The sequence below is a fragment of the Stenotrophomonas sp. 10L48 genome (assembly GCF_056395105.1).
Genome location: NZ_JBFTIX010000002.1, coordinates 226,641 through 457,326, shown reverse-complemented (window position 1 = coordinate 457,326; position 230,686 = coordinate 226,641). Strand labels below are relative to the sequence as shown.

General features: G+C 64.5%; 197 protein-coding genes and 3 pseudogenes (2 of these 200 only partly in view). 93 read left to right on the top strand and 107 right to left on the bottom strand.

All coding sequences use genetic code 11. The features are described from left to right. Window positions 1–33: the 3' portion of an N-acetylmuramoyl-L-alanine amidase family protein gene (locus AC1DCU_RS05405; RefSeq protein WP_442252055.1), read on the top strand. The gene continues 1,506 nt to the left of window position 1, outside the view; 33 of the gene's 1,539 nt are visible here — the last part of the coding sequence; its start codon lies beyond the left edge, outside the window; it ends in the stop codon at window positions 31–33. A 68-nt stretch (window positions 34–101) separates the two neighbouring features. Here AC1DCU_RS05405 and trxB read toward each other — a convergent pair whose 3' ends face one another. Beyond that, window positions 102–1,073: a thioredoxin-disulfide reductase gene (gene trxB, locus AC1DCU_RS05400; protein ID WP_478014129.1), complete on the bottom strand. Its 972-nt coding sequence runs from the start codon at window positions 1,071–1,073 to the stop codon at window positions 102–104. 232 nt (window positions 1,074–1,305) lie between these two features. Between trxB and AC1DCU_RS05395 the strand changes: the two genes are divergently transcribed. From AC1DCU_RS05395 to AC1DCU_RS05375, 5 genes are all read left to right on the top strand, one after another. Then, window positions 1,306–3,669: a DNA translocase FtsK gene (locus AC1DCU_RS05395; RefSeq protein ID WP_032974812.1), complete on the top strand. Its 2,364-nt coding sequence runs from the start codon at window positions 1,306–1,308 to the stop codon at window positions 3,667–3,669. 41 nt (window positions 3,670–3,710) lie between these two features. Next, window positions 3,711–5,651, top strand: coding sequence for a DUF3857 domain-containing protein (locus AC1DCU_RS05390; protein WP_442252056.1), 1,941 nt, complete (start codon window positions 3,711–3,713; stop codon window positions 5,649–5,651). 110 nt (window positions 5,652–5,761) lie between these two features. Beyond that, window positions 5,762–6,400 (top strand): outer membrane lipoprotein periplasmic chaperone LolA, encoded by a 639-nt coding sequence (gene lolA, locus AC1DCU_RS05385; protein WP_032974810.1) that lies wholly within the window; start codon window positions 5,762–5,764, stop codon window positions 6,398–6,400. A gap of 355 nt (window positions 6,401–6,755) precedes the next feature. Beyond that, entirely contained in the window at window positions 6,756–8,141 is a 1,386-nt protein-coding gene (locus AC1DCU_RS05380; protein ID WP_051501584.1) for a replication-associated recombination protein A, read from the top strand. An 84-nt stretch (window positions 8,142–8,225) separates the two neighbouring features. Beyond that, on the top strand, window positions 8,226–8,627 hold the full coding sequence (locus AC1DCU_RS05375) for a DUF805 domain-containing protein (RefSeq protein WP_442252057.1): 402 nt from the start codon (window positions 8,226–8,228) through the stop codon (window positions 8,625–8,627). Between the two features lie 85 nt (window positions 8,628–8,712). Here the strand turns inward: AC1DCU_RS05375 and AC1DCU_RS05370 are convergent, their stop codons facing one another. Further along, a complete protein-coding gene (locus tag AC1DCU_RS05370) occupies window positions 8,713–9,087 on the bottom strand; it encodes a hypothetical protein (protein WP_442252058.1) in 375 nt (124 codons plus the stop codon). Window positions 9,088–9,357: 270 nt separating this feature from the next. Here AC1DCU_RS05370 and AC1DCU_RS05365 point away from each other — a divergent pair, with 270 nt between their 5' ends. The 9 genes from AC1DCU_RS05365 (at window position 9,358) to AC1DCU_RS05325 (ending at window position 19,391) form a co-directional block, all read left to right on the top strand. Beyond that, complete coding sequence (locus tag AC1DCU_RS05365; RefSeq protein ID WP_223485500.1) at window positions 9,358–10,386, top strand: alpha/beta hydrolase; 1,029 nt, start codon at window positions 9,358–9,360, stop codon at window positions 10,384–10,386. 121 nt (window positions 10,387–10,507) lie between these two features. Continuing rightward, the gene (locus AC1DCU_RS05360; protein WP_282279685.1) at window positions 10,508–11,887 is read left to right on the top strand and encodes a YncE family protein; all 1,380 of its coding nucleotides are present in this window, start codon (window positions 10,508–10,510) and stop codon (window positions 11,885–11,887) included. A gap of 50 nt (window positions 11,888–11,937) precedes the next feature. Then, complete coding sequence (locus tag AC1DCU_RS05355; protein ID WP_442252059.1) at window positions 11,938–12,984, top strand: heme/hemin ABC transporter substrate-binding protein; 1,047 nt, start codon at window positions 11,938–11,940, stop codon at window positions 12,982–12,984. Further along, a complete protein-coding gene (locus AC1DCU_RS05350) occupies window positions 12,981–14,024 on the top strand; it encodes a FecCD family ABC transporter permease (protein WP_025877218.1) in 1,044 nt (347 codons plus the stop codon). Before AC1DCU_RS05355 ends, AC1DCU_RS05350 begins: the two co-directional genes overlap by 4 nt. Beyond that, window positions 14,021–14,782, top strand: a complete 762-nt coding sequence (locus AC1DCU_RS05345; RefSeq protein ID WP_442252060.1) for a heme ABC transporter ATP-binding protein — start codon at window positions 14,021–14,023, stop codon at window positions 14,780–14,782. The genes AC1DCU_RS05350 and AC1DCU_RS05345 overlap by 4 nt, the downstream gene beginning before the upstream one ends. 69 nt (window positions 14,783–14,851) lie before the next feature. Continuing rightward, window positions 14,852–15,601 carry a hypothetical protein gene (locus AC1DCU_RS05340; RefSeq protein WP_032974801.1) on the top strand — a complete coding sequence of 250 codons (750 nt, stop codon included), beginning with the start codon at window positions 14,852–14,854 and terminating at the stop codon, window positions 15,599–15,601. Between the two features lie 382 nt (window positions 15,602–15,983). Then, on the top strand, window positions 15,984–18,026 hold the full coding sequence (fusA, locus tag AC1DCU_RS05335) for an elongation factor G (protein WP_134832522.1): 2,043 nt from the start codon (window positions 15,984–15,986) through the stop codon (window positions 18,024–18,026). A gap of 225 nt (window positions 18,027–18,251) precedes the next feature. Continuing rightward, complete coding sequence (locus AC1DCU_RS05330; protein WP_025877210.1) at window positions 18,252–18,524, top strand: hypothetical protein; 273 nt, start codon at window positions 18,252–18,254, stop codon at window positions 18,522–18,524. A 111-nt stretch (window positions 18,525–18,635) separates the two neighbouring features. Beyond that, entirely contained in the window at window positions 18,636–19,391 is a 756-nt protein-coding gene (locus AC1DCU_RS05325; RefSeq protein WP_025877209.1) for a SapC family protein, read from the top strand. 1 nt (window position 19,392) lies between these two features. On the opposite strand, the gene AC1DCU_RS05320 is transcribed toward AC1DCU_RS05325, so the two are convergent. From AC1DCU_RS05320 to AC1DCU_RS05310, 3 genes are all read right to left on the bottom strand, one after another. Further along, entirely contained in the window at window positions 19,393–21,720 is a 2,328-nt protein-coding gene (locus AC1DCU_RS05320) for an ATP-binding protein (RefSeq protein ID WP_442251572.1), read from the bottom strand. After that, complete coding sequence (locus AC1DCU_RS05315) at window positions 21,717–22,343, bottom strand: response regulator (protein WP_134832523.1); 627 nt, start codon at window positions 22,341–22,343, stop codon at window positions 21,717–21,719. Before AC1DCU_RS05315 ends, AC1DCU_RS05320 begins: the two co-directional genes overlap by 4 nt. Window positions 22,344–23,814: 1,471 nt before the next feature. Continuing rightward, window positions 23,815–24,747, bottom strand: coding sequence for a DNA-binding protein (locus AC1DCU_RS05310; RefSeq protein WP_442251571.1), 933 nt, complete (start codon window positions 24,745–24,747; stop codon window positions 23,815–23,817). 103 nt (window positions 24,748–24,850) lie between these two features. Between AC1DCU_RS05310 and AC1DCU_RS05305 the strand changes: the two genes are divergently transcribed. The 4 genes from AC1DCU_RS05305 to AC1DCU_RS05290 all read left to right on the top strand — a co-directional run bounded on the left by AC1DCU_RS05305 (window position 24,851) and on the right by AC1DCU_RS05290 (window position 29,232). After that, entirely contained in the window at window positions 24,851–25,978 is a 1,128-nt protein-coding gene (locus tag AC1DCU_RS05305; protein ID WP_478013509.1) for a tyrosine-type recombinase/integrase, read from the top strand. 131 nt (window positions 25,979–26,109) lie between these two features. Continuing rightward, window positions 26,110–27,270 (top strand): SAVED domain-containing protein, encoded by a 1,161-nt coding sequence (locus tag AC1DCU_RS05300; RefSeq protein WP_442251569.1) that lies wholly within the window; start codon window positions 26,110–26,112, stop codon window positions 27,268–27,270. A 10-nt stretch (window positions 27,271–27,280) separates the two neighbouring features. Then, window positions 27,281–28,462 carry a nucleotidyltransferase domain-containing protein gene (locus AC1DCU_RS05295; RefSeq protein WP_442251568.1) on the top strand — a complete coding sequence of 394 codons (1,182 nt, stop codon included), beginning with the start codon at window positions 27,281–27,283 and terminating at the stop codon, window positions 28,460–28,462. Next, window positions 28,462–29,232 (top strand): hypothetical protein, encoded by a 771-nt coding sequence (locus AC1DCU_RS05290; protein WP_442251567.1) that lies wholly within the window; start codon window positions 28,462–28,464, stop codon window positions 29,230–29,232. The genes AC1DCU_RS05295 and AC1DCU_RS05290 overlap by 1 nt, the downstream gene beginning before the upstream one ends. A gap of 506 nt (window positions 29,233–29,738) precedes the next feature. On the opposite strand, the gene AC1DCU_RS05285 is transcribed toward AC1DCU_RS05290, so the two are convergent. From AC1DCU_RS05285 to AC1DCU_RS05265, 5 genes are all read right to left on the bottom strand, one after another. Continuing rightward, on the bottom strand, window positions 29,739–31,742 hold the full coding sequence (locus AC1DCU_RS05285; RefSeq protein WP_442251566.1) for an SEC-C metal-binding domain-containing protein: 2,004 nt from the start codon (window positions 31,740–31,742) through the stop codon (window positions 29,739–29,741). Window positions 31,743–32,053: 311 nt separating this feature from the next. Continuing rightward, the gene (locus AC1DCU_RS05280) at window positions 32,054–32,953 is read right to left on the bottom strand and encodes a toll/interleukin-1 receptor domain-containing protein (protein WP_442251565.1); all 900 of its coding nucleotides are present in this window, start codon (window positions 32,951–32,953) and stop codon (window positions 32,054–32,056) included. A gap of 282 nt (window positions 32,954–33,235) precedes the next feature. Further along, complete coding sequence (locus AC1DCU_RS05275) at window positions 33,236–33,808, bottom strand: hypothetical protein (RefSeq protein ID WP_442251564.1); 573 nt, start codon at window positions 33,806–33,808, stop codon at window positions 33,236–33,238. A 382-nt stretch (window positions 33,809–34,190) separates the two neighbouring features. After that, a complete protein-coding gene (locus AC1DCU_RS05270) occupies window positions 34,191–34,607 on the bottom strand; it encodes a DMT family transporter (protein WP_442251563.1) in 417 nt (138 codons plus the stop codon). Between the two features lie 8 nt (window positions 34,608–34,615). After that, window positions 34,616–36,010, bottom strand: a complete 1,395-nt coding sequence (locus AC1DCU_RS05265; protein WP_137190674.1) for an amidohydrolase family protein — start codon at window positions 36,008–36,010, stop codon at window positions 34,616–34,618. Window positions 36,011–36,150: 140 nt separating this feature from the next. Here AC1DCU_RS05265 and AC1DCU_RS05260 point away from each other — a divergent pair, with 140 nt between their 5' ends. Continuing rightward, the gene (locus AC1DCU_RS05260; protein ID WP_137190675.1) at window positions 36,151–37,056 is read left to right on the top strand and encodes a LysR family transcriptional regulator; all 906 of its coding nucleotides are present in this window, start codon (window positions 36,151–36,153) and stop codon (window positions 37,054–37,056) included. A 247-nt stretch (window positions 37,057–37,303) separates the two neighbouring features. On the opposite strand, the gene AC1DCU_RS05255 is transcribed toward AC1DCU_RS05260, so the two are convergent. Next, window positions 37,304–38,269 carry a GlxA family transcriptional regulator gene (locus AC1DCU_RS05255; protein WP_478013508.1) on the bottom strand — a complete coding sequence of 322 codons (966 nt, stop codon included), beginning with the start codon at window positions 38,267–38,269 and terminating at the stop codon, window positions 37,304–37,306. 99 nt (window positions 38,270–38,368) lie between these two features. Here AC1DCU_RS05255 and AC1DCU_RS05250 point away from each other — a divergent pair, with 99 nt between their 5' ends. Next, window positions 38,369–39,238 (top strand): MBL fold metallo-hydrolase, encoded by an 870-nt coding sequence (locus tag AC1DCU_RS05250; protein WP_137190677.1) that lies wholly within the window; start codon window positions 38,369–38,371, stop codon window positions 39,236–39,238. Window positions 39,239–39,248: 10 nt separating this feature from the next. Next, on the top strand, window positions 39,249–39,734 hold the full coding sequence (locus AC1DCU_RS05245; RefSeq protein ID WP_137190678.1) for an isochorismatase family protein: 486 nt from the start codon (window positions 39,249–39,251) through the stop codon (window positions 39,732–39,734). Between the two features lie 670 nt (window positions 39,735–40,404). On the opposite strand, the gene AC1DCU_RS05240 is transcribed toward AC1DCU_RS05245, so the two are convergent. The 6 genes from AC1DCU_RS05240 to AC1DCU_RS05215 all read right to left on the bottom strand — a co-directional run bounded on the left by AC1DCU_RS05240 (window position 40,405) and on the right by AC1DCU_RS05215 (window position 45,391). Further along, entirely contained in the window at window positions 40,405–40,938 is a 534-nt protein-coding gene (locus AC1DCU_RS05240) for a hypothetical protein (protein ID WP_442251561.1), read from the bottom strand. Between the two features lie 240 nt (window positions 40,939–41,178). Further along, window positions 41,179–41,805 carry a tyrosine-type recombinase/integrase gene (locus AC1DCU_RS05235; protein WP_442251560.1) on the bottom strand — a complete coding sequence of 209 codons (627 nt, stop codon included), beginning with the start codon at window positions 41,803–41,805 and terminating at the stop codon, window positions 41,179–41,181. 121 nt (window positions 41,806–41,926) lie between these two features. After that, window positions 41,927–42,526 carry a TetR/AcrR family transcriptional regulator gene (locus AC1DCU_RS05230; protein ID WP_241877712.1) on the bottom strand — a complete coding sequence of 200 codons (600 nt, stop codon included), beginning with the start codon at window positions 42,524–42,526 and terminating at the stop codon, window positions 41,927–41,929. Further along, window positions 42,526–43,020 carry a hypothetical protein gene (locus AC1DCU_RS05225; protein ID WP_253078121.1) on the bottom strand — a complete coding sequence of 165 codons (495 nt, stop codon included), beginning with the start codon at window positions 43,018–43,020 and terminating at the stop codon, window positions 42,526–42,528. The genes AC1DCU_RS05230 and AC1DCU_RS05225 overlap by 1 nt, the downstream gene beginning before the upstream one ends. Window positions 43,021–43,100: 80 nt before the next feature. After that, window positions 43,101–44,618, bottom strand: a complete 1,518-nt coding sequence (locus AC1DCU_RS05220; protein ID WP_320488652.1) for an MFS transporter — start codon at window positions 44,616–44,618, stop codon at window positions 43,101–43,103. A 26-nt stretch (window positions 44,619–44,644) separates the two neighbouring features. Continuing rightward, on the bottom strand, window positions 44,645–45,391 hold the full coding sequence (locus AC1DCU_RS05215) for a glucose 1-dehydrogenase (protein ID WP_241877709.1): 747 nt from the start codon (window positions 45,389–45,391) through the stop codon (window positions 44,645–44,647). Between the two features lie 222 nt (window positions 45,392–45,613). Between AC1DCU_RS05215 and AC1DCU_RS05210 the strand changes: the two genes are divergently transcribed. Next, entirely contained in the window at window positions 45,614–46,462 is an 849-nt protein-coding gene (locus AC1DCU_RS05210) for a LysR family transcriptional regulator (RefSeq protein ID WP_241877708.1), read from the top strand. Window positions 46,463–46,876: 414 nt separating this feature from the next. Here the strand turns inward: AC1DCU_RS05210 and AC1DCU_RS05205 are convergent, their stop codons facing one another. The 7 genes from AC1DCU_RS05205 to AC1DCU_RS05175 form a co-directional block, all read right to left on the bottom strand. After that, a complete protein-coding gene (locus AC1DCU_RS05205) occupies window positions 46,877–47,611 on the bottom strand; it encodes a phosphatase PAP2 family protein (protein WP_442251557.1) in 735 nt (244 codons plus the stop codon). Next, the gene (locus tag AC1DCU_RS05200; protein ID WP_442251576.1) at window positions 47,601–49,217 is read right to left on the bottom strand and encodes an ArnT family glycosyltransferase; all 1,617 of its coding nucleotides are present in this window, start codon (window positions 49,215–49,217) and stop codon (window positions 47,601–47,603) included. Before AC1DCU_RS05200 ends, AC1DCU_RS05205 begins: the two co-directional genes overlap by 11 nt. Before the next feature lie 127 nt (window positions 49,218–49,344). Continuing rightward, window positions 49,345–49,716 carry a diacylglycerol kinase gene (locus AC1DCU_RS05195; protein ID WP_442251556.1) on the bottom strand — a complete coding sequence of 124 codons (372 nt, stop codon included), beginning with the start codon at window positions 49,714–49,716 and terminating at the stop codon, window positions 49,345–49,347. Between the two features lie 108 nt (window positions 49,717–49,824). Continuing rightward, window positions 49,825–51,078: a sensor histidine kinase gene (locus tag AC1DCU_RS05190; protein WP_442251555.1), complete on the bottom strand. Its 1,254-nt coding sequence runs from the start codon at window positions 51,076–51,078 to the stop codon at window positions 49,825–49,827. A gap of 261 nt (window positions 51,079–51,339) precedes the next feature. Next, the gene (locus AC1DCU_RS05185; protein WP_478013512.1) at window positions 51,340–54,354 is read right to left on the bottom strand and encodes an efflux RND transporter permease subunit; all 3,015 of its coding nucleotides are present in this window, start codon (window positions 54,352–54,354) and stop codon (window positions 51,340–51,342) included. A gap of 4 nt (window positions 54,355–54,358) precedes the next feature. Continuing rightward, window positions 54,359–55,285, bottom strand: a complete 927-nt coding sequence (locus AC1DCU_RS05180) for an efflux RND transporter periplasmic adaptor subunit (protein ID WP_442251554.1) — start codon at window positions 55,283–55,285, stop codon at window positions 54,359–54,361. Window positions 55,286–55,422: 137 nt separating this feature from the next. Beyond that, on the bottom strand, window positions 55,423–56,769 hold the full coding sequence (locus AC1DCU_RS05175; protein ID WP_442251553.1) for a TolC family protein: 1,347 nt from the start codon (window positions 56,767–56,769) through the stop codon (window positions 55,423–55,425). A gap of 140 nt (window positions 56,770–56,909) precedes the next feature. On the opposite strand from AC1DCU_RS05175, the gene AC1DCU_RS05170 reads away from it, so the two are divergent. The 3 genes from AC1DCU_RS05170 to AC1DCU_RS05160 all read left to right on the top strand — a co-directional run bounded on the left by AC1DCU_RS05170 (window position 56,910) and on the right by AC1DCU_RS05160 (window position 59,412). Next, entirely contained in the window at window positions 56,910–57,590 is a 681-nt protein-coding gene (locus tag AC1DCU_RS05170) for a winged helix-turn-helix domain-containing protein (protein WP_442251552.1), read from the top strand. A gap of 92 nt (window positions 57,591–57,682) precedes the next feature. After that, window positions 57,683–58,960, top strand: a complete 1,278-nt coding sequence (locus tag AC1DCU_RS05165; protein WP_442251574.1) for a sensor histidine kinase — start codon at window positions 57,683–57,685, stop codon at window positions 58,958–58,960. A gap of 17 nt (window positions 58,961–58,977) precedes the next feature. Next, window positions 58,978–59,412, top strand: a complete 435-nt coding sequence (locus AC1DCU_RS05160) for an EamA family transporter (RefSeq protein ID WP_442251551.1) — start codon at window positions 58,978–58,980, stop codon at window positions 59,410–59,412. A 1,236-nt stretch (window positions 59,413–60,648) separates the two neighbouring features. Here AC1DCU_RS05160 and AC1DCU_RS05155 read toward each other — a convergent pair. The 4 genes from AC1DCU_RS05155 to AC1DCU_RS05140 all read right to left on the bottom strand — a co-directional run bounded on the left by AC1DCU_RS05155 (window position 60,649) and on the right by AC1DCU_RS05140 (window position 66,522). Continuing rightward, window positions 60,649–60,984 (bottom strand): hypothetical protein, encoded by a 336-nt coding sequence (locus tag AC1DCU_RS05155; protein WP_442251550.1) that lies wholly within the window; start codon window positions 60,982–60,984, stop codon window positions 60,649–60,651. Window positions 60,985–63,048: 2,064 nt separating this feature from the next. Continuing rightward, the gene (locus AC1DCU_RS05150) at window positions 63,049–64,059 is read right to left on the bottom strand and encodes an ATP-binding protein (protein ID WP_442251549.1); all 1,011 of its coding nucleotides are present in this window, start codon (window positions 64,057–64,059) and stop codon (window positions 63,049–63,051) included. Between the two features lie 11 nt (window positions 64,060–64,070). Continuing rightward, window positions 64,071–66,008: a hypothetical protein gene (locus AC1DCU_RS05145; RefSeq protein WP_442251548.1), complete on the bottom strand. Its 1,938-nt coding sequence runs from the start codon at window positions 66,006–66,008 to the stop codon at window positions 64,071–64,073. Further along, window positions 65,992–66,522, bottom strand: coding sequence for a hypothetical protein (locus tag AC1DCU_RS05140; protein ID WP_442251547.1), 531 nt, complete (start codon window positions 66,520–66,522; stop codon window positions 65,992–65,994). The genes AC1DCU_RS05145 and AC1DCU_RS05140 overlap by 17 nt, the downstream gene beginning before the upstream one ends. Window positions 66,523–66,998: 476 nt before the next feature. On the opposite strand from AC1DCU_RS05140, the pseudogene AC1DCU_RS05135 reads away from it, so the two are divergent. The 4 genes and pseudogenes from AC1DCU_RS05135 to AC1DCU_RS05120 all read left to right on the top strand — a co-directional run bounded on the left by AC1DCU_RS05135 (window position 66,999) and on the right by AC1DCU_RS05120 (window position 72,687). Then, window positions 66,999–67,743: pseudogene (locus AC1DCU_RS05135) on the top strand (site-specific integrase). Between the two features lie 228 nt (window positions 67,744–67,971). Further along, a complete protein-coding gene (locus AC1DCU_RS05130) occupies window positions 67,972–69,768 on the top strand; it encodes an ATP-dependent nuclease (RefSeq protein WP_442251546.1) in 1,797 nt (598 codons plus the stop codon). 11 nt (window positions 69,769–69,779) lie between these two features. After that, window positions 69,780–71,489: a UvrD-helicase domain-containing protein gene (locus AC1DCU_RS05125; protein ID WP_478013507.1), complete on the top strand. Its 1,710-nt coding sequence runs from the start codon at window positions 69,780–69,782 to the stop codon at window positions 71,487–71,489. A 259-nt stretch (window positions 71,490–71,748) separates the two neighbouring features. Further along, entirely contained in the window at window positions 71,749–72,687 is a 939-nt protein-coding gene (locus tag AC1DCU_RS05120) for a hypothetical protein (protein WP_442251930.1), read from the top strand. Window positions 72,688–72,832: 145 nt separating this feature from the next. Here AC1DCU_RS05120 and AC1DCU_RS05115 read toward each other — a convergent pair whose 3' ends face one another. The 3 genes from AC1DCU_RS05115 to AC1DCU_RS05105 all read right to left on the bottom strand — a co-directional run bounded on the left by AC1DCU_RS05115 (window position 72,833) and on the right by AC1DCU_RS05105 (window position 76,400). Then, window positions 72,833–75,037, bottom strand: a complete 2,205-nt coding sequence (locus AC1DCU_RS05115; RefSeq protein WP_442251929.1) for an AAA family ATPase — start codon at window positions 75,035–75,037, stop codon at window positions 72,833–72,835. Window positions 75,038–75,284: 247 nt separating this feature from the next. After that, window positions 75,285–75,887: a hypothetical protein gene (locus tag AC1DCU_RS05110; protein WP_442251928.1), complete on the bottom strand. Its 603-nt coding sequence runs from the start codon at window positions 75,885–75,887 to the stop codon at window positions 75,285–75,287. 327 nt (window positions 75,888–76,214) lie between these two features. Further along, complete coding sequence (locus tag AC1DCU_RS05105) at window positions 76,215–76,400, bottom strand: hypothetical protein (protein ID WP_032974784.1); 186 nt, start codon at window positions 76,398–76,400, stop codon at window positions 76,215–76,217. Window positions 76,401–77,094: 694 nt separating this feature from the next. Between AC1DCU_RS05105 and AC1DCU_RS05100 the strand changes: the two genes are divergently transcribed. From AC1DCU_RS05100 to AC1DCU_RS05085, 4 genes are all read left to right on the top strand, one after another. Next, window positions 77,095–78,834 (top strand): hypothetical protein, encoded by a 1,740-nt coding sequence (locus AC1DCU_RS05100; protein WP_140226989.1) that lies wholly within the window; start codon window positions 77,095–77,097, stop codon window positions 78,832–78,834. Between the two features lie 67 nt (window positions 78,835–78,901). Further along, window positions 78,902–82,750, top strand: coding sequence for a wall-associated protein (locus tag AC1DCU_RS05095; protein WP_442251927.1), 3,849 nt, complete (start codon window positions 78,902–78,904; stop codon window positions 82,748–82,750). Between the two features lie 5 nt (window positions 82,751–82,755). Further along, window positions 82,756–83,688 carry an RHS repeat-associated core domain-containing protein gene (locus AC1DCU_RS05090; RefSeq protein WP_223482462.1) on the top strand — a complete coding sequence of 311 codons (933 nt, stop codon included), beginning with the start codon at window positions 82,756–82,758 and terminating at the stop codon, window positions 83,686–83,688. Between the two features lie 40 nt (window positions 83,689–83,728). Continuing rightward, the gene (locus tag AC1DCU_RS05085; protein ID WP_140226987.1) at window positions 83,729–84,292 is read left to right on the top strand and encodes a hypothetical protein; all 564 of its coding nucleotides are present in this window, start codon (window positions 83,729–83,731) and stop codon (window positions 84,290–84,292) included. A 245-nt stretch (window positions 84,293–84,537) separates the two neighbouring features. Here the strand turns inward: AC1DCU_RS05085 and AC1DCU_RS05080 are convergent, their stop codons facing one another. Then, a complete protein-coding gene (locus AC1DCU_RS05080; RefSeq protein ID WP_442251926.1) occupies window positions 84,538–85,248 on the bottom strand; it encodes a hypothetical protein in 711 nt (236 codons plus the stop codon). A 575-nt stretch (window positions 85,249–85,823) separates the two neighbouring features. Between AC1DCU_RS05080 and AC1DCU_RS05075 the strand changes: the two genes are divergently transcribed. Both AC1DCU_RS05075 and AC1DCU_RS05070 read left to right on the top strand, forming a co-directional pair. Continuing rightward, window positions 85,824–86,180, top strand: a complete 357-nt coding sequence (locus tag AC1DCU_RS05075; protein WP_442251925.1) for a hypothetical protein — start codon at window positions 85,824–85,826, stop codon at window positions 86,178–86,180. A 24-nt stretch (window positions 86,181–86,204) separates the two neighbouring features. Then, complete coding sequence (locus AC1DCU_RS05070) at window positions 86,205–86,675, top strand: hypothetical protein (protein WP_442251924.1); 471 nt, start codon at window positions 86,205–86,207, stop codon at window positions 86,673–86,675. 30 nt (window positions 86,676–86,705) lie between these two features. Here AC1DCU_RS05070 and AC1DCU_RS05065 read toward each other — a convergent pair whose 3' ends face one another. Further along, entirely contained in the window at window positions 86,706–89,357 is a 2,652-nt protein-coding gene (locus AC1DCU_RS05065) for an excinuclease ABC subunit UvrA (RefSeq protein ID WP_478013506.1), read from the bottom strand. A 178-nt stretch (window positions 89,358–89,535) separates the two neighbouring features. Further along, on the bottom strand, window positions 89,536–90,519 hold the full coding sequence (locus tag AC1DCU_RS05060; RefSeq protein ID WP_442251922.1) for an NADPH:quinone reductase: 984 nt from the start codon (window positions 90,517–90,519) through the stop codon (window positions 89,536–89,538). A gap of 123 nt (window positions 90,520–90,642) precedes the next feature. Between AC1DCU_RS05060 and AC1DCU_RS05055 the strand changes: the two genes are divergently transcribed. After that, complete coding sequence (locus AC1DCU_RS05055) at window positions 90,643–90,975, top strand: winged helix-turn-helix transcriptional regulator (protein WP_136638043.1); 333 nt, start codon at window positions 90,643–90,645, stop codon at window positions 90,973–90,975. Here AC1DCU_RS05055 and AC1DCU_RS05050 read toward each other — a convergent pair. Beyond that, a complete protein-coding gene (locus AC1DCU_RS05050; RefSeq protein ID WP_478014127.1) occupies window positions 90,972–91,349 on the bottom strand; it encodes a fimbria/pilus outer membrane usher protein in 378 nt (125 codons plus the stop codon). The two genes, AC1DCU_RS05055 and AC1DCU_RS05050, sit on opposite strands and share 4 nt — an antisense overlap. Before the next feature lie 449 nt (window positions 91,350–91,798). Continuing rightward, the gene (locus AC1DCU_RS05045) at window positions 91,799–92,323 is read right to left on the bottom strand and encodes a DUF6622 family protein (protein ID WP_442251921.1); all 525 of its coding nucleotides are present in this window, start codon (window positions 92,321–92,323) and stop codon (window positions 91,799–91,801) included. A gap of 514 nt (window positions 92,324–92,837) precedes the next feature. On the opposite strand from AC1DCU_RS05045, the gene AC1DCU_RS05040 reads away from it, so the two are divergent. Next, entirely contained in the window at window positions 92,838–94,085 is a 1,248-nt protein-coding gene (locus AC1DCU_RS05040; protein WP_478013505.1) for an arsenic transporter, read from the top strand. Window positions 94,086–94,176: 91 nt separating this feature from the next. Here the strand turns inward: AC1DCU_RS05040 and AC1DCU_RS05035 are convergent, their stop codons facing one another. Beyond that, the gene (locus tag AC1DCU_RS05035; protein ID WP_442251919.1) at window positions 94,177–95,229 is read right to left on the bottom strand and encodes a sensor domain-containing diguanylate cyclase; all 1,053 of its coding nucleotides are present in this window, start codon (window positions 95,227–95,229) and stop codon (window positions 94,177–94,179) included. Window positions 95,230–95,466: 237 nt separating this feature from the next. Here AC1DCU_RS05035 and AC1DCU_RS05030 point away from each other — a divergent pair, with 237 nt between their 5' ends. After that, window positions 95,467–95,664: a hypothetical protein gene (locus AC1DCU_RS05030; RefSeq protein WP_425507103.1), complete on the top strand. Its 198-nt coding sequence runs from the start codon at window positions 95,467–95,469 to the stop codon at window positions 95,662–95,664. Window positions 95,665–95,959: 295 nt separating this feature from the next. Here the strand turns inward: AC1DCU_RS05030 and AC1DCU_RS05025 are convergent, their stop codons facing one another. From AC1DCU_RS05025 to AC1DCU_RS04995, 7 genes and pseudogenes are all read right to left on the bottom strand, one after another. Then, window positions 95,960–96,832 carry an aldose epimerase family protein gene (locus AC1DCU_RS05025; RefSeq protein WP_442251918.1) on the bottom strand — a complete coding sequence of 291 codons (873 nt, stop codon included), beginning with the start codon at window positions 96,830–96,832 and terminating at the stop codon, window positions 95,960–95,962. Further along, entirely contained in the window at window positions 96,822–97,838 is a 1,017-nt protein-coding gene (locus AC1DCU_RS05020) for a glycoside hydrolase family 43 protein (RefSeq protein WP_442251932.1), read from the bottom strand. Before AC1DCU_RS05020 ends, AC1DCU_RS05025 begins: the two co-directional genes overlap by 11 nt. Beyond that, a pseudogene (locus AC1DCU_RS05015) lies at window positions 97,812–99,284 on the bottom strand (MFS transporter); the annotation flags it as partial. The pseudogene AC1DCU_RS05015 and the gene AC1DCU_RS05020, both read right to left, overlap by 27 nt. Window positions 99,285–99,294: 10 nt before the next feature. Continuing rightward, on the bottom strand, window positions 99,295–101,967 hold the full coding sequence (locus tag AC1DCU_RS05010) for a glycoside hydrolase family 3 protein (RefSeq protein ID WP_442251917.1): 2,673 nt from the start codon (window positions 101,965–101,967) through the stop codon (window positions 99,295–99,297). Continuing rightward, a complete protein-coding gene (locus AC1DCU_RS05005; RefSeq protein ID WP_478013504.1) occupies window positions 101,964–103,655 on the bottom strand; it encodes a glycoside hydrolase family 43 protein in 1,692 nt (563 codons plus the stop codon). Before AC1DCU_RS05005 ends, AC1DCU_RS05010 begins: the two co-directional genes overlap by 4 nt. Next, window positions 103,655–105,637, bottom strand: a complete 1,983-nt coding sequence (locus AC1DCU_RS05000) for a sialate O-acetylesterase (protein ID WP_442251915.1) — start codon at window positions 105,635–105,637, stop codon at window positions 103,655–103,657. Before AC1DCU_RS05000 ends, AC1DCU_RS05005 begins: the two co-directional genes overlap by 1 nt. After that, window positions 105,634–107,757 carry an alpha-glucuronidase family glycosyl hydrolase gene (locus tag AC1DCU_RS04995; protein ID WP_442251914.1) on the bottom strand — a complete coding sequence of 708 codons (2,124 nt, stop codon included), beginning with the start codon at window positions 107,755–107,757 and terminating at the stop codon, window positions 105,634–105,636. The genes AC1DCU_RS05000 and AC1DCU_RS04995 overlap by 4 nt, the downstream gene beginning before the upstream one ends. Before the next feature lie 111 nt (window positions 107,758–107,868). Here AC1DCU_RS04995 and AC1DCU_RS04990 point away from each other — a divergent pair, with 111 nt between their 5' ends. Beyond that, window positions 107,869–108,927, top strand: a complete 1,059-nt coding sequence (locus AC1DCU_RS04990) for a LacI family DNA-binding transcriptional regulator (protein WP_032974760.1) — start codon at window positions 107,869–107,871, stop codon at window positions 108,925–108,927. A 20-nt stretch (window positions 108,928–108,947) separates the two neighbouring features. On the opposite strand, the gene AC1DCU_RS04985 is transcribed toward AC1DCU_RS04990, so the two are convergent. The 9 genes from AC1DCU_RS04985 to AC1DCU_RS04945 form a co-directional block, all read right to left on the bottom strand. Then, the gene (locus AC1DCU_RS04985) at window positions 108,948–111,503 is read right to left on the bottom strand and encodes a glycoside hydrolase family 3 N-terminal domain-containing protein (RefSeq protein WP_442252323.1); all 2,556 of its coding nucleotides are present in this window, start codon (window positions 111,501–111,503) and stop codon (window positions 108,948–108,950) included. 5 nt (window positions 111,504–111,508) lie between these two features. Then, the gene (locus tag AC1DCU_RS04980) at window positions 111,509–112,918 is read right to left on the bottom strand and encodes a sugar porter family MFS transporter (protein WP_442252324.1); all 1,410 of its coding nucleotides are present in this window, start codon (window positions 112,916–112,918) and stop codon (window positions 111,509–111,511) included. A 47-nt stretch (window positions 112,919–112,965) separates the two neighbouring features. Continuing rightward, a complete protein-coding gene (gene xylA, locus AC1DCU_RS04975; RefSeq protein ID WP_025877150.1) occupies window positions 112,966–114,300 on the bottom strand; it encodes a xylose isomerase in 1,335 nt (444 codons plus the stop codon). 43 nt (window positions 114,301–114,343) lie between these two features. Then, window positions 114,344–115,837: a xylulokinase gene (gene xylB, locus AC1DCU_RS04970; protein ID WP_442252326.1), complete on the bottom strand. Its 1,494-nt coding sequence runs from the start codon at window positions 115,835–115,837 to the stop codon at window positions 114,344–114,346. A 64-nt stretch (window positions 115,838–115,901) separates the two neighbouring features. Continuing rightward, the gene (locus tag AC1DCU_RS04965; RefSeq protein ID WP_442252327.1) at window positions 115,902–117,431 is read right to left on the bottom strand and encodes a tryptophan halogenase family protein; all 1,530 of its coding nucleotides are present in this window, start codon (window positions 117,429–117,431) and stop codon (window positions 115,902–115,904) included. 13 nt (window positions 117,432–117,444) lie between these two features. Next, entirely contained in the window at window positions 117,445–118,446 is a 1,002-nt protein-coding gene (locus AC1DCU_RS04960) for a cupin-like domain-containing protein (protein WP_442252328.1), read from the bottom strand. A 21-nt stretch (window positions 118,447–118,467) separates the two neighbouring features. Continuing rightward, entirely contained in the window at window positions 118,468–119,226 is a 759-nt protein-coding gene (locus AC1DCU_RS04955) for a SapC family protein (RefSeq protein ID WP_223495106.1), read from the bottom strand. A 65-nt stretch (window positions 119,227–119,291) separates the two neighbouring features. Continuing rightward, on the bottom strand, window positions 119,292–122,423 hold the full coding sequence (locus AC1DCU_RS04950) for a TonB-dependent receptor (RefSeq protein WP_478013503.1): 3,132 nt from the start codon (window positions 122,421–122,423) through the stop codon (window positions 119,292–119,294). Window positions 122,424–122,690: 267 nt separating this feature from the next. Beyond that, window positions 122,691–122,813 carry a hypothetical protein gene (locus AC1DCU_RS04945; RefSeq protein WP_258954267.1) on the bottom strand — a complete coding sequence of 41 codons (123 nt, stop codon included), beginning with the start codon at window positions 122,811–122,813 and terminating at the stop codon, window positions 122,691–122,693. Window positions 122,814–122,828: 15 nt separating this feature from the next. On the opposite strand from AC1DCU_RS04945, the gene AC1DCU_RS04940 reads away from it, so the two are divergent. Continuing rightward, window positions 122,829–123,866 (top strand): LacI family DNA-binding transcriptional regulator, encoded by a 1,038-nt coding sequence (locus tag AC1DCU_RS04940; protein ID WP_442251117.1) that lies wholly within the window; start codon window positions 122,829–122,831, stop codon window positions 123,864–123,866. A gap of 24 nt (window positions 123,867–123,890) precedes the next feature. Here the strand turns inward: AC1DCU_RS04940 and arsN2 are convergent, their stop codons facing one another. From arsN2 to AC1DCU_RS04925, 3 genes are all read right to left on the bottom strand, one after another. Then, window positions 123,891–124,307, bottom strand: a complete 417-nt coding sequence (arsN2, locus tag AC1DCU_RS04935) for an arsenic resistance N-acetyltransferase ArsN2 (RefSeq protein WP_442251122.1) — start codon at window positions 124,305–124,307, stop codon at window positions 123,891–123,893. 61 nt (window positions 124,308–124,368) lie between these two features. Further along, window positions 124,369–124,752, bottom strand: a complete 384-nt coding sequence (locus tag AC1DCU_RS04930; protein WP_442251121.1) for a Rap1a/Tai family immunity protein — start codon at window positions 124,750–124,752, stop codon at window positions 124,369–124,371. Window positions 124,753–124,833: 81 nt separating this feature from the next. Beyond that, on the bottom strand, window positions 124,834–125,484 hold the full coding sequence (locus AC1DCU_RS04925; RefSeq protein WP_312965701.1) for a hypothetical protein: 651 nt from the start codon (window positions 125,482–125,484) through the stop codon (window positions 124,834–124,836). A gap of 141 nt (window positions 125,485–125,625) precedes the next feature. Here AC1DCU_RS04925 and AC1DCU_RS04920 point away from each other — a divergent pair, with 141 nt between their 5' ends. Beyond that, window positions 125,626–125,904, top strand: coding sequence for a hypothetical protein (locus AC1DCU_RS04920; protein WP_033832140.1), 279 nt, complete (start codon window positions 125,626–125,628; stop codon window positions 125,902–125,904). A 79-nt stretch (window positions 125,905–125,983) separates the two neighbouring features. On the opposite strand, the gene AC1DCU_RS04915 is transcribed toward AC1DCU_RS04920, so the two are convergent. Then, entirely contained in the window at window positions 125,984–126,331 is a 348-nt protein-coding gene (locus AC1DCU_RS04915; protein WP_263928844.1) for an RcnB family protein, read from the bottom strand. Window positions 126,332–126,667: 336 nt separating this feature from the next. Then, window positions 126,668–127,213: an NADPH-dependent FMN reductase gene (locus AC1DCU_RS04910; protein ID WP_442251116.1), complete on the bottom strand. Its 546-nt coding sequence runs from the start codon at window positions 127,211–127,213 to the stop codon at window positions 126,668–126,670. 123 nt (window positions 127,214–127,336) lie between these two features. Between AC1DCU_RS04910 and AC1DCU_RS04905 the strand changes: the two are divergent. Together AC1DCU_RS04905 and AC1DCU_RS04900 are read left to right on the top strand one after the other, a co-directional pair. Beyond that, window positions 127,337–127,744, top strand: a pseudogene (locus AC1DCU_RS04905) (response regulator transcription factor); the annotation flags it as partial. Continuing rightward, window positions 127,695–128,177: a sulfatase-like hydrolase/transferase gene (locus AC1DCU_RS04900; RefSeq protein WP_442251115.1), complete on the top strand. Its 483-nt coding sequence runs from the start codon at window positions 127,695–127,697 to the stop codon at window positions 128,175–128,177. The pseudogene AC1DCU_RS04905 and the gene AC1DCU_RS04900, both read left to right, overlap by 50 nt. Here the strand turns inward: AC1DCU_RS04900 and AC1DCU_RS04895 are convergent. From AC1DCU_RS04895 to AC1DCU_RS04860, 8 genes are all read right to left on the bottom strand, one after another. Next, window positions 128,129–129,316: a serine hydrolase domain-containing protein gene (locus AC1DCU_RS04895; protein WP_442251114.1), complete on the bottom strand. Its 1,188-nt coding sequence runs from the start codon at window positions 129,314–129,316 to the stop codon at window positions 128,129–128,131. The two genes, AC1DCU_RS04900 and AC1DCU_RS04895, sit on opposite strands and share 49 nt — an antisense overlap. 169 nt (window positions 129,317–129,485) lie before the next feature. Continuing rightward, the gene (locus AC1DCU_RS04890; RefSeq protein ID WP_442251113.1) at window positions 129,486–130,097 is read right to left on the bottom strand and encodes a TetR/AcrR family transcriptional regulator; all 612 of its coding nucleotides are present in this window, start codon (window positions 130,095–130,097) and stop codon (window positions 129,486–129,488) included. Between the two features lie 2 nt (window positions 130,098–130,099). Next, the gene (fabF, locus tag AC1DCU_RS04885; RefSeq protein ID WP_478013501.1) at window positions 130,100–131,377 is read right to left on the bottom strand and encodes a beta-ketoacyl-ACP synthase II; all 1,278 of its coding nucleotides are present in this window, start codon (window positions 131,375–131,377) and stop codon (window positions 130,100–130,102) included. A gap of 36 nt (window positions 131,378–131,413) precedes the next feature. After that, window positions 131,414–134,479 (bottom strand): efflux RND transporter permease subunit, encoded by a 3,066-nt coding sequence (locus AC1DCU_RS04880; RefSeq protein ID WP_442251111.1) that lies wholly within the window; start codon window positions 134,477–134,479, stop codon window positions 131,414–131,416. After that, window positions 134,476–135,588, bottom strand: a complete 1,113-nt coding sequence (locus AC1DCU_RS04875) for an efflux RND transporter periplasmic adaptor subunit (RefSeq protein WP_442251110.1) — start codon at window positions 135,586–135,588, stop codon at window positions 134,476–134,478. The genes AC1DCU_RS04880 and AC1DCU_RS04875 overlap by 4 nt, the downstream gene beginning before the upstream one ends. A gap of 65 nt (window positions 135,589–135,653) precedes the next feature. Next, window positions 135,654–136,280, bottom strand: coding sequence for a TetR/AcrR family transcriptional regulator (locus AC1DCU_RS04870; RefSeq protein WP_442251109.1), 627 nt, complete (start codon window positions 136,278–136,280; stop codon window positions 135,654–135,656). Window positions 136,281–136,443: 163 nt separating this feature from the next. Further along, on the bottom strand, window positions 136,444–137,646 hold the full coding sequence (locus AC1DCU_RS04865; protein WP_442251108.1) for an MFS transporter: 1,203 nt from the start codon (window positions 137,644–137,646) through the stop codon (window positions 136,444–136,446). After that, window positions 137,643–138,680: an alpha/beta hydrolase gene (locus tag AC1DCU_RS04860; protein WP_442251107.1), complete on the bottom strand. Its 1,038-nt coding sequence runs from the start codon at window positions 138,678–138,680 to the stop codon at window positions 137,643–137,645. Before AC1DCU_RS04860 ends, AC1DCU_RS04865 begins: the two co-directional genes overlap by 4 nt. Before the next feature lie 130 nt (window positions 138,681–138,810). Between AC1DCU_RS04860 and AC1DCU_RS04855 the strand changes: the two genes are divergently transcribed. Then, window positions 138,811–139,704 (top strand): LysR family transcriptional regulator, encoded by an 894-nt coding sequence (locus AC1DCU_RS04855; RefSeq protein WP_032974737.1) that lies wholly within the window; start codon window positions 138,811–138,813, stop codon window positions 139,702–139,704. A gap of 142 nt (window positions 139,705–139,846) precedes the next feature. On the opposite strand, the gene AC1DCU_RS04850 is transcribed toward AC1DCU_RS04855, so the two are convergent. Next, window positions 139,847–141,004 carry an MFS transporter gene (locus tag AC1DCU_RS04850; RefSeq protein ID WP_442251106.1) on the bottom strand — a complete coding sequence of 386 codons (1,158 nt, stop codon included), beginning with the start codon at window positions 141,002–141,004 and terminating at the stop codon, window positions 139,847–139,849. A 190-nt stretch (window positions 141,005–141,194) separates the two neighbouring features. Between AC1DCU_RS04850 and AC1DCU_RS04845 the strand changes: the two genes are divergently transcribed. The 4 genes from AC1DCU_RS04845 (at window position 141,195) to AC1DCU_RS04830 (ending at window position 151,889) form a co-directional block, all read left to right on the top strand. Then, window positions 141,195–142,160 (top strand): AraC family transcriptional regulator, encoded by a 966-nt coding sequence (locus tag AC1DCU_RS04845; RefSeq protein ID WP_442251105.1) that lies wholly within the window; start codon window positions 141,195–141,197, stop codon window positions 142,158–142,160. A gap of 224 nt (window positions 142,161–142,384) precedes the next feature. Beyond that, window positions 142,385–151,096 (top strand): glycoside hydrolase family 94 protein, encoded by an 8,712-nt coding sequence (locus AC1DCU_RS04840; RefSeq protein ID WP_442251104.1) that lies wholly within the window; start codon window positions 142,385–142,387, stop codon window positions 151,094–151,096. Next, complete coding sequence (locus AC1DCU_RS04835; protein ID WP_025874540.1) at window positions 151,093–151,353, top strand: hypothetical protein; 261 nt, start codon at window positions 151,093–151,095, stop codon at window positions 151,351–151,353. Before AC1DCU_RS04840 ends, AC1DCU_RS04835 begins: the two co-directional genes overlap by 4 nt. Before the next feature lie 71 nt (window positions 151,354–151,424). Then, window positions 151,425–151,889 carry a hypothetical protein gene (locus AC1DCU_RS04830; protein WP_442251103.1) on the top strand — a complete coding sequence of 155 codons (465 nt, stop codon included), beginning with the start codon at window positions 151,425–151,427 and terminating at the stop codon, window positions 151,887–151,889. 71 nt (window positions 151,890–151,960) lie between these two features. On the opposite strand, the gene AC1DCU_RS04825 is transcribed toward AC1DCU_RS04830, so the two are convergent. From AC1DCU_RS04825 to AC1DCU_RS04815, 3 genes are all read right to left on the bottom strand, one after another. Next, a complete protein-coding gene (locus tag AC1DCU_RS04825; protein ID WP_313113638.1) occupies window positions 151,961–152,830 on the bottom strand; it encodes a S1 family peptidase in 870 nt (289 codons plus the stop codon). A 302-nt stretch (window positions 152,831–153,132) separates the two neighbouring features. After that, on the bottom strand, window positions 153,133–153,714 hold the full coding sequence (locus AC1DCU_RS04820) for a hypothetical protein (RefSeq protein WP_442251102.1): 582 nt from the start codon (window positions 153,712–153,714) through the stop codon (window positions 153,133–153,135). 69 nt (window positions 153,715–153,783) lie between these two features. Then, complete coding sequence (locus AC1DCU_RS04815) at window positions 153,784–154,956, bottom strand: serine hydrolase domain-containing protein (protein ID WP_478014125.1); 1,173 nt, start codon at window positions 154,954–154,956, stop codon at window positions 153,784–153,786. Window positions 154,957–155,229: 273 nt separating this feature from the next. Here AC1DCU_RS04815 and AC1DCU_RS04810 point away from each other — a divergent pair, with 273 nt between their 5' ends. Beyond that, the gene (locus tag AC1DCU_RS04810) at window positions 155,230–156,162 is read left to right on the top strand and encodes an ABC transporter six-transmembrane domain-containing protein (protein WP_442251100.1); all 933 of its coding nucleotides are present in this window, start codon (window positions 155,230–155,232) and stop codon (window positions 156,160–156,162) included. 14 nt (window positions 156,163–156,176) lie between these two features. Here AC1DCU_RS04810 and AC1DCU_RS04805 read toward each other — a convergent pair whose 3' ends face one another. The 4 genes from AC1DCU_RS04805 to AC1DCU_RS04790 are packed head-to-tail and all read right to left on the bottom strand — an operon-like array spanning window position 156,177 to window position 159,057. Next, on the bottom strand, window positions 156,177–156,560 hold the full coding sequence (locus AC1DCU_RS04805; protein ID WP_033831124.1) for a nuclear transport factor 2 family protein: 384 nt from the start codon (window positions 156,558–156,560) through the stop codon (window positions 156,177–156,179). Window positions 156,561–156,609: 49 nt separating this feature from the next. Next, the gene (locus AC1DCU_RS04800; RefSeq protein WP_312964444.1) at window positions 156,610–157,296 is read right to left on the bottom strand and encodes a hypothetical protein; all 687 of its coding nucleotides are present in this window, start codon (window positions 157,294–157,296) and stop codon (window positions 156,610–156,612) included. A gap of 43 nt (window positions 157,297–157,339) precedes the next feature. Continuing rightward, window positions 157,340–158,206: an MBL fold metallo-hydrolase gene (locus tag AC1DCU_RS04795; protein ID WP_442251098.1), complete on the bottom strand. Its 867-nt coding sequence runs from the start codon at window positions 158,204–158,206 to the stop codon at window positions 157,340–157,342. Beyond that, complete coding sequence (locus AC1DCU_RS04790; RefSeq protein ID WP_025874531.1) at window positions 158,203–159,057, bottom strand: MBL fold metallo-hydrolase; 855 nt, start codon at window positions 159,055–159,057, stop codon at window positions 158,203–158,205. The genes AC1DCU_RS04795 and AC1DCU_RS04790 overlap by 4 nt, the downstream gene beginning before the upstream one ends. Before the next feature lie 99 nt (window positions 159,058–159,156). Here AC1DCU_RS04790 and gcvA point away from each other — a divergent pair, with 99 nt between their 5' ends. Beyond that, window positions 159,157–160,068 (top strand): transcriptional regulator GcvA, encoded by a 912-nt coding sequence (gene gcvA, locus AC1DCU_RS04785; RefSeq protein WP_442251097.1) that lies wholly within the window; start codon window positions 159,157–159,159, stop codon window positions 160,066–160,068. 14 nt (window positions 160,069–160,082) lie between these two features. Here gcvA and AC1DCU_RS04780 read toward each other — a convergent pair whose 3' ends face one another. Together AC1DCU_RS04780 and AC1DCU_RS04775 are read right to left on the bottom strand one after the other, a co-directional pair. Beyond that, the gene (locus AC1DCU_RS04780; protein WP_442251120.1) at window positions 160,083–160,970 is read right to left on the bottom strand and encodes a methylenetetrahydrofolate reductase; all 888 of its coding nucleotides are present in this window, start codon (window positions 160,968–160,970) and stop codon (window positions 160,083–160,085) included. A 20-nt stretch (window positions 160,971–160,990) separates the two neighbouring features. Continuing rightward, window positions 160,991–161,905 carry a LysR family transcriptional regulator gene (locus AC1DCU_RS04775; protein ID WP_032974724.1) on the bottom strand — a complete coding sequence of 305 codons (915 nt, stop codon included), beginning with the start codon at window positions 161,903–161,905 and terminating at the stop codon, window positions 160,991–160,993. A gap of 175 nt (window positions 161,906–162,080) precedes the next feature. On the opposite strand from AC1DCU_RS04775, the gene msuE reads away from it, so the two are divergent. Genes msuE through AC1DCU_RS04760 form a run of 3 tightly spaced genes read left to right on the top strand, consistent with a single transcriptional unit; the run spans window position 162,081 to window position 164,779 of the window. Further along, on the top strand, window positions 162,081–162,662 hold the full coding sequence (msuE, locus tag AC1DCU_RS04770) for an FMN reductase (RefSeq protein WP_313113611.1): 582 nt from the start codon (window positions 162,081–162,083) through the stop codon (window positions 162,660–162,662). A 58-nt stretch (window positions 162,663–162,720) separates the two neighbouring features. Beyond that, entirely contained in the window at window positions 162,721–163,698 is a 978-nt protein-coding gene (locus AC1DCU_RS04765) for a DUF1852 domain-containing protein (protein ID WP_032974723.1), read from the top strand. Between the two features lie 40 nt (window positions 163,699–163,738). Beyond that, window positions 163,739–164,779 carry a methionine synthase gene (locus AC1DCU_RS04760; RefSeq protein ID WP_032974722.1) on the top strand — a complete coding sequence of 347 codons (1,041 nt, stop codon included), beginning with the start codon at window positions 163,739–163,741 and terminating at the stop codon, window positions 164,777–164,779. A gap of 117 nt (window positions 164,780–164,896) precedes the next feature. On the opposite strand, the gene AC1DCU_RS04755 is transcribed toward AC1DCU_RS04760, so the two are convergent. Both AC1DCU_RS04755 and AC1DCU_RS04750 read right to left on the bottom strand, forming a co-directional pair. After that, window positions 164,897–165,901: an extracellular catalytic domain type 1 short-chain-length polyhydroxyalkanoate depolymerase gene (locus AC1DCU_RS04755; protein ID WP_025874524.1), complete on the bottom strand. Its 1,005-nt coding sequence runs from the start codon at window positions 165,899–165,901 to the stop codon at window positions 164,897–164,899. An 87-nt stretch (window positions 165,902–165,988) separates the two neighbouring features. Continuing rightward, window positions 165,989–167,392: a GntP family permease gene (locus AC1DCU_RS04750; RefSeq protein WP_313113604.1), complete on the bottom strand. Its 1,404-nt coding sequence runs from the start codon at window positions 167,390–167,392 to the stop codon at window positions 165,989–165,991. Window positions 167,393–167,573: 181 nt separating this feature from the next. On the opposite strand from AC1DCU_RS04750, the gene AC1DCU_RS04745 reads away from it, so the two are divergent. The 4 genes from AC1DCU_RS04745 (at window position 167,574) to AC1DCU_RS04730 (ending at window position 174,522) form a co-directional block, all read left to right on the top strand. After that, window positions 167,574–169,748, top strand: coding sequence for a TonB-dependent receptor (locus tag AC1DCU_RS04745; protein WP_313113646.1), 2,175 nt, complete (start codon window positions 167,574–167,576; stop codon window positions 169,746–169,748). A gap of 11 nt (window positions 169,749–169,759) precedes the next feature. Next, window positions 169,760–170,638 carry an alpha/beta fold hydrolase gene (locus AC1DCU_RS04740; protein ID WP_313113600.1) on the top strand — a complete coding sequence of 293 codons (879 nt, stop codon included), beginning with the start codon at window positions 169,760–169,762 and terminating at the stop codon, window positions 170,636–170,638. Continuing rightward, window positions 170,635–171,120 (top strand): MaoC family dehydratase, encoded by a 486-nt coding sequence (locus tag AC1DCU_RS04735; protein ID WP_313113598.1) that lies wholly within the window; start codon window positions 170,635–170,637, stop codon window positions 171,118–171,120. Before AC1DCU_RS04740 ends, AC1DCU_RS04735 begins: the two co-directional genes overlap by 4 nt. Before the next feature lie 69 nt (window positions 171,121–171,189). Further along, window positions 171,190–174,522 (top strand): hybrid sensor histidine kinase/response regulator, encoded by a 3,333-nt coding sequence (locus AC1DCU_RS04730; RefSeq protein WP_313113596.1) that lies wholly within the window; start codon window positions 171,190–171,192, stop codon window positions 174,520–174,522. Between the two features lie 7 nt (window positions 174,523–174,529). Here AC1DCU_RS04730 and AC1DCU_RS04725 read toward each other — a convergent pair whose 3' ends face one another. Then, a complete protein-coding gene (locus tag AC1DCU_RS04725; RefSeq protein WP_282279735.1) occupies window positions 174,530–175,204 on the bottom strand; it encodes a response regulator transcription factor in 675 nt (224 codons plus the stop codon). A gap of 88 nt (window positions 175,205–175,292) precedes the next feature. Here AC1DCU_RS04725 and AC1DCU_RS04720 point away from each other — a divergent pair, with 88 nt between their 5' ends. Next, window positions 175,293–177,137, top strand: a complete 1,845-nt coding sequence (locus AC1DCU_RS04720) for a 3-hydroxybutyrate oligomer hydrolase family protein (RefSeq protein WP_313113591.1) — start codon at window positions 175,293–175,295, stop codon at window positions 177,135–177,137. 25 nt (window positions 177,138–177,162) lie between these two features. Continuing rightward, window positions 177,163–178,824 (top strand): fatty acid--CoA ligase, encoded by a 1,662-nt coding sequence (locus AC1DCU_RS04715; protein WP_313113588.1) that lies wholly within the window; start codon window positions 177,163–177,165, stop codon window positions 178,822–178,824. 26 nt (window positions 178,825–178,850) lie between these two features. Here AC1DCU_RS04715 and AC1DCU_RS04710 read toward each other — a convergent pair whose 3' ends face one another. Then, window positions 178,851–179,303, bottom strand: coding sequence for a MerR family transcriptional regulator (locus AC1DCU_RS04710; RefSeq protein ID WP_032974716.1), 453 nt, complete (start codon window positions 179,301–179,303; stop codon window positions 178,851–178,853). 174 nt (window positions 179,304–179,477) lie between these two features. Between AC1DCU_RS04710 and AC1DCU_RS04705 the strand changes: the two genes are divergently transcribed. Continuing rightward, window positions 179,478–180,413 carry an NAD-dependent epimerase/dehydratase family protein gene (locus tag AC1DCU_RS04705; RefSeq protein ID WP_313443799.1) on the top strand — a complete coding sequence of 312 codons (936 nt, stop codon included), beginning with the start codon at window positions 179,478–179,480 and terminating at the stop codon, window positions 180,411–180,413. Between the two features lie 16 nt (window positions 180,414–180,429). Then, the gene (locus AC1DCU_RS04700; protein ID WP_154880411.1) at window positions 180,430–181,125 is read left to right on the top strand and encodes a type 1 glutamine amidotransferase domain-containing protein; all 696 of its coding nucleotides are present in this window, start codon (window positions 180,430–180,432) and stop codon (window positions 181,123–181,125) included. Window positions 181,126–181,186: 61 nt separating this feature from the next. Here AC1DCU_RS04700 and AC1DCU_RS04695 read toward each other — a convergent pair whose 3' ends face one another. Further along, a complete protein-coding gene (locus AC1DCU_RS04695) occupies window positions 181,187–181,768 on the bottom strand; it encodes a TetR/AcrR family transcriptional regulator (RefSeq protein ID WP_223482512.1) in 582 nt (193 codons plus the stop codon). A gap of 144 nt (window positions 181,769–181,912) precedes the next feature. On the opposite strand from AC1DCU_RS04695, the gene AC1DCU_RS04690 reads away from it, so the two are divergent. From AC1DCU_RS04690 to AC1DCU_RS04680, 3 genes are read left to right on the top strand one after another with little or no spacing between them, the layout of a single operon-like run. Continuing rightward, window positions 181,913–183,010, top strand: coding sequence for an alkene reductase (locus AC1DCU_RS04690; protein ID WP_282279742.1), 1,098 nt, complete (start codon window positions 181,913–181,915; stop codon window positions 183,008–183,010). A 46-nt stretch (window positions 183,011–183,056) separates the two neighbouring features. Continuing rightward, window positions 183,057–183,845 (top strand): SDR family NAD(P)-dependent oxidoreductase, encoded by a 789-nt coding sequence (locus AC1DCU_RS04685; protein WP_442251096.1) that lies wholly within the window; start codon window positions 183,057–183,059, stop codon window positions 183,843–183,845. A 52-nt stretch (window positions 183,846–183,897) separates the two neighbouring features. After that, entirely contained in the window at window positions 183,898–184,920 is a 1,023-nt protein-coding gene (locus tag AC1DCU_RS04680) for an NADP-dependent oxidoreductase (RefSeq protein ID WP_442251095.1), read from the top strand. A gap of 66 nt (window positions 184,921–184,986) precedes the next feature. On the opposite strand, the gene AC1DCU_RS04675 is transcribed toward AC1DCU_RS04680, so the two are convergent. The 7 genes from AC1DCU_RS04675 to AC1DCU_RS04645 all read right to left on the bottom strand — a co-directional run bounded on the left by AC1DCU_RS04675 (window position 184,987) and on the right by AC1DCU_RS04645 (window position 192,402). After that, the gene (locus tag AC1DCU_RS04675) at window positions 184,987–185,145 is read right to left on the bottom strand and encodes a hypothetical protein (protein WP_154231483.1); all 159 of its coding nucleotides are present in this window, start codon (window positions 185,143–185,145) and stop codon (window positions 184,987–184,989) included. 235 nt (window positions 185,146–185,380) lie between these two features. Further along, window positions 185,381–185,740 carry a hypothetical protein gene (locus AC1DCU_RS04670; protein WP_313113570.1) on the bottom strand — a complete coding sequence of 120 codons (360 nt, stop codon included), beginning with the start codon at window positions 185,738–185,740 and terminating at the stop codon, window positions 185,381–185,383. A gap of 80 nt (window positions 185,741–185,820) precedes the next feature. Next, a complete protein-coding gene (locus tag AC1DCU_RS04665; protein WP_442251094.1) occupies window positions 185,821–187,395 on the bottom strand; it encodes a CocE/NonD family hydrolase in 1,575 nt (524 codons plus the stop codon). 124 nt (window positions 187,396–187,519) lie between these two features. After that, window positions 187,520–188,791, bottom strand: coding sequence for a carbohydrate porin (locus AC1DCU_RS04660; protein WP_442251093.1), 1,272 nt, complete (start codon window positions 188,789–188,791; stop codon window positions 187,520–187,522). Continuing rightward, window positions 188,788–190,185: a c-type cytochrome gene (locus AC1DCU_RS04655; RefSeq protein WP_442251092.1), complete on the bottom strand. Its 1,398-nt coding sequence runs from the start codon at window positions 190,183–190,185 to the stop codon at window positions 188,788–188,790. The genes AC1DCU_RS04660 and AC1DCU_RS04655 overlap by 4 nt, the downstream gene beginning before the upstream one ends. Then, window positions 190,182–191,822 carry a GMC family oxidoreductase gene (locus AC1DCU_RS04650; RefSeq protein ID WP_032974706.1) on the bottom strand — a complete coding sequence of 547 codons (1,641 nt, stop codon included), beginning with the start codon at window positions 191,820–191,822 and terminating at the stop codon, window positions 190,182–190,184. The genes AC1DCU_RS04655 and AC1DCU_RS04650 overlap by 4 nt, the downstream gene beginning before the upstream one ends. Before the next feature lie 46 nt (window positions 191,823–191,868). Further along, the gene (locus AC1DCU_RS04645; protein WP_442251091.1) at window positions 191,869–192,402 is read right to left on the bottom strand and encodes a sugar dehydrogenase complex small subunit; all 534 of its coding nucleotides are present in this window, start codon (window positions 192,400–192,402) and stop codon (window positions 191,869–191,871) included. 247 nt (window positions 192,403–192,649) lie between these two features. Between AC1DCU_RS04645 and AC1DCU_RS04640 the strand changes: the two genes are divergently transcribed. Then, window positions 192,650–192,886 carry a hypothetical protein gene (locus tag AC1DCU_RS04640; RefSeq protein WP_059064236.1) on the top strand — a complete coding sequence of 79 codons (237 nt, stop codon included), beginning with the start codon at window positions 192,650–192,652 and terminating at the stop codon, window positions 192,884–192,886. Window positions 192,887–192,939: 53 nt separating this feature from the next. Here AC1DCU_RS04640 and AC1DCU_RS04635 read toward each other — a convergent pair whose 3' ends face one another. Together AC1DCU_RS04635 and AC1DCU_RS04630 are read right to left on the bottom strand one after the other, a co-directional pair. Further along, on the bottom strand, window positions 192,940–193,386 hold the full coding sequence (locus tag AC1DCU_RS04635; protein WP_442251090.1) for a hypothetical protein: 447 nt from the start codon (window positions 193,384–193,386) through the stop codon (window positions 192,940–192,942). Next, window positions 193,383–193,853, bottom strand: a complete 471-nt coding sequence (locus tag AC1DCU_RS04630) for a BLUF domain-containing protein (RefSeq protein ID WP_032974704.1) — start codon at window positions 193,851–193,853, stop codon at window positions 193,383–193,385. The genes AC1DCU_RS04635 and AC1DCU_RS04630 overlap by 4 nt, the downstream gene beginning before the upstream one ends. A gap of 175 nt (window positions 193,854–194,028) precedes the next feature. Between AC1DCU_RS04630 and AC1DCU_RS04625 the strand changes: the two genes are divergently transcribed. From AC1DCU_RS04625 to AC1DCU_RS04605, 5 genes are all read left to right on the top strand, one after another. Next, window positions 194,029–194,298, top strand: coding sequence for a hypothetical protein (locus AC1DCU_RS04625; protein WP_025874499.1), 270 nt, complete (start codon window positions 194,029–194,031; stop codon window positions 194,296–194,298). A 147-nt stretch (window positions 194,299–194,445) separates the two neighbouring features. Next, a complete protein-coding gene (locus tag AC1DCU_RS04620; RefSeq protein WP_032974702.1) occupies window positions 194,446–194,943 on the top strand; it encodes a YciE/YciF ferroxidase family protein in 498 nt (165 codons plus the stop codon). Window positions 194,944–195,015: 72 nt separating this feature from the next. After that, a complete protein-coding gene (locus tag AC1DCU_RS04615) occupies window positions 195,016–195,303 on the top strand; it encodes a hypothetical protein (protein ID WP_312962454.1) in 288 nt (95 codons plus the stop codon). A gap of 109 nt (window positions 195,304–195,412) precedes the next feature. Next, complete coding sequence (locus AC1DCU_RS04610) at window positions 195,413–195,667, top strand: hypothetical protein (RefSeq protein WP_100436334.1); 255 nt, start codon at window positions 195,413–195,415, stop codon at window positions 195,665–195,667. A 120-nt stretch (window positions 195,668–195,787) separates the two neighbouring features. Continuing rightward, window positions 195,788–196,381: a cysteine hydrolase family protein gene (locus AC1DCU_RS04605; RefSeq protein ID WP_442251089.1), complete on the top strand. Its 594-nt coding sequence runs from the start codon at window positions 195,788–195,790 to the stop codon at window positions 196,379–196,381. On the opposite strand, the gene AC1DCU_RS04600 is transcribed toward AC1DCU_RS04605, so the two are convergent. The 4 genes from AC1DCU_RS04600 to AC1DCU_RS04585 all read right to left on the bottom strand — a co-directional run bounded on the left by AC1DCU_RS04600 (window position 196,351) and on the right by AC1DCU_RS04585 (window position 199,721). After that, window positions 196,351–197,163, bottom strand: coding sequence for a DNA-formamidopyrimidine glycosylase family protein (locus AC1DCU_RS04600; protein ID WP_312962458.1), 813 nt, complete (start codon window positions 197,161–197,163; stop codon window positions 196,351–196,353). The genes AC1DCU_RS04605 and AC1DCU_RS04600 overlap by 31 nt on opposite strands. Next, window positions 197,156–197,920, bottom strand: a complete 765-nt coding sequence (locus tag AC1DCU_RS04595; protein ID WP_312962460.1) for a DUF72 domain-containing protein — start codon at window positions 197,918–197,920, stop codon at window positions 197,156–197,158. Before AC1DCU_RS04595 ends, AC1DCU_RS04600 begins: the two co-directional genes overlap by 8 nt. 124 nt (window positions 197,921–198,044) lie before the next feature. Next, on the bottom strand, window positions 198,045–198,392 hold the full coding sequence (locus AC1DCU_RS04590) for a hypothetical protein (protein ID WP_080148719.1): 348 nt from the start codon (window positions 198,390–198,392) through the stop codon (window positions 198,045–198,047). 165 nt (window positions 198,393–198,557) lie between these two features. Beyond that, window positions 198,558–199,721 carry a zinc-dependent alcohol dehydrogenase gene (locus tag AC1DCU_RS04585; RefSeq protein WP_025874491.1) on the bottom strand — a complete coding sequence of 388 codons (1,164 nt, stop codon included), beginning with the start codon at window positions 199,719–199,721 and terminating at the stop codon, window positions 198,558–198,560. Window positions 199,722–199,926: 205 nt separating this feature from the next. On the opposite strand from AC1DCU_RS04585, the gene AC1DCU_RS04580 reads away from it, so the two are divergent. Beyond that, entirely contained in the window at window positions 199,927–200,565 is a 639-nt protein-coding gene (locus tag AC1DCU_RS04580) for a DUF6766 family protein (protein ID WP_032974697.1), read from the top strand. 18 nt (window positions 200,566–200,583) lie between these two features. Here the strand turns inward: AC1DCU_RS04580 and AC1DCU_RS04575 are convergent, their stop codons facing one another. The 4 genes from AC1DCU_RS04575 to AC1DCU_RS04560 form a co-directional block, all read right to left on the bottom strand. Continuing rightward, window positions 200,584–201,279, bottom strand: a complete 696-nt coding sequence (locus AC1DCU_RS04575; RefSeq protein WP_032974694.1) for a glycosyltransferase family 2 protein — start codon at window positions 201,277–201,279, stop codon at window positions 200,584–200,586. Further along, window positions 201,276–201,863: a class I SAM-dependent DNA methyltransferase gene (locus tag AC1DCU_RS04570; RefSeq protein ID WP_442251088.1), complete on the bottom strand. Its 588-nt coding sequence runs from the start codon at window positions 201,861–201,863 to the stop codon at window positions 201,276–201,278. Before AC1DCU_RS04570 ends, AC1DCU_RS04575 begins: the two co-directional genes overlap by 4 nt. After that, window positions 201,860–202,483 carry a PIG-L deacetylase family protein gene (locus AC1DCU_RS04565; protein WP_312963470.1) on the bottom strand — a complete coding sequence of 208 codons (624 nt, stop codon included), beginning with the start codon at window positions 202,481–202,483 and terminating at the stop codon, window positions 201,860–201,862. The genes AC1DCU_RS04570 and AC1DCU_RS04565 overlap by 4 nt, the downstream gene beginning before the upstream one ends. A 116-nt stretch (window positions 202,484–202,599) precedes the next feature. Beyond that, window positions 202,600–203,484 carry an acyl-CoA dehydrogenase gene (locus AC1DCU_RS04560; protein WP_235189870.1) on the bottom strand — a complete coding sequence of 295 codons (885 nt, stop codon included), beginning with the start codon at window positions 203,482–203,484 and terminating at the stop codon, window positions 202,600–202,602. A 283-nt stretch (window positions 203,485–203,767) separates the two neighbouring features. On the opposite strand from AC1DCU_RS04560, the gene AC1DCU_RS04555 reads away from it, so the two are divergent. Together AC1DCU_RS04555 and AC1DCU_RS04550 are read left to right on the top strand one after the other, a co-directional pair. Beyond that, on the top strand, window positions 203,768–203,950 hold the full coding sequence (locus AC1DCU_RS04555) for a hypothetical protein (protein WP_081794503.1): 183 nt from the start codon (window positions 203,768–203,770) through the stop codon (window positions 203,948–203,950). Between the two features lie 14 nt (window positions 203,951–203,964). After that, on the top strand, window positions 203,965–204,660 hold the full coding sequence (locus AC1DCU_RS04550) for an HAD family hydrolase (protein ID WP_442251086.1): 696 nt from the start codon (window positions 203,965–203,967) through the stop codon (window positions 204,658–204,660). 19 nt (window positions 204,661–204,679) lie between these two features. Here the strand turns inward: AC1DCU_RS04550 and AC1DCU_RS04545 are convergent, their stop codons facing one another. The 4 genes from AC1DCU_RS04545 to AC1DCU_RS04530 are packed head-to-tail and all read right to left on the bottom strand — an operon-like array spanning window position 204,680 to window position 206,737. Then, a complete protein-coding gene (locus AC1DCU_RS04545) occupies window positions 204,680–204,910 on the bottom strand; it encodes a hypothetical protein (RefSeq protein WP_442251085.1) in 231 nt (76 codons plus the stop codon). Then, entirely contained in the window at window positions 204,907–205,338 is a 432-nt protein-coding gene (locus AC1DCU_RS04540; RefSeq protein WP_442251084.1) for a VOC family protein, read from the bottom strand. Before AC1DCU_RS04540 ends, AC1DCU_RS04545 begins: the two co-directional genes overlap by 4 nt. An 11-nt stretch (window positions 205,339–205,349) precedes the next feature. Then, a complete protein-coding gene (locus AC1DCU_RS04535; protein WP_313443835.1) occupies window positions 205,350–205,811 on the bottom strand; it encodes a helix-turn-helix domain-containing protein in 462 nt (153 codons plus the stop codon). Then, entirely contained in the window at window positions 205,808–206,737 is a 930-nt protein-coding gene (locus AC1DCU_RS04530) for a LysR substrate-binding domain-containing protein (RefSeq protein WP_442251083.1), read from the bottom strand. The genes AC1DCU_RS04535 and AC1DCU_RS04530 overlap by 4 nt, the downstream gene beginning before the upstream one ends. 88 nt (window positions 206,738–206,825) lie before the next feature. Here AC1DCU_RS04530 and AC1DCU_RS04525 point away from each other — a divergent pair, with 88 nt between their 5' ends. The 5 genes from AC1DCU_RS04525 to AC1DCU_RS04505 are packed head-to-tail and all read left to right on the top strand — an operon-like array spanning window position 206,826 to window position 210,677. Further along, window positions 206,826–207,890, top strand: a complete 1,065-nt coding sequence (locus AC1DCU_RS04525) for a hypothetical protein (RefSeq protein ID WP_442251082.1) — start codon at window positions 206,826–206,828, stop codon at window positions 207,888–207,890. Next, window positions 207,887–208,807, top strand: a complete 921-nt coding sequence (locus tag AC1DCU_RS04520; protein WP_442251081.1) for a TolB family protein — start codon at window positions 207,887–207,889, stop codon at window positions 208,805–208,807. The genes AC1DCU_RS04525 and AC1DCU_RS04520 overlap by 4 nt, the downstream gene beginning before the upstream one ends. Window positions 208,808–208,835: 28 nt before the next feature. Continuing rightward, window positions 208,836–209,372, top strand: coding sequence for a GFA family protein (locus AC1DCU_RS04515; RefSeq protein WP_229289815.1), 537 nt, complete (start codon window positions 208,836–208,838; stop codon window positions 209,370–209,372). Continuing rightward, window positions 209,365–209,691, top strand: coding sequence for a DUF6958 family protein (locus AC1DCU_RS04510; RefSeq protein WP_049470813.1), 327 nt, complete (start codon window positions 209,365–209,367; stop codon window positions 209,689–209,691). The genes AC1DCU_RS04515 and AC1DCU_RS04510 overlap by 8 nt, the downstream gene beginning before the upstream one ends. Beyond that, window positions 209,688–210,677, top strand: coding sequence for an alpha/beta fold hydrolase (locus AC1DCU_RS04505; RefSeq protein ID WP_442251080.1), 990 nt, complete (start codon window positions 209,688–209,690; stop codon window positions 210,675–210,677). The genes AC1DCU_RS04510 and AC1DCU_RS04505 overlap by 4 nt, the downstream gene beginning before the upstream one ends. Window positions 210,678–210,725: 48 nt before the next feature. On the opposite strand, the gene AC1DCU_RS04500 is transcribed toward AC1DCU_RS04505, so the two are convergent. Beyond that, entirely contained in the window at window positions 210,726–212,579 is a 1,854-nt protein-coding gene (locus tag AC1DCU_RS04500; RefSeq protein WP_442251079.1) for an XVIPCD domain-containing protein, read from the bottom strand. 120 nt (window positions 212,580–212,699) lie between these two features. Between AC1DCU_RS04500 and AC1DCU_RS04495 the strand changes: the two genes are divergently transcribed. Together AC1DCU_RS04495 and AC1DCU_RS04490 are read left to right on the top strand one after the other, a co-directional pair. Beyond that, on the top strand, window positions 212,700–214,895 hold the full coding sequence (locus AC1DCU_RS04495; protein WP_442251078.1) for a hypothetical protein: 2,196 nt from the start codon (window positions 212,700–212,702) through the stop codon (window positions 214,893–214,895). An 80-nt stretch (window positions 214,896–214,975) separates the two neighbouring features. Beyond that, window positions 214,976–215,461, top strand: coding sequence for a TspO/MBR family protein (locus tag AC1DCU_RS04490; protein ID WP_442251077.1), 486 nt, complete (start codon window positions 214,976–214,978; stop codon window positions 215,459–215,461). On the opposite strand, the gene AC1DCU_RS04485 is transcribed toward AC1DCU_RS04490, so the two are convergent. From AC1DCU_RS04485 to AC1DCU_RS04470, 4 genes are all read right to left on the bottom strand, one after another. Beyond that, window positions 215,458–215,769 (bottom strand): hypothetical protein, encoded by a 312-nt coding sequence (locus tag AC1DCU_RS04485; RefSeq protein WP_032974675.1) that lies wholly within the window; start codon window positions 215,767–215,769, stop codon window positions 215,458–215,460. The genes AC1DCU_RS04490 and AC1DCU_RS04485 overlap by 4 nt on opposite strands. 71 nt (window positions 215,770–215,840) lie before the next feature. Beyond that, window positions 215,841–216,524: an NAD(P)H-binding protein gene (locus tag AC1DCU_RS04480; RefSeq protein ID WP_080148703.1), complete on the bottom strand. Its 684-nt coding sequence runs from the start codon at window positions 216,522–216,524 to the stop codon at window positions 215,841–215,843. 19 nt (window positions 216,525–216,543) lie between these two features. Then, window positions 216,544–217,218, bottom strand: coding sequence for a ChrR family anti-sigma-E factor (locus tag AC1DCU_RS04475; protein WP_025874475.1), 675 nt, complete (start codon window positions 217,216–217,218; stop codon window positions 216,544–216,546). Next, on the bottom strand, window positions 217,215–217,838 hold the full coding sequence (locus tag AC1DCU_RS04470) for a sigma-70 family RNA polymerase sigma factor (protein ID WP_025874474.1): 624 nt from the start codon (window positions 217,836–217,838) through the stop codon (window positions 217,215–217,217). The genes AC1DCU_RS04475 and AC1DCU_RS04470 overlap by 4 nt, the downstream gene beginning before the upstream one ends. Before the next feature lie 144 nt (window positions 217,839–217,982). Between AC1DCU_RS04470 and AC1DCU_RS04465 the strand changes: the two genes are divergently transcribed. The 12 genes from AC1DCU_RS04465 to AC1DCU_RS04410 form a co-directional block, all read left to right on the top strand. Further along, a complete protein-coding gene (locus tag AC1DCU_RS04465) occupies window positions 217,983–218,750 on the top strand; it encodes a hypothetical protein (RefSeq protein ID WP_442251076.1) in 768 nt (255 codons plus the stop codon). An 84-nt stretch (window positions 218,751–218,834) separates the two neighbouring features. Beyond that, complete coding sequence (locus AC1DCU_RS04460; RefSeq protein ID WP_442251075.1) at window positions 218,835–219,791, top strand: acyl-CoA desaturase; 957 nt, start codon at window positions 218,835–218,837, stop codon at window positions 219,789–219,791. 1 nt (window position 219,792) lies between these two features. Beyond that, window positions 219,793–221,070 carry an NAD(P)/FAD-dependent oxidoreductase gene (locus AC1DCU_RS04455; protein ID WP_032974671.1) on the top strand — a complete coding sequence of 426 codons (1,278 nt, stop codon included), beginning with the start codon at window positions 219,793–219,795 and terminating at the stop codon, window positions 221,068–221,070. Beyond that, window positions 221,067–221,834 carry a DUF1365 domain-containing protein gene (locus AC1DCU_RS04450; RefSeq protein ID WP_442251074.1) on the top strand — a complete coding sequence of 256 codons (768 nt, stop codon included), beginning with the start codon at window positions 221,067–221,069 and terminating at the stop codon, window positions 221,832–221,834. Before AC1DCU_RS04455 ends, AC1DCU_RS04450 begins: the two co-directional genes overlap by 4 nt. Continuing rightward, entirely contained in the window at window positions 221,831–223,096 is a 1,266-nt protein-coding gene (locus tag AC1DCU_RS04445; protein WP_080148696.1) for an SAM-dependent methyltransferase, read from the top strand. The genes AC1DCU_RS04450 and AC1DCU_RS04445 overlap by 4 nt, the downstream gene beginning before the upstream one ends. Window position 223,097: 1 nt before the next feature. Further along, window positions 223,098–223,640, top strand: a complete 543-nt coding sequence (locus tag AC1DCU_RS04440; RefSeq protein ID WP_025874468.1) for a DUF2878 domain-containing protein — start codon at window positions 223,098–223,100, stop codon at window positions 223,638–223,640. Continuing rightward, complete coding sequence (locus AC1DCU_RS04435; RefSeq protein ID WP_442251072.1) at window positions 223,640–224,416, top strand: DUF1295 domain-containing protein; 777 nt, start codon at window positions 223,640–223,642, stop codon at window positions 224,414–224,416. Before AC1DCU_RS04440 ends, AC1DCU_RS04435 begins: the two co-directional genes overlap by 1 nt. Before the next feature lie 5 nt (window positions 224,417–224,421). After that, window positions 224,422–225,498, top strand: a complete 1,077-nt coding sequence (locus AC1DCU_RS04430) for an SAM-dependent methyltransferase (RefSeq protein ID WP_080148694.1) — start codon at window positions 224,422–224,424, stop codon at window positions 225,496–225,498. A 14-nt stretch (window positions 225,499–225,512) separates the two neighbouring features. Next, complete coding sequence (locus tag AC1DCU_RS04425; protein ID WP_032974662.1) at window positions 225,513–226,046, top strand: lipocalin family protein; 534 nt, start codon at window positions 225,513–225,515, stop codon at window positions 226,044–226,046. Between the two features lie 201 nt (window positions 226,047–226,247). Continuing rightward, the gene (locus AC1DCU_RS04420) at window positions 226,248–228,686 is read left to right on the top strand and encodes an aminotransferase class V-fold PLP-dependent enzyme (protein ID WP_313443861.1); all 2,439 of its coding nucleotides are present in this window, start codon (window positions 226,248–226,250) and stop codon (window positions 228,684–228,686) included. A gap of 218 nt (window positions 228,687–228,904) precedes the next feature. After that, window positions 228,905–230,053 carry an SPFH domain-containing protein gene (locus AC1DCU_RS04415; RefSeq protein WP_442251071.1) on the top strand — a complete coding sequence of 383 codons (1,149 nt, stop codon included), beginning with the start codon at window positions 228,905–228,907 and terminating at the stop codon, window positions 230,051–230,053. Window positions 230,054–230,077: 24 nt separating this feature from the next. Further along, a protein-coding gene (locus tag AC1DCU_RS04410; RefSeq protein ID WP_032974658.1) for a membrane protein crosses the window boundary here: on the top strand, window positions 230,078–230,686 show its 5' portion. 741 nt of this gene lie beyond the right edge of the window; the window shows 609 of its 1,350 coding nt (coding positions 1–609); its start codon is at window positions 230,078–230,080; its stop codon lies off the right edge, out of view.

Genomic DNA, 230,686 nt, shown 5'->3' with positions numbered 1-230,686 from the left:
TCTGCCGGTGTGGAGCCCGCGACGGCAGGTTGAATGCTTTGAAGCGGGCGCTTTCGCGCCCGCTTCAAGTCAACTCTGTCTCGACGCTACAGAAGCCAGCCTCAGCTGGCCTTGCCCTGTGCATCCAGGTAACGCTCTGCGTCCAGTGCGGCCATGCAGCCGAAGCCGGCCGAAGTGATCGCCTGGCGGTAGTGCTGGTCGGCCACGTCGCCGGCGGCGAACACGCCTTCCACCGAGGTCTGGGTGGCGTTGCCGCCCAGGCCCGAACGGATTTCCAGGTAGCCGTTGTTCATGGTCAGCTGGCCGTCGAACAGCTGGGTGTTCGGGTGGTGGCCGATGGCCACGAAGAAGCCGTGGGCATCGATGTCGCGGGTGCTGCCGTCCAGGGTCGACTTCACGCGCACGCCGGTCACGCCGGCCTCGTTGCCCAGCACTTCCTCCACCTGGTGGTGCCAGACGGTTTCGATCTTGCCGGCTTCAACCTTGGCGAACAGCTTGTCCTGCATGATCTTTTCCGCCTTCAGGGTGTCGCGGCGGTGGACCAGATAGACCTTGCGGGCGATGTTGGACAGGTACAGCGCTTCTTCCACGGCGGTGTTGCCGCCGCCGACCACGACCACGTCCTGGTCACGGTAGAAGAAGCCGTCGCAGGTGGCGCAGGCGGAGACGCCGCGGCCCTTGAACTCGTCTTCGGTCGGGATGCCCAGGTACTTGGCGGTCGCGCCGGTGGAGATGATCAGGGCGTCACAGGTGTATTCGTGGCTGTCGCCGATCAGCTTGAACGGGCGCTGCGACAGGTCCGCGGTATGGATGTGGTCGAAGATGACCTCGGTCTCGAAGCGCTCTGCGTGGGCCTGCATGCGCGCCATCAGGTCCGGGCCCATCAGGCCATGGGCGTCACCCGGCCAGTTGTCCACTTCGGTGGTGGTCATCAGCTGGCCACCCTGCTGCAGGCCGGTGATGACGACCGGCTTCAGGTTGGCGCGGGCAGCGTAGACGGCAGCGGTCCAACCGGCCGGGCCGGAACCGAGGATGRCAAGACGCTGGTGGCGGGAGGGCAGGCTGGTGCTCATGTAGACTCGCGAAAAGGTAGATGGGACAAGGCGCGGCGATGTTTGCACAGCATCCTTGGCTGGTCATAGAGTGGCGGCTGGGGCAGGGCGATTCAAGCCGATGAACAGAACAGCGCCATCCACGGGCGGTTTCAGGCCCTGTCATCGCTTGCGCGGCAACGGATAACTGAAAACTGACGCCGTCTCGTTTATTATCAAACACTAACAGCGCATTCCAAAGGTATGGTCTAAGGTGGCGAAGCAGGTCCCCGAACGCTCCAAGTCCGACGACAAAAAGGCATCGCGTCGCTCGGCGGCAGCGGCCACGACCGACAACCCACGCCGTCAGCGCCTGTGGCGCGACCTGGGTCTGATCGCCATCGCGCCGGCGCTGCTGTATCTGGCTGCCAGCCTTTTCACCTATTCAGCGACGGACCCGGGCTGGTCACACACCGGCAGCGTGGTTGCGCCGGTACACAACATGGGCGGCCGCGCGGGCGCGTGGATCGCCGACGTGCTGCTGCAGCTGTTCGGCTACATCGCTTTCCTGCTGCCGGTGGTGCTGGGCGCGCTGGCCTGGATCGCAATGTTCGGCCTCAAGCGTGAGAGCAAGGGCGAGAACGATCTGGACCCCGCGTTGCGGCTGGTCGGCCTGGTCGGCTTCCTGATCGCCGGCACCGGCTTCCTGCACGTGCGCCTGTTCAGTGGCGATGTCTCCAGTGCCGGCGGCATCCTCGGCAAGCTGGTCGGCAATTCGCTCAGCGTGGGCTTTGGTGCGCTGGGCGCTAACCTGTTCGTGCTGGTGTTGCTGCTGGCCTCGATCACTCTGGCCACGGGCCTGTCCTGGTTCGTGGTGATGGAGAAGATCGGTCGCGGCGTGATGTCGCTGGCACCGTTGCTGGAGCGCAAGAAGGAGCAGGCCACCGAATGGCAGCAGACCCGCGTTCTTCGCGAGGAACGCCAGGAAGTGCGCAAGGCCGATGCCGAAGTGCGCGCCAAGCGCGAGCCGGTGAAGATCGAGCCGCGCCCGGAGCCGGTGATCGAAAAGAGCGACCGGGCCAAGCGCGACAACCAGATCCCGATGTTCCGTGGCGTCAATGGCGACGGCTCGGACCTGCCGCCGCTGGCCCTGCTGGATGATCCCAAGCCGCAACCCGTGGGCTATGACAAGGACACCCTCGACGCGCTGTCGCGGCAGATCGAGTTCAAGCTCAAGGACTTCCGCATCGATGCACAGGTGGTCGGCGCCAACCCCGGCCCGGTCATCACCCGCTTCGAGATCGAGCCGGCGCCGGGCATCAAGGTCAGCCAGATCAGTTCGCTGGACAAGGACATCGCCCGCGGCCTGTCGGTGAAGTCGGTGCGTGTGGTCGATGTGATTCCGGGCAAGTCGGTGATCGGCCTGGAAATCCCCAACGTCACCCGCGAGATGATCTACCTGTCCGAGCTGCTGCGCTCGAAGGAGTACGACAAGTCGGCCAGTTCGCTGACCCTCGCGCTGGGCAAGGACATCGCCGGTCGCTCGACCGTGGCCGACCTGGCGCGCATGCCGCACCTGCTGGTGGCCGGTACCACCGGTTCGGGCAAGTCGGTGGCGGTCAACGCGATGGTGTTGAGCCTGCTGTTCAAGGCGTCGCCGAAAGACCTGCGGATGCTGATGATCGACCCGAAGATGCTCGAACTGAGCGTCTACCAGGGCATTCCGCATCTGCTGGCGCCGGTGGTCACCGACATGAAGGAGGCCGCCAACGGCCTGCGCTGGTGCGTGGCGGAGATGGAGCGCCGCTACAAGCTGATGAGCGCGGTGGGCGTGCGCAACCTCGCCGGCTTCAACAAGAAGGTGAAGGACGCCCAGGACGCTGGCCAGCCGATGATGGACCCGCTGTTCAAGCCTAACCCGGAGCTGGGCGAGGCGCCGCGCCCGCTGGAGACGCTGCCGTTCATCGTCATCTTCATCGACGAATTCGCCGACATGATGATGATCGTCGGCAAGAAGGTCGAAGAGCTGATCGCGCGACTGGCGCAGAAGGCGCGTGCGGCCGGCATCCACCTGATCCTGGCTACCCAGCGCCCGTCGGTGGACGTCATCACCGGCCTGATCAAGGCCAACATTCCCACCCGCATCGCCTTCCAGGTCAGCTCGAAGATCGATTCGCGCACCATCCTCGACCAGTCCGGCGCCGAGACGCTGCTCGGTCACGGCGACATGCTGTACCTGCCGCCGGGCACGGCGATGCCCGAGCGTGTGCACGGCGCCTTCGTGTCCGATGAGGAAGTGCATCGCGTGGTCGAGCACCTCAAGGCAATGGGGCCGGCCGACTATGTCGACGGCGTGCTGGACGAAGTACAGACGATGGGCGATGGCGTGGTGGTCGGTGCGACCGGCCTGCCGGAGACCAGTTCCGGCGGCGGCGATGAGTCCGACCCGCTGTACGACGAAGCGCTGCGCGTGGTCACCGAGACCCGCCGCGCGTCGATTTCCGGCGTGCAGCGTCGCCTGAAGATCGGCTACAACCGCGCAGCGCGACTGATCGAGGCCATGGAAGCGGCCGGTGTGGTCAGTCCGCCCGAGCACAACGGCGACCGCACCGTGCTGGCACCGCCGCCGCCGAAGTAAGCCAAGCCCTGCCGCATTCCCGACGTCCAAGGAACCGACGCATGCTTCAACCCGTTTCCTGCGCGCTGGCGCTGGCCTGCCTGCTGGCATCCGGCCCGGCGCTGGCCGATGCCGCCGCGACGGCTGTACCCGCAGTCGCGCCACCGTCCACCGGCAGCGATGCCGAGGCCAGCAACAACTTCAGCTTCGTACGTTATCGCGCCGACTACCAGGTGCGCGCCGATGCCGGCAACGTGCAGACTGAAACCTACGAAATCCTGCTCAAGACCAAGGCAGCGGTGGAGCAGTTCAGCCAGGTGCGGTTGAGCTACAGCGAGAAGATGGAAACGCTGGATGTGGTCAACGCCTATACGCTGACCGCCGACGGCCAGCGCCGCGAAGTGCCGGCTGATCGCATCTACACCCAGGAAAGCTATTCCAGTGCCTCGGCGGCGATGTATGCCGACCGCAAGGTGCGGGTGATCGTGTTCCCGAACCTGGCGCCGGGCACGCGGCTGTTCTACCAGGTGCGTCGGACCCAGCTGACGCCCTATTTCCCGGGCTACTTTGGCCTGTGGGAAACCTTCAATGTGTTCACCCAGTACGACGATGCCGAAGTGACCCTCAGCGCGCCGGCCAATCTGCCCATGTTCGTGGACAGCCGTGGCGTGCAGGGCAGTGACCGGCCGGTGGTGAAGAACGGCCAGGCGCAATGGCGCTGGCGCTACCAGCGCCGCGAGCCGATGCAGGCGCAGAACTGGTCGGCGGCGGTGTGGGAGTTCGGGCCGAACATCATGGCCAGCACCTATCGCGACTGGGCGCAGATGGGTCGCGCCTACCAACTGAAAGCAGGGCCGGCCGCACAGGTCACCCCGGAGATCCAGGCGCTGGCCGATGAAGTCACCGCCGGCATCAGCGACCGCCGCGCGCAGGCCGATGCGCTGTACCGCTGGGTGGCGCAGAACATCCGCTACGTGGCGGTGTACCTGGGCAATGGCGGCCTGGAGCCGAACAGTGCGCAGAGCATCCTCGACAACCACTATGGCGACTGCAAGGACCACGTAACGATCCTCGAGGCGCTGCTGGCGGCCAAGGGCATCACCAGTTCGCCGGTGCTGATCGGTGCCGGTGGCGGCCCGACGCTGCCGAAGATTCCGCTGCTGGGCCGCTTCAACCACGCCATCACCTACGTGCCCGAGTTCGACCTGTACCTGGATTCGACCAGTGCCTGGGCGCGCTTCGGCCAGCTGCCTGATGGCGACCTTGGTGCGCCGGTGCTGCACACCCGCGATGCCACCCTGGCACGCACGCCGGCCAATGATCCGCAGCGCAACGCCACGGTGATGGAGGTGCGCTTCACCTTCGACGCGCAGGGCAACCTGCGTGGCGAGACAGTGCCGCAGCTGAGCGACAACGCCGAGATCGGCATGCGCGCGCAGTTCGCCCAGCTCAATGCACAGAACCGGGCGCGCGCTGAAGAATCGATCATGGCCGCGTCCGGTTTCGATGGCCGCGGCCAGCTGCAGCTGCAGGGTGTGCCGGTCGACCTGACCCGGCCGTTTGGCTATCGCATGGCCTTCCAGGCCGAGGACTACGTGGACTTCGATGTGGCCGGCGGCATGGCCGTGCCCGATCCGCCCGGTGGTGAATCGGTACGCGGGCTGTATGCCAGCGCCTCGGCGCCGGACAATGAGACGCCGTTCTACTGCAATGCCAGCCTGCGCGAGGAAACCTATCGCCTGCAGTTCCCGGCCAATGCCCCGATCATCGCGATTCCGCGCAGCCAGCGGTTTGCCAATGCCGCCGGCGAGTACCGGGTCGACTGGAGCCGGCAGGGCCAGGAAGTGACCGTGCATCACCGCCTGCAGCAGAACGCGGTGCGCGGCGCCGAGGCGCTGTGCCAGCCGCAGGACTATGCCGCGTTCCGCGCGCTGTTCCGCGAGGTACGCCGCGGCTTCCGTGGCCAGGTGCTGTACGGCAAGCTGCCGGCCGCTGGCAGCTGAATCGCCGATCAGCGATCAGGGCGTCATAATGGCGTCCTGATCGCCCATTCATCTTTCGCCGGGCACACTGGCACCCAACTTTCCTGGCCGCGCGCCCACAGGATCCCCGCATGAACCTTCGCCTCCGCCGTTTCCTTGCCACCACCACTCTGGCCGTGGCCTGCGCCGCTGCCGGCAGCGCCTGGGCCGGCGCCCGTGATGACCTGAAAACCTTCACCACCGGCCTGAAGGGCCTGGATGGGCAGTTCAGCCAGCAGGTGTTCGACAGCCGCGGCAAGGTCAAGGAATCCACCAGTGGTCGCGTCGCTTTGTCGGCACCGCGCCTGTTCCGTTGGGAGTACGTGCGCCCGCACGAGCAGCTGATCGTGGCTGACGGCAAGAAGGTGTGGATGTTCGAGCCGGACCTGGAGCAGGCGACCGTTCGCGAGCAGGGCAAGGAAGAGCAGAACAGCCCGCTGACCGCGCTGATCAATCCGGCACTGCTGGAGCAGCAGTACGACGTGAGCGAAGAGGCCGCCACCCGCGATGGCCTGCAGTGGCTGTCGCTGTCGCCGAAGCGCGAGACCGAAGCCAGCTTCCAGTACGCCGCGCTGGGCTTCAACGCGCAGGGCCTGGCGAAGATGGAGATCACCGACGCCGTGGGCCAGCGCACCGTGATCAGTTTCAGCGGCTGGAAGCGCAACCCCAGCTTCGCCGCCAACACCTTCCGCTTCACCCCGCCGGCGGGTACCGACGTCATCGGCAACTGATCGCGGTCGCCGGGCATGGCCCGGCGCTACCTGCGCTGGTCGGTGTCAACCGGCACCGCCTTGGTAGGTGTCAACCTTGGTTGACATGCTTTTGATCTGCCGGCCAGCGGCCGGCACCACCGATTGCCGCAGATCTCCGATCCGCCGGGCATGGCCCGGCGCTACCTGCTCTGGTGGGTGTCAACCGGCACCGCCTTGGTAGGTGTCAACCTTGGTTGTCATGCTTTTGATCTGCCGGCCAGTGGCCGGCACCACCGATTGCCGCAGATCTCCGGTCCGCCGGGCATGGCTCGGCGCTACCGGCCCTGGTGGGTGTCAACCGGCACCGCCTTGGTAGGTGTCAACCTTGGTTGGCATGCTCTCGCGGTACAATGACCGCGTGCCAAGACATCGCTCCACTTCATTCCCCGGCCCCGATCTGCTGAGTGTCGATCGGGAACACATGCGCCCGCTGGCCGAGCGCATGCGCCCCCGCACCCTGGATGAGATGGTCGGGCAGAAGCGTCTGCTCGCGCCAGAGAGCGCGTTGCGCCGTGCCGTCGAATCCGGACGCGTGCATTCGATGATCCTGTGGGGACCGCCCGGCTGCGGCAAGACCACGCTGGCGCTGTTGCTGGCTGAATACTCCGACGCCGAATTCCGTGCCATTTCCGCCGTGCTGTCCGGCCTGCCGGAGGTGCGCCAGGTGCTGGCAGAGGCCGCGCAGCGCTTCGCCGAAGGTCGTCGCACGGTGCTGTTCGTCGACGAAGTGCACCGCTTCAACAAGGCGCAGCAGGATGCGTTCCTGCCGCACATCGAGCGCGGCACCATCCTGTTCGTCGGTGCAACCACCGAGAACCCGTCGTTCGAGTTGAACTCGGCGCTGCTGTCGCGTTGCCGCGTGCATGTGCTGGAAGGTGTCTCGCCGACTGACATCGTCGAAGCGCTGGAACGTGCGCTCGGTGATCGCGAGCGCGGGCTGGGCGAGGAACGCATCGAAGTCGCGCCCGAGCTGCTGCTGGAAATCGCCACCGCCGCTGATGGCGACGTCCGCCGTGCGCTGACCCTGCTGGAAATCGCCGCCGAGCTGGCGGGCGGGGAGGGTGGTCGCATCACCCCGCAGACGCTGACCCAGGTGCTGGCCGACCGCACCCGCCGCTTCGACAAGGGCGGCGAGCAGTTCTACGACCAGATCTCGGCGCTGCACAAGTCCGTGCGCAGCTCCAATCCTGATGCCGCCTTGTACTGGCTCACGCGCATGCTCGACGGCGGCTGTGATCCCTCGTATCTGGCGCGCCGGCTGACCCGCATGGCCATCGAGGACATCGGCCTGGCCGATCCTCGCGCGCAGAGCATGGCGCTGGAAGCGTGGGACATCTACGAGCGGCTCGGCAGCCCGGAAGGCGAGCTCGCCTTCGCGCAGCTGGTGCTGTACCTGGCCAGCACCGCCAAGTCGAATGCCGGCTATGCCGCCTTCAACCAGGCCAAGGCCGATGTGCGCGACAGTGGTACCGAAGAAGTGCCGCTGCACCTGCGCAATGCACCGACCAAGCTGATGAAGGAGCTGGGCTACGGTGCCGAGTACCAGTACGACCACGATGCCGAGGGCGGCATCGCGCTGGACCAGACCGGTTTCCCCGATGCGATGGGCGAGCGGGTGTATTACAACCCGGTGCCGCGCGGGCTGGAGATCAAGTTGAAGGAAAAGCTCGACCGGCTGCGTGCCGAGCGCGAGGCGGCGAGGGCGGCCAAGGGCGCGTAGTCGTCTGCGTGTGGCAAGGCGGCGCATTGCCCCGCCCGCATGCATTTGGCAGACTGCGCGGCTTGTTTTTCAAGGAACGATGCCGTGCAGGAAATGATTCTGCCGTTGAAGCGTTATGCCCAGTTCGAGGGCCGCGCCAACCGCCGCGAGTACTGGATGTTCCAGCTGTTCCTGCTGCTTGCGGGAGCCGCGGTATGCGTGATTGCGCTGACAGTGGCGCTCGTTGCCGGCCTCGTGCTGGACGCCGATTCCAGCTGGATGGCCGGGATCACGATCGGCGCGGTGGCACTGGTGGGTGCGCTCTGGCTGGCCACGATCGTGCCGTTGATCGCGGTGACCGTGCGCCGCCTGCATGACTGTAACCAGTCAGGGTGGCTGTACCTGCTGGCGCTGGTGCCGGGCGGTGGCGTGGTGATCCTGATCTTTGCGCTGCTGCCGGGTACGCCGCAGGACAACCTGTACGGTCCGGTGCCCGCCGGCCCCTGAGTCAACGGGTTTCGGCCCGATGCAACGAAGCCGGCCCAGGGCCGGCTTCGTCGTTTCTGCGCTGCTGTCAGCAGTGCCAAGCTGATTACTGCAGAACGCAGTCGCCCAACGCCAGGTAATCCGATCCCGAACTGAACTGCAGCGTGCAGCTGGCGGTGAAGGTGACGCCGTCATCCATCGCTGCAAGCTTGGCGTTCTGCTCGTCGTCGGAGGCGGTCAGGCGGGCCAGCACCTGGCCATCCTCATCGCCCGCCTCAAGGACCGGCTCGCCCTGCAGGTTGCTGGAGGCGCCCAGGCTCACTGCCGTGAACTGTACGGTCTGGTTGAGCTGTTCCAGCCCGAGGGAGGAATAGCCGGCCTCTTCATAGGCCGAATACAGCCCGGCCAGGCTCGGCGCGGCATGGCCGGCCAGCGGGGCGAGAAGGCAGGCGACGAGTGCGATCAGTGCTTTGTGCTTCAAGGGGTTCTCACAATCATGGGATCCGATCCCATGGCGGTTGTGGAGCTGATGGGCAGGGGCCAGGCAGGCACCCGCAAGGGCGGGGCGATTCCTGCGCCCCGATGGCAGGCAAAGTAGATGAACCCGGACTTCCGGTGCAAGCGCTGGCGTACGCACTGTCGCGCGCGTGATACATAGCGTGACGTTTGATCGATGTGATAATCATTCGCGTTTAAGGTAGACTGCGGTCCCTTGTGAACCGGTGGCCGTGTGCCGCTTTCGCCGTCACTGATGAAGTCTTCCGTCCTGCCTCCGCGCCGCGGCCCGCTGCTGTCCGGCCTGGCCGCCTTGATGATGGGCCTGCTCCTGGCTACCCCGTACGCATACGCGCAGCAACGCAATCCGCTGCAGAAGATGGGCCAGACCGTGCTTGATGCACCGGCGGCCAGCTATCGCTTCGAGCGTTTCGTGATCGACAGCCCCGATCAGCAGCGCCGCTGGCGGGTGAATGTGGCGATTCCGGCCAAGGCCCCCAAGGCGCCATCGCCGGTGCTGTACGCACTGGACGGCAACGCCGTGGCGATGGTGCTGGACCAGCCGCTGCTGGCCGAGCTGGCCGCACGCAAGGCGCCGCCGGTGTTGGTGCTGATCGGCTACGACAACGACCTGCGCATCGATTCGGCGTCGCGCACCCGCGACTACACCGCATGGATCGATCGCGCCGATGATGAAAGCGGCAGGACGCAGGCTGTCGGCGGCGGCGCAGCGGCCTTCCTGGACATGATCGAGCGTCGCATCAAGCCCGAAGTGGAACGCCGCGCCAACATCGATCGCCAGCAGCAGGCCCTGTGGGGCCATTCGCTGGGCGGCCTGTTCGTGCTCAGCAGCCTGTACACCCGTCCGGCCGCCTTCCAGTACTACCTCAGTGCCAGCCCGTCGTTGTGGTGGAGCCAGGGTGCGCCGCTGGGTGACATCGAGCAGCAGTTCGTTCAGAACGTGCATGGCCAGCCAGCAAAGGTGTGGCTGATGCTGGGCGGTGCCGAGCGCGTCGGCGACCGTGGCAAGCGCGACATGAGCAATCCGCGCGTGGTCGCGCATCTGCGCCGCATTGGTGGCGCCACCCCGGATGCGGCAATGCAGCTGTCCGAGCGCCTGGGCAAGGTACCGGGGCTGAGCGTGCAGTACCGCGAGTTCCCGGGCCTGGGCCATGGCCCGATGCTGCCGGCGTCCTTCCACGCGGCGCTGCACGAGCTTTATGGCGTGACCGACCGCAGCGCCGCCGACGGCCCGCCGGCCGGTGGAGACAACGCCGCCGAATGACCCCCTCGCACGGCAGTGCCGTGCGACCCCACTACCCAGGCGGACTGTCGATGTGCAGCGGCCAAGGCAACCGATGAATCCCGCGCCACCAGGCGCGGCCTACGTGTGCAAGGAGCCTTCCATGTCATTCCGTCCGTCTTTCCGCCTCACTTCCCTGGCCGCCGGCCTGCTGCTGGCAGTGACCGCCAGCGCACAGCCGGTGTTCGACCAGCCGGCCAGCGCTACCTTCAAGGGCCAGGTTGTCTCACGCGGTGAGAACGTGGTTCCCGGCAGCACCGCCGATGTCACCGGCCGCGGCTTCGTGCCGGGCCAGCAGGTCAGCCTGCTGCGTGGCGATACCGTGCTCAACAGCCAGCCGGTGGTGGTCGATGCCGATGGCAACTTCAAGACCCAGCTGGCCATTCCGGCCGACGCCGTGCCGGGTACCCATCCGGTGGTGGTGCGCGCCAGCCAGCCGGCCGCCGCAGCCGTGCTGAAGCTGCGTGTGTCGCCGCAGCTGCCGCTGTCGGGCCAGGCGAAGTTCACCACCCAGTCCAACAAGCTGGTGCCGGGCCTGTACCAGTCGGCCTACAGTGCTGCCAGCAATGCCGTGTTCGTGACCTCGGCCGTCGGCCGCCCGCCGGTCACCCAGTCGCAGCTGCTGAAACTGGACCCGAAGTCGCTGAAGGTGACCAAGGCCATCACCCCGGCGCAGGTGCCGGGCAGCACCAACGGTGCGGTGTTCGCGGTGTATGGCGTGGGCGTCGATGATGCCAATGGCAATGTCTGGGTCAGCAACACCCGCCAGGACACCGTGGCTGTCTATCGCCAGGCAGACTTGTCGCTGGTCCATCAGTTCCCGGTCGGCGCCGTGCCGCACGCCCGCGACGTGGTGGTCGACAGCACGCACGGCAAGGTGTTCGCATCGGCCGCCGGTGAGGACCATTTGTCGGTGTTCGATGCGAAGACGCTGAAGGCACTGGAGCCGATCACCTTGGCCTCCGGCGTGGACGACGAGAAGTTCGTGCCGATGAGCCTGGTGCTGGATGAGCCCAGCGGCAAACTGTTCACGGTCAGCATCGGTACGCCGGAAGCGGCGGTGATCGATGTGGCCAGCGGCAAGGTCGACAAGGTCATCGACCTGGGCAATTCGATCAGCGCTTCGGGCGTTGCCTTCGATGCCGAGCGCAACCGCCTGTACGTGGCCTCGCAGGGCACCGACAACCTGCTGATCGTCGACGTGGCCAGCGGCAAGGTCGTGCACGACGTGCCGGTCGGCGCCGGGGCACTGAACGTGGCCTTCGATGCGAAGAGTGGCCTGGCCTACGTCACCAATCGCGGTGCCGGCACCGTCACTGCCGTCGACCGTGATGGCAAGGTGGTCGGCAACCTCGATGGCGGCACCTTCCCCAATCACGTCCGCGCCGATGGCAAGGGCAATGTCTTCGCCGTGAACAAGTCGCGTGGCGCTGAAGATCCGAAGGGTGACCGCATCACCCGCATCAGCCTGCGCCAGCCGTAAGCCACAGGGCAGGGCGGCACCCCGCCGCCCTGCCAGCAAGGAGAATCTGCATGAACATCGCTTCCCGCCTGCGCCAGTGCGCGCTCCCGATTGCCGTTTCATTGGTGCTGGCCGCCTGTGGCGACAAAGCGCCGCCGTCTGCCGGCAACCCAGACGCAGCAGCACCGGCGGCCGCCACCGCCAAGGCGGGAGCACTTCCCGCAGGTTGGCAGCGGGTGGCAGGCAACGATGTGCCGACACTGCCGGGGCAGCAGGCGGTGCTGCCGAGCAAGGTGCACTCCGACGATGGCGCCGATGTGGAGGTGGATGACAGCAGCCGGATCATTGCCGGCGGTGACGACATCATCGCGGTGATCGAGGCGCTGGGCCTGGGCAAGCAGGTGTTCGCCGCGCCGACCAACACCACCACCGAGGCAGGCCTGGCCGCACCGCACCAGTTCCTGTTCAACCGCACGACCGGCGTGGAGGGGGTTCTCAGCCTGCAGGGGTCGCTGTTCATCGGCAACAGCCTGCGTCGCCACACCGAACTGGCAAAGAAGCTGCGCGAAGTGGGCGAGCCTGCAGTGGTGATCGATGACCTGCAGCCGGCGCCGGACAAGGTGCGCAAGATCGCCGCCGTGCTCGGCGTGGCCGACGCAGGGCAGACCCTGGCCACGCAGGTGCAGCGCCAGCTGGATGAGGCCGCCGCGATCGGCAAGGGCCTGGCGCATGCGCCGCGGGTGATCCATGTGTCGGCGACGGGAGCGGGCGGCTCGCCCACCGTGGCCGGTGCCGACAGCGCATCGGCCAAGCTGATCGCCCTGGCCGGCGGCCTGAACATCGGCACCGAGGCCGGCGTGGCCAACTATTCGCAGCTGAGCAACGAAGGCGTGGTCGCGGCGGCACCGGACGTGATCCTGGTGACCGAGCACGACCTGCAGCTGTTCGGTGGCGCTGAAGGCCTGTGGAAGGCGTACCCGACGCTGAAGCAGACCCCGGCCGGACAGGCCAACCGGGTCTGGGTGATGCCGGATGCGCAGCTGAAGTACGCCAGCATCGGTTCCGGTGCGGGTGCATTGGCCCTGGCGCAGGCGCTGGCGGCGCTGCCGAAGGCATGAGCCCTGCGGATCGACGCCGCCGTCGCGGGCGGACGATGTTGTTGATTGCGCTGCTCGCGCTGCTGGGCGCGGTGCTGGCGTCGTTCGCCGTGGGGCCGCTGCGCTTGCCACCGCTGGAAGTGATGCAGGCGCTGGCGGTGAAGCTGGGCCTGCTGGATCCGCAATCGGTCAGCAGCCGTGACCTGGCCGTGGTCTGGCAGCTGCGCATTCCGCGTGCATTGCTGGGGGCGATGGTCGGCGCGGCGCTGGCGATGGCCGGTGCCAGCCTGCAGGGACTGTTCGGCAATCCGCTGGCCGATCCGGGCATCGTCGGTGTCAGCCAGGGCGCCGCGCTGGGTGCCGTGGCGGCGATCGTGCTGGGCGCTGCGGGTGCAGCCGGCTGGCTGGTGCCGGTGGCGGCCTTCGGCGGCGGTGCCGCCGCGATCGGGCTGACCTACGCGCTGGCGCGGCCGGGCAAGGGCAGTGGCAATGCCACGCTGTTGCTGGTGGGCATTGCGATGGCCGCGTTCTGTTCGGCACTGATCGGCTTCCTGACCTACATCGCCAACGAAAGCGAGCTGCAATCACTGGTGTTCTGGCAGATGGGCTCGCTGGCGCGCGCGAACTGGGCCGACGTGGTGGCGGTGCTGCCGCTGTTCGCCATCGGCGCGTTCGCACTGCATCGCTTGGCCACGCCGCTGGACATGCTGGCGCTCGGCGAGCGCCAGGCACAGCATCTGGGGCTGGACGTGGCGCGTACACGGCGCCTGCTGGTGGCCTTCAGTGCGCTGCTGGTCGGCGCGGCGGTAGCGTTCGCCGGCTCGATCAGTTTCGTCGGCCTGGTGGTGCCGCACGTGGCGCGCCTGCTGGTTGGCCCTGGCCACCGCTGGCTGCTGCCGTTGTCGGGTCTACTGGGTGCACTGCTGATCGTGGTGGCCGACACTGCGGCGCGCACCCTGGACCCGCCTGCCGAGATTCCGCTGGGCCTGTTCTCCGCCGCGCTGGGCGCGCCGTTCTTCCTCTGGCTGGTGCTGCAGCAGCGCCGCAAGGCGGCGGCATGAGCGCCTTCCTGCAACTGCGCGACGTGGTGGTGCGTCGCCAGCAGCGCGAGATCCTGCATGGCATCACCCTCGCATTCGAGCCGGGCACGGTGACGGCGCTGGTGGGGCCCAACGGTGCCGGCAAGTCGACCCTGCTGGGGGTGGCGGCTGGCGATCTGCGTGCCGACGGTGGCGATGTGCAGCTGCATGGACGTCCGCTGCGCGACTACAGGGCCGGACCGCTTGCGCGCGAACGTGCGGTGATGCCGCAGGAGCACGGCGTGCGCTTCGCCTTCAGCGTGGAGGAAGTGGTGGCGATGGGGCGCCTGCCGCACCCGCCGGATCCGCAGGCGGATGAGGCCCAGGTGGAGCGGGCGATCAATGCTGCCGAACTGCAGGCGCTGCGCCTGCGCGAAGTGCAGCAGTTGTCCGGCGGCGAATCGGCGCGCACCACGTTCGCGCGCGTGCTGGCACAGGACACGCCGTTGCTGCTGCTGGATGAGCCTACGGCTGCCTTGGATCTGCGCCACCAGGAGCGCACCCTGCGCAGCGTACGGGCCTGCGCCGAAGCCGGTGCGTGCGTGATCGTGGTGCTGCATGACCTCAACCTGGCGGCCGGATACTCCGATCGCATCGTATTGCTGGAGCAGGGCAGGGTGGCCGCTGACGGCACGCCTTCGCACGTGCTGACCGAGGGCAACCTGCAGCGTGTCTACCAGCAGGACGTGGTGGTGCTGCAGCATCCGCGACGCGGTGTGCCATTGGTTGTGGTGACCTGATGCAGTAAAGCTTCCTTGCGCAGCGCGACGTATCATTGTCGGTTCGTTTTTCTCAACGGAATGACCCCCATGAACTACATCCTCCCGCGCGCGACACTGCTGGCTTCGATCATTGCTGCATCGTGCACGGCGCACGCCGCTCCCGTCCGCACGGTTGTGCTGGACAAGGTGGCTGACCAGGCGACCTCGATCGAAATCCGCCATGCGAAGGGCGCCGGCGCCGCCTCCGATCTTTTCACCACGCACTACTACACCGGTGGCGCGATGCTGATGGCCTGGGGCAATCAAAGCGTGCTGCTGCTCTGCAAGAAGTCGGCGTATCTGAAGCTGCCGGGCATGAAGCCTGCGGCCAGCGAACTGCCGCTGGAGAAGCGGCAGATGATCGGCTACGAAGCGATGATGGCCGGCTACGGCAGCCTCGCTTCGATCAGTGGACTGGTGGATGGCAAGATCGAGGTGGCCGATGACGGCAGTGAAGTGCGCCGCCAGGCCGAGCGGTCGTGGGCCTACGGCGTTGAGCGTTACGACGTGATCAGCCAGCGCATGCCCAATGGTGCGCTACGCGTGCGCGCACTGAAGACCGCCACGGTGAACAACGCAAAGCCGTCCAAGCCGGGCGACACCTTCAGCACCGATGACGACCAGGCTGCCCGCCTGAGCGAGCTGGGTGCGGTGGGCGCCTGGACTGAAGTGACCATCCACGACACGCCCCGTCGAGGCGAGATCAATGCCGCCTTCCCGCTGAAGGACTGGGTGTCGGTGACGGGGGATCACGCCGCGACGGTGGGTGAGGCGCGGCGGATCAATGGGTGCGAATGATCGTTCCTGGGTGATTGCTGCCCCGTTGCGCCTCATCGTTCCATCCATGCGCGCAATATTCACTTGCGCGCCAGATTGACAGGTCTAGAATGCGCTGCATGAACCGGATGCCGCTCCTGAAGTTTTTCACCCTGACCCGCGCAAGCGCGGAACGGGCGTGTCTGCCTGGAGCCCTACGAGGCCGCTGATCGCGGCCTTCGCTGGACCATCCACAGAGCGCCCTCCGGGGCGCTCTTTTCGTTTCCACCCCCCATCCCTCAACCCGCTCCACCGCAAGGAGAACGTGCCATGCACCAGATCGCCGAGACCGAACGCTAGCCGCACACGCCGTTGCCAACCGGCGTGTGCGGCCCCCGAAGTTGGCCCAGCAGGAACCTTTCTCATGAACACCAACACCCAGACTCTGTCGCGTCTTCGCAACCTCGGCATCATTGCCCACATCGACGCTGGCAAAACCACCCTTACCGAACGCCTTCTGTGGAAGACCGGCGAGATCCACCGCGTCGGCGAAGTGCATGACGGCAACGCGACCACCGACTTCTCGGCGATCGAGCGCGAACGTGGCATCACCATCGGTGCGGCCGCCGTGCACGCACAGTGGGCGCCACGCGATCTGCCGCTGCACCAGCTGACCCTGATCGACACGCCCGGCCACATCGACTTCGCCATCGAGGTCGAGCGCTCGCTGCGCGTGCTCGACGGTGCCGTGGCCGTGTTTTCGGCCGTGGACGGCGTGCAGCCGCAATCGGAAACCGTGTGGCGCCAGGCGCGCCGGCATGGCGTGCCGTTGATTGCGTTCGTCAACAAGATGGATCGCATCGGCGCTTCTTTCGAGCGCGTGCTGGAGCAGCTGCAGGACAAGCTGCGCGCGCGACCGTGGGCGCTGGGCGTGCCGTTGGGCAGTGAGGGCGACTTCCACGGCTGGGTCGACCTGGTCGATGGCCGCGTGCTGCAGTGGCAGGACGCGGCCGCGGCGACGGTGACGGCATGGAGCGAAGCCGAGCGCGCGCAGTGGCAACCGCAGCGCAATGCGCTGGTCGAAGCCGTGGCCGACCATGATGATGTGCTGGCAACGGCATGGCTGGAAGGCCGTGACATCGACGCGGCGACGCTGCGCGCAGCGATCCGTCGCGCGACGCTGGCGGGCGCCGGCGTACCGGTGCTGGCGGGTGCTGCCTTCAAGGACAAGGGCATCGAAACGCTGCTGGATGCGGTGGTCGATTACCTGCCGTCGCCGCTGGATCGTCCTGCGGTCACTGCCGAAGGCGAGGGCGGCGACGTCCTGCTGCCGCCGGACCCGGACGGTCCGTTGGCTGGCCTGCTGTTCAAGATCACCCACCAGCAGCACGGTGCGTTGAGCTTCGTGCGGCTGTACTCGGGTACCTTGAAGGTCGGCGACAACGTGGCCAGCTCGCAGCACCCGCAAGGGCGTCGCATCAGCCGGCTGGTGCGCGTGCAGGCCGACCAGACCCAGGACATCGGGCAGGCCGTGGCCGGCGACATCGTGGCGGTGCTGGGTTGGAAGGATGCGGTCAGCGGTGAAACGCTGAGCGGGCGAGGGCAGCCGCTGCGCCTGGAGAGCATCCAGGCACAGGCCCCGGTACTGGCCTGGCGGTTGGAGCCGGCACGTGCGGCCGACCTGATCCGGCTGGCGCAGGGCCTGGCAAGCCTGGCCCAGGAAGATCCCTCGTTCCGGGTGGAAACCGATCGCGAGACCGGTGAAACCCTGGCCTGGGGCATGGGCGAGCTGCACCTGGAGGTGATGGTCGAGCGGCTGCGCAGCGAATGGAAGTTGGACATCGGCATTGGCGCGCCGCGCGTGGCTTACCAGGAAACGCCGCAGCGTGCCGTGGAAGGCGTCGTGGGCCGCCTGGTCAAGCAGACCGGTGGCCAGGGCCAGTTCGCGCACGTGGTGCTGGATGTAGTGCCGCGCGACGACGGCGAGGTCGTGTTCAATGACCGCATCGTCGGTGGCGTGGTGCCGCGCAACTTCATCGCTGCGGTGGAGAAGGGCGTTCGTGCCGCGCTGTCGGAAGGCCCGCAGGGCCATCCGGTAGTCGGCATCGAAGTCAGCCTGGTGGATGGCCAGACCCACGCGAAGGATTCGTCGGAGATGGCGTTCCATCGGGCCGGCAGCGAGGGCATCAAGGCCGCGTTGGCGGCCAGCGGTACGCAGCTGCTGGAGCCGGTGATGGCGGTGACGGTGCATTCGCCGTCGGCCTCGGTGGGGGACGTGGTGGGTGATCTGAATCGCCGCCATGGACGCGTTGCCCGCATCGACGACCAGGACGGTCGCGCCGAAGTCAGCGGATTCGCGCCGCTGGCGCAGCTGGTCGGGTATACGACCTCGCTGCGTTCGCTGAGCCAGGGACGGGCCAGCAGCGAATCGCACCTGCATGGCTACGAGCCGGTGCGTGCAGCGTAAGGTGGATGCAGGGAGCCCGTTCGCGGGCTCCCTTTTTTTGTATTAGCGAGGGGGTCATCCACGCATGGCGTGGATCTACTTCCCACGTCATGCGTGGATGGGTGCCATCCGTGCGCCACGTGCCTGCATTGCATTGCAACAAAACTGCAGAAAAAGCTGGATTAAAGTGATGCCTCACGATAAATTGCGCACCCCCCGTTGCTTGCCGCCGCCCGCACCCTGCCCATGCGTGATGACAATGATCCCGGAACCCTGGAGCTGACCCTGCCGCGCAAACGCGGTCGGCCGCCCAAGTTCGGGTACGCAATGAGCGACGCACAGCGGGCTGCACGCTATCGGGCGCGGCGCGCTGGCCAGGCCAACCACGCCGATGTGCGGCATTGCAGCGACATGGTCCTGCTGGACAAGATCCGCGCAGCGGTCAGTGCGCGCGACACCGAACTGGCCGGCTTCCTGGTCCACGTACTGTGGCAGCGCTACCCGTTGCAGTTGAAATAAGTCGGCGGCGGGGTGGCCGTTGTCACCTGCCTTGTTGATAATGCGGGATTCAGGTTGTTCCCGCTGGCGCGCCCGGGATGGCAGGCGCGCATGATCGACACGGTTTCCACGATGACCACCACCAGCGACACCACCACCGAAGCTGCGCCGAGCAGCGCGCCCCTGTTCTACACCCGCCCGGTGCCGCTGCAGGCAGACCTGCACGCCGATCTGCGCATCCTGCCGGGCAAGCTCGAGTTCGCTGCCAGCAGTAACTCCATCCCGCTGGTGCTGGGCGAATTCTCGCTGGCGCTGCACCACTTCCCGATCCTGTTCGCAGGCCCGAGCGCGGTGCCGATGGCCGCCGTGGGCGTGACCACCGACAACCTGTTCATCACCGATGGCCTGTGGGACGACGAGACCTACATCCCGGCCTACCTGCGCCGCCATCCCTTCATCTTCATCGACACCGGCGCGGACAATGACTTCCTGCTCGGCATCGACGAAGACAGCCCGCGCATCGTCCGTGGCGGCGAAGAAGGCCAGCCGCTGTTCGTCGATGGCAAGGCCACCGAGATGGTGCAGCAGGCGCTTGAGTTCTGCGGCCAGTTCACCCGCGAGCACGAACAGACCCAGGCCTTCTCCAAGGCACTGGTCGACAACGGCCTGCTGGTCGAGCGCAATGCAACCGTGCGCCTGCCCGATGGTCGCGAGTTCAACCTCAATGGCTTCTTCGTGGTCGACGTCGAGAAGTTCATTGCGCTGCCGGATGCGACCGTCATCGAATGGCACCGCAACGGCTGGTTGGCGCTCATCCACCAGCACCTGATGTCGCTGGGTCGCTTCAACGACCTGACCCGCCGCCAGGCAGGTCGCAACGCCGCCTGATTCAGGGCGACGGCGCGGTTCCCACAGCCCGGGAGCCGCGCCACGACTGCAGCTCGGCCAGCAGCTGGCGCGCATCGTCCCAGCCGGGCGGCACGCGATCGCCCAGCTCCCATAGCTCGCCGGCGCGTGCATCCATGCCGCCCCCGTTGAGCATCTGCAGCACGCCCTGCAGGCGATGCGCATGATGGCGCAGCTGCGCGGCATCGCAACGAACGATCGCTTCGTGCAGGCATTGCAGCTCGCGATCGATATCTTCTTCGTAGGCGGCCAGCAGTTCGCGGGCAGTGCTTTCGAAGGCACGGCCGGGCACAGGCTGGTCCAGCGCCTGCAGCAGCGCATCGGCCTGCAACGGCTTGAGCAATACCGCGTCGATGCCGGCAACCTGGCAGCGCAGCGTGTGATCGTCGCCAGTGAAAGCGGAAAGCGCGATCAGCCGGGCGCGCGGCGCGCCTTCTGCCTCATGCAGCCGCAATTGCCGGGCCAGCGCGTAGCCATCCATTCCCGGCAGACCGATGTCCAGCATCACCAGCGGGCAGGGCGCCTGCATCTGGGCCGCCAAGGCATCTTCGGCATTGGCAGCCTCCTGCACCGTCGCGCCCCAGCGCCGCAGCTGGGCGGCAATGACCTGCCGGGTCAGCGCGTGATCCTCCACCAGCAGGATGCGCGTGCCGGCCAGCCGGGGCAGGGCGGACGCAGCGGCAGTAGCCGGTGCATCTTCCTGCACCTGCTGCACGGGCAGGCGAAGAATGAAGCGGCTGCCACGGCCGTGCACACTATGGACATCCAGGGTGCCGCCCATGGCCTCGGCCAACGTGCGACAGATGGAAAGGCCCAGGCCGCTGCCACCGCGCTGCCTGCCTGCATCGGCCTGCCGGAAGGGCTCGAACAGGGCGCTCATCTGCGCTGGCGCGATGCCGATGCCACTGTCGATGACCTCTATCAACAGTGATGCGTTCTTCGTGGGCGCATCCAGCTGCAGGCGCAGTTCAACGCCGCCTACGTCGGTGAACTTGACGGCATTGCCGAGCAGGTTGTCGAGCAGCTGGCGCAGGCAGTCCGGGTCCGTTGCCAGCATCGGGAACGGCGCCTGCGGTGCGCAGAGCTGCAGGCTGAGCGCCTTCTTCTGCGCGAGGGGCGTAATGGCCTGCAGCGCCTGCGTGCAGATCGCAGGGACGTTGCAGGGCACCCGCTTTGGCCGGAACGTGCCGCTGGCCAGGCGGGAGAAGTCCAGCGTGCGGTTGAGCAATCCGCGCAATGTCTGGCTGGCGGTGGCCGCAGCGGCGACCAGTTCGCGTTGCCCGGCTGGCAGTGGCGCCTGGCCCAGCAGGTCGATCGACGCCATGACGGCCTGGGCGGAATTGCGCACCTCATGGCTGATCATGCCCGTCATCTGCGCCTGCTTCTGATCAAGACCCTGCTGCTGGCGCAGCCTGCGTGCAGCCAGCAAGGGGAATGCCAGCAGCAGGGCTGCGGCTGGCAACAGCCAGACTACGGTGCCATCGAGGCCTTCGCGCACCTTCTGGCCGAGCGCGGCCGGCAGCGTCTGCCGTGCCCAGCGCTGCAGCAACTGGGCATGCTCTTCGATGGTGATGTCATCCAATGCCGCCTCGATACGATCCAGCAGCGCCTGGTCTTCGCGCCGGGCAAGCAGATGCAGCTGGGTCGAAAGATCGGCATCCACTGTCTGCAACCGCAGGCTGTGGGAGAAGTGACGTCGTGCTATCGCACCTGCAGTGGATTCCAGCCCGATCGCAGCGTCGGCAATGCCGGCATCCACGGCAGCCAATGCCGCCCGCATGCTGGGGTGCGGCAGCACAGGCACTGCAGGGTGATGCTGTGCGAGCCACACAGGGTAGGGGCCTCCTTCAACAGCAGCGATGCGCAGCGTGCCGAGATCGGCAGCCCGCTGCGGCAAGCGCTCGCCAATGCGGCCGGCAAGCACGCTGGCACCGCCAGGAAAACTGCGCGAGGGCGCCAGGCTGGGGCAGGGCAGGCGTGCCCCATCGTCAGCACCCATCGCCAGCACAAGATCGGCCCGCCCCTCACAGACGGCGGTCATCGCGGCGAGGGTGCTGGAAAAAGGGACTTCGACGAAGGTCAGGCCGGAATGGCGGGCCACGAGCGCGGCATAGCCATGCGCCAGCGTCTGCAGCACCTCGGGGTCGGCAGCATCTTCGGGCACAGGGTGCAGCGTGGGGGCCGCGGCCACCCGGACCACGCGCCCCGCTGTCCATTTTCCGTGCTGGATGTCGCCCGCGGACGTACAGGGAAGCAGGGTGAACAGCGCCAGCAGCATGAGCCTGCGGCCACGCTTGAACAGCGCGGTCACAGTGCCTCCAACTGCTGCCGTATCGCGAAGATCTCCGCGTCATTGCGCAACCCCAGCTTGCGCAGCGCGGCAATCTTCTGCGTGCTGACGGTCTTGATGCTGCGGTGGCGATGCAAGGCAATCTCCGAGACGGTCAGCCCATCCAGGACCAGCCGGATGACCTCGCGCTCGTTGCGGCTCAGCGCATCGCAGGGCGTCAGCAGCTTGCACGACGGCGGAATGCGGCAGAGCCCTTGGGACACGCGTACGACCGCGTCGGACAGTTCAATCAACGGCTCGGATTTGCCGACAAAGCCGCTGATTCCGGCATCCAACAGGTGGTTGATGATCGCCACCGAGGTCTGTCCGGCAAAACCCAGCAGCGTTACCCTCGGCAATGCCTGCCGCAGGTGCTCGACGAGCTCGGTGCCGCTGATATCACCGGGCGCCAGGGTGATGTCGATGATGGCCACATCGGCATGACGCTGCTGCAGCGCCTGCACGAACGCCTGGCTGTCACTGTGGCTGGCGATGATCTCGAAGCGGCTGTCGTTGCCCAGGTGGAAGGCCGTGCCGCGGCGGACGACGTCATGGTCATCAAGCAGGGCCAGGCGAAGCCGGCGCGGTGCAGGGAATCCGTTCATGCGCAGGAGTGTTGTCAGCGCCCAGTGGCGTGGCACTCATTCTGGCGCCGCTGTCGCGTCGAGCATCGAAAACATTCGATTTTTGAGATTTTTCCTAGAGTGGAAGTAGGAAAAGTTGGAGGTTTGTGTCGGGATCTGCACAGCGCGGGTGCAGCGAAGTAGCCTGTTGCGTCTGATGATTTTTGAATCGCGTCTGCAATGAGCGCGCGGACCGCGTGCACTGCTCAAGTTGAGTGCGTGCTCCGCTGGCGAGATGCCAGCGTCCACGCTCCGGTCAAGGACGGGTCCAATCACGAGACGTTCCAGAGCGGCGCGATTGACGGGTTGGCGGGCGCAATTAACGTGACGCGTCACGGTGGTCGCGGGTCCGCCGGCGTTGAATTCTGCAGGGCTGAGGGCTTGGGTTCCCTCAGAATTGAACGTTGGTCCGGTGAGGTACGCCTGACTAGTGGAGACTGGACCTTGCGACTGCTCGTGTGGGCGTGTGCTGCCAGGACATGCCGGGTTGCCCCTTGTGGGGCGCCGGCGACCAGGGGGGACAGAGAAGCTACGGCTGGGTTGGGGCCCGGGTGATGTCCGGGGTGCCATTGGCCGGGCTCGGTAGCGGAGTCGATGTCCGGTCTGCTTTGAACATAATATACATTATGCGAAATGCCGTAAGCGCCGGTCGGCTGACGGCGAATTGGCCTGGGAACTGCCGCCGGTGACGAAGCAGGTAAATCTGTTACCCAGCGCCATGTAAAAGTGTTACTTGTACGGCGGCGAGCGCCTGTCGCCTCTGGTTGCCGCGGACAACCTGCCCTGGTTGCGAGCCTAGCTCGGCCGTTCCGCCTCGGAACCTCGCTCCAAAATTGGGCCAAGCTTTGGTGGTCGCCGCAGCGACGGCGCTCTAGCTCCAATGTCGCCATCGGGCCCGCACAATGTAGTCATGCTGCCCACATACGCCCCCAGCTGCTCGTTAGCAAGCTGTAGCGCAGCATATAAGTTGCTGGCCGATGCTGCTTCGGCGGTTGCCGGAACGACTGTGTTCTACCTGCAATGTAGCCATGGTGCCCGCAGAATGCAGCCATGTTGCCCGCACATAGCGCCTGCTTTCGATGATGTTCGGATATGTCGGGGTGCGAACCGTTGCCGTCTTAGAGTTATGCTTGCGTCTATGGCGAACATCGAGTTCCGCGATCGCGTGCGCTGATTTCCGTTTCGGTATTCTGGTTAGAGGCGTTCGATGAGCTACCTAGCATCCCTGTCCACTTTTCAGCAGATGACTCTCTTTGCCGCTCTCGTCATGTTCTCGGCGGTGACGGCGACCCTTGCCGCAATTTTTGTGGCGTATCGTCAGAACAAGCGGCTGGGTGACCGCTCAGGTGGTTTCGATAGACGGCCTAGTCGCTCTGGCCGCGGTAGCCGATGAAGGCGGTAGTCTAGTCAACTCGCGCTGATGTCAACTGAGATGTTCGATCAGCGGTTGTGACTACGACCCCCGGTTAGTCTGTTTCGACCGCTTGCGTTTCGGTCTGGCATCAGCAGCGATGCCAGCTTCCTTGGATCGCTTGAGCGCCACTTCCAACTGGGCCGGCAAATCCCGAAGTCCTGTCAATTGCCCTTCGAGCGCATCACATCTGCCGCGCAGAATATCGGCAGATTGACCTGCCTTGGTTGCCGCTGATTGGGCGGCTTGGATATCTTGGCGCAGCTGGTTCTCAAGGGCTCTATGTTGTTCGGTTGCTTTGCTCAGCTGCGCCTGAAGCTCCCTCACCTCTTGGCGCGCGCGGTCGACATCGCTCAGCGCCCGATTCTCGACAGATCTGACGTACTCGGCCCAGTCTTCTCGCTCAGATTTCGCCGTTTCCAGTGCCTCATGGAGGCGGGTATCGAGCTGATGTCTCGCTGCTTCACTCCGATCGGCTCTTCGAAGTTCGAGGCCCCGTTGTTCTGCGAGTTCAGATATCTGCAGGCGGAGTTGACCAACTAGCTGCTGAAGCTCTGTAGCTTGCGTAGCTGCAATTCTCTCTCCAGTAAGTGCAGCGTCGCGCTCTGAACGCATTTGCGTCAGCTCGCCATCTACAAGCCGTGATTTGACCTCCAGTGCATCACGCTGGGCGGCCAACGACTGCTTAGCCTCTGCAAGCTCTCGATGGGCGGCCTCCTGGGCATGCTTCAGCGCCAGCTCCCACCATTGCCCGGCGAGTTCTGCCAACACTGCTGGCGCATCTTCCAGTTCCGGACGCGCTCGCTGCAGGCGCGTACCAAGTCGGTTCCACCACGTCTCCAGCCAGCGGGTCACGGTGTTCGGTGAGCCTGTCCCCAGGTGAGCCCGGATCCGCTCGACGGTCGGGCGCTCGCCCTTGGCCACCAGCTCGTCGGCGGCGGTATGGACGTCAGACTCAGTGATGCCGCGGGCCATGCGAAGTCTCCTGTACTGGCGCCCTGCTCTGCTGGTAGTGTACTCACGATAAGTGATGATTATCGTGGGTATGGTCGTCTAAGCGTAGCGTACATTACATAGTATGAAAGATATTTCTACAATTCCCGTACTTGCCGCGACGGCCACCAGCCTGGTCCTGCCCGAACAGCTGGCCCAACAGGCTGCCGATGCGGTCCGCGAGCTGCTGGCCGAAGCCGCAGCCGAGAACACCACTCGCAGCTACACCAGCGCCCTGCGCTACTGGGCCGGCTGGCATACGGCGCGCTACGGCATTGAATTGGCCTTGCCGGTGCCCGAGTCCATCGTGCTCCAGTTCGTAGTTGATCACGTACAGCGCCGCTCGACCGACGGCGAATTGGCCTGGGAACTTCCACCAGCCCTCGACCAGGCCTTGGTGGCCGCTGGCCTTAAGGCTAAGGTCGGCCCGTGGACCTTGGCGACCGTGCGCCATCGCGTTGCCGTGCTGTCCACCGCGCACCGCTTGAAGCAAGTGGCCAATCCCTGCGAGCAGCCGGCAATCCGCACCGTACTCAGTCGAGCGGCGCGGGCCGCGGTCAAGCGCGGCGAGCGACCACGCAAGAAGACCGCAATCACCCTGGCCGAGCTGGAGGCCATGTTGGCCACCTGTGACGATAGCCTAGAAGGTCTGCGCGATCGCGCCCTACTCTGCTTCGGATTTGCCAGCGGCGGCCGCCGGCGCAGCGAGATCGCCGCTGCCGACCTGCGCGACCTGCGCCGGATTGGCGAGGCGGGCTATATCTACCGGCTGGAGCACAGTAAGACCCAGCAGGCCGGGGTTAAGGCCACCTCGACGCCGAATAAGCCGGTGCTCGATCGGGCCGCCCTCGCCCTTGAGGAGTGGTTGGATGCCTCAGGCCTCACCGAGGGGGCAATCTTCCGGCGGCTGTGGAAACAGCGGGTCGGCCCTGCCCTGTCCCCGGCCGCCGTAGGTGAGATCGTGCAGCGGCGGGCGCGGCTGGCCGGGCTGGAGGGGGATTTTGGTGGGCACAGCCTACGGTCGGGGTTCGTGACCGAGGCCAGCCGCCAAGGGGTGGCCCTGCCGGCGATTATGCAGCTGACCGAGCACCGCTCGGTGTCGAGTGTGGTGGGGTATTTCCAGGCTGGTGCCGCGGCCGACAATCCGGCGGCGCGCCTGTTGGACGGCGGTCTTACCTCGAGTGATGGGGATCAGTCAAGCAGCACCCCTTGAAACAGTGTCACGCGCCACAAGATGGAGGGGTAAGCGTCGCATTCAGTGTCTAGTCCTTGGGGTTTTGTCGCAGCGTGTGCGACATCGGGCGAGCACGATGGGACACTCAACCACCTTCTGGGGGATGACAGATGGGCAAGGCGGCGGGCAAATCGACGCGCGGCAAGGCGGTCTCACCGGCGACGCAACGAGAGGTGTGGGCCCGCGGTGCCGGCGTATGCGCGTGGCCGGGCTGCGGCGCGGTGCTGTATCAGGACCCCCTCTACCTGACGCCGAGCGGGTTCGGTGAGCTCGCCCACAACGTTGCCGCCAGTGCCGACGGGCCGCGAGGCGATGCGCGGCGCTCTCACCCGCTGTCGGACGATCCCGGCAACCTGATTCTGTTCTGCCCCACACACCACGCCGTGGTCGATAAGCCTGGTTGGGAAGATCACTACCCCGAAGCCCTGCTGGCGCAGTGGAAACAACAGCACGAGGCCGCGGTGCGCGTCGCCGGCCAGCACAGCCATGGCCGCAAGGTGCTCGGGCTGCACTTTCGTGGGGTTATCGGGCGCCAGATCATGGCCGGGGATGCGGCCAGCGCCCTGAAGGCCGCGGTGCAGCGCGGGCTGGTATTGACCGAACGGCCGGTCGAGGTCGACGTTGATGCCAGTGGCTACGAGCCGCAGAGTGCGGAGTACTGGCTGCACGTATTGACTGCCATCCGCCAGAAGGTGCGAATGCTGCAAGCGCGCCCTGAATCCGATCGCGCAATTGCCTTGTTCGGTCTTGCCGACATGCCGGCGCTGATGGTGATGGGATTCGCGCTCGGCCACTCCAGTGAGCTGTACCCGTTCCAGTGGGACCGCCACGCGCAGAGCTGGCAGTTCCCCGACAAGGATGCACCGGCCTGTGTCTTCGACATCAAATGGCCGACGCACTGGGATGGTCCGGTTGCCCTAGTGTTCTCGCTGTCCGGCGTGATCGAACCCGAGCGCATCTGCACTGCCCTCAACCACGATCAACCCTCGGTGATTCACGTCACCGTCGACCGACCGCGGCTCGATCTCGTCCAAGGGCCCGCGACGATCGATGCGTTTCGCGCCAAGGTCGCTAGCGTGGTGGCGCAACTGGAAACCCAGTTGCCGAAGACCGCGCCGATCCATGTGTTTCCTGCGATGCCGGCCTCGCTTGCGATGGCCTTCGGTATCGCGGTCAAGCCAAAGGTCAGTTTCCCCTTCCATGTGTACGACGCGGACAAAGGCCACGGTGCCTTTCATCCGGCCCTTTCCCTGCCCCTGATCGAACGCTGAGGTGATTGTGATGGACAGCCGTGCCCCGAACTCGCGCCTAGAAGTCCTGCTCAAGGACATCGATCTGCCCGCTCATGCCTACGAGCGGGCAGAAAGCCGCTACAAGGATCTCGGGCGGTGGATCGCGCGCCCTGAATCCACGTTGGCCCGACACGACGCCCATGTCTTCGTGCAGGGGTCTTTCGCACTCGGTACCGCGATCCGGCCGATCAACGACGACGACGAGTACGATTTGGACTTCACCTGTAAGCTTCGAGAGGGCGTGTCACGCGATACGCATTCCCAGCAGGACCTGAAGGACTTGGTCGGGGGCGAGCTGGCGGCGTACCGCCATGCCCGCCAGATCGACCGGCCGCTGCAGCCGAAGAACCGCTGCTGGCGCCTGCGCTACAAGGATAAGGAGCTCCCGTTCCACCTGGACGTGGTTCCCGGTATCCGGGCCGATGACGACCGCCGCCGCTACCTGCGCGAGCAAATGGAACTGCATGGCGTCCCGGCGGCGCTGGCCCAGGACATCGCCCGCAAGGCGCTTTGGATCACCGACCAGCAGCATCGCGCCTACCGCACGCGCAGCCGTGATTGGCCGTCGAGCAACCCCGGTGGCTACCTGCAATGGTTCCTGTCGCGCATGCGGGCGCCCGAACAACGCGGTGTACTTGCCGAGGCCCAGATCGACCCGGTCCCGGTCTACCGCAGCAAGACAGCGTTGCAGCAGGTCGTGCAACTGCTGAAGCGGCACCGCGACATTCGCTTCGCCAGCGATCCGGACGTCAAGCCGGCCTCGATCCTGGTCACCACTATCGCCGGCCAGGTGTACGTTCATGGCGAATCGCTGACCCAGACCTTGCGCCGGGTCCTGCTGGAGCTTGACGAGTTCAGGCTTTCAGGCGCCGACGAGATCCGCAACCCGATCAACCCGCAGGAGAACTTTGCCGATCGCTGGCACCGCCAGGACTGCCTCGAACTCGAGCTAAAGCGCCACTTCCACGAGTGGGTCGAAGCCGCCAACCGCGACTTCGCCGCGTTCCTAGACAGTCCGCACGCCGGACGTCTCGTCGAGATGGCGGAAGACCACTTCGGACTGAAGCTGTCGCAGGACGCATTCCGTGGCCTGGCCGGTGTCGTCGCCGCGCCGGCGGTGGTCCGGCAGGTGCACGTCGACTCCGCGCCGGCGCGCCCCTGGCGCGAGTGATGCAATTCTTGCAGTCCCACGTCGACGAACTGTTGACGGCGTGGCCGCGGTTGCGCCGACGGCCGAGCCGCCGTGCCGACGTCGTGATCGTCGGCGGCGTCCTCGACTTCAGTTGGGTGCCGCCGGGTCGCCCCGCCATCACCGACACATACCAGGTACGCCTGGAGGTGCCTCTGTTTTCGACAGAGACGTTGCCGAATGTGTACGAGGAGGGTCAACGTGTCCCGCGCACGCCGGACAACCACGTCAACAGCGCCGGCAACCTCTGCCTAGGGTCGCCGCTGCAGCTGCAGCTCAAGCTCGGTCCTTCACCGACCCTGCTCGCCTACGTCGATCAGTGCGTGATCCCATTCCTATACGCCGCATCTTGGCGGCAACGGGGCTACGCCGGCTACCCGTTCGAGGAGCTGGAGCATGGCGCCCGCGGCCTTTACGACGACTATCAGCACCTGCTCGGCCTGCATACCGGTCCCGCGGTGCGGGCGGCACTGCTGGCGCTGACCAAGCGAAAGCGCGTTGCCAACAAACTGCCATGCCCATGTGGTTGCGCGAGGCGCCTGGGGCGGTGCAACTACCGCGCCTCGCTGAATACTTGGAGGAGGCTTGCGCCAAGAGCCTTCTTCCGTAAGGTCTTGGCACAGTTACTGGCGTTGGATGCACCCGCGGCGCCGGCGCCGTCGGCCCAGCGCCGCCTCAAACTTGCCAACAGCAAGCGCTGCATGCGTAACCCTGTTGTCACGCGCCCTGCCCTCGTGGCCTGCGTTCCTTAGGTGCGGCGCGCGAGGCGCTGCTGGGCCAGCACATCATGCGGCGGTGAGAACGCGCGGATGTGTAGCCTTTAGCTTGCGTCGCTTGCGTCGCTTGCGGTGTCGCGCAGGGTTGTCCTGAGCAGTGCCAAGCCTAGAAAGATGGGGGGCTCGCCTCGGCCAAAACCCACCACAAGCCGCTGCGCCGCCGGCAACTCGAACCCGGCCGTCGGCGTAGAAGGAGTGAGCAGCTGCGCAACTGAAGCGTCTGAACTGCTCAGATGACCCGCCTCATCCGTCAGGCGGTCCAGACGCGCACCGAGGGCTTTAAAGTCCTTCAGAGCCTTGTCTTTTGAACGCAACCCCAAGGTCTCAAGCGCCCGACGCAAGGCCGCTCGCACCTCCACTGCGGCGATGGATTCGGCGAGGACGAGTCCATTGAAGGGATTGAGAACTACTGGCGCTCGTAATCCGCAAAGATTGGTCGGTGCGCTGCCCCCGCCCTGCGCTGCGCGAGTGTGATCATGAAGTTAGTTCCACAGTGATTTGACGTCCGTGACCGGGACTGCCCCGGTGGCCTGTGCGATGAAAATCGCTACCTCCAAGGTCACGCTCTTGGTAACCATCGCCTGACTAAGCCGGTTGCGTGTTCCTAGAACCTGGAGCAGTGCTATGGGGTCGCTCTCGGCTTCACGCCGCATGTAGTCGATAACTCCCTGCACGTACGCGTCCGGYTTATCCGGCGTGCTCCTCTTGAACATCGGGAGTAGAGTGTCGTCCGGCAACAGCAGTAGCGATCGCTGGAAGTCTTCACGGGCAAGTTTCTCGAACTTGGCCAGATCTTCCCGTGCAGGCACCCACTTTGCGGTTCGCGTCTGCGCCATCTCCTGCATCGCCCGTTGGAAATCCGGACTAAGGTCAGCAGGATTCGGGAAGACGAGCACCTTCCCTGCGACGATGAGCGGCTCAAGCAACAACCAGAACCAAACGTTCTTCAAAAACTGTAGTTTGTGCTGCTCCGGGGATGTGACAGGACTGAAATCGGGGCGAAGATTGCGTGAGACGAGGAACGGATCCATCACCAGAATCTGATCGAACAGCGGCACGAGGCTTATGAAACTTTCGCCTGCTGTGCGCGGATCGGACGGCCCCATGTACACCGCACGCACTCGGCCGTTACTCTGCCGGGGAAGCAGCGCAGTCAGATCGGTGTTTTCCGGCCACAACCCCTGGGAGATCCGATGCAGCTGGGAAACCTGCTCGTCGGACAGCGTATGTTGGACACGGCTCCACGCGTTCTTGTCGTTCAAGTTCAACACGCCAGCGATCGCGCGCAGAAACGCTAGGTTTCGCTCGCGAAGGCTGAGCTCGTCCCACCGCGGTCGCTCCCATGACGCCAACAGCTCGCAGCACGTGTCGTAGGGGCTGCCGCTGCCGCATGGACAAGGTTCTCCGGTCTGCGGCGGCGACAATGGAGGTGGTTTGGCCACGAACTCGTGCTCACGTGAGGTTCGCCCATAGGCGTCTCGATAGCCATAAGTGCCATCTTTGAAGCCGAAGTATGTATCGCCGCCGTAGCGCCATAGCTCTGCTTCAGGCGGGCGCAGCAGCTCGGCCAGACGGGCGTGATCTAAAGGCCGATCCAATTCCGGATACAGCCATTCCGGCCTTCCTGCGGCGATGTAGCGGCGCGCGCGCCCCTTGAGCCAAGCGTTCACCGTGACGACTTCTTCTCTACTGAAGCGACGCCCTCGGATAAGACTATCCGTGCGCATCATCGCATCACCGAAATAGCGTGCGTTCGTTCGTTTTGCCGCGAGAGCGACGTCACTGGGATATTTGGCGTAATCTACATGCGTCAGAATTAGCAACTGATTGCCGTCGAGTGGGAATAGCGTCTGCGTGCCGTTCCAGGTTATGGGAGCGTCGTTGGGATAGGCTTGGACGGCCGCGTCACTTGGCAGCACGGCATTGAAGGTCGTTACTGGGTGGTCGACGATGAGGAACTTGACATCCGAATCCTCGGCCGAGACCACCTCATGGACGGCCTCGGCCCACAGAGCGCCGAACATGTGACGCAGATGCTGCATCTCCACTAGCAGTTCGACCTGCGAAAGCGCCGGATATCGACTTCGAATCCAGTCCAGACCTTTTGGAGTGCGTAACTTCTGCGCGCCCAAGTAACTAAGTAGTGCCTGGTACTGCGCGTGGACCTGATCTGAGTCGCCACCGAGAAACGCACGTACCGCAAGCGCACCGAAATCGTCGATGCCTTGAAAGAGTACTGTTTCTACCTCGTCGTTGAACTGCTCGCCGAACCGAGTGACGTAGAGATCCTGCTCCCAGAATGCCGACTTGGGCGCCCTCCGAAGCGCCCTGGACGGTATCGGCGTACCGTCGGGACGCTGGCGCAGCGATGACAAGTCGAGGAGCCAGTGCTGGCCGCCATCGGAGATAAAGCCACGCTGGTACCACTCCGGTACATAGTGATTCTGGCGGGAGGATCCCTGAACTTTTTTTGGAGGTGGGGGCACCGGAACTCCAGCTCAATTGGAGGGAACCTGGTTCAGACTACATTCTCATCAGATCTTTGTCCGTTTTAGATTGATACTTTACGGGATTTCGCGTTCCCTGCCAGCTTCTGGCCTATGGCTGATAAAGTTTCCTAATCCTCTGTCCTCCCCTCCGGCGAGATCCCGAATCGGCTGTTTGGAAGCGCGGCATCACCTAGATCGGCCGTCTCGTAAGTGTCCGTGATTTCGGGGGATGAACCGCGGCGGCCACCTCCCATAAGGCCCGTAGGCGGTCCCGAAGTAGTTCCAATAAGTGATCTGGTTTGCGAACTCTAGAATCTCGGCCGGGGCCCTAGCGGCGGTATGGGCTCATACGCGTTGTGCAAATCGCGTACTAAGTCTTGAAAGTTTGCGTTGCGATTCGGGCCGTCGCTAAGATCAACATACATTCGCCCGCGAAGATTTATAGGCAGGTGCGCGGCATCGGCGTGATCCTTGAGAACTGGAATGAATCGAACTGAGCCAGGATCTGCCATCAACTGTGCCGCCGTTACTAGGTGTTCGTAGCCCACCCCGCCAACGCGACCGTTCGCGCGACTCATGTAGTTTGCGGTACAGACGACGATTACTCGATCACAATTTGCGGTTTGCTCCATAAAGCGGCCCAGATCTTGGCCTGGTCTGACGTGCGTCATATCGGCCATGGCATCAATGCCATTAGCCCGCAGCTCTAGAACGAGCTGGCGCACCCAGTTTCGGTGCTCCTCTGAATCCCAGGAGTAGGACACAAATACCGTCGGGGCGCGGAGCTCGATAGCGAGACCGTGTGCGACGAGTACTGCACGCAGATCAACGTCCTTTATTGCCCAATGGGTCCTTGTCTGTTCCCAGTTCCGCTCTCGTATATCTAGATCTGCAAACATTTCGCGAAGGCGCTCTGCAGGAATTGGCGAAATCGATGCATCGAATCGCCAGGTAATCCTAATCCCGCCATAGCGCACTTGAACCTGATCAATCCATCCTACGCGTGCAGGGATCCCTATATCTCGACCTCTGTCTTCGTAGGCGAATAGCGTCGGCATTTCTTTAAGGGCATCGATAACCTGGTCGTTGAGCGCATTGAACCCATCCTTTATTGGTTGCGCCGTGTGCTCCAAGTATCTCGGAAGCTCCAGAAAAAACTCGTCCTCGTCCCAAGTTCCTTCGCGGTAGACCATAAGCAGGTTGTACATAAGAGCCTCTTAGCCATTGCTACTTGAAGCGATAAGCTGCACCACTATGCATTAGGATCAAGTCTATAGCAGCCCCTGCCCTACACGCTGCGCAAAGGTCCGCTCTCGGCCATAAGCAGACCTCGGCCGATCAGCGTCAGAAGACTTGACTCAGGCTAGCTTGTCTCGCAGTGGCCAGAAGCAGAAATCCGTGAAGCTCCAACCGAGCCGAGCCGCTACAGGGGATTCGTCTCGAGCGAATCACATTTCGGGTTGGGAAGTCGCAGAATTTTCAACTACGCGCTAGCTGGACTGTGCCGTGCCAAAGTCGAACTCTGCAGGGGCCACGGCGATGCAATTGAGCTGGCGCTCCAGTTCGCGAAGCCGGTTTGGGCCGCCCTGGGTGGAGGCTAGAAAGACTCGAACAACGTGCGGATTCTGCAGCAGCTCTCTGATGACCGACGCAAACATTGACTTCCGTGCAAGATGCAAGTCTTGAGCGTCCTCTATGAATGCGGCATTCCAAATGATGAGAGTTTCGTTCGGAAACTGCCCAGGCGGTGCGGAAGCAAGAGTTGCCATGAGCTGGTTGTACAGCGCGGCCAGATAGCCCCACTGTGCTGCGAACCTGGTGTAGAACGCCGCGTACGCACCGGCAAAGACGGCGCCGAACCATGGGATCATTTGCCCAATCTCGACCTTGAGCTGGGCTGCAGAGAAAACAAGCTCCGTGCCGGCCGCAAAGTACGACTTGATTGGGAGCACGATCACACAAATTAGCGATGTCACCCAAAGCGACCGCAACAGTACAGCCGTGCCGCCGTTGGGTCTGTTCCGCAGAAAAAATTCACCAGCAAGAAAACTCACTGTCGACATAGTCTTTTCTCCCGCCAAACCATTTGATGGACGCTCCCCCTGGGAGTTTGGCTGTGCCACCTACACCCCTCAAGCGGGTTCGGCCCCCTGGCACAGCTCGATACTAGGCGGATTGTGACCTGTTCACAATCCGTTGCAACGCCTGAAAATGACTAGCCTGCAGTCCAATGGCCGTAAGCCGCCGTTGTCATATCGAAGAGGGATGGACCGTAGGGTGCGTCCGCTTCCGGCCAAAAGCGGACACATGCGGCCAAGAAAAGGTCTGAAAGCGCGGCCTGTATGTTGCCCCTCGATGCATGCCTGCGTCGGCCATCTCGCCGTCACGCAATCAATCTTGACCAACGCTCTCCGAACAGAGAGATGGCAAGCCCCATCACCATGATCAGCGCACCTGCAAGCTTGATGATGGAAACAGGGCGATGGGCAGACCCAGTAACGCAAAATGGTCGATGGCGAGTGTGGACAGCAGCTGCCCAGCGACGACCAGCCCCACCAGGGCGGCCATGCCAATGCGGGGTACCAGGATTACGTTGCTGAGCAGCGCGAATGCCCCCATCGCACCTCCCAGCAGCACCCATGCCGGCTGCGCTGGGATGCCTGCAAGCAGGCTCAACGTGTTACCCCGCGCGAGGCCGACGATGGTGAGCGACAACAGCCCCACCATGAATGAGAAAATGGCGGCTGCGACAGGGTCGCCACCCAGGCCTTTCGACAACTGTCCGTTGAGCGTTGTCTGCAATGTGACGGCCATTCCCGCAACCATCGCCAACGGAAAGGCCCAAACGCCGAAGCTGTTCATGGTGGTCCTCAGTTCGAGGCGAGTGCGGGGAAGGACGTGCCGAACACGTCCGGCTCGTAGCCGGCTGCAGAGAACAAGTGCTCGCAGGATTCGTCCACCGCAGCGCGCAGCTTGGTCAGATCCAGGCCGCACATCTCGCCACCCCGCTTCAGCACGCGGCCACCGACCATCACCGTGTCGATGTTGCTGCGCTCAGCGGCGTGCACCACCGTTCCGAACGCATTGTTGGACGGATACAGATTGATGTCGCCGGTGCGGAACAGCACGATGTCTGCCTGCTTGCCCGGCTTCAGGCTGCCGATCTTGTCCTGCAGCCCTGCGCAAGCTGCACCATCGAGCGTGGCGGCCTCGAGCAGGCGGTGGGAATTCAGCGGGTCTTGCTTTGTTTCAGCAGTACGTGGCGGGCGTGCGTTGACACGCAGCACGCGCTCCAGGTAATAGGCCACGCGCATTTCCATGAACATGTCGCCGCTGTAGGACGTCTCGTTGTCGACGCTGAAACCAGGGCGCAGCCCATGCCGGACCGCCGCATCCCAGGCAAACATGCCATCTTCGATGCCGTAGTGCGCGTCCGAGCGCGGGCAGACATTGATGTGCACACCGGCATCGCGAAGAATTTCCCAGCCCTCATCCTTCAGACAGGTGCAGTGGTTGAAGATGTTGTCCGGTCCAAGCAGGCCTTGGGCATGCAGCTCGGGGAGCTGGGCGCCCATCTGTTCACCGAAGAACTCGGTGACAATCGGGATGCCCAGGCGGCGCGCCTCGGCCCAGAGCTCCGGCTCGATGTTGGCCATGGTGGCCAGTGTGACCAACGCGTTGGCCGGGTCCTTGAAGTACTTTTCCTGCAGGCGTTCAAGGTTGCCCGGCCAGTGTGCACGGTCCCAGGTGCCCGAAACCGGCGCACCTGATGCATGCAGGGCACGGATACGGGCATCGAGCAGCGCGTCGACTGCCGCGTCGGAGTGCGCGGCCGTGCGGCTGTTGTGGGAATTGTCGATCACCGTGGTGATGCCCGCATCAATCGCTCCCAGCGCGGACAGCAGGGTGCCCACATACATGTCCTGCGGCCGGTAATGCCTGGCAAACGAGAAATGCGTGGCGTTGGAGTAGTGCTCCAGCGTCTCGGCATTGGAGTTGATCCGACGCAGCTGCCCCTCCCAGGCGTGGCGGTGGGAGTCCACCATGCCCGGAATGGCGATCATGTCTTTGGCGTCGATGACGACGGCATCGTCGGCGCCCAGGCTCTCCCCAACCGCAGTGATGGTGCGTCCCGTGACCAGGATGTCCCCCCGCACAAGGTTGCCCACGTCCGGGTCCATGCTGATGATGGTTGCGTCTCGGATAAGCGTCTTTTCGGTAGTAGAGGCGGAATGCTGAAGGATGTCTCGCGAGTAGGTGCTCATTGAGGAAGGCTCGGCTTTTGGAATGCAGGCACTCTATTGCCGTCTTTCCGTGCGAAAAAGCCGAATTTGCCGGTTTTATTATTTGTAAAATCGGCATAATCTGGATCGAAGGTGCCGTCAGCCCAAGGGTGGTGAGCGAAATGGATCGAATCCTCGCAATGCAGGTCTACGTGCGCGTGGTGGACGCCAAGAGCTTCGTGCGTGCCGCCGAGGCCCTCGCCCTGCCTCCGTCTACCGTCACAGGTCTGATCAAGGGCTTGGAAAAACACCTGCGAGTCCGCCTGCTAAACCGGACAACGCGCAGCGTCAGCCCCACCTCGGACGGCGAACGCTACTACGCCCAGTGCCGCGAGATCCTCAACCTGATCGAACAGGCGGAGACCGGCCTGAAGCCCGCACCAAAGGACCTGCGGGGGCGGTTGAGGATCGACATGCCGGTCGGCATCGCGCACTCGGTGATTCTTCCGAATCTGGAGAGTTTCCGCCGCCAGTATCCCGAGATCTATCTAATGATCGGCGTGGGTGACCGACCGGTCGACCTCGTCCAGGAAGGCGTGGACTGTGTGATCCGGACTGGGCCGCTGGAAGACTCCAGCCTAGTGGCCCGGCCGCTGGGAAATTTCAGTTGGATCACCTGCGCCGCGCCACGCTATCTGGAGAGATATGGCGTCCCGCAATCACTTGAAGACCTCGCCGGCCACCGCGCGGTCCACCATTTTTCCCATGGTTCGAGGGGCGGCGGCAACCTGCTCTTCTCTGTCGATGGGAAGCGACGGGTGGTACCCATTGACGGCTCGGTCGCCGTGAATGAGACCGAGCTCTACATCAAGCTGTGCATGCAGGGATACGGCTTGGCACAGTTGCAACGCGTATTGGTGGAGAAGCAGTTGCAGGATGGCAGCTTGGTCGAGGTGCTGCGGCAGTGGCGGCCGCCGTCGGTGCCGGTGTCGATCCTGTATCCGCATCACCGTTATGGATCGCCCATCGTCCAAGCATTCACCGCTTGGGCTACAGAGCTTTTCTCCGCCAAGAGCGAGAAGGCATAGATCGCGAACTCAGCCGTCAGGGTCCAGATATCCCGAGGCGATGTCGAGCCTGTGTCGCTCGGGTGGACTACTTTAGCGAGCGAATCCCTCAGACAGATGCCTTCCGGACGCCACCGCTGGCTAACATGTCCGCTATCGGCCAGCAGCGGGCATCAGGGAAGCGTGCCGGTGCCTGGAAGAGCTCGATCTGGCGTAGCTCGGTTCACTGTCAACTGAGACGAATCCAGTGCTCCTTCATCTGAGCGCGTCACTGCCCGAAAGTCTTTCTCCAGTCCGAGGGACTCACGTGCATTGCTCGCTTGAAACTCTGACGGAATGAAACCGCGCTCTGAAACCCGGCCTTCTCTGCCACCACATCGATCGGCAGCGCTGAACTCTCAAGCAGCTCCTTGGCGCGGCGAAGTCGTTCCGCCTGAACCCAGTCACCAACGGTCATGCCGGTGACCTTTGCAAACCTGCGGGTGAATGTTCTCCGGCTCATCGCCACTTTTGACGCTAGGCTGTCGATGGAATGATCGTCACCGAGATTGCGCCGGACCTCGTCCATCAGACTACTGAGGGCGGCGTCCCGTGAGTTGTCTGGGACGGGTTGATCGATGTACTGGGCCTGCCCACCCTCGCGGTGCGGCGGCAACACCATCACCCGCGCGACGCGGTTGGCCTCCTTCGTTCCGTAGAGCTTTCGCACCAGGTAGATGCAGCAGTCCAGTCCTGCGCCGGTGCCGGCCGAAGTGACGAGCCTGTCCTCGTCTACATAGAGTGCGTCCACGTCCAGCTTTACGCTTGGAAATCTACCCTGGAAGTCCGATTCGCCTGCCCAATGGGTCGCAGCGCGCTTTCCATCCAGAAGGCCTGAGTAGGCCAGCGCGTAGGTACCATAGCAGAGGCCAACGACGTAGGCGCCGCGCTCATGGGCAGCGCGCAGTCCGTGCTGAAGCGCCTCGGAGGGCGCCTGCCCCAGCTCCGGCCAACCTGCGACCACAACGACGTCGGCCTTATCGAGGAGCTCCAGTCCGCCGTCACCCCTGATCATCAAGCAGTGCGAAGTCGGCCCTCCGCCGCCCTCGACGGCGACCCGTACCCGGAACTCCGTTCGCCCCTCAAAACACATGCCGAAGATCGCCAGCGGGACAGACAGGTGAAACGCGCTGACGCCCGGCTGTGCCAGCAGGACGACCTCCGTCGTACCCACAGATTCTGAGTGGATGGTCATTTTGGCCCGATCCCATCGTCATTTGACATCTGGGCCAGTATCTCACGGAAGGCGCCAAGCCCAGACTTTTCCCATCACATGAGCCCTCAAGGAACTTCAATGAGCAAGACACTTCCCGTCGCACTGTGCCTGATGCTGGCCATGGGTGCCCCACTCCACGCATTCAGTGCCGAGGTCAGCCCCAAGGTCTCGATCCAGCAGATCCGCAATGCCACCATCAAGGTGACGTATGGCGGCCAGGTCTTCCTGGTCGATCCCATGCTTGCACGCAAGGGAACCTACCCGGGTTTTGCCGGCACTTACCGTAGCCACCTGCGCAACCCGCTCGTGGAGCTTCCGGAGTCCGTTGAGTCCGTGCTGCGTGGTGTCGACGCAGTCCTGATCAGCCACACCCACCTCGACCACTGGGATGATGCTGCCCAGAAAGAAATCCCCAAGTCGCTGCCCATGTTCGTCCAGGACAATGCGGATGCGGCCCTGCTCCGCAAGCAGGGTTTCAAGGATGTTCGAATCCTGGGCACCGGCACCGTATTCAACGGCGTCAGGATCAGCAAGGCAGGCGCCCGTCATGGCTCGGAGGAAATGTACGCCATCCCCGAGGTGGGCAAGCTGCTCGGCGCAACCATGGGCTTTGTTTTCCAGCAGGCTGGTCTGAAGACGGTGTATGTGGCCGGCGACACCGTCTGGGAAGCCGAAGTTCGCGAAACGTTGAAGACTTTCAAGCCTGACGTGGTGGTTCTCAACACGGGCGATGCGCGGATCGATGGATTCAATACCGGCATCATCATGGGCAAGGAAGATACGCTGCGCGTGCACCAGATGTCTCCCAACGCCAGGATCGTGGCTGTACACATGGATGCGGTCAATCACATGAGCGTCAGCCGCTACGACCTGCAGGACTACGTCATCGAAAAGGGCATCGAAAGCAGTGTCGTCATTCCGCAGGATGGCGAAGTCATCGACTTCTAAAGGAGGATGTATGAAAGCGCTCATTGTGATTGATATCCAGAATGACTACTTTGCTGGCGGCCACTTCCCGCTGGAAGGCGCGGAGGAAGCACTCCAGAGTGCGCTGGTACTGATCGAGACCGCGCACGGCAACAACGATCTGGTCGTGGTCGTACAGCATCAGGCACCCGCTGGCGCGCCCTTCTTCGAGACCGGCAGCGTCGGCGCCGATCTGCATCCGTCCATTCAATCGGCGATGCGGAATTCCCCTTTGGTGGTCAAGCATGAGGCGGATAGCTTTCTGCGAACCAATCTCGCCGAGCTGCTCCGGCAGCACAAGGTGGACACCATCGATCTGGTCGGCATGATGACCCAGCATTGCGTCACTCACACAGCCCTCTCGCCGGAGGCGGTGGGCTACCCGGTGACGATCCACGCTGACGCGTGCGCCGCCCCGACCCGTGCGCTGAGTGCGTTGGCACTGAGCGGGCTGAAGGCCCGCCACTTGGTCGTCTGATAGGCATTAAGCGCCCTGGCACGTCACGGTCCAGAACGCGTGCAGAGGAGACAAGCACCTAGGACTTCACGGAGTGGCATCGGATGGATTCACCACTCTGGGGACCGAACTTCCCATGTCCGCTTCCGGCCAGAAGCGGACACCGACCAACTCGTGAACTGAGCCGCGCCGAAAGCGTCCGCTTGAATGACTAGCTATGTGGCCCTTGCACGGGTGCCGGAAATGGCTCGCCCGCGCCAACGCGCTTTGCCAAGAGGTAAGCGCAGTACTTGTAAAGATCGTAGCGCGGTGAGTCGTTCTCAACGTAGACGACCTTCGTTGGGTGAAGGTGCACACCCGCCTCAGCCACACCCTCCAAAACTGCGCCCACGATTCGGACCTCATCCAGCGCGCTGTGTCGACATGATCCCCCTAATGGACGTCTTGAAAATGGCATGTCCATCGATAATGGCCACATCTATGTAGTTCTCGCCAGACTCCTTTCAAAGCTGGTCGTGAACTAGTCTGCGAAGCCATAGCTCACATGACTCTAGACGTTGCCTACATGCAACGCGTAGCTCTTCCGATGAGATGAGATGGAGCGCCATACATGCCTAACGCCAGCGTTCAGTCGCGGCGTTTCCGGAGCGAAGCGGAAGCAGTGACGTCGGCTGCAACAGCTGGTTCGGCGTCATCTCAGCGCATCCCCCAGAATCTTCACCTTCTCGATGACTTCTCGAAAGATCATGTACTCAGTGCTGTAGACGGTGGACCAGTCAATACCCTTGTCTTGGAATTCAGGGTCATGTCCAATCTCTATGTAAGTACGGTAGTTGCTCAGCTTGAACAGAGCTTTTTCGGCCCTCTCGAGCAGAGGCGCGTAGCTGTCTACGTTGAGCCGCTTCAGTTGATTCGGCAGGTCATGCGCCAAGTCATTGCGATGAGTCCGCAGGGCCTGGATCGCTTTGACGTCATCGTTGTCGATTGCCTGCATGAAGTCTCGAAGGTAAAGAAGGCACGCTTCGAAGTCGTTCTTGTGCCGAGCCTTGACGTCTACCTCATACGACTTGAAGGGGCCGGCCTCGAACGTCGTGTCGCGATAGAAGAGCTTGATGGGCTCGACGATGAGGCTTCTCACCAATTCGTAAGCAAGCAAGACAAAGCCCGCGTAGGCCAGGGACTTGGTCAGATCTGTTTCAGAGAGACCCAGCACTTCGCTGCTCATTGATCGACCTTTCTTGATGGGGCCCAACTACTTAGTAGCCGGATCCCTGAGTCCGGTTGTACGACTTCCACAGCGCGCCGGTTGGCGGGCTATCCCCTTGGTACGACTCGATCTTAGGACGACGGGGTCCGGCTAACAAGCCAATTTGCAACCGGACCGAGCAGGGTGCAGAGCGTGCGCCCCGGCGGATGTCCGCTTCGGGTCGAAAGCGGCCGTTCTAAGGCAGCTTTCGGAGGAACGCTATGCCTCGGTCTGCTCTGCTAGCGCAAGGGCATCATCCACCTCGACCCCCAGGTAGCGGACGGTACTCTCAATCTTGCTGTGCCCAAGCAGCAGTTGGACGGCGCGGAGGTTCTTGGTACGTTGATAGATGAGCGATGCCTCGGTGCGACGCATGGAATGCGTACCGTAGTTCACCGGATCCAGACCGATACTGAGCACCCAAGCCTTCACCAAGCGGGCGTACTGGCGCGTGGAGAGGTGGGTTGAGCCTCGCTGCCCGCCGGGGAAGAGGTAATCGTCGAGGCCAAGCTTCTGACTATCGATCCAAGCGACCAATGCATCTCTAGTCTGCGGCGTTATCTCGAACCGGACAGGACGCTTTGTTTTGCGCTGGATGACGCATGCCCTTGAACCAATATGCATGCCGTGTGCGACGTCACGGACCCGCAGCCCAACCAGATCGCACGCGCGCAGCTTGCTATCGATGGCGAGATCAAAAAGCGCTAACTGCCGACTATCGCCCTTGAGCTGAAGCCTGACTCGAATCGACCAGATCTCCTTGAGCTTTAGGGGCGCCTTCTGTCCCACAAGCTTGCCTAGATTCCAAGCAGGACGTTCCGCTGAGCGGCCTGAACTTCGCTTCATGGCTTTCTCCAATCCCGAGGTGGGATGGAGAGGCTCTAACTGCCTGTGTGTCGCCTCAGTTAAGAGGTGCTAGGGAGCTCAGCTAGGTCACTTTCGCGTCAAAGGCACATCGCACGATGTACTACTCGATTTTCAGTCGATCTGTAGACAGCTTCGCGATCTGCCAGAACAACAATGCGTTGCCCGTAGCTCGAGCAGAGAGCATCGCCCCGTGGATCGAGGCCATGAACATCGCGGCTTCCCCAGCAGGCGGCTCGACTAAGCGCATCACGCCCTTCGTCTCGCCCTCCGTCATGGTCTGTGTGAGCCAGGTTTGCAGATCGTTGAAGTGACCTGTGACCTCCTCGGCGACCTCTGCCGGGATGCTTGGCAGCTCAGCGGCAAGCAGTGCGCAGATGCAGATCGGAGGATTCGACGCCTGAATGCAGTCGGCCCAGTAGCGGATGTAGGCGACCAGGCGCGCATAGGGATCAGGAATCGATTCCTTGAGTGACTGCAGTCCTCGCCGCATCGCCTGCCGGTGCTGTGCGACGGTCGCCTTGACTAGGTCCACCTTGGCCGGAAAGTGGTGATGGATGCTGGCCTTCCTGACATCCACCAGTTCGGCAATGTCGGCATAGCTGAAGCCGTTATACCCACCCGACGCCAGCAGCTCGTTGGCCCGCTGGATGATCTCTTGGGCTTTGGGTGAATACTGAGGCTGGGCTTCTGCGGACGACATCAACGGGTTACCTGGTCTCGATAGGGACGCTGCTTATAAAGCGCTCGCATTTGCAGTGGAATTCCCACGATGAGCGCTAGGAAGAGCGCGCCCTGGACACCCAGCAGCAGCGGGTCTTTCAAGTCTGTCACCACCGGATCGCCGACAGGAAGCCTGCGCAGGCTTTCACTCACCGTGGGGACCATCAGCAGGAACACCGTTACGCTCAGCGACATCGTCTGGACATACGTCCACAGTCGCTTCGCCGGCCGCCACAGCGCGATGCCGTATCCGACCAGCAGAAACACCAGAGTGATCGTCGCGACGATCGAGCTCACCGGCTGGTGCGCGATGGGATAGACGGTGAGGATGCCCAGCAGCATGAACCAGAAGTAGGCGCGGCCGGCAGCAGTCTCAGGAGCGATCCGCCCGTGCCTGACCAGCATGTAGACCGCCAGCGGGATCGCGGGGAGGCTGCCCAGCGTGTGGAGCCAACCGATTGGAGATATGCCCATGAGGAGTTCCTTGCTGAAGTTGGGTGAGTCTACCTATTAGTAGGTAGATAACGCAATGGAGTGGCATCGGATGGACGGGTTCATGCCGACCGATGGGTGGTTTGCACCGGGAGCGTCCGGTTTGCGGGCGGCGTCGTTGTCTGGGGTCGCTGCGCCACGGGCGACTCGTTTGCTGAGCCCGGCGTCCCCCTCATGGTGGTCACCGCCAGCCTCCTGCTGAGAACGGCGGCGATGGCCATGGCGCTGGCGATCATGAGACAGGCGGCCGCGAAGCCGGATGCCACGTCTTCGACGCCTGCTCCATCCGGCGCGAGCGAGAAGAAGACACCGCCCACCAAGGCGACGGAGAGCGCAGCGCCCAGCTGCATTGCTGCGCTGACCATGCCGGCCGCCAAGCCTGCCCAGCGTGGCTCCACGAGATCGACGTTCAGTCGCACCAGCGCCGGCAGCGCGATGCCCTGTCCGATCCCAACCACCAGCAGAGGAAGCGGAAGCCAGGACGGTCGGCCGATCGCCACCGCACCGGCCGCCAGCACCAGGCCGAGGGCTTCCAGACTCATGCCGAAGGTCGCTGCGCTCGAACCCAGCCAACGCGAAAGACGAATGCCGCACGTCGGCCCCAGCAGTTGTCCGATACCGAGTGGAAGAATCGCCAAGCCCGCTGCGAGCGCACCGCGACCCAGCCCGGCTTGTTGGTACACCGCGAACGTCAGGAAGAACGCCGCCAAGGCATACAGCATGACCGCCGCCAGCAGACCAAGAGCCAATCCACGGGTTGCCGAGATGACCGAGGGCGGAACCAGCGTCGACGCAGCCAAGCGCTCCCGGTGCTTCTCGTAGCGCCAGAACAGGGCCAGGAGTGCTGGGCTCATTGCCAGCATGCCCAGGCTCCACAACGGCCACCCGTGTTCGCGACCTTCGATCAGCGGAACCACCAGCGCCAGCACGCCCAGTGCCAGCAGGATCGCACCGCCGAAATCCATGCCGCCCGCTTCCTCACCGCGGGTTTCGCGCACCAGGATCAACGCGGCCGGAATGGCCAGGGCGATGACCGGAAGATTGATCAGGAAGACGCTACGCCAGCCCATATCCCAGAGATCAGCGGATACCAGCAGCCCACCCAGCAGCTGTCCGCCGACGGAGGCCAATCCGAATGTCGCCCCGTAAAGACCGAGCGCTCGACCCTTCTCGCTCGCTGGAAACAGCGCGTGGATGGACGCCAAGGACTGCGGTGCCATGACCGCGGCCGAGATGCCCTGCAGCAATCTGCCGAAGATGAGCACACTTGGCGACGTTGCGAATCCACATAGAGCCGACGCCAGCCCAAACCCGAACATGCCGGCCACGAAGGTACGCCGGCGTCCATAGAGATCGCCCAGGCGACCGCCCAGGATGAGGGTGACGGCGTAGGCCATCGCATAGACCGACACGACCAGCTGCGCGACGTCGGCCGATGCCTGCAGGTCGGCGCGGATGCTCGGCAAGGTGACGTTGACGATGAAAAAATCAAGCGGAGGCAGCAGCGTGCCGGACAGGAGCACGGCCAAGGCGGGCCAGCGGCGCGGGTCCGGTGCGTTCGGATTCGGATAGATGCTCAAGAGGTTCATCCTCGGAACGCCGCGGATCAGCGCATGCCGCCCGAGCCGATGATGTGTTCGCCCGTGACCCAGCCCGCGTCGTCCGACGCAAGAAAGGAGACGATCGACGCGATGTCCGTCACCTGGCCGATCCGGCCGAGCGGCGTCTGCTGCTCGTTCCAGGCCTGGAACTCCGAGCCCATCACGCCGTTGGCGTGCGTACCGTCGGTCTCGATCAGGCCGGGGTTCACCGCGTTGACGCGGATTCCCCGTGGACCCAGTTCCCGCGAGAGAACGCCGGTGATGGCGTCGATAGCCCCTTTCGTTCCACTGTAGATCGCGCTTTGCGTGGGCAGAATCCGGGTGACGAAGGAACTGACGTTGATGATGCTCCCGCCTTCGCCCAAGAAAGGTACGGCGGCTGCCGTGACGAGCAGCGACCCGAGTACATTGAGGTCGAACTGCTGGCGATACAGATCCTCGGTGGTGTCCTCGATCTTTGCGAACTGATAGATGCCGGCGTTGTTGACCACGACATCTAGCCGACCGAAATGGTCGACGGCCGTCTGGATGAGCGCATCCACCTCCGTCTTGCTGCGGACATCGGCGCGCACCGCTACAGCGGTCCCGCCGGCGCCTTCAATCTCGCCAACCACCCTATCTGCCTCGTGCGCGCTCGAGGCGTAGTTCACGATCACCTTGGCGCCATCACTCGCCAGCCGACGGGCGATGCCGGCACCAATACCTTTAGATGCGCCCGTAACCAGGGCGACTTTCCCGTTCAACTTGCTCATGTCGTTCAACTCCAGATGAGGCTGACCCGGTATGGGCCAACCTGCCAGGGATGGCGTGTACCCGCCCACCGAGATCTCCCGAAGTACGCCGGGGTCGCCTGCGGGTCGGACCGCAGACGCCAGACCATCAGTGCTGGGGTGAGCATGGTGAAGTCGACAGGATTGTTTGTGGACTGCCATTCCTGCATATTGCGCGTACATTTTTGAACGGGTAATCGCGGGATGGAATGGAGTGATATCCGGATATTCCTCGCGGTCGTCCGCGGCAGATCGCTCGGCGAGGCGGCGCGCAGCCTGGGCGTGAGCCACCCCACCATCGGTCGACGGATCAAGGCACTCGAAGATGAGGCCGAGCAACCGCTCTTCCGCAGGACGAAAGACGGCTTGGTGCTCACGGATGCCGGAGACGCGGTGCTATCGCTCGCTGAATCCATGGAAGCATCGGCGCTGTCCATGGAAAGGCGCCTGGCGGGCAACCATGAGCGGCTCGAAGGCCTCCTGCGGATATCCTCGGCGGACTGGTTCGCTGCCTATGTCCTGGCGCCCGTCTTTGTCGAACTGGGGCGCCTTCACCCCGCCGTCGTACCCGAGGTCATCGCGAGCTACCGCCTGCTCGACCTTTCCCGTCGCGAAGCCGATGTGGCCTTCCGCATCGTCCCGTTCAGTGAGCCGGACATCGTCCAGCGCCGACTGATGACCATGCCTTACGGGCTCTACGGATCGGCGTCGACGGTGCACGCGGTGACCAACGACCCCGGGTCTGTGAGCCTGATTCTCATGAACTCGGCCCAGGCTCACTTCCCGGATGTCGCCTGGCTGCTGGACCGATTCCCGCACTCTCGACGTGCTTTCGCCAGCACCAGCCGAAGCGTCCAGGCCCAGATGTGCCGTCGAGGACTAGGCGTTGCGGTATTGCCAAGGCCCCTTGGTGACGGCGTGGACGGGCTTCATCGCATCGATCTGTTCGGCGACCCTCCGAACAGGGACGTCTGGGTGGGTTACCACCAAGATCTGCGCCACATGGATCGGTTAAGAGCTCTGCTCGATATCGCCGAAACGACGCTCCCTTGATGTCTGCAATCGGCCAGAAGCGGGCATCCGTCCTACCCTCGATAAACATCCCTAATCCACGACTAACCTTGAGCCTACTGCGGTCCCGCAAAGATGTCCTTTCGCTCGCCGGATTGACACGGACTGTCCCTTCTTTGGGAACCCGGCCCCCCGCGACCCGGCGGTCCAACGGCTCGCTGAGACACCTAACCTGCCGACGCGCATGGGCTAGCAGATCCTTCTGGGCCATGCCAGGAATCAAAGCCTGGAGCGGTTCGCCTAGCTACCTGAATTCAAGATCAGAAGCGGACCTTGCGTTGACCTCAAACCTTGCATAGGCGCTTGCTTCAGGACTACGCCCAGCAGCGCCTGTTGGTCCATCACAACCAGCAACTACCCAAACTGACGCTGGACCTGGTCTGAGCTTTAGCCCTATCAATTCTTCGGCCGAGCCGGCCAAATCAAGTACAGGCCCAGCGCTACGAACCAGCAGATGGCTGCCGTCCAAAGATCGTGAGAAAGAAAGTGTGCGCCCCGAAGCTGCTGGGAAATGCCAAAGATCATTCCCAATCCAACACCCACGCCCAGACCGACGAACCGCAGGCGCGGCTTCGCTTCAAGGGCGAGGAAGTACAGGGCTAGCCAGCTATAGCCAGCGCTGGCATGCCCTGCCGGGAAGCAACCGCTGGCCCGGTAGCCTGCCGGTCTGGCATCGAAAAAGCCGAAGGGTTCATTGGGCCCGCCAAAGGTAGTCAGGTCCCAGGGGCAATCCATTCCGCTGACTTTCTTTACCAGCGAAACGATGATCGTGGAGAGAGCGACCGAGACAAAGAGTCGGAACATCGGCCGCCGCCATGCAGCCAGCCGCGGAACCCACTCCGACGCGATAGTGGCCAAGAGCGCTGCGAGCCCCGCGCCGATGGACAGATTCCTTCCGCCCTTATGTACCAATTGCTCAGTCAGCCAACTGTCCTTCAGCGCCCATTGGTGCCCCTCCCAACCGTAGATCCAAGCCGCAACGACCTGATCACCATGAAGTCCCAACAACAGGCAGGACCCTACGATCAGCACGATGACTGGAATCGTCACGTGGCTCTCAATGCCGAGCGCTCTAAGGCGCAGCCGCCATGCGGAAGGCCGCACTTCGGTCCCCAGCAGTTCACTGCTCATCGTTTTCAGCCCAGCTGATTTCTTCCCGACAGCCGGGTACCAGTGCCACGGAAGGAACCAGAACCCAGTTGTTGCGGTTCGCGCTGCCGACGGATATCGACCTCGCTCTGTTCACGCACCGGCCAATCGCCTTGTCGGTGACAAGAATCCAGCGGCGCCCAGGCGCACCTTCCACCCATTTCCGCGCATGGTGCCATTGCACGTCCGACGGCTGCTTGAACCCGAAGTCCGCAGGCACCGAAGATCCCACCTGCAGGTAGTTCTGCTCGCGCCAGTCCACAAGGCCGAGTTCTCCACGAGTTCCGATGATCGAGTGAACCTGCTGCATTACCTGCCGCGACGAAGCGGAGGCGTCGAGTGCGGGCAGCAGTCCAAAGCCGTAGGAAGTCCACAGGACCGCCACTGAAAGTACCGTGAGCATGGCTGGTCTGCGGGTCCCGAACGCCGCAACCAGCAGCAGCATCGCCACACCGATAAACAACAGCCAATGCGTCAATGCCTGCAAAACTTCGGGCGTCAGATCCCGGCCCGCCAGCCGAGACTGCAACCAGTCAGCGTTGCCCATGATGGACGCTACGACGATCAATGCAGCCATAGCGATCAGCGCCGGGAAGGCTGTCAATGTCCACCGGGCATATCGTTGCCGCAGCAGCCCCTCGAGCAGCGGTGCCGCCGCGACACACAGTGCCGGAAGCGCGGGGAGGATGTAGACCTCTCTCTTGCCAGGGCTCGCGCTGAAGAAGACAAGCACGAGCGCCGCCCATCCCAGCAGGAGCCAATAGCGACTGTCACCGCGGGAAATTCGCCTTGCCCACGCCGGCAGAATCCATGGCAGGAGCAGGCAGCCTGGGAGCCACAGGGTCAGCATCACCTGCACGTAGTACCAAGCCGGTTGAATGTGGTGCCATGCCCCTGCGTATCGGGTTGCCGTCTGCTGGTAAAGCAGCTCTCTCGCGTAGACATCCAGCTCCGCACCGTGGGGGGCCGCCAAGGCAATTCCCAGCGGAAGCAACCATACTGACAACCCTAATGCGAACCCAAGCGGAATCAGAAACCACTGCAGGCTGCTTGCGGGTACCGCATGCACCTTCCCTTTGAACCGCAGCGTGAGCCAGGAAACAAACAGGAGCAGCGGAAGGAAACCAACCCCCTTGGTGACAGTTCCAAGACCCGCAGCAAATGCCCCCAACAATAGCGCCGTAAGATTGGGGCCACGCCAGAGGTGGGCGAGCAAGCCCCACAACGAGGCCGTCATCATCGCCAAGAGCACCATGTCGATCTGCGCGCGCTTGGCCATGAGGCCAAACTGGAGCGTTGCGAACAGGGCCAGGGCTGCATATCGACCTATGCGCCGGCTCCAGAGCATGGCGCCTATGCGATAGGTCATCCAAAGCGTTGCAAGCGCGGCCAGCAGCGACGGGAGAAGGAAGGCGACATTCCAGTTCCTGATGAGCGAGTAAGCACCGGCCTGCATCCACATGAAGACGGGCGGCTTCTCCGCGTACAGCTCGATTCCGCGATGCGGTAGCAACCATTGCCCCGATTCAACCATCGTCCTGGCTGCCAGTACGAAACGAGGCTCGTCAGGTGGAGCCGGGGCCCGCATCCCCAGGCCGGCAATCAAGCTGAAGACGATGGAAAAGACGATGACCCAAGTCCACCAACGCCGTGGTGAAACGGAGTCAACTCGCGTGTTCCCGGCTGCGACGGTTCCGTTCATGCTCAGGCTCTGGTCAGAGAAGCAGGATCAACAGCCACGCTGCTGCGGTCCCGATCAGAGCGACGAATACCGCAGCCGACCCCATGTCTTTGGCGCGGCCAGCAAGCTCGTGATGCTCCGGACCGTACCGTTCAATCACGGCCTCGATGGCCGAATTGAGCAGTTCAAGTGCCAGAACCATCAGAACGGTGATGATCAGAACGGCCTTTTCCAACCCGCCGTCGCCGAGAAGGAGCGCGAGCGGAATCAGGACGGCGGCGAGAACCACCTCCAGGCGAAACGAGGATTCGTGAAGCCAGGCTGCCTTCAGGCCCTGCAGTGACCATCCCAACGCCTTCAAAGTGCGCGCCGGACCTCGGGGAATGTGACCAAACTGTCCAGGCATGTCTTGGCAGATAGAGTGGAAGGGCCCCGCTTCCGCAGGTTCTTCCGCAGTCTGCTAGTGGATAGGTCGGAGTTTGGTCGGAACCCCAACCCCCAAGCGGGAGTCAGCTCACTTTGCCGCGCTGGCGGACAAGTCGACAATCGCGCGGGTCCCTTCACCCACTGGTTTGGATTCGAAGGTCAGCTTCCAGCCAAGATGCCCGCAGAGCCTGGCGATCAGCTCGAGCCCAATCCCCTGCCCATCCCGGGCCTCCCCCCTGGCCATTTTGGCGTACAGGGCACTGATTTCCTCCGGCGACATGCCGTGTCCGGGGTCCTCGATCATGACCTGCCACTGGGCATTCACCGATACACGGATAGCCCCTCGATCACTGTTCTCGATTGCGTTTCTGATCAGATTTCCAACCACCACCGACAGGACCGCGACAGGAGCCAATACTACCGGGTCGCCATCTGCGGTGACTTCGATGGTCAGCAACTTGTCGCCGCACAGATACAGATGGTCGTTGGCCAGCACGCGTACGACCTCCTTCAGATCCAGCAGTTCGCTCACTCTCTCAAGACGATCTGGGCTTTTCGCAAGGACTAAGAGAACAGAGATCAGCTCATCGACCGAGCTTGTTACCTCCTTGATGCGGATAAGCTGGTTCCGCACCGTCCGGGGAGAGGCGTTTGGGTTGGAGGCCAGATCCGCTGCTCCTCCAATGATGGCGATAGGTGTGCGCAGTTCATGGCTGACACTGTTGATGAACTGCCGCTCACGTTCGACAAACTGCTCGTTTCGCCGAATGTAATCGTTGAGGGAGTCGGTGATGACCGCCTGCTCGTAACTGGCATCGGGTCCCACCTCGATTTCCTCGCCAGGCTGCTCGGGGCTAAGGCGACGGATCCTGTTTGAGAGGTCCGTCAGCGGCTTCAGAACACGGCCCAGGCCCCAACCAACCAAGAGTCCCAACAGAAGCACCGCCAAGACGTTGGAGCCGAACATCCATAGCCCGACATTGTCTTCGTGCTTCTGGAGTTCGGTGATCTCCAGGGCCAAGACCAACTTCCGTCCACGAACCTCGCGAACCAGGATTACCTTGTCCTGGTTGCCAAGACGGACACCGTCGTGGATTCCCGGTCCGTATTTTTCAAACTCCGCGGGTATCGGTGAAGCGTCGTCCCACCCAAAGAGCTGGACCGAATCGGTGTCCGTCCATTGGTAGTTCGGGTCCTGATCTTCTCTTGCTATGAAGTGCTCGAGCTCCGATTGGAGAAGCGAACGCCAGGTGATGTCCTCGGCCTGCGAGTTGACGATCTGTCCATGAATAAAGACCGCAACGGACAGCAAGGCTGCGTAGGCAATCAACCAGCGGGTCACTCTGGTCCTCAAGCTGGTCCTGGCTGTCCCTGCTCTGGGGGTCCCGATATCGTTCTCCATCTTCATCCCGTGGGCCCACGCCCTGCCCATTCAGCTAGGTTTTAATGCTACAGCACCTTTCGTTGGAGAGCTGTCACGTGCGACAGGCTGCACAGACTCGACAGTCGATCCGGCGAGAGGCCACGAGCGAATGTCGGATCGCAGACTCAGCCCCGCCAAGTCAGCTTGGATTTCACGGCGCCTGAGCCGTGACACTTAGATTCACTGATTTCCCCTTGGGCGAGAGATCAGGCTTAACGCGGAAGGAAGAATCAGGAGTACCAAGAAGTACTGCAAAGTGAGACCAGCAATGATCGAGATCGCGAGCGGCTGCTGGATGCCTGATCCACGCCCGATCGCCATGGCCAGCGGAAGCAACGTGAGGACAGCAGCAAGCGTCGTCATCGTTATGGGACGAAGTCGACTTCGAGCCGCCTGCTCCAAGGCTTGCTTGATCGGCAAGGACTGCGCCAGCCTCTTGAACTCGCTTACCAAGAAGATGGCCATCTCCGTCGAGATTCCGACCACCATCGTCATACCCATCAGAGCAGTGATATTCAACTCCACGCCTGTGAACCAAAGCGCCATGAACACCGCAGTCGCGGACAGAGCAGACGTGAGGACCATAAGCAGTGGAGTCCAGAACTCCGCATAGAGGAGCATCAACAGAATCAGCTCGGCGAGAAACGCCGCCGCAAACACCGCCACCAATCCGGTGAACGCCTGCTGCTGTTGCTCGTACAACCCTCCCATCGCATAACGGACACCTGGGCGGAGCGTGCCAGGTTTGTCCAGCGCGGCCTTTACCGCTGCTGCCGCCGTGCCGATGCCCTGCCCTTCCAGGCGAGCCGTAACCGCAGTCATCGGCTGCAAATTGTCGCGGCCGATCTCAGGCTCGCCAGTGACTGATTCGATTGATGCGACCCTGAAGAGAGGAAAGATGTGGCCGTCGGCCGCGCGCACGGGAAGAGCCGCCAATCCCTCGCGGTCCAGCGCGATGCCGTTCCCTGCACTGACCCTGACATCCATCAGCTTGCTGGCTGTTGGTAGCTGAGCAACGACAGATCCCGTCAGTGCGGCGCTCAACGCTCTAGTAATGTCAGATGCAGTCACCGATTCCATCGCCGCCCGAACGGGATCCACTTGAACATCGAGCCCATCGCCGGCGAGATTGACACCATCTTTGACCTCAACGATCCCAGGAAGCCGGGATAGGAGTTCCGCAACCTTTTTTGCTTCAGACCTGAGCAGGGCGGGATCCTCGGCATAGAGCTTGACTTCAATCGGCTGCGGCACCGCAGTTAGATCGCCGATGAGGTCCTCGGTCAATTGAGCCATCTCGACCTCAAGACCGGGGATCCGCAGCGCAGCCAGAACCCGCAACTTGGTCATGATCTCCTCGGTGGCGAGGGTGTGATCCTGGGCCAATTTGACAAAGTAGTCGCCGTGATGCGGTTCGCCGAGATCGCCCCCGAGGCCGGTGCCAATGCGACGTGAGAAGGTCTCCACGTCCCCCACTGATCTCAGGATTTCGTCCAACTGGCGAAGTTCACGATCGGTCTCCTCCAGGGAGGTCCCCGGAGGGGTTCGGAAATCGAGCACAAAGCCGCCCTCATCCACCTTCGGCATGAAGCCACTGGGGACTTGGGTCCAGGCAAGACCACCGACGAGCAGTAGCGGGAGGACGGCCGCCAGTGCCCAGCGTGGATGGGCCAAGCAGGTCGAGAGCCATCGACTGTGGACCCTGGACATCCAACTGCCGTCTCTCTCCCCTGGATCGCTCCACTTGCCGAAATCTATGAGCCTGCGGACAAGAAGAGGAACCACCAGTAGCGTGAACAGGAAGGAGATGAACAAGGCCGCAGCCATGGTGATGGACAGGGCGCGCGAGAACTCTCCCGTGACTCCGCTCATGAAGCTTAAGGGTACGAACACCACGATGGTGGCCAGGCTTGAGCCTATCAGGGGACGCGCGAATTCCCGGGCCGCTGGAAGAACTCTGCTGGGCCCACCATCACTCGCCCCGGACTTCTGCGCAATGTGCTCGACCATGACGATCACGTCATCGATGACCAGACCCACGGCCGCAGCGATCCCACCTAAGGTCATGATGTTGAAGGTCATGCCAGCCAAACAGAGTATCAACGCGGTGACTGCAACAACCGCAGGCACTACGATCATCGCGACGAGGACGATCCGGATGCTTCGCAGAAATGCGAACAGGACCAGGCCAGCGAGAAGCAGGCCAATCAGAACAGCGTCTCGAACGCTGGCTTGAGAGTCGGACACCAGCTGACTCTGGTCGTACCAGTTCAGTAGCTTGACGTCATCGGGAAGGCTCGCCTGGGCGAGCGCATCTTTCACTTCGGACGCTATCGACAGCGCATTGCCATCGGGCTGCTGGTAGACGTTGAGCAGCACAGCAGGATGTCCGTCTTCAGACACGCGAGTCCAGACTGGCGCTGCGCCGTACCGCACCTCGGCGATATCACCAAGGTACACCGCCCCGGCAGGCCCCGCCCGAACCACAGTCTGGCGCAGCTTCTCGATCGTCTGGACGTCTGTTTGGGCGATGACCAGGGAGAGATGATCCCTGTCCTGCAGCCGGCCCACCGCGGTGATCTGCGTGGCCGAGGATACGGCTGCTGCAACATCATCCAACGACAACCCCAGAGAGCCGAGTCGGCGTAGGTCGGCGTCGATATGAACCTCTTGGGTATCCCCGCCTTGCACAGCAACCTTCGCAACCCCGGCTACCGCCGCCAGGCGAGGCGAAAGATCTAGTTGCGCGATATCCCTCAAGCGTGCCTGCGAGACTTTGGCTGACGTCAGCGCATAGGAGATGATGGGGAACACTGTCGGATCCATTCTCCGGACCTCGTAGTGGGTTCCCACTGGCAGCGAAGGCAAGACCTGCGCCATGGCGGCATCGACCAAAATGGTCGATGCGATCATGTCCCTTCCCCAACCAAAATCAATCGAGATCTGAGAGGATCCTCGGGACGAGTTTGATCTCACTGCGCGGACGCCGGGAATCGAGCGGATGGCCTCTTCTGCCGGTTTGGTGACAGACAACACCGTCTGCGCGGCAGGGCGATCCCCTGCGGAGAGATCCACGACCACTCGAGGAAAAGGGACTTGTGGAAAGAGGGTGACTGGGATTCTCGTTGAAGCCAGAATTCCCGAGAAAGCCAGAGCCAAGGCAACTAGAAGGATTGCCTGACCTTGGCGAGACACGAAGTCAACGAATCTCACTGACGTGCCCCTGCCCTGGCGTGGCAGAAGCCACCCTGATGAGCGCCCCGTCAGATAACTGATAGGCACCAGATCCCACTACGGGCTGCTCTGCACTGAGCGTGCCCGCAACCAGCAACTGATCACCCTCCCGCGGCAGCAGGCGCTTCACCGGCACCCGAACGGCCGTGCGACCCTTGACCTGGAACAGGTACGTTCCCTGCTCGTCCTCCTGAACGGCGGTACTGGGGACGCGCCAGCCGGAGACAGTGCCGGCCGACACGAACGCTTGATACTCCTGCCCCTTCATCAGGGGAGCCGAAGTGCTGACTTCCATGTCAACAAGACGGGTGACCGCATTGATGACGCTGGACGTCCGGGTCACCACCCCTTCCAAGGGCTCCCCTCCTCCGAGAGCTACCAGCTTGACGTTCTGGCCCACAAGAATTGAGGACGCATGACGAGGCTCCACGCCGCACTGGACGACCAGCGCATTGTTCCGCGAAAGCGTCAGCAACGTCGTGCCTGCCGGTGTCTTCATGCCGGGCGATACGGTCACGGAGGTCACAACGCCATCGAATGGAGCCCTCATGACCTTCTCACTGCGGCCCCCGGCGACGGAAGAGGCGACCTGATAAGCAGCGAGTGCATCTGCGAGCGACTTGGCGGCCTGCCCGTGCTGGTCAATTGAAGCCAACTGATCGGCGAACAAGCGATCAACTCGCGATTTTTCGTTGCGAGCCGCGGACACCGCGGCCTCCGCCTGAGCCAGTGCACCACGAGCACTCTCCGACAGCTGAAAGACCCCGATGGGCTGCCCCTTACGGACCTGGTCGCCTACGGCCACCGAGACGGTCTGGACCTGCCCATCCAGGGCTTCGCTCACGGCATAGGCGCCATCGGGTGACGAGATCGCTGTGCCGTAGACCTGCATAGTCCTATCCATCTGAGCCCATGTTGCGGACGACGTCTCCACCGCAACACTGGGTCGACGTCGATCCGGGGATGGGGATCCACATCCGGTGATTACGATTGAGACCAGCGCTATGGCAAACCATCGATTCTTGCTGATCACTGGTCGGCTCCGATGGGGGATTGGGTGGTTCCATCCAAGCCATCCATGTGGGGCATACCCAGGCCGCTCAGGGTTTGAATAGCAAGGTTCTGGGCAGCGATGCTGGACTCCAGAGCGATAAGCTCCTGCTCCTTCCCGTTCTGGGCCGCTACGGCTTCGACATAGGTCAGCGCATCGATGTCATGCCGCGCGAGCGCCGCACGCAGCCTGGGTACAAGTGCACTGTCAGCGGCGAATTGTTTCGCCTTCTGCACGCGCTGTTTTTCAGCCAATCCTTGCTGGGCGATCAGCGACATCAGCTCATTCTTGGCAAAGATCAACCGAGCACGGAACTCCGCAGCCAGCTTGGCCCTTGTCGCCTGTTCGATGCTGATGCCCGCCTGGTTGTGATTGAAGATGGGAAGTTCCATGGAAACGTCCACACCCGCCGTCTTTACGTTCCCGGTATCCCGCCCATAGTTGCCACCCACAGTCATTGCCGGGAACTGCGCAAGCACCGACTGCCTGACCTTCTGCTCCTGGGATTCATAGCCGGCCCGCAGCGCAATCAAATCTGGTCGATAGGCCGCAATGTCCTCCAACCGGCCGGTCACAAGAGTGGCGTCGGTCGTGGCGATAGGAGAAGGATAGGCAATAGGGATTTCGACCTCACTCGCCAGACCAAGCAGACCCGCCAAGTCCTGTTGCTTGGTTAGCCGCAAAGTCGTCAGCAAAGCGGTCTGCTGTCTGGCGTCGGCTGAGCGCTGGCTATCCTTGACGAACGACGTCATGGAAATATCGCCCTGCTCCATTGCCACGCGGCTTCGCGCGAGCTGTTCGTCCCAAAGTCTGGAGGTCTCCGAGGCCAGCACGAGCTGCCGGCTCGCTGCAGCCAGTTCCAATGCGGTCAACTCGGCTTTGGCGGAGACCTGCCACTCCTGCCACAGAATGCCTGCATCGACCTGCGCCAGCTGCGCCTTCGCAGCGCCCACCTTGGCAGGTCGAATGATCAGCGCCTTGATGTCCTGGCCCAAGCCCAGAGCTATCGCCGGAAGCGCCCCAGCGCCGCTGAGGACACCTGCATAGCTCACCGACAGCACCGGATTGGGCAGCGCGGCGGCACTTTCCAGCTGTGCTGCCGCTATGCCGTGCTCCGCTCGTGCCGCAATCAGATCTGGGTTGCTCTGAACTGCCAGCTGTCCAATCTGCTCCAGGCTGAAGGGCTGAGACGGGCCGGCAGGCCGTGAAGCCCACGCTAGCGCGTGCGCGGGCCCGGCCTGGATGTCCAGTGGCTTGGGCTGGTATGTCGCGCAGCCCGCGAGAGCAAGGGCTGCGGCCACGACGAGCGCCAATCGGCTTAGCATCGCGCAAATCTCCATGAGGACATTCAAAGCCTAGTCCAGAGTCCATCACCGTCCGATTACCGGAACATTGGTGATTGACAACTTGACCGAATCCCTGCGGCGTTCTAAAAGGCTTTGGTGTGCATCCCGGAACCGGCAAAGTGAACATTCTGGTCATTGAGGATGATGCGGCGACGGCGACCTATGTTTCGACAGGGCTTACCGAACTCGGCCACAACATCACTCTTGCCGCTGATGGGCGCGAGGGACTGTTCCAGGCATCGGATCATGAATGGGATCTAATCCTGGTCGACCGTATGCTCCCCGGGCTGGACGGGCTGGTCCTGGTCAGCACCCTTAGAGCAACGGGCAATCAGGCGCCGATCCTGTTTCTGACGACCCTTGGCGGAATCGACGACCGCGTAACGGGCCTCAATGCTGGCGCCGATGACTACCTAGTCAAACCGTTTGCTTTCTCAGAACTCGCTGCGCGCGTTGCGGCCCTTGGTCGTCGCCCGCGAAAAACCCAAGCCGAGACGACATTGCGCGTTGGCGATCTCGAAATGGATCTGATCTCCAGAAGGGTTACGCGTTCACGATCCGAGGTTGAACTCCAGCCGCGGGAGTTCCGACTTCTGGAGGTCCTCATGCGCCACGCCGGAGAGGTCGTCACTAGGACCATGCTTCTGGAGAAAGTCTGGGACCTCCATTTCGATCCCCAGACCAACGTGGTAGAGAGCCATATGAGCCGGCTTCGAGGGAAGGTGGAGCGCTCGGGGCAACCCAATCTGATCCACACCGTCCGAGGGGCCGGCTACAGCATCAAAGAGTCTGGACCGTGAGGCTATCCAGGCTTGTACGGACTTCCAGCTTCCGCCTGACATTGCTCTATACGCTTACGACAGCCGTCTGTTTCCTGGTGATGTTCGTGGTCATGATCCTTTCGGCCACGCACTACATGAAGGAACAGATCGACGGAGCTGTCGAAGCTGAAGTCCGGGAGATCGACATGCAGGCGCAAGGAGCCAGCTCGGGTTCTCTCATCCCCGTGATCGACTCCTCTACGAAGTCTGGCAACGGTTTTCGCTATCTGCTGATATCACCCAATGGAGAGCGGATCTCCGGCGATCTGCCCATGCTCCAGGTCAGCCCGGGACTTATCGAATCCCTTTCCATTCCGCCCACAGGCCTTCTGCCCGCGATGACAATGCGGGGGATATGCCGTGAAACGAGCGACGGCGGCATGCTGGTGGTCCTGACGAGCGATCGACAGATCAACGAGCTACGGGAGTTCATAACGCGGTCCTTCCTGCTCGGCGTGATCGTGGCCTTGGCACTGGTATTGCTGGCCGGCGCCTTGATCAGCGCGGCCTCGCTAAGGCGCATTGAGGAAATGAGCCAGAGCAGCCGTAACATCGTTCATGGAAACCTGGCGCAGCGCATACCACTCAACGGAAGCGGGGACGAGTTTGATCACTTGGCCGCCAGCCTGAACTCCATGCTCGATCGCATTACGGCACTGATGCGGAGCATGCAACAGGTGTCAGTTGACGTCGCTCATGATCTGCGCACACCGCTGTCCAGACTTAGACAGAAGCTTGAGATCGTCCACGAAAGGGGGGCATCCCAACCTCAGCTTGAGGCTGCGGTTTCAGACTCGCTCAACGACATTGATGCCATCCTGGCGACGTTCGCAGCGCTGTTGAGGATCTCGCAAATTGAGAGCAGTCAACGGCATTCGAACTTCGAACTCGTTGACCTTTCCGAAGTAGTGGCCACCGTCGGAGAGATCTATCAACCCGCCGTCGAGGACCGCGGACAACAGCTCACCGGCAGCGCATCGGGTGAACTTCTGATCCATGGTGACAAGGCCTTGCTCACACAAATGCTCGCCAATCTCGTTGAGAACGCGAGCAGCCATTGCCCAGAAGGCACAAAGATATCCATATGTGCAACCGCAAGCCCAGCGGGGGCGTCGTTGCAGGTCGTTGATGACGGTCCAGGCATTCCCTCCGAATACCGCCAAACAGTCCTCGAGCGGTTTTATCGACTGGACGCAAGCAGAACATCACCTGGGAACGGCCTTGGACTCAGTCTCGTCAAGGCAGTAGCTGACCTTCACGAGGCGAGCATGACACTCGACGACAACATGCCAGGCTTAAGAGTGCAATTGACCTTCCCCCGAAAGGCAGCTCGAACACAGTTTCCATAAGACATGAGGACTTCAAGGTGCTGAACGTTCCCGCGTGGCTCGTTTGGGCCGGACTGTCGGCCATCTTTGCAGCTGCAACAGCATTGTTCGCCAAAGTGGGCGTCAAGGGGGTGGACTCGGATCTCGCCATGGCGATCCGCACACTGATAGTGGCTGCGGTCATTCTTCCGATGGTGATGCTCACTGGCAAGTGGTCAAACCCGCTGCTGCTGCCAGGGAGGACACAGCTCTTTCTAGTGCTGTCCGCTCTCGCGACGGGCGCCTCGTGGATGTTTTACTTCCGCGCGATTCAGATCGGAGAGCTAGCCAAGGTGGCGGTGGTGGACAAGCTCAGCGTGGTACTGGTTGTTGTCGCTTCGGTACTACTTCTCAACGAGCGGCCAGCGCTGCGCGAGTGGACCGGAATTGCTCTGGTCCTTACCGGAGTCATCGTCCTAGCCACTCGAAAATAATTGTGGTTGCCAAGGACTCGTTAACCATCAGCCTCGTCAAACGCGCCCCTTATGTACCCGACGAAGAGGAAAGCCCCGAAATGCGACAGACATTGTGGAGGTGGTCAGTCGAAGCCGGCCGTCTCCGCAGCACAGGGGCTTGCCAGTGGGCGGGCCACCAAGCGGCCCGATCAGTTGGGACGTATGAGCGGCATGCCCCCCCTGCCAGCTCTGTCCGCGCGTTCTGGTCGAGCGGGATGCGAGATTCCTCTCCTTCAATAACAGTCCCTAATCGCGCGAACCGCTCAATGCGCGCTTCCGACCACTAGTGGGTACCTGTCATCCCCCGATAGACATCCAAATCGGCTCGCAACTAATCTGCCACTGACCCAGCAGCGACTGGGCATCTTCGCTGACGTCATTGCGCGCCTTGAGATAACCAGCCAGTCCGGCTCACCTGGCTGCGGCCTTCGCCGGCTGGATTGAGGGCTCGATGGTCGACAGCCAAGCGGCGAGCAAAAGACGATGGCACCTACTCCATTGCGCACAGTGCCGCGGCGGCATGTAAGGCTTGCCGCTTCGCGGCGTCAACTGCCTCACAATAGCTCCATGTCGCGTTCGTTGTTCCCTGAACAACTGGCCTGCTGCAATCGCGCGAGCCGGGCATGTGCACTTGCCACGTTCCGCTCCAAGTGCCTTCCCGCCCTCGTTGCTCTCCGACTGCGTGCCACTCCACCAGATACTGCCCCACAGACTCATACACCGCGCACCCCCTCCCTGAGCGACGTTGGCATCCAGATGACTGACCCTCCGCTCTCCGCGTCCCTGTTGTCGAATAAACGCAAGAAAGCTGTGAAGTTTCTGTCAGCAGCGGCGGATAGTCTTGTCCGCTCATAGGTGGTCAGCGACTCAGCGAAGTAATGATCCGGATTCTGGTTCGTGCTTCGCACCGCGCAGCGCGTACGTACGGGTGCCTCTCCCGCTCCAAGGCCCGCCGCGCCCGATGACCGGCATCGGAGCGGAGCCTTGACCTACGAGATCGATGTTCGTCCGTGAATTCTCCACCCGGGCTGCCTTGGCTGGGCGCTGCAGGCATGCATTGAAGGGCTATGGGCGCTCCGCACCCACGGTCCTTCGGACGGATGAATCGCCCAATCGGCCTTATGTTTATTAGGTTGGGGTGCCCCTGCCATTCCAGGCACGCGATGACTGCGGTCGTCGGCTGCAGATTGTCCCGGCCGATCTCCGGCTCCCCAGTCACGTGTTTGATCGATGCGCCCTTGAAAGCGGAGAAACATGGCCATCGACCGCACGAACGGGTAGGTCTGCAACTCGTTCCCGATTCAGTGCCGATGCACTGCCAGCACCCATCCGCACATCAACCAGTTTGCTGGCCGTGGAAAGCCGAGCAACAACCGCCCTGGTCTGCGCAGTGCTCCGAACTCCGGCGACATCCGCAGCGCTTGTCGATTCCATTGCTACCGGCGTCGGATCCACCTGGGCGTCAAGTCCATCATCGGCAAGGTTCACGCAATCCTTCACCTCGACGATGGCTGGCAGCACCGCGCTGACGCGACCTGCTTTCGCCTTCATCTGAGCGATCTTCTCCAGATGCTAATGAGCCAGTGGTGCAGGGAGATCTGCGCAGCTCTGCGACTTAGGTAGCCGGCGAGATGTGGATCTCGGCAAGGGGATCACATTCAATGCGCGGATTGCACCCTGCGCCCTCGATAACGAACCCTTATCAACGAGGCGAAGAGCGGAGCGAGGGCAACTTACGTGAGAGCTGGTAGCGGCGGAAGATGTTCCTCGCGTTGGGGGCGGTAGATGCGATGCAGCTGCGATTGGCGAAGACCCGTGTTCAAGCATCGGATAAGTACRTACACGGGCTGGAAATCAAACAGYTGTGTTGCCGGCCGCGCTGTGTCAGAGCCTAGTAGTGTCCGGGCTGAAGAGCTGACCGCGGCCATGGCAATTGATTCCTCCCCCGCCGGGTTTCGGTGCTGGGAAAGCCCCTTCAGCTGCAGCGGCTGAACAATTCCATCGGAAAGCTTCCGGAGTAATGCAGCTACTGGCCAGCACCCGCCGAAGTGCGCACAAGCGCGCTGAGCGCTCGTATAAGAAGGCGAAAGTTACCCGGATAGACCTCGAGGGCTGGTGGCGACCAGCGGCGAGGGCCTCGACTGACCGGGTGATCGCGCCGTGCTGTCCTCTCCTTGTGCGAGCGGCCGCCACCTAGGCAAGACCGTTCATTCGGCGACTGCACTGCGCGGCACCTTCAGAGCGGGATGTCTGAGACGGCTGGCCCGTGGCGTCGCCGCGGTCTGTCAAGCCTGGTAAGAATTCGCTCCCTGAACTGACCCATGGCTATGACCAATTCGAAATCTTCCTTCTGAACGCGCCCTCTGTCGCAGAGGCCATGATCCTTCTGCCCCGCCATTCGCAAGTGCGTGGGGCAACTCCAGCTTGCACCAGGTTGATGCAGCGCCCATTGCGAGGAGTAGCTAAACGGGTCGCACAGCATGGGCTGCGTGTTGGAGCGTCGAACTCGCGATTGAATTCGAGCAAGATCTGCCACCCATGCTTCAAAAGAACTGATGTAACTGGCTGCCGCTGCGTGCAGATCGGGTAGACGCATTGGAACCTCAAAGTCTGGAAGACCCCTTATGGTCATTTGTTCCGAGATTTCGAGCAGCTCTTCGCGCCGCTGGAGTAGCCATAACGCGTACGCTTGACCAAGGCAGCACAGATGAGGCTTGAGCGTAACCGGATACCTAGAGTTGATCCGAGATCGGCCTCCGCCCACGGACCTCATTGCATAAACGCGGCAGCGGGAGTGCCCCTTTAGATAGGTGCGCCTGATCTGACGCGCGACGCACCTGAGCAGGTCCTGATAGGGGCGGACCACTGCTTTGCAGTCGTCCGCCGGTGGCGGCAGCACAAGTGGAGTTGCTGGAAATTGCCTGAAGGAGTGTGACGTCGGTGCTAGTGCGTTCTGCACCATTGTGTTGGGAAAATGAGCAAGCGCATACCAGTATGCGCCAGCATGGCTATCCGCTTTCTCGCCGTCCCAGCATATCAACGTGCGCCCAGTGCAAGCTCTTTGATATCCGAGGAGAGAGGCGTTGGCATCTCTAAGCCATTGGTGCAGCTCATCAAGTTTATCTGTACTTGAGAGACTCTTTCGGCCCTGAAACGAACCAGGTATCGGGTACTTCAGCAGTGTCTCGCCACAAGAATTGCATGTAAATCCATGAGCTAGGGATCCTCTTGTGTCCAGCGCGCCACGACAGTGGGGACAGCCTAATAGCAAACGCCTCTGATGCAAGACGCAGCGCAGAAATCGTTCATCCTGTTGGTACTGATAGTGACGCCCAGAATGAATGCAGACTGGGCAGTAACGAAGTTGCTCATCCTTCAGCCATCGGCACCACTCACCCAGCGCGGACTGAACGTCGCTAAGTTGCTCAGTACCTTCGGCGGGCTTCCTCTCGGTTGCTCTGCGTTGAGCGAGATATACCTTTGATCGCACGAGTGGCACTCGCCACTCTCGATACACCGGCATCCACATCACATCAATGCAGTTGAGCCACTCCACAGTCTGGATAATGGTCCACGAGGAACAGTAGGCATCGATCAGACTTCGCGTCCACGCGATCATGGCGACCTCCGTCCGCGAGTCCTTCCCATCGCTGTCGCGGCCAACGCAGCAGGGGTCCTTGTTCGATAGCCAGAATCAAGAATGGCGCGTTCCCAGGTGTCACGCGGAATGCTCATTCCTTCAGTATCACTGCGCTCACCATCCTGGCCCACCAACATCAACGCCTCGGCTACCCACTGCATGCTGATCCCCTCGTGATCAACAGCGCCTGCGGACTGAGACCGAAATGCGTCGTAAAGATCCACAGCGCAACTGGCTAAGCGGAACCCGTTGGCATGCGCGAGTGGCCATAGGTACTGCGTATATGACCAACCGGACCCCGAGGGGTACTCGGTCTCCTCGTCGCACGACTTGAGCACTCCGCGGAGATCAGTCGCATCTTGCAGACTTCTGAACTCAACCAGGTCTGCCATGAATCGGACGGTCAGATCTGGCATCTCTGCCATGAAACGTTGATGCATCGAGCAAAGCTGGCTTTGACCAAAAAGGACAACCGTAACTTTGACCTCGTGCGTGGTTAGCCAGTTCACGATGCGCTTCAGCCAGCCTAGGTCCTTGACGTGCAAGTTTTGTGCTTCGTCAATGACCAAGAAGAGATGCCTTCCTGCGACAGACAGTGCATAAAGAGCCCGAAGCAGTTGATCGCGCTTTCCGGCGAGAGAGCGAAGGACGCGGGGCTCATAGTCGATCATTGAGAGAAGATCCTCGATCAATGCGCCCTCAGCCGCCACGTCCTTTGAAGTCGGCTCGTATATAACGAATGCCGATCCAGGGTACTGAATAGGGGCGAGCTTCTGCAGCGCATAGATACAAGAAGACTTGCCGCACAACGGATGCGCCCAAAACGCAATTGAGGACCGAAATCGCTGCGCCCGGTCAAACACCAGACGAGACACCTCCTTTATCGGCCCGGTGGGAAGCACCGCCGATGCCATCAGTAAGGGGTGGTGGTCTCGCAAAGATGGGTAAGACGCCTGGATGGCGGCAATGCTCTCGTTGATCTCCATTTGCGACCTCATCATTTTCCGATGACGGTGAAGTCAATGTTTCTTGACCGACGGATCCGGGATGCCAACGTCTGTGTGTCAACCCGCTTGACGGAAGTTGTCGTCGTCATGTCGGGCCTGTAGCCCTTCCTCCCCTCCTCAGCTAGGACAGTCGCTGCGTGCGTGGCTCGGGGCATTGTTGTGCAAGTATCCAAGGCTTTCTGAGCTAATTCTTGAAGCTCCAAGCCAACGATGTCGGCAAAGGGCTGGTCCCGAGCGCCTTCGATCTTGGATCTAAGCAATCTTCGGAGCTCTCGGGAGTGCGGATACCGCCACCGCGAGCTCAGTGGCACGAGCTCACCAAGCTCCCTTCCGTCACCTGTATATGCATGAATACGGAAGATGTCGTAGGGATCTGCATGGAGCGTGACCGCCTGCCCAATCAGATCCCAGCGCGTGGCCAAGATGGGAGAGCCGTACTCGACGCTCGCGTAGCTGACGCGAGGCAGTCTGCCCTTCTTCTGGGACCCCCTAACGGTGGCGGAGGCCACCTCCACTCGAAGCGGAGGTGTCAGCGTGGGGCGAGGCGGCCCCAGTGGGGCCAAGCAACCGGAGCCAGGGGCATAGTACTCAAGCATTTGGTCAGTGGGACTGCTGCCGTAGTTGGCCTCTGTAGGCGTTGAGTTCCAGCGCGCAATGGCCTTAGAAGTTTCTTCCATCAGCTTTTCAAGGGTGACCTGATGCTTCACCGCTTTACGTTCCGGCTGGTTGCGCCTGGTGTCCGTTGGGCTGTTTCCCGTGGTCGAAGGTGATTGCTGAAAAACATTCGATGCCATCCAACCAAACACCCGCTCGACAAGCGATCGGCGTTTCGGTCGCCTAATCGCCCCGAAAGAGATAGCAGCGCCAGTCTCCGCCCTAACCCTGTCGGCCACTGTGTCTGATAGGTGCGCGAGCGCGTTGTCGACAAATAGGCTGCCAAATCCAAGGCGCAATTCAGGAGCGTCAGCCTCCACCGAAAGAGTGGCTTCCAGTGCATGTTGCAGCTCGTTCGAGAGGCACTGTCCAGCGGACGCATGATCGATGCACCTGAGGAAGTCGGAGCTGGAAATTGTCCGGCGGACAACGATGTCCCAGCCCAGAATGAAGTTGGTGAACCTATCAGCGATGACGATAAGCGTCATTCGGCGGCTGGGAACGTATTTGATTCCCTTTGGAGTTCTCACGCCCACAGCAAAGATAATGTCGGCCGTATGCTCATCAGCCTCCACTATCTCAAACGGGGCTAAGGCCACGGGTCCTTCGGGTTGTCCGCCGGGCCTCCTTGAACGCTGTCTGCACTCTTCGCCGTACTGCAGGGATGCAACCCTCTCGTGGTTCGCAGTGAAGAACTGCTTCACGTACTCGCATATGGCCTCTCTGCCGTGCCGACTGACACAGAATGGCCATGCATTCTTGCCCAAGCCGGAACCACGACAGAGATCGAGAAAGACTTGATGTGCCTTCTTGCTCGTAACACGCCCTTGTTTCGCCCCGTCTGGAGTGATGCCAGTGGCGAGGTACTTGTCCAGGGTGAACTGAACATCCGGCTGCGCAGCGAACAATGCTGACAGGGCGCCCGTATAGCCGCCGAATGACAGGCTTGGCATCGCGCTTAGCGGCTTGGATCGCGTTGGCTTTTGCGTGCGAAATCCCTTGAGGATGCCAGCCCAACCCACAATTTGGCCATCGCCCATGATCGCGACGCAGCGATTGAGGTACCGTAGTACCTCAGTACGCTCGATTCCGAACCGAGAGGCTATCGCGGCAGTTGGGAGGCCACTTAAGTACGCAACCAGGGCTTGGCGTCTTTGCTGAAACAGCACCAGATCAGCCTGGTCCAGCAGACTGGTTTCACAAGCCGGCCACTCTCTGTAGTCCGCAAATTCTGCCGGGAGCGTCCTCCGGTTGAACTTAATGGCCGGGGTCATGTCCACACCTGAACAGCCTTGTGTGCACAGACCATGGGTGGACATCCATGTCCGAGCTGATGGATCGGGCGCGCAGCGCAAGAACCGCAGCTCCTACCACCACCGCTGGGTGCGCTTGTTTAAGGCCTCGTATGGCCTCTCCCAGGGTCGCCTTGCCCCGTCGCCGGACCATCGATTCGACTTCTTTTGCCAGAGAACTGAGATCGGAACCGCGGCAACGGTGAAAAGCAGAGATTGCCGCCTGCCAGTTGCGGATCCTCATCTTCGCCTGACCAAAATCACGTGTACTAAAAACAGAAACTGAATAGCCGCACTCTGCAGTCAGCGCTTCGATACCCCGCCGGGCCCGGTCTGATCCATCGTCGATCAACCGTGCCTGAATAGAGCCATCTGTCAGTGTAGTGAGCGCATCAAGGCAGATTGAGCCGCTGCCTAGGTGCACCTGTATCAGTGGCTCGCGAAACTCTGCTTCACGGACGCTTGCGTCGCCTTCGCAATAGAAGAAGAGCTTCATCCTCAAGTCACCACTCAGCGTCACCGGGCACTCAGCTGCCGGAGACTGCAGCGTCCAGAGGTTTGCTGAGTTGCTTGTCCGGGCTTGCCGCACACCAAGTCGGCGTTGCCTGGCTTTGGTCGTAACGCTCATTACCCTGCTCCAAACAGACCTCGCCGCAGGGGCAGCGGTCTAGGCATCCACAGGATGCATTCGGGCTTGGTTGTGCTTCGCGGTCAACATGGTCCAGGCCGATTTCCTATCACTGCGTGAGGAAAGGTCGCTGGCGTGCTTCGCCACGCTACTCCCGAAAGGCTTGGGGCGCAACCGATTGGGCGGTCGTACCAAAGTCCGCGCTGAACTAGTAACAGAAGTACGTGTAGCCAGCGAATAAGTAACACATATACCTGTTGGCGCCCTCTATTCAGATTGCTAGGTTATGGGGCTCCGCCTCAGTAGACTGTTGAAATGTATGGACTTCAAGGTAACAGGAATACGTGCTCCAGCAGCCGGTCGTCGATCAGGCCTTGGTGGCGGCCGGCCTGAAAGCCAAACTTGGGCCTTGGACCCTGGCCACCGTGCGCCATCACGTTGCCGTGCTGTCCACCGCACACCGGCTCAAACAAGCCACCAATCCCTGCGAGCAGCCGGCAATCCGCACCGTGCTCAGCCGCGCGGCGCGGGCCGCGGTCAAGCGCGGCGAGCGCCCACGCAAAAGGAATTCGGGATCGCGCTCTACTCTGCTTCGGGTTTGCCAGCGGCGGGCGTCGCCGCAGTGAGATCGCCGCCGCCGACCTGCGTGACCTGCGCCGAATCGGCGCGGCCGGCTATATCTACCGGCTGGAGCACAGCAAGACCCAGCAGGCCGGCGTCACCGCGACCTCCACGCCGGACAAGCCGGTGCTGGATCGGGCCGCCCTCGCCCTCCAGGACTGGCTGGAGGCATCAGGCCTCACCGAGGGGGCGATCTTCCGGAGGCTCTGGAAACAACGGGTGGGCCCCGCCCTATCCCCCGCTGCGGTAGGAGAGATCATCCAGCGGCGGGCACGCCTGGCGGGATTGGAGGGGGATTTTGGGGCCCACAGCCTGCGGTCCGGTTTCGTCACTGAGGCCAGTCGCCAAGGCGTCGCGCTGCCGGCAATTATGCAGCTGACCGAGCACCGGTCAGTCTCGAGTGTCGTGGGGTACTTCCAGACGGGCGGTGCCACGGCGAACCCTGCTGCTCGCTTGCTTGAGGACTGAACGGCAACGCCTCTAAGGCAATGCCTGCCATGCGCAAGTTATTGAATTCAATAAAACTAACTGAAGCGGCCTAGTAAAAAAGCGATACCCCAAACTATGCCTTCTGAGCTGTTTGACGAAGCGTCAGCGAAGGGGCGACGGCAAGAGGACGGATACCCTGCACTAGCATATTCTGTACAGTGAAGACGGCGGAACGGACTGCCGGGCGACTACGGATAAGGAGAAGCCATGCGCGTTGCACGTGTCGAGATTGAGAACTTCCGAGGTATCCGCAGCGCTACCCTTTACTTCGCCGGGACTACGGTCCTCCTCGGTGACAACAACACCGGCAAGTCCACCGTTTTTGAGGCAATCGAGCTGGCCATTGGCTCTGATCGACTGGCCCGGCAGCAGGTGATTGACGAGCACGACTTCTTCGGCGGGGCCTACCAAGCCGCTGGCGACGAGCCAGCTCCCAGAATTGTTATCGAGGCTGTAATTGCCGATCTGGACGCCGAGCACTGCCAGCGCTTCCGGGCACACCTAGAATTTTGGCGTGAGGCAGATAAGCGGCTGCTGGGACCTGGCGAAGCTCAGCAAGTTGCCCAAGAGGGCGTCGTGCCCGCAGTCCGCGTCCGATTTGAGGGGAAGTACGATCCAGATGGGGACGAGTTCGAAGCCAAAACCTGGTTTGCCGTGCCCAGGTCGGAGGATGGGAAGGCTACGAGTGAATGTCGCTCCGGTGACAAGCGCGAGTTCGGCTTCTTGCATCTTCGGGCCCTTCGCACTGGTTCGCGGGCGCTCTCGATGGAACGCGGCTCGCTTCTCGACATCATCCTGAGAACCTACGAGGTCCGGACGAAAATGTGGGAGGGGCTGCTCGACAAGCTACGCCCTCTGGATGTTGTCGGCGCCGAAGATGAGGAGTTTGGGCGAATTCTTGATGCCATTCAGGAAGCCATGCGAGACATCGTGCCCGGAGAATGGGCACATGCTCCGCATCTGCGAGTTTCTGAGTTGACACGCGAGGATCTTAGGCGAGTGCTGAAATCATTCCTGGCAACGGGTGTCGAGGGCTACGCCGCTCCGTTCCAGCATCAGGGCTCTGGCACGATCAATGCCTTGGTTCTCTCAATGCTTGGTCTTATCGCAGAGCGCCGCCGGGGACGTGTGATCTTTGCCATGGAGGAGCCCGAACTTTCGCTGCCACCTCATGTCCAGCAACGCGTTGTCGACAAGGTCCGCGGGCTTGCCTCACAGGCGCTTTTCACTTCGCACTCGCCTTACGTGATCGAGCAGTTCGAGCCTGAGCAAATGACGGTTATGCGGCGGGATCTGACTGGCGTGATGTCAGCAACACCTGTTTCGCTTCCGGCCAACCTGAAACTGAAGCTCTTTCGCGACGGCTTCCGCACCCGCTTCTGTGAAGCGCTACTCGCCCGTCGCGTCGTCGTTGTTGAAGGAAAGACGGAGTTCGTCGCATACAGCGCAGTCTCCCGGCGCATCGCATTCCTCGCGCCCGATCAGTTCAAGCGGCTTGACTCGCTCGGCTGGGTGCCATTCGACGCTGGTGGCGAGACCAACGTTGCCTCATTCGCTGCTTTCTTCCGTCAGCTAGGAAAGACAGTCGCAACTATCTTCGACCAGCAGTTGGCAGGTGCACGCGCGGCGATCGCGGCGTCATGCGATCGGGCCTTCGAGCAGCCCTATGCGGGTTTCGAGCATTTGCTAAGAGCGGAGATTCAAGTCGATATGCAGAGCTGGTTCGTCAAATGGCTAGTAGGCAACCAAGAGTGGCCACATGCATTGGCAGGCATTGTTCCTCCCGAAGGCAGTCCGAATGAGGCTTATGTAGAGCCATTCATCACATTGATGCGCCATAAAAAGGGAGATGACTACCTGACACTGTTCTTTGATCAGTGCCAGGTTGGGCATATGCCAGCCTCCATCGTTCACACACTACGCAGCCTGCGCGAGATGGTAGAACGCCCGGCTGCGCCCCCCGCCCTGCCCCTCCCCTTCATCGTGCCGCCCGTGGCGCTATAAAGGGGAGCGTAATGGCCATTGTTCTCTGCGACCAACGGCGGCGCCTTCTCGCGACTGAGGGGCATATCGCGCTGCGAGGGGGGGGCGGCTCAGGCAAAACCACCATTGCGCTCGCTAAGGCGTGTGAAGAACTGGCAGCGGGTCGACTTGGCAGCACGGGTAAGTCTCTGTTCATCAGCTTTGCGCGCGCCACTGTAGCGCGTGTTGCTGAGCAAGCAACTGCATCGCTGCCGCGAGATCAACTGACTCGCATCGAAATCAATACCTACCACGGCTTCGCTTGGTCGATCTTGCGAAGTCATGCATACCTGCTTGGCGTACGCCCTGGAGTATCGCTACTCCTTCCAGCTCACGAGCGATCGCGTCTAGCGGGTGTCCCCGACCAGAACCGCGCACGCGAGCTACGGCGCCTGTTCGAAGAAGAAGGGCTGGTCGCGTTTGATCTCTTCCCAATCCTTCTCGCTGAGCTACTCGACCTGCTCCCCGTGGTTGCGCGCGCCATTGGCGACGCCTATCCGGTAATCATTCTCGATGAGTTCCAAGACACGAACGCAGAGGAGTGGGCAATGATCCGTCGTTTGGGGCGGCATAGCACCCTGATCGCCCTTGGTGACCCCAAGCAGCGCATCTATGATTTCAAGGGTGCCGATCCCAGGCGCTTCGATGATTTCATCGAATCCTTTCAGCCTTCGGTCTTTGACTTTCAAGGCGAGAACAACCGTAGCGCGGGGACAGACATCACGCAATTCGCCGATGCAGTCATCAGCGGTAACTACCGGGCTGAACCCTATGCCGGAGTTTCCATTGTGGGCTACGGTGGCCAGAGTCTTCACCCGCTGAAAGAACGCGTCCTTCGCACCGCAGGTAGATATCGCCGCCGATCTGAATGGTCAATCGCGGTGCTCGTTCCGACAAACAAGCTCGCAGTCAACGTCTTTGATTACATGAGAAGGGAGGCCAATGGCCTGCCGAGCTATCCGGTTGATATCGCAGTATCGATGGAGGGGCCGATGCTTGCGGGCATGGTCATTGCGTTGCTGCTGGAACCACGGGCCCCAAATGGATCCGTCGGCGCTGACGTCTTGGAAGCAATGGCACTTCTGGAAACAGGTCGCAAAGAACGTGCGTCTGCGACTTCGATCGAAACAGCTCGAAAGCTCCGGGATCGAGCCTCAAGAGTCCGCCTACGCGGTGATGCCGGCTACGGCCGGGCAGTTGGAGCCGGCGTCCGCCAACTGGTTGCTGAGGTTGAAGCTTTCGCGTTGAGTGGTGACCCATTCGCTGACTGGCTGTCCATTCGCAACCTTATGGCAGGTAACGCCAGGACAGAAATTCAAGCAGTAGCCGCAGAGGCACGACACATGAGGTTATTGCGCCGCGGAACACAGATCGAGACCCGCCTGGCGGAGGCGTGGCGCGTTCATGGCTCCTACTTCAATGCAAGAGAACTTCTGCGCGCCGCTCTGGTGGAGGATCAGTTCGCTGCTAACTCACGAACTCAGCAAGGCGTCATTGTCATGACGATCCACAAGGCCAAGGGAAAGGAGTTCGACGAAGTGCTTGTATTCGAGGATTTGTACAATCGATACCTTCGCACTAATGGTGCTGACCCAGAGCGGTCAGCACGTTTCAATTTGCATGTTGCTGCGACGCGCGCGCGCTCCGCTGTTGCGATCATGACGCCATCTAGGGACCCTTGCCGCCTACTCCCGCTCATCTAATAATTAAGGCAATGGATGCCTTAAAAGCACATAGCGGCGTACTCTCGATAAATCCTCGCAACCTACTTCTTCACGGTTGAGGCCGTGCTCGGCTGACAGCTGTCGCATACCAATGACTGGTCTTGAGTGGTAATCATCGGCGGTGATTCGATCTTCCTCCAACTATTCATACTTCTTATATTGGCATTGTTTGATACGCTAGTGACCAGCTGGATCAGCTCCATAGCAACGACTGCACCCGCAAACGGTTGATATCCGGATGAGTACTTCGAACTTAAAGCCATCGAAAGACGAACTTGAGTCGAATCTTAAACAGTATCGGGTAGAGGCGGGCTCGCACTTGAGCGATCTCGAGTTTGAGGTCATTCAGACAATCTGTAAGGCGGCCGACAGGGCCATGCGTTTGGCTGCACGCAAGGCTCTTTCTCAAGTTGCGGAGTCCTTGAAATATAACTTCATCCCCAGACTGACCGCCGACAGATCAGCGCTACCGATGGCTACCCAGGTCGGCGATGGCGAGGCATATCGAATCTCAATTCCAATATCTTTTATTGGCAGGCTGCTTGAGATCACGCCGACTCGAGGAGGTATGCCGCCGAAAGAAGCTTCCGACTATCTCCTTTCGTCGACTATCGTCGCCGTGCTGGCTGCGTATGGCCATGAGATCATTCACGTCTTTGCTGGACACTTGAAGATGCCATCCTCGCTTGGCCAAGAAACGCATGCGGATTACGTTGGCGGAACACTTCTCTGGGCTTGGCTCGATGATGAAGAGATCGCAGCGTTGTGTCAGATCAGAGCTGACGAGAAGCCTTCAATGTGTGCCTATGGCTTCTTGCAGTTAGTATCGGTCTTGAGTGATTCGGATCACGACCAAAGTCTTTACCTCCCTCGCTGTCTTCGTCTCATTGTTTTCGCGGCCGGTGCTGGATTTTGTGCTGACGGAACGCAAGGGTCCGGCTCTGGCGACCTAGTTCAGCGAGCTTTTGAGGCCCTGCCGATGGGTCCAAGAAGCGACTTCGAGTCGCCGGCAATCCGTAGCCAGCACGCGACCCTGACGAGCCAACTGAATAATCCTCAAGTTATTTGTAGACTAAGGCAAGCGTTTGACGAGATAAACCAACAGAAGAGTGGGTGGTACAACTCGTCAGAACACTTGCGTCCGATCAAAAGAGAGCTCAGTCGCGCGATCAAATGACACGCATCCTCCAGACGCAACTTTCAAGTTTGCCAAACACATGGGGTTAAGGCCGGTTGTGAGGCGATCTACCCTACCCCCGATAAATCTTCCTAATCCCCTGCCCCGCCGATGTCCGCTTCCGGCCAGAAGCGGACATAAATATCTAGGCGGTTTCCGCTATCAACACTGAATAGTGATCTGGGTCCACACGCTCCATTGCCCGCATCACGCGCTCGACCATTCCCCGCGACATTGCGGGGAAGTCGGAAAACTCGAGCAGACGGAGCGTTGATGCGCTGTGCGACCCCTCGTCCACGTATCTTGCGACTGCGTTTCTCTCCACTTCGTCATCGAATAAAATGTCCAACTTGGAGAGATAATTCTTCGGCGTAGGACGCTTGAACCCAAGATACATCTCCAAGAAACGCCGGAGAAGGTTTGGGCAACCTAGGTATGCTTCTACATCGGGTCTTGTGCTCGCGTGGAACTGGCGAAGGCAGAAGAAGACGTGATGATAGTCTGATCGGAACTTCGCCAAGTGGGCTGGAAGCCCCATCAACTGGCTAGCGCCGGCGTTCTCACGATGGACAAGATACGCCTCATGATCCTTGCGAAACTTTCCTGCACGGTCAGCCCAATCTTGCTTAACCGTGTTGAAGAACTCCGAATTATGCGTCGAAATGAATAGCTGCCGACACACCTTTAGACTCGTAATGAGTAGGTAAGCCACGTCATAGATGTGGTTGGCATCTAGGCTACAGATCGGGTCATCCACGAAAACGACCAAATCCTCAAGCCGCTGACCGTTCTGCCCCAAGCTAACCAGGAAGTAAGCCAACGAGATCGCTGTCCGCTCACCGTCGCTCATATTGATGGCGGGTTGACCTTCGCGGATGAACTGGATCCGATTGTCCTGAGCCTGCTCGACGGAGATGCGCGGTCCAAGCAAGCGCCTCAGCAGTCCATTGATCTGACTTGCGGCCACCGAGCTACGTTGTAGCTCGGAATTTACCGCCGCCGCTTGCGCTGCAATTTTCTGCCCGACAGTCTTGATGCGTCCAAGCTCCGCTTCAGCCTGGTTCAAGAACGCGACCGCTTCCGCCGCTCCGGGGTCGAGCACAAATCGGGCTGCGAAGTGCTCCTTCACTTTCTCGGCTGCGCCTCGGCGTCTGGCGGCAAGTTCGTCACACGCGCGGTTGTGGTCATCTTTTGCCTGGTGAAGCTCCGCAAAGATGGCCGTCAACTCGGGAGCTCGATCATCAACTGCCTCCACGGTGTAGGCCGTCACCATGTTGGCAAGCTTCTCGTTCAGCAGGCCAGCCCAACTCCCACGGATCTCGCTTTCCCGAGCTTCCCAAGCCGTGAGCCGACCCAGTGCGGCCTTGACCTTGGCCCGGACATCGGGGACCCACTCCTTCTCATGCGGCAAGGTGTGCGCCGGCCTGCGCTGTTCCAACCGTCCGATTGCCGCCGTGATGGCTGCGTGCTGGTGGCGATACTCGTCGGAGAAGTGGTTCGCGTAGGCTTCGAGCGCTTGCGCTGCATCGTTTCCACAGAATGCACAGGTCGTACTGTGCTCATGAAAGCGCAGACCGGTGCGTACCCAGTCGCTCAGCGTGGGGTCGTCAGACAAGCGTTTGATCGTGTTCTGCTTTGGTGTCTCCTTCAACAACTTCGCGACGTCATCTACCCCAGGCGGGAGCGGAGGCACCACCTCTGGCAGGTTGCGAATGGGAGCGAACTCACTCTGGTCGCGCGCCTGGCCGACCATTGCTTGCAACGTGGCGAGGTTGAGAAGGTGGTTAGCCGGTGCGGTCAGCCGTTGATGGATACCTTTCAGATTGGGCGCACGAAAGTCGCGGACACCTAGAACCGTTCCGCATTCCCTAGCCAAGTCCGTGGCCGCTTTCTCCCTGGCGGTACTGGTCTCACTCTGCTTTGTTTGGACCGAGCGATACATTGCCGCCACACGGTCCCGCCGTCGGGACAGCGACACAATGCGGTTACTCAGCCGGATGTTGTCTTCGCCCACGATGAACAAGGCGGGCGCGTGCGTGTAGTCTGCCTGCTGCAGGTTTGCGTCGATGAAGTCCCGGTTGAAGATGCGCACGGGAACCTGCCCCCGATCTTGCTCTTTCCGACTATCCAGCACGCCCTGTCCCACGCTGACACGCACATGTGCGCCGGCCGGCAGCCCGCTTATGGTCGGCCCGTTCAATAGCCCGAAGACACGGGAAAGGGTCGTCTTGCCGGAAGCATTCCAGCCATAGATCAGGTTGTAACGCGCGAAGTCCGGTGCTGCGCTCGTTCGCCCGTCGTAGCCGTCCCAGACTGCCGCTTGAGAGATGGATTCAATTCGCCCAAACATGCATTCCCCTACGAGCATGATTCGTCATGAGCACCTATTCTTCTCGACAATCTAACGCATTTCACATACGTCCGCTGCCTTGACCGGGCAACGAACGGTTTGGGTCGGAGACCGCCCTTCCCTACCCTCGATAAATCTTCCTAATCTACGGCTCACCTTGAGCATGCTACGGTCCCGCAGCGATGGGAGAAAGTGCGGGATCGGATCCTGGCGCTAGCCGGATTGGCGCCAACGACCTAAATCTCTCCTAGATCCTTGAGCACGGACTGCCCCTTCTGCAGGAACCCAGCCAGCAGTCGGCCCCCTGCCACCCTCCGTCCCAGCCGCTGTTGAGGTAGCTGCTCTGCAGGCGCGCATGGGCCAGCAGATCCGTCTGGGCCATGCTGGGAGTTACGAACTGGAGCGGTTCGCCTAGGGACGCCAGCTGGCCCCAGATCGGCTGGACCACGCAAGTACGCTGGCTGTCACTCTTCGCATATCCCGTGGCCATCATCCGGCCGTTCTTCGGCGACCAGCCACCAAGCACCAACTCGGCTCCGAGCTGCTCGATCGGCAATCCTGCCTCGGCTGCCGCCTTCTCGTAGTTCGGCCACAGCTGGTCCACCACTAACCCCAGCTCGGTAGATAGCTGTTCCATTGTGAAATCTGCGCGGAAGCTGGCCTGCAGCGTTAGCTCATAAATGCGGAGGAAGAACTGCGTAGAACCTCGCGTAGCAAGTATCAGGTTGTGCTGAGGGATCAGCAGCAGCTTTGCTCCTGCTGAATGTTTCCCTGTGAGAGCATCCTCTGCCAAGGTATCCACTGCGACGACAAGGTGGTCACGAGTGAGTAGAAGGTTGAGGAGGCTCACGGCAGGCTCGTCTGGACGTTCGCAGACTATCGCCCTCCCCTTCCCCTCCTGTCCAGACTGCCATGACCTCCGAGATTACAAAGATCCTTGATCGCCTCCATGCTTGCGACGCCGCAATTGAGATGCACCGCGGCTACCTAAAGGCAATGGAGTATGTCCTGCGGATTTCGTTTCTAACGCACCAAGATCAAGAGCTTCTGCCCGACACGTGGACCAGATTGCTCCCTTCGATCGCTCAAAGCCACGAGAGAGACGGTGGCCAACTGTTTGCGGCCGCATTCCAGCAATCTCTGACAGTTCTCACCGAGCGGATCGGCGCGGAATGCACTAGGCCCTAAAACGCTCGGGCAACGGATCGCGCTCCCGCAACCCGGCAAGATACGCTTCAAGAGCATCAACAAATTGCGCGTAGTGAATCGCCATGTCGATCATCTCAAGCCCGTGAAAAGAACCCGTGTTCCAGATCTTGTCGCTCTCCGCAGAGGTCAGCCTCCGGCCCAGCTCGGCTTCCATCGCCGATTGCGTTGCCGCAGACAACAGCCGATTCTGCTCAGATGGTGTTGCCGTGGCGGGGCTTATTCCTCCATTTTGACGGAAGAACTATGCCCTCGCCTCCAGTCTAGTGCAAACACCAAACCCAGCCATGCAAACGACCGCTTGAGCCTCTAAGCGGGAACCGGACAGAGCGCCTGCGCACGTCTGCCTCCGGCCAGAAGCGGGTAACGATCAGTGGCTGGTGATTGAAGTATTCCGTCTATCCAAGCTTGCCCGCCACTACATCATCGCGATGGTGTTGCGCCCGCTGCGGTTACCTGGTCGGTCGCATCGTCATATGGGTCGTCCAAAGCGCGCCGCTGTCAGCCCGCTGCAACTGGTGTCACTACTTCAATAGTCATGAGCTGATCTCCCGCGTGCACTCGATGCTCACTTGATCTTGGCTGGAGGCGCAAACCAAAGCCAGTTGCGCGCCGTCATTACTTGAGATAGTGTCCGCCGCATTGCAAGGGGAACGTGACTGTCACTCTTAAGCGCAGCTATCGCAGCGCGGGTAGTTCGTGCGTAAAGCGCAATGAATGAGGCTCTATTGGCAGCATTTGTCCAGGCGATGTCTCATTGCTATCCGATAAGCCCTGAAGTTGTCTTGTTGCAGACTTAGTAGTCACCGGATCATGTCTGGCCGCTCAGCCAGCGCTACATGGAGACGTACGTGTCATTGCATTCCAAAGTCATCAGTGCTGTCCTCAATCTATTTTTGCTGACACTCGCTGCCGCTGCTCAAGCACAGACTGGCGCGCCACTGACCTCATCGCAGGCGGGCGTCTTCTACGAAGACAAGCTCAAGGGCCTGAGCGAACTCACGGTGTTGGGTAACGACCTGTTCGGTGACAGGGTCAGCCTCTATACGGGCGGCATCCAGTTCACCCAGGTTGATGTTGATCTACCTGGAAACAACGCATTGCCAATGCGGTTCTCGCGCACATTGAAAATGGGCGGGCGCCGGGACACCCTCAAATCGATGAGGGACTGGGATTTTGACCTGCCCTACATCTCAGGCATGTTTGGGCAGAGTGGCTGGGTGTCCATGGTGCCGGGCGAGCCACTACGTCGTTGTTCGATCCCACTGAATTCACCTCAGCAGGCCAGCGCTCCATCCGAGTATGTGAGTGGCGGGCAAGGAAACGTCGGCTTCTCCTTTGATCCGCACTTTTTCTGGGGCGGGCTCTCCCTGAGCCTTCCCGGGAGCGACAGCAAGCCCATGATCATCATGGCTGCGGGTGCCAAGCAACCTACGGACGGTCGTGCCTATCACTGGACCACCGCTGATCGCTGGGTGTTTTCCTGCCTTCCGAGCACCAGCAACGGCGAGAGCGGGGAGGCCTTCATGGCGCATGCCCCCAATGGGGACAGGTACTGGTTTGACCGCATTGTGGCTATACCCCGCGGAACCATGACCGCGAACTACGGTAATGGCTTCTTCAACTACACGAGCACGATGGGACTGCGTGAGTTCCGCGCGTTGCCGACCCGTATCGAGGACAGGAACGGCAACTTCATTACCTTCACCTACTCCCCAAGTCAGGTCGTGATGAGCGCGAGCGACGGCCGCTCCATTACGGTGAACTCAGGGGCTGACGGGGTACAGAGTGTCGTCGCCAATGGCCGCACTTGGAACTATGAGTACACCGGCAGCACTGTCGATCGCAAGCTCACCCGCGTGGCACTTCCAGATGGATCGAGTTGGTCATTTGATGCCGGAGCTGCGTTCGATAACCCCATTGGCGGCTGGAGGAACTGTGCAGACTTTGTGCCGTTCACACCTGGTCCAAGCTCATCCGCAACGGTGGTCATGACTCATCCTTCAGGAGCCAGGGGCACATTTGAAATGAGCTACCGACTTCATGGCAGAACCAATGCGCCGAACACCTGCCGGCCCTTCACGCAGATCTTCTATCCGGTGGAGTCCCACCTCCTGACCGTGCTGGCACTGGATCGCAAGGTCATCTCAGGGCCCGGGCTCGCGACCATGACATGGAGCTACCAGTACACGCCGCTTGCTGCGAGCCTGGACACTGGACAACATGTCTACTGCTCGACTACGCCGTGCCCCGAGACGCGCGCACTCACCGTTACTCGCGAGGACGGCAGCTGGGATCGCTTCACCTTCAGTCAGAAGTACGGAGATCTCGAAGGCCAGCTGCTGAGTGAGGAACGCGGGAATACGCAGGGAGTGCTGCGGCGGATAGACACCCAGTACCGGCGTAGCTCGGACGGCAGCTATGCCCGGATTGGCAGCAATCCCTGTTGGTCATGCTCGAAGGAAGAAGAGCTACCCAAGCCATTGGAGTCACGCACCACCACGCAGGATGGAAATACATTTCTCTATCGCGTGGATCAGTTTGACGCTTATGCAAGGCCGCTGAAGATCACGCGATCCAGCTCGCCCTGAGGGTGAGCTACGACAGGCAGTCGAATGGCAGCGCTCGTGCGCTGCGTCCCACAATTTAGGGAAGCGTATGGCACGTAAATCGCCTCGTAGAAGCACATACCCGCACAAGACGCTGCTCGCAGCTGCTCTGGTTGCAACGGCCAGCCTTCCACAAGCCTGGGCCGCCACTACCTTGGAAACCCTGAGCTACCATGACAACGAAAGCTCGTGGATTCTGGGTCAAGTTGCTACTCGTGCGATCAATGGCGTCCTCGCCGATCAGGCGACGTTCGATCCTGTCACCTCTCGACCCACGCAGTTCTGGGCATTTGGGAAGTTGACCCAATCGCTTGGCTACAACACTGATGGCACCATCGCATACGTGCGCGATGGAAATGGGAACACTATCGTGCTGGGCTCTTGGAAGCGCGGTGTTCCGCAGCTGATCAGCTTCCCTGATGGCACAACGCAAAGCGCTGTCGTGGATGATCGCGGCTGGATTAGCCAAGTCACCGATCAGAACGGGTTCTCGACCGGATATCGCTATGACGCGATGGGACGGGTGGCGGGCATTGACTACCCGAGTGGAGATAGCACCGCCTGGAGCCCGATGAACCAGAGCTTTGTTCAGGTCATGGGCGACGAGTACGGCGTTGCGGCTGGCCATTGGCGAAAAACAACCATTACTGGAAACCGAGTTTCCATCGCGTACTACGACGCACTGTGGCGACCGTTGATTGTCTCGGAGTACGACGCCGCCGACCCAGGCACCATCAGATTCACAGGCAGGGAGTACGACAACGAAGGCAGGACGGTGTTCTCCTCCTATCCTGCAGCAACAGCCAATAGTGATCGTGGCACTTGGACCGTCTATGACGCACTAGGTCGCACCACCTCTGTTACTCAGAACTCCGAGTTGGGTGACCTCACCACGTCACTCAGTTATCAACGAGACGCGTCAGGCGTGTTCACCCTTGCTCGCAATCCCAGGGGGGCCGAGATCCGGACCTGGTATCGCATGCTGGATCAGCCCTCCTTCGATAGTCCTACGCGGATCCTTCAACCGGAAGGAGGGCTGACAGTCATTGATCGCGACGCCTTCGCAAAGCCGCTGAGCATTCGCCGCGGCAGCGCAGATGGCAGCCTGGAGGTTACGCGAGCCTATTCCTATAACGCGGCCCAAGAGCTGTGTCGGACAGTAGAGCCTGAGACAGGAGCTACGCTCGTCGGTTACGACGGAGCTGGTAACGTTGCCTGGTCTGCGTCCGGCCTCGCGAGTAGTACCGGCTGCGAGCCAGACGGCAGCTCGGCGTCGGTAGCTCCGCGACGCGTCTCCAGATCGTACGATGCCCGAAATCGCCTGCTCGCCTTGTCGTTTCCGGACAGCAATGGTGACCAGATCTGGAGCTACACCGCCGACGGCAAGGTCGCCCAAGTCACCACGCGCAATGATGCTGGTAGTAGCCAGGTGGTGAATACCTACAGCTACAACAGGCGTCGCCTCGTTACCGGAGAATCGATCGAACAGACGGGAATGCCTGCACGGTCGGTTGGGTACGTCTACGACCCACACGCTTCCTTGGCCGGTGTTCATTATCCAAGCGGGCTTAGCGTTGAATACGCTCCCAATGCGCTGGGTCAGCCAACACGCGCGGGCGCCTTTGTATCCAGCGTCACGTACTTCCCTAATGGTGGCATGAGCCGGTTTGTGTACGGCAACGGGATAGTGCACACAATGCAACAGAACGGGAGACAGCTTCCAGCCAGTGTTTCCGACGCAGGGGTTCTCAATAACACTTATGGCTACGATGCTGCAGGCAACGTAGCGCAGATCACCGATGGATTGAACGCAGCGCGCACTCGCTCGATGACGTATGACTCGCAGGATCGCCTGCTGTCCACCCATTCAACCGCCTTCGGTGGCAATGGGCAGCTTACTTATAGCTACGACGCCTTGGACAACATCCGTGCGGTCAGACTTGAAGGCCTTAAGGATCTTTCCTACTGGTATGACGGCAACAATCGCCTGACCAACATCATCAACAGTAGCGGCTCGACGGTAGTGGGGCTCGCCTTCGACGTGCAGGGAAATCTTTCTGTCAAGAACGGTCAAGGATTTCAGTTCGACTACGGCAACCGACTTCGCACAGCAGTGGGGAAGGAAAGCTATCGATATGACGGTAGCGGACGAAGAGTCCTGTCCTCGGCTGACTCTGGCACTATCGCATCCTTCTACGGAAATGACGGGGTGCTTCGTCGACAAGACAATGATCGCACCGCCAGTAGCGTGGAGTACGTCTACCTAAATGGAAGTCTGGTCGCGAAGGCCACAACATCGACGGCACCCGCGACCCCGGTGGTCAGTGCGCCTGCTCAGAGCTCCAGCGGCAACTACACGGTCTCCTGGTCAGAGGTGGCCCAAGCCAGCCGGTACGATCTGCAAGAGCAAGCGGGCGCCGGCGCGTGGTCCAACATCTATTCCGGGCCTGACAGGACGAGAGAAGTGACCGGCAGGGCTGGCGGGTCTTACGGCTACCGTGTGCGAGCCTGTCGCGCTACGGCCTGTGGCGGCTGGAGTGCCACTGCTATCACTTCGGTCCAGTCGCTCCCTTCAGCTGGGCCCTCCGTAAACGCGCCTGGGCTCTCAATAGACGGCAACTACAGCGTCTCGTGGCCAGCAGTGGCCGGCGCCCAGACTTATAGGTTGGAGGAGTCCACAACAGGAAGTGGATGGGCCGAAATCCAGAATGACGCCATCCTCTCTCGCTCCTTTGCCGGCAAGCCCAACGGCACATTTGCCTACCGCGCACGTGCCTGCAATGCCGCCGGCTGCGGTGAGTACGGTGCAACGGCGTCGGTGCAGGTGCTGCGCGTCCCAGAATCACCCGCTGGATTGAGTGCTCCCGCACTGTCTGCGAACGGTGCCTACACCGTCTCCTGGTCTTCAGTATCCGGCTCGAGCGTCTACCACTTGGAAGAAAGCAGCGGTGGCTCCGCCTGGATCGTGGCAGCAACAGGCGCAGCGACAGCGAAAGAATTCTCACAGAAGCCAGACGGAAGCTACGCCTACCGCGTGTCCGCTTGCAACAGCAGCGGGTGCGGGCCGAGTACTGGCCCCGCGACTGTGCGGGTCGTTCGTGCTCCGACAGGCAGCTCCAATCTGTCCGGCCCGACTCTATCCAATGATGGAAGTGTCGCTCTGAACTGGTCGCCGGTTCCCCTTGCGACGACATACCGGCTCTTCGAAAGCGTATCCGGCGGTGGGTGGAATGCCATCCTCAATAGCGGCAGCACCAGCGCGACATTGACTGGGCGCGCAAATGGAAGCCTCAGCTACAGCATTGCAGCTTGCAACGATGGGGGCTGCGGGCCGCAGGGGCCGGCGTTGAACGTGGTAGTGATGCGACCACCGTCAGAGCCGGCGCTATTCGGTCCGGGTAGTTCCGGCACCGGCAGTTACACGGTCAGTTGGAACGCGGTTGATCGAGCCAATAGCTATGTAGTTGAAGAGAGCGCGAATGGCGGAGGATGGACGGCGGTCTATAGCGGCGGAAGTACTTCTGCGGTGATCTCCGGTCGCGGCGATGGTACCTATGCGTACCGGGTCGCCGCATGCAATCAAGGGGGATGCAGCGGCTACAGTGGCTCAGTTGCGGTGGCAGTGAATGTTCCGCCTGTAACACCAACCGGACTCACCGCGCGCTTCGTGGTTACCAATGCATTCCCGCCGTGGCAGGTGCGTTACTTCGTCAGCTGGAATGCAGTGGCCGGGGCTGCCTGGTACGAAGTCACAGGAAGGGGGGCCTATTCGGGGCCTGCAACGTCGGTGCAGATCGACTACACGGGCGTTCCTGCAGGCGCTACGTTCCAAGTGAGAGCATGCAAGCCCATAGGGTGCTCGGCCTGGGCCCCCGCCGTTTCCGCAACTGGAGGGTAGTGCGAATGAATCGAGCCAGCATAGCTACCCGCCACATGATCTCGTTGATGCTGATGTGCGGGGCGCTCAGTCCTGAAGTGTATGCACAGGCGACAGTCACATACGTGCATACCGATGCCTTGGGGACCCCGGTGGCAGAGTCGGACGCATCCGGAAATCTGATAGCTGAATCATTCTATGACCCATATGGATCCATGCTCGTTGCAGGTAGCGATGATCAGCCAGGCTTCACCGGCCAAGTGTCGGATGCCCAGACGGGACTTAACTACATGCAGCAGCGCTACTATGATCCGACAATCGGACGCTTTCTATCGGTCGACCCGGTGGCTGCTCGACCACGCGGGGACAATTTCAATCGCTACTGGTACGCCAACAGCAATCCCTACACAAACCGAGATCCCGATGGTCGCGAATGCAGCGGCAAGGGCTGCTGGGTTACTGTTGAGGAAAGAGCGGCTGCCGTGTCGGGCGATTGGAAAGCATATTATCAATTGGCGGGATCGGGCGGCGATAAGTATGCGGAACGCGCAGGCGAAGTGGCAGGCAATAGTGGCTCCAATCCTCTGAATGCTCGGCTCTCAGAAATCACTAACAGAATTCTCGCAAATTCCATTGCCAGCAATATGGGCACTGACCCCCGGACTATGACAAGCACGCAGGCAATTGCGGTTGCGTTTAAGATGGAGGCCATAAGGATTGATCTTGCGAGAGCGCATGTGCAGGCGCTGGACCAGGCGGGTGCAACTGAGAAGAATCCGGTAATGTTAGACAGGAGTGTCATCGGAGAGTTCCACGAGCGAGTCTTTGAAAGAAATGGAGCAGACCCCAGGGCATTTGGTGGATACAAGACGGATGCTCTGGAGACGGTAATCAATGTTCTTGGCTCAACGACGCGGGACGTATATGACTATTGCGCGCAACCGAGTTGCAGCAACTAGATTTTTTGTGTGTGTCGTGGCAGCTCTTGGGTCCGGATGTGTGGATTCGCCCACTTCATATCGTGTCGATGGTGCGAAGACCGACTTTTGCATTCCTGGCGATCTAGATGCGACGCCTTCCCGGCGGGGTCATGAGGATCCTGTGGCCGGCGGCTTTACCCTGCATGGCTGTTACTCCAGCCATAGCGAGGCTTGTATCGGCCCCGGTAATTTGATCTCGGTAGCGGTGGTAGCCAAATCTTACTTTCCTGGAAGAAGGTTTGGCGACCTCCCCCAAGGATCCCATCTGCGTACGAGCGCTATTGAAGGCTGGCAAGACGCGAAGATGCTGGAGAAAGGATTGCTTGCCGTTCCCGACGGCGGCGACAAGAGCCACATTTTCGTATGGCGCTCGAGTGCACGTGGCGCAACACAACCCATGGATGACGATGAGCTAATGGCATCCTGCGACACGTTGGGCAGTGTTTCCTGCAATCGTGTGCTCCATGGCGACGACTTTGGCGTCACTTACTCCTTCTTCACAGACAATGAAATTCCGGGTGACTTCGGTTCATTAGACAAGCAAGTCCTGAATGAGATTGAGCGGATGAGATGTAGAAGATAGGACTCCGGCTCGGCCAAGCCGCCAGTGATGTTGCAGCGGCAGGCCTTTCGCGTCGTTCATCTCAATCCGTGACCTGGCGCCGGAAATTAAGTGGGAGTGGAGTAAGACGGAACTAATGCGGGTACGGCGGCACATTCTAGCGAGAAGCGCACCCCCCCCCCTACCCTCGATAAACATCCCTTATCGCTAGTCCGCGATCTCAGATGCACAACACTTCCCTGCCTGGCGCTTGCCAGAACCTAGCCCTATTTCGCAGCAGGAACAGGCGTCACACCCTTTCGCACAATCTCCAACCTCCCAACATCGCCAACAGGCACAAGCACGGCTGCTTTCCGCGCTGGGTGCCATAGCGCATAGCTATCACCAAGCCGACCAATCAGGCTAAGGCCGCCCTGCACCTTTCCATCAACAGTCACAGCCGTCACGTGCTTGCCGCCCCCAGAGGAAACCGTCGCGGCACGCCCGGAACCAAGCATGCTTGACACTATCGAGACATAGACCAGCATTACCAAGGCATAGATCAGCCAAGGGGAATCCTTCACCGTCGCGGGCACCACCGGCGAAAGTTGCACGATCAGCGCACAGATGATTGTCAGAAGAAGCCGTATCAGAAGAGGCCACGTGTTCGACCACCAAAGCAGCAGCCCCAAGCCAGTGAAGAAAAGCAGCGGAAACAACCATGCGAACAGCTTGCTTTTGGCGCTGCCGCTCGTCACCTTTATCTCCACCCAGCCGCTAAACAGCAAGGCCACCAGCATGAGAAACAACACCATGCCGATGCCGGCCAGGCCAGCCAGGGCCAGTTCGCTCACGGCAACAAACTGAAAGGGATCAAGGCCAAAGTGGCCCCAGTACGCCTTCAGATAGAGCGCGCCTTGAATCAGGCCAAACGTGACGACAGCCGAACCCCAGCCAGCCACATCGGCCATCGTTAGCCCTTTTTGCGTACTTTCCATGTACTCCCCCTTTCAAGCGCCCCTGACGCATCCCGGATAGTGCCATGGCGGTAAGCGCGGCGTCAGCCACGCAGTGCACTCTGATTGCAGCGGACGGGCGCCCTGAAGGGCCATCAAGAGACTCGACCCGTCCATCCCTTTGTCGCGTCTGCCCTACTTCCGGCCAGAGCATGTCGGTACCGGCACGAAATATGCGGGCCAACCGCCACCGCCGGCAGCCCTTGCAGGCAAAGCCTCTAGCGCCCTTCCCCGCCATGCAACGATTCTGAAAACGTCGAAAGTGGTGACGGCATTGCCCTTACTGTATTGGCATCGCGCACTACCGGGCGTATTCCTTGCCATGCCACCGAAAACGGGTGGCCGGGATTCGAAACCCCGATTGTGTGGATGTTGTTTTGCGCTTGCCAGCCGGCACCGCCCTGCGCGGTGCCGGCTGGCAATCCGTCTGCCGGATATGGCGGGCGGTGCGTGGAGGCCTTGCGCCTACCCGGTCATCCACACACGGGGTTTCGAGCCACGCATCGTCCGCCACCTTTATCGGTGGCGGCTTCTGCCTGCACGCAAGGAGCCCTGCCATGACAACGCCCTACTCCCCTGCCCCACAGCCCATCCACGAGGCGCCCTCGGCCGGGCCTACCGTGGATCCCAATACCCTCATCGCGCTGCTGCACAGCATCGGCTCGGGCGTGGCCGCCAACGGCCAGCCCTGGCCAGAGCGGCATCAGCTGCGTGGCCGGCAGATGGCGCTGGCCGATGCCGACTGCTCGCTGACAGGCCTGCGCGTGGTGCTGGAAGTGCTGCTGGCCGCAGAACGCACCCGCCAGAATGGTGAGCCGGAGCAATACGTCGGCGACCGGGTGATGGAAGGACTGATCATGGCCGGGCTTGGGCTCGCAGCCCACGCAAGCGAACGGCTGCAGCCGGCAGAGTGAAGGATCACTTTGGTGGGGCCTGACATGAAGGTGCGCCACGGCGTGATGTGGGCGCTCTTTCTGGCGCTGGTCGTTGCAGTACAGATCCATTCGCCAGAGCCTGTTGAGCCGGAAGTGCTCGCGTACCGTGATGTACCCGATGAGACATTCTGGACGCTGCGCCGCCACGCGCTTCGATTCGCAGAGGCGCGGGCGCGGGAGGGTTTCGCGTTCCTGGAGGGGACGCCCGCTTCGGCTTCCTTCCAGATCCAGTGCAAGGGCGTGCCGGTGCTGCACGTGGAAAGGCAGCCGCCGCTTCTGCTGATCCGGGTTGCGCTGGGTACCGAGCATCGGGCGCCTGCGATCTTCCCCCTGCAGGCCTCGCTGCAATGGTCACTGGTGCCATTGAGCTATCTGGAGCAGGTGCTGTCTGGCGTGCAGGAGCCTACGCTGCAGGATCGGCTGCTGACGCTTGCTGGCGATGTGCCTGAGGATGGGCGGTGTGGCGTGCGGTAGTAGGACTACGGCCCCGGCGACGCCCTCACCTCACCCACCCTGCCCCAGCTCCCGCGCAAGGAAGGGCGCCGTCCTGCTGCCCTTGGCGCGCGCCACCTGCTGCGGCGTTCCCTTCGCCACGATGGTGCCGCCCGCAGCGCCTGCGCCAGGCCCGACGTCAATCACCCAGTCCGCCTGCACGACCGCGCGCATGTCATGCTCGATCATCACCACCGTATTGCCCGCGTCCACCAGTCGCTGCAGCTGCACCAGCAGCCTGTCCGCGTCCGATGCATGCAGGCCGGTGGTGGGTTCGTCCAGTACGTAGAGCGTGCGCCCGCGCTGGCTGCGCTGCAGCTCGGTCGCCAGCTTGATGCGCTGGGCTTCGCCACCTGAAAGCTCTGTGGCCGGCTGGCCCAGCCGCAGATAGCCCAGGCCGATCTCCTGCAGCAGCTGCAGCGGACGGGCAATGGCCTCTTCCTCGATGAAGAACGCGTGCGCCTGGTCCACCGTCATCTGCAGGACCTCGGCGATGTTGCGCTCATTCCACAGCACCTTCAGCGTGGCTTCGTTGTAGCGGGCGCCGTGGCAGGTGGGGCACGGCGCATAGACGCTGGGCATGAACAGCAGTTCGACGCTGACGAAACCTTCGCCTTCGCAGGTCTCGCATCGGCCCTTGGGCACGTTGAACGAGAAACGGCCGGCATCGAAACGCCGACGGCGCGCGGCGGGCGTAGCGGCGAACAGCTTGCGCACGTGGTCGAACAGGCCGGTATAGGTGGCCAGGTTGGAGCGTGGGGTGCGGCCGATGGGCTTCTGGTCCACCTGCACTACCCGCTGGATGGCGTCCACATCGCCAGCCAGCCGGCCTCGGGTCGCTTCGATCACGGTCGGCGCGTCGTTGGGCGCACTCTCGGCACTGTTCTCCTCGGGCTCATGCCCCAGGTGCAGCAGCACCAGCTCGGGCAGTGCCTGCGCCATCAGGCTGGATTTGCCCGACCCCGAAATGCCGGTCACTGCGGTCAGCAACCCCAGCGGCACCTGCGCGTCCACACCCTGCAGGTTATGGCGGTGGATGCCCTTCAACTCCAGCCAGCTGCTGGCGCTGCGCTGCCGGCTGGCGGCCGCGGGCACCTGGTCGAACAGATACCGGGCGGTGCGCGATTCCTGGACCTTGCGCAGGCCGTCGGGCTCGCCACTGTAGAGAACGCGCCCGCCGTGCTCACCCGCCTCCGGGCCAACATCCACCAGCCACTGCGCGCGGCGCATCAGCTCCAGGTCGTGTTCGACAACGAACACCGAGTTTCCGCCGTCGCGCAACCGGTCCAGCGCGTCGTACAGCGCCTGGCTGTCGGCGGGGTGCAGGCCGGCCGAGGGTTCATCAAGCACGTACAGCACGCCAAACAGCAACGAGCTGAGCTGCGTGGCCAGCCGCAGGCGCTGCAGTTCGCCGGCCGACAGGGTTGGCGTGGCGCGATCCAGCGAGAGGTACCCCAGGCCCAGGCCTCGCAGCTGGCGTACACGCGCCATGACGCCGCCTGCCAGCCGCTGCGCGGCCAGGCGCTTCTCTTCCGACAGGGCCGAGGTCAGCCGCACGTCGGGGGCTCCAGCATGGACAGGTCGGCCGCTTGCAGCCCGCTGCGTGCGATCGCGTTTCGTGGCGCTGCCGCTGGTACGCGCGCCGCGGCTGTGCGCGCTGAAATCGCCCTGCGCGATGGGCCCCAGCAGGTCCGCCAGTTGGTCCAGCGGCAGCCGCATGAACTCACCGATATCCACGCCGGCAAAGGTGACCGAAAGCGCTTCCGGCTTCAGGCGCTTTCCGTGGCAGGCCGGGCACAACCTGCCTTCCATGTAGCGCGAAACGCGCTTGCGCATCAGCGCGCTCTGGGTGTTGGCAAAGGTGTGCAGCACGTAGCGGCGCGCACCGGTATAGGTGCCCATGTAGCTGGGTTCCAGCTTGCGCTTCAGTGCGGCACGGGTCTCTGCGGGCGTGAAGCCGGCATAGACCGGCACGGTTGGCGTTTCCTCGGTGAACAGGATCCAGTCGCGGTCCTTCTTCGGCAGCTTCTTCCACGGCACGTCGATGTCGTAGCCCAGCGTGACCAGGATGTCGCGCAGGTTCTGGCCATGCCATGCCGGCGGCCAGGAGGCGATGGCACGTTCGCGGATGCTCAGCGACGGGTCCGGCACCATCAGCGCTTCGGTCACCTCGTACACATGTCCCAGGCCGTGGCAGGTGCTGCAGGCGCCCTGCGGCGTATTGGGCGAGAAGTCCTCGGCGTACAGCATGGGCTGGTTGGCCGGGTAGGCCCCTGCGCGCGAGTACATCATGCGTACCAGGCTGGACAGCGTGGTGACACTGCCCACCGAGGAACGTGCATTGCTGGCGCCGCGCTGCTGCTGCAACGCCACCGCCGGCGGCAGGCCGTCGATGGCATCCACATCGGGTACGCCCGCCTGGTCGATCAGGCGCCGCGCGTATGGCGCTACGGACTCGAAGTAGCGCCGCTGCGCCTCAGCAAAGACCGTACCGAAGGCCAACGACGACTTGCCCGAACCCGACACCCCGGAGAACACCACCAGTGCATTGCGCGGAATGGAGACATCGACATTCTTGAGGTTGTGCTCGCGCGCGCCGCGCACCTCCACGCAACCGCTGGCTGCGGCAGCGCATGAGGATTCACCGAAAGGGTTGTTGGACATCGTTGCGTTCCTGCAGGCAGTGAGCGGTGCGCCCTGGAGCGCGCCCAAGGACGCATTTTCGCTGCTGCGAGGTGAATGTGGTGAGGGGACGTGCAGCCCCGCCCTGCGGGCATGCAAATGACCCGCAAGCCGCATTCACCCGCCGAGTGCAAGGGGCGCGTGGCGGCGAACGTATCGCTCAGATGGCGATGAGAACCTTCCCCATCACGGTTCCAGCTTCAAGTGCCTGGTGCGCTTCAGCGATCTTCTGCAGATCCACCTTCAAACCGACATGGGGCGAATAGGCGCCACTGGCAAGGCACGCAGTGATGTCCCTGATCGCGTGGATCTTCGCTTCCTGGGGGACCGAATAGATGTACACGAAGCGGAGCACGCATCCGTGCACCATGGCACGCAACAGTGGCAGGGAAAGCTCATCGGTTGCCTGCGCGGCCGCATAAGCGCTGATGACGCCGCCAGAGGCGAGACATGCCAGGTCAAGGTCGAGATTTGCCCGCACATTGACCTCTACGATGCGATCCACGCCCGCCCTCCGGGTATGGGTGTTGATCGCGCCGGCGACATCGTCATTCAGACGGTCCAGCACCAGATCCGCTCCGGCCGCCCTGGCAATGCTTGCCTGCTCGGCATTCATGACCGTGGCCGCGACCCAGGCGCCCGCCCACTTTGCCAGCAGGACGGCGGCGGTGCCGACCACGCCTGCCCCGCCTTGCACCAACACCCTTCGGCCGTTGATGTCGCCATCCGCGAAGAGACAGCGATGCGCCGTCAGTGCCGGAATACCCAGCGATGCACCCACCTCGAAAGAGACATCGCCAGGCAGCGGCACGGCGTGCCCAGCGGGCACGACCACGAACGCTGCAGCCGTTCCGCTCGCCCTGCCGTACTGGGCTTCATAGATCCAGACGCGCTGCCCTATACGGCCCGCCTCTTCCGGGTCGCCCACCGCATCGATGACACCGGCACCGTCCTGGTGGGGAATGATTCGTGGAAAGGGCATCGGCGCGGAGAACCCTGTGCGGGCCTTGAGGTCTGTGGGATTGAGCCCGGACATGTGCATCCGCACCCGGACTTCACCTGGCCCCGGTTGTGGGGTGGGCAGCTCTGCAACGCAGAGCACCTCATCAGCCGGGCCTTGGCGGTCGTAATACGCAGCTCTCATGCGTCTTCTCTCTGATTGCGAAGGGGCTCCCTTCCGGGCCAGCACTATCAGAGGCCAGTGGCAAATTTACAACCAGGCACACTTTGTATATATAGGGATACAAAGTATCCTATTGGAGTGATGATGCCCGCTGGCCTGCCTTCGGATTACCGGTGTGCCGTAGAAGTGACTGTCGAGATCGCCGGCGGGAAGTGGAAGCCGTTGATCGTTCACTACCTGCTGAGCGGCACTAAACGGTTTGGGGAACTGCGAAAGCTGATCGGCGGCGTGACCCAGCGCTCGCTTACCTTGCAGCTGCGCGAGCTTGAGGCAAGCGGCATCGTCCGGCGCGAAGTGTTTGCAGAAGTTCCGCCGCGTGTTGAATACACGTTGACGCCGCTGGGCACCACACTGGCGCCAACACTGGAAGCAATGAAGTTGTGGGGAGAACGCTATCTGGCCAGCAGGGACGGTTAGCCGCTGCGGCACGTCGTGGGCGCACAACCCGCTCGAATCGCCACACCTGCGTCATTACGCCTAGACACGTTCGTACGGATCCGATGGAATGGCCTGCATCGGGGCTTCAGCATGYGCTGCACCTCCACGCTGGAAGAGCCTTGTTGCAGTGCTTCCTCGGGCAGCAGCTGCATGCCCGTAATCGGAGCACCCGAGAACAACGGATTGCTGACCGACAGCTCGCCGAGCTGAAGCACCTGCTTGGAGCCAATCAGAGTGCGTTGGGCATAGGCCTCGATCTGGTCGAAGCGCGAAGGGCCATTGCCATACCTGGACAACGATTGGCGGCTGCGGACGATCCAATCGCCTGGTGATACTTGATCCGCTGTCCACATCCAGCAAGTGCTATGCCGGAAAGGGAGTGGATGGAACGTGGTATGGGCTGGCGTGCCTTGCCTGTGTCGAGTTGGACGCCTCGCACCCCAACTATCTCCTCGCTGTGAGGGCATTCGATTACGGCGGGAAGGCGCTTCGGCAGCGCCTGCATCTTCCTCATGACGCGGTTGCCTTCGTGGTGGAATGCGAAGACGAGGTTTCGACGCAGGTTGGTTTCCGGAAGCTGACCTACTAGTGAAATCGACGGACAGCCTCGATAACGCACTCCAATCCCTGCCAAAGCGGCGCGGGTTTCCAACCGGGGATGGGCACTCCTTGAGGCGTCTTTGAACTGAGCGCGAAGCGAATAGTCCAGTGTGGACGGCTCCCGCCCAAGCCGTGGCCTATTCTTGCCGCTGCAGGGTGAACAGGGTGAGGGCGCGTGCACCGCCCCCATCCTGGACTGGACTCAGCCAGCAGGCTGCATCCCGCTGGGCGTTGCCCGGCGCGACGCCGCCAGATAGCGGCAGTACTTGCCGATGAAGATGCCGGTGAATCCGCCAGACAGCAGGAGATAGGCGGCGCTGAAACCTGCGTTGCTGCTCAGGCCGGGCGCCACGGCGAGCGCCGTTTCAAAACCGTACTTGATGACGAACGTGACCAGCAGCAGTGGCAGCAGGCTGTAGTCGGCACTACGCCACAGCGTGCCCGTGGAGGCGTCCACGCTCAGCGTTGCCCGGCGCGGCAGCAGCCAGCCCACTGCTGCGCCCGCGCAGATGCCGGCCAGCCATTCGCCCCACGCCAACGGCGAGCCGCCATAGCGGTGGCTGATCGACCAGATGCCCCAGGCGCTGAACAGCGCCGGCACGATGGCCAGCTTCCGCAGCGAGGTCTGCCCCGGCCGCATGGCCGCGATGCCGCGCGAGACCAGGAACGCCAGAAGCACCCAGACCCAGATGGGGGTCTGCCAGAGGAGTTGCTGCAGCAGGTTCACGGGAGGTCCTTTCGGTGAGTGCCGGCCATGCAGGCGGCGGTGACGCTCACTATTGGCGGTACGCATTGCCCGGACAAGTGACAGGTGTCAGCGATACGGCCTGCACCCTTCCCTCTGCGCGGCGCTCGGCGATGTACGCGTGTCCTATCGTGTCAGCGTGACCAGCGAACGGATGAATCGAATTCGGTTCCTGTCCGCATGTCGATTGCACCCCTGCTCCACCGGCGTTGTGCCGCTCACCGAATCGCAGCCGAGGCTGCACCACATGGCGTCTTGCCGGCCTGGCCGGCACCACCCTTGCGATGCGGATGTCCGGAATCGGCATTACCGTGACGCATCACGGTGAATGGCATGCGCCTTCAATCGGGCGCACGTCGGGTTCTGATACGGCCCTTTGCTGGCGGGGCCGGCGCTGCAGCCGGCACGGTATGATGCCGACTTTCTCGCACTTGCCATCGCTGTAGCGCGCGTTGCTGTTGGCTCGCGCCGGTGCAGCTGAGACCCCACCCACTCCATGCTCGCTTCCTCTTCCCCCTTCATCATCTGGGCGGCCGTGGCCGTTGCCACCGTCGGCCTGCTGTTCCGGCCGTTCCGCATTCCGGAGTACGTGTGGGCGCTTGGCGCGGCCGCGCTGCTTCCGCTGCTTGGGGCGGTGTCGCTCGGCACGACCTGGCACGCGGTTGCTGAAGGCCGGGATGTCTATCTGTTCCTGGTCGGCATGATGGTGCTGGCCGAGCTGGCGCGGCGCGAGGGCCTGTTCGACTGGCTGGCCTTGTATGCGGTGCGGCATGCGGGCGGCTCGGGGCGGCGGTTGTTCGATCTGGTGTTCCTGGTCGGCACGGTGGTGACGGTGTTCCTGTCCAACGATGCCACGGCGGTGGTGCTGACGCCCGCGGTCTATGCCGCGTGCAAGGCGGCCCGCGCCAACCCCCTGCCCTATCTGTTTGTCTGTGCGTTCATCGCCAATGCGGCGAGCTTCGTGCTGCCTATTTCCAACCCGGCCAACCTGGTGGTGTACGGCAACCACATGCCACCGCTGCTGCAGTGGCTGGCGCAGTTCGCGCTGCCTTCGCTGGCGGCGATCGGTGCCACGTATCTGGTGCTGCGCTGGGTGCATCGCCGCGAGATCGCGCAGCCGTTGGCGGCGTCGCCCGAGCATCGCCCGCTTACCGAGGGTGGCCGGCTGAGTGCGCTGGGGGTGTTGTTCACCGGCACCGTGCTGCTGGTGACCTCCGCACTGAACGGCCCATTGGGCCTGGCTACGTTCTGTGCGGGCGCGCTGAGCGTAGCGGTGGTGGCGATCCGCCAGCGCCGCAGCCCGCTGCCGCTGTTGCGCCACGTCTCCTGGGGCGTGCTGCCGCTGGTGGCCGGCCTGTTCGTGCTGGTTGAAGCGGTTTCGCAGACCGGTGTCATCCAGACAGCGGCCAGCAACCTGCAGGCGCTGGCGCAGACCTCGCCGCATCAGGCGGGCTGGCTGGCCGGAGGCGCAGCCGCACTGCTCAGCAACGTGGCCAACAATCTGCCGGTGGGCCTGGCGGCGGGCTCGCTGGGCCAGATGGCCGAGCTGCCGGCGCAGACACGCGCGGCGTTGCTGATCGGCGTGGACCTGGGCCCGAACCTGTCGGTGACCGGCTCGCTGGCCACCATGCTGTGGCTGGTGGCGTTGCGCCGCGAAGGCGAGCATGTCAGCGCGCTCGACTTCCTGCGTGTCGGCGCGCTGGTGATGCCGCCCGCGCTGATCGGGGCGTTGCTGCTGCTCTGATCAGGCGCGGGCTGGAACGCCAGGCCACCTATCGCGACCAGCGCAGCGCCCAGGATCGGCAGCTGCTTCACAGACACTTGCCCGGTGCAGATTACTCGGCGTAGCTTGCGGTGTTCTTGCCGTGCCGTTTTGCGTGATAGAGCGCCTTGTCCGCCTTCGCCAGCCAATCTTCTGCGCTGCCCGTGCCAGCCGCTGCGGCGATGCCGATACTGACGCTGAACTGGATATGGGCTGTTTCAGGGGCGCCCGGCTCCTGCAGGTAGTGCCTTATCTGCTCGGCCACATCCATGGCCTCTGCCGGTATCCGCTGGCGCAGCAGGACGGCGAACTCATCACCGCCCAGGCGCGCCGGCATGTCACCCGGCTGGGCCAGCTGACGCAGCACCACGGCGATGCGGCGAAGCACCTCATCGCCGGCACGATGGCCATGCGAATCATTGATCCGCTTGAAATCATCAACATCGAGCATCAGCAGGCACGCATCGCCGCCGTGGTGCTGCCCCGTCTGCAGCATCTGCTGGGCGCGCTGGATCAGGAAACCGCGGTTGGCCAGCTCCACCAGCGGATCCATCCGGCTCAGGCGCTGCAGTTGGCGATTCTGTGATTTCACCCGGCGCGCCAGCCGCCAGCTCAGCACGCTCAACCCGATGCCGTAGACGAACAGGAAAGGCAGGCTGAGGACAACGGTGCGCTGCGAGGTGATGGGTTGATAAGGCAGGCCCAGGGCAAGCCAGGTAGCGGCGAACCCGACCACCAGGGCCAGGGTTGCCCTCGTTGCCAGGCGGATGCCGCCGGCGGCGATCTTGTCGGCCACCAGCAACGCGGCAAACAACGCACTTGGCACCGTGCTGAGGGCCATGAAGGCGATCCATGCGCCTCCAAAGAGAGAGTCGACGATCATGCAGCGGAACTGCGCTGCTGCAGGCTCGCGGGCGCGACGTGTCAGGAGCATCGCCAGCGCCGGCCATGCGATGGCGTTGAGCAATAGCAGCACCCAGGGCGCAGCATCCGCCTGACGCTCCAGAATGATCGAGGCAATCGGAAGCGCGCCCAAGCCATTCCCCACGAAGCGCATCCAGCCGATGCGCCGGGCTGCACCGACGCCCTCGACGGCGACTTCTGTTGAGTCAGTGAGAAACGGCATTGCCAGCTCTCCTGATGATCACTCCCCTGCAATTCACCCGGACACCCCTTTGTGCGCGAGTCTGACATCTGTACGTCAACGACAGGTCAATGAGGCAAGGGAGTGCTGCCATCGCAGCCGCATGCCGAGGCTGCGCACATGGGTTGATGGGCCGTGCGGCAGCCCTTCATCCGCCTGTGTTGCAGCGTTAACGCCCCGTGGCAGAGGCTGGTCAACACGCCCGAGGAGCACACTCCAGTGAACGAGAAGAAGCTGCGGGATGACCTGCCTTTCAACCCTGGCGCCGACGTGGACGATGCGTCGAAGAGCCATACCCCGGACAGGCTCAGGAATGACAAAGCGACATGGAAGGAGCACGACATGCCCGACGATGGTGATGACCCCAAAGCTACGCCCGACGACTACGAGCGGCCTGATCCCGATCCGACCGGGTAGGCACGGCGGGTTGACGCCAATTGAAGCCAACGTGCGTGCCACGCGGCATGGCGGGCCTCCTTGCTTAAGGTGCGCCCGCAGAGCGCGCTGTAAGCGCGCGCCGGATCGCGTGTTGCCGGCCAGCGGCCGGCACTACCGGACGCGACGCACGGGCAACGCCGGGTCATTCCCGGCGGACGCGGAGATGGGTAGCGCCGGGCCATGCCCGGCGGATGCGAAGAACAGAAGGGCCGGCAGGCATTCGATGCGGTGGAACAGCCGCGGGGAGTTCCTGGCTTCTGCTGCGGACAGGTGATCAGCTGGCGTCGACGCCAGCCAGATCGCCATCGCTGTCGATCTCCCAACGCAGTTCGAAGTTCAGTTCCAGCTGTCGTCCCGGCTGCAACCGGGTCGGCGCCAGCGTGAATCCGTCGGGTGGGCCGGTCTGCGGCTCCACGCAGGTGGCGTGCACTGCCCCGTCGTAGACCACCCAGTGATCGGTGTCGGCGCTCAGCCGCAGCCGCTGGCCGGCGGCAAGCAGCGTCACTTCGGCCTGGTTGATGAAGCAGTCATCCCACGGCCCCTGCGTTGGCTGCACGCAGGGCAAGGTGGCGATGCCCTCCCCGTCGCGCGGGTACATCGCGCTGGGTGCGAACAGCAGTCGATCCGGCTTGCGGAACCAGGGATGCCAGCCAAGCACGGCTGGCATTGCCATGGCACCGGCCTGCACTGCGAGGCGCAGCGTCAGGCGGTCGGGTTGCACGAGGAGATGCTGCGATGCCCTGCCTCCGAAGGGCCAATAGGCGTCCTCAGGCAGGTCCAGCGACAGCGAGGCGCCGTCCGGTTCAAGGCGGTCGATGCGCCACGGCCGTGAGAAGCCGACGCCATGGATGGCGTGCATTCCGAAGTTCACCGGCAGCTGATAGGGCCTGCCTTCGAAGACGAAGCGTCCGTGCCGGATGCGCCCGGCCCAGGGCAGCATGGGATAGCACCCCCACGCAATGCCCGCCTGCCCTACTTCATGTTCGCTGACGAGCCAGTCCACACCGTCACAGCGTAGTTGGGCGATGCGCCCACCGGCTTCCGGTGCAAGCGCGACCTCCAGCCTGCCTGCCCGCAACCAGTGCAGTGGGCCGGCAGGCAGTGCCGCCTGCGCATCATCCGTGGGCGAAGTCGGCTCAGGTGCCATAGGGATGGATCGTCCGGATGCTGCCATCTGCTTCCATGTGCAGCGGTGTGCACTTGACCGAACGCAGGTGGGTGACCCCGCCGGACAACAACGCGTCGTGATAGAACAGGTACCACCGCCCCTGGAACGCACAGATGGAGTGATGGGTGGTCCAGCCCACCACGGGGGTGAGAATCACGCCGCGATAGGTGAACGGCCCGTACGGGCTGTCGCTGGTGGCATAGCACAGCAGGTGCGTATCACCAGTGGAGTACGACAGGTAATACCGGCCCTGGTACTTGTGCAGCCACGGTCCTTCGAAGAAGCGACGGGCATGGTCGTCGGCGCGCAGCGGCTGCCCGTGCTCGTCCAGGATGACGATCTCCCGGGTGGGTTCGGCAAGCCGGGTCATGCCGGCGTCCAGTCGCCCGATACGCGGGCCCAGTGCCGACGCCTCGCCTGCAGGTTCTTCATGCGCCGGGTCGTAGCGGTTGTCGCGATACTTCTGCAGCTGGCCACCCCAGATGCCACCGAAACAGAGGTAGTGCGTGCCGTCGTCGTCCTCGAACACGGCCGGGTCGATCGAGTACGCGCCCTCGATGGGATCGGGCTCTGGAGTGAACGGGCCCTCCGGCCGATCCGCCGCCGCAACGCCGATGCGGAACATGCCGTGGGCGTCCTTGGCCGGGAAGTACAGGTAATAGCGGCCATCGCGGGAGGCGGCATCCGGTGCCCACATCTGCTGGCTGGCCCAGGGGACGTCGCGCACATGCAGCGCCACGCCGCAGTCGGTGGCCTCGCCCTCCGGTGTTTCCATCCGCAGCACGTGGTAGTCCTGCATGCCGAAGTGCCCGCCCTCATCGTCGAAGGGGGCGCCGCTGTCGATGTCGTGCGATGGATAGATGTACAGCCGCCCCTCGAACACATGGGCCGAAGGGTCGGCCGTGTAGATGTGGCTTACCAGGGGCTGGGAGATGGCGTGCGCTGCCAGTTGCTGCAGATCGCTGCCCTGGCGCCGCGACTGCAGGTCCTGCTCGATGCGGGTCTCCATGCGCTTGTTGATCTCGTAGAAGAAAAGCAGCGCGACTGCAGCCAGGAACGGCAGGGAGCAGTACACGCTCACCGTCAGGCGGATACCATCCACCACGGCTTCGGGCTGTTGCGGTGCGCCTGCCTGGTAGCCGTGATGGGCGAGGATGCCGGCGACCAGCGCGCCACCGATGCTGAGCCCGATCTTCAGGCCACACAGCATCGCCGAGAAGACGATGGCGGTGGCACGGCGATGGTTCTTCCATTCGGAGTAGTCGGCGACGTCGGCGATCATCGCCCACAGCACCGGGATGGTGATGCCGTAGCAGAACCCGTGCAGCATGAAGGCAGCGAAGGCCACGGCGACCGCCGTGGGCGGGAAGAAATAGAACGCCAGCAGGAACACGGTGGACACCAGCAAAGCACCGCCAAAGACATCACGCTTGCCGAAACGGTCGGCCAGGCGGCGCGATACACCGATGCCCAGGATCATGCAGACGATGCCGCAGGCGTTGAACAGGCTGAATGCCGATGTTGCCGGATCCTTCGGCCAGGCGAACCCGGCCAGGCCCAGACCGTTGAGTGCCGCGTTGACGGCGCCGATGAAGCGGTTGAAGCCGGAGCTGTCGAGAAATCCCGCCAGGGCGGCCTCGCTCATGTAGTACTGGAAGTAGTAGACGTAGGTACCGCCCTTCAGCGACAGGTTGATGAAGACCAGGATGGTCAGCGCCAGCATCACCTTCCATGGGCGGTTGCGCAGCAGGTCGGACAGGTCCTGCAGCACCCCGGCAGTCTGTTCCTTCGCCGGTCCGATGCGCTCGCGCGTGGTGGCGAAGGTGATCAGGAAGAACACCGTTCCCACCACCGCAAATACCGTCATGACCCGCTCGAAGCCCAGCACCCGGTCGCCGTCGCCGAGGATCAGCACCAGCGGCAGCAGCAGGACCTGGATGATGAACTGCGCGATCATCACCGCCACGAAGCGGTAGGCCGACAGGCTGTTGCGCTGGGCCATGCTGCCGGTGAGCACGCCACTGAGTGCCGAGTACGGCAGATTGTTGGCCGCATACACGAGCATCAACAGGCCGTAGGTGGCCAGGGCGTAGACGACCTTGGCGCGCGGCGCCAGGTCGGGGGTGCTGAAGGCCAGCAGTGACAGCACCCCGAAGGGAATCGCCGTCCACAGGATCCACGGCCGGAACTTGCCCCAGCGGCTGACCGTGCGATCGGCGGCGATGCCGATCAACGGGGTGAACACGAAGGCACCGAGCACGCCGATCACGAAGATGATCGTGGCGGCTGTGGCGGGCGGCAGCCGATACACATCGGTGTAGAAGAACGCGAGGTAGGTGATCAGCGTCTGGAAGATCAGGTTGGCGGCCAGGTCGCCCAGGCTGTAGCCGAGCTTCTCCCGGATGGACAGCGTGTGCCCGGTGCTTTCCATGCGGCGCGCATCAGTCACGGTTGGTCTCCACGGTGAACCCGGCCCTCGCGCGGATGTCGGCGCTGGAGCTGCCCACCCATGCCTCGTACGCGCCCGCCGGCACGGCATAGCCGCCGCGCGCGTCGTCATAGTGGCGCAGGGCCTGCTGCGCTTCCAGGTCGAACACCACGGTGCGCCGCTCGCCTGCGGCCAGGTGCACACGCTGGAAGCCGCGCAATGTCTGGCGTGCGTCGCCTGGCCCGGCCTGCAGCCGTCGCACATACAGCTGGACCACTTCGTCGCCGGCGCGCTTGCCCGTGTTGGCGATCTCGACCTGCAACTTGAGTGTCCCGTCGTTGGCGATGCGCGTTGAATCTAGCTGCAGCCTGCCGTAGTCGAAGCGGGTGTACGACAGCCCGTGCCCGAACGGATACAGCGGGGTACCGCGGAAGTAGCGGTAGGTGCGTCCTTCCATCGTGTAGTCGTCAAAGGCCGGCATCGCCTCGTCCGCCTTGTAGAAGGTCACCGGCAGGCGCCCGCCCGGATTGACGTCGCCGAACAGCGCCTGGCCGACGGCAGTGCCGCCGCGTTGCCCGGGATACCAGCTCATCAGGATGGCGGACAGATTCTGCTGCGCCCAGTCCACCGCCATGGCAGAGCCGCCGGTGAGGACCATCACCACCGGTTTGCCGGTGCCATGCAGCGCTTCCAGCAGCGAGCGCTGGGGCGCGGGCAGGCGCAGGTCGGTACGGTCACCGCCGGCGAAGCCCGGGTAGTTGACCTTCATCTCTTCGCCTTCGACGTCGCCGGTGAGGCCGCCCACGAACACCACCACATCGGCGTTGCGCGCGGCCTCCAGTGCCGCTTCGAACGGCGGCTTGGCTCCGGGCATGCGCCACCCCAGGCGGACGCCGGCATCGCGCTCGGCGTCGAAGTACTCAAGCCTCAGGTCATAGGCGCGGCCGGCCTGCAGGTCCAGGTCCACGCCATCGCCGTGCAGGCGATCACTGTTGGCCCAGTGGTCGAGCACCCGCTTGCCGTCCACGTAGAGGCGGAAACCATCGTCGGCGGCCGCCTCGATCCGGTAGCGCCCCGAGACGGGCGGCAGCAACTGGCCAGTCCAGCGGATGCTGAAACCATCGCTGGGGATGCCCTGCCCCGGTGCGGCTTCACCACGGGCCAGCAGGTTGTCGGTCGGGGAACCCCGATCCCAGCGGAATCCGATCTGGGCATCGGTGCGGACCAGGGCCGGAGTGCCGGAAAGATCGGCGGTACGGAAGTACTCGCCGCGCAGCCCGCGCTCCGGGGAGTCAGCCGACGGGCGCAGGTAGGTCGCTTCGATCAAGGGTGTAGCGCTGGGATCGTCGCGCCCTTCAACCAGGTCCACGCCGCGTGCGTAGCTCACCTCGATTCCCTTGGCGGCATCGCGGATGCCCTGCAGGAGGGTGACCGGCGCGGCCGGGGTGCCGAAGTAGTTGCCGAGCAATGCCATGGTGTCATCGGCCGTGGGGCCGATCACGGCGATGCGCTTCAGGTTGCGGGACAGCGGCAGCACGCCATCGTTCTTCAGCAGCACCAGCGATTCCTGGGCGGCCTTCAGGGCCAGCGCATCATGCGCCGGAGCCTGGTTGACCGACGCGGGAATCTGCGCCCAGCGCACGCGCTCGGGTGGGTCGAACATGCCCAGCCGCATCCGCGCGGCAAACAGGCGGGTCACCGCATCGTCGATCTCCGCCTCGCTGATCAGGCCCTGCCGTACTGCCGCCGGCAGCGTGGCGTACTCCTGGCCGCACTCCAGTTCGGTGCCGTTGCGGACCGCCAACGCGGCGGCCGCCTCGCGGCTGGGAACGATCCGGTGATGTTTCCAGATGTCGACGATGGCCCAGCAGTCGGACACCACGTAGCCCTTGAAGCCCCAGTCGCGGCGCAGCACGTCGCGCAGCAGGAACCGGCTGGCGCTGGCGGACTCGCCGTACACCCGGTTGTAGGCGCCCATCACCGCGTCCACCTGCCCCTCTTTCACCAGCGCCTCGAACGCGGGCAGGTAGGTGTCGTACAGGTCGCGCTTGCTCGGGCGCGCATCGAAGTGGTGGCGATCGGCCTCGGGGCCACTGTGCACGGCCAGGTGTTTGGCGGTGGCGTCGAGCTTGCGGTACACCGGGTCATCGCCCTGCAGACCGTGCACGAAGGCCACGCCCATGCGGGCGGTGAGGTACGGGTCCTCGCCGTAGGTTTCCTGGCCACGGCCCCATCGCGGGTCGCGGAAGATGTTGATGTTCGGCGACCAGTAGGTCAGCCCCTGGTAGCGGCCATGCGAGCCCTCACGGAGGAACTGGTGGTGCTTGGCACGGGCTTCGTCGCTGATGGTGCTGGCCACCTGCCCCATCAGCGGCACATCGAAGGTGGCCGCCAGGCCGATGGCCTGCGGAAACACGGTGGCCTGCCCTGCCCGCGCCACGCCATGCAGGCCTTCGTTCCACCAGTCGTAGGCGGGAACGCCCAGGCGCTCGATCGCGGGCGCGGCGTTCTGCATCTGCGCTGCCTTCTCCTCCAGGGTCATCCGTGCGACCAGGGCAGCGGCGCGGTTTTCGAAGCTGGCCGAGGTGTCGAGCCAGGGCGCGGGCTCGGCTGCGTAACCCGTGCCCGCCAGCGCGATGGCAGCGCACAGGGCCAGCGGGCGGAAGATGGGAGTGCGCGTCATCATTTGCTCCTCAATGCACGCTCGTCGCGCGCGAATGGTCCCAGCAGGGCGCCGACGAAGCCGCCTGCACGATCCGTACTCAACACCGTTCCGTCCACGGCATCGGCCAGTGTCTGCCAGCCACGCCCGTCGCCGCTGTCGAAGGCGAACGCATAGCGGCCTTCGTCACCAGCGATCTTCAGGCGCAGCGACGTCGCTGCCGTTGCCTGGCGCGTTGCCAGGGTGCGGGTGACACCGCTGCCGTCGCGCGCTTCCAGGAAGACCGCCACGCGGTCACCGCCGAGGCTGCGCACGCCAAGGAAATACCAGTGGGTCTCGCTCTGGAAAGCTGCCAGGCCTGCGGCCACGCCCGCCGCCGGCCGGGTCATGGCCGTGCTGGATTCGAAGCGCAGGTGCTGCTGGCGCCGGCCGAGGAACGCGGGGTTGCGCAGCGTGTCCAGGTTCTCCGCCAGCGGATGCACGGCCAAGGCCCCCGGTCGCTCGCGCAGGTCCGCCCACGGCTGCCTGGGGATGCGCACGCGCAGCCAGCCGCTGCCGAGTGCCGGCGCATCGAATTCGTCACGTTCGGTGAAATTGCCGGTGGACGGCGCCTGCGACGCTTCGCCCTGCATCCAGGAGGGCGCTCTGGCCACATACGGAATGGCCTGGTTGGCCGGCAGGATCACCGGCCAGCCGTCACGCCATTGCACCGGCAGCAGATAGGTCTCGCGCCCGGTGTTGTAGTGGCGCGTGTCGTAGTTGCGGCTGGCAAGGAACACCGCCCACCATGAGCCGTCCGGCCCCTCCACCAGATCCGCATGCCCGGCATTGGTGATCGGCAACGGCCTGTCGGCGGGCAGGTCACGCTGGGTGAGAATCGGATTGCCCGCATACGGCACGTAGGGCCCCCATACATTACGGCTGCGCAACACCACCTGCGAATGTTGCGGCCCGGTGCCGCCTTCCGCGTCGGAGAGGTAGTACCAGCCATCGCGTTGGTAGATGTGCGGCCCCTCGATCCAGATAGGGTTCCTGGCCGGCTCCACCCCGCCGTCGATCAACACCTTGCGGGGACCTACCGGGGCGAAGGTCGCCAGATCAATCTGCTGCATCCAGATGGCACGGTGGCCCTCGTAACGTGGCGGGCCGGGCGGTACATCGTTGTTGAGCAGATACACGGTGCCGTCGTTGTCGAAGAACAATGACGGATCGATTCCATCGATGCCAGGCAGCCAGTGCGGGTCGGACCAGGGACCGGCAGGATCACGGGCGGTAGCGATGAAGTTGCCGCCGCTGTCGACGGCCGTGGTGACCACGTAGAACATGCCGTCGTGGTAACTGATGGCCGGCGCGAAGATACCGCGCGACACGCCCAGTCCGTCGAAGTCCAGCTGCGACGGTCGGTCGATCACATTGCCGACCTGCTTCCAGTGCACCAGGTCCACGCTTTCGAATACCGGGATGCCCGGGAAGTAGGTGAAGCTGGAATTGACCAGATAGAAGCGCCCGTTTGCGGCGACGATGCTGGGGTCGGCATGGAACCCGGCAAGAATCGGGTTGCGATAGTGCCCGGCCGGCAACGGCGCATCGAAGGCCACGTCGCGACCGCTGTACTCGAACCAGTCGAAGTAGACCGGCGGCGCGGGCGGCGCTGCCCACGCCTGCGGCAGCAACGACATCAACACGAGTACTGGAGCCAGCAGCAGACGCATCAGGGAACCTCCGCAGGGGTGATGGAAAGCTCGAACGGGCCGGCGGGCGCCCCACTGCTGTCGCGCAGGGTGCACACCGGGCCATCGGCCCAGCAGTAGCGCACGCGCCCGCCCGCGTCTGCCAGCGGGCTGCGCAGCACGACGTCGTGCCCGTGCAGCACCGCGTCGGCGTAGTGGCAGTGGTGCGCATCGGCGTCGCACAGCTCGAAGCCGATGGGGCCGTTCGCGCCGGTCGTGACCAGGGTGCCGGTGATCCCGTTGAAGCGGATACGCACGCCGGCGCGCGTGGCCGATGCTTCGCGTGCAGTTGGGCCGGCGGGCGCCAGGCTGCGCTCGCCATAGACCACATGGCGCGCTGCCCGCGCCAGCCGCCGGCCCAGTTCCTGCTTGTTCGGCGGGTGGATGTCGTAGGCATCGCCGATGTCGATGGCCACGGCCAGCCCGGTGCGCGGGTCTTCCGCCGCAGCGAGCCGCTGCGCCTCGCGCACCTGCGCCCAGCCACTTTCAACCGGCGCCACGGGTGGCTGGCCATAGCCGGCCAGCTGCACCAGCAGCAGCGGCGTGTGCGCGCCGAACCGCCCCCGCCAGTCGTCACGCAGGCTGCGCAGGCGTGCGAGGTATGCCGTTGCGTCACCGGTGTTGGATTCACCCTGGTACCACAGCATGCCGCGCAGGCCATAGGCACCCAGCGGCGCGATCATGCCGTTGTACAGCGTCGACAGTCCCGTGGCGGCGTGCCACGGTGCCAGCGGCGGCGCCTGTGCGCCGGGCGCCACCCGGTACTGCCAGCGGGCATCCAGCTCGATGCGCGTACCGTCATCCAGGCCGATGGCGTGCGCGCTCGCGGGCCCTGCAAGGCCGCCCTCACCGTAGGTGTCCAGGACATTGATCACCACGGTGTTGGCGCCGGCTTTCAGCAATCCGGCTGGCAGCGCATAGGTTCGCCGCTCGCCCGCACCGTACTGGCTGCCCACGGCCACGCCGTTCACCCAGGTCATGTCCGTCTCGTCGATGGGGCCGAGCTCGAGCTGTGCGCGCTTGGCGGCCTGGTCGGCGCTCAGTGTCACCTGGGTGCGGTACCAGACCATGCCGTTGTAGCCGGCCAGCGCTGGCACACCCCAGCGCTCCCACGCCCCGAGCGTGGCAGGGGCGCGTTGCCATCCACGGCTGTCGCTGCCTGGCTGCCAAGGTGCATCGGCGGCGGCGGCATCGGCGCGTGTTGTCCACCAGTGTTGCCACTGCTGGCCCCAACGTTCGTTTGCCGCCGCCGGATCACGCGCGTACAGCGCGAGCACGTCAAGCGCTGGGCCCAGGCCACCCTGCATGCGCAGGGCATTGCTGCTGGTCCAGGCCTCGATACGCGAGCCGCCCCACGCTGCCTGGATCAGCCCCATCGGAACGTCGACGGTCCTGCGCAGTTCACGCGCAAAGTAGAAACACGCGGCGGAAAAGTCACGCACGGTGTCCGGTGACGCGGGGCGCCATGCCACAGATGCGGAAAAATCACTCTGCGGTGAAACCGCCGCCGCCTTCGGCACGGTGAACAGGCGGATCCCCGGTTCCGTAGCGGAGGCGATCTCGCTGCCTGCATCAAGCGCGCGCCACACCGGAAGCTCCATGTTCGACTGCCCGGAACACAACCAGACATCGCCGATCTGCACGTCGCGCACGATCTGGCTGGCATGCCCGGACCGGACCGACATTTCGTAAGGTCCGCCGGCTGCGGCAGGCGGCAGCGTTGCGTGCCAGCGGCCATCGCCAGCCGCGTGCGTGCTGACAGCGCGCCCGGCAAACGCCACGGAAACCGGGGCGCCCGGCGTGGCCTGGCCCCATACCGGAATCGGCCGGTCACGCTGCAGCACGGCGTGATCCTGGAACAGCGGATGCAGCAGCGCCATCGTTGGTTCCTGTGCCGCTGCACGCGTGGCGCAGCCGCCCATGGCAACCAGCAGCAGCCATCCCACCCACGACGTCGGCTTCATCGGCCATCTCCTGGCGCGGAGGGAAACTGCAGGGCCTGGTACCAGACCAGCGGATGCGGCGGCGCGGCTTCGCCTGCGGGCAACGGTCTGCCGCTCACCGACTGGAAGTACGCCACGCTGGCATCGCGCCACCACTGTGCTTCGCGCTGCTGGATACGCAGGAAGGCCGTGACCTGCGCATGCCGTTGCGCATCCACCTTGCCCTGCAGCCCCGCCCAGGTGGCCTGCATGCCCTGCACCTGCCGTACCCCCCGCGAGTAGCGCCCGACCAGTTCGTCCCACAGCGTCCGCCCCGAAGCCATGCGGTGATTCCACGGCACGTGGTGGAACCACAGCAGCAGCGGCTCCGGAACCCGCGCCAGATCGCCATACTGCTCGGCCACGCCGGGGGAATACTGGGCCACGGCGTTGCTGCCGCGTGCGGTGCGGTCGAAGCCGATGCCGTTGTGATCCGCACGGTGGTAGTACACCGACGTCCAGTCCGCGCGCGGGCCGACATCGACCCATGGACCGGGACCATAGTGGTGCCCCCGCGCCATCAGATGGTGCAGGCCCAGCGGCGTCATGTAGTTCACCGCAGCCTCGCGCGAGGCCATCATCATCCCGACGATGGGCTGCACCACGCCGGGATCGGCCGAGAACGTCAGCGCCGCCCAGTCCGCCGCGATGTCCTGGGCCGATTGCCGCGGATCCCACGCAAGGCGCCCGAAGGCGTACCAGTTGGCCTGGTCGAAGTGCGATCCACTCCAGGTGCGGTCGGTGCCGATGTTGGCGACCCCGGCCATGCCGGCCAGGGACTGCGCCACGGTGGCCCCCTTGCCGCGTATGCGGGTGTCGGACCGCAGCACTTCCTCGTACAACGGCCCCAGGTAAACCAGATGCGTGGCAAAGCCCAGGTACTCCTTGGTGATCTGCACTTCCATTACCAGCGGCGTGCGCGGCATGGCTCCGAACAGCGGATGGAACGGCTCACGCGGCTGGAAGTCGATGGGCCCGTTCTTCACCTGCAGCACCACGTTCGGGCGGAACGCACCATCCAGGCCGGCGAATTCGCTGTAGGCCTGCGTGGCGCGGTCCGCAGGAACGTCGTGCGCATAGACGAAGGCGCGCCACATCACCACGCCGCCGTGCGCGGCCAGCGCATCCGCCAGCAGGTTGGCGCCGTCGGCGTGCGAGCGGCCGTAGTCCTGCGGGCCGGGCTGCCCTTCCGAATTGGCCTTCACCAGGAAGCCACCGAAATCGGGAATGCGCGCGTAGATCTGCTCGGCTTTGTCGCGCCACCAGCGTTGCACGGCCGGGTCGAGCGGATCGGCGGTGTCGAGCCCGCCCAGCTCGATGGGTGCGCTGAAGCGTGCACTCAGGTAGACACGGATGCCGTACGGACGGAACAGATCGGCCAGTGTTGCCGCTTTGTCGAGATAGTCCGGCGCAAGACTCTGTGCGTTTGCATTCACGTTGTTGAGCACGGTGCCGTTGATGCCTACGGATGCGTTGGCGCGTGCATAGTCGGTGTAGCGCGGGTCGCGCCACTCCGGCAACGTCTGCCAGTCCCACAGTGAACGGCCTGCGTAGCCACGTTCGACATGGCCATCCAGGTTGTCCCAGTGATTGAGCACGCGCAGCCGGAGCCGTGGCGATTGACGCACATCGAGAGCGTCCAGTGCCGCGCCCGTCTGCAGCAGCCGCAGCAGATGGAACACCCCGTACAGCACGCCGATATCCCGCGGTGCGGCGACCAGCAGCGCATCGCGCCCGCCCACCTGTGTGCGCTTGAGCAGGTAGCCTTCCTCGCCCAGCGGCTGCATCTGCGCACGCAACGGCGCGATCAACGCCGAAGACTGCGGCGTACCCAGCACCAGCATAGGGCCGGTGGCTGCCGTACCCGCCAACTGCGGAGCGCTGCCGAGCAGCCCGGCCAGTCCACGCTGCAGTTCATCGCGCGCGGCGCGCTGCGTGGCTGTGTGATCAGGGGCCACCACCTGCCCCAGGCGGGTGCGGTAGTCGGCAGCGAGGGCCGGTTCGAGCGGAACGTAGCGCATCCACAGGGCATGGCCGTCCTCTGCGCGCGCGTCGCCCATGCAGGCCAGCAGCGCCAGCAGCGCCAGCACGGCAGCGAACATCCAATGACACCGCTCGCCATCCGGACCGGACCGTTGGGCGGCCGGCAAACCTTGTAAGCTCCGGACGTGCGCGGGCTTCGGCAGCGTCACAGAGAAGAACGGGAGCGCGTATTGGACAAGCCGAAGAAATCGGTCCGCCGCAAAACCAGTGGCGTGACGATCGACGAGGTGGCGGCCCTGGCCGGAGTGTCGCCGATGACGGTGTCGCGGGCGATCAACCAGGGCAAGGTGCGCGACGTCACCCGCGAGCGCGTGATGCGCGCAGTGCGTGAACTGGGCTATACGCCCAACCTCGCCGCCAGTTCGCTGGCCGCCGCGCAGCACACGCGTATTGCACTGATCTACACCGACCCCAGCGGTGCCTACCTGCGCGAACTGCTGGTCGGCCTGCTGCGCGTAGCGTCCAACGCTGCCATCCAGCTGGTCATCGACTACTGGGACGAGCCGGGCCCCGCGGCCCAGCGCAAGGCCGCGCGTGCTCTGGCCGGGCGGGTGGACGGCGTCATCCTGCCGCCGCCGCTGTGCGAATCGAAGCCCGTGGTGACCGAGCTGGTCAAGGCCGGCATCCCGGTGGTGGCTATCGCGCCGGGTCACCTCGGCAATGACATTTCCTGCGTGCGCATCGATGACTTCCACGCCGGCAGGGAATTGGCTGAACACCTGATCCAGCAGGGCCACCGCCGCATCGGCTTCATCTGCGGGCGCACCGACCTCAGTGCCAGCGCGCGGCGCTATGACGGCTTTGTCAGCGCGCTGCACGACGCCGGGCTGGAGGTCGACCCCGCCCTGGTCGAACAGGGCGACTACACCTACCGCTCCGGGCTGGCCGCTGCCGAGAAACTGCTGTGCCAGCCCAGGCCGCCCACCGCAATCCTGGCCAGCAACGACGATATGGGCGCGGCGGCGATCTCCGTCGCGCACCGGCGTGGCCTGGAGGTGCCCCGCGACCTGTCGGTGGTCGGCTTCGATGACAGCTCCGCCGCCACGACGGTCTGGCCCGAGCTCACCACCATCCATCAGCCCATCGCCTCGATGGCCGATGCCGCCATCGAGATCCTGCTGCGCACCATCCGCCGCCGCAGCGAGGGCGTGCGCGTGTTGACCGACCACGTGGTGCCGCACCGGCTGGTGGTGCGCGATTCGGTCACGCGCCCACCCGGTTCCCGATAGCGCAGGACGAAGCGTCACGGTCACGCGCCTGCGCACCCGATGCTGGTCTCCGCCTCGTTCAGGGCGCCCAGCGCGACACGTGACACCGACAGTGTCATCGCCCCCGCCGTTCCGATCGACCACGGGCGATCCAGCTTGCCGACGTCCGCACCTGCGGCTGCAAGGCACTTCAGCGGCACGCCCACGCGCGTCCATTGGCCCACCGGCAGTTTTGCCAGCGTCGACGTGAGCGCAATGCGGGCCGAGCAGCCCGTGCCGCAGCCCACCGCCAACCAGGCCTCGCCACGGGGTGCAGACTCCACCCGCAGCGTGGTCAGCAGCATCAGGTCGCCGTTGCTTTCGCGCTGCAGGTCCAGTGCCGTGTGTGACTGCAGCGCGGCAACTGCCTCAGCCTTGCCCGACCAGGCCAGGCGGCGGCCGTCTTCCTGTGCCAGGTGGTCCACGCCGGTGACCTTGAGCAGATCGCCCTCCAGGGCCTCCGGCACCTTGGTGACCGTGACGCCCTGCCCCGTGCTGTTCTGCAGGCGCAGAGCCATGCCTGAACCGGCTTCGCCGCGCGCGAAGAAGACGCCGGCGGCACCTTCATTGCCGGTTACCCCGGAGACTTCCGGCAGCGCCGCCAGATCGCCGTTGTCGGCGTAGGACAGGCCGAAGCCGAAGGCGAACTGCGGGTTGTAATCCTTCTGCCCCACATTGTTGGCGTACTGCGTCGCCGTGCGCGGCCAGCTGAAGCTCAACCTGCCCTTGAAATCGTGCTGCACGCTGCCATCAGGCCTGCGCAGCAGCACGTCGGCAACGCCAGCACCTTCCGAGCCGGGCAGCCACGCCGCCACGAACGCATCAGCGGCGTTGATCTCGCGGTTGACCCACAGCGGGCGTCCGCTCAGGAACACGGCCACCACCGGAATGCCGTCGGCCTTCAGCCGCTTGATCAGGTCAAGGTCGGCATCGTCCCCCGGCTTGTAGGCCAGCGTCGGCAGATCGCCCTGGAACTCGGCATACGGGCTCTCGCCGAATACCACCACGGCCACATCCGGCTTCGTTACATATTTCCCATCGACCGCCAGCACTGCCTCGCCACCCGCGGCCGACGCCTGCTGGGCGATGCCCTCGTAGATCGTGTCCGCATTGGGGAAGTCCTTGCGGGTCGTGCCGGTGCCCTGCCAGTTCAGCGTCCAGCCGCCGGCCTGCTTGCCCACGTCGTTGGCGCCGTCACCGGCCACCAGGATCCGTTGCTTGGGCGACAGTGGCAACACGCCCCTCTGGTTCTTCAGCAGTACCAGCGATTCGCGCACCGCCTGCCGTGCCAGCGCACGATGTTCCGGTGCGCCGATGAGGGCGAACTGGCCGCCGACCGCACGTGTGGACGGCTTGCCGGCCTCGAACAGACCCAGCCGCATCTTGACGCGCAGGATCCGGCGCACCGCCTCGTCCAGCCGTTGCTGGCTGATGGTGCCGTTCTTCACGGCGGCCAGCGTGGTCTCGTAGAAGCCCTTCCAGCTGTCCGAGGCCATGGCCATGTCCAGGCCCGCATTGATGGTGGCCGGGCAATCGGTGGTCGTGCAGCCCTTGACCTGCCCGTGGCCGTTCCAGTCGCCCACCACGAACCCACCGAAGTGCATGCGGCCCTTCAACGCATCGGTCAGGTACTGCCTGTGGCCATGCATTTTTTCGCCGTTGACGCTGTTGAAGGAGGCCATGACGGTCTGCGCGCCTGCAGCGATCGCCGGCGGATAGCCGGCCGCGTGGAAGCGCGCCAGGTCCGCTTCGCTGATCCGGGTATCCCCCTGGTCCTTGCCATCGGTAGTGCCACCGTCGCCGAGGAAGTGCTTCACCGAGGCGATCACATGACGACCATCGAGGAACGCGGGCGTACCCACTTTGCCCTGCAGCCCTTCGACCATTGCACCGGCATAGCTGGCCACCACCTCGGGCGATTCGGAATAGCCCTCATAGGTGCGCCCCCAGCGGTCGTCCTGCGGTACCGCCACGGTTGGTGCGAACGCCCACTCCATCCCGGTCGCACGGGTCTCCAGCGCGGTCACCTCGCCGATCCGGCGCAGCATATCCGGGTTGCGGGCCGCGCCCAGGCCGATGTTGTGCGGGAACAGCGTCGCGCCGATGATGTTGCTCTGCCCGTGCACGGCATCAATGCCGAACAGCACCGGAATCGCTTTGCCGCCGTTGGAGGTGTCCATCGACGCCGCGTAGAACGCATCGGCCAGCGCCAGCCATTCGGCCGGCGCGGCATCGTAACGGCCACCGGGATCTGAATTGCCACCGGCCAGGACCGAGCCCAACCGATAGCGGCGCACGTCGTCGGGCGTGATGCTGGCGATATCTCCCTGCACCAGCTGGCCGACCTTTTCCTCCACCGTCATGGTGGCCATCAGGTCGGTGATGCGCTTTTCCAGCGCGGGGTCCTCGGCCAGTGGCCAGGCGACCTGCGGCCACGGGTCCGGCGTCGCGGCTGCAGTTGCAGCTGCTTTCTCATCCTTGCCGCAGGCCGCCAGTGCCAGCAGCAGCGTGGTCAGCAGCACGCCAGCGTGGGCGCGTCCAACGTGTCGATGGGTCATCGCGTTCATCCTTCCATCTGCTCCAGTTCCTTGCCCTTGGTTTCGTGCACGTGCCTGAGCACGAAGAACACCGAAATGACCGCCGCCACCAGATAGATGCTGTACGTGGCTGCCAGCCCGGTGGCGGCCAGCAGAATCGGGAAGGTCACGGTGACGGCGAAATTGGCGGTCCACTGCGCCGCACCGGCCACCGCCAGGCCCGAACCGCGGATCTGATTGGGGAACATCTCGCCCAGCATCACCCACATCACCGGGCCCCACGAGATGTTGAAGAACACGACATAGGCATTGGCCGCCACCAGCGCCAGCGTGCCCATGCCCGCAGGCAGCTGCAGGTGCGTATCGACCAGCGAGCCGCTGGCGAATGCGGCCACCAGCAGTGCCAGTGACACCGCCATGCCGGCCGAGCCAACCCACAGCAATGGCTTGCGCCCGATGCGATCGATCAGCAGCACGGTGACGATGCAGGCGCCGATGCTGAGCGCACCGGACAGCACATTGATCAGCAGCGCGTCGTTCTCGGAGAAGCCGACGGCCTGCCAGAGCACGGCACCGTAGTAGAACACCACGTTGATGCCGACCAGCTGCTGGAAGGTGGCCAGGCCGATGCCGACCCAGACAATCGGGCGGATCCTGCCGGTGGCCTTGTTACGCAGGTCCGACAGCCGCGGCCGATGGTGGTCGGTCGACAGCGAAGCGTCGATCTCGGCAAGCTTCGCCTGCGCCTCGACACCGCCGTACAGCCGCGCAAGCACCTGCAGCGCCTCGTCCTTGCGGCGCTTCACCATCAGGTAGCGCGGGCTTTCCGGAATGGTCAGCAGCAGTGCCAGGAACAGCAGCGAGGGCACGGCCTGCATCCAGAACATCCAGCGCCACGCCGCGTGCCCGCCCCACAGTGCCTCGGTGGACGCACCGGCGGTGGCCGCCAGCAGATAGTTGGACAGGAACGCGACGGTCAGCCCGCTGATGATGGCGATCTGCTGGACCGTGGCGAGCCGGCCACGGTAGCGCGCCGGCGCGACTTCGGCGATGTAGGCCGGGGAGATGACACTGGCGGCCCCCACCGCAAAGCCCCCCAACACCCGCGCGACGATGAACATCGCCGAGGAGGATGCGGCGCCAGCGCCGATCGCCGACAGCAGGAACAACACTGCCGAGACGATCAGCACGTTGCGGCGGCCGAGACGGTCGGCCAGCCGGCCGGCGCTGAAGGCACCCACGGCGCAGCCCAGCAACATCGAGGCGATCTCGAACCCCTGCATCCACTCGCCGGATCTGAACGCCTGGTGCAGGCCGTCCTGGGTGCCGTTGATCACGCCGCTGTCGAACCCGAACAGGAATCCGCCAATCGTCGCCACCACGCTGATCAATACGATCAGCCGGGTGTTCTCTCCACCGCTCATTGCCTGCTGCATTGCTGTGCCCCTCCCCGGTTCGGTGTCATCGATGCGAGCCGCTGTGCTCAACGCAGCAGGTACTGGTTGATCAGGTTCTCGTAGCGCTCCTGCTTGCCGCTGATCTGCCTGGGCTCGCCGCCCTTGGCACCCAGCGCAGCCAGCTCTGCGAGACTCAGCGCGCCGCCCGCGAAGTCCTTGCCGGCACCACTGTCGAAGCTGGCGTAACGCTCCTTGCGCCACTGCTCCAGCGGCGAGTCGTTCAGCAGCGCATGGGCCACTTCCAGCCCGCGGGCGAAGGCATCCATGCCGCCGACGTGGGCAATGAACAGATCTTCCAGGTCGGTCGATTCACGGCGCACCTTGGCGTCGAAGTTCAAGCCGCCTTCCAGACCGCCCTGGCGCAGCACCACCAGCATCGCGCCCACGGTGTCGTACAGGTCGGTGGGGAACTGGTCGGTATCCCAGCCGTTCTGGGCGTTGCCGCGGTTGGCGTCGATGCTGCCGAGCAGGCCGTGGTCCGAGGCGACCTGCAGATCGTGTTCGAAGGTGTGGCCGGACAGCGTCGCGTGGTTGGCCTCGATGTTGAGCTTGAAATCCTTGTCCAGGCCATGTTCCTTCAGGAACCCCACCACGGTGGCGCTGTCGAAGTCGTACTGGTGCTTCATCGGTTCCATCGGCTTGGGCTCGATCAGGAAGTTGCCCTTCAGGCCGATGCTGCGGCCATGGTCGCGCGCCATGGTCAGGAACCGCGCGAGGTGGTCGACTTCGCGCTTCATCTGGGTATTGGCCAGCGCGGCATAGCCTTCGCGGCCGCCCCAGAACACGTAATGCTCGCCGCCCAGTTCAACGGTGGCCTCCAGCGCCGCCTTTACCTGCACGGCGGCACGCGCCACCACAGCGAAATCCGGGTTGGTGGACGCACCGTTCATGTAGCGCGGGTGCGAGAACAGGTTGGCCGTGCCCCACAGCAGCTTCATGCCGGTTGCATCCTGGCGCGCCTTGGCCAGGCCCACCATGTGCTTCAGGTTCTTTTCGTACTGCCCGACATCCTCGGCGTCCGGCGCCAGGTCGATATCGTGGAAACACCAGTACGGCACGCCCAGCTTGGTGAAGAACTCGAATGCCGCGTCCACCTTCGCCTCGGCGGTCGCCATCGGCGAGCCGGCCTCCCAGGGGAAATGACGGGTACCCGGACCGAACGGATCATGCCCGGCATTGCAGAAGGTGTGCCAGTAACAGACTGCAAAGCGCAGATGTTCCTGCATGGTCCTGCCGCCGATGACCTTGTCCGCGTCGTAGACCTTGAACGCGAGCGGGTTGTCCGAGCCCCGGCCTTCGAAGGGAATGCGGCCGATGCCGGGGAAGTACTCCTTGGCGCCGATGAAAGGTTGCGTGCTCATGGTGCGTCTTCCTGTCGTTGTGCGAGGTGTCGCGGAAAGGAGATCAGCCGCGGTACAGCGGCGTGATGGCGTCGAGATGTCGAAGGAAACGGGCGTAGGCCGTGGCGTAGGCTTCGGCGCGCGCCGTGTCCGGGCGTGCCGAACGCAGCGGGTCAAGCGCAACGTGGCGGTCGGCGACGTCGGCGATGGAGGCGGCATCGCCGCGGCCGTGGCCCAATGCCCACAGGGCCTGCAATGCCGCACCGAATGCCGCGCCTTCGGACTGGGCCGGCACGTCCACCGGCAGGCCGAACACATCGGTCACCAGTTGCCGCCACTGCGCGCTGTTGCTGCCGCCGCCGGTCAGCACGATGCGTTCGAACTGCATGCCCGCGCCGACGAATGCGTCGTAGCCATACTTCAGGGCGTAGGTGGCCCCTTCCATGGCCGCGCGGTAGATGTGCGCCGGCGTCATGTTGGTCGTGTCCAGGCCCGCCAGCACCCCCTTGCCCTGCGGCAGGTCCGGCGTGCGTTCGCCGTTGAGGAACGGCAGCATCACCAGGCCGTCGGCACCGGGCGGCGTGGCCTGCAGGTGCCGGTCGCCCTCGCGGCTGCTGAAGCCGAAGGCGTCAGCGACCTGTCCGGTCACTACGGTGCAGTTCATCGTGCAGATCAGCGGCAGCCAGCCGCCGGTCGACGAGCAGAACGCGGCCCATGCCCCGCCCGGGTCGACCACGGGCGTGTCCGAGAAGGCAAACAGGGTGCCGGACGTACCCAGGCTCATCACCAGACGACCGGGTACGACGCAGCCGGTACCCACGGCCGCCATCATGTTGTCGCCACCGCCGACGGCCACCTTCACCGATGCGGGAAGGCCCAACGCCTCCGCCGCGGCGGGGGTGATGCCGAACATCTCTTCGGGCGCGGCGATGCGCGGCAGGCAGTCGGCGAGATCGCGCTGCGGATCGGTCGCGTGCAGCAGCTCGGCCGACCAGGTTCGGGTGCGCACATCCAGCCAGCCGGTGCCCGACGCATCGCCGTATTCGCAGAAGCGCTCGCCGGTCAACACGAAATTGAGGTAATCGTGCGGCAGCAGGATGGTGGCAAGCCGCGCGTAGGCGTCGGGCCGGTGCGTTTTCGTCCACGGCAGCTTGGAGGCGGTGTAACCGGCGAGCACCGGGTTGCCGGCCAACGCGATGGTGCGCGCCGTGCCGCCTGCGGCGTCCATGATCTGCACGCATTCGGCCGAGGTGCTGGTGTCGCACCACAGCTTGGCCGGTGCCAGCACCTCCCCGGCCGCATCGACCGGCACGAACCCATGCTGCTGTCCTGAGACTGCCAGCGCGGCAATCCGGGAGCGCACCGCCGGATCGATCGCAGCAAAGCAGGCGTGCAGTGCCGTCACCCAATCGGCCGGCCGCTGTTCCCGGCTGCCGTCTGCAGCGCTGGTCAGCTGCAATGGCGCGCTGGCGCTGGCCACGAGACTGCGCCCTTCAGGGTCGTAGACGACCACCTTCAGGCTTTGCGTACCAGCGTCGATTCCCGCAACCAATTCCATTCACTGCACCCCGTAGTGGTTTGAAGGTAGCGCTACCAATTCGATGCAACAGCGCGCACTGCGGCTACGCCACGGCCCTGCCCCTTTGCCATGCGTCCGGCGCCGCCTTGCAGTAGCGCTCGATGAACTCTGCCTGCGTCGGCATCTTCGCCACCGTTTCCTGCACTGGCTGCCGGATGCGATGCAACAGGGTGCGCAGGTCCGCATCGCCGATGGCCCGCGCAAGCGGGTGCGGCGGTCCGGGCTGGATGCCCTGGCCCATCAGGACGCTGGTCCAGGAGTCGACCCGGAACAGCTCGCCAGGGTCCTGCCAGGCATGGGCCCGCTCGCGCCACGCGCGCAGGCGGAGCTGCAGCGATTCAGGCAGCGCCATCTCGCGGCAGGCCTTCCACATCGGCTCGTCGCGCTGGTTGGCGTGGTAATGCAGGATGATGAAATCGCGCACGTGCTCCATCTCCTGGCGGCTCACGTCGTTGTACAGCGCCACCAGCGAAGGGGTGATGCCGTCGGATGGGAACAGCTGGATCAGGCGCACCACGGCGCTGATGGTCAGGTGGATGCTGGTCGATTCCAGCGGCTCGATGAAGCCACTGGCCAGCCCGAGCGCCACCACGTTCCTGTTCCAGGCCTGCAACCGGCGCCCGCTGCGGAACGGCACCAGCCACGGGTCGCGCAGGGGCTGTCCGTCGACATCACGCAGCAGCTTGGCCTGCGCCTCGTCATCGGACATGTGGCGGCTGGAGAAGACCAGCCCGCAGCCGACCCGGTGCTGCAGCGCGATGTGCCAGCGCCACCCGGCCTCGTGCGCGATGGCACGGGTGTAGGGCACCGGCGGCGCGGGCGAGTCGGTCTGCACGGCAACGGCGCGATCACTGGGCAACCATTCGTTCCAGTCTTCATAGCCGGTATGCAGGGTCTGCTCGGTCAACAGGCCGCGGAAGCCGGTGCAGTCGATGAACAGATCGCCTTCGATGACCTGCCCGTCGTCCAGCACCAGCGACGCAACCGAGCCGTCATGGGGATGCTGGCGGACTTCGCGGATCTTGCCTTCCACCCGCCGCAGGCCGTTTGCTTCGGCCTTGCCGCGCAGGAACCTGGCATAGAGCCCGGCGTCGAAATGGTAGGCGTAGTTGACCTGGGGTTGGGTCTGCAGCGAGAACCTGTCGGCCAGGGAAGCGGCGCTTTCCAGGCAGAAGTCGCCCAGCTCGGAGTGCATGCCGCGGCGCAGGCTGTCCAGCCAGAAGTGATGGAACGGCGTGGCCCAGGTGCCCTGCCCGATCGTGCCGAAAGGATGGATGAAGCGTTCACCGGGGCGACGCCAGTTCTCGAACGAGATCGACAGCTTGAACGTGCCGGCGACCGCACGCAGGAACTCCTGCTCATCGATCTGCAGGAAACGGTGGAACGTGCGGATGGGCGGCACGGTGGATTCGCCCACACCCACGGTACCGATCTGCTCGGACTCCACCAGGGTGATGTCCAGCTGTTGGCGGAACTGGTGCGCCAGTGCGCAGCCGGCCAGCCAGCCGGCGGTGCCGCCACCGGCGATCACCACTCTCCGGATCGGCCCTTGTGTAGTGTCCGCAGCGTTCAATGCGATGCTCCCATCAGCGGTTGAGTCGACCCAGCAGCTGGGCGCGCATGCGCCGCGCCTGCGTCTCGTCGAACGGTGCCAGCTCACCCCGGGCCGCTTCGGGCAGGTGTTGCCCTGCCTGCTCGCCGGGACCAAACACGTAGTACTGGAAGATCTTTGCCCACGCCTGCTTCTCGCGCGCCGGTAGATCGCGCAGGGCCCACATCGCATGCTGCAGCGCCGGCAGGGGTGAGCCGAGATAGCCAGGCGCACTGCGCCACCAGTAGTTCACCAGCACGTTGAACGGTTCAAGGCTGCGCACGTGGTGCCACCACAGGCCTGGGATGAAGATGGCATCACCGGGCTCAAGCGTGGCGGTCTGCGCGCTTGCCAGGGCATCACGGAAGCGCGGATGGCGGTCGAAATCCGGCTGGTCGAAATCCACCACGCTGACCACCTGCCCACCCGGGGTGGGCTCCATCGGCCCCGGGTAGAGGTTGTCGATCTGCTCCGGCGGAAACAGGGTGAAGCGGCGCCGGCCCACCGCGCAGCACGCCAGGTTGTCCGGAATGTCGTAATGGCAGGAAGCCGTCACCCGGTTGCCGACCCAGATGCTGGCCGAAGCATCGATGCCCTGCCCCGCCAGTCCGGCGTCGTTGTGCTGGGCGAACCCAGGCAGCGCACGCGCGATCAGCAGCGAAGCGACGTAATAGGTGGGCGGGCTCGGCGAATCGAGGTGGTCGGCGATTGCGTCCAGCACCTCTGTCAGCAGGCCACGCCGGACCTCGAAGTTCAAGCGGGTGAAGTCCGCGTTGTAGAACGGACGCCCTTCGATCTGGGGGCCGCCGAAGGAATAGGGAACAGGCACGCCTGCTTCGAACCCGCGCAGGTAGGCCATGGCCTCCTGCAGGGAACGCGACCCGGCCTGCACCAATGCCCAGTCGCGCGCGATGCCGCGCAGCACCACTGGCTCGCCGGCTGCCACCAGCGCCTGCAGCGGCAGCGCCGTGGAATCCAGGCCTTCCAGTGTGCGCATGGCGACGCCGTCCAGCACCGGTCAGTTCCTGCCGCCCGCGACGGCGGTATCCGCTGCGCGCAGGCGTCGCTGCTTCTCGGCGATCAGGCGGCGCATGTTGTGCAGCGATGCCAGCATCAGATAGGCGCCCTCCAGGTAGCCGGCGCGGTTGAGTTCGGCCAGCGCCGCACCCTCCAGCAGCGCGAGGCGGTCACGGTCGACCGCATGCAGGCCGTTGACGCCGACCCGATGCTCCGCGTCGATCCGCACATCCAGCGTGATCGGTTGGATCAACCCTTTCGCGTCAAGCGTGGCGAACATGTCCGCGGCAAAGGCATGGCCGTCGTGGATGCCGCGCAGCACCCCGGCGATATGGTCCAGATAGGGCGAGTTACCGCCCTGTGGCAGGAACACCGGCTCGCCGTGCATTGCGGTCACACGCGGATGATCCAGATCCACGTGCAACACCGCTTCCCGGGTAAGCGCACCATCGATGTGGCCTTCCTGGAAACCGATCAGGAATGGCCCTTTCGCCGCGGCGCCGGGCAGGTAGGAGGCGTTCCAGCGACCGTCCTGCAGGAACAGGTTCTCGTGCTGTTCGAACCCCAGCAGGGCCACCGCCTGCCAGCCGCCCGTGGCGGGGTCCCTGCGCAGGAAGATGGGATATTCCCGCTGCAGTTCGGCGAACTCGCTCGGATAGGCCGGCACCATGCCCACCGCGTCGCCGAACTCGGCGCCGAAGCCGGTGGCCACACGCAGGTCCCGATGGGCAATGTTGTTGAGCATTTCGTAACGCGACATGGTGTTGTCCAATCCGTCAGCAGCCCGGAACGGGTGCCGCTGCCGTGGCAGCGGCACCCCACGGTTCAGAACCTGTAACGCACGCCCAGCATGTAACGCGGGCTCTGGTCGGCCAGCTTCACGATCATCTGCGAGGTGCGCGAACGCCAGCGCACATCCTCACCGGTCAGGTTGATCGCCTCCAGGCCAAACGACCAGTGGTCATCCAGGGTGTAGTTCACGCTGAGATCCCACTGTTCGTACGCCTCCACATAGTACGGATTGCGGCTGGCTCCCTGGTTGGCCAGGATCAGGTACTGGTCACGCCAGTTCCACGCCAGTCGTACCGACCAACCGTACTTCTCGTACATCAGCATCGCATTGGCCGTGTCGCTCAGTCCCGTGAGCGAGAACTGGTCGATGCCCGGGTCGCCTGCGTTGTTGAAGCCCACATCGCCATTGACCAGGGTGTAGTTGGCCAGGATGCCGAAGCCGGTATCGCCGAAGAAGTATTGCCCACCCAGTTCCCAGCCGTGGAGCTTGGCCTTGTTCTGGTTGATGGGACGATTGACGTTGAACTGGTACAGCGGATCGCCGGCCGTACCGTACAGGTCGTAGGCTGCTTCAGTGGCCAGCACCTGGGCGTCGGTACCGTTGTAGGCGCCCAACCCGGCGGGATTGTTGCGCAGCAGGGCCAGGGCGGTGAACAGCGAGGTGTCATTGGCCGAGCACGCCGCTGCATTGGCAGCGCCGACCTGTGTGACGCAGGCACCGCTGGTGAGGAACGCCAGCGCCGCCTGCGCATCCGGACCGGCGGTAGGATCGCGCAGGCCGTACAGATTCTCCTGGACAATGGTGTTGCCGACGAAATTGTCGACCGATTTGTTCCAGTAGGTCAGCGAGACGTAGCTCGCATCGGCGAAGTACCACTCCAGCGCCAGATCCAGGTTGTCCGATTCCAGCGGTTTCAGCTGCGGGTTCTGTGCGGTGCCGCTGGCCCGCGAGGACGGGTCGATGAGGACCGAGCCGAACGGTTGCTGGGCGGTCGGGCCGGCATACAGGTTGCCGATCGGCGCGCGTGCGATGCTCTTGCCGAATGAGACACGCCCCTTCAGGTCCTCACGAAGATCGATGCTGAAGTCCAGATTGGGCAGGATGTAGCTGTAGCTGTTCTTCTCGGTGAACGGCTGTTGTTCGTCGGACAACACCACGCGGAAGTCATTGTTGGATTGCCACTCGATGGCTTCCGGGATGGCGATGTTCGAGGTGGAGACAACATCGGTGGTTTCATAGCGCACACCCAGGCGGGTATTGGTACGCATGCCGCCCAGCTCACCATCCAGCTCCACCTGGAAGTAGGCCGACTTCGTCTTCTCTTCCACCAGGTTATCGGCGGCGCGCTGCGGGCTCACGCCGAGATTGGCGCCATAGTTGTCCGCCGCCCACTGCGCAAGGCGACCGGCATCGCCGCGCCAGGCCGTGAAGCTGTTGGCATTGAAGTCGTTGAACAGGCCGACGATGTTGACCGGCTGCAGCAGGTCCATCAGCCCGTTGGCAACATCCACGTCAACGTTGGCCACGCCCCAATCGCCCAGGGTGTTGTAATTCTCCGCTGCCTGGATGCGGTGGGTGGTCTGCTTGCTCGAGTCCACGCCAAACTGGAAGCGCCCCTTGTCGAAGCTCCACTCACCGTCGACACGCCCCTGCTTGATCTCGCTGATCTGGGTCTGCGAGTTGATGCGCAATACCTGCGAACCGATCTCGCCCGGCGCGAAACCCGGATTGACCACGCCGTTGGTGTTGGCGATGGCATCGGCCGTGCTCGGGTACCAGACCTGGGTGCCCACCGGCAGGCCGCTGTTGAAGACCATTTCCTGCACCCATGACCCACCGCAATGCGGTCCGGCGGTGCAGTTGTTGGTACCGGCGATGCTGCTGAAGATGGAGCCGCCACCAGTGAGCGGATCGTTCGGGCGGCTTTCGTTCTTCGAGTTGTGCGCATCGAAGCTGAGCTTGAAGCGGTCGGTCACATTCCAGACCGCGTTCAGGCCGAGCGAACCCAGCTTGTACTTCTGCATGCTGCGCTGCTGCTCAAGGCCGAAATCCTTGGTGCCGGCGATTTCACGGATGTAGATCGGCGTGGCAACCGCACCGCTGGTATCGAATTCGACGTCGGTGTAGTTGCTGTTCTGCAGCCACATGCCCTGCTCGCCACGATTTTCAGTGATCTCGTTGGTCGAATAGGTGTAATCCAGGGTCAAGGTCACCGCATCGGTCGGCGCGAACTGCAGCACGGCCTGGCCGTTGATGCGCTCACGCTCGAATTCGGAGAAGGCATAGCGCAGGTCGTTCGGCCGCGCATACAGCGCACCGATCGCCGGCGCATTGACCACCCTCGGGTTGCCCGGCATCGCGCCGGTCCACGGCTGCACGTTCCAGTAGTTGTCGGTGGCCTGCACCGAACCGCCCTTGCGTTTCTGGTAGCTGGCGCTCACGCCCACGCCGAAGGTCTTGTCGGGATTGGCGTAACTGAAAATGCCGGACAGTTCCGGCGTCAGGTCGTCGCCGAACGGCTGGCTGCGGTCGGAGACGGCCTTCGCCCCGGCACTGGCGACGATGCCCTCGTGGTCGAACGGCCGGGAGGTCAGGATGTTGATGGTGGCACCGATGCCACCGCTGGGGACATTGGCCTGGCTGGTCTTGTAGACCTCGATGCCATTGATGGCTTCAGCGGCCAGCTGGGCGAAGTTGAAGGCACGGGTGCCGCCGTCGACACCACCGATGGCGACCTGCCCCGACGCACCGAACGCATCGGCGCCGGGCATCTGCCGCCCGTTGAGCGTCACCATGTTGAACTGAGGGCCGAAACCACGCGCCGTTACCTGTGCGCCCTCACCATCACGGCGCTCGATCGAGATGCCGGTGATGCGCTGCAGGGATTCGGCCAGGTTGGTATCGGGGAACTTGCCGATGTCCTCCGCACTGATCGCATCCACCACGCCGGCCGAATCACGCTTGATGTCCATGGCCTGGCTGAGGCTGTTGCGGATGCCGGTGACCTGCACGGTGTCCAGCTGTGTCGGGCTGGGCGGATTCTGCTGCCCGGCGACGGGTGCCGGTGTTGACGCCTCTTGTGCGAATGCGGGGTTGATGACCAGGACGCCACCGACAAAGGTGAACATGGCCCTGGAAGTGAACTTCGCCAGCGTCCGGCTCATCGACGAGCCCTCCGGCCTGGGGTACGACGGAAAGTAGCAGCGCTCATGACTCTCCCCTCTGACATACGATCGAATGGATGTACCGCCCCTCCTGGGGGCACGTACGGGCGACGCCCGTCTTCCACACCGAACATCGCAGTGCGCTTTGCACCCACTGCGACTCAAACTCGCTTTCAGACTTGCCGGAACAGCCGCGCGGTAAAGGGGGGGCATCCGCTGGCCTTACACCGGCCCAGTGGTAGCGCTACCATCGCGTCACGGCGCAGACTACTCATCCGCAATCGCGCTTGTCATCATGCAGCGCAGCAAAGGAATCCAGCCTTGAAAAACGGCCATAAAGCGGTCCGTCGAAAAGCAAGCGCCATCACCATCGATGACGTCGCTGCCCATGCCGGTGTTTCCGCCATGACGGTGTCACGCGTCATCAACGGCCATGCCGGGGTACGCGAAGGCAACCGCGAACGCGTCCTGCGCAGCGTACTGGCGCTGGACTACCGGCCCAACCCTGCTGCCTCCGCCCTGGCTGCGGCGCAGCACACCTGCATCGCCCTGATCTACACCAACCCCAGCTCCAGCTACCTGCGCGAACTGCTGGTCGGCGCGCTGCGCGGTTCCACCCGGTCGGCGGCGCAGCTGGTCATCGCTGCCTGGGATGAGCTGGGCGCCCCGGCGCGTCGCGAGGCGGCACGGCAACTCGCCACCACCGTGGCAGGCGTGATTCTTCCGCCGCCGCTGTGTGAATCGAAGGACATCGTCGAGGTATTCGTCAACGCGGGCATTCCCGTCGTCTCCATCGCCTCCAGCCGCTTCAGCGACAGGATCTCCTGCGTGCGCATCGACGACCGCCAGGCCAGCCATGACATGGTGTCGCACCTCATCGCCCACGGGCATACCCGCATCGGCTATATCAAGGGCGACCCGAACCAGACCGCCAGCGCGCACCGCTGGCAGGGCTACCGGGATGCACTGGCCAATGCCGGCATCGGCTACGACGACGCGCTCGTGCAACCCGGCTGCTTCACCTACCGTTCCGGACTGGAGGCAGCCGAACGGCTGCTGGCCCAGGTCCCGCCACCCAGTGCGATCTTCGCCAGCAACGATGACATGGCATCGGCGGTTGTTTCAGTGGCCCACCGCCGCGGCCTGCAGGTGCCGGGGGATCTTTCGGTGGTGGGCTTCGACGATACCTCCGCCGCGACCATGGTGTGGCCGGAACTGACCACCATCCATCAGCCGGTCGCAGAGATGGCGGACAACGCGATAGACATCCTGCTGCGGGAAATGCGCCGCCCCTCCTCTTCAAGGCGCGCCACCGTCAACCACGTACTTGCGCATCAGTTGATCACGCGCGCCTCGGTATCGACACCGCCGCTGTCCTCTGCACGCCGTGCATCCCGGATCGCAACGCGGCAGGCGCCGGACATCGATGGACAAGGGGGCTGAAGCACCCGCCGGGTCCCGGCCGGCCTACAGCCGACGCATCATCAGCTGGGCCGAGCCTGGGCACAGTTCGCTGAACTGCGTCGACGTAGCGATGAATCCCGGTGCTGCATCACGCGCGACACGCTCATAGCCAAGCTGCTCGAAGAACGGTGCTGCCGTGGTCGTGAGAAGGAACACGGTCCTGCCACCCGCCGCCTTGGCATGCTGCTGCAGTTCCACCACCAGTTGCCGCCCCAGGCCCCTGCCCTGCGACATCGGCTGGATCGCCAACGAGCGCAGGAGCACGACGTCGCGGCTCGATTCATAGCCCACGCAACCGAGCAGCTCTCCATTCAACGACGCTGCCAGAAAGGTGATCGGCCTGCCTGCACGCAGATCCTCCGTAGGCAGGCCGCTGGTCTCCAGCAGGGCCAGCACGTCGGCAGACAACGCTGTCTCCATCACTCGCATGCGGCAGCTCTCGCTTTGTTCCGGCCAGGCGACCTGCAGCGGCGACAGGGGCTCATCGCCCACTCCGCGCGGCGTGGGCGCGGTCGCTGGTAGACGCCGCCTGCTGGCAGGGAAGCGCAGTCTCCAGCGCTTCAATGACCAGAGATGCGGCATCCTGATGCAGTCGTTCGGCGGGTAGCTGCCGGATGTGCGAAGACACACGGTCGACCAGTTCATGGGGGAGAATATGTCCCTGGCCACACCACTGCCCTCGGCCTGTATCCGCAACGCCCTGGATGTAGGCGCCCGCGCGGGCGCTCGCCAGGTTCCGGCACTGATCGCCGCTGCAGAATCCGTCTTCACCCCTGCCCTGCAGGAGCTTGGCCAACTCTGCTCCGCTCACGAACCAGGTGCGCGTGACCGGCGATGTCTGCGCCAGCGCAGATCCGGCCAGCATGCAGAAGCAGAGCACAAGGGCGCCGGGCAAGCAGCGTGCTCTCCTGCTGACTGGATCCCTGCGGGTGCCTGTGCTTGTCATCTAGTTCTCCTGGGCCGCATGGCCGCGCTCCTGGATACGGTCGAACTGATTGCGTGGAGTGAACTGCGGGTCGTCCGCTCCGTCCAGCATGAACTCGACCATTGCATCGAAGGTCGCAGCGGTCTCGCCGGCCTGCGCCGGCGTCATGAAGCCCGAATCGCCCTTGCCGGCGAGGTGGACCGCGGCAACCGTCTCCCGCTCACCGTCCTCGGCCCATAGGTAGTCGTGCACCAGTGCCACGCCGTGCTCGCCAGGCTCAAGGAAATCGGCGGCGCCCCGCGCCATCGCCAGGAACACGACCAGATCATAGAGGTTCTCGGAATACGTCAGTGACCCTGCAACGAAGTACGCCCCGGCCCGATCGTAGGCCGCAACCTTGATGTTCTCCGCCTGCGCCGATTCCAGGAGGGCGGCCAACGCGGCGCGATTGTCCGCATGCCGGGCCAGCATTGCAGTGCAATCGGAGAGGAATTCACCCAGCTCCACATCACTGGACGCAGCCAGATCGACGCCGCCGGGCAGGCGCCACCGGCCGGCGATGGATCGCCAGTCATCCCACCTCGATGCTGCAGGCACCGGGGCCGCCAACCAGCGTGCAAGACGCTCGCGCGGCAGCTGCAGCCTGAGCAGGGCCGAATAGGGTTCGGACATGGCTCGCGCCCATTCTCTGATCTTCGACAGCTTGGCTTGTACCAAACAACATCAGCCAAGCCAACTGCCGCCAGCGGGCACGTGCTGTTAACGCTCCCGCATTATGCTGACCGCCTCATTGGACTTCCGCGAGGTGCACCCTTGACCAAGCTGCATACCCTGATGATCGCCGGCTGCCTGTCTGCCTTCAGCCCCTTGGCCCTGGCTGAAACCGTGAACCTGACCAACAGCGCCGACGGTGCCAACCGCGAGGCCGGCATTGCCGCGGTCAAGAAAAAACTCCACGACGCGTGTACCGATCGCAAGGGCTCGCCCGACGCAGCGTCGTTCGAAGTGGTCTTTGAGAAGACCAGCGACAACCCGAACGTACCCAAGCCGTATTACGTGGACGGCAAGATGAAGTGCGAGTTGCCGGGGTGAGAGCGCGATGTCACCGGCGGCCGTGCCGCCATTACCCCCGCGGCGGCTGCGCGCCGCCCGGGGGCTCGTGCCGGAATCCCTAGCGACGCAAGGCGTCGATGATCACGCCGGTGGCGATCTCCACCAGCAGGTATTCCGTATCCGACTGCCGCACCCACCGCTGACCGCGGCCGGGATCGCGCAGACGGTAATGCGCGTAGTCGTCCACCCAGTAGCGGCGGTCAACCTCGGCCCAGGGCAAGCGGTCACCGCGGCGCCATGCCTTTTTCTGCCAGCCCGGCGGGGGTGCGTCGCGGTTGTGGGGGCCGCCTGCGTGGGGCGGCGGTCCGTTGCCACGTGCATGGTGCGGCGGATCGGCCCAGGCAGGGGTAGCCACCAGGGTGATTGCAGCGCCCAGGGCAATGCCAAGCAAATGTCCGGTTTTCATGGGAATGCTCCCGGTCCAGCCGCGGTATGCGGTGTTGTGACCCGGAATATAGGGCAGCGCCTGTGAATGAATCCGTGCGCCCGACCGGACCCGATGGGCGCCCGCAAACCCGCGTTCAGCAATGCGGCGCCCTCACCCTCATTGCCGGCGACATGTACAGCGTCTGCAGGCGCTGGGGGCCCAATGGCCAGCTGTGGACGCTGCCGCAGTTCGTGGACGCTGCAGGCTATTCCCATCTGCACCCCTGTGACCCGCTGACGCCGCAAGCGCATGGCCGGGCCTTGCGGACGCACGGTGCGTGTCCGGACGGCCCTTGTCAGCAGGCCGCGCTATCGATCATGCGCGATCACCCTGCGGTCGGCCGCAGTAGCGGGCGAATTCCTGAAGAAAGGCCTCTGCCGGCGCGCGATTGACCGGTTGTCTTACAGCACTGGCAATGGCCTCCGGCTCCATCTTCATGAAAGGAAAGCGCAGGAACAGTTCCTCGTTGAAGCGGGAACTGATGGTCGACAGCACAAGCCGGAGAGACGCGAGCATGTCGTCGCCGCGATGCGAGGCGTGCACCAAGGCGATGGGCTTTGCAACCACAAGGTCGCCCGATACCAGCCAATCCATGGCGTTCTTCAGGCCGCCGGGAATGCCTCTTGCGTACTCGGGGCTTGAAATCAGGATGCCATCGCTGGCTTCAATGCAGTGCTTGAAGCGCACGACGCTGTCATGCAAGGGCAGATCTTCAAGGTCGGGAGAGAAAACGGGAAGTCCGCCGAGATCGGCGCAGGTCGTCAGCTCGATATCCGGCGGCGCGATTTCTTCCAGCGCCCTCAGCAATGCGGTGTTGGTGGACAGCCGGCGTGCACTACCGGATATGGCAAGGATCTTCATCCTGGCACGCTATCACAGCCGCCTGTCGCCGCGCCCGGCGATGGCCTGCAGCACCTCCCCGCACTTGGCAAACCACAGGTGATCGTCCAAAGTCCGGTGCTCATGCACGGATGCACGTAGCCAATGACACGACTGCTCATCATTGAAGACAACCCCGAGCTGGTTGCCAACCTTTACGCGTTCTTCGAGCCACTGGGCTACGTACTTGACGACGCACGGGATGGTGCCAGCGGCCTGCGCAGGGCAACGCAGAATGATTACGATGCCATCCTGCTGGACCTGATGCTGCCCCGTCTTGATGGCATGGCACTGTGCCAGACACTCCGCGAGAAGTTCCAGAACCCGGTTCCGATCCTGATGCTGACCGCCCGTGATCCGGTGGAAGACCGCGTGCAGGGGCTCGCGCTGGGTGCGGATGATTACCTGGTCAAGCCCTTTTCCCTGAAGGAGCTGGACGCGCGCATCAAGGCGCTGGTCCGCCGTGCCCAGGGCCGGCAGGTGCAGAGCGTGCTGGCTGACCAACACCTACGACAATACGCTGGTCTATACCGACCGGCTGCTGGGCAAGGCCATCGACCTGCTGCAGACCTATTCGGAGCAGCGTGACGTTGCACTGATCTATGTCTCCGATCACGGCGAGTCGCTTGGCGAGCGCGGCCTGCATCTGCACGGAACGCCCTACTTCATTGCGCCACGCGAGCAGACCCAGGTGCCGATGGTGATGTGGTTCTCCCCGGGCTTTGCAACCCATGCCCGCCTTGATCTGGCTGCCTGCGCCATGCTGCGGGCACCGGATCCTACAGCCACGACAATCTCTTCCACTCCCTGCTGGGACTGTTCGCTATCAGCAGCGGTATCTACCAGCCGGGACTGGATGTGTTCGCGAGCTGCCGCATTCCCTAGCGTACTGGCCGGTCACAGCGTCTCTGCCAGCCGCAGTACATCCATGGGAAACGCGGCGTAATCGTCGAGCGGGGCGCTGTGGCTCTCCCGCCGTTGAATCTGCCTTACCGCCACCACGCCCTTGTCGGGAACAATGACCAGGTGCTGGCCGAGATAGCCGTTGGCGGCGTATGCCACTACCGGCCCTCGGTCGATGTCGAAGATGTCGCCGAGCTTCAGTCCACGCCCAGTGATTTCCGCAGCGTAGCGCTGTGGCCAGCTCGGTCCCAGCCGTTCGGCCAGGAAGCTGATCAGCGCTGACTTGCTGTCAAATACCTGGCCGTCGGCGGCCAGCAGCGCGTCCAGCATCACGGCATCCATGCTGCGAGCGCTCAGAAGCGTGGCTGCACCGGCCTTCAATCGGTAGTGCTCCCATGCGGGGATGCGCCACCACAACAGGCCGACGTCGGGGGAACGCGCGCTTTCGGCGGTCATCAACGCTACCGAGCGTTCGCTCAGCAACCGCTTGCCGTCCGGGGTGACGCCGCCGTCCAGCATCAATCGTCCGATCGCTGCAAGATCAACCGCCGACAACGACAGTCCGGCCATGCCCATGGGCGTCCCGGCCTGGTCCTTCATCCATGCATGGCCGGTGATGCCAAGCGGCTTGAACAACCGTTCGTCCAGATAGACATCCAGTGGCTTGCCGGCAAGCCGCTGCACGATGTCCGGCAGAAGATTGGTCGCCTTGTTGTTGTAGGCGAAGGTGGTGCCTGGATCGCTGGACACCTCGGCCGCCAGCGCCAGCTTCACCAGATCCGGCGCGCCCTCCAGTTCCACCCCCGCGTTGGCCACGTTCTGCAGGCCGGAGGTGTGGTCCATCAACATCCGGATCGTGATGTCCCGCTTCCTGCCCTGGCGCCATTCCGGGTACACCGTGCTGACCGGTTCGTCGATGGATGCGAGCTTGCCGTCATCGAGCAGCAGCCCGATGGCCAGGGCGACGACGGACTTGGTCGCCGACATCAGGTGGATGCGGTCTTCACCGGCTGCCGGCGCGATCTGCAGCAGCACCCCGCGCCCGCTTTCAATGTAGACCGCGTCGGAATGCGCGTTGCGGGCATTCCGCTCTATCGCTGCCAAGGCATCAGGCGTGTTGGCTGCGGCCGCAAACGGGCGTAGCGCCAGGAAGAACAGGCAGGCAAGCAGAGGTGCTCTCATGGCAGGATCCTTCAATGGACACAGAGATAATGACTACATTTGTAGTCAATCTGCAGTGCATGAAGTCATGCTTCCTGGACTGAAATCGAGCGTGCGCTGAATGCCTGGTCGGGCCATGGCGAAAGCCGGATGGCCTTGAGGCGTCGACTCAATGTTCCCGGGGAGTCTTTCAGGCCTCCGGCAGCGTCATCCCATAGGCGCGCATGAAGAGCCCCACGGTTGCTTCACTCCCGGACACGGGCATCGCCCCATGAGGCAGGCCATGTTCTGTGAGGATGAGCCTGAGGAACTTCTCACTGTCACCCGGGTGGCTCGAGCGGACCGGGGCGCTCGCCATCGCTCGTGTCGCAAGGTCCAGATACGGTTCCAGTTTCGTGCTCCAGTGTTCCATGTAGACATCACGTGCATGATCAGAACGCGACAGCGTCCGGCAGAAGGCCTGGCATGGCGGGTCCGCTGCCAACCGTTCGATGCCGCCACTGATGCGCATCAGCACATCACCAAGATCCATTGCTCCGTGCGGGTCGAGCCGGGCATCCGGTATCGATGCCAGATGGCCGTCCATGACCGCCTTGTAGAGCCGCGCCTTGTCACGATAGTGCGCATAGATCGTGGCCTTGGTGACGCCACAGACCTCGGCAATACGCTTCATCGTCGCGTTCTCGAACCCTTCTTCAGCAAACACAGTGCCGGCGGCATCCAGCATCCAGCGCCGGCTCAACGCCCGTGCACCTTCCCAGCGCAGGGCGGTTTTGCTTGGGAAGCCGCTGGAGGCAGCCACGCTCACATGCGCCTGAACAGTGCACTGGCATTGACGCCGCCAAAACCAAATCCATTGGTCAACGCGAACTCGATGCCAGCCTTGCGCGGCACGCCGGCGACGATCGAAAGCCCTTCGGCCAACGGATCGGGGCGGCCGAGGTTGAGTGTCGCTGGTGCGACCTGATCGCGCAAAGCAAGCACGGTAAAGATGGCTTCGATGCCGCCAGCTGCCCCGAGCAGGTGCCCGGTGCTGGACTTGGTGGCAGAGATCAGAAGATCTGGGCGGGCACCGAACAGGGCACGCATGGCCGCAAGCTCTGCCCGATCCCCCACCTGGGTCGAGGTTGCGTGCGCGTTGATGTGGTCGACCTGCCCGGCGGCAATGCCCGCCTGCGCCAGCGCGATCTCCATCGCCCTGCGCGCACCACTGCCGTCGTCGGGGCCCGCAGTCAGATGATACGCATCGGAGGTGGTGCCGTAGCCGACCAGCTCGGCCAGCGGGGTGGCGCCACGCGCCAGCGCATGATCCAGCCGCTCGATCACCAGCAGCCCTGCCCCTTCGGACATGACGAAGCCGTCCCGCTGCTCATCAAACGGCCGGGACGCTGCCTGTGGCGTGTCGTTGAACGACGTGCTCAGTGCCTTGGCCGCCGCAAAGCCGCCCAGGCTGACCCGATGCATCGCAGCTTCCGCGCCACCACACAGTGCAATGTCCGCATCGCCGGACCGGATGAGGCGCGCCGCATCACCAATGGCTTGGACGCCCGCCGCGCATGCCGTGACGGGTGCGCTCTGCGGCCCCTTGAACCCGTACCGGATCGACGCCTGCCCTGCCGCCATATTGGCCAGGAAGGTAGGCGCAGTGAAAGGCGACAACCGGCCAGGCCCACGGCTTTCGGTGGTGTGCACCGCATTGACGATGGATCCAAAGCCACCGATCCCCGTCGCAATCACGGTCGCCGTTCGCAGCAGGCCACGCTCATCAGCCTCACGCCACCCGGCCTGCGCAAGCGCTTCGTGGGCGGCTACCAGCGCAAACTCGACAAACCGGTCCATCTTCTTCAGATCTTTCGGCGCGATGATGTCGCTGGAGTCGAAGCCCGCCTCAGGATCCTGCACCCGGTCGGGCACGCGGCCGCCTACGTCGCAGCCCGTTCCGGCGGAAAGCGCATCGCCCAGCGGGCCAATTCCGGAACGTCCCGCCAGCAGGCGCGACCACACCGTTTCCACGCCGCAGCCCAGCGGGCTCACCACACCCATTCCGGTCACTACGATGCGATCTTTGTCGGCAATGTTCATGACTCACTTCCCATGTAAAAGAGATCCAAGCCACTTTCAGGCAACGCGGGTCTTGTCCGCTCGGACCTTGAACCAGATGGCATACATCGCCGGGAGGAAGACCAGCGTCATCACGGTGCCGGCGATGGTGCCGCCGATCAACGTGTAGGCAAGCGTTCCCCAGAACACCGAATGGGTCAGCGGAATGAAGGCCAGCACCGCTGCCAGGGAGGTCAGGATCACCGGGCGCGCCCGGTGAACCGTCGCCTCGATGATCGCGTGGAAGGTTTCCATCCCGGCTTCTTCGTTTTCGTGGATCTGACCGATAAGGATGAGCGTGTTGCGCATCAGGATGCCCGACAATGCAATCAGTCCAACCAGGGCGTTGATGCCAAACGGCTGCTGGAACAACAGCAGGGTCGGGACCACGCCGATCAGGCCGAGGGGGCTGGTCATGAAGACCATGATCATTGCGGAGATCGAGCGCACCTGCAGGATGATGATCAGCAAGGTGATCGCCAGCATGATCGGGAACAGCGGCAGCATGGCGCTCATCGCCTTGCCGGACTCTTCAATGGCGCCGGCCTGGGCAATGGCATACCCCTCGGGAAGCGAGGCGATGAGTGGCTGAAGCTGCCTGCTGATGGCCGCCGATACGTCCGGTGGCTGCAGGGCATCGTCGATATCACCGCGCACGGTGATGGTCGGCACGCGATCGCGCCGCCGCAGTACCGGCTCTTCCATGCGCACTTCGACAGCGCCGATCTGGGACAACGGCACGCGCTGGCCACCGACGCCGACCAAAGTGAAATCGGCAATGCGCGCCGGGTCCAGGCGCGTATCCCCGCCAGATCGGGCAACCACTTCGACGGTGCGGATGTCCTCACGAACGGCAGTGACCGGCACCCCGCTGAGGAAGAACTGCAACTGCTGCGAGACAGACGCAGAGGTCATGCCCATCGCCTGCAGGCGGTCCTGGTCCAACGTGAAGTGCAACGTTGGCGTGCGAACGCCCCAGTCGGTGTTCACGGTCCGCATCATCGGGCTGGCGTGCATGATCTGCTCCACCTTGGCCGCAATGCCCCGGATGACATCCGGATCCGGGCCACTGACCCGATAGGCCACCGGATAAGGCGAGTAAGGCCCGAACACCAGCTGCGTGACGCGCACGCGTGCTTCAGGCGCCAGTCCCTCCGCCACTGCCTGGCGGAGCCTTGCCTTCAGCGCGTCGCGCTGTTGCTGGCTGTCGGTGCGGACGACGATCTTGGCAAACGCGGGATCGGGGAGCTCCGGCGAAATGGCGAGGTAGAAGCGCGGCGCGCCCTGGCCGATGTAGGCCGTGACGATCTTCGACTCCTCCTGCGCGGACAGCCACTTCTCCACCTTCCTGGCCGCCAGGCTGGTCTGTTCGATGGCGGTGCCGTAGGGCATCTGTACCTCGACCAGTACCTCCGGGCGATCAGAGATGGGGAAGAACTGCTTCTTCACCAACCCCATGCCTGCCACCGAAAGCACGAACAGGCCGATCACCGAACCTGCGGCCAGCCACTTGCGCGCAATCACGCGCGCCAGGATTGACCGGAAGCGGTTGTAGCGCGGCGTATCGTAGAGACTGCTGTGGCCGCGCTCCACGGCCTTCAGTTCAGGCAGAAGCTTCACGCCAAGATAGGGCGTGAAGAACACCGCGACCACCCACGACACGATCAGCGCAATGCCGACGATCCAGAACATGTTGCTGGTGTATTCGCCGGCAGTTGAGCGGGCAAAGCCATTGGGCATGAAGCCCACGGCCGTGACCAGGGTGCCGGCCAGCATCGGCGCCGCCGTATGGCTCCAGGCATAGGCCGATGCCTTGATCCGGCTGTAGCCCTCTTCCATCTTCACCACCATCATTTCGATGGCAATGATCGCGTCATCGACCAGCAAGCCCAGCGCCAGGATCAGCGAACCGAGCGTGATGCGATCAAAGTTCTTTCCGGTGGCAGCCATCACCATGAACACCGCGGCCAGCGTCAACGGTACGGCAGCTGCCACCACGATGCCGACGCGCCAGCCCATGCTGACGAAGCACACCACCATCACCACCAGCAGTGCGACGAAGAACTTCATCATGAACTCGTCGACCGAGGCGCTGATGTTCACCGCCTGATCGGTGACTTTCTCCAAGGCCATCCCCACCGGCAGGCCGTCGTTGATCTTCTTGACCTCAGCGTCGAGCGAGGCGCCCAGATCCAGGCCGTTCCAGCCGTCGCGCATGACGATCCCGAGCAGCATGGCGGGCTCGCCCCCGTTGCGGATCATGAAGGTCGACGGATCTTCATAGCCGCGCTTGACGGTGGCGATGTCCTGCAGCTTCAGCGTCCTGCCCTGCGCAACGATGGGGGTATCCCGGATCTTCTGCAGCTGATCCAGCGCGCCGTCGAGGCGGATGAAAATCTGCGGGCCCTTGGCCTCCACGGAGCCGGCGGGCGTCAACGCGTTCTGCCCGTTCAGCGCGGCGAACACTGCCTGCGGCGTGATGCCCAGGTTGGCCAGACGTTGGTGGGAAAGCTCCACATAGATCCGCTCGGACTGCTCGCCGATGATATTGACCTTCTTTACCCCCGGGACATGCAGCAGGCGCTGGCGAAGGGTTTCGGCGTCACGTGCAAGCGCGCGGAACGGCTCGCCCTTGGCTTTCAACGCGAACAGCGCGAAGGTGACATCGGCGTATTCGTCATTGACCATTGGGCCGATGACACCTGCGGGCAGGTTTGCGGCTTCGTCGGCCATCTTCTTGCGCGCCTGGTAGAACTCTTCCTGCACCTCCGAAGGAGGCGTACCGTCCTGCAGGGTCAGCGTGGTGAAAGACAGGCCGGGACGCGTATATGTTTCGCTGCGGTCATACCAGCGCAGCTCCTGCAGGCGTTTTTCCAGCTTCTCGGCCACCTGGTCCTGCATCTCCGTGGGCGTGGCACCCGGCCACGCCGTGATCACTGTCATCACCTTGACAGTGAACGCCGGGTCCTCTGCGCGGCCCAGCTGGAAGAATGACACGATGCCGGCAACCGAGACCAGGAAGATCAGAAAGACGGTAATCGCGCGCTCGCGCACCGCAAGCGCCGACAGGTTGAACCCACTCACGGGTGGGCTCCCTTGCCAGCGGTGGTCGTGGCGGTATCGGCCAGGCGAACCACCTGCCCTTCGCGGAGCAGGTGCGCGCCCAGCGCGGCCACGCGGTCGGATGCACTCAACGCGCCCTCAACCAGGGCCTGGTCGTCACCCAATTGCTTGACCACTACCGGCGTCCAACGGGCTTTGAGTGGCTCGCCCCCGATGACCCAGACACCGGCCCCGTTGCCGGGATCGAACACCGCGCCCAATGGGACCTCAACGCCCCCCGCCCTGCCTGCAGCTGCGGTGCCTTCAACCGCTACCGCCACGGTGGATCCCAACGGCAATGCCGTGCTGCCGTCCTCCAGGGTGTAGCGGGCCTCAAAGGTGCGGGTTGCGGGGTCTGCCGATTCAGAGAGCACACGCAACCGTGCCGGAATCCTGCCACTTGCCCCGAACAGGGAAGCGGACGCTGCCGAGCCGATCTGCGGCCGAAGTGTCTCGGGCAGCTGGACGACGGCCTCGCGGCTGCCTGCACGGACAAGCCGGGCGACGATCTGCCCCGCTGCAACGACCTGGCCGGGCTCGGCCAGAATGTTCATGACCACCCCATCGGCATCGGCAACAAGTGCCGTGTACTGACTGGCATTGCGCGCGACACGGGCTTGGGCTTCGGCTGCCTTGAGCTGCGCGGACGCCGCGTCTGCGGCAGCCTTGATCTGATCGTAGGCCGACCGGGATACAACGCCCTTGGCCGCCAGGTCGCGATAGCGCGCCTCGTCCGCGGTGGCTTGCACATTCTGCGCACGGGCTGCGATGACGGCCTGCTGCTGGGACGCTGCGGCCAGGTTCAGATCGATGGGATCAATTCGATACAGCACGTCGCCGCGCTTGACCGTCTGCCCCGTCTCGACCAGGCGCTCGGTGATCTTGCCCCCCACCCGGAAGGCCAGATCGCTCTGCACCCGTGCGGCGACGATGCCAGTGAAGGTCCGCGCATTTCCCGTGTCCGGCTGCACCTGGGCGACCCGGACGATGGGCGGCGCGGTTCGGGGGTCGCTTTCACCCGTCCTGCTGCAGGCCACAAGGAGCAACGGAACAACACAGGAAATGGCTGGGAGTACAAAACGGCGACGCATGCGGCCTTCCGGAGTGGGGTGTCCGGACGCATTTTGTTCCTAGTGACTCATTTCGTCAATAGTCACTACCGGTGTGGCTGCAAGCTCCTGAGGACCAGCTCCTGCAAGGCTTTGGGCGCTTCTTCGTGCAAGGGCGCCAGGTGCGGCAGCGTCACCGGGTTCAGATAAGGAAGYAGGACCTGATAGACCGCGCGGCCGGTCTCTTCAAGTGATGTCCGGCTCTCGAACGCTCCGCAGGCACGTCCCTCCTTGATGATGTTTTCAACAAGCTGCCCGATCCGGTCTTGATACGCCTTCGCTGATGGCCATTGATCCGTCGCGGCGGCGACGGCGATTTCATACAGGCGCCGATCCTGCAGAAACAGGCGAAGACCGGCCTCCACAATGACGGTGAACAACACACGCAGCCTATCGTCAGGCGCTTGCACCCCCTGCAGGGCCTGACGAACCTCGCTTTCGATCTGACCGAGGCAATTGGCGCAGATCACCTCACCAATGGCCTGCTTGGAGGCAAAAAACTTGTAGATGTAAGCCTTGGAAAAACCGATGGCTTTGGCAAGGTCGGACACCGTGGTCTTGTCGTAGCCGTAATGGCTGAAATGCGCGGTGGCGGCCACGATGATCTGGGTGCGCACGTCGTGCTCGGCGGGGCCGCGCCCGCCGTCGAGTGCTGCGGAGGTCGAAGTAGACATCGTGGAAGCGTAGCGCCGCGCCGTCACGCCGGCAAATGGTGACCGTTTGGGTATCGGTCCACCACCCGCCCGGCGGCTGTTTGATTTTCAGCTCCGGCAGAAGAGCAGGCAAGGCAAAGCGAAAGCAGCTGCCCAATGATCCTCGTCGCGCGCCTCATCAGCCTCATGCCTCTACGGCAACCGCCGAGCCGGATGTGGACGCAGCATCGGCGGCCGTGACATAGGCGAGCAATGCCGCGAACAGCAGCAAGCCCGCACTGGCCAGGAATGTGCAGGCGAAACCGGCACTGTCCAGCAGCAGGCCGCCAAGGCTGGAACCCAGCGCGATCGAGCACTGCACCACCGCTACCATCAGCCCGCCGCCCGCTTCAGCGTTGTTGGTGAACGTGCGTGCCAGCCAGCTCCACCAACCCACCGGCGCAGCCGTGGCCAGCAGACCCCATACCGAAAACAGTGCGGCCGTCGGCCAGAGTTGAGGCCCCAGCGCCACGAGCGCCGCGGCAATCACCGCCATCAGGATCGGGACGGCCACCAGTGTGCGATAAAGACCACGCCTGATGAATGCCCCGATCGCGAGCGTGCCCACAACGCCGCTTGCACCAATGGCCAGCAGCACCAGCGGAACGGCGGATTCCCCTGCACCCGTGACCTTTTCCAGGAACGGGCGCACATAGGTGAACAAGGCAAACTGCCCCATGAAGAAGATGCCGCACGCCGCCATTCCCAACATCACCACCCGCCGCCGCAACAGGGCCAGCACCCCGCCCCGGGATTGCCGTCGTTCTGCGGCCATGGAAGGAAGACACAGCCACTGCCATGCCAGCGCGATGGCGGCCACAGGCAGGAGGCACAGGAATGCCCCACGCCATCCGATCACGCCGCCAAGGTAGCTGCCCAAGGGGGCAGCCACTACCGTTGCCAGCGCGTTGCCGCCATTGAAGATCGCCAGTGCTCGCGGCACCCGCGCTGCTGGCACCAGCCGCATGGCCGTAGCCGCAGACAACGACCAGAAGCCACCGATCACCACGCCGATCAATGCCCGGCCCATCATGTAGATCGGGTAGCTGGGAGCCAATGCCACCACCACGCCGGATACCGCCATCAATGCGGTGAGCGTCAGCAGCACTGTCTTCCGGTTGATGCTCCCGGCCAAGCGGGAGATCGACAGGCTGGTCAGCACGGCGAAGGCACCAGAGATGGCAATCCCATACCCGGCCAGCCCTTCGCTCACGCCAAGGTCAGCCGCCAAGGGCGTAAGCAGGCTCACCGGCATGAATTCAGAGGCGATCAGTGCGAACACGCACAGCGTCATTGCCAGCACCCCGCCCCAGTTGGCCCGGTCGGACGTCGCGTCGTTGCTGCTCATTTCCCAGCCAGGCCTTGCTGGAAGAACGTCGCCAACCTTGCGAAGGGAATCAGGTCGGTGCGGTCATACAGGTCTACATGACCGGCATCCTTCACCCAGTAGAGCTCCTTCGGCTGCCCTGCCCTGCGGTACGCGTCCTCGCTGAACTCACGCGAGTGGGCGTGGTCGCCAGAGATGAACAGCATCGGTCTGGGCGAGATGGTCTCGATATCGTTGAAGGGGTAGAAATTGACGAACTTGACCAAGCTGCTGAACAGCGGCTGGGTGGTCAAGTCGCTGCGCTCGCCTTCGGCAGTGTAAGCGCCACGCGACGTGCGGTAGAAATCAAAGAACTCGCGCTGCACTTCGGACGTATCGGCCTCGAGCTTGTTCACGGTGCCAGGTACATGGACTGCCGGCCCGCCGTTGAACTCGACCAGACGCTGGTCCGTTGCAGCCTTGATCATCTGCCTGCGCTGCTCCAGCGATTGCGCGTGGTTCAGACCTTGGCGCGCGGCGGCGCCCATGTCATACATGCTGACCGTAGCGATTGCCTTGATGCGCGGGTCGATCTTGGCTGCGCTGATCACGAAACTGCCACTGCCACAGATACCCAGGCCACCAATCCGCTGCGGATCCACGAACGACTGCGTGCTCAGGAACTCCACCGCCGCGCTGACGTCGTCCGAATAGATTTCAGGCGACACCAGGTGCCGCGGGGTACCCGCGCTCTCTCCCCAGAAGGAAAGATCGATCGCCAACGTAACGAAACCCTGCTCAGCCAGCTTCTGCGCATACAGCTGTGAGCTCTGCTCCTTTACCGCGCCCATCGGGTGTCCGACCACCACGGCGGGTGCGCGGCCGCCATGCGTCAGGCCCTGAGGCCGGTACAGCGTCCCGACCACTTCCATCTGGTACTGGTTGCGGAAGCTGACGCGCTCGCCTTTTACGCTGGCGCTTCTGTAGAAATTGTCGGCGCCAGCGGTTCTTGTGGCCGCCGACGCCTCAGCGGACAAGGCCGACTGCGGAACGAAATGGCTGGCGATCAGTGCCAACAGCAGCGTGGTGGGTTTCATGTGCGGACGGCCTCAGTGGGGACTCAGGTCGCCACGATAGGCGCCGCCCGCTACCGCGATAAGCCGGCTGAAAGTTGATGCATTATTGAGTTGCGCTCACAATTGGCCCATGAACGGCGTGAAGACCAATGATCTGCAAGCCTTCCTGGTGGTGGCACAGGAGCAGAGCTTCACCAGGGCAGCTGTCCGCCTCGGTGTTACGCCCTCAGCGCTCAGCCATTCCATGCGGCTGCTGGAAGAGCGCCTGGGCATCCGCCTGCTGGCCCGGACCACGCGCAACGTCTCCCTGACCGAGGCGGGCGAGCGCCTGATGCGCTCCATTGCACCGCATTTCGAGGCCATCGTCGCCAGCGTCGAGGCACTGGGGGATCTGCGCGACCGCCCGGCCGGAACTCTTCGTATCTCCTGTACGGACGATTCCATGGAGACCATCGTCCGCCCTCGCCTTGCCGGTTTCCTCGCCGAGTATCCGGACATCACACTTGAGTTCTACGTCGATTACGGCTTCACCAATGTGGTTGAACAGCGCTTCGACGCCGGCATCCGGCTGGGTGAGGCGCTCAGCAAGGACATGATCGCGGTCAGGGTCGGACCGGATTGGCGCCTGGTGGTGGTTGGATCCCCCGACTACTTCGAGAGGCACGCCAAGCCAAGGAAGCCTGCCGATATCACGCAACATCGCTGCGTGCACATCCGGCATCGCCCGAACGGCGCCATCTATGCCTGGGAGTTCGAAGAGAAGGGCAAGGAATTCACCGTGCGCGGTGATGGGCAACTGGTGTTCAACAGCATGATCCACGTCATCAATGCCGCACTGGATGGACTGGGCCTGGCGTATGCGCCTGAGCCGATGGTTGCCGACCACATTGCCGAGGGGCGGCTGGTTGCCGTGCTGGACAAGTGGTGCTTGCCTTTCCCCGGTTATCACCTGTATTACCCGAACCGTCGGCAGCCCTCGCCGGCATTTTCGGCGCTGGTGGCCTGGCTGAGGCGAGATGCCTGAGGTCCGGGGCGACACCAGGCCGACAAGATCAGCGCGTCCAGCATTGCCCGCGCCGGCTGAACGCCTCAGGTACTTCAGCGCACGAAAATACCCGGTCGATCACCGGCTTGATACCCAGTAGGACGCTCAGGACAGATGACGGCTAGATGTGAAACACCGGACCCGCCGACAACGTCGCCGAACTCACCCTGACACGGAACGCAATGAGCAGGCTCGCGATGAGCATCACCGCCGCAGCAACGGTGAGCACGGCAACAATGCCCCCGAACCCGAACACCAGGCCGCCCAAAGCGGCACCCGCGGCGATGGAAGACTGCACAGCAGCGACCACCATCCCGCCGGCGCTCTCGGCCTGATCGGGCACCGCACGTGCAACCCAGCTCGACCAGGCCACGGGCACGCCACCGAAGGCCAGGCCCCAGAGCGCGACCAGGACCGACAGCCCGCCAACGCCCACCGGAAACAGGAGCATGCCCAGCGCGGCTGCGCCAACCAAGGCGGGCATGATCACCAACGTGACTTTCAAGCTGCGCTCCATGAGCCAGCCGGCCAGCAGGGTGCCAACGAAATTCGCCACCCCGAATCCCAGCAGAATCAGCGCCAGGCCATCCGCGCTCATCTGCCCCAGGCTCTCCAACGTTGGGCGGATGTACGTAAAGAGCGAGTACTGACCGGTGTGCGCCAGAACGCAGCCCAGCATGCCTACCGCAACGCCTGGCCGGCGCAGGAGCCCCACCACCGACTCTGGGACTGCCGCCTTGCGCGGGGCCATTCGGGGCAGCGTGAACCACTGGAACGCAAACGTGAGTCCACCTACCGCCGTCGCAGCCCAGAAGGCGCTGCGCCAGCCCAGCAGACCTCCCAGGTAGCTCCCCAAAGGAACGGAAACCACGGTGCCGACCGCAATGCCGCTGAAAATGATGGAAAGCGCGCGAGGCACGCGCTGCGGCGGCACCAACCGCATGGCCACGGCCGCTGCCATGCTCCAGAAACCGCCCAGCGCGATGCCCAGAAGGACGCGCATCACCAGCAGGACGCCCATGCTGGACGACAATGCCACCAGGGCGTTGGAGAGGATCATCAGACCCGTGAAACTCAACAGCACCAGGCGCCGGTCTATCGAACGGGTGAGCCGCGGCACCAGCAGGCCAGCGAACAGGGCCACTACAGCGGTGACCGTCACTGCTTGACCAGCCAGCGCCTCCGACACCCCAAGGTCCGCCGCCATCGGCGTCAGCAGGCTGGCAGGCAGATATTCGGCGGTGAGCAGCCCGAAGACACCCATGGCCAGCGAAAACACCGCTACCCATGCCGACGAAGAAGGTTCCCCGCTACTCCAGGCCACAGAATCAGGTGCGTCTGCGGCATCAGCTACGTCATTACTCATCAAAGATCCCAGTGCAATCGTGCAGCCGAGAGTCTAGGGAGCCACGCCCGGATGATCTATGATTGCATGACCTGTATTTTTGATCGAAACCCCGGGTCGTCTCATGAGCCACGCTCCATCCCAGCCCACCGACCTGATCAGCGAGCTGCTGACCGGCATGCGGCTGCATGGCGTTCAATACCGACGCATTCAGACCGGGCCGACCTTTGGGCTTGGATTTCCTCCGAAGCCAGGCCATGCCTACTTCCATTACCTGGCAGTGGGCACTGCCGTTCTTCGTGGCGCGGACGGCAGCCAACACCGCCTGTCTGACGGGGATGTCGTGCTTCTTCCCCGCGGAGAAGGACACGCGTTGCTGTCGGGCGACGAGCACCCCGTCCAGTGCCTGGAAACGATAGACGCAGCCCCGCTGGGTGACGCGGTGAGCGGCATAGACACGTGCCCGAGCACGCACGCCGTGCCGAGCGCAGTGCTCTTCCACGGCTGCATGGTGTTCGATCTGGGCGGCATGCAAGGGCTGAGCAAGGTGATGCCGGCGGTGATGTTGGCCGATGGCAACGGCACGCAGTTCCCTGGGCTGTTGCCCATGGTCGACGCGATGAAGCGCGAGGTCTGCTCCGGACGTATCGGATATGCAGGAATACTCTCCCGGCTGGCGGATGCAGTGGCCGCCATGATCGTTCGTGACTGGGTCGAGCGCGGTTGCGACGGCGCATCCGGCCTGGTCATGGCCATGCGCGACCCGCGTCTATCGCTGTCGTTGCTTGCCCTGCACAGAGACCCCGGGCGTGACTGGACCGTCGAAGCGCTGGCCGCAGAATCCAACGTCTCACGCTCTGTCTTTGCAGATCGGTTCCAGACAGTTATTGGAACCGCACCCCTGCGGTACGTGACTGAGCTGCGAATGCAATTGGCAAGTCAATGGCTGACCCACCAGAGCCTACCGATCGAGGTAGTGGCAGAGCGCCTCGGCTACGCGTCGCAGGCCGCTTTCAGTCGCGCCTACAAGCGCGTCATCGGGCACTCGCCTGGGGCGACCCGGCGCGGGCGCGCCTTGGCCTCGACATAGAAAGAAGTGCGCCGAGCAGGCTCGGCATCCATCGTAGTCGAGGAGCGCGATGGATGGCGCGTTGCCGGCCAGCGGCCGGCACTACCCTTGCCTTGCTGACTCCGGGTCGCCTCAGGATCAGACCGCATTGAGCGGCGACCACGCCAACCGGGCCCGGCCTTCACAGTTACCACGGCCCCTGCAATGCAACCATGCAGGACGCGCCCTGCCCCCATCGGTAACCTATGCCCCACCTTCGTCGTCTTTTTGGCCGCTGGCTGCGCCTGCGTCGTCGTGTGCGTTGGCGCTGGCGTGAGCACCAGGCCTCGGCCCCGGCCATCGAGGCCACCGAGGGCCCACTGCGTGCCGCGCTGTACAACGTTGAACAGATGGAGGAGTACGGCCGCGCACTTGCGCGACAGCATCGCGTGCGGTTGCGCCCCAGCCCGGAGCGCCTGCTCGAACGACTGCAGGCCAACGAGCGCGTGCTGGAAGACGCCAACACGCTGCTGAGCAGCGTGGTGCGCGAACAGCGGCCGGTCACCCCGGCGGGGGAATGGCTGCTCGACAACTACTACCTGGTCGAAGAACAGATCCAGACCGCGCGACGCCACCTGCCGCGCGGCTACAGCCGCCAGTTGCCTTCACTTGCCTCCGGCCCATCGGCCGGGTTGCCACGGGTGTATGAGCTGTCGATGCAGGCGATCGCGCACGGTGACGGCCGCATTGACGCCGATACGCTGGGCCGCTTCATCGCCTCGTACCAGTCGCTCGCGCCGCTGAGCCTGGGCGAACTGTGGGCCGTTCCGATCATGCTGCGCCTGGCGCTGCTGGAGAACCTGCGGCGCATGGCCGCGCGGGTGATGCGCGATGGGACCGACCGCCGCCTGGCTGCGCAGTGGGCCGACCAGCTCAATCGCGCGGCGTCCGACACCCCTACTGATGTGGTCCTGGTGGTTGCCGACATGGCGCGATCCGCGCCGCCGCTGACCGGCGCGTTCATCGCCGAGCTGACGCGCTCGCTGCAGGGGCGCGGCGGCGCGTGGGCCATGCCCATCGCGTGGCTGGAACAGTGGGCGGCAGCGGCTGGGCAGCGCATCGACGAACTGGTTGCCGCCGAGGGGCAGCAGCAGGCGGCCGACCAGGTCTCCATCGGCAACAGCATCGGCAGCCTGCGTTTCCTCTCCACCATGGATTGGCGCACCTTTGTCGAAGACATGAGTGTGGTCGAGCAGCGGCTGCGGGAAGACCCCATGGGCGTCTATGCGCAGATGGATTTCGGCACCCGCGATGCCTACCGCCATGTGGTGGAGAAGATTGCCCGCGGCAGCCGCATCGCCGAGGAACGCGTTGCGACCATCGCGCTGGACCTGGCACGGGCGGCTACGCCGGCGGACGGCCCACGCACGCACGTGGGCTACTGGCTGGTCGGCGAAGGCCTGCAGACCACTGTTGCGGCGGTGGCCGAGGCAGCACCGCGCCACCGCAAGGCACGTCGACTGGCGCATCGCGTGCCGCTTGCGCTGTACCTGCTGCCGATCGGCCTGCTGGCGGTGCTGGCCACCAGCGGCCTGCTGGCAACCGGCAGCGGCTCGGTACCTGTCTGGCTGGCCGCGCTGCTCGGGCTGCTGGTGTTCAGTGAACTCGGCATCGTGCTGGTGAACTGGACCGCGACGGTGCTGGTCGCCCCCAGGCCGCTTCCCAAGCTCGATTTCAGCGAAGGCATTCCTGCCGCGTGCGCCACCGTGGTCGCGGTCCCCTCGATGCTGTCCAGCGTCGACGGCATCGACGTTCTGGTCGAAGCGCTGGAGGTGCGTTTCCTGGCCAACCGCGATCCCCAGCTGCGCTTCGTGTTGTTGACGGATTTTCTCGACGCGCCAGCAGCACAGGCGCCGATGGACGACGCTCTGCTTGCGCACGCCGTGGCACGGATCGAGGAACTGAACCATCGCTACGCGCCCGAGCGCGGCGACCGCTTCTACCTGCTGCACCGGCCCAGGCAATGGAATCCGGGCGAAGGTGTGTGGATGGGCCACGAGCGCAAGCGAGGCAAGCTGGCCGCGCTCAATGCCCTGCTCCGCCAAGGCGATGCGGCGGCGTTCATGCGCATCGTCGGAGACGCGGCGGCCCTGATCGGCGTCCGTTACGTCATCACGCTGGACTCGGACACGCAGCTTCCGCGGGATGCGGCACGCGCGTTCGTCGCCACCTTGGCGCACCCGCTCAACCGCCCGCGCTTCGATCCGCAGCTGCAACGCGTGGTGGAGGGCTACGGCATCCTGCAGCCCAGCGTCGGCACCAGCCTGGGCCGGCGCCGCACCTCGCGTTTTGCCAGAATGTTCGGCAGCGAGCCCGGCATCGATCCGTACACGCGCATGGTTTCCGACGTCTACCAGGACCTGTTCGACGAAGGCTCGTTCGTGGGCAAGGGTATCTATGACGTCGACGCCTTCGAGCATGCGCTGGAGGGCCGCCTGCCCGAGAACCGCATCCTCAGCCACGATCTGCTGGAAGGCTGCTATGCACGCGCAGGCCTGGTCAGTGATGTGCGCCTGTACGAGGACTATCCCGAGCGCTACGCCGCCGACGCCAAGCGCCGTGCGCGCTGGATCCGTGGCGACTGGCAGCTGCTGCCGTGGTTGTTGCCGTGGACACCGCGCCCGGGTTCGGGTTGGGAGCGCAACCGGCTCAGCCTGCTCTCGCGCGGCAAGTTGCTGGACAACCTGCGCCGGAGCGTGGTGCCGATCGCTGCCCTGGCGCTGTTGGTAGCCGGTTGGCTGTACGCGCGGAACCCTGCTGCGTGGACCGCGTGGGTGCTGGCGCTGTGGTTCGCGCCGCCGCTGATAGGCATGCTGCGTGATGGCCTGAGCGTTCCGGAAGACACCCCGCTGGAAGCGCATTACATCAAGGTCGGGCGCGGCACGTTGCAGTCGTTGCTGCGCGCGTCCACCCAGATAGCGTGCCTGCCCTACGAAGCACTGCTGGCCAGTGACGCCGTGCTGCGCACGCTCTGGCGCATGGCCGTCACGCGACGTCACCTGCTGCAATGGAATCCCTCCAGCGAAGTCGAGCGCCGCCTTGGCAGCGACCGTGGCGCGGAATGGCGGGTGATGGCGCCGGCCTCGCTGCTGGCGCTCGCGCTGGTGGCTGTGGTGGCCGGCGTGCGTCCGCAGGCACTGCCGATCGCCCTGCCCTTGTTGTTGGCGTGGACCTTTGCGCCGGCATTGATGGCGTGGCTGGGTCGCCCGCCGGCTGCAAGCGTGGCCGAGTTGTCGGTCACGCAACGGGCGTTCCTGGGCCGGCTTGCGCGGCGCACCTGGTCCTTCTTCCAGGCCTGGGTGCGCGAGCAGGATCATTGGCTGCCGCCGGACAACATCCAGGAGCATCCGGCGCTGGTGGTCGCGCGACGCACCTCGCCGACCAACATCGGCCTGTCCCTGCTGGCCAATCTGTCTGCGTGGGATTTCGGCTATCTGCAGCAGGGCGCGGTGGCTGAACGTACCGCCCGCACGTTCGATACGCTGGACCAGCTGCCGCGCCACCGCGGCCACTTCCTGAACTGGTACGACACCGAAACCCTGGCGCCGCTGCCGCCGCGCTACGTCTCCACCGTCGACAGCGGCAACCTTGCCGGACACCTGCTTACCCTGCGCCAGGGCCTGCTCGCGCTGGTGGATGCGCCGGTGTTGGCGCCGCACACGTTCGATGGCCTGGCCGATACGCTGGGCGTGCTGGAAGAGGAGCGGCAGCGTCATCGCGCCGACGATGCGCCGCTGGTCGAGGCGCTCAATCATCTTCGCCAGCGTCTGGCGTCTACGCGTGTCGACCGTCCCGTCGGGACGGCGCAGTCGCTGGCCCGCCTGCAGGAACTGGCCGGTCTGGCCGACGCCGTGCTGCTGCAATGGCCGGCACCGGCCTCGCCCGAGGACGGTGAGCTGCATTGGCCGGCCCTGTTCGCCGCCGAATGCCATGCCGCCCACGCCTCGCTTGCCGATATCCCTGCCGATGCCAGCGCGGCCGTCGATGCACCGGTGCCAAGCCTGCGTCAGTTGGCCGCCCTGCCCGGCGCGGCCGGCGCGGACGCGCGCGCGCGCATCGAGCAGCTGCAGGACCTGGCGCACCGCGCCGGGCAGTTCTCGCTGATGGAATACGGGTTCCTGTTCTACCGTACCCGCAACCTGCTTTCGATCGGCTACAACGTAGACGACCACCGCCTCGACAACAGCTTCTACGACCTGCTGGCTTCCGAAGCGCGGCTGGGCGCGTTCGTTGCGATTGCGCAGGGCCAGCTGGCACAGGAAAGCTGGTTCGCGCTCGGCCGCATGCTTACCGAGGTCAACGGCACGCCGACACTGCTGTCATGGAGTGGCTCGATGTTCGAGTACCTCATGCCGCAGCTGGTGATGCCCAGCTATCCGGACACGTTGCTGGACCAGACCGCACGGCACGCGGTCGAGGCACAGATCGTCTACGGCCGTACGCTGAACCTGCCATGGGGCGTGTCCGAGTCCGGCTACAACGCCGTCGATGCCCGCCTGAACTACCAGTACCGGGCGTTCGGCGTGCCCGGATTGGGGCTCAAACGCGGCCTTGGGCAGGATCGGGTCATCGCACCCTATGCCAGCATGATGGCACTGATGGTGGCGCCGGAAGCGGCCTGCCAGAACCTCCAGGTGCTGGAAGGATTGGGGTTCTGCGGGCGTTTCGGCATGTACGAGGCCATCGACTACACGCCCACCCGGGTGCCGCCGGGACAGGATCACGTCCTGTTGCGTTCGTTCATGGCCCACCACCAGGGCATGGGCCTGCTGTCGCTGGATTACCTGCTGCGCGACCAGCCGATGCAGCGCCGCTTCCTTGCCGATGTCGAGTTCCAGGCCACCTTGCTGCTGCTGCAGGAACGCATCCCGCGCGTGGGCGTGTTCCATCCCCATGAGGTCGAAGCGCTTGGCGAGCACTCGGCACTGGCCGAGCACGAGACGTCCCTGCGCGTCCTGCGCGACCCGGGTGGCCCGCGCCCGGAAGTGCAGCTGCTGTCCAACGGTCGCTACCACGGCATGCTGACCCATGCCGGCGGCGGCTACAGCCGCCACGGCGACCTGTCGCTTACCCGCTGGCGCGAGGACGGTACCACCGATGCATGGGGCACGTTCTGCTATCTGCGCGACGTGGACAGCGGCGAGTTCTGGTCTGCCGCCTACCAGCCCACCTGCGTGGCAGTGGACAATTACGAGGCGATCTTCTCTGACGCCAAGGCGGAATTCCGCGGTGTGCGCCGCGGCTGCGAGAGCCACCTGCAGGTCGCCATCTCCGCCGAGGACGACATCGAGCTCAGGCGCCTGCGCCTGACCAACCGCAGTCGTCGCCCGCGCACGGTGGAGATCACCACCTATGCCGAAGTGGTGCTGGCACCCGCCGCGGCCGACGATGCGCACCCGGCCTTCAGCAACCTCTTCGTGCAGAGCGAGATCCTGGCCGCAAAGCAGGCGGTGCTGTGCTCGCGCCGGCCACGTTCGCACGACGAGGTGCCGCCGTGGATGTTCCATCTGGTGGCGGTGCACGATGCGGAAGTGGTGGCGATCTCCTATGAAACCGACCGTGCGCGCTTCCTGGGCCGTGGCAACACGCCGCGCACGCCGCAGGCATTGACCACCGATGCCGACCTGTCCGGCACCGATGGTTCGGTGCTGGACCCGATCGTGGCCATCCGCGTCCGCGTGGTGCTTGAGCCCGAGCAGACCGTACAGCTGGACATGGTGTATGGCATCGGCGCCAGTCGCGGCGGTTGCGAAGCACTGGTGGACAAATACCGTGATCGTCGCCTGGCAGACCGCGTCTTCGACCTGGCCTGGACACACAGCCAGGTGGTGCGCCGGCAGATCAACGCAAGCCAGGCCGAGGCATCGCTGTACGAGCGCCTGGCCAGCCACGTGCTGTATGCCGGTCCGCTGCTGCGCGCCGGTGCAGGCGTCCTGCAGCAGAACCAGCGAGGACAATCCGGGCTGTGGGGTCATGCCATCTCCGGTGACCTGCCCATCGTGCTGCTGAAGGTCACCGACGCGGACAACGTGGAACTGGTCCGGCAACTGGTGCAGGCGCATGCCTACTGGCGCCAGAAGGGCCTCAACACCGACCTGGTCATCTGGAACGACAGCAAGGCCGGCTATCGGCAGGAGCTGCAGGACCAGATCCTGGGGATGGTGGCCGCCAGTTCGGAGACCGGCCTGCTCGACCGCCCCGGCGGCATTTTCGTGCGGCCGGTGCAGAACATGACCCACGAGGACCGCATTCTGTTGCAGGCGGTGGCGCGGGCGGTCATCAGCGACGAAGACGGTACGTTGGTCGCGCAGGTGGGGCGTCAGCCGTTGCCTCCGCGACGGATCCCGGCCCTGGTGCCGCAGGCGCTGCAGCAGGAGCTGGCCCTGTCGATGGAGGCGACGCCCGGGCTGCCCATCATTGCCGACCTGGGCCCGGAGCCCGGACTGCCGCCGAGCGCCGAGCACGACGAAGAAGTGGACGACCCGTGGCCTTTCCTTCCCTACCGCGGCACCGGCCGATTCGACAACGGCACCGGCAGTTTCAGCGAGGACGGCCGCGAGTACGTCGTGGTGGTACGCGAAGGCGCGCCGACGCCGGCGCCATGGGCCAACGTGATCGCCAACGCCCGCCTGGGCACGGTCGTCAGCGAGAGTGCACCGGGCTACACATGGTTCGAGAATGCACACGAATTCCGCCTGACGCCCTGGCTCAATGATCCGGTGTCGGACACTGGCGGCGAAGCCTTCTACGTGCGCGACGAGGACACCGGTCGTGTCTGGTCGCCGATGCCGCTGCCGCGCCGTGGCACCGGCGCGTACCGTACGCGCCATGGCTTCGGCTACACGGTCTACGAGCATGTAGAAGACGGCATCGCCAGCGAGTTGTGGGTCTTCGTCGACGTCGCCGCGCCGCTGAAGTTCTCGGTCCTGCGGCTGCACAACCTGTCGGGCCGGCCACGGCGGTTGTCGGCCATCGGCTACGTTGAATGGGTGATGGGTGACCTGCGCGCGAAGTCGCGCATGCACGTACTCACCGAACGCGACCCGCAGAGCGGCGCGCTGCTGGCGCGCAACACCTACAGCACCGACTTCGGCGGCCGGATGGCCTTCTTCGACACCGATGCCGATGGCTGCGGCTGGACCTGTGACCGACTGGAGTTCATCGGCCGCAACGGCAGCCTGCACGCACCGGCGGCGCTGCGTCGCGAGCGCCTGGATTCACGGCTGGGTGCGGGTCTGGATCCGTGCGCGGCGATCCAGGTGCCGTTGCTGCTGGCTGCAGGCGACCGCAGCGAAACGACGTTCCGCCTTGGCGCCGGGCGCAACCGCAAGGAAACGCTGGCGTTGGCGCGAAGCCGCCAGGGCGCCCATGAGGCCATCGACGCGCTGGACGCCGTGCGCATCCACTGGCGCAACGTGCTGGCCACGGTGCAGGTGCGCACGCCAGACCCGGCGCTGGACGCACTGGCCAACGGCTGGCTGGTCTACCAGACGCTGGGCTGCCGCTACCTGGCGCGCAGTGGCTACTATCAATCAGGCGGTGCGTTCGGTTTCCGCGACCAGCTGCAGGATGCACTCGCCCTCGTGCACGCTCGCCCGGACCTGACCCGCGAGCACCTGCTGCTATGCGCTGCACACCAGTTCACCGAAGGCGACGTGATGCACTGGTGGCATCCTCCGCAAGGTCGCGGCGTGCGCACCCGCTGTTCGGACGATTACCTCTGGCTGCCGCAGGGCGCATGCCGCTACCTGGAGGTTACCGGCGACGCCAGCGTGCTGGACGAAGTGGTCGGCTACATCGAGGGGCGCGCGGTGACACCCGAAGAGGAAGGGTATTACGACATGCCCACGCCTTCGACGCAGCGCGGCACGCTGTATGCGCACTGCGTGCTCGCGCTCGAACGCGGTTGCCGCTTGCTCGGCGAGCGTGGCCTGCCACTGATGGGCAGCGGGGATTGGAACGACGGCATGAACCGCGTCGGCGACCAGCAGCGCGGTGAAAGCGTGTGGCTCGGCTTCTTCCTGCATGACACGCTCCGCCGCTTCATCGGGCTGGCCAACGCGCATGGCGATGCACCCCGTGCGGAGTGGTGCCAACAGCAGGCCGAAAGCCTGCGCCAGAACCTGGAACAGCATGCCTGGGACGGGGCATGGTATCGCCGCGCCTGGTTCGACAACGGCGCCCCGTTGGGCTCGTCACAGAACGAAGAATGCCGCATCGATTCGATTTCGCAGAGCTGGTCGGTGCTGTCAGGCGTCGCCGCGCCTGAACGTGCCTCGCAGGCGCTGGATTCGCTGTACACGCACTTGGTGCGAAAGGACGCCAAGCTGATCCAGCTGCTCGATCCGCCCTTCGACCAGACCCCGGAAGACCCCGGCTATATTCGTGGCTACGTACCTGGCGTGCGCGAGAATGGCGGCCAGTACACCCATGCGGCCGTGTGGGCGGCCATGGCATTCGCACAGCAGGGCGATGCGGTGCGTGCCTGGGAGCTGGCCGGCATGATCAACCCGCTCAGTCACACGCTGGACCCGGAGGCGATCCAGACCTACCGCGTCGAGCCCTATGTGCTGGCAGCCGACGTCTACGCCGTGCCTCCGCACGTCGGGCGAGGCGGCTGGACGTGGTACACCGGCTCGGCCGGTTGGATGTATCGCCTGCTGGTCGAATCGCTGCTGGGCATACGTCGGCAGGGCGATCGTCTTTCGTTGGCACCGTGCCTGCCCGATCACTGGCCGTCATTCGAACTGAGCTACCGCTTCGGCCGCAGCTTCTACGAGTTCGTGGTGACCCGCACTGCGCAGGACCAGCCCACGCTGCACGTGGATGGCGTGCTGCAGCCGGACCTCACCGTCCTGCTGCGCGACGACGGCCATCACTACCGCGTCGCGCTTGATCTGGGTGCGGCCCCGGGATGAACGTGCGCCCTGAAATACAGGTGCAGCTTGATGCGCTGGCCGAGATGCTGATGCACTGGTTGGCGCGGTCGCGCCATCCAGCGCAGTTCTGGCCACAGTTTGAAACGCTGGCTGCGGAGATTCTGGACCAATGCGAGCACGCAGAAAGAGGCCAGGCGCACGCGTGCATCCAGGCCATGCTCAAAAGCCACGCGCTGGAGCTTCCATCCTGGTACGAGCGTGATGACAGCCTGCCGCCGGGGACGCCAGGAGAATGATGGCCAGCGCCCTGCGTTACGATGCCGGGCTCAACTGACCAGAGATACGCGTGCCCGTCTCCACTCGCCTGTTGCTTGCCATCGCAGCTTCCCTGCTGCCGCTTTCCGGGACGATCGCAGCACCGTCCACCCTGCCCGCCTCCACCGCCCCGGCCAGCAGCTGCCAGGACGACGCGTCCCGCTGCCCCGCATGGATGCCCTCACAGGCCGAGATGCGCAACACCATCGCCGACCATTTCTGCGAGCTGGCCGACCAGAGGCGCATCCAGCCTCGGGTAAAGCCGTTGGTCCGCGCCGAATCCTCGCCACTGAACTGTGGTGCGCTGGGAGAGCAGGCCGGTTCGAACTTTGTCTGCGGCGGTGAAATGCGCTTCATCGGCAAGGGCGGCGAAATGGACACCATCACGTTCAGTCCGACGCTTCGCCGCGAGGAGGATGGGCGCATCGCGTTCTACGTGGGCAATGACGAGGATGGTCAACAGGTGTGGCGGGTGCCCGCCCCGCGGGCCACCTCAGCGACATGCGCTGGGCGCTGAGCGCTGAGCGCGGCACATCTGCGCGCGCTCCGCTTCAGACCAGTTTGTGCGGGATTTCACGATCGAACCTGTTACGGACGTCCATTTCCAAGTGAGCCATTGGCGCGTCCGGTTTTACTGGGCGGCAGGCTATCGTCCCCCTGCCGCATGACGGCCTCGATCCAGTCGACGTAGCGTGACACGCGAACGTTGTGGACCATCTGGCCATAGAAGCCCGCTTCAAGGGCATGCTCGGGTACGGCCGTGATCCAGGACCCCAGTCCCACCAATTGCCAGGTGCCGTGGTCGTTGACCACAAGCGGACCACCGCTGTCTCCACTTCCCAGTACGCCCTCAAGCGGCAGGCCCTGCGGCGGCGGATCGAACCGGTACCAGAGATACCGCTGATTGCCGCCGGTAATCGTGTTGTGGGCCCGCCGCAGGGATGTACGGTGCGGCGCATCCGGCAACTGGCCAACCGCACCGTTGCCGGTGGCGCCCTTCCCCATCAGGACGGCGACCTGCGTGACCTCTGCTGAACCACGATACAGCGCCACGGGCGTGGCATCGGTCACCGGCGCGGCAAGCTTGATCAGCGCGATGTCATCCGAGGCCGCCAGGAAGGCATGGATCCGGGAAGGACTTCCTGTTGCCATCGCCTCCTTGCCCAAGGCCTCGGGCATCCTCCGGTAGCCGGGATGCAGGAACACGCGTTCAACGCCATACGCGTTGCCATTGATCGCGATCGTTGCTCCCATCCCTTCCATCGGCGCTGCATGCGCTGCGGTCAGCACCCAACGCGGGGCGATGAGAACGCCGTGCCCCTCTCCCGGCATGTCCGCCAGCGCCGGGAAGTCAGATCGTTCGATGCGGTACCTGCCATCTTCGACATCATCACGGATGACGATGGCCCCGGCAGCGAACGGGAGCGCGGCAAGCAGCAGAAAGAGCCAGCGATTCATCGAGAGCATTCATTCTTGGGGTCGATCGATCCAGCCTAGCCAAACGCATCGACATTGCTGATGGACGCGCGACCAATTCCCGTGGTGGCCGACGAAGGGATGGAAACCACGACTGAAACCGGGACGCGCCGAAACGTTTAGTGTTCACCGCGCAGGGCGAGCCTGGCATTCCTGCGGATCGAACAGCCCGTACGTGCGCAGGATTTCGAGATTGGTTCGCGCCCTCGAATCCCTCTGTTCACCGCCCCGGCGCGAAGATCGGGAACCAGGAAGGCCCCCCGTCCATGAGAACGTCGCGCACTTCACCGGGTGAAGTACAGACACCCGGCCACGGCGATCGGCATCGGGTCGGCCTCGATGCGCTGGGCCACCAGTGCCATCACTTCGATGCCATCGCCCTGGGCTTCCGGTGCTGACTGGACTACCCGCATTCCTCCGGGTTCGCCCTGCGTCCCCGGCCCATCGAGGGAAAGCGCTTTGGTGAGGTCTGCAGCAAGGTCTGCATCGAAGACAGCCACCACGGAACTGCGCGACAGTATCAGCCGCGTGGACGGATGACCGAAGACCAGAGCCGGTGCTGGAAGCTTCATTTCCGCGACAACGCCGGGTATGTCGCCCAATGCATTGCTGTAACCCCCACCCGTGCCGGTGATCGGCTGCCAGCCGGCCGATGGCTTCCCGCCGGTTGCGATGTCACGCAATTGATGGGCCAACGCCCGGAATGCGGTGCGATCCGCCTTGCAGGACACAAGTGCCAGCGCCTGATCGATTTCATCCTGCCTGGGAACGGGGGTGCGGATCGATTCTGCTGCCGGGGCGTTCGGCGCAATGACAAGCCCCAAGCCTGCGAGCAGTAGAATCCTGTTCAACGTACGGGTGATCAACGCGCAATGCTCCTGCCTGGGGCGCCAACACTGTTCGGCACCACACCGGACAGCTGGGAAACACCCTCTCTATCGGGAAACATCATTACCAGCGAGAGCTTCCCGCGCGGCGATTCTTTCGACCAGCGTATCGATCGCAGCCTCCATGGCGCGCGCCGTCTGGTCGCCGCTTTGGTTGGTGATGATGAAGATGCCAAGATCGTACTTGGGCACGATGTAGATGTAGCACTGCGACCGCGGTACGCCACCATGATGCGCATGGTAGACGCCCTTCAGCTGGTCACCGGAAACGATATTCCAGAAGTAGCCGATGCTGAACTCCGAATCGAACGTGACCAGAGGGCGATGCGACTCCTTTACCACCGGCCCGTTGGCCAGCTGGAACCTGAGGTACTTCACCATTTCCGGGACAGTTGCCTTCACGTTCCCGGAGGCGCCCCACGGCAGCTGTGGCATCGGCGTGGTCGGCATCGGGTTGTCGCTGTGATAGCCGACCGCAAGCCGAGGCGCTTCGCTGTCGCTGAGTCTGATTCTGAGACCCGTCATCGCCGCGGAATCGCCAAGGAATCCGCGTAACAGCGACTCGTAGTCGCTGTTGTAGACGGTTTCCAGGATATGCGCTGTCAGTTCCGTTCCGRCACTGGAGTAGGCGTAGTCTTTGCCGGGTGCCCGGTCAATCTCGACGGCGTGCAGATCCTTGAAGAAGTCAGCCTTGCCGTAGTGCGCATAGAGGGTGTTGAGTTCGCTGGGCGTACGATGATCGGTGAAGTCCTCCAACACCGTGTTCGCACGTTCCGGCAGCATGTTCGGCAGGCCGCTGGTGTGCGACAGCAGATGGCGGATGCGGATGGGCTCGCCCTTGTACTGCAGGTTCGGATAGTGACCCTGCAGGTACTGCCGGACGTCGTCGTCCAGGCTGACCTTGTGTTCCAGAACGGCATTGGCCATCAGGGTGCCGGCCAGGGTCTTGCTCAACGAGCCGATCTCGTAGAGGGTCGCATCGGTTGGAGGGCCAGGCTTGCCGGTTTCCATGTCGCCGCGATGACGGACGAATTCCTCGCCCCGGTACACGACGCCGATCGAGGTCGAATGAAGTAGCGGCCGCTGGATCAGCGTCGCGGCAACTTCGTCGATCTCCGCCCCGAGATCCTTCGTTGCGGCCCTCTCGCTGGCGCAGCCTGCCGCCAACAACGCCGCGGATACGACCACGCTGCCGAGCCATCGCCTGTTTCGAACGGTCATCGGATTCGCATGCATGCGTAGGCGCTTGAAGGGAGGTGGGAAAAGGGCTCTTAAGATACCCGATGGCAGGGGCTCGATTGCCGATGGATGCCGAGCCTCGCCCCGGGTCGAGCTCCCCTGCCCGGTGCACGCCCGTCGCTGAACGCTGCCAGCATCTCCACGCAATCTCCATCGCCCCTCCATGCTCCCTCCAAAGGACGGCAGATACTGGCAGCGATCAGGGGAAATGCCTCCATCGATCCCCTGCCCCATCCTCGATCTGCCCAGGTCCCCATGAAGCCCCCACACGATCCGGCCGTCGCAGCCGGCAGCATCGGCCAGCAGAATGCGGCCGCCACCCTGAAAGCCATCCTGCGCACCTACCCCTGGCAGCTCACCGGCACCTTTTCGCTGGTGGCGCTGGAGAATGCGCTGCTGCTGGCCTATCCGCTGTTCGCCGGCTTCGCGGTGGACGCGATCATCCGTGGCAACGTCGGCCATGCCATTTCCTACGCCGGCGTGGTGCTGCTGTTCTGGCTGGTAGGCGCCGCCCGCCGTGCGGTCGATACACGCACCTTCACCCGTATCTACGCCGATCTGGCCGTAAACGTGGTGCAGGCGCAGCGGCGCCTTGGCCAGGCCACCTCCACCTCGGCGGCGCGGGTGGTACTGGCCCGCGAGTTCGTCGACTTCTTCGAGAAGCACGTGCCGATCATCGCCACTGCGCTCGTTTCCATGTTCGGCGCGGCGGCGATGCTGCTGGCAATCGAACCCCTGGTGGGGGCCGCCAGCCTCATCGCCCTGCTCGGTGCGCTGGTGTTGCTGCCCTCGTTCGCTCGCCGCAACGAGCAGTTGCACGGCCGCCTGAACAACCGGCTGGAGCATGAAATCCGGCTGGTCGACCGGGTCGGCCCGTCGGTACTGCGCCGCCACTACCGCACCCTGTCGCGACTGCGCATCCTGCTGTCCGATCGCGAGGCTGGTGCCTTCGTGGTGGTCGGCGCGGCTGCTGCGGTGCTGTTTGCCTTGACCATCGGCCGCCTCGCCATGACCGATGGCGTGACCCCTGGCCACGTCTATGCGGTGATGACCTACCTGTGGACCTTTGTCGGCAGCCTGGACGATGCACCGTCGATGGTCGACCAGCTGGCAAGGCTGAAGGACATCGGCCGCCGGGTGAGCCCGGGAATGGAGGATGCGGAGAACAACGTCCACCCCGGGCCATGAGCCACCGCAGCTGTCTAGGCGATTGTCTCCATTGCTGCGGGCAGAGCGACAACCGAGCCGCCCAGCACTTGCCAGACACCGGCCGTCTTCCCCCAGAAGCGGCAGTACCTGAAGCGGCCAGAGAAGGCTGCGCCATCGAAGGTTCCGGCCAGGGCCGCAGTGGTGAGTGCAACAGCGGTTTGATCATGCAGGGCAATCTCCACCGATTGCCATTCGGCCATGCTCAGCTTCTGGCGCCCTGAACGATGCAGGGCCAGATCATCCTGCTTGCCAAACACTTCGCCCGAAGGCCCCACAAAGATCAGGGCATCTGCAATCAGGCCATCCAGCGCGGCCACGTCGCTGGTGAGCATCGCGATGCGCAGCGCTTCTTCGAGCTGCCGTATTTCAGTGTCCATGCCGGCTCCATGGTAGTTGGGCGATTGCTGCGTCAGTGACAACCTGCCATCACTGCCGATGGGCTTCGGGCGCCAGGGTATGGATCACCCTGCCCTGCGCGTCCAGGAACTCGATGGCCCCGTAGCCTTCCGGCGTTACGGTCAGGCGCAGCCTGGCGCGGTCCTGTTGATCGTTCAGCGCGATGGCAGGGGTGCCATCGGCAGCCACCGCCATCTCGATGCGTGTTGGCGTCTGCACCCCCGGAATCAGGCGATTGTCCAGCCGCGGCTCGCGAATCAGCGGCGGCGCCTGGTTGATCGAGAACCGAACGTCGCCGTCGGGCGACACGCGCCAGCCAATTGCATCCATGGCCGGGTGGTCAAGCGCCAGTACGGCCATGCCGCCCTCGACGTCTGCGGTTCCAAAGCCACCGCGCTCGCTCCCCTTGTGGTCGTACAGCACAATGCCCGCCACATTGAAGGCTCGCTTGTACTGGATGCCATCGATGATGGGCGGTGGCGTCTGGCCCGAGAGCGTCATCCGGATCACCCCGTTCTCATCGACGATATCGATCCGCCGCGCCGTGATGCGTTCTTTGTCCGGAGCATCCACGCGGGTCTGCGGCGAGGTGCTGACGATCAGCTTCTGCAGCTGCTCGACCGAGGGGCGTTTGGGGCTGGTGGTTTCCGCCGCCAGGGCGGCCATGGAGAAAGAAGAAAGCGCGACGGCGGTTGCAATGCAGTGTGTTCGATTCATGGATTCTCCCAAGGCCAGGAATGATTCAGGCGCGGATACGGGACTACGCCGGCCATGTCAGCCACGCGCCCGGCTCGACGACCTGCACGGCCACGGCACGGTCACCGGCTGCCTTGCGAAGCCGCCCGAGCGGGTCGTCCACTTCCGCATAGTTGTCCATTCCGCTGATGCCATAGTGAATGGGCACCAGCGTGCGTGCGCCGAGGATTGCCGCCGCTGCCACCGCCTGCTCCGGCGTCAGTACGCCAGGCTGGCCACTTACGGGCTCGCGCCAGCCGAACGTGGCGCCATTGATGGGGAGGAAGGCCGCATCGAACGGTCCGAACTGGCGCCCGATATGCCACCAATGGCCGTGCCATTGGGTGTCGCCGCCATGGAAGATGCGTCGGCCGCCCGCTGTTACCACCCAGGAAACCTGCGTATCGCCGTAGCCGTCCGATGCCGGTACCGGCGTCGCAGTGAAGTCGCCCAGCAGTTGGGGCTCCCACAGCGCGCTCGGCCGTGCACGTGCGGCTGCGGGTAGCGGCATGGGCTGCAGGCCGGCTGGATATGCGAGTGTTCCCCCTTTGCTGAGCGCCGCCGCAACCGCATCTGCATCGAAGTGATCGGAGTGGGTGTGGGTGACCAGCACGTGGCTTTCGCCCAGCACATCGTTCACCGGCACCAGCCGGTCCGGCAACGCCTTGCCCCACGTTGCGGGATTCACCAGCGGATCAATCAGCAGCGTGCTCTCCGGCAACTGCAGCCGCACCCCGGCCCACGCCAATCGCTGGGCGCGCAGGCTGCGCATCGCCGCTGGTGGCGCAGCGGCACCAGCAGGGACCAGCGCAGCAGCGGCCACACCGGCGCAACGGGCAAGGAAGCGTCTGCGACTGCCCAGCGCCGGTGCGTTGACGGAATCGTGTTTCATGCGGCCTGCTCCCTTGCTGCCAGCGCAGCATCCAGGGAGAAGATCGACTGCGCGACGATCGCCGTGAGATTGTGTCCATGCCATTCTCGTTCGAATGCCGTCGGCGTTACCCCCGACGCGATGCAATCCTCCAGTCTGATGGCTGCCATCAGCGCCGTGGTTTCCGTCGGCGCGGTTCGCAGCCGGATATCCACGACGATCTCCTGCATCCGCTGCAGGTAGTGGAGTGCATTGCCCAGCACCGCCGCATCGAAGACCCCGATATGCCCGCCGACCACCCTGCTGCGCCCGAACTGCTGGATACGGCCGATGGCGGCGCGCTGCAGCGCCGGGTCCGACCGGGAGAGATAGACGATGTTGCCGACGATGTTGTCGCCCACGCAGACCAGATCGGCACTCGGCACATCCACGCTCATGTGGTCCATCGTCTTGCCGGGGTTGTACAGGAAGCGCAGCTGGTGGCGCCCCCAGCGCATGGCGAGATTGTCGAACACGATATCGGGATCGCGGTAGCGTGATGCCACCGGTTGGTTCTGCGAAAGAAAGGCATGCCGGTGATGGCGGTGCGCCAGGGTCAGCGCCTCCGGAAACAGCGTCATGCCACAGATGTGGTCGCTCATGAAATGGGTGGCGGCAACCAGTCGTACCCTCTTGCCCATCTGCCCGTGCAGTACGTCCCGCAACCAGGCGGCATCCTCCTCGCTGCCCAACGCGTCCACCAGCAGCACCTGGTCTCCGTTGACGAAGGCGGTAGCGACCGATTCAACCTGGTCACCGACGAACATCAGCACATCTGGGGCAAGCTCCTGAATTCGCACGGCGGGCTTTCCGGGTGGGAGGATCGGCATCATCACCAGCTCATGCGGCACCCGGCAAACGAGTAGTTCTACGCTTCGCGTTAGAAAAATTCATGCGCTACGATGACAGGGCCCCTGCTTTGGATGGTGCCCGTGAAACCCCGCCCCACTGCCCCACTGAATGCGCTGCGCACGTTCGAAGCGGCTGCCCGCCACCTCAGCTTCAATCAGGCGGCGCGCGAACTGTTCGTCACCCCGGCTGCGGTCAGCCATCAGGTCAAACACCTCGAGGCCTATCTGGGCGTAAGCCTGTTCCAGCGCAATCACCGCGCCGTGGCGCTCACATCAGACGGCGCGGCGCTGGCAACAACGGTCGGCGATCTACTTGGGCAGCTGGACCTGGCGTTGGAGCGCGCCAGGACGCGCGCACCACACGAACTGCGGGTGACAACCATGGAGTCGTTCGCCGCGAAATGGCTGGCCCCAAAGCTGCATCGCTTTCACCATGCGCACCCCAATGTCCGGGTGCGCATCGACACCGGCAATGAACACGCCGACTTTCTGCGCGGAGGATTCGATGTCGGCATCCGCTACGGTGCAGGCAACTACACCGGCGTGCGTGCTGAGCTGCTGTTGAAGGCGCCGGTATTCCCTGTGTGCTCGCCCGCGCTGCTGGCCGGCACTGCTGGCCGGCTGCAGCGGTCTGATGATCTGCGCCACTGCACGTTGTTGCACGATGAAAGTGCCACGGACCGCCCCGGCGTGCCGGCGTGGTCACACTGGCTGGAGGCCGCCGGCGCCATCAACGCCAACGCAAGCGCTGGGCCGGTCTTCCCCAGCATCTATCTTGCGCAGGAAGCGGCGGTGGCCGGCCATGGCGTGGCGCTCGGCGTGGCGCCGCTGGTGGAAGACGATCTCCGCCAAGGCAGGCTGGTGAAACCCTTCAGCCTGGAGCTGGAGAACCGTTACGCATTCTGGTTGATCCGTCGGGAGATGGCTCAGGACCGCCCCGATGTGCAGGCGTTCTGCCAATGGCTGGGTGAGGAGTGCAGTGATCGGCCATGACAGGCCCATGCGTGTCATGACGGTTCATCGGCAACAGGTGGGCCGGTCGTGTGCGCATCGCCTGCACGCATCCGGTAGTGCTCCACCCACTCCATGGTCGGTGCGATACCGCCGAAGGGAAACAGATGCGGGCTGACCTGCCCATGGGCTTCGGTCAAGCCCTCTACCAAGCGATCCACGAACACATCCGGCCCGGCCCTTCCCAGCAGGCGGCCGATGGAGATGCCGTAGCGGGACAGCATCGAGGTGCTTGCAGCGACGCCGCACATGGCCGCATAGCGTACAAGCCGCGCGATGCTGGCCGGCCCGGGAACGCCCACCAGCACCGGATGGGTGATGCCACGGGCGCGCAGTTCATTCAACCAGGCCAGAACGATATCGGCGTCGAATGCGAACTGGGTGATGACCAGCGGTGCCATGCCTCGCTCTTCGATACGCTGGCACTTGTTTTCAAGCACGCGCCACCTCTCGGCGCTGGTCATCACCGGATGGCCTTGCGGATGCCCGCCCACCCCCACGACCCTGATGCCAGCGCGCTCGAGAATGCCGCTCTCGATGATCGATGTGCTGTCGGCGAACGGCCCGGCAGGCGTGGCAAGATCGCCTGCGATCACGAAACAGCGCTCAATGCCGGCGTCGATGACGGCACGCTCGATGAAGTGCTCAAGCGCAGCCCGCGAGCCGATGCGGCGTGCGGAAAGGTGCGGCATCGGCTCGAACCCCAGTTCGCGCACCCTGCGTGCCGCGGCCAGTCGCGCAGCATCGTCCTCGCTCGGCAGGTAGGGAATGGAGATCGTCGTCCCCCGTGCAATGCGGGCGGCTTCGGCGCGCAACGCAGGCATGGCCTTGGCACTGACTTCCAATGAAAAGGCGTTGACGAAGGTCTGCGCCAATGGCTCCATGCGGCCAACGCCTGCTGACATCAGCCGGCTCCAGGCAGGTTGCCGGCGCTTGTGGAGCTGTTCCGTGCCAGTTCGACAAACGCCTGCAGGTAATCGATACCGGTATCGGCCTCACGCGCGCCCAGGTAGATCTGCTTGGGAATGCCTTTCGCACCCAGACGCACCGGTACCACGTCCATGCGGGCTGCATATTCCTCCACCAGCCAACGCGGCATGGCGGCGACGCCGCGACCGCTGGCCACCATCTGCATCATGATGTCGGTGGTTTCGATGGCCTTGTGGCGCCGGGGCGTGACCCCGGCAGGCAGCAGGAACTGGTTGTAGATATCCAGCCGCTCGAACGGCACCGGATAGCTGATGAGTACTTCCTGGCTGAGCTGGCGGGGCTTGACGTGCTCGACCGACGCCAGCGCATGGCCCTTGGCCACCACCAGCACCTGCTCGTAATCGAAGACGGGGACGAACTTCAGGCCCGGCTTCAACAGCGGGTCGGGCGTGACCAGCAGGTCGATCTCATAGCCGAACAGGGCGCCGATGCCACCGAACTGGAACTTCTGCTTGACGTCCACATCGACGTCGGGCCAGCTGGCCAGATAGGGCGAGACGATCTTCAGCAGCCACTGGTAGCAGGGGTGGCATTCCATGCCGATGCGCAGCGCGCCACGCTCGCCCTGCGCGAACTGGCCCAGCCGCTCCTCGGCCAGGTCCAGCTGCGGCAGCACCCGGTTGGCCACCGCCAACAGGTACTGGCCCGCCTGGGTCAGGCGCAGGCTGCGGCCTTCGCGCAGCCAGACGTTGGTACCCAACTGCTGCTCCAGCTTCTTCATGCTGTGGCTCAGGGCTGATTGGGTCAGGTTCAGCACACCGGCGGCGGCGGTCAGCGAGCCTTGCTGCTCGACCTGCTGCACGATGCTGAGATGGATCCGCTCCAACATGACGATGAATCTCACTCATGGATTGGTGAAGTAATACCATTTTACGTCATGGGATGGGCTGGCTAGCATCGGCTCATGCCTTCGGATCCCTGCCAGCGCGGCTACCCAGCCGGCACGCAGGACTGCGCCCCTGCAGGTCACCCCGAAGCAGCCCCTCCCCTGCTGAAGCGAAGAGATGACCCGCCCCCTCCGTATCGTCGCCGTTTCCGGCGGGCTGCAGCGCCCCTCAAGGGCCGCGACCCTGGCCGAGCACCTGCTGGACCTGATCGGCGAAGGCGTCCCCTGCGATCAGCACCTGATTGAACTGGGTGAACTGGCGCCACAACTGGCCGGTGCGCTCCGGCGCTCGCAGTTGCCCGAAACCGTGGAGCGGCAGTTGGCCGCTGTCGAGCGTGCCGATGTGCTGGTGGTGGTTACGCCGGTCTACCGCGGTTCGTACACCGGCCTGTTCAAGCACTTTTTCGATTTCATCGACCAGGACGCGCTGGTCGATACCCCGATCCTGCTGGCCGCCACTGGGGGCAGCGAGCGCCACGCGCTGGTGATCGACCACCAGCTGCGACCGCTTTTCAGCTTCTTCCAGGCGCGAACGCTGCCCTTGGGTGTCTACGCAACCGACAAGGATTTCGCAGACGGCTGCGTGCAGAACGAGGCCCTGATGCAGCGGGCGCGGCTGGCGGTGCAGCGAGCGATGCCCCTGCTTGCCCTCTCCCATCGTGCAGCACCTGCCGTTACCGAGGCCGCTGCAATCCTCTGAATGCCGAATGCCAGCGACCTGCATTCGGATGTCACCCCCGCAACCCGGAACGCCGCCCATGACGACCGAGAACTTCACCTTCAGCATCACCCGTATTCCTTTCAACGAGGACTACCAGCCCGCTGACGGCACGCGAATCACCACCAACTTCGCCAACCTGGCCCGCGGCGAATCCCGCCAGGAAAACCTGCGCAACACGCTCGGCATGATCAACAACCGCTTCAACGATCTGGCGCACTGGGACAACCCCAGCGCGGATCGCTACGCGGTCGAGCTGGACATCATCTCGGTGGAGATGCACATCGATGGCAGCGACGGCAGCGATACGTTCCCGTTGATCGAGGTGCTGCGGCCGACCATCGTCGACACGCGTACCGGCGTGCGTACGGAAGGCATCGTCGGCAACAATTTCTCCTCCTACGTCCGCGACTACGATTTCAGCGTCGTGCTGCCCGCCAGCAACGAAGGCAAGGCCACCTTCGGCATTCCCGAAGACTTCGGCGATCTTCATGGCAAGCTGTTCAAGCACTTCCTGGCGTCCGACGCCTACCGTGCGCACTTCAGCAAGCCGCCGGTGATCTGCATCAGCGTGTCCAGCAGCAAGACCTACCACCGCACCGAGAACTACCATCCCATCCTGGGCGTCGAGTATCGGCAAGGCGAGTTCTCCCCCACCGACCAGTACTTCGACAAGATGGGGCTGCAGGTGCGTTACTTCATGCCGCCAGGCAGCGTCGCGCCACTGGCGTTCTACTTCCAGGGTGACCTGCTGGGCGACTACTCGAACCTGGAACTGATCGGCACCATCAGCACGATGGAGGCCTTCCAGAAGATCTACCGCCCCGAGATCTACAACGCCAATTCCGTAGCGGGCAAGGTCTACCAGCCCAGCCTGAAGCACCAGGACTATTCGTCCACCCGCATCGTCTACGACCGCGAAGAACGCAGCCAGCTGGCGGTCAAGCAAGGCCGATTCACCGAAGAACACTTCATCAAGCCGTACCGCGCCGTGCTTGAGCAGTGGGCCGCCCGCTGATCCACCGCTTTTCCATTCGCCCCTCAGGACACAAGACGCAATGTCGACGAAGAAACTGCTCCCCACCTCCACCGCAGGCAGCCTGCCCAAGCCCTCCTGGCTGGCCGAGCCCGAAAAGCTCTGGTCGCCCTGGAAGCTGCAGGATGACGGCCTGATTGAAGGCAAGCAGGATGCCCTGCGCCTGTCCCTGCAGGAACAGCAGCACGCCGGCATCGACATCGTCAGTGACGGCGAACAGACACGGCAGCATTTCGTCACCACCTTCATCGAACACCTCAGTGGCGTCGATTTCCAGAAGCGTGAAACCGTCCGCATCCGCGACCGCTACGACGCCAGTGTGCCCACCGTGGTGAGCGCTGTCAGCCGCCCGAAGCCGGTGTTTGTGGAAGATGCGAAATTCCTGCGCAGGCAGACTACGCAGCCGATCAAATGGGCGCTGCCGGGCCCGATGACCATGATCGACACCCTGTATGACGCGCACTACAAGAGCCGCGAAAAGCTGGCCTGGGAGTTCGCCGGGATCCTCAACCAGGAAGCCAGGGAACTGGAGGCGGCCGGCGTCGACATCATCCAGTTCGACGAACCGGCCTTCAATGTGTTCTTCGACGAAGTGAACGATTGGGGTGTCGCTGCACTGGAGCGCGCGGTCGAAGGGCTCAAGTGCGAAACCGCGGTCCATATCTGCTACGGCTACGGTATCAAGGCCAACACCGACTGGAAGCAGACGCTGGGTTCGGAATGGCGCCAGTATGAAGAATCGTTCCCGAAGCTGCAGACGTCCAGCATCGACATCATCTCGCTGGAATGCCACAACTCGCACGTGCCGATTGACCTGATCGAGCTGGTGCGCGGCAAGAAGGTGATGGTCGGTGCCATCGATGTGGCTTCCAGCACGGTCGAGACGCCGGAAGAAGTGGCCAACACGCTGCGCAAGGCCCTGCAGTTCGTGGATGCTGACAAGCTCTACCCCAGCACCAACTGCGGCATGGCGCCGCTGTCGCGTGACGTAGCACGAGGCAAGCTGCGCGCGCTCAGCGCAGGTGCACAGATCGTCCGCGACGAGCTTCTGGCCCGCGGCTGAGCACGAGTGCGCATGCGGGCGCACACGCTTGGATGGATGAGGCAAAGGCCGCGCGCCAGTGCGGGAGCCCACCGCTCCCACACTGGCGCCGCCTCCCCTGCTCCTGTGCCCCCACACTCAGCGCTGCTGATCCTTCAGGAACAGCCAGGTAATCAACGTGGCATCCGGCCCCTTGGGATCGGTGAACGGCAAACCGGACTGGCTGCCGCTCCAGGCATGCCCCATTCCCTGCACCACGTAATGCTGCACCAGCGTCCTGCCGCCATAGGTGTAAGAGTCAACCGTGTAGGCACGCCCACCCGGCACCTGGCCGTGGAAGGTGCTGGTCGGCACGTACTTCACCGAGTCGTTGTCCACGCCATCGTCAGCCAGGTCGTTGGTCTGCAGGAACTGGCGCACGGCCTGCTGCCCATTGATCGGGTTCACCGTGGCGTCGGCGGTGCCATGGAAGACCAGCACCGGGATCGGCCGCGGCGACGGCGAGCCCGAGCACTGCCAGGCCAGCCGCCCGTTGCTGTCCGGTGAGTAGATGCTGCCGGCCAACAGCGCATAGGCGCTGCCGGAAATCGTGGTCGCGCCCTTGTACATGCCGCCGGAGTGGATCGCGCCCGCCGCGAACACATCCGAATAACAGGCCAGCATGATCGAAGTCATCGCCCCGCCGGCGGAAATGCCGGTGACGTACACGCGATGCGGATCGATGCTGTAGCCCGCTTTCACCTTGTCCACGATGCCGGCCAGGATGGAGGCTTCGCCACTGTCGCGTGCCTGGTTGATCGGCAGCTGCCAGTTCCAGCAGCGTGCGGGGTTGGAGGTGACGTTCTGCCGCGGGTAGACCACGATGAAGCCTTCGGTGTCGGCCACCTCGTTGAAGCCGGAGGCCTCGCCCATCAGGTTCGGCCCGGTCACGCAGCCGTGCAGCACCAGCAACAGGGGCAGTGGCCGCGTTTCGTCGTAGCCGGCCGGCACCCACACCTGGTACTCGCGGGCACCGAACAGATTGCCGTACAGGCCAACGTCCCAATGCCCGGGTGGGTCTGCCGCAGAGGCGGCGCCCGTGGTGGCCAGCCAGGTGCACAGCAGCAGCATCAGCGCCTTGATTGAATCGATTCCAGATTTCATGACCAGATCCTCATGCGTGAGTCGTGGATGAAGTGGTACCGGAAATCCTCGTGGACCGACCTTCCAGAGGGTGCTGCGACGCCGCTGTCAAACCCAGCCGGTGGCGTAGTAGATGCCGATCACCACGAACACCGCGAGGGTCTTGATGATGGTCACTGCGAAAATGTCCTTGTAGGCCTGCCGATGGGTCAGCCCGGTGACCATCAGCAGGGTGATGACTGCACCGTTGTGCGGCAGGCTGTCCATGCCGCCGGATGCCATCGCGGCAACACGATGCAGCACCTCCATCGGGATGCCGGCAGCCTGCGCGTTGGCGATGAAGGTCTCCGACATTGCCGCCAGGGCGATGCTCATGCCGCCCGATGCAGAGCCGGTGACACCGGCCAGACCGGTTACGGTGACCGCTTCATGCAGCAGGGGGTCCCTGATCGCCCCCAGCGCGTTGGCCACCACCATGAAGCCGGGCAACGCGGCGATGACCGCGCCGAAGCCATATTCCGAGGCGGTGTTCATGGCTGCCAGCACGGCACCACCGATCGCCGCCTTGGTGCCTTCGGCAAACTGGGTGACCACCGGGCGCCAGGCCAGCGCCAGCACCGACAGGATGCCAACCAGCAGCGCCCCCAGCACGGCCCAGATTGCGGTGATCTTCGCCACGCCCTGCACCACCGGCGCGGCGCTGCCCATGATCGACGGCACGAAGCTGTGCTCCGCACCGTACCAGTGCGGTATGCCCAGGGTGAACAGCTTGTTGGACACAAACACCAGCAGCAGCGGCAGCACGGCAATGCCCGCGTGGGCCAGATGCGTGCCTGCGAACGGTGCCGGCTCGTTCACCAGCGTGGCCGGGTCTCCGTAGCCCTCGCCACTGCGCGCCGCCGCGCGACGGCGCCACTCCAGGTAGGCCATGCCCACCGCAAGCACGAACACACTGCCCAGCGTACCCAGCACCGGAGCCGCCCAGGTATCGGTGCCGAAGAACGTGGTCGGGATGATGTTCTGGATCTGCGGCGTGCCCGGCAATGCGTCCATGGTGAAGCTGAAGCCGCCCACCCCCAGCGTGGCCGGAATCAGGCGCTTGGGGATGTTGCTCTGGCGGAACATCTCGGCCGCGAACGGATAGACCGCGAACACCACCACGAACAATGACACGCCGCCGTAGGTGAGCAGGCCCGACACCAGCACGATCGACAGCATCGCCCGCTGCGGTCCGAACAAGCGGATCGCCGCACCCACGATCGAGCGGGAGAAGCCGGACAGTTCGATCAGCTTGCCGAACACCGCGCCCAGCAGGAACACCGGAAAGTAGAGCTTGAGGAAGCCAACCATCTTGTCCATGAACAAGCCGGTGAACATCGGTGCCACCAGCGAGGGATCGGTGAGCAGCACTGCGCCAAGCGCGGCGATGGGCGCGAACAGGATCACGCTGTAACCGCGGTAGGCCACCAGGATGAGGAAGGCCAGCGCTGCAAGTACGATCAGTAACGACATACGGCGCTTCCGGGTGGGGACGCGCCCAGTATCCGGATCTGGCGACCGCTGCCGACTGGACCTAGGTCCACTCGCCGGTGCGCAACCGCGCCGCTAGCCTAGCGTCCATGGGTGGCAATGGGCCATTCGCCGCGTACATGCCTTGGGGGAGGACCGAATGAAACGGAATTGCTTGAGCCTGATGATCGGCACACTGCTGGCCACCGGGCCGGTTCTGGCGCAGGACGCACCGCAGGGCGCGCCGGCAGCCGCCCGCACCGCTTCGGCCACCAACCTGGACAGCATCACGGTGACCGCACGCAAGCGCGAGGAAACCCTGCAGGAGGTGCCGGTTGCCGTCACCGCCTTTACGTCCGAAGCCCTGGACAAGATGAACGTCCAGGACATCAGCGACCTTGATGGACAGGTCCCCAACCTGACCATCTACGCGGCGCGCGGCGCCAGCAGCACGGTCACCGCCTACATCCGCGGTGTTGGCCAGTCCGACCCTACCTGGGGCGCTGACCCGGGCGTGGGCATCTACCTGGACGACGTCTACATCGCCCGTCCGCAGGGTGCGTTGCTGGACGTGTTCGATGTCTCGCGCATCGAGGTGCTGCGCGGTCCGCAGGGCACGCTGTACGGCAAGAACACCATCGGCGGTGCCATCAAGTACATCTCGCGCGGCCTGCCCACCCAGACCGAAGGCTTCGCCCAGATCACCGTGGGCAACTACAGCCAGTTGGACGCCAAGGCGGCGATCGGCGGCCCGATCGGCGGGGCCGACAGCGGCCTGCGTGCGCGCGTGGCGGTGGCCAGCATGAATCGTGACGGCTTCGGCGAGAACACCTTCACCAACCAGCCGGTCAGTGACAAGCAGATCAATGCTGCGCGCTTCAACCTGGGTGCGTATGCGGGCGACGACTTCGACGTGCAGTTCGCCCTGGACTGGATCGACGACCAGTCCGGCATGCGTGGCTCGAAGATGCTGGCACCCAACCCGTTCGTGCGCGCCTACCCGCCGATGGATGACCGCTACGACATCCGCTCGGGCATGCGCAACCTCAACAGCGTGGAGACCAAGGGCGCCTCGGCCACGGTGAACTGGCGGCCCAGCGAAGACGTTGCGCTGAAATACGTGGTGGCCAAGCGCGAATCGGACAGCGACGCGAACATCGACTTCGACAGCACGCCGGTCAAGCTGGCCGATGTAGGTGGCACTTACCATGACGACCAGGTCAGCAACGAGGTGCAGCTGAACTACGATGCCGGCGGCCGCGTGCGCGGCGTGGTGGGCCTGTACCAGTTCAGTGGCGAGGCCGGTGGACAGATCCGCAACAACTTCTTCAACCTGCAGTTCGGCGACACCCGTGGCAAGGTGCTCACCGACAGCATCGCGCTGTACGCCGACTGGACGTTCGACCTGACCAGCAAGCTGAAGCTGGACGTCGGCGCCCGCTACACCGACGAGGACAAGCGCGCGATCGTGCTCAACCGCTTCTACTCGGATGCGACGTTCACCCGTCCGATCGCGGTCGCCGCCGATTTCGACAAGAAGACCAATTTCAAGAACATCTCGCCCAAGGTGTCGCTGGATTACCAGATCACCCCGGACATCATGGTCTACGGCCTGGCCACGCGTGGCTTCAAGTCCGGCGGCTACAACATCCGCGCCAACGCCGTTGCCGTGCCACGCTCGGCCGAGCCGTTCGATGACGAGACGGTCGACAGCTTCGAGATCGGCAGCAAGATGGCCTTCCTCGACCAGCGCCTGTTCCTGAACCTGTCGGCGTTCCACAACAAGTACAAGGACATCCAGCTGTCGGTGTTCACCGGCATCGATACCAACGGCGACGGTGTCGACGATGCCTTCTTCGGCGATTTCACCAATGCCGGCGCCGGCACCATCAACGGCCTGGAAATCGAGTACCAGTACCTGCCCAGCCAGCACTGGCTGATCTCCGGCAACCTGGCCTGGCTGGATGCCAAGTATGACGAGTACTTGGACCGCGGCGTCAATGTGGCCAAGCAGATGAAGTTCACCAACGCGCCGGACTTCTCGGGCGCGTTGAACGTGGAGTACCGCACCGACCTGGCCAATGGCAGCAACCTGTCCGCACGGGTGAGCTACAGCTACCAGAGTGAAGTGTGGCCGACCACCGATCTGAGCCCGGTGATCCGCCAGGACGGCTACGGGCTGGTCAATGCCGGCGTGACCTGGAAGCTTGACGATGCCTGGACCTTCTCGCTGCAGGGTACCAACCTGGCCGACAAGGAGTACCGCACCACCGGTTACAACATTCCGGCGGTCGGCACGCTGATTGGTTTCTATGGGCCGCCGCGCCAATATAGCCTCAGCGTCCGTTACGATTTCTAGGAAGCTTCTGCATGACACCGTCTTACGATGATCTGTACTGGAAAAGTGACGATGGCCTGCGCCTGCATGCGCGTGACCATGCTCCTGCAGGCGCACAGCCGGCGCGCGGCACCGTGGTCTGCATCCCCGGCCTGACCCGCAATGCCGCCGACTTCGATGCGCTGGCCGCATCGCTGACTGCTGCGGGTTGGCGGGTGATCGCGGTTGACCTGCGAGGACGCGCAGGTTCGGAACGCGCATCGGACCCGTCCAGCTACAACCCGCGCACCTATGCCGACGACATGGTGGCGCTGCTGCGGTCGCAGAACATCGACAAGGCGGTATTCGTCGGCACCTCGCTGGGGGTGCTGGTCACCATCACCCTGGCCTCGCGTGCGCCCGGGCTGATCGCCGCGGCAGTTCTGAACGATGCCGGCCCCAAGGTGCCGCGCGAAGCGCTGGCACGGATCGGCAAGTACGCCGGCAAGCCCGTGCCACCGATGGACCTGGCACAGGCCACGACCTATGTGGAGTCCATCGGCAAGGCCGCGTTCCCGCGCTTCACCAGCGACGACTGGCGTGCGATGGCCGTACGCACGTTCCGCCAGCGCAGCGATGGCCTGCTGGAACTGGACTACGACCCGGCGGTGATCCGCACCACGCGGCCGTGGCTGCTGTGGCTGCTGCGCCCGGTACTATGGCGCGCGGTGCGTGGGCTGACCGCACGCGTGCCGGTGCTGGTGGTTCGTGGGGCGCTGTCGGACATCCTGCCTGCCGATGTCGCGCAGCAGATGGCTGCCACGTCGCCCAATGCCCGCCTCGTTGAAGTACCGGAGGTGGGTCATGCACCGATGCTGTCCGAGCCCGAGGCGCGTGACGCGATCCTGGCATTGCTGGAGCGCGTGCGATGAGTTCCGGCGTGTCGAGGGATGCGCTGCCTGCCGCCCTGCAGGCCCTGCACCAATGGGCGGCAAGCGAGCGGCTGAGCGGCAGCACGCGCATCGCGCAGTCGCGCATCGATGCCTTCGCCGAGGCCACCGGTGACCACAATTGGATCCACACCGATCCTGCCCGCGCACGGACCGGCCTGCCGGGCGGGCAGACCATCGCCCATGGGTTCCTTCTGCTCTCGCTTACCGTAGAGGACGACGTGGCGGCCCTGGCCGGTTTTCCCGGCATCGCCCACGTACTGAACTACGGCTTGAACAAGGTCCGCTTCCTGGCGCCGGTGCCGAGCGGTTCCGAGGTACGGGTACGCTCGCAGCTGATGTCCTTGGAAGCGCGCAGGCCCGGGCAGTGGCTGCTGACCCAGCACAAGACCGTGGAAGTGGTTCCCGCCGGCGAGACAGCCGTGGTCGCCGAACAGTTGTCGCTGATCGTGCTCGCCGACTAGCGCCGCACCGTCCTCCCGCGCGGGGCGGGCCGGCTGCCCGCCGGCCGCGGTTCTCTCTACACTGGAGCGATGTTGACGCCCTCCATCGTCCTGTTCGCCTGCATCGCGTGGACCGTGCTGCTGTTCGGCGTCGCCCTGTGGGGGGAACGCCAGGGGCATCGGCTGTCGAAGGTATGGCCAGCCATCTACGCGCTGTCACTGGGCGTGCACTGCACGGCGTGGACCTACTACGGGGCTGCCTCGCAGGGCGTGCAATGGGGCTTCCCGATTCCGCCGACACTGATCGGCATGGCCCTCATTTTTGCCTTCGGCCTGCCGTTCCTGGTGCGGCTGGGGCGGCTGGCCAAGCAGCACAACAGTGCCACCATCGCCGACCTGGTGGTCGCGCGCCTGCGCGCCGACCAAGGGCTGGGCATCACCATCACCCTGGTCGCGCTGTTCGGCATCATTCCCTACATCGCGCTGCAGCTCAAAGCGGTCAGCCAGGGCCTTGCCGCCCTGCTCGGTGACCAGTTCGCACCCGTTGGCTGGCAGCTGGACGTGTCGTTCTGGTTCGCGCTGACGATGGCGGCGTTCACCACCCTGTTCGGTGCACGCAAGGCGTCGGCGACCGAGCACAACCGCGGCATCGTGGTCGCGCTGGGCCTGGAATCACTGTTGAAGCTGACGGCACTGCTGGCCATTGGCCTGTATGCCGCGCTATCGGTGCACAAGGCAGGCACGCCGCTGCTTGAGAAGATGGCGCACCTGCCGCCGCCGGCAGTGGTGCCGGATTACCTGACCATGGTGGCGCTCGGTGCCATGGCCGCGTTCACCCTGCCCCATCAGTTCCATGTGGGCGTGGTCGAGCTGCGCCAGTCATCGGACCTGAAGACGGCGCGCTGGCTGTTCCCGGTCTACCTGCTGTTGATCGGCCTGCCGTCGGTGCCGATGGCACTGGCCGGTGCCGCGCAGCTGCCGCCCTCGATGACGCCGGATCTGTACGTGCTGGCCCTGCCGCAGGAGCGCGGCCATCACCTGCTGGCACTGCTGGCATACCTGGGCAGTCTGAGTGCCGCCACCGGCATGATGATCCTGTCCGGGCTGACCCTGTCGATCATGCTCGGCAACCACGGTGTGGGCTCGCGCCTGCTGAGCGGCGTCAATGGCTTCAACACCGGCGCGGATCTACGACCGCGGGTGCTGGCCTTCCGGCGCGCCGGCATCCTCGCCGTGTTCCTGATGTCGTGGCTGTACAGCCGTGCGATGAGCGGCACCGAGGCGCTCAGCGATTTCGGCCTGATGTCGTTCACCGCGCTCTCGCAGCTGGCACCGGCGGTGCTGCTGGCGGTGTACCGTCCGCGCACGCCCTCCCCGGCCATCATCGCCGGCATCGTACTGGGCTCGCTGGTCTGGTTGTGGCTGGTGCTGCTGCCCATGGTGCTCCCTGCCCCGCTGGCGTCGGCCGGTCCCGACGGACTGCACTGGCTGGCGATGCTCTCGCTGCGCATGCAGCCGGGCCATATCGCCATCAGCATGGGCGCCAGCCTGGCCGTCAACCTGGTAACCGTGGTGCTGGTGTCGCGCGCGGTGCGTCCACCGATGCCTCGGCAGCGCGACGCGGTGGCCGCTGCATCGTTGCGCAAGACGGCTGGTCGCTTCCTCGGCCAGGAGCGGGCACGGCAGCTGATGGACGGGCACGCCGGGCAGATGCTGGACGACGACCGGGTGACTGCCATCGAGCGCGAACTGACCGCCGTGGTCGGTGCAGGCATGGCGCGGCTGCTGGTGGAGGCGGCACGCGATGGTGGCGCTGCGCCGCTGGACGCTGTTACCCGCGCGGTCGGTGAAGCCACCCAGGTGCTGCGCTTCAACCAGCGCCTGCTGGAGGCCGCCCTAGAGAACATGAGCCAGGGCATCAGCGTGGTCGATGCGCAGCTGCAGCTGGTGGCCTGGAACAGCCGCTACGCCGCGCTGTTCAAGTTCCCGCCGGAGCTGCTGCAGGTGGGGCAGCCGGTGTCGAACCTGACGGCGTGGGCACTGGGACAGCTGAAGATCGGCGACAGCCCTGGTGACTCGCGCGACAAGGCGTTGCAGCGGCGGGTGGTGCACATGCGGCGCGGCACGCCGCACCTTTCCGAGCGGATTTTCCCGGACAACACCATCGTTGAGATCCGAGGCAACCCGATGCCCGGTGGCGGCTATGTGGCCACCTTCACCGATGTCACCGCGTTCCGGCGGGCAGAGGACGCGCTCAAGCGCAGTAACGAAACCCTGGAGCGCCGCGTGCAGGACCGCACCGCCCGGCTTGAACAGGCCGTGCATGAAGCCGAGCGGGCCAACGTGGCCAAGACCCGCTTCCTGACCGCAGTCGGCCATGACCTGATCCAGCCCCTGCATGCGGCGCAGCTGTTGACCGACGCCATGTCGCAGCACATCGAATCGGAATTCCTGGACAGTTTCCTGCGCCAGATTCGCGGCGCGCTGGATTCCACCGACGATCTGCTGTCGGGCCTGCTGGATATTTCGCGACTGGAAGCCGGTGGCCTGGTGGCCGATCCGCGCCCGTTCGCCTTGTCGACCGTGCTGGAGCCGCTTGCGCAGGAGTTCGCCGTGCTGGCCGCGGCACGCGGCCTGCAGTTCCGCCATGTGCGCACCCGCGTGTGGGTGCACAGCGACCCGTTGCTGCTGCGCCGCGTACTGCAGAACTTCCTGGCCAACGCCATCCGCTACACCCGCCGTGGCGGCGTGCTGCTTGGCGTTCGTCGGCACGGTCAGGCACTGTCGATCGGCGTGCATGACAGCGGCCCCGGCATCGCGCCGGAGCAACAAGCCGTGGTGTTCGAAGAATTCCACCGTGGCGACCGCAGCAATGGCCAGGGCCTCGGTCTTGGCCTGACCATCGCGCACCGCATTGCCGACCTGCTGCATGCACCGTTGGAACTGCAAAGCGAACTGGATCGCGGCTCGGCCTTCTCCATCACCGTGGCGCGTGCAGCGCCGCCTGAGGCCCCACGCACTGAGCCCGCCGCTGGCAACAGCAGCATCAAGGGCATCCGCGTGCTGGTGGTCGACAACGATGCGGAGGCGCTGGAGGCAATGCGGCTGATGCTGCTTGCCTGGGGCTGCGATGTCATCGCGGCGCGTGATGTCGCTGCGCTGGGCGCGTCCGCACATGAGGCGGCACTGTGGCTGTTCGACTACCACCTTGATGAGGGCGATACCGGCGTCGCACTGTGGAAGCGCCTCGTCGCCGTACATGGCGCGCGGCCGACGGTGATCCTCAGCGCCGATACCGGCAATGACACGCGCGAGGCGGTGCGCAGTGTGGGCCTGTCACTGCTGAACAAACCGTTCAAGCCGCTGGCGCTGCGCTGGGCGATCAACCACCTGCTGGCAACGGCCAGCACGGAAAGGACCTGACGAAGGATCAGGCGTCCTGCGCGCCTTCGATCTGCCGGGATGGGTCGGTCAACCCCATCTCGTGCAGCACGCGGATGGCCTGCGCGCGATTGCGTACGCCCAGTCGTCCCATGATGCGGGTCATGTGTGCCTTGACCGTGCGCAACTGCACGCCCAGCCGGTCGGCGATCTGCTTGTTGAGCAGCCCTTCGGCCACCAGGCTCAGCACCTTGTACTGATGCGCGGACAGGCTGGACAAGCGCGCGGCAAGATCGGCGTCCTTGCTGAAGGGCGCCACCCGCGCCACCGGCTCGCGCAGCAGCGCCGGTATCCAGCGCTCACCTTCCAGCACGGTCTGCAGTGCGGACTGCAGGTCGGTCAGGCCGGAGCTCTTGGGCAGGTACCCGGCTGCGCCCAGGTCGATGGCGCGGCGGATCACGTGCGGCTCTTCATTGGCCGAAACGATGATGATCGCCAGCCCCGGTTGCAGCGCACGTATGGTCGCCAGTCCGGCCAGGCCGTGGTTGCCCGGCATGTGCAGGTCCAGCAGCATCAGATCGATCTGCTGGTTCTCGATCGCTTCGAGCACGCCGTGCAGCGAATCGGCCTCGCTGATCTGCAGGTCAGCCACCGCTTCTTCAGCGGCGCGATGCAGCGCCGCGCGGAACAATGGGTGGTCATCGGCGATAAGCAGGGTCGGCATGTCCAGCCGAGGTTAGCAAATCGCCTGCGCCTGGGCACGGGTACCAAGGTACGCTGGCGTGCGCCGCCCGGATGGTTAGGGTGGAGCAATGAACATCCACCGCCCCGTCATGCTGCTGTGCGCCGCGCTGCCATTGCTTCTGGGCAGCATCTCCAGCACCCACGCCGCCCCGCCCCGCCCCACTACCGCTGTTCCGGTGTTCGAGCAGTGGCGGGAAACCGTGCATCGCGGCAGCGACGAACTGCTGACCGCAGGCCTGGGCATCGACGCCCTGCGCTCGGCCACCGCGCCGGCGTTTGCCAACCCGGCCCAGCCCACGGCCGAGGAAGCACGGCGTCGTGCGATCTGGAGCAGCTGGCGCGGCATCGCCGACCTGACACCCGGCGGCGGCTTTGGCGATGTCTACGGCAGCGTGCAGGCGGTACCCGGCCGCGAATTCTCCGCCTATGCGCGCGTTCCCGGCGCCCGCCATCCCCATCGGGTACTGGTGCAGGTGCCCGACAGCTTCGACGCCGCGCGGCGCTGCCTGGTCGTCGCGGCATCTTCCGGCTCGCGTGGCATCCATGGCGCGATCGCGGTTGCCGGCAGCTGGGGCCTGGCACATGGCTGCGCGGTCGCCTATACCGACAAGGGTGCCGGCAGTGATTACTACGATCTGGACGCCAAGGCCGGCTTCCAGGCAGACGGCACGCCAGCCAGCCAAGGCGCGTTGGCCTTCATTCCTGCGGGTGCGACAGCCGCGCAGGGAATCGCCTTCAAACATGCTCATTCGGGTGACAACCCGGAAGCGGACTGGGGCCGCCATCTGCTGCAGGCGCTGCAGTTCGGCCTGCAGGTGCTGGACCGTGCCTATCCGCAATCGGCCCCATTCACTGCGGCCAACACACGCACGCTCGGCGTGGGCGTATCCAATGGCGGTGGCGCCGTGCTGCGCGCGGCGGAGATCGAAGGCGACTGGTTCGATGCAATGGTGGCCGGCGAACCCAATGTCTCGGTGGCCGGCGCACCAGCGTTGTATGACTTCGTCACCCAGGCCGCGTTGCTGATGCCCTGTGCCCTGCTGACGGAGGACGATCTACCACAACCGCCGATGCGGGCGCAGGCCGTGCCAGGGTGGACCCAGCGATGTGCCACGTTGAAATCCGCTGGGTTGGTGCAAGGCGATGACACTGCAGCACAGGCACGGTCGGCACGGCAGCAGCTGCTCGACGCGGGTTTGAGCGCCGATGCACTTCGCGCCGGTGCATTCTCTACCGGTTTCGATCTGTGGCGCGCCATCGCAGCGACCTACTCGTCAGCCTATGGACGCTACGCCACGGGCGAACATCCCTGCGCGTACAGCTTCTCGGCCGCCGGCACCGACGGCAGACCCCACGCGGCCACGGCCGAGGTTCGTGCAACCTGGTGGAGCGAGGGCAGTGGCATCCCGCCGGGCAGCGGCGTGGTTCTGGTGGACGGCAATGCCACCGGGGCGGCAGCTGATCCGCTGCGTGGCCTGCGCTGCTTGCGCGCACTTGGCGAGAGTGACAGCGCCGATGCCCGACGGGTACGCGCCGGCATCGCCGCAGCGACTGCCAAGGCGCCGCGTCGCGGCCTGCCGATCGTGGTGATCCATGGCCTGGACGACGGGCTGGTACCGATCAGCATGACCAGTGATCGCTACGTGCCACTTGCCCGCAAGGCCGGGGCGCAGATCGCCTATTGGCGGGTGAACAAGGCACAGCACTTCGACTCGCTGCTGGCCTTCCCGGACTACCGGAAGCGCTACGTCCCGCTGCTGCCCTACCTGTTCGCGGCGATGGACCAGGTGTGGGAACACCTTGAAGATCCAGCGCGAGCGCTGCCGCAGGATGCACTCATCCAGCCGAGCCCACGCGCGGAAGCGCCGCTGCTGCGCGAGCAGCTGTCCATTCCCGCGCCCCCCGGCCGCTGACGCGCCGCCCCATCAGGAAGATCACATGTCATTCGCCACCGCCGCAGACGCGCCCGCCGCCGAGCCTCATGCCTACCCCCTGCTGATCAAGCAGCTGCTGCTGACACCTCTGGCAGTGCGACCACGGCAGGAGATCGTCTACGGCGACAAGGTCCGCTTCGACTACCGCACCCTGCAGGCGCGCATCGGCCAGTTGGCCGGGCTGCTGACCTCACTGGGGGTAAAGCGCGGCGATACCGTGGCGGTGATGGACTGGGACAGCAACCGCTACCTGGAGAGCTATTTCGCCGTGCCGATGATCGGAGCGGTGCTGATGATGGTGAACATCCGCCTGGCGCCCGAGCAGATTGCCTATACGCTCAATCACAGCGGTGCGCGGGTGATCCTGGCCAACCGCGAGTTCCTGCCGGTGCTGAACGCCATCGAAGAACAGCTGCCGGACGTGCGCACGCGCATCCTGCTGGATGATGATGAGGGCCCGCTGCCAGCGGGTTTCGTGACCGAGTATGAGGCCGGGCTGCGCGAGGCCACGCCCATCACCCGCTTCCCGGACTTCAACGAGAACACCCGCGCCACTACGTTCTATACGACCGGCACCACGGGCCTGCCCAAAGGCGTGTACTTCAGCCATCGGCAACTGGTACTGCACTCGCTTGCGGCGATGGCAGCCCTCGGCAGCGCGTCCAGCCAGGGCCGCCTGCACCGCGACGATGTCTACATGCCGATCACGCCGATGTTCCATGTCCATGCCTGGGGCATGCCGTACGTGGCCACGCTGCTGGGCATCAAGCAGGTCTACCCCGGTCGCTACCTGCCGGGCGCGTTGCTGGCGCTGATCGCCCGCGAGAAGGTGACGTTCTCGCACTGCGTGCCGACCATCCTGCATATGCTGCTGGGCCATCCCACTGCTGCCGATACCGACCTGCGCCGCTGGAAGGTAATCATCGGCGGCGCGGCACTACCGCGGGCACTGGCGCAGCAGGCACTGGCCCGTGGCATCGACATCTTCGGCGGCTACGGCATGTCCGAAACCTGCCCGCTGCTCACCCTCGCGCAGATCGATGCCGACGCCGTGGACGGCCCGGACGAGGAGCTGTCCCTGCGCACCAAGGCCGGCATTCCGGTGCCGCTGGTTGACCTGCGCATCGTCGACGAACACATGAATGATGTTGCCCACGATGGCATCGCCACCGGGGAAGTGGTGGTGCGCACGCCCTGGCTCACCCAGGGCTATCTGCACAATCCGGACGCTTCGACGGCGTTATGGGCCGGCGGTTACCTGCACACCGGGGACATCGGCAACATCGATGGCAGCGGCTACCTGCGCGTGACCGACCGCATCAAGGATGTGATCAAGACCGGTGGCGAGTGGATCTCCTCGCTCGCCCTGGAGGACATCATCGCCCTGCATCCGGCGGTCAACGAGGTCGCGGTGATCGGCATCAGTGATACGAAATGGGGCGAGCGACCGCTGCCGTTGGTGGTCCGGCAGCACGGCAGCGATGTGACCGAGGCGGAGATCATCGAACTGGTCGCAGCACGCAGCCGCTCCGGTGATATCTCCCGCTACGCGATCCCCGACCGCGTCAGCTTCGTCGATTCGCTGGAACGCACCAGCGTGGGCAAGATCAACAAGAAGAAGCTGCGCAGCCTGCATGATCTGGGCGCAGCCACCGACGCAGGTTGACGCTGCGGCCTGCGGCCAACAGAGGGTCACTTCATTCCTCTACCTGGTCGCCCTGCGCGCCCGCCCCGCTGGCGCCGTGGAGGATCCAGCAGATCCATCAGCCTGACCTGGTTGTCGGTGCAGGAAATACCCTCAGGACGTTGGGTGACACCCTCGATGATGCCCAGCAGGCGCGCTTCGTTCTCCTGCAGTTGCAGGATCAAGCGTCGGATCTCGGCCAGGCGCCTGCCCAGCGACTCGACCAGGCCTTGGTGATCGCACGCCTGCGTGCCCCCAGGCAGGAAATGCCGGATCTCATCAAGTGAGAAGCCGACGCGTTGCGCGTTGTCGATGATCTGCAGCACGCCCAATACGTCCGGGGAATAGATCCGGTAGCCATTGCTCCCCCTGGGCGGCGCGCTGATCAGGCCTTCGGCCTCATAGAACCGGATACGCGATGGGGCCAGGCCCGTGGCCTTGGCCAGATCCCCGATTTTCATCCTGCCACTGCCCCTTGACCTTCAAGTTGACTTTAAACATACACTGCCGCGACCGTCAGCGTGAGAGGTTGCCGACGGCGGTCTGGCGAGCACCCGCGCGGCACTGTGGCGCCGGCGCCCTGGGCTGAACTTCCACCCCGGGCGATCAGAGGCCCAGACGCCCAAGGAAAAGAGATGCAGACCATTCTGGGAGCAAACGGCCAGATCGCCCAGGAACTGGCGCGCGCGTTGAAGCGCACCTACACCGACGACCTTCGCCTGGTGAGCCGCACGCCGCGGCCGGTCAACACGGGCGACCAGCTTGTGCCGGCGGACCTGCTGGATGCAGAGCAGACGCTGAAAGCCGTTGAAGGCAGCGACATCGTCTATTTCACCGCAGGGCTGCCGCCGGATTCAGGGCTCTGGGAGCGGCAGTTTCCTTCCATGCTGAAGAACGCACTGGATGCCGCCGTCGCCACCGGCGCTGCATTTGCGTACTTCGACAATACCTACATGTATCCGCAGACGGCGGCTCCGCAGACCGAGGACACCGCGTTCGCGCCCGCGGGCAGGAAGGCACGCGTGCGCGCAGAGATGGCGCGCATGGTCCTGGATGAGATGGCAGCCGGGCGCATCGCCGTCACCATCGCCCGAGCACCGGAATTCTATGGCCCGGGCAGCACGCAGAGCTTCACCAATGCCCTCGTCATCGACAGGCTGAAGGCTGGCAAGTCACCGCGGGTGCCACTGCGCGACGATACCCTCAGAACGCTGATCTGGACGCCCGACGCCAGTCGCGCGCTCGCACTGCTGGGCAATACGCCCGACGCGCAGAACCAGACGTGGCATCTGCCCTGCAGTGAGCCGAGATTGACCTATGCCCAGTTCGCCACCCTGGCCTGCACTGTGTTCGGCAGGCCGGACACCCACGCCACCCTCGGCAGGACTGCGCTGTACATCGCCGGCCTGTTCTCGAAAGGTGCGCGCGAGATCCGGGAGCTGCTGCCGCGCTATGAGCATGACAATCGCTTCGAATCCGGAAAGTTCAAGCAGCGCTTTCCCGACTTTCCCGTAACCAGCTACGACGCAGGACTGCGGCAGATCAAGCACGAATGGGAAACCGGAAAATGAGCCAGAGGCGTATCTGATGAACCGTCGCATCCTTCATGTTGTCACCAACGTCGCGCATTACGATGACCCCAGCCACAGGACCGGGCTCTGGTTGTCGGAACTGACGCATGCCTACGACCTGTTCGCCGGGCAAGGCCATGAACAGCACCTGGTCAGCCCACGCGGCGGGCACTCACCACTTGAGCCGCGCTCGCTGAAATGGCCGGCGCTGGACCATTCGGCGAAGGCATGGCTGCAGGATCCGGCGCGCATGGCACTGCTGGACAACACGCTCGCCCCCGACAACGTCGACGCTGCCGCGTACGACGCGATCTACTTCACCGGTGGGCATGCGGTGATGTGGGATTTCCCGGACAGCGAGGGCATCCAGAAAATCACACGGGACATCCATGAGCAGGGCGGGATCGTCTCGGCGGTCTGCCACGGCTATTGCGGCCTGCTCAATACCCGGCTGAGCGATGGGCAACTGCTGGTGCAGGGCCGGCGGGTAACAGGATTTTCCTGGACCGAGGAAATCCTGGCGGGTGTTTCCAGGCAGATGCCGTACAACGCGCAGGCGGAAATGTCCCGGCGGGGAGCCCTGTACGAGAAGGGACTACTGCCATTCGTGCCGAAGGTGGTTGTCGATGGCAGGCTGGTCACCGGCCAGAATCCGCAGTCGGCCAAGGCGACGGCAAAAGCGGTTGCGGCGCTGCTGCGCACGTCCGGCTAGCACTGACCACTACCTTTCAGCGTAGCGTCTTCCAGCACGTCCTGACGCTGGAAGGCGCAGCTCAGCGGCTGGACGCAGCTGGCAACCGGGCCAGCAGATCCGCCCGGCATGCATCCAGGATTTCGTCCGCCAGCGGCGATTCGTCCGGGCAGGACCTCGACAGCACCAGCGCGCCGACCGCTTGAGCCATCAGCGCAATACTGCGCGCACGCGCCGCATCATCCGGATCGCGCTGCGCCTGCCCCTCCTGCGTGGCACGTGTTGCCAGCCTGGCCTCGATGCCGGCCGCAAAGGCAGCCTTGACCGCGTCCGTCTGCCGCGCGGCGTCGGTGCACAGCGCCGCCAGCGTGCAACCCTGGCCGGGCCCGTCGCGGTGCGCGCGGGACAGGTACTCGCTCACGAATGCCTGCACATCCAGATCAGCCACCGCTGCAGCCGAGCTGGTCAGGCCGCAGGCGGCTGCTTCGGCCATCAGGTCGGCCTTCGAGCCGAAATGCTTGTAGAAGCCGCCATGGGTGAAGCCAGCGGCGGCCATCAGGTCGGCCACGCCAACGCCGTCGTAGCCGCGCTCGCGGAACAGCGTGGAGGCGGTTTCGACGATGTGTGCCCGGTTGGCCTGCGCCTGTGCCTTGGTGACCTTCATGAGCCTTCGCCCTTGGGAGTCCTGTCGCGTGTGGAGGGCACTTTAACACACATAGATTATATTCATCATCAAACAATTGACATCAATGATGATGCTCATCATCATTGATCCAGACCCCTCCTCCGTATGCGAGCCCACCCTCCCATGTCCGACGCCACGCTTTTCCAGCCCTATCCCCTCGGCCCGCTGACGCTGGCCAACCGCATCGTGATGGCACCGCTGACGCGCAACCGCGCCGGCGAGGGCCTGGTGCCCAGTCCGCTGGCGAGCACCTACTACGCCCAGCGCGCATCAGCCGGCCTGATCATCACCGAAGCCACCCAGGTCTCGGCGCAGGCGCAGGGCTACCAGGACACCCCGGGGCTGTACACGCAGGACCAGATCGACGGCTGGCGCACCGTCACCGATGCGGTGCACGCACGCGGCGGGCACATCTTCGTGCAGCTGTGGCACGTCGGCCGCATCTCGCACGTCGACCTGCAACCCGGCAACGCGGCGCCGGTTTCCGCCTCGGCCCTCCGCGCGCAGACCAAGACCTTCGTCAACAATGGTTTCGTCGATGTGTCCGAGCCGCGCGCCCTGGACATCGACGAGCTGCCCGCCATCGTCGACGATTTCCGCCAAGCCGCTGCCAACGCCATCGCAGCGGGTTTTGACGGCGTGGAGATCCACGGCGCCAACGGCTACCTGCTCGAACAGTTCATCAAGGACGGGGCCAACCAGCGCACCGACGCGTATGGCGGCTCGGTCGAGAACCGTGCCCGCCTCCTGCTTGAGGTGACCGCTGCGGTGGCGCGCGAAATCGGCGCTGACCGCACCGGCGTGCGCATTTCGCCGGTGTCGCCGGCCAATGCCATTTCCACCGTCAGCGATCCGCAGCCCCAGTACGACTACATCGTCGATCAACTCAGCGCACTGGGCATTGTCTACCTGCATGTGGTCGAGGGCGCCACGGGTGGCCCGCGCGATGTGGCACCGTTCGACTTCGATGGGCTGCGCCGTCGCTTCAACGGCACCTACCTGGCCAACAACGGCTACGACCTGCAGCTGGCCAGCGCCCGTGTATCCGAAGGCCAGGCCGATCTGGTCGCCTTCGGTCGCCCGTTCATCAGCAACCCCGATCTGGTCGAGCGCCTCAAGCGCGGCGCAGCGCTGGCGGCACTGAACCCGGCCACGCTGTATGGCGGTGGCGCCGAAGGCTACACCGACTACCCCACCCTGGCTGAAGCGCACGCGCAGTAACGCGGCCGCCCGCATCCGACACGTCCCCCGTCCAGAGAAGCCCATCATGTCCGTCCTCCCTTCCGTCCTCATCACCGGCGCTTCCAGCGGCATCGGTGCCACCTATGCCGACCGCTTCGCGCGGCGCGGGCATGACCTCGTCCTGGTCGCGCGTGACAGCGCCCGACTGGAAACACTCGCCGCGCGACTGCGCCAAGAGACCGGCGTGGCGGTGGACATACTGCCGGCCGATCTCACCCAGGCTGACGCGCTGGCCACGGTCGAGGCACGGCTGCGCGACGATGCGCGCATCGGCATCCTCATCAACAATGCCGGTATCGCCCAGTCCGGCGACTTCCTCGCACAGTCGGCCGACGCCATCGAACGCCTGGTCACCCTGAACACCACCGCGCTCACGCGCCTGGCCGTCGCTATTGCGCCGCGGCTGGTCGGTGCCGGCAACGGCGCGATCGTCAACATCGGATCGGTGGTTGGCCTTGCACCGGAGTTCGGCATGTCCGTGTACGGCGCGAGCAAGGCGTATGTGCTGTTCCTGTCGCAGGGCCTGAGCCAGGAACTGGCCCCGAAGGGCGTCCATGTGCAGGCGGTGCTGCCCGCTGCCACGCGCACCGAGATCTGGGAACGCGCCGGTATCGACATCACCACGCTTGCTGAAGTGATGGACGTTGGCGAACTGGTCGATGCAGCGCTGGTCGGCTTCGATCGTCGCGAAACGGTGACCATTCCGCCGCTGCACGTGGCCGAACGCTGGGACACGCTGGATGGCGCACGTCAGGCCCTGCTCGGCGACATCCGCCAGGCGCACGCCGCAGAGCGCTACCGCACCGGCGCCTGAGGCCGGCCTCCGTTGCATCCACCCGGCCCCATCACTGCAGGAACCGCCCGCCATGAAAGCCTTCATCATTGACCGCTACAGCAGCAAGGACGTCGGCCGAATCGCCGACGCGCCCGAGCCGCATGTGGGCGACGAGGATGTCCTGATCCGGGTTCATGCCGCAGGCGTGAATGCACTGGACAGCAAGATCAGGCACGGCGAGTTAAAACAGATCCTTCCCTATCGCTTTCCGTTGATCCTGGGCAACGATGTGGCCGGGACGGTGGTGCGGGTCGGCGATCGCGCAGGCCGGTTCAAGCCGGGCGACCAGGTGTATGCCCGCCCGGACGATGATCGCATCGGCGGATTTGCCGAGTACATCGCGGTCAAGGCCTCGTCGGTAGCACCAATACCGAAGAACCTTGGCATGGTCGAGGCGGCCGCCCTGCCACTGGTGGCACTGACCGCCTGGCAGGTGCTGGTCGAAACCGCAGCACTGAAGAAGGGACAGCGGGTCTTCATCCAGGCCGGCTCCGGTGGCGTCGGCACGATTGCGATCCAGCTTGCCAAGCACCTGGGCGCCTTCGTCGCCACCACCACCAGCACGGCCAACGTTGCTTGGGTGAAGGCACTGGGTGCGGACGTCGTCATCGATTACCGGCAGCAGGACTTTGCTGCCGTGCTGCGTGACTACGACGTGGTCCTCAACAGCCTCGGCAGCGACGAACTCGATCGATCCCTCGGCATCCTCAAGCCCGGCGGTCACCTTATTTCCATTTCCGGGCCACCCACGCCGGCATTCGGTGCGGCAAGAGGATTGGCCTGGCCGCTTCGGCAGGTGCTGCGCCTGTTGAGCCTTCGCATCCGCCGCAAGGCCGCGCGCAGGAACATCCGGTACAGCTTCGTGTTCATGCGTGCTGATGGGCAACAGCTGGAACAGGTCACGGCACTGGTCGAGTCAGGCGCCCTGCGCCCGGTGGTGGACACGGTCTTTCCCTTCGAGGAAACCGGCAGAGCATTGGCCTACATGGACGGCGGCCGCGCCAAGGGCAAGGTGGTGGTGCAGATGGTGCACACACAGCACGTGCAGCCCTGAGGAGGCAGCATCGGGCCCGCTGCTTTCAACAGCACCGAAGCCCTCGCCCATTGCTGCTCCGCGCCGTCACCGCGGTGGCGCTGCAGGAATCGACGGAGCCGGCGTTTTGGGCGCGGTCGTGCCGGCGGCCGCATATTCACGCGCCTTGACGCGGAACGGGGCGATGCATCCGGCAAGGCTGATGCAGATGGAAAGAGAAAGTGCGATCAAAGCCAGAGTCTTCATCGAGGTGCCAGGTTGCGGGGGGGGTGTTTGCAGCGCCATGGTCAGGTGCTCGAGGCTGCAAGTCCATCTCCATCTGCCAACACTGGCCCGTACCATCAGGACCCATATCCTCCTCTGCCCGACGCCTGTATCCGGGCAGCACCGATCGCGCCCTTACCCGCCTCTGGGCCTGCCAGCCCGTACTACGTGGATGGCAGGAGGGCCCGCACGCTGCAGGACGGCACAACACGTAGTTTCAGATACAGGCCCAGGCCAGCCATCCGCCCAGTGGCAACACGGCGAGCAGCGCGAGCACGCCAAGGCAGCCGCCGTTGCTGTTGCTGGTGGTGGATGTGAAATCGCTCCGAGCGTCGCCGCTTCTCCGCTCGGACGGCGGCTGTGACTGCAGCCACTGGCGATGGCAGGCCTGGCAGAAGAACCGGGTCTTGCCATTGCGCCAGGCGTTGCTGGTGCGATCATTGTGGTGAGCGGCGCTGCCGCAGCGACCGCACTTGAAGATCCGCGAAGGTGGCTGTCGCTTCTTGTTGAGCAGGGCCAGCACTACCACCAGCGCGATGGCGGCTGCCGCTGTGCCGATCAGCGTTTCCGGCCCCATCGAATACTCCATGCGTCATGAATGCGAACAGCGCAACCAACGCAAGCAGGCGCCCGCAACGACGGGCGCCCGCTTGCAACTCAATGCAACGGCACCTTCAGCACAGATGGTGCGGACGCGGGCGAACTGAAGGTCACCGCCCCGCCCAACTGGCTGATGCCTGCATAGCGCAGGTCCACCGTATCGACCACCAGCGTCAGCCGGCTGCCCGCCGGAATGTTCCAGCTGCTCGCTTCCAGGCGCAGATCGAGGGTGGTCGCCTGGCCGGGCGCAACGCCTCGCAGGGTGTAGGGCTTGTGGCTGATCAGCTGGCCATTGCCCAGCACATCTTCCGCGTACAGATAGGCATACAGCGTGGTGTTGGCGCGGCTGGGGGTAACGGTCACCCGTACTTCCGGCGCGCCGTCGAGGCGGCGTGCGTTCCAGTACACCGGCCCCTGCCAGACACCTGCGGCGTTGCGCCCGATGAAAGGCACGTACGCCCCCGGCGGAAGGTTGATCATCTGCAGCGAGCCGGACACCATCGCCACACCGGAATTGGCGGCGGTTGCCAGGCCACTGCCGATGCGGTAGTTCCAGCCATTGCTGCGCCCGTTTTCAACCAGCCCCCCGGTGGGCAGAAGCAGGCCGCCGGGTGCAGTCAACGCGTAGCTGACCGCACCACTGTTGGTCGCCTGCCAGTTCGGGTAGCTGCTCCAGCTGCCCTTCTGCGACTTCAGCTGCACCGCCGGCTCGCGGTCGATGCCGTTGGCCACGCCCTTGAGGTAATGGTCGAACCAGTCACCCGCCGAGTCGTAGACCTCGTTGGGAATGCCCAGTGCGCCCAAGGCCTCGTTGAGGGCATGGTCGCCGTGGCGCAGTTGCAGCTGCTTGGGGCCTTTCAGCTGGTTGAAGAAGTCCACCAGCTGACCCGGCGGGAACAGGCTGTCGTTGAAGGCGTTGGCCAGGAACACGGCCGGCTGGTTGGCGTTGATCTCGCTGATGCTCGCAGCGGGGCTGCGGATGGCGGCCACGGGCAGCAGCGATTCCACTGCACCCTGGTAGTTGCCGACCACCACGTTGCGGTTGATCGTGGCCAGCTCTGCCCCGGGTCGGCCGGTGACCAGGCCGGCGGCCACCAGCAGCGCGATTCCCTGTGCGCTGGGGGTGTCGTTGGCGTACAGCGACGCCCGCAGGTCGGCCCATCCGCTGAGGGCGGCCACCGCCTTGATGCGGGGATCGCGTGCCGCCGCCAGCAGGCTGGTGCCTGCGCCGTAGGAGATGCCCGAGACGCCGATCCGCGCCGGGTCGGCCTGGGTGTTGTCCAGCGCCCAGTCGATCAATGCGCTGACATCCTCGACCGTGGCCGGCCCGGCGATATCGATGGCCCCGCCTGACTCCCAGAAGCCGCGCGAGCTGTAGCTGAGGACCACATAGCCGCGCTTGGCCAGCGACTGTGCCACCCCTACGTATTCCACGCTGGGAACGGCCCAGCTGCTGGGCATCACCAGCAGCGGGTACTTGCCGCCACCTGCGTCCTGGGGTTCGATGACAAAGACCCCGAGGGGCGTGCCGTCCCAGCTGGGAAGGGTGCGGTGGGTGGTCTTGACCGTGGCAGCCCAGGCGGTGGGCGCCAGTCCGGTCAGCAGGATCAACAGCAGCAATACCTTGCGCATCGTCGTCTCTCCCCGTCGTTGTTGGTGCAACGGGCAGGACCGTACCAGTGCGAATGGTGGCTTACACCTTGCGTTGCAGCATGGGGCGCACGTTCGGCACCCCATGCTGCGGGCCCTGATGCGCCTACAGCGTTGCCTGCGCCTGCAGGGTGAACACCCAGCTGTCGGGTCGGCTGGCATAGGCGCCGGGCCGTGCCACGTACTGCACCGCCGGCCGCAGCACCAGCCACGGGGCGACCTGCACGCCGTAGTTCAGCTCGACGAACTGCTCGTTGCTCTGCACATCCTTTCCGGTCAGCTGCTGATGGCGGGCGAGCCGGTCGGAGATGTCCAGCCGGTTCCAGGCCAGGCTGAGCACATCATCTTCGCGCGATGCGATCACGCCACGCCAGCTCACGCCCGCTTCCCACGAGTAGCGCATGAGCCCTGTTTTTGCGTCGGCACGGGTAGCCACGCCGAACACCGAAATGCCGCGCACCGTGTCACCCTCGGGCTTCCACACCCGTTGTGCGGCCTGCACGTACGAACCGCTGCGATGCGAAGCGCGAGGTGCCGTCGGGTCACCAATGTCATCGGCGTTGGAGGTATCCAGGTAATAGCCGACCTTGTAGGTACCGCCATAGTCCTCTCCGGACTTGCCATGGCTGTAGCCCAGCTCGACCGGCAGGAACAGGCCGGTCTTTCCCTTCGTCGAAACACGGAAGCCACTGTTGGCCTGCTTGCGCGTCGGGTTGACGTCGTAGATGCCGGTCTGTGCGTACCAGCCTGAAGGATCATTCCACTTTACCCGCAGACCCCATTGGCCTGTCGGATTGTCCAGCCAGCCAGAACTGTAGATCGGGCCCAGCGGATGCCCGCACTGGCCGTTGTTGTTGAAGTTGCAGGTGTAAGGCAAGCCACCGAAGTCGTTGCCCATCGAGTAGAAGCCACCCTTCAGGCTCAACCGCTTGCCCAGCAGCAAACGCTCGTAGGAGAGTTCGTTGAAACGCAGGTTCTGGCCCTGGCCATAGAAGGCCTGGTTCTGGATATAGGAACCGGTGGACCGCTCGTTGATGGCGTTGCCGAAGCGATCGGAAAACACCACGCGCAGCGTGCCGTCGAAGCCGAATGCCTTGCCGGTGTCGATCATCGCGCCCAGATCGATGTGCTCGGCGGTGGACCAGCCACTGCCCTTGTACCCATCGCTGTTGACGCCGCTGCCGATCACGATGCGTGCGCTGGGGGTAACGCCGTGGTCCTGCAGCCAGAGGCGCGCTGCCCAATCCGCGCTCAGCGGTGTCTGCGCGACGCTGTCGACCGATTTGGGCTTGGCGGAGGCACTTGATTCAGCAGCCGACACCGACCCGTTGACGACGAAGGCAAGCAGCCCGATGCCGGTCAAGGATACGAAATTCATGCGGCCGCCCTCCGCGCCTTTCGGGTCTTCCAGGCGCGTCGCACCAGCAGCACGATGCCTACCAACGCCAGCACGGCAAGGATGAGCATCGGCAGCCACAAGCGTGCAATCTTCGCCAGAAGTGGCTTCTCGCCGCCGGCACGGGTCAGCGCAACCTGCGCCTCGGTGACCTGCTCGCCCGGCCCGAACTGCGTGCGCACGTAGGTCGCAACCGCTGCGATATCGGCGTCACTCAGGTCCTGTACGAACGAGCCTTTCGAGAAGTGCGGCATCAACGCGTGTTCGCCGTGCACATCGCGGTCAACGCCGCCGATGATGGTGGCGATCAGGTTCTGCGGGCGGGTCATGCCGACGGTAGTGTTGTGCACCAGGGAGGGGTAGTACCGGTCCCTGCTGCCCTCGCCACGCGAACCGTGGCAGCTTGCACACAGGCCCGAATACAGCACACCGCCCGAGGCCAATGCAGCACTCGTTCCACGTACCGGCTGCTCACCCGGCGCCATGGCGGCGTCTCCCCACGCGAAGGCGGCCCGCGTGGCATCAGGGTCGGCCACGGCCGGCACCGTGCGCAGGTAGGCGACGATGGCGGCAATGTCCTCGTCCTGCAGCTTGGACAGGCTGTTGCTCACCGCTTCGGCCATGCCACCGCCGGCCTGCGCCTTACCGGCGACGCGGCCGGTCTTCAGGTACTGCGCCAGCTCGGCATCGCTCCAAGCCCCGATACCGCTGGTGGGGTGGGAGGTGATGTTGGGGGCGTACCAGTCACCCAGCGATCCGCCGGCGAAGGCCTTGCCGTCCACCTCCTGCATCATCAGCCCGCGCGGACTGTGGCAGCTGGAGCAGTGCGCCAGACCCTCCACCAGATAGGCGCCGCGATTCCACTGCGCGCTCCTGCCCGCATCGGGGGTGAACGTTTCCTTGTCCAGGAACAGCAGGTTCCACACCGCCATGGACTGGCGGATGCTGAAGGGGAACGGCAGCTCGGTCGCGTGAGCTTCCTCATCGACCGGCACCACCTCCTTCATGAAGTAGGTATACAGCGCGTGGATGTCCTCGTCGGTCAGCTTGGCATATGAGGTATAGGGCATCGCCGGATACAGATGGGCGCCGTCCTTGCGCACGCCTTCGCGTACCGCCTTGGCGAAATCGTCTTCGCTGTAGAGGCCGATGCCATGGCTTCTGGAGGGCGTGATGTTGCTTGCCCATATCTCACCCAGCGGCGAGGCAATCGCGTAGCCGCCTGCGTAGGGCTTGCCCTGCTTGGGGCTGGTGTGGCATGCCACGCAGTCCGCAGCGACCGAGAGGTAGCGCCCACGTTCGGCAACCTCGTCTGCGCGCGCGGATTGGCTGGCTGCAGCCAGCATCATCAGCAGAAGCGAGCAGAAGGTCTTCATGCGGCACGCTCGATGGCATCTGCTGCCTTCAGCGCAAGCGCGGCCATGGTCAAGGTGCTGTTGACCACGCTGGCCGACACCATCGGGCCGCCGCCCGGGAGCCACAGGTTGGGATGATCGTGTGCGCGGCAATCGCCATCGACCACCGAATCGCGCGGATCCGCGCCCATGATGGTCGAGCCCATGATGTGGTTGTTGGCGTTGAGCGCCGTGGTGATGACGAATTCCTCGGCGTTGAACAGCGAGCCGATGTGACGCAACTGCTTGCAGGACTCGTCATAGCCCTTGCGGGCGTAGTCGCCCAGCGAGTAGTGGATATCCGGGCAGGCCAGGCCGTGGCCATCCACTCGCGTCTTGGACAGCGTCAGGCGATTGCTGGGATCCGGCAAGGGTTCCAGGCTGATCGACAGATCCACGCCGAAGACCGCACGGCGGCGGATCTCCGCATCCAGCGCGTCGCCGACCAGGCCTTTCTTCAGCGCCTGGTCGGTGGCGATCGCCACCCGGCTGATGTTGTTGAGGATGATCTTGGTGGCCGAGTACTGCGAGCGGAAGGCGCCGTCGCGCGGGCCAACCATGCAGCTGGACTGCGCCGGTCCACGGCCCAGCCAGATCGGCCTGTCGGCAATGAACGAGCAGTGGAAACCGGAATGGTCGAGCATGTTGCGCCCGACCTGGTCGGAACTGTTGGCGATGCCGTTCGGGTTCTGCTCATTGGCGGCGAGCAGCAGCAGACGCGGCGTCTCCAGTGCATTGCACGCAATCACGAAACTACGGCCGGTGGCCTTGTGGCTGACCTTGTTGTTGTCATACCAATGGATGGCCGTGACCCGGTTCTGCGCGTCGGTATCGATCTTGTAGGCCACTGCTTCGGCCAGCACCTGCGCACCCAGTTTCTCGGCCGCTTCGATGGTATGGATGCCGTTGTACATCGCGCCGATCGGGCAGATCGGCTGGCAGTTGTTGTTGCCGCAGCAGGCGGGCCGGTCGTTCCAGGGCGTGACCATGCGACCCTGCGGAATGGGCACCAGGTTGTAGCCGTGCGGATTGACCACCTCGGCGAACACCTTGTCACCGTTGCCCCAGGGAATCATGTCGGCGAGGTAGGGCCTGGATCGCTCGGAGGGGCTCTGCTTGTCCGGATCATTCGGCCCGGAGACGCCCATCGCCTCCTCGGCGCGGCAGTAATAAGGCTCGATGTCGTCGTAGCTGATCGGCCAGTCGCGCCCCACCCCGTAGGTACTCTGCATCCTGAAGTCCACCGGCAGGTGGCGCCAGCACGAGGCGGCCCAGTGCCAGGTGGTGCCACCCACGGCCTTGATGAAGCCCTGATGGAAGCTGCTGGCGTCGGGGCCGGTCAGGCCCACGTAGTCATTGGCCGGGAAGTACAGCGGCGCGGTGGCAAGCGGTGACTGTGGATACGGCCCCTGGAAATCACTGCCGATGCGCCGTTCGAAGCTGACGTTGCGCCAGTTCTCGACCACGTCGGAACGATGCAGGCGGGGGCCCGCCTCCAGCACAAGAACCGATTTTCCGGCACGAACCAACTGGTGGGCGATCAATGCGCCGACGACGCCCGAACCGACGATCACAACATCGGCATCGGCGTCGCCATCACGGAAAACCGGAGCTTTCATGAGGGGAATCCATAACAATTACGGGAAAAGAGCTGGAAGCGCAGGCTCAGCCGTGCGCGCGTACCGCCGCCGGCGGTTCGGCCGTCCACCATGCGGGACCGCCTTGTGCATAGGTGGGCGGGAACAGGCCGTCGTCCACCGGGCGCTGCATCAGCGCATCGCGATAGGAAACGGTGATGGCCTGCGGCCCCTTGCCTACGCTGCCGGTGTACCAGGCAGTGATGATGGCCAGCGCTGTCGGCCGTGCATCGCCAGCGGCCGCCAGCAGCGCTTCAGGGCCCTGCACCTGTTGCGCCTTCGCCGCGAGTGCGGGGAACTGGGCGTGCATGTCGGGATGCAGCTTGGCGAAGGCGGTTTCGATGCGCCCGGCGGTTGCCGGATCAAGGTCGGACTTGCCGGTCAGTGCCTGGGAGAGTTGCAGAAAGCGGCCGTCCGTCCGTTTCGCTGGCGTGGCACCGGCATGGGTTGCTGGCGCCTTGCCGTTGCAGGCAACCAGCAGCGAAGCGGAGCCAACGGCCAGCAGGAAGGTTCTGCGCGTCAGGCCTTGCCCACTCCCTTCCAATCCCTCGGGAACACTCATGATGTGGACTCCTGATGCGTCACTTCTTCGGCTGCCCCTGACCGCGACGCGGGGGGCACCTACGCGGGCAACTTTAACGCACCTGAACGTCGTCGCGGAGTGAGCAGGAAGAGCCGAAGCGCGGCGAAGCACCCTTCTTCCCGGCACCAGCAGAGGCAGATTTCAGCCGGTGCGCTGCCGCCCCCGTCACGCCCGCACAACGCGCTCAACGCTAGAAACAAGAGGTTTCCTACTCTGGAGAGTGGCCATGCGGGTACTGCTGCTGTGTGCCGTGGCGACGATGGCATTGTCGGCTTGCAACCAAGGCGAACCGACCGATAAGGCACAACATGCCGATGCGGTTCGGCAAACCCCGCCAGCGGCCAGCGCGCCGGCGCGCAACGTGCCCGGCGGCGGCAGCGGCACCGCCGCCTCCGAAGACCAGGCCTCGGGGCCGGAGGCCGAACGCGGGAAAGAAGCCGCGCCGCCCCCGCCCAAGCGCTAGGGGCAGCCAGCCGCGAAGCCCCCGATCCGGGGGCGCCCGCGGAACAAGCGAATCTACTCGACCCGTTCAAGCACGATGCGGACGAACGGTATCCAGTCATCGCCGACCCGATGCTCCCATTCCCCGGTCAGCAACTGCCGGTCGCTGCTGATCACGCCGTCGAACCGCTGGGACTGGCCCTGGATGGTGTACCTGCCGCCATCAAGTCGTGAAGTGAAATCGCTGGTGCCACCATCAGCGTCGTAGCTGCGGCTGAAGAAACCACCGGATTCAACATCGACGCCGATGATTTCCGTGGAGCGCACACGCTGCCCGTCCATCATCGCGTCGACCTCATGCACCAGGAAGTGACCATTGGGCATCCACGTGTAAACGTCCGATGCGAACGACACCCCGCCCGTGCTGCCGTCGGGTTGCAGCGCGATGAGGGTGGTCTCCCACACTCCGGCAAGAACGTCCAGCCGGCGGTGGTGTCCGCTGTGGAAAGTGGTTTGTGTCATGGCGACTCCGTACTGGGTGCGGCGGCATAGGGTTCAACCAGGGCGCGCAGCAGCTCCATGCCCGTGGCAGTAGTGTTGGGGGCAGCGGTGCCTTCGCGCTGGACGAAACCGGTCCAGTCCGCACCGGCCACCCGCCTCAGCTCCGTCGGTTCCACCGGCAGCCAACGCATGGGCCAGAAAGGCAGGCGTCTCTGCCCCACCCTGCCGCGCTGCAGTTCGATCAGGCCGCTGTGGCTGCTGGCACCCAGCACCCGGGAATATGCCACCTGCAGGCCATCGTCCGGGCCTTCCATGTATTGCACAAAGCGCGCGCCATCGAACAGCAGTACGCCCGTGACGCCGGCATCACGGTTGAAACGTGCTGCGTCATCCACGATTCCGCACAGCCTGCCCCCGGTCTGGCCCAGCCGGCTGGCAGCAATATCCGCTGCTGCCTCGCTGGTATATACAACGGCTCTGATGGGCACGTTCGACCTCCCTGCAGTGGGCTCCCAACCGTAGCAGAAGGCCGGTTGAGGCAGCGCAGCAGGCGCAGCCTGAAACAGAACAATTCAGTGAAATGTGAAAACGAACCCGAAAAGGATTCACGCCATGCACTGCTGCCCCATGGCATGAAACAGGTCCGCCCGCGAGATCGACTTCATGCCTGACACCGGACTCTTCTACGTCTTTTCAGTGGACTACGCGACCGATGCACGAGGCTGCATCGATCAGGTCACCGCTATCGCCTTCCGCTGCAACCAGTGCCACCACGTGTCCCGCGCCGACGCGGAGCTCAAGCGGATGACAGGGGGCACGCTGCTGACCTGCGGAAGGTGCGGCTCTCACCAGGCCGTCAGCAATGCGCGCCTGGTGGACGGCGAACACCTGGCGGCAACCGGCCACTCTGCAGCAGCGGCCGACCCACGCTGAGCTTGGTTCCGACGCGCGCCCAGTGCCCGGCGTGAGGGGAATGCATGCATCTGCGCGCTCGATGCGCATCCGCCGTTCACTGCATCTACCCCGCACCCCAACACCGGCCGGGATAGCCTCGTCGCTCCTTCCCTGCTGGAGCGCACCATGGCCATCAAGACCGCTGAAGACCTTTTCATCCACGAACTGTCCGACATCTACAGTGCAGAGAAGCAGCTGACCAAGGCCCTGCCGCGCCTCGCCCGGGCCGCAGAGAACCCCGCACTTGCCGCCGCGTTCGAGACCCACCTGGAGGAGACCCAGGGCCAGATCGAGCGCATCGACCAGGTCGTGGAGGTACTGGGCATCCGCCTGAAGCGGATCAAGTGCGCGGCGATGGAGGGCCTGGTGGAAGAAGGCAAGGAAGTCATCGAGAGCATTGAAAAGGGCCCGGTGCGCGATGCAGCACTGATTGGCGGCGCGCAGAAAGTCGAGCATTACGAAATCGCTTCCTACGGCACCATCGCCGCGCTGGCCAAGCAGCTCGGATACAAGGACGCTGTGCCGTTGCTGCTGGAAACGCTGGAAGAAGAAAAGGCCACGGACGAGAAGCTGACCCTGCTGGCCAAGAGCGGCGGCAACGCCAAGGCCGCCCAGGCCGCGTGATCGCAAGTGCACCGCAGATCAGCCCACGCGTCGCTCCCCAAGGGGCGGCGCGCTTCTGCGCGAGGATGACGTATGCATCCTGATCTACTTGGATGGACCGCCACAGCCGTACTGATGGCCACGCTGGTCCGGCAGATGGTCAAGCAATGGCACTCGCCTCACCCGGAAGCCGTCTCGAAGTGGCTTTTCATCGGGCAGATGACCGCGTCTACGCTGTTCACGATCTACAGCGCGCTGCTGGGCGCCACCGTGTTCGTGGTCACCAACCTGCTGTTGCTGGCAACCGCGCTGATCGGACAGCTGCTGGCGTGGCGCCGCAACCGTGCAACGGCTTCGAGCTCATCTGCAAGGACGCCTTGATTGTTGACGTTGCGTCCACGCCGGCTTGATGCGGGTACTCACGCGTTCACGTTTACCGTTGTCGTGCCCCCGCACGATACGGTCCAATCAATGATAAAGAGGAAATGTCATGCAGCGCGATCAGAAAGACCTGCCCCATCCGGATGACGACACGGCTGCGGTGCCTGCTGCCAGCGCTGGACAGGCCAAGGCGCACAACAGTGCCAATCATGATCAGGCGTTGACGGAGACGTTCCCGGCCAGCGATCCGATCTCTCCCTTCGTCGCCGCCGCCACGCCGGATGAGCAGGCGCAACGGCTTGGCAAGCGCGTGACGCCCGCTCGGCAGGACAAGGGTGAGGTGGACGACGGAGCTGGCCAGTGATCGGGCCTGCGCTCCCGCCGAGGGGGCCGGGCAGCCCGCGCCCGTCAGGCGGCTCCGGCGCGCTGGTCCGTGGTGCCGAAGACGAACAGGCAGTGGAGGCCTGACACCTCGGAGCCCGCCATGGAACAGCCCACCGCCCTGCTCATCATCGATCTTTTCAGCCTGTTCGACTTTCCACAGGGGCGGCAACTGGCTCCGTACGCCGTACGTGCAGCCCAGCGCACCGCCCGCCTGCGTGCTGCATTCGACGCGCACCGCTGGCCGGTGATCTACGCCAATGACAATTTCGGCAACTGGCAGCGCGACTTCCCGCAGCTGATCGAGGCCTGCCGGCAGAAGGGCGGAGCCTCGGCGCGGATCGTCGAGTACCTTGCCCCCAGCGAGGAACACTACTTCATCCTCAAGCCGAAGCACTCCGCCTTCCTCGCCACGCCACTGCCGGTGCTGCTGGCCAAGCTCGGCACCCGGCGATTGGTGCTGGCCGGCATGGCACTGGACGCGTGCGTGCTGGCCACTGCCATCGATGCCAACTCGCGCGAGTACGCGACGGTGGTCGCCCGGGAAGCGGTCGCCGCCCTGCCGGACCGCCGCCAGCCGGCCCTGCAGACCCTGCAGCGATCGGGCGCCGTCGAAGTACTCAGCAACCGTCAGATCATCGCTTCGCTGTCATCCACGTCCTCATGTCAACGCACGGGCCTGGCACCACCGCGCTGAACCGGGCCTCTCGCCAGGGTGCGCTTCTTCGCCGGCGGCCGCGGCGTCCCAGCGCGATAATCGGCCTGGCATACCGGGCAGAAGAAGGTGCGCCGATGCGTGGTGCCCATGTAGACCTTGCTGACCGGACCACCACAACGGGGGCATGTCCGCCGGGTGTGCACCTGCCAGTGCTTTTTCAGCTCGAAGCCGCGCTTCCAGCGCAGGAAGTCGAAACTGTATTCGCGGGCCTGCTTGACCAGTTCGGCAAGCTTGCGCGGCGGAAGATCACCAACAGGGTTGGCCGGGTGGACCCGGATGCGGAACAGCACCTCGTTCTTGATGATGTTGCCCACGCCGGAGAACAGCGTCTGGTCCAGCAGGGCATCGCAGACCAGGACATCGGGCATCGACTTCAGGCGACGGCGGGCAAGCCGGGGGTCCCACAGGTCGCTCATCACGTCGGTGCGCCAGTCGTAGACCTCGTCCAACGGCTGATCGATCAGCTTCACCGAGCAGGTGTAGAAGTTCAGTTCGCCGTTGTCAAAGCGCAGCGATACCCGCGCTGGCGTCTCCTTGCGTTCGTCGATGCGCCAGCTGCCGAACATCATCAGGTGGATGCGCAGACTGACGTGGCTGAACTCCAGCAGGAAATGCTTGCCCCAGCTGCGCACGGCCCGCACCCGGCGTCCCTCCAGGCAGGCCAGGTCGAGCGTGCTGTTGCCACTGACGCCACGGACGGTCTTTCCCTTGAACCTGGCGGCGGCCTCGCGCAGCAGCACGATGGAAGGACCTTCAGGCATTGGCGTGCTCCAGCATCGACTGCAGTTGCAGTGCATTGGGCACGGCGTGGCCGTGCGCCGTGTTGTCAAGGATGATCCACGCCTCCCCCGCCTGGGCGGCCTCTACTGCGGCGGCCACCAGACTGCAGAGCTGCGGTTGCTGGTAGGCGCTGTAGTACATGCGCGGCTGCCCGTGCCACCGCCAGTAGCTCCAGTGCCTGGCTCCGCCCGGCTGATCAGCCCCTGCAACCCGGGCGGGATCGGCCGCGACCCGGGCAATGCCGTGGTCATCCAGCAGCGCGTCGGCCTTGTCGTCGAACCAGCTCGGGTGGCGTGGTTCGCAGGCGACCCGCACGGCGCTGCGCCGGCGCAGCGCCCGGAAGAAGGCCGAGGCCGTGCGGCCATCGTAGGCCAGGCTCGGCGGCAGCTGCAGCAACAGGGCGCCCAGCCGATCACCCAGATGCGCCGCCGCGTGCAGGAACGTGTCGAGCAACGGCCCAGCACCGCGCAGGCGCGCGTCATGGGAAATGGCCTGCGGCATCTTCACCGAGAAACGGAAACCGTGCGGCACGCTGGCCGCCCAGCGCGCATACGTGGCGGGCTGATGTGGTCTGTAGAACGACGAATTGATCTCCACGATCGGAAAGCGCGATGCATAGCGCTGCAGTGCACTGTCTCCCGCAGCAAACGCGTGGGCTATGTCCGTGGGCAGCGACCACCCTGCGCAGCCCACAGCGACCGGGTGGCCCGGTCGCGGATGACGGAGTTCACGTGCCATGGCGCTACGGTGGCGACAGGCTCGTAGCAACATGGTGAACACACGTTGGCTGCGGCGTGAAGCCTGTGCGGCCGGGCGTGGCCGGCCTGCAGCCGTCAGGTTGCCGTGTATCGGCCATCGCTGCTCAGAGGCTGGCGTTGACCATGGCGCCTGCCGGTTGCTGTGGCATCGGCATGGAATGCCCGTTGCGCGGTGCAATGCGTTCGTGGGTGGCGGCCAGCACCTGGTTCACCCGATGGAGCGTGCCACGGCCACCGGGCTCGATACCGATGATGTAGACGAAGCGGCCGTCACAGCGCGACTGCGCCGATTCAAGCCCCTCGGTTTCAGAAATCACGCGCTTCAGTGCCTTCTCCCAAGCCCTGCCGGGGGGCGATGCCAGTTCCACCACCACCGCGGTTTCCCCGCAGTCCAGCGGCATCACTTCCACGCGCAGAATGCGCGGCGCCCTGCTGGTCTCGGTGCTACCCATTTTCAGTCCTCCTCGGCCAATGACGGCGGAAGTATCCACGTCCGGCGCCAAGGCGCCGTCAAGAATGGATGGCCGTTGCGTGCAGGCGCAGCGCGGGAGCCCCGTTGGCACGCCGTCCTCGCTGGCGCGCCACCCTCGTGGCAGGCACCAAACACGCCGCCGCAATCATGGGGTCAGCACGATCTTCCTGCATTCATCATCCTTCGCATCGAACATCGCATAGCCCTGTGCCGCGTCCGCCAGGCGCATCCGGTGGGAGATGATGTTGCCCGGGTCCAGCCTGCCCTCGACGATCGCGGTCAGCAGCTCCGGCATCAGTCCCTGGACGTGGGTCTGGCCCATCTTGAAGGTCAAGCCCTTGTCGAAGGCATCGCCCAGCAGGAAACCGTGGATGAAACCAGCATAGACGCCGGGAATGCTGACCACACCACCTCGGCGGGCGGCGGCGATGCACTGACGGATCGCGACCCCGCTGCTGCCTTCCAGTTTGACAGCCGTCAGCGCGCTTTCCAGTGCGCTGCCTTCCGCTTCAAAGCCGACCGCCTCGATGCAGGCGTCCACGCCGCGGCCGCTGGTCTGACCGACGATGTAGTCGGCCGGATCATCCACCTTGCTGAAATCGATCGGTGTCACGCCGTAGGTGCGCTGGGCGAAGTCCAGGCGATAGGCAAGATGATCGACCATGAAGATCGTCTGGGCGCCCAGCAGGCGGCAGCACGCCGCGCTCATCAGGCCTACCGGGCCTGCGCCGAAGATCGCGACGGTCGAGCCAGGCTTCACCCCGGCATTGAGCGCCGCCTGGTAGCCGGTTGGCAGGATGTCGGACAGGAACAGGACCTGCTCGTCGGCGACGCCATCGGGGATGCGCAGCGGGCCGACATTGGCCTTGGGCACGCGCACGAACTCGGCCTGGCCACCGGCCACACCGCCGTACAGGTGGCTGTATCCGAACAGGGCTGCCGGCGGCAGCATGCCCTTGGCGTTCATTGCCGCGCCTTTTCCAGGGTTGGTGGTCTCGCAGGCTGCGTACTCCGCCAGGCGGCAGTGGAAGCAGTCGCCGCAGGCGATCACGAACGGAATCACCACTCTGTCGCCGGGGCGAACCTGGGTGACACCCGCGCCCACCTCTTCCACCACGCCCATGAACTCATGGCCGAGAACGTCCCCGCTGTGCAGGTCAGGGATCTTGCCTCGGTACAGATGCAGATCCGATCCACAGATGGCCGTGGCGGTCACCCGCAGAATGAGGTCGTCGTCGGCGGCGAGCACGGGGTCGGGAACGGTTTCCACGCGGACGTCCTTGCGGCCGTGATAGGTCAGCGCCTGCATCATCTGTCTCCTGCCGTTACGGAGCGTCCAGACTCACACGCGCCGCGCTCGCAGGCGGTGACTGTCCGGTGTGTGTCCTGTCCATATCAATGCAACACCACGTCAAGCGCCGGGCTCCTCACATCCGTCAGGCAGATCGTTCACGGTCGTTTCGACGTCTTCCGCGCAGGCTCTCCCGCGGCATGTAGGCAAGCGGAGCAAGGGCATGTGGAAACGCAATGGTCTGTCACTGGTGTTGCTGGCGCTCATGCTGCTGTTCCTGGGGGGACAGGTGGCTGCGGGACTGCAGGTCCACAACGAGGAACTGCTGCAGCATGGCAGGACGCCGCTTGATCTGTGGCAGTACCTGCACAGCGGTCACTTCATGAGCGCCACATTCGAGAACTGGGAAAGCGAATTCCTGCAGATGGGCATGTACGTGCTGTTGACCGTCTCCCTGCGTCAACGGGGCTCTGCCGAGTCGCGCCCGATTGACCCGGCACAGGAACAGGCGCGCGTGGAAGACGGCCCTACGCCCTGGCCGGTGCGACGTGGCGGAGTGTGGAAGGCGCTGTACGGCCACTCACTGGCCATCGCGTTCGGGCTGATGTTCCTGCTCAGCTTCATCCTGCACGCCATCGGCAGCTGGCGCTCGCAGTGCGTTGAGCAGCAATTGCAGGGTCTGCCGGCACCGGGCTTCCTTGAGCATGTGCTGGGCAGCACGTTCTGGTTCGAGTCGATGCAGAACTGGCAGAGTGAGTTCCTGGCCGTGCTGTCACTGGTGGTACTGACCATCTTCCTGCGGCAGAAGGACTCGCCGCAGTCGAAACCGGTGCAGGCCCCGCACTCGCAGACCGGCGACTGAGCCGCGCGCAGGCAGCGATCAGCCGGTGCCGGTCAGCTGACAGACGGCAGGGGCGCTCTGCTGTTCCAGCGTCAGCCCGGCAAGATAGTCGGCGAAACCGCCGCGCGCCCGTCCCAGCAGGCGGGCGCTGGTGGTCACGACCGGGGCCCCGGCCCAGCGCACGCTGGCGCCCGCCGCCGACAGCCGACGTACCAGGTCCACGTCTTCGCCACAGCCCAGCGCGGCGAAACCGCCGACAGCACGGTAGGCCTGCGCCGAAACGCCCAGGTTGGCGCCATGCACCCGCCCATGGCCATCGCCCCAGCGCTCGCTGCGCCGGAACAGCCTGCGCAGATGGCGGCTGCGGCGGCCGCTGGCGGCCACGTCCACTACGCCACAGAACGCATCACTGCGGGCATCCAGCTGCGCCGCAAGCCACTGCGGCGGCACGGTGCCGTCGGCATCGGTGCTTGCCAGCCACCGCGCTCCCTGCTGCAGCAGCCGCGCAGCTGCAGCAGCGCGGGCAGCGCCGACGCAACGCGCCTGCAGGTCGATGGTTTCCACCTGCAGCTCCCTGCAGATGGCCGCCGTCGAATCACTGCAGGCATCCAGTGCCACTACGATGCATACCTCGCATCCGTTCAGGCCAGGGTGCCGGGCCGCCTTCTGCAGTGAGCGCAGGCAGCGGCCGATTGTGGCGGCCTCGTCATGCGCGGGCACCAGCACGCCGATCATCGCAGCGCCTCTTCCCGGGCCAGCGACAGCGGCCGGCGCATCCACCCCTGCAGTACGAAATCAGCATCGCGATAGCAGAACGCTTCCTGCAGCCCCTGCCCAAGGTGCTGGTGAACCAGTGCCGTGGCGCTGGAGCGTCCGGGGAAGGCAGGCAGCCAGTGGCACGCAACAAGCAGGCCCTCCTCCTTCAGCGCCGCGTGGATGCCGCTGCGCAGCGCGGGCAGTGCCTCCGGTGCAAGGTAATAGCCCATCTCACCGCAGACGATCAGGTCGAAGCGCCCAGCGGGCCATTGTTGCGGATGGCTGGCGCAGTGCACCTGGACATGCGGCAGGTGGGCCAGGTTGCGGCGCGCCTGGAAGGTGGCACGGGGGCTGATATCGGTGGCTAGAAGGCGTTCACAGCGAGGCGCCAGCGCCTCGGTCAGCACCCCGTTGGAGCAGCCCAGCTCCCAGCCGCGGTTGAACCTGGCGCGCGGCAGGCTGGCGAGCAGCAACGCGCGTTTGCGTTCTTCGTACCACCGGCTGCGGTAGCCGAAGGGATCTTCAGCGGCATGCAGCTGGTCGAAATAAGGTTGCGCACTCATGCCAGGAATACCTCGTTTTTCCGGGAGAATCGGGCAAGGATGTGGGCGGGCAGGATCGGCTCCGCGCGCAGGCGGGGGACGGTCCCGATCTGGGTGCGGAAGCGGGCGATGGCCCGTGCCTTGCGATCAATGGCGTTGGAGATGTCCAGCACTTTCGGCGCCTGCCACGCCATGTGTGCGTGCGCAGGCTCCAGCCAATGCCAGCCCCAAACGGGATATTCCAGGCGCGCGCAGCCTGCCGCGTGAGCCGCACGACATGCGGCCCGGCCAGCGGCCTCGTGATCGGGGTGGCCATCGAACCGCCACGGCGCAAGCACCAGATCGTCGTCGCGCAGAGTGCGCTGCAACCAGCCTTCCAGTTCCTGTTCGTGTGCGCTTACGGCGCCATCGTCGATGCCGAGATGGCAGATCGCATCGGCGCCGATCGCCAGCTCGGCCAACGCCGCGCGCAGCTCTTCGCGGCGCGCGTTGCGAAGACGTTGGGGCGTCCACCAGCGCTCGTCCGGATAACAGGCCTCGCCATCGGTCACGGCAACGACCTGCACCGCCACACCACGCTCGACGGCACCACACAGCAGCCCCCCACACCCGAGGATCTCGTCGTCGGGATGCGGCGCCACCACGACAATCCGGGCGGCATCTCCGCACAGGTCCGCCAGGCCGATGCCGGGCTGCTTCCACAGCCAGTCGCACTGCTGCCATGCGTGCTCGTCCGGCCCGGTGCCGTGGATGGTGGCTACAGGCTCCACGGTCCCTCCTGGAGCGCCCGTTGTGCGCCCAGCCAGGCCCAGTCCTTGTCTGCATGGCTCTGCCGCAGGAAGATGGTCAGATCAGCCCATCGCTGCGCGTGCGTGGCCTCCATGCACATGGGCGCCGGGCCCAATGCACGGCCTGCAAGGTCAAGCACCTCGCTGGCGGCACGTTCCACGACGCTGCGGACACGGACGACGTCTTCGCGATGTGGCAGATCAGGTGCCTGGTCGATCTTCACTGCCAACTCGCGCAGCAGCGCCGCCGCCGGCGCCAATGCCAGGTCCACCTTGCCCAGCAGCCGCGCACGCAGGCCCTCGGCGCAGGCAGGTTGCATGCGTTCGGCCACTGCGGTTGCAGCCCCGAACCAGACGGCCGCGATGCCTGCACCGCCATGCCAGAAGCCGGGCCGCTGCAGATAGGCATCGCGCCCACCCACCGCCTGCGCCAGTGCGGCGTTGAAACGGACGGTGGTGGAACGGATTCCGGCCATGCCTGCTGCTGGCCACGGATCGGCATCCAGCGACTGCCAATCCGCAGCGGCAACGCTGTACAGCTGCGCTGCATCGGGCGAGCGAACCGTCACCAGGGCGGCATCGACGAACATGCTGCCCGAACACCACGGCTTGTCGCCATGCAGGCGGTTGAGCGCATCGGCGCGCACGGTGCAGGCAGGGCCTTCGGCTGCCCACACCGCCCATAGCGTGCCGTCGGCCGGTGCCGGTGCACCCAGGTCGTGCAGGATGGCGGCGGCATCGTAGTGGGCTTCGAGAACCTTGGCCAGGCACAGGTCCTCAGCGCCCAGCCGGGCCAGCGCGCGCCATCGCTGCAGCGTGTTGCCGCCGCCGGGCTGTGGCAGCGCAGGTTGCATCAGCAGCGCGTGGCGCGCCCGGTCGGCGAGTGGAGGGATGGAAACAGTATCGAGCATGTCAGGCCGAACGGAGGGGGCCTGCAGAACGTAGAGCGGAGGCGGTCACGTTGCTGTCTTCGGTGCGTGGCGAGCGCATGAAGCCGCTGTCCCTCCCCCACCGCCTTCTGTCATGCATATACAAAAACGCCGGTCGAGGCCTATTAAGTGCGGGACGGATAAGGTCGTCACCCTGATTCACCTTTCTTCTGTTCGACGCTTGTCGTCCACGCCCCAGGGAACATCCATGAAATCACTGCTTGTCGCAGCCACCCTCGCAGCCTCCACCCTTGCCGCGGGATGCAGCACCAGCGGATGGATCAGTGCCGCAGGCGAAGCTATGCAGGCCAGGGATGCCTATGACCGCCAGGCCCGGGACGAGCGCCTGAAACGCGCCAACGCGGCAGCGGCCCGCGTGCACGACAACTGATGCGGGGACGGAACATGTCACGCTTCCCGTTTGACGCTGTCCTGTTCGACTGTGACGGCGTCCTGGTCGATTCCGAACCTCTGACCTCCCGCGTACTCGCGGAGATGCTGACCGAGCGCGGCTGGCCGCTGACGGCCCGTCAGGCCGGTGAAGTGTTCCTCGGCAAATCCGTGGCTGCCCAGGCCGACCTGATCGAGGCGCGCACGGGAAAGCCGTTTACGCCGGCGTGGCTGGATGAGTTCCGCGCACGCCGCAATATCGCGCTGGAGCGCGATCTGACTGCAATTCCTGGCGCGCCTGCAGCGGTGCGCGCCATCCACGCTGCCACTGATGGGCGCATTGCGTGCGCGTCCGGCGCGGACCTGCTGAAGATGGAACTGCAACTGCGCAGGATCGGCCTGCATGAGGTCTTCGCAGGGCGCATGTTCAGCGGCCAGGATCTGCCGCAGACCAAGCCACACCCGGGTGTGTATCTGGCCGCCGCCGCGTCGCTGGGCGTTGATCCCACACGCTGTGCAGTCATCGAGGACACGGTGACCGGCACCACCGCCGGCGTCGCCGCCGGGGCCACCGTCTTCGGCTTCAGCCCGGGTGGGCCTTTCCACAGTTCGCCCGAGGCACTGCGCGCCGCTGGCGCCCAGGTGATCTTCGAATCCATGCAGCTGCTTCCCGCTCTGCTGGCGGGCCACAGCCCCCACGCCTTCGCCTGATGTGCCAGCGCGCCCCGCGTCAGGGTGCGACGCCGGCGCGCGCGGCATCCGGCCTGCGGCGGTGATGCAACGCAAACAGATACAACCCGGTGAACAGCTGCAGGAACAACGGCGGCAGCGGCGAGTAGGTCAGCCAGGCCGGTGGTTCGCCCTGCCCCATCCAGCGCGCCACGAAGTTGGCGATCACTGTCAGGGTGAAGACGATAGACGTCCAGCGGTGCACCGGACGCGCCCAGCTGCCGGCCCTCACTGCGGCGTCCTCGCTGCAGTCTTCGCAGGGCGCTCGATCATCTTCCAGCCATTGCCGGACGGATCACGGAATCCGGCATCCACTGCACCATAGCGCTCCACCGGGTCCTGGGTGAATTCCACCCCACGTGCCAGCAGCCGTTCGTAGCTGGCGCGGCAATCGTCCACCGCCAGCACCAGCGGCGGCATCGCACCCTTGGCCACCATCTGCTGCAGGGTCAGCGCAGTGGCCGCATCGTGTACCGGCGGCCCCGGTTTGAACAGGCCAAGCTGGAAACCGCCCTCGCCGCCCGAATGCACCGTGAGCCAGCGATAGTCACCGTTGCCGACATCGGTATGCACCTGGAAGCCGAGTGCGTTGACGTAGAAATCGAGTGCCGCATCCTGGTCGTGCACATACAGGCCGACCACATTCACCATGCCAGTCATAGGATCCTCCCTCAGGTGGGATCTACGCTAACAAGGCCGGTGCGGCGGCGCTTCTCCAAAACTGCGATCTTCAGGTCCGGGCGCCGTGCGGCACGCGCATGGCACTCCGGCACCGGGCCCTGCGCCGGGGCATCGGTCCGCTCGCGGTCGCGGAGGGCGCCGGGGCTGTCGCCGGTGATGTCACGAAAGATGCGGCCAAAGGTGCCCAGGCTGGTCCAGCCGGTCTGCAGTGCGATCTCGGTGATCGTCAGCTCGGTATCGCGCAGCAGGGCGACAGCGCGCTCGATGCGGCGGCTGAGCAGATAGCGGTGTGGCGGCACCCCGAAGGCGTCCTTGAAGGAGCGCGCGAAATGGGCCGCGGAAACCGCACTGATCCCGGCCAGCCGCGCCACCGGCCAGTCTTCATGGCTGGCCCGGTCCATGTGGTCTTTTGCACGCAGCAGGCGGCGCAGCAGTTCCGGGCTCTGGGTCATGGCGTGGCCACCCCGCGCAGCAGGGATCGTGCAGCATGCCGGGCCGCCGCTGCCTCGGTGCACAGCCACTCACGGAAGTGCGCGACTTTCGGGGCACTGCTGCGTCCTGCCGGGCTGGCAAACCAGAAGCTGCGGCCATCGCTGGCCACGCCTTCGTGAGCTTGTACCAGGCGCCCCGCATCCAGCTCGGCCTTGAACAGGATCGGCGAGCCGATGGCGATGCCTTGGCCAGCGATCGCTGCGGCTACGTCCAGATGCTCGGCAGCGAAGTTGGTGGCGAAGCGCTCCGCCCCGGGTGCCGGTGTCTGCGCGAATGCCTGGAACCATAGCGCCCACCAGTCCGGACGCCCCAGCAATGGCACATCCGGCAGCCGCGCGCCGCCCAGGCCGGTGGCGGCTTCAAGCAGCGCCGGCGCGCACAGTGGCGTGAACACGCTGGGGAACAGCTCCACGGCGTGCAGCCCCGGCCAGTCGCCGTGACCGTTGCGGATGGCCGCATCGAAGCGCCCGCCTGCCAGGTCCTGCGGCTCCGCCGACAGATCAAGCTCCAGCACCTGTTGCGGATGCCGGGCGCGGAAGCCACCCAGCCGCGGCGTCAGCCAACTGGTGCCCAACGTAGGCAGTGCGGTCAGGCGCAGGCGGGTGGCATCCATGTCGGCGGCGCGCATGAAACTGCGACGCAGGGCATCGAAGGCGCGGGTAGCCTCCTTTGCGACGCTGGCACCGGCCTCGGTCAGTTCGACGTGCTGGGCGTGGCGCAGGAACAGTCGTGCACCGGTCTGCTCTTCCAGGCGCCGGACGTGATAGCTGACCGATGCCGCCGTGGTGTCCAGTTCTTCCGCGGCCCGCGCAAAGCTGCCCAGCCGCGCCGCGGCCTCGAAGGCACGGATGGCAACGAGCGACGGCAGGTGGCGGTGGGCGACCATAAGTGTGGCTTAGCCTGAGCCTCGATATCCGCGTGGTCAATCCCCCATACGACGTCGAAGATGAGGCCTCGGACAACGGGGATCAGACATGCAGCGACGTGGATTTCTGGGCGGCCTTGCCGCGTTGTACGGTGCCGGCGCCTTCGGGCTGTGCCTGCCGCTGGGCGCCACCCCTGCCCATGCCGGCAGAGACCATGCCAATGACTGGCGTTGGCTGCAGGGCAACTGGAACGTGCGTCACCGCCGGCTGCAGGAACGCCTGGTGGCCGACACGCGCTGGGTGGACTTCACCGGCACCAGTGCGGTCTGGCTGACCCTGGGCGGGCTGGGCACGATCGATGACAACCTGATGCAGCTGCCCGGCGGCGCCTACCGCGGCCTGGGTGTACGTGCCTTCGATCCGGCCTCCGCCACCTGGGCAATCTGGTGGCTGGATGGCCGCGCTCCCAGCCGCTTCGAAGCGCCGGTGCGTGGCGGCTTCAGCGGTACAGGCGGCAGCTTCCGTGGTGCGGATTCCTTCAAGGGCCAGCCCATCCAGGTCTGGTTCCGCTGGCACGACATCCACGCTGCGCAGCCGTGGTGGGAGCAGGCATTCTCCGCGGACAACGGCTTGCACTGGGAAGTGAACTGGCGCAACTGGTTCACCCGCACGGCAGCGATACCCTCGCCGCTGCCGCTGCAGTCGGATGCGCCCCGCGACTTCGACTTCCTGGTTGGCCGTTGGGCCGTGCAGCATCAGCGACTGCGCGAACGCCTGTCTGGCAGCAACCGCTGGGACCACTTTGATGGCACGCTGCACAACTGGCCGGTGCTTGGCGGCTTCGGCAACGTTGGCGACAATGTCATGAACTTCCCCGCTGCGACCGTATGCGGCATGGGCATCCGCGCATGGGATGCCAGCAGTGGCCAGTGGTTGAGCTGGTGGTTGGATGGCCGCGATCCCACGCGGATCGGCGCACCGGTCCGCGGCGGTTTTGTCGATGGCGTCGGCACGTTCATGGGAGACGACCAGCTGCGGGGACAACCGATCAGAACGCGGGTGATCTGGTCGCGGATCACCTCGCGTTCCGCACGCTGGGAACAGGCGGCATCCGCAGACGGCGGAGCGACCTGGGAGACCAACTGGATCAGCGATTTCGAGCGGCAGGCATGAACGCGCTTGCCTCACTGGTCGCGCTTGCGGTCGCGGTCGCTGGACTGCTGGGGGGTGATGCCAGCCAAGAGGCGTTGGCACTCGACCCTCACGCAGAGCGTTTCGCACCAGGCATCGCGTCGACCCGATACAGCGAAATCCGCCTGACGCTGAGCCCCGACGGACGCACAGCGCTCTGGTTCAGCCGTGACCGGCCTGGCGGCGAAGGTGGCCATGACATCTGGGTTTCGCATCTGCAGCACGGCCAGTGGAGTGCCGCGCGCCCGGTTCCGTTCAACACACCCGGCCGCGATTTCGACCCTGCGTTTACCGCCGATGGCCGCTTCGTGCTGTTCTGCTCCGATCGCCCCGGTGGCCTGGGCGGCGATGACCTGTACAGGGTGCCCGTGCAGGGCCTGCAGTTCGGTGCCGTTGAGCATCTCGGGTCTGCCGTCAACAGTCCCGCCAACGAGTTTGCGCCGATGCTCGCACCCGACGGTGGCACCCTGCTGTTCTCCAGCGACCGAGCAGGTGGCGCCGGTGGCCACGATCTGTATGTCGCGCGGGTGGACGATGGCCAACTGCAACCTGCGCGGCCGGTGGCAGGCGCGGTCAACACGGCCGCGCAGGAGTTCGACGCCACCTTCCTGGGCGATGGCCGGACCATCGTTTTCGCACGTGCACAGGACTTCGGCAGTTCGCGGGTCGAGCAGTTCGCGGCACGCGCGTTCGGTGACCGCTACGTGCCCGGCATACGACTGCCCGCACCCGTCAACGACGGTGCGAGCGACAGCTATGGGGCCATGCTCGACTGGTCCCGCCCTGGCACGCTCACCTATTCAGCGCGTCGCGGCGATGGCGCCAGCCTGGACCTGTACCGGGTGAGCTATCGACTGCCACCGTCCCTGTCGATTCCGGGGCCCCCGGTTCGTCGATAGAAAAAGAGCCCCCGAAGAGAGCATCCACATGCCTTCCGCACAACAGGTTGCCTGCCGCTGTGGCGAAGTGACGTTGAACCTGACCGGCACACCCATCGCCTGCGTCGACTGCTGCTGCAACAGCTGCCGCGCCGCAGGCCTGCGCCTGCAGCGCCTGCCCGGCGCCCAGCGGCTGCTCGGACCGCATGGAACTACCCGGTTCGTCATGTATCGCAAGGACCGGGTGGAGTTCCTGGCAGGAGTGGAGCGCCTGGCCGCGTTCCGCCTCTCAGCCGATGCCGGCACCCGTCGCGTGCTGGCCACCTGCTGCAGCACGCCCCTGTTTCTTGAACTGACCGGCGGCCACTGGCTGAGCCTGTATGGCGGCCTGTGGCCGGAGGATGCCCGGCCGCCGCTGCAGATGCGCACCATGGTGGGCGATCTGCCCGATCCCTCCGTGCTGCCCGCCGATGTACCCAACCTCAAGCAACACTCGCTGCGCTTCTATGCCCGGTTGATGAAGGCCTGGATTGCGATGGGCCTGCGCAGCCCGGATATCCGCATTGAAGGAGAGGTCCATGCCTGAGCCAGACAAGATCGAGATCGAGAGCATCACCTCGCCCGGCAGGACCCAGTGGGTCGACCGGGGCAAGTACAGCGCCATGCGCAGCGCCCTGCTCGGCGTGCTGCCGCAGACGCCGCCCGGGGTTTCCGTTGCCATTGCCAAGCAGTCATTGCTGCCGGCGCTGCCTGCAGATCTGTTCCCCGCAGGCGCAACCGCAGGATGGTGGCTGAAGGCCGTGCAGCTGGATCTGGAAGCCAAGGGCGTGATCGAGCGCGCAGCGGGCAAGCCCGTGCGGTTGTTCAAGCATGCGGTCGTCGGTCGAACGGCGGTGACGTCATGAGCGGTCCATCCAACGATGCGCCTTCATCGTCGCGCAGGTCACTGCTGATCGGTGCTGGACTGTTGCTGGCCATGGGATGGCCGCCCAGCGTGCGCGGCGCCAGCGCGGGCCTGCGCGAGCCCATGGATGCGGCAGCATTCGCCGCCCGCCGGCGCTGGGTCCGCACACCGTTCGGGCGCATCGCCTGCGTGCAACAAGGGAAAGGTCCGGCCGCACTGTTCCTGCACGGGTTCCCGTTGAGCGGCTTCCAGTGGCGGCATGCGATCGCGCAGCTTTCCTCGTCCCGCCGCTGCATTGCACCGGATTTCATGGGCCTGGGCCACAGCGCGGTGGCGGCCACGCAGGACCTGTCTCCGCAGGCACAGAGCGCCATGCTCGTTGCGTTGCTTGATGCGCTATCCGTTGCGATGGTCGACCTGGTTGCCAATGACAGTGGCGGCACCGTGGCCCAGTTGTTCGCTGTGCAGCACCCGAGCCGCGTGCGCACGATGCTGCTGACCAACTGCGACGTGCACCAGAACAGCCCGCCGGTGCAGATGAAGAACTCACTGGCCGCCGCACGCGCAGGCACCTATCACCAGAAGATTGTGCGCCACCTGCAGGATCGCGGCTACGCGCGATCAGCGGCCGGTATCGGTGGCTCGGCTTATGTGGATCCGGCACATTTCAGCGATGAGGCCATCGAATACAGTTTCCGCCCGCTGGTGTCCTCGCCCCTGCGCCAGAAGCAGCTCAATGGCCACCTCGCGGCGTTCGACCCCAATCCGCTGGTGGCCATCGAAGCCTCGCTGCAACGCAGTACGATTCCCACGCGCATGGTGTGGGGAACAGCCGATCCCCTCTTTCCGGGGCGCTGGGCCGAGTGGCTGCACCAGACGCTGCCGGCATCGCGCGGCATCCGCTGGGTGGAAGGCGGACGCCTGTTCTGGCCTGAGGAACAGCCTGCGCTGCTTGCCGATGAGGCCCGGGCGCTTTGGCGAGCCTGATAGGCCTGCCTGACCCGATGCGCCAGCCGCTGGGCTGGCGCGCCCGACTCAACGCGCCATGGCCCGTGCAGCGTGTTCCTGGGACAACTGCTCCCGCTCCTGCTGCTGGCTCGCCTGCTCAGAGCTTGCCGCCAGCGACTGGCCCTGCTGCAGCTCGCGCACGTGCTCGCTGACCGGCGTAGCCACTGCCTGAGCAGTATCGGTGCGGGCGATCTGACGATCTGCGGCGTGCGGCTGGCCCTGCACCGCGAACGCGTACCTGCCGTCGTCACTGAGCACGGCCTCGTCGATCCGCTGCATGCCCTTGGCCTTGGCCGCGACCAGCAGGGCCATGCCCAGCCGTTCGCTCATCTCATCAGGCTGGCGCCCCATTGCCTGGTCGAGGCTGCTCACCGCGCCTTGGCTCTGCAGCCACATGCCGTGGTCCGGGCTGGCGGTGTGCCGTGGGTCCTGCCGGGGCAGCAGCGGTGAGGGCGGCGCGAGCGACTGCAGGTGCTCGCCCTGCACGGCAGCGTCGATCTTCTGCAGATCCTTGCCGCCCGCCGCGGCGATATGGAACAGGCGTTCGGCCATGCCATAGGTGGATTGCCCCTGGTTGCGCGCCAGCCCCAGTGCAAAGGCGTCCACATCCTGCTGCGGGCTGCCGTTGCCGTCCTCTGCAAGCACCTGCCACGATGGCCCCAGCATCGGGTTGTCCCCTACCATCGACTGGGTACGCTCCATCAGCGTGCGCATCTGGGCCTCGCTGAAGCTCAGGGTAGTGAGCTCACCGGCCTTCACCGGTCCGCGATCACCGCTGGGGTCGCCGGACAGTGCCGCGTTGACCATTCCGGCAATCTGCTCACCCTGCGCATGGCCGCGCAGGTCGAAGGTGAATTCATAGCGGCGCTGCGCCCTGTCTTCCTGGCCGTCGGCGCCGTAGGCGCTGACCCGGGTTGCCGGCAGGTTGCCGTTGTACTGCACGCTGCGCAGTTCGGTGCGGCTGCCGTCCTCGCGACTGACCTGCACCACATCACCGCTGTTGCGTGCACCCGCCAGGTCCAGGCCGAACGTGTCGCCATAGCCGACCTTCAGCCGCGCCTGCGAACTCATGCCCAGCCGCTCGACCGTCGCCAGATCCTGCACGCCCGGGGTCTGGCCGCTCAGCGTGCCGTTGTCGATGAACTGTTCATAGGCCTGGCGGCCTTCGGCTTGATCCAGGTCGAACGTGGCAGTGCGGACGGCAGCGTGACCGAGCGCGTCCTGCCGACCGGCAATCGCGCTGAACCTGCCGGCACTGAATCCCATGCCGTTGAAGGCTTCCACCGCCTCGTTCGGCCCGGTGGTGACGCGCACCCGGCCATCATCCAGGCGATCCACGCGGTAGCTGGCACCGCTCGCCTCGGTCGTCTGGCTCTGCATGGCGATGTGGCGGAAGCTGCCTTCCAGTGCGGTGCCGGTGAACTGCTGGCCATCCAGGGTGACGCTGCCCCCCTTCGGAATGGTCTGCGGATCAAACGGGTTGATGCGGGTGGGATCGACGTCCACCGCCTCGCTGGGCAGGCTGACCCTGTAGCGCCCGCGTACGCCGGTGCTGCTGGTGTCCTGGAAGCCGGCACCTTTCGCGCTTGCCCCGACCACCGACTCCATCGTGAGCAGGTAGTCCCTGCCGCCATCGGGCGTCGGGCTGCCGGCCATGTTCAGCGACGTCCCCTGGAACTGCGATGCGAGACTGGACGCTGCGCGCTTGTGCTCGGTACCCACTTTCAACGCGCCGTCGCCCTCGTTCAACGTGACCGAGTAACCACCGGCGGCGGCCCGCACCTCGCTGTTGGCCGAGGTGTAGGTCGGATCGAACGACGCCGAGGCGGCATCGCGCGGCGCATCCTGGGTTGCGCCTTCCTTGCTGGTCTGGGCATTCATGCCGTGACCTCCTTGAACAGTGACGCGCTGATTATAGGACGCGGTGTGCGCAGCACGTTCACATCGCGCCGCAGCCGCATCTACGATAGTGATGACCATCCCATTCCACGCCGAGGGTCCATGCCCCACTCCCTCGCCCGCCCGCAGCGATGGCGCCGTCACGGCCGCAAGCTGCTGCCGTACCTGCTGGGCCTGTATCTGCTGTACCTGTTGGCAGGCAATGTTTTCCTCAATACGCCGCTGTTCGATCAGGTCACCAATCGCAAACCGCACAAGTTCGTGATGTCCACCGGCCCGGCGATCACGCTGCTGCCGGGGCATGTCATCGCCTGGAATGTGCAGATGCGCGGCCACGTCAATCACACGGTGTATGTGCTGCGCGCGGACCGCGCCAGTGCACGCTTGGCATTGCTGCCGCTGTTCCAGCGCGAGGTGCGCGTGCCGTCGCTGCACGCGACCGGGGTGGCCGCCGAGATCGCGCGCGTGGAGGAGGCCATTCCCTCACCACCGCGCGGCGATCGCGGCTGGACGTTGCGGTTCGATGCCATTCATAGCGAAACCATCCGCAGCGTCCGCGTGGGCAAGCTGTTGATCGTTGGCCAGGGCAGCGGCACGGTCGGTTTCGTGAAGCAGCTGCGTGGTGGTCCCTCGGAACTGCTGGACTCGGAGGTGGCGTTCGCTGATGCCGACGTCAGCCTTGACGGCACCCAGCTGCTCGGCGACATGCAGCTGAAGACGCAGTTCTCCTACCCACGGCATTACCGCGACCAGGCACCCGGGCTGGCAAAGCTAGGGCTGCTGCATGCCGTGCTGGAGGTGCAGGCGCGCAGCCAGGGCCTGCGCCTGGATACGGACACGCAACGTCCTTCCATTGCCAGCGCCGCCGTGCCGGGGCAGCTGCAGGCCGCGATCACCCTGGACCAGGGCGCGCTTCAGCCCGGCAGCCATGCGGTCTGGCGCGTTCCCCTGCAGATGGGAGCTGGCGCCCCCGACCGCGGAACGCTGGCAGTGCAGCTGGACGCCGCCCGCGATATCCGCCTGCAGGCGCGGTTGCCGCAGCGCGAGGGCACAGGCGCTGCGCTGGACGCGGATCTGACCATCACCGGGCGGCACATTCCATTCGCCGAACCCAGCGAGATGCTGGGCCGCACCTCCGGAACAGTCAAGGGCGAATGGACCTTCACCTCGCTCAACTGGATTCCCGCACTGTTCGTGCAGAAACCCTGGTTCCAGCTGCAGGGCGGTGGCGTGCTGCGCGCCGACCTGCGCCTGCAGAACGGCGAGCTGGCCGCTGGCAGCAGCGTCGATATACCTGCGGCGCGGGCGGTGGCCGAAGTGGCCGGCGTGCACATGCAGGGAACGGCCAGCGCCCATGGCCAACTGCAGGCCGGGACGCCGACGCACGCCGTACTGGCAGTGAAGCTTCCCACGTTCAATGCGCGTGCAGGCGGCGCCAAGGGTGCCACGCTGTTCGATGGGCGCGACCTGGCACTGACACTCACCGGTGACGGTCGCCTGCGCGAGCTGCGCAAGGGCGTGCGCGCCCAGCTGCGCTTCGATGACGCGAGCATTCCAGACCTCACCGCCTACAACCGCTACCTGGGCAACGGCCAGGTGCGGCTGCTGGGAGGCGCTGGCCAGGTGAGCGGAGACGTTGAACTCGATACCCAGGGCCGGGTTGGCAATGGCAGTGTCCGCCTGCGCAGCCAACGCGCACGCCTGCAGGTGGCCGGGCTTGGCCTGCAGGGCGACGCCCGCCTTGATGGCAGGCTGCGGCGTGGTGATTTCAGCCAGCGCCGCTTCGATCTGGGCGGTAGCGTGATCGAGCTGCGCAACGTGCAGGTGGGTGAGCAGCAGCGTTCACAGCCGTGGTGGGGCCGGGTCACCATCGCCCGCGGTGACATCGATGCGCAGTCACCGTTCCAGGTGGACGCACGCGCGGATCTTGCCATGCGCGACGCGGGCCCGCTGCTGGCGCTGTTTGCCGAGCGCAGCGATTACCCGCGCTGGGCATTGTCGCTGCTCGACTCCGGCCAGGTGGATGCGCATACCCGCCTGCGCTGGCGCGCCGGGCATCTGGTACTGGATGGACTGCAGGCGGAGAACGAGCGCCTTTCGCTGCGTGCGCGGCTGGATCTGCTGGACCAGCGCAAGCGTGGCGACCTCTACCTTCGCTGGGGCCTGCTGGGTGCCGGCATCGAGCTGGATGGGCAGCGCCGCCAATGGCATCTGGCCGGTGCGCGGGAATGGTTCGACGGTCGGCCCGCGTTGCTGCCCGGTGCTGCAGCGGCCAGCGACGGTGGCACGGCGGACTGACCCGAAGGCTGCATCCAGTCGCGACGCCTTTACGTACAACCCACTACCGCAGTTCGCGATAGTGCAGGAGGAAAGACACCGTGAATGTCCGCAGGCAAGCAGTTGGCCTTCTGGGCTGGGCCATCGTCACTTTTCTGGCCGCCGCACTGGGCGCGCGTGCCTCGATCTCGGCAGCGGATTTCTACGCAAGCCTGACGTTGCCGGCATGGGCACCGCCGGCCAGCATGTTCGGTCCGGTGTGGACGGTGCTGTACGCATTGATGGCGTTGGCGGCGTGGCTGGTGTGGCGCCAGGGCGGATGGCGCGCGGCCGCGCCTGCGCTGGCACTCTATCTGCTGCAGCTGGCCCTCAACGTGCTGTGGAGCTGGCTGTTCTTCGGCTGGAAACAGGGGGCGTTGGCGTTCGCTGACATCGCACTGTTGCTGGCGCTGATCGTGGCCACGATCGTGGCCTTCCATCGCGTGCGTCCGGCGGCGGCATGGCTGCTGCTGCCTTACCTGGCATGGGTGACGTTCGCCAGCGCGCTCAACTACGCGGTGTGGCAGGCCAATCCGGCCGTGCTTTAGCCGGGCAATGCCTGAGGGCCTTGCGCTGCGGGCCGCCACTGGCGCAGCGCGCTGCCCCTGAAGGCCTGCTCACCGCAGCCGGTCGGGCAGCGCAGTACACGCGCGGCAGACGTGCTGACAAGCCCATCGCCCTCCTGCGCCTTGAATACGACCTCGCAGCACAGGCAGCGCGCCACCAGTGAATACAGATGGACGATGCGGCCGCTGCCGGGATCCTGCAGTGCGTTGACATCCAGCAGGTCGAAACGGCCGTTTTCAGGCGCTGGGCGCGATGGGCGAAGCAGGGAAGAGGATGGCTGCAGGTTCACGTCGATGCGTCACAGAAGGATGAGCGACGACTGTAGTAGGCGCGATGTGCAGCAGATGTGCACCGCACCCATCAGGTTGCAGCAGCGCCACCCAGCCGGTTGATCTGCGCACATTCCAGCACCGCCGGCGGCTCCGGCATCGTCGCCAGCACGATCATCGCGCGGCCGATGGCTTCGTTGCTGGTCACCAGTGAGGGCAGGACGCGGCCCGCCGCCGCCATCAGGGGACCGCCAAAGCGATACAGCGGCTTCAACGCCGCATGACGGGTGCCGGTCCCCGCAACCGGGCGCACCCCGGCGGGACGCAGCATGACGGTGCGCACCGCGAGCTGCGCCAACGCGGCCTCGGTCTCGCCCTTGATGCGCAGGGGCATGATCCGGCTGTGGGGATTGGCATGGGCGCCGGAGACATACAGGAACCGGCCGTCCGGATTCGCCTCGGCCCATGCTGCAGCCACGGCAAGGGTGGCATCGAGCGTCACCTTCCGATACTCGTCCTCGGCGGTGCCGACCGGCGGTGCTCCGGCACAATAGAAACACGCATCGAATCCGGCCAGCTGCGGGCCCACACCACGGGCATGCTGGAAATCGGCCAGCACGATCTGCTCGATACGCGCGTCGAGCCGGGCCTTGCCGCGGACCAGGGCAGCGGTGCGCGCCACCTGCGGCGAAGCGAGGCAGGCACGGGCAACGCCCTGCCCGACCAGTCCGGTCGCGCCGGTCAGCAGAATCCGCAGCGGGCGTGTTTCGTACATGCGTTGACCTTGAAGAAGCCTAGAGTTTCACGAAGCGCTGGATCCGGCGGGCCAGCCAACCACTGAATACCAGCGGCGCATCCAGCGCGGAAACGCAGATGCACGGTACGCCCGGCGCCGTTACCGGCTGGTGCTCGACCTCCTCGTCCAGGTCGGCCACATCGCCGGGCGCGAACAGACCCAGCGCATCATTGTAGGAACCCCGCAGGATCTGTGTCAGTTCGCTGCGTCCATGGCTGTGCATCGGCAGGCATTTGCCCGGCGCGATCTTCAGCATGATCAGCGACGGCATCTGCTCGGCACGGATGCAATGCACTCCCGGCGCCATCCAGCGCCAGTGCAGCCGGCCCAGCGAATCGCCGAAGTACGGATGCAGCGACGTCGGCAGATGGTCCGGATCCGCCTCGGGGCGTTCGCGCGGCATCGACCGCAGCGGGCCTGGCACCGCGTCGGCCTGGACCTCGACGAGCTGCGCAAGCATCGCTTCGCGCAGGCCCGCCCGCCGCGCCTCATCCGCCACGGGCTGGGTCTGCTCCAGCAATGCGGCACCGATGGCCTCCGCTTCGCGCAGCCGCTGGCGGCAGTGCGGGCACTGCTCCAGATGGGTGCCGGCGACGATGCTCAACGGTGCCGGCAGAGCACCGGCGGCGTAGCTCATCAGCGTCGACTCATGCAGGTGGTGGTGCGGATTCATGGTGCACCCCCGACCTTCGACTGCAACTGCAGGAACGCTCGTCGCAGGTGTGATTTGACCGTGCCCAGCGGCATCCCAAGCGCCTGCGCGATCTCGCTGTGGCTCTTGGCCTCGAAGTAGGACATGCGAACCAGACGCGCCTGCGTGGCCGGCAGTTCATTGATGCGCTGGCGCAGGCGGGCATGGTCGGCAAACTGCTCGGCGCTGCTGCGCTCGCCGACGTCGGCGGCAGCGGCGTCTTCCACGGCTTCCTGCACCTGCATCCAGCTGCGTTCGCGACGCACGCGGTCGATGTGCAGGTTGCGACCGATGCGATACAACCAGGTGCTCAGCGCACCTTGGGCAGGATCGAACTCGGCCGCGCGCAGCCACAGGCGCAGCAGGCATTCCTGGGCCAGCTCTTCGGCCACCGCTGCGGGTGCCCCAAGGCCACGCAGATAAATGCACAGGCGCGGCATGAAATGGTCGTAGATGCGCATGAAGCAGTCACGATCGCGCAGCCGGGCGACGCCATCCATCTCGCCGTTCCAGTTCGTTGGCTCGTTGCTGGGCTGCTGTGAACTGGACACGATCCGCGCGGTGTCGAAGGGATGGGAGGGACTGGCGGGAGGACGGTACATCGGCGGGGGCTGCCGTTGGGTGAAGAGGAGTCCTCCCCTCTACGCACGGTGGCGCCCGTTGGATGCACCCGGGATGGGTGCCAACGTGCATCCAGCCGGCGCCGGCGCGCGTACAGGCCCGCAAGCCTCCCATGGATCGCCCCGATGCGTCTTGCCTGGTTGCTGCTCTGCATGCCCTGCGCCGCTTCGGCCGCGCCGCTGCTGCGTTCGGAGGGCGTGGCCACCCTGGCCAACGGAGTCATTGCCTACCGCGAAGTGCATTGGCAGCGCGGCGCCGGCGATGGCAGCGAACGCTGGGTGGAATACCTTTGCCCTGCGGGCCAACCTTTCGCCCGCAAGCAGATGCCCGCCGCCACCCGGCCGCAGGTGCGGGGCTATGTGCTGCAGGACGCCCGCAGCGGCCAAGCGGCCGATGTGAGGGTCGGCCCCGGCGTGGTCCGGGTCGACTGGAAGGAGGACACGTCCACGCCTTCCCGAACCAAGCAGCTGCCGCTGCCCCCGGATGCCGTGATCGACGCCGGCTTCGATGCCGCCGTGCGGGCCCACTGGCGCACGCTGCAGGGTGGAGCACCGGTCAGCCTGCCTTTTCTGGTGCCCGGCCGGCAACGCTTCTACCCCGTGCAGGTGCAGTACCAGGGCCCGGTGCGCTGGCAGGGGCTTTCCGCCCATGCGGTGAATGTCCGCCTTGATACCTGGTTCGGCGCGGTGGCCCCACGTCTGTCCTTGGTCTACGCCGATGCTGATCGCCGCCTGCTCGAGTTCCGTGGTACCAGCAACCTGCGCGATGCACGTGGCGATTATCCGCAGGTGACCGTGCGCTTCGCCGCGCCCGCAACCGAGCAGCCGGAGCAGCGCTGGCGCACTGAGCTGCAGCGACCGCTGGTAGCGAGCTGTGGTGTTACGAGCAGGTGAACGCGCAGTCTGTTGCAATCCACTGCATCCAACCTGCACCGCAACGCGTAGAGGTAGGCAATCGACTCCCTCGGGCTTCCGTCCATGGCATCCGCAGCGCCTCCACTCCGCAGACGTTCGCGCCTGTTGCGCACCTTCCAGCGCTGGTTCGACACCGATGCCGGAAGCGAAACGGCGATCGACGGCAGCCAGGGTGACCGCATCGACTGGCTGCGCGCCCTGCCCTTCGCGCTGCTGCACGTGGCCTGCCTCGGGGTGATCTGGGTGGGCGTGTCCTGGACAGCGGTTGCCGTCGCAGTGTTCCTGTACGCGATCAGGATGTTCGCCATCACCGCGTTCTATCACCGCTACTTCTCGCACCGGACGTTCGAGGCATCGCGCACCGTGCAGTTCGTGTTCGCGGTCATCGGCGCCGCCAGCGTGCAGCGTGGCCCGCTCTGGTGGGCAGCGCACCACCGCCACCACCACCGCCACGCCGATCAACCGCAGGACCCGCATTCCCCGCGCCAGGGCGGGTTCTGGCGCAGCCATATGGGTTGGTTCCTCACCCGTAGCGCCTTTGCCACCGATCTGCAGCGCATTCCCGATCTGGCCCGCTACCCCGAGCTGCGCTGGCTGGACCGGTTCGACACCGTGGTTCCCGTGTTGCTGGCCGCTGCGCTGTATGGTGTGGGTGCGGTGCTCGAGCGTGTGGCACCGGGCCTGCATACCTCCGGCCCGCAGATGCTGGTCTGGGGCTTCTTCATCTCCACCGTGGTGTTGTTCCACGCCACGGTCACCATCAATTCGCTGGCGCACCGATTCGGCCGGCGCCGCTTCGAGACCCGTGATGACAGCCGCAACAACCTCTGGCTGGCGCTGCTGACCTTCGGCGAAGGCTGGCACAACAACCATCACTTCTTTCCCGGCACCGCCCGCCAGGGCTTCCGCTGGTGGGAGATCGACATCAGCTGGTATGGCCTGCGCGCAATGGCTGCGCTGGGCCTGGTGAAGGGCCTCAAGCCGATCCCGGCCTGGGTACTGGCCAAGGCGAGGCACTGACATGCGTATCGCGGTCATCGGTTCCGGAATCGCGGGTCTGGCCAGTGCGTGGTGGCTGGACGGCGAGCATGACGTCACCCTGTTCGAGGCCAACGACTACCTGGGCGGCCACACCCACACCCACGAGGTGACGGTGGACGGCCGCAGGATGGCGGTCGACACCGGGTTCATCGTCTTCAATCCGCACCATTACCCGCTGCTGTCGGCGTTGTTCGACGAACTGGGCGTGGACTCGCAGCCCACCACGATGAGTTTCTCGATGCACAGCGAGCGCAGCGGCGTGGAGTACAACGCCACATCGCTCGATGGCCTGTTCTGCCAGCGCCGCAACCTGCTCTCGCCGCGTTTCTGGGGAATGCTGGCCGACCTGCGGCGCTTCTATCGCGACGCGCCCCTGTTGCTGGGCGAGGAGCAGGGCCCGACGCTGGGCCAGTACCTGCACAGCCAGCGCTATGGCGAAGCGTTCGTGCAGGAGCATCTGCTGCCGATGGCCTCGGCGTTGTGGTCCTCGCCGACCGCGCAGGTGCTGGACTTCCCGGCCCGTTACCTGGTGCAGTTCATGGCCAATCACCAGATGCTGCAGATGACCGGGCGCGCGCCCTGGCGCGTGGTCAAGGGCGGCTCGGCGCGCTACGTGGACGCCCTGCGTGCGCGCTGGCGGGTGCACGAGCGGCTGGAATGCCCGGTACACGCGGTCGAACGCATGCCCTGGGGGGCACGCGTACACACCGCAACCGGCATTGAAGGCTTCGATGAAGTGATCCTGGCCTGCCATAGCGACCAGGCCCTTGCCCTGCTGGCCGACGCCGATCCTGTCGAGCATGCGGTGCTCGGCGCGATCCGCTACCAACCCAACGAGGCCGTACTGCACACCGACGCCTCCTTGCTGCCCGCCAACCGCAAGGCGTGGGCGGCCTGGAACGCGCATGTACCGCGCGACCCCACCGCACCCTGCACGGTCAGCTACTGCATGAACCTGTTGCAGGGGCTGCCCGGTGATACGCCGCTGGTGGTGACCCTCAACCGCAGCGAGGCCATCGATCCGGCCAAGGTGCTGCGCCGTCTGCAGTACGCGCATCCGGTGCATGATCCGGCTGCGGTGGACGCGCAGCGGCGCTGGGCCGAACTGCAGGGCCGGCGGCACACCTGGTTTGCGGGTGCGTATTGGGGCTGGGGCTTCCACGAAGATGGAATCCGCAGTGCCCGCCGCGTAGTGGATGCGCTGCAACTGCGCAATGCCGGCGCGCCGCCTCCCCTGCAGGTGGAGGTGGCCGCGTGAGCGCCAGCGCCCTCTACTTCGGGCAGGTGGTGCACCGCCGGCACCATCCGCATCCGCATGCCTTCCGCTACCCCATCGCGCAGCTGCTGCTGGACCTGGACGAGTTGGACCAGGTATTTGCCGGGCGCTGGCTGTGGTCGGTCGGGCGCCGCAACCTGGCAGAGTTCCGCCGCAGCGACTATCTCGGCGATCCCAGGACATCACTTGCAGACGCCGTGCGTGACCATGCCGCGACCGTGCTGGGGCGGCGCCCGGACGGCCCGGTGCGGCTGTTGGCGCACCTGCGCTTCGGTGGCCACGTGTTCAATCCGGTCAGCTTCTACTACTGCTACCGGGCCGACGGCAGCACCCTGGACTGCATCGTCGCCGACATCACCAACACACCGTGGAAGGAACGGCACGCCTATGTGCTGCCTGTTGAAAGTGCACAGCCACAGGGGCGCGCCCTGCGCTGGCAGTTCGACAAAGCCTTCCACGTTTCCCCCTTCATGCCGATGGATTGCCGCTATGACTGGCGCTTCACCGCGCCCGGCGATGACCTGCGCGTGCATATGCAGGTCTGGCGCGACGGTGTCCGGCAGTTCGATGCCACCCAGGCCATGCAGCGACGCCCGCTTGATGGCCGCGGCCTGGCCCGGGTACTGGCGTTCTACCCGTTGATGACCGTGCAGGTGGTAGCCGCCATCCACTGGCAGGCACTGCTCCTGTGGCTGAAGCGCAATCCCGTGCATGACCACCCCGCTCTTGCCGAGAAACCGCGATGAACGAGCTGAATCCTTCCGTTGCCCTGCCCCGCCCCGGCGCGGTGGACGTATTCCTGCGCCGGAGGCTGCTGGCGGTACTGGCGCCGCTGCGCGAAGGCGGGCTGCGGGTACGCGACCCCTTGGGCGAGGTCATCCTCGGTGATCGTGCGGGCGCACTGCAGGCCACGGTGACCATCAGCGATATGGCGTTCTACCGCAAGGTGGCCGCGCAGGGCAGCGTCGGCGCGGGTGAAAGCTACATCCACGGCGATTGGCACTGCGATGACCTGGTGGCCCTGGTGCGGCTGCTGGTACGCAACCGCGACCTGCTGGATGGCATGGAACGCGGGCCGGCGCGGATCGGTGGCTGGCTGCTGCGCGGCTGGAACCGCCTGCGGCGCAACAGCCGCGAAGGCAGTCGCCGCAACATCGCCGCCCACTACGATCTGGGCAATGACTTCTTCGCGCTGTTCCTGTCGCCGGACCTGATGTACTCCTCGGCGGTGTTCAGCGATGCCGGCGACTCGCTGGAAACCGCCTCGCGCCGCAAGCTGGACCGCATCTGCCAGCAGCTGCAGCTGCAGCCCGGTGATCGCGTCGTCGAGATCGGTACCGGCTGGGGCGGGTTCGCCCTGCATGCCGCCCAGCACTACGGCTGTCATGTGACCACCACCACCATCTCCGCCGAACAGCACGCGCTTGCCGCCCAGCGTGTGGCCGAGGCGGGCCTGCAGGAGCGTGTGACCCTGCTGATGCAGGACTACCGTGATCTGCAGGGCCAGTTCGACAAGCTGGTGTCGATCGAGATGATCGAGGCCATCGGTGCCGAGTATCTGGACACCTACATGGCCACCCTGCAGCGGCTGCTGAAGCCCGATGGCGTGGCCCTGCTGCAGGCCATCACCATCGAGGACCAGCGCTATGAGCAGGCGCGTCGCAGCGTGGACTACATCAAGCGCTTCGTGTTTCCCGGCAGTTTCATCCCCTCGATCAACGCCATCCTGGCCGCCAAGACCCGGGCCTGCGACCTGCAGCTGATCGCCCAGCAGGATTTCGGCCACTCCTATGCCCTCACCCTGCGCGCCTGGCGGCAGCGCTTCCTCGCGCAGTTGCCGGCGGTACGTGCGCAGGGTTTCGATGACCGCTTCTGCAGGCTGTGGGAGTTCTATCTGGCCTACTGCGAGGGCGGCTTCCTCGAGCGCTCGATCGGCGTGTCCCATCTGCTGCTGGCACGCCCGGGCTACCGTCCCGAGACGGACGTCCATGGCCAACGGGCCGGCTGACATGCGCCGCACCTGGGTCAACGTAATCGGCAACCAGCTGGTATGGCTGTGCGCCGTTGCCGGAGCCGGCCGCGGCTGGCAATGGCCGGCCCTGCTGTCGGCCACACTCTATGTCGGCAGCCAGTTGCTTGCCTCGACGCGGCCACGCCTGGAGCTGCGCCTGCTGTTGCTCGCGCTGGGGTGTGCCTGGCTGGTGGATGGCAGCGCTGCAGCCAGCGGTGCTGTGCAGTACGCCGCCGCACCGCTTGGATGGGTGCCGCCACCGTGGATTTTCGCGCTGTGGGCGGCCTTTGCGATGACCCTGACGGCGTCGATGGCGTTTCTGCAGCGGCACTGGATGCTGCCGGTGGCCCTGGGCCTGCTGGCGCCGCTGGCGTATCTGTCCGCGGCGCGGGGTTTCCAGGCCGTACATTTCACCGCCCCGGCCTGGCTGGGCGTGGCAACACTGGCGCTGGGCTGGTGCGTGGCACTGTCGCTGCTGTGCGCCGTCGCCCGTCGCGGAACGCCCAGCAATCGTGACACCCCATTGATCGGAGCAGCCTGATGAGCATTCTGTGGTGGGTACTGCTGTACGCCGTGCTGATCATGGCCTGGGGTTGGACCTGGCAGCGCAGGCAGCGCAACATCGGCATCGTCGATGTCCTGTGGGCAAAGGGCGTGGCGGCAGGCGCGCTGCTGCTTGCATGGCTGGGCGATGGCGCGCTGCAGCCACGCATCGCACTGGCCGTGCTCGGTGGCCTGTGGGGAAGTCGTCTCGCCCTGCATCTGTGGCGCCGCGTACGCAGCGAGGAAGAAGACGGTCGCTACCGCTATCTGCGCGAACACTGGCACGGCCACCAGGGCAGGATCTTCGGCTTCTTCATGGCGCAGGCGCTGTTGGTGGTGCTGTTTGCGCTGCCGTTCACGGCCGTGGCCGGCAATCCCCACAGCGACATGCCTGGCTGGATCGCAGCGGCGGTCGTCGTGTGGCTGCTCAGCGTGGGCGGCGAAGCACTGGCCGACCGTCAGCTGGCACGCTTCCGCGCCGACCCGGCAAACAGGGGCCGGACCTGCCGCCAAGGACTGTGGCGGTACACGCGCCATCCCAATTACTTCTTCGAGTGGCTTCACTGGTTCACCTATGTACTGCTGGCAGCCGGCTCACCCTTGTGGTGGCTGGCCTGGTCCGGGCCGGTGCTGATGTACGTGTTCCTGCGCTACCTCAGTGGCGTTCCCTTCACCGAGAAACAGGCGCTGCGCAGTCGAGGCGATGACTATCGCGACTTCCAGCGCAGTACCCCGATGTTCTTCCCCTGGTTTCCGCGCAGCCCCAAGGAGTGATCCCGATGAACAGCACCCCGTCCCTTGCTCCGGTTGCCGATACGGAAGCCGGCCTTACCGGCTGGGCCGAGCGTGGCTGGCTGCCCGATGCGGCGCTGCGCGCGGGCATACGCCGCCTGTGTGCGCAACGCCTGGCCGAGGAGTCGAGCGGCAGCATGGAGGAGCAGGCCCAGCGCTTCAGCCGCCGTATCGCCGAGCTCGCTGGCAGCCCACTGGCACTGCACGTGGATGCGGCCAACCGCCAGCATTACGAGGTGCCTGCCGCCTTCTTCCAGGGCTGCCTGGGGCATCGCCTGAAGTACAGCAGCTGCTACTACCGCACCGGCCGCGAGACGCTGGACCAAGCCGAGGATGCGATGCTGGAGCTGTACGGGCAGCGCGCCGGATTGGCCGACGGCCAGGCCATTCTTGAGCTGGGCTGCGGCTGGGGCTCGCTGACGCTGTGGATGGCCGAGCGCTACCCGAACGCGCGCATCACCGCCGTGTCCAACTCGCACAGCCAGCGCAGCCATATCCTGGCGCAGTGCGAGGCGCGCGGGTTCGGCAACGTCGAGGTACTCACCCGGGACGTCAACCAGCTGGACCTGCCTGCCGCTGCATTTGATCGCTGCGTGTCGGTGGAGATGTTCGAGCATGTCCGCAACTACGACCGCCTGCTGGGCCGCATTGCCCGCTGGCTGAAGCCGGACGGTGCGCTGTTCGTACACATTTTCGCCCATCGCACGCTGATGTATCCGTTCGAGACCGAGGGCGACGACAACTGGATGGGCCGGCATTTCTTCACCGGCGGCCTGATGCCGGCAGCGGACACGCTGCTGCACTTCCAGCGCGACCTGGTGCTGGACCAGCGCTGGCTGCTGGACGGCACGCACTACCAGCGCACGGCCAACCATTGGCTGGCCAACCAGGATGCTGCCCGTGAACAGCTGCTGCCCGTGCTGGCACAGACCTATGGCGACGAAGCGGCGGCACGCATCTGGTGGCAGCGCTGGCGCATGTTCTGGATGGCCTGCGCCGAATTGTTCGGCTACGACGACGGCCAGCAATGGCTGGTCGCCCACTACCTGTTCCGCCCGCGTTGAAGGAGACCGCCCGCATGCGTATCGCATCGCTGTTCCCGCTGCTGGCCGTTGCCCTGTTCGGCGCAGGCTGCAGCAGCCACGACACCCGCCCCATCCCGCTGCCTCCGAAGGTGGACGTGCCGCGCTTCATGGGCGACTGGTATGTCATCGCCCATATTCCGTCCCGGCCCGAGCGCGAGGCCTTCGACGCGGTGGAAAGCTACGCGCTGCAGGCCGATGGCCGCATCCAGACCACTTTCACCTATCGCAAGGGCAGCTTCCAGTCGCCACAGAAGTCGATGCACCCAGTGGGCCGTGTGGAAAAACACGGCAATGGTGCGGTCTGGGGAATGCAGTTCATCTGGCCCATCCAGGCCGAATACCTGATTGCCTGGCTGGATGAGGGCTACACCCAGACCATCGTGGCCCGCAGCAAGCGTGACTACGTGTGGTACATGGCGCGCACGCCGCAGGTGAGCGAGGCGGACTACCAGCAGGCGGTCGCCCGCATCCAGGCAATGGGCTACGACACCGGCAAGCTGCGCCGTGTGCCGCAGTCGGTGCGCTGAGCCCGCGCGAAGTGATGTTGCAGAACAGAATGACGCTAGCGCCGAATCGGCCGTTGCCCCATGAATGGGGGAATATAGGGCTGCCCGGCCTTTCACGGATTATCAATCCCGCTTTATGTGATTAATATCACTTAAAGACATTTACTCCCATGCAATAAAGGCGGCGAAGATTCACCGGCCTCCGGCCACAGGGAGCGTGCCATGCAGGATGTCTCGCCGCATCAGTGCAAGGTTGTATCCGAACGGAAATGGTCGCTCAGCACGTTCATGGAGTTCTATGAGCGCGTACTGAGCCAGCGCATTTTCGGTCCCTACGGAAAGCTGCTGGCCGAGGAGATCGCTGGCGACATCCGGGCCGGTTTCAACGCGTCCGACGTCCTGGAGGTCGCCTGCGGCACCGGGGTCATCACCGCAAACCTTTACCAGCACCTGAGCAGGCCGCTCGGCCTACGGTTGGTCGCCACCGATCTCTCAGCGATCGCCGTGAACGTGGCACGCAGCGTGCTGAGCGATGAGGTGCAGCGCAACGTGCCCCTCCTTGCCGATGTGGACATGGCGGAGCTGCCCTTCGCCGACGCCAGCTTCGACGTCATCGTCTGCGGGTTCGGCCTGATGTTCCCGCCGGACAAGGCCCGCGTCGCCCGCGAGTTCAGGCGCGTGCTCCGCCCTGGCGGACGGGTCTACGCCACGGCATTCCACTACAACCAGCTGTTCGAGCTGGCCCGCGAGCAGTCACGGCAGCACTTCGGCATGCCCTCCCGGCTGATGGATGCGGCCCTGAGCCTGACCGACCCGTCGCCCATCACACGGGCGTTCGCGATCGAAGGACTTTCCCCACGCGAGGGCGAGATGGCTGAACTGCGGCCCCTCGCGTTTGCCATGGGCGACGCCGATGTGCGCGAGTTCCTGTTCAACGCCTGCATCCTTCTGGAGGAGTTCAACCAGTGCGACGCCCCCAGCAGGGAACGCTATCTGGACGCGATGCTGGACGCCGTCCATGCAGCAGTGCCAGACCGGCGTTACCAGGTGGAAGCCTGGTTGCTGCGCGGCTGTGTCGATGCTGCACACACTCCTGCGCAGGCCGCCCTCCGGGCACCGGATTTCTCACCCCTGCTGGCGTTCCACCTGCCACTGCAGCAGGATGCGCGCGCGATGCGCGGCTTCGAAAGCGCTCGCGCACGGTTCCTCGCCGACCACCCCGATTATCCCCATGATCAGGTCGAGGCCATGCGCCAGCAGGAGTATGCGCGGCTGGATGAGCAACAGGTGACCTATCTGGATCACGTGGGCGGAACATTGCCACCCGACAGCCTGCTTGAGCAGGATTACCAGGCACTCAAGCGGACGATTCTCGGCAATCCGCACAGCGGATCGAAAGCATCCCAGGACGCACTCCATGGGGCGTGTGAACAGATCCACGCCTTCTTCGGAACCACGCCGGAGGAGTACGAAATACTGTTCACCGCCAATGCCAGCAGCGCAATCCGGTTGGTGGCCGAGTCATTCCCGTTCCAGGCCGGGTCGCAGGCTCTGCTGACCAAGGACAATCACACCTCGGTACACGGCTTGCGCGAGTACGCCACGGCGAAGGGCGCACAGGTGAAGTACATTCCGCTGGATGACGAGCTGCTGTTGCATGAAGGGCTGATGTGGCGCGCGTTGCAGCGGCTGCAGCCCGGCGCCCCGCATCTGCTCGCTTTTCCCGCGCAATCCAATGCGACCGGCGCCCGGCACGATCTGGCCTGGATCGAGCGGGCCCAGGCGCATGGCGCGACGGTGCTGTGTGACGCGGCGGCCCTGGTGCCGCAATACCGGCTTGACTGCGGCCGTCATCACCCCGATTTCGTGGTGGCGTCGTTCTACAAGATCTTCGGTTACCCCACCGGCGCCGGTTGCCTGCTCGCCCGGCGGGCCGCACTCGACCTGCTGAAACCGCCGTCGTTTGCCGGTGGTGGCGTGTGCTACTACTCCGGGCCATGGTCACCCACCGATCGCCTGCTGTACCGCGATGCGGGCCAGCGATTCGAAGTCGGCACGCCCAACTACGCCGCCTTCCCCGCCATCGCCAGAGGCTTTGAATTCGTGGCCGCGCTGGGCGGAGTGGAAGCGGTCGCGTTGCGCTCGCGTGCGTTGGCCGAGTGGCTGCAGGCGCAGCTGTCATCGCTTCGCCACCACATAGGCGGCGCGTTGCCGCTGTGCCAGATCTATGGCCCGCCCGCTGCGCAGCGGGGCGCGACGCTGATGCTGAACTTCTTCGACTGCTATGGCTCCATCCTGCCGCACGCCCGCATCAAGCGCGCCGCAGACCGGTTCGGCATCACCCTGCGCAATGGCTGCTTCTGCAACCTGGGCGCCGTCCAGCAGGCGACCTACGCGACCGCAGGCGCCGAGCACTGTGAGCTGGACAAGACCGGGAAGATTCTCGACTGCACCACATTCGACGAGAAGATCCTGGAGAAGGGTGATTGCGGTGCGGTCAGGATTTCGTTCGGGCTGGGATCGAATTTCACCGATGCGTATCGCTTCCTGCTGTTCGCCACCTGCCTGCTGGACACAGATGCTTCAGGCCTGGAATGTGTGATGGAGCAATCATCGGCACCGGCTCCGGAACCCCGGGTTGCCAGCACTGTGCAGGCTTGATCCGCTGCGGGGCCGTGCCCAGGCCGGACTGTCGCATTGCGGCGATGGGCTACGGAACGGGTGCCGCTGATCGGCCAGGCCTGATCAACCGCAGCCTGGCCTGTGACGCGAGATGAATGGGGGTACACCCAGCCGCTAGCCGCATGCAGCCTGCCTCCTCTATAGTCAGCCGAGCACGACAGGCGTGGTGCCTGTCCGGCAACTACAGGGAGTGGGTCATGGGTCTGGTACAAGCGGTGAAGGGTGCAGTCAGCGGTGTGCTGGCCGACCAGTGGAAGGACTTCTACACCGTGCCGACCGGCCTGCCGTCCACGGCAGCCCTGTTCGCGGCGGTGCCGCAGGGCACCAATGCCGGGCGCGGTTCGAACACCAGCGGCTCCTCCAACATCATCAGCAACGGTTCGAAGATCGTCGTGCCCGAGGGCTACGGCCTGCTGCTGTTCCAGGATGGCGCGATCACTGCCTTCGTGGCCGAGCCGGGTGGCTACGAGTGGCGTTCGGACGATCTGAACTCGCAGTCGATCTTCGCCGGCGACGGCCTGGTCAGCACCTTCATCAAGCAGAGCTGGGAGCGCTTCAAGTTCGGCGGCCAGCCGGGCTCGCAGCAGGCCGCCTTCTTTGTTTCGCTGAAGGAACTGCCGGACAACCGCTTCGGCACCCAGTCGGAAATCTACTGGGACGACGGTTTCCTCAACACCCAGGTAGGCGCGGTCACCCGTGGTTCGTACACGCTGAAGATCGTCGACCCGATCCTGTTCGTGAAGAACTTCGTTCCGGCCAGCTACCTGCGGCCGGGCCAGGTGTTCGACTTCACCGACCTGGACAATGCTGCTGCCAGCCAGCTGTTCAATGAAGTGGTGGGTTCGCTGGCGCCGGCGTTCAGCCTGTACACCAACGATCCGGGCAAGGGCAACCGCATCACCAAGCTGCAGCAGGATTCGCTGGGCTTTGCGCAGAGCCTGTCGGCCGCCGTCGAACAGGGCTACCAGTGGAAGTCCGATCGTGGCCTGGCCATCGTCAAGACCGCCATCGTCTCGATCGAGTACGACGCCAACACCCGCGAGCTGCTGAAGACCGTGCAGCGCGCCGATGCGCTGTCCGGCTCGCGTGGCAATTCCAACCTGCAGGCCAGCGTCGCCCAGGGCATCCAGTCCGCCGGTGAGAACGGCGGTGCCGCCGGGCTTGTCGGCGTGGGCATGGCATCGGGCATGTTCGGCGCGGGCAACCTGCAGCAGCCGGCAACCCCGGCCGCCCCTGCCGCCGACGATCCGGTGGCCAAGCTGAAGAAGGCCAAGGAAATGCTCGACCTGGGCCTGATCACCCAGACCGACTACGACGCGCTGAAGGCCAAGGCGCTGGGACTGTAAGAAGACGCAGGACGCGCAACCACCATGTCCGATCCCAGAAACACGCCTCCGCCGCTGCCCGGTTCCGCTTCAGCACCCCCGCCCCTGCCGGCGGCGGTGCTGGACGGCCCCGGTTCGCCGCAGGATGTCCCTCCCCTGCCCGGCAGCTTCCCGCTGGATACTTCCAAGCTGCCTGAGGCCATCCGCAACGAAGTCGAGGCGCCCGACCCGGTCGCCATCGACACCGCTGCGGCCGAACTGAAAGACGGCCTCAACCGCTGCCCCAAGTGCGGCGCCACCGACATACGGCCCAAGCTGGGCACCGACATCCTGGTCTGCCTGTACTGCCGTCACCAGTGGCATGGCGCGCGGGTGGAGGAGGAATTCGGGCTGGGCGAAGCCATCGACCAGCTGCGTGGCACCGTCATTGCATCGGGCGCACGCGATATCGATGCCGACACCTCGGCACTGATGACCTTCAAGTGCACCGGTTGCGGCGCCGAAGTCACGGTCAACACCGAAAGCACGATGACGGCGCGCTGCCACTGGTGCCGGCATGTGTTCGGCGTGAACGAACAGATCGCCAACGGCGCGGTGCCCGACGCCGTGCTGCCGTTCCATATCAAGAAGGAGGATGCGGTCGCGCGCATCCGC

Coding starts and splice junctions, on each gene's coding strand:
- AC1DCU_RS05245 (WP_137190678.1), top strand. CDS start 39,249: ATGAAAGCGCTCATTGTGATTGATATCCAGAATGACTACTTTGCTGGC.
- AC1DCU_RS04750 (WP_313113604.1), bottom strand. CDS start 167,392: ATGTCGTTACTGATCGTACTTGCAGCGCTGGCCTTCCTCATCCTGGTG.
- AC1DCU_RS05390 (WP_442252056.1), top strand. CDS start 3,711: ATGCTTCAACCCGTTTCCTGCGCGCTGGCGCTGGCCTGCCTGCTGGCA.
- AC1DCU_RS04760 (WP_032974722.1), top strand. CDS start 163,739: ATGTCGACGAAGAAACTGCTCCCCACCTCCACCGCAGGCAGCCTGCCC.
- AC1DCU_RS04640 (WP_059064236.1), top strand. CDS start 192,650: ATGCGGGTACTGCTGCTGTGTGCCGTGGCGACGATGGCATTGTCGGCT.
- AC1DCU_RS04950 (WP_478013503.1), bottom strand. CDS start 122,423: ATGAGCCGGACGCTGGCGAAGTTCACTTCCAGGGCCATGTTCACCTTT.
- AC1DCU_RS04865 (WP_442251108.1), bottom strand. CDS start 137,646: ATGAGCAGCAACGACGCGACGTCCGACCGGGCCAACTGGGGCGGGGTG.
- AC1DCU_RS05175 (WP_442251553.1), bottom strand. CDS start 56,769: ATGCTAAGCCGATTGGCGCTCGTCGTGGCCGCAGCCCTTGCTCTCGCG.
- AC1DCU_RS04550 (WP_442251086.1), top strand. CDS start 203,965: ATGTCACGCTTCCCGTTTGACGCTGTCCTGTTCGACTGTGACGGCGTC.
- AC1DCU_RS05305 (WP_478013509.1), top strand. CDS start 24,851: ATGAAAGATATTTCTACAATTCCCGTACTTGCCGCGACGGCCACCAGC.
- AC1DCU_RS04470 (WP_025874474.1), bottom strand. CDS start 217,838: ATGTACCGTCCTCCCGCCAGTCCCTCCCATCCCTTCGACACCGCGCGG.
- AC1DCU_RS04530 (WP_442251083.1), bottom strand. CDS start 206,737: ATGGTCGCCCACCGCCACCTGCCGTCGCTCGTTGCCATCCGTGCCTTC.
- AC1DCU_RS05340 (WP_032974801.1), top strand. CDS start 14,852: ATGAACTACATCCTCCCGCGCGCGACACTGCTGGCTTCGATCATTGCT.
- AC1DCU_RS05155 (WP_442251550.1), bottom strand. CDS start 60,984: ATGAAGGCGAAAGCAGGTCGCGTCAGCGCGGTGCTGCCAGCCATCGTC.
- AC1DCU_RS04520 (WP_442251081.1), top strand. CDS start 207,887: ATGAACGCGCTTGCCTCACTGGTCGCGCTTGCGGTCGCGGTCGCTGGA.
- AC1DCU_RS05115 (WP_442251929.1), bottom strand. CDS start 75,037: ATGTTTGGGCGAATTGAATCCATCTCTCAAGCGGCAGTCTGGGACGGC.
- AC1DCU_RS04765 (WP_032974723.1), top strand. CDS start 162,721: ATGACGACCGAGAACTTCACCTTCAGCATCACCCGTATTCCTTTCAAC.
- AC1DCU_RS05010 (WP_442251917.1), bottom strand. CDS start 101,967: ATGATGACGCGCACTCCCATCTTCCGCCCGCTGGCCCTGTGCGCTGCC.
- AC1DCU_RS05080 (WP_442251926.1), bottom strand. CDS start 85,248: ATGGAAAGTACGCAAAAAGGGCTAACGATGGCCGATGTGGCTGGCTGG.
- AC1DCU_RS04445 (WP_080148696.1), top strand. CDS start 221,831: ATGAACGAGCTGAATCCTTCCGTTGCCCTGCCCCGCCCCGGCGCGGTG.
- AC1DCU_RS04725 (WP_282279735.1), bottom strand. CDS start 175,204: ATGCCGACCCTGCTTATCGCCGATGACCACCCATTGTTCCGCGCGGCG.
- AC1DCU_RS04875 (WP_442251110.1), bottom strand. CDS start 135,588: ATGCGTCGCCGTTTTGTACTCCCAGCCATTTCCTGTGTTGTTCCGTTG.
- AC1DCU_RS04570 (WP_442251088.1), bottom strand. CDS start 201,863: ATGAGTGCGCAACCTTATTTCGACCAGCTGCATGCCGCTGAAGATCCC.
- AC1DCU_RS04610 (WP_100436334.1), top strand. CDS start 195,413: ATGCAGCGCGATCAGAAAGACCTGCCCCATCCGGATGACGACACGGCT.
- AC1DCU_RS04700 (WP_154880411.1), top strand. CDS start 180,430: ATGAACCGTCGCATCCTTCATGTTGTCACCAACGTCGCGCATTACGAT.
- AC1DCU_RS04535 (WP_313443835.1), bottom strand. CDS start 205,811: ATGACCCAGAGCCCGGAACTGCTGCGCCGCCTGCTGCGTGCAAAAGAC.
- AC1DCU_RS04740 (WP_313113600.1), top strand. CDS start 169,760: ATGACACCGTCTTACGATGATCTGTACTGGAAAAGTGACGATGGCCTG.
- AC1DCU_RS04430 (WP_080148694.1), top strand. CDS start 224,422: ATGAACAGCACCCCGTCCCTTGCTCCGGTTGCCGATACGGAAGCCGGC.
- AC1DCU_RS04910 (WP_442251116.1), bottom strand. CDS start 127,213: ATGAAGATCCTTGCCATATCCGGTAGTGCACGCCGGCTGTCCACCAAC.
- AC1DCU_RS04500 (WP_442251079.1), bottom strand. CDS start 212,579: ATGAATGCCCAGACCAGCAAGGAAGGCGCAACCCAGGATGCGCCGCGC.
- AC1DCU_RS04495 (WP_442251078.1), top strand. CDS start 212,700: ATGCCCCACTCCCTCGCCCGCCCGCAGCGATGGCGCCGTCACGGCCGC.
- lolA (WP_032974810.1), top strand. CDS start 5,762: ATGAACCTTCGCCTCCGCCGTTTCCTTGCCACCACCACTCTGGCCGTG.
- AC1DCU_RS05310 (WP_442251571.1), bottom strand. CDS start 24,747: ATGGCCCGCGGCATCACTGAGTCTGACGTCCATACCGCCGCCGACGAG.
- AC1DCU_RS04475 (WP_025874475.1), bottom strand. CDS start 217,218: ATGAATCCGCACCACCACCTGCATGAGTCGACGCTGATGAGCTACGCC.
- AC1DCU_RS05235 (WP_442251560.1), bottom strand. CDS start 41,805: ATGAAGCGAAGTTCAGGCCGCTCAGCGGAACGTCCTGCTTGGAATCTA.
- AC1DCU_RS04925 (WP_312965701.1), bottom strand. CDS start 125,484: ATGTCCGAACCCTATTCGGCCCTGCTCAGGCTGCAGCTGCCGCGCGAG.
- xylA (WP_025877150.1), bottom strand. CDS start 114,300: ATGAGCACGCAACCTTTCATCGGCGCCAAGGAGTACTTCCCCGGCATC.
- AC1DCU_RS05025 (WP_442251918.1), bottom strand. CDS start 96,832: ATGGCACCTGAGCCGACTTCGCCCACGGATGATGCGCAGGCGGCACTG.
- AC1DCU_RS05265 (WP_137190674.1), bottom strand. CDS start 36,010: ATGAGCACCTACTCGCGAGACATCCTTCAGCATTCCGCCTCTACTACC.
- AC1DCU_RS05055 (WP_136638043.1), top strand. CDS start 90,643: ATGCCCGCTGGCCTGCCTTCGGATTACCGGTGTGCCGTAGAAGTGACT.
- AC1DCU_RS04585 (WP_025874491.1), bottom strand. CDS start 199,721: ATGCAGGCGCTGACCTATCACGGCCGCAAGGACGTCCGCGTGGAAACC.
- AC1DCU_RS04800 (WP_312964444.1), bottom strand. CDS start 157,296: ATGAATCGAACACACTGCATTGCAACCGCCGTCGCGCTTTCTTCTTTC.
- AC1DCU_RS04720 (WP_313113591.1), top strand. CDS start 175,293: ATGAACATCCACCGCCCCGTCATGCTGCTGTGCGCCGCGCTGCCATTG.
- AC1DCU_RS04660 (WP_442251093.1), bottom strand. CDS start 188,791: ATGAATTTCGTATCCTTGACCGGCATCGGGCTGCTTGCCTTCGTCGTC.
- AC1DCU_RS05195 (WP_442251556.1), bottom strand. CDS start 49,716: ATGCCTGGACAGTTTGGTCACATTCCCCGAGGTCCGGCGCGCACTTTG.
- AC1DCU_RS05140 (WP_442251547.1), bottom strand. CDS start 66,522: ATGAAGCTCTTCTTCTATTGCGAAGGCGACGCAAGCGTCCGTGAAGCA.
- fabF (WP_478013501.1), bottom strand. CDS start 131,377: ATGAACATTGCCGACAAAGATCGCATCGTAGTGACCGGAATGGGTGTG.
- AC1DCU_RS04665 (WP_442251094.1), bottom strand. CDS start 187,395: ATGCGCAAGGTATTGCTGCTGTTGATCCTGCTGACCGGACTGGCGCCC.
- AC1DCU_RS04435 (WP_442251072.1), top strand. CDS start 223,640: ATGAGCATTCTGTGGTGGGTACTGCTGTACGCCGTGCTGATCATGGCC.
- AC1DCU_RS04695 (WP_223482512.1), bottom strand. CDS start 181,768: ATGAAGGTCACCAAGGCACAGGCGCAGGCCAACCGGGCACACATCGTC.
- AC1DCU_RS04745 (WP_313113646.1), top strand. CDS start 167,574: ATGATCGGCACACTGCTGGCCACCGGGCCGGTTCTGGCGCAGGACGCA.
- AC1DCU_RS05225 (WP_253078121.1), bottom strand. CDS start 43,020: ATGGGCATATCTCCAATCGGTTGGCTCCACACGCTGGGCAGCCTCCCC.
- AC1DCU_RS05290 (WP_442251567.1), top strand. CDS start 28,462: ATGCAATTCTTGCAGTCCCACGTCGACGAACTGTTGACGGCGTGGCCG.
- AC1DCU_RS05150 (WP_442251549.1), bottom strand. CDS start 64,059: ATGGAGATCAACGAGAGCATTGCCGCCATCCAGGCGTCTTACCCATCT.
- AC1DCU_RS05000 (WP_442251915.1), bottom strand. CDS start 105,637: ATGAAGCCGACGTCGTGGGTGGGATGGCTGCTGCTGGTTGCCATGGGC.
- AC1DCU_RS04790 (WP_025874531.1), bottom strand. CDS start 159,057: ATGATGCCGATCCTCCCACCCGGAAAGCCCGCCGTGCGAATTCAGGAG.
- AC1DCU_RS04825 (WP_313113638.1), bottom strand. CDS start 152,830: ATGAATCGCTGGCTCTTTCTGCTGCTTGCCGCGCTCCCGTTCGCTGCC.
- AC1DCU_RS05090 (WP_223482462.1), top strand. CDS start 82,756: ATGAATCGAGCCAGCATAGCTACCCGCCACATGATCTCGTTGATGCTG.
- AC1DCU_RS05120 (WP_442251930.1), top strand. CDS start 71,749: ATGAGTACTTCGAACTTAAAGCCATCGAAAGACGAACTTGAGTCGAAT.
- AC1DCU_RS05365 (WP_223485500.1), top strand. CDS start 9,358: ATGAAGTCTTCCGTCCTGCCTCCGCGCCGCGGCCCGCTGCTGTCCGGC.
- AC1DCU_RS05205 (WP_442251557.1), bottom strand. CDS start 47,611: ATGAGCAGTGAACTGCTGGGGACCGAAGTGCGGCCTTCCGCATGGCGG.
- AC1DCU_RS04670 (WP_313113570.1), bottom strand. CDS start 185,740: ATGGGGCCGGAAACGCTGATCGGCACAGCGGCAGCCGCCATCGCGCTG.
- AC1DCU_RS05255 (WP_478013508.1), bottom strand. CDS start 38,269: ATGACCATCCACTCAGAATCTGTGGGTACGACGGAGGTCGTCCTGCTG.
- AC1DCU_RS05250 (WP_137190677.1), top strand. CDS start 38,369: ATGAGCAAGACACTTCCCGTCGCACTGTGCCTGATGCTGGCCATGGGT.
- AC1DCU_RS04645 (WP_442251091.1), bottom strand. CDS start 192,402: ATGAGTGTTCCCGAGGGATTGGAAGGGAGTGGGCAAGGCCTGACGCGC.
- AC1DCU_RS05270 (WP_442251563.1), bottom strand. CDS start 34,607: ATGAACAGCTTCGGCGTTTGGGCCTTTCCGTTGGCGATGGTTGCGGGA.
- AC1DCU_RS05210 (WP_241877708.1), top strand. CDS start 45,614: ATGGAATGGAGTGATATCCGGATATTCCTCGCGGTCGTCCGCGGCAGA.
- xylB (WP_442252326.1), bottom strand. CDS start 115,837: ATGGAATTGGTTGCGGGAATCGACGCTGGTACGCAAAGCCTGAAGGTG.
- AC1DCU_RS04845 (WP_442251105.1), top strand. CDS start 141,195: ATGAGCCACGCTCCATCCCAGCCCACCGACCTGATCAGCGAGCTGCTG.
- AC1DCU_RS04525 (WP_442251082.1), top strand. CDS start 206,826: ATGCAGCGACGTGGATTTCTGGGCGGCCTTGCCGCGTTGTACGGTGCC.
- AC1DCU_RS04420 (WP_313443861.1), top strand. CDS start 226,248: ATGCAGGATGTCTCGCCGCATCAGTGCAAGGTTGTATCCGAACGGAAA.
- AC1DCU_RS05345 (WP_442252060.1), top strand. CDS start 14,021: ATGAGCGCCTTCCTGCAACTGCGCGACGTGGTGGTGCGTCGCCAGCAG.
- AC1DCU_RS04465 (WP_442251076.1), top strand. CDS start 217,983: ATGCGTCTTGCCTGGTTGCTGCTCTGCATGCCCTGCGCCGCTTCGGCC.
- AC1DCU_RS05005 (WP_478013504.1), bottom strand. CDS start 103,655: ATGCGTCTGCTGCTGGCTCCAGTACTCGTGTTGATGTCGTTGCTGCCG.
- AC1DCU_RS04680 (WP_442251095.1), top strand. CDS start 183,898: ATGAAAGCCTTCATCATTGACCGCTACAGCAGCAAGGACGTCGGCCGA.
- AC1DCU_RS04795 (WP_442251098.1), bottom strand. CDS start 158,206: ATGAAACACGATTCCGTCAACGCACCGGCGCTGGGCAGTCGCAGACGC.
- AC1DCU_RS04560 (WP_235189870.1), bottom strand. CDS start 203,484: ATGCAACCTGCGCTGCCACAGCCCGGCGGCGGCAACACGCTGCAGCGA.
- AC1DCU_RS04915 (WP_263928844.1), bottom strand. CDS start 126,331: ATGAAAACCGGACATTTGCTTGGCATTGCCCTGGGCGCTGCAATCACC.
- AC1DCU_RS04960 (WP_442252328.1), bottom strand. CDS start 118,446: ATGCGCACACTGGAAGGCCTGGATTCCACGGCGCTGCCGCTGCAGGCG.
- AC1DCU_RS04690 (WP_282279742.1), top strand. CDS start 181,913: ATGTCCGACGCCACGCTTTTCCAGCCCTATCCCCTCGGCCCGCTGACG.
- AC1DCU_RS04735 (WP_313113598.1), top strand. CDS start 170,635: ATGAGTTCCGGCGTGTCGAGGGATGCGCTGCCTGCCGCCCTGCAGGCC.
- msuE (WP_313113611.1), top strand. CDS start 162,081: ATGACCCGCCCCCTCCGTATCGTCGCCGTTTCCGGCGGGCTGCAGCGC.
- AC1DCU_RS04810 (WP_442251100.1), top strand. CDS start 155,230: ATGAAGCCCCCACACGATCCGGCCGTCGCAGCCGGCAGCATCGGCCAG.
- AC1DCU_RS05295 (WP_442251568.1), top strand. CDS start 27,281: ATGGACAGCCGTGCCCCGAACTCGCGCCTAGAAGTCCTGCTCAAGGAC.
- AC1DCU_RS05350 (WP_025877218.1), top strand. CDS start 12,981: ATGAGCCCTGCGGATCGACGCCGCCGTCGCGGGCGGACGATGTTGTTG.
- AC1DCU_RS04505 (WP_442251080.1), top strand. CDS start 209,688: ATGAGCGGTCCATCCAACGATGCGCCTTCATCGTCGCGCAGGTCACTG.
- AC1DCU_RS04625 (WP_025874499.1), top strand. CDS start 194,029: ATGCCTGACACCGGACTCTTCTACGTCTTTTCAGTGGACTACGCGACC.
- AC1DCU_RS04945 (WP_258954267.1), bottom strand. CDS start 122,813: ATGGGCAGCGACGTCATCGATGGTGATGGCGCTTGCTTTTCGACGGAC.
- AC1DCU_RS04480 (WP_080148703.1), bottom strand. CDS start 216,524: ATGTACGAAACACGCCCGCTGCGGATTCTGCTGACCGGCGCGACCGGA.
- AC1DCU_RS04855 (WP_032974737.1), top strand. CDS start 138,811: ATGAACGGCGTGAAGACCAATGATCTGCAAGCCTTCCTGGTGGTGGCA.
- AC1DCU_RS05275 (WP_442251564.1), bottom strand. CDS start 33,808: ATGTCGACAGTGAGTTTTCTTGCTGGTGAATTTTTTCTGCGGAACAGA.
- AC1DCU_RS04510 (WP_049470813.1), top strand. CDS start 209,365: ATGCCTGAGCCAGACAAGATCGAGATCGAGAGCATCACCTCGCCCGGC.
- AC1DCU_RS04600 (WP_312962458.1), bottom strand. CDS start 197,163: ATGCCTGAAGGTCCTTCCATCGTGCTGCTGCGCGAGGCCGCCGCCAGG.
- AC1DCU_RS04635 (WP_442251090.1), bottom strand. CDS start 193,386: ATGACACAAACCACTTTCCACAGCGGACACCACCGCCGGCTGGACGTT.
- AC1DCU_RS04995 (WP_442251914.1), bottom strand. CDS start 107,757: ATGTTCGCTGCCGTGCTGGCGCTGCTGGCGCTGCTGGCCTGCATGGGC.
- AC1DCU_RS04675 (WP_154231483.1), bottom strand. CDS start 185,145: ATGAAGACTCTGGCTTTGATCGCACTTTCTCTTTCCATCTGCATCAGC.
- AC1DCU_RS04775 (WP_032974724.1), bottom strand. CDS start 161,905: ATGTTGGAGCGGATCCATCTCAGCATCGTGCAGCAGGTCGAGCAGCAA.
- AC1DCU_RS05165 (WP_442251574.1), top strand. CDS start 57,683: ATGATCCTTTCGGCCACGCACTACATGAAGGAACAGATCGACGGAGCT.
- AC1DCU_RS05240 (WP_442251561.1), bottom strand. CDS start 40,938: ATGAGCAGCGAAGTGCTGGGTCTCTCTGAAACAGATCTGACCAAGTCC.
- AC1DCU_RS05380 (WP_051501584.1), top strand. CDS start 6,756: ATGCTCTCGCGGTACAATGACCGCGTGCCAAGACATCGCTCCACTTCA.
- AC1DCU_RS05260 (WP_137190675.1), top strand. CDS start 36,151: ATGGATCGAATCCTCGCAATGCAGGTCTACGTGCGCGTGGTGGACGCC.
- AC1DCU_RS04415 (WP_442251071.1), top strand. CDS start 228,905: ATGGGTCTGGTACAAGCGGTGAAGGGTGCAGTCAGCGGTGTGCTGGCC.
- AC1DCU_RS05355 (WP_442252059.1), top strand. CDS start 11,938: ATGAACATCGCTTCCCGCCTGCGCCAGTGCGCGCTCCCGATTGCCGTT.
- AC1DCU_RS05130 (WP_442251546.1), top strand. CDS start 67,972: ATGCGCGTTGCACGTGTCGAGATTGAGAACTTCCGAGGTATCCGCAGC.
- AC1DCU_RS05145 (WP_442251548.1), bottom strand. CDS start 66,008: ATGACCCCGGCCATTAAGTTCAACCGGAGGACGCTCCCGGCAGAATTT.
- AC1DCU_RS05065 (WP_478013506.1), bottom strand. CDS start 89,357: ATGTCCAACAACCCTTTCGGTGAATCCTCATGCGCTGCCGCAGCCAGC.
- AC1DCU_RS04730 (WP_313113596.1), top strand. CDS start 171,190: ATGTTGACGCCCTCCATCGTCCTGTTCGCCTGCATCGCGTGGACCGTG.
- AC1DCU_RS04710 (WP_032974716.1), bottom strand. CDS start 179,303: ATGAAAATCGGGGATCTGGCCAAGGCCACGGGCCTGGCCCCATCGCGT.
- AC1DCU_RS05330 (WP_025877210.1), top strand. CDS start 18,252: ATGCGTGATGACAATGATCCCGGAACCCTGGAGCTGACCCTGCCGCGC.
- AC1DCU_RS04590 (WP_080148719.1), bottom strand. CDS start 198,392: ATGGGTAGCACCGAGACCAGCAGGGCGCCGCGCATTCTGCGCGTGGAA.
- AC1DCU_RS04705 (WP_313443799.1), top strand. CDS start 179,478: ATGCAGACCATTCTGGGAGCAAACGGCCAGATCGCCCAGGAACTGGCG.
- AC1DCU_RS05095 (WP_442251927.1), top strand. CDS start 78,902: ATGGCACGTAAATCGCCTCGTAGAAGCACATACCCGCACAAGACGCTG.
- AC1DCU_RS04955 (WP_223495106.1), bottom strand. CDS start 119,226: ATGTCGCGTTACGAAATGCTCAACAACATTGCCCATCGGGACCTGCGT.
- AC1DCU_RS05075 (WP_442251925.1), top strand. CDS start 85,824: ATGACAACGCCCTACTCCCCTGCCCCACAGCCCATCCACGAGGCGCCC.
- AC1DCU_RS04595 (WP_312962460.1), bottom strand. CDS start 197,920: ATGGCACGTGAACTCCGTCATCCGCGACCGGGCCACCCGGTCGCTGTG.
- AC1DCU_RS04840 (WP_442251104.1), top strand. CDS start 142,385: ATGCCCCACCTTCGTCGTCTTTTTGGCCGCTGGCTGCGCCTGCGTCGT.
- AC1DCU_RS04650 (WP_032974706.1), bottom strand. CDS start 191,822: ATGAAAGCTCCGGTTTTCCGTGATGGCGACGCCGATGCCGATGTTGTG.
- AC1DCU_RS04985 (WP_442252323.1), bottom strand. CDS start 111,503: ATGACCCATCGACACGTTGGACGCGCCCACGCTGGCGTGCTGCTGACC.
- AC1DCU_RS05360 (WP_282279685.1), top strand. CDS start 10,508: ATGTCATTCCGTCCGTCTTTCCGCCTCACTTCCCTGGCCGCCGGCCTG.
- AC1DCU_RS05125 (WP_478013507.1), top strand. CDS start 69,780: ATGGCCATTGTTCTCTGCGACCAACGGCGGCGCCTTCTCGCGACTGAG.
- AC1DCU_RS05325 (WP_025877209.1), top strand. CDS start 18,636: ATGACCACCACCAGCGACACCACCACCGAAGCTGCGCCGAGCAGCGCG.
- AC1DCU_RS04440 (WP_025874468.1), top strand. CDS start 223,098: ATGCGCCGCACCTGGGTCAACGTAATCGGCAACCAGCTGGTATGGCTG.
- AC1DCU_RS04930 (WP_442251121.1), bottom strand. CDS start 124,752: ATGCTGGCCGGATCTGCGCTGGCGCAGACATCGCCGGTCACGCGCACC.
- AC1DCU_RS05315 (WP_134832523.1), bottom strand. CDS start 22,343: ATGAACGGATTCCCTGCACCGCGCCGGCTTCGCCTGGCCCTGCTTGAT.
- AC1DCU_RS05060 (WP_442251922.1), bottom strand. CDS start 90,519: ATGAGAGCTGCGTATTACGACCGCCAAGGCCCGGCTGATGAGGTGCTC.
- AC1DCU_RS05215 (WP_241877709.1), bottom strand. CDS start 45,391: ATGAGCAAGTTGAACGGGAAAGTCGCCCTGGTTACGGGCGCATCTAAA.
- AC1DCU_RS05230 (WP_241877712.1), bottom strand. CDS start 42,526: ATGTCGTCCGCAGAAGCCCAGCCTCAGTATTCACCCAAAGCCCAAGAG.
- AC1DCU_RS04575 (WP_032974694.1), bottom strand. CDS start 201,279: ATGATCGGCGTGCTGGTGCCCGCGCATGACGAGGCCGCCACAATCGGC.
- AC1DCU_RS04580 (WP_032974697.1), top strand. CDS start 199,927: ATGTGGAAACGCAATGGTCTGTCACTGGTGTTGCTGGCGCTCATGCTG.
- AC1DCU_RS05040 (WP_478013505.1), top strand. CDS start 92,838: ATGCTCGCTTCCTCTTCCCCCTTCATCATCTGGGCGGCCGTGGCCGTT.
- AC1DCU_RS04805 (WP_033831124.1), bottom strand. CDS start 156,560: ATGGACACTGAAATACGGCAGCTCGAAGAAGCGCTGCGCATCGCGATG.
- AC1DCU_RS04460 (WP_442251075.1), top strand. CDS start 218,835: ATGGCATCCGCAGCGCCTCCACTCCGCAGACGTTCGCGCCTGTTGCGC.
- AC1DCU_RS04685 (WP_442251096.1), top strand. CDS start 183,057: ATGTCCGTCCTCCCTTCCGTCCTCATCACCGGCGCTTCCAGCGGCATC.
- AC1DCU_RS04620 (WP_032974702.1), top strand. CDS start 194,446: ATGGCCATCAAGACCGCTGAAGACCTTTTCATCCACGAACTGTCCGAC.
- AC1DCU_RS04515 (WP_229289815.1), top strand. CDS start 208,836: ATGCCTTCCGCACAACAGGTTGCCTGCCGCTGTGGCGAAGTGACGTTG.
- AC1DCU_RS05180 (WP_442251554.1), bottom strand. CDS start 55,285: ATGCAGGTCTACGGCACAGCGATCTCGTCACCCGATGGCGCCTATGCC.
- AC1DCU_RS05280 (WP_442251565.1), bottom strand. CDS start 32,953: ATGTACAACCTGCTTATGGTCTACCGCGAAGGAACTTGGGACGAGGAC.
- AC1DCU_RS05070 (WP_442251924.1), top strand. CDS start 86,205: ATGAAGGTGCGCCACGGCGTGATGTGGGCGCTCTTTCTGGCGCTGGTC.
- AC1DCU_RS05035 (WP_442251919.1), bottom strand. CDS start 95,229: ATGCCGTTTCTCACTGACTCAACAGAAGTCGCCGTCGAGGGCGTCGGT.
- fusA (WP_134832522.1), top strand. CDS start 15,984: ATGAACACCAACACCCAGACTCTGTCGCGTCTTCGCAACCTCGGCATC.
- AC1DCU_RS04555 (WP_081794503.1), top strand. CDS start 203,768: ATGAAATCACTGCTTGTCGCAGCCACCCTCGCAGCCTCCACCCTTGCC.
- arsN2 (WP_442251122.1), bottom strand. CDS start 124,307: ATGGAGACAGCGTTGTCTGCCGACGTGCTGGCCCTGCTGGAGACCAGC.
- AC1DCU_RS04425 (WP_032974662.1), top strand. CDS start 225,513: ATGCGTATCGCATCGCTGTTCCCGCTGCTGGCCGTTGCCCTGTTCGGC.
- AC1DCU_RS04755 (WP_025874524.1), bottom strand. CDS start 165,901: ATGAAATCTGGAATCGATTCAATCAAGGCGCTGATGCTGCTGCTGTGC.
- AC1DCU_RS04540 (WP_442251084.1), bottom strand. CDS start 205,338: ATGACTGGCATGGTGAATGTGGTCGGCCTGTATGTGCACGACCAGGAT.
- AC1DCU_RS04835 (WP_025874540.1), top strand. CDS start 151,093: ATGAACGTGCGCCCTGAAATACAGGTGCAGCTTGATGCGCTGGCCGAG.
- AC1DCU_RS04615 (WP_312962454.1), top strand. CDS start 195,016: ATGCATCCTGATCTACTTGGATGGACCGCCACAGCCGTACTGATGGCC.
- AC1DCU_RS04715 (WP_313113588.1), top strand. CDS start 177,163: ATGTCATTCGCCACCGCCGCAGACGCGCCCGCCGCCGAGCCTCATGCC.
- AC1DCU_RS04940 (WP_442251117.1), top strand. CDS start 122,829: ATGACGGTGTCACGCGTCATCAACGGCCATGCCGGGGTACGCGAAGGC.
- AC1DCU_RS05300 (WP_442251569.1), top strand. CDS start 26,110: ATGGGCAAGGCGGCGGGCAAATCGACGCGCGGCAAGGCGGTCTCACCG.
- AC1DCU_RS05200 (WP_442251576.1), bottom strand. CDS start 49,217: ATGCGGGCCCCGGCTCCACCTGACGAGCCTCGTTTCGTACTGGCAGCC.
- AC1DCU_RS04455 (WP_032974671.1), top strand. CDS start 219,793: ATGCGTATCGCGGTCATCGGTTCCGGAATCGCGGGTCTGGCCAGTGCG.
- AC1DCU_RS04980 (WP_442252324.1), bottom strand. CDS start 112,918: ATGCAGCAGGCAATGAGCGGTGGAGAGAACACCCGGCTGATCGTATTG.
- AC1DCU_RS05105 (WP_032974784.1), bottom strand. CDS start 76,400: ATGGAAGCCGAGCTGGGCCGGAGGCTGACCTCTGCGGAGAGCGACAAG.
- AC1DCU_RS04605 (WP_442251089.1), top strand. CDS start 195,788: ATGGAACAGCCCACCGCCCTGCTCATCATCGATCTTTTCAGCCTGTTC.
- AC1DCU_RS04780 (WP_442251120.1), bottom strand. CDS start 160,970: ATGGAGCCATTGGCGCAGACCTTCGTCAACGCCTTTTCATTGGAAGTC.
- AC1DCU_RS04655 (WP_442251092.1), bottom strand. CDS start 190,185: ATGAAGACCTTCTGCTCGCTTCTGCTGATGATGCTGGCTGCAGCCAGC.
- AC1DCU_RS04895 (WP_442251114.1), bottom strand. CDS start 129,316: ATGAGAGCACCTCTGCTTGCCTGCCTGTTCTTCCTGGCGCTACGCCCG.